Source organism: Nonomuraea sp. NPDC050783, from assembly GCF_040802095.1.
Lineage (GTDB): Bacteria > Actinomycetota > Actinomycetes > Streptosporangiales > Streptosporangiaceae > Nonomuraea.
Genome location: NZ_JBFAHK010000001.1, coordinates 841992 through 1059769, shown reverse-complemented (window position 1 = coordinate 1059769; position 217778 = coordinate 841992). Strand labels below are relative to the sequence as shown.

Genomic DNA, 217778 nt, shown 5'->3' with positions numbered 1-217778 from the left:
CCATCCGATGAGACCACCACCGCGTGCGCGACCCCCGGAACCGTACTGACGAAGTCGGTGATCAACCAGTCGACGCCGCGTGCCGCGTGGCTCAGCTCGTTCACGCGCCCTCCTCCCTCTCGTCGTTCCGCGGGCCAGATGAGCCTGAGGAGAACGCCCTGCCCTCGCTGATGTCGTCGCGCGCCGCGCGGAAGCCCTGCTGGAAGCTCGACAGGCGGCTGCGCACCCGGTCCGGCGACACCGACGGCATCGGCGTCACCCCCTTGGGCGCGGCCGTCGTGCCCGCCGAGCCGGGCACCAGGTTGGCCTTGGGCACCCGCTTGGGCAGCCCGGAGGCCGTCGCCCCGTCACGGACCGGCTCCATCACGGCCTCCGCGGCGCTCCAGCCCTCGTCCGCCTTGCTGGAGCCCCAGGTCTTGTCGCGGCCGAACCAGGCGGACTCCACGGCGGCGAAGATCGGCAGGTAGTCGTCCCCGCCGGACGCGGGCGGGACCGCCGGGATCGGGCCGGTGTCCCCGGAGTCGCCGTCGGTGAACTCGAACCCCGGGCGCTGCGGCGGCACGGTGTCGCCGCTCCAGCCGCCGGGCGGCGGCTCGGGCGGCGCCGGGCGCCTGGGCAGGCCGCCGCCGTTCCAGGGTGAGGTACGCGGCGGCGACCAGACGTCGTCGGCGTCGAAGCCGCGCGGCTGCGCCGGCCAGGAGCCGGCGTCGGGCTGCCAGCCGGGCGACTGCGGCCAGCCGGCCGCCTCCGGGTTGGAGGGGAAGGACGGGTGGCCGGGGCCGAGCTGGGCCGGCGGCTGCGGCCAGTCGAGGGCGGGCGGCGCCGGGTGCGGGCCGGTGTAGGGCTCGTCCCCGCTCCCGCCGCCTCCGCCGCCGCCCGCGCCGGCGAAGGCGGGTGGCGGGCTGTAAGGCTGGTCGAGGGGCGGCGGGGTGACGGGCGGCTGCCCGTACGACGGCTGCCCATAGGACGGCGGCTCGTAGGACGGCTGCCCATAGGACGGCGGCTCGTAAGGGGGCTGGTCGAAGGCGGGCGGCGGGTTGTACGACGGCGGCTGGTTGCCCGAGAACGACGGCATGCCGGCGGCGTGCGCCGCGGGCTGGGAGCCCAGCATGTTCTCGGGGATGAGCACCATGGCGGTCAGCCCGCCGGAGGAGTGCGGCCGGAGCTGCACCCGGATGCCGTGGCGGTGGGCCAGGCGGGCGACCACGAACAGGCCCATGCGCCGCGAGACCGACACGTCCACGGACGGCGCGTCGGTCAGCCGCTCGTTGCACTGGGCCAGCTCGTCCTGGGTCATGCCGATGCCGGAGTCGCTGATCGACAACATCACGCCGCCTCCGTCGATCCGGCTGCCGGAGACCGTCACGCGGGTCTCGCGCGGCGAGAACGACAGCGCGTTCTCCACCAGCTCGGCCAGCAGGTGGATGACGTCGTTGACGGCCTGCCCGGCCACCGAGACGCCGTCGGGCACCTGGAGCACCACGCGCTCGTAGTTCTCGACCTCCGACAGCGAGGCGCGGGCCACGTCCACCAGCTTGACCGGCTGGCTCCAGCGGCGCGGCGGGTCCTGGCCGGCCAGCACCAGCAGGTTCTCGCTGTTGCGGCGCATGCGGGTGGCCAGGTGGTCCAGCTTGAACAGGTTGCCGAGGCGCTGCTCGTCCTGCTCGCCCTGCTCCAGGCCGTCGATGAGGGTGATCTGCCGCTCCACCAGGGTCTGGCTGCGGCGCGACAGGTTCACGAACATCGCGTTGACGTTGCTGCGCAGCCGGGCCTCCTCGCCCGCCAGCCGGACCGCCTCGCGGTGCACCTCGTCGAAGGCGCGGGCGACCTCGCCGATCTCGTCGTGGGTGTCCACGCTGATCGGGGCGACGGACGTGGGGCCGCCGTCGGTGCTCTCGCGCAGCGCCCGCACGGTCTCCGGCAGGAGCTGCCCGGCGATGTCGAGGGCCTCGCGGCGCAGCCGGCGCAGCGGCCGGATGAGCGAGCGGGCGATGAGCGAGATGATCGCCACCACGACGAGCAGCAGGAGCAGGATGAGGCCGCCGGAGATCAGCGCCGTGCGGTTGGCGCCCTCCTCCAGGCCGCGGGCGCGCAGGATCACCGAGGACGCCAGGTCCTTCTCCACGCTGCGCAGGGCGTCGATCTTGCCGGTGCTGACCTCGAACCAGGTGGCGACGTCCTCGCTGGCGGGGGCGCCGATGCTCAGCGCCTTGCTCTCCGACGCCTGCGCCATGGCGCGCAGCCGGAACAGGTCGGTCTGGTCGACGTCCCGGCCGACCACCGTGTTGCGGTACAGCTCAAGCTGGTCGAGGTTGGCGAGGGTGGCGAAGAGGGTCTCCTCGCTCTCCTCGCGGGCCTTGGCGTCGGTGAGCGCCTCCAGCTCGCCGCTGTCGAAGCTCTTCTTGTCCAGCGCGCTGGCCAGGATGCCGCGCTGCTTGGACGCCTGCTCCTTGGCCCTGGCGATGGCGGCCATGGCGCTGGCGCTGTGGTTGACCTCGTCGTCCACCGCCACCTGGCCGACCTGGTCGTGGAACTGCAGGAGGGCGGCGATGATCTGGGAGTACTTGTCGATCATCGGCAGCGGCTGGATCTTGCCCTTGACCGCCGTGGCGCGCAGCGTCGGGATCTCCTCCAGCCGGCGCAGCACCGGCCGCACGGCGTCGCCGTGGGTGTCGTTGATCGCCTGGCCCCGCTGCTCGGCGCCCTCGATGAGGGCGTCCACGCCGCTGTAGGTGGTCTGCAACTGGGCCTCGCGCTCGCGGGGGCGGCCCTGGGCGATGAACAGCGCGGTCTGGTCGCGTTCGAAGGCCAGCTCGTGGGTGACGGCGCCGAGCTGCTCGCTGAACTCGGCGACCTGGCGGAGGGTCTGGTAGGTGTTGGCGTCGTTGAGCGAGGTGACGACGCTCAGCCCGCCGAGGCCCACGGCCACGGCCGTGGGGACGACGATCAGCGCGATGAGGCGTGAGCGCACGTGCCAGTTGCCCAGCCCGAACCTGCGCGAGGAGGGTTTGGCCGGTCCTTGTCTCTGGTGCTGTTTCTGACGCGCGTGCGGCTCGCGGTCGGCGGAAGCTTCAGCGTTCTGCGTTCTCACTTGCCTTCGCAACCTCTCGCCCCGGGAGGGGAATTCTCGGTGACCCTGCAGGTGAATGCGCGTGGGGCAATTCGTACGTCGAGATGAGCGCCATTCGAGCACAAGGACCCGTGGCGGCCAACCACTGATCGTGCCTCATCGAGATGTTCGTGCCGAATCGTCCGAAAAATACGCCAGAATCAGTAAACAGCCGTCTATCTGCGGAAATAGGGTACGAGAGATCGCTCCACGAGCCACTTCCTCACCCGCAGAAGTATGCGCAAGAACCGCCCCGCCGGTAACCTAAGTCCCGCTCATCCCTCCATTCCCAAACCGGACAAACAACCAGTTACTTACTGGTCGTCAAATTTTCACGATATAGGGACGAGCGGACATTGCAACCGCAAGTGTTATCTTCACGATAATGACCGCCAATTTGGTGCTACGGTCGAGCCCTGTTGCGCGTCAGGCGCATCGCCGCCGGCAGATCGGTGCCGCCCGGTCCCCCCACGACTCCATCTGAAGGGAGTCCCTGACATGAGGCTTGGCCGTCCCGCCAGGGCCGCCATCATCGGATTCGCTTTGACCCTCGCCGCCGCCTGCAGCTCGGGCGGCACGACGACCGCCAGCGCACCGCCCGCCTCCGCCGGCGGCCTGGAGAAGACCAAGATCAAGATCGCCACCCTGCCGGCGATCGACAGCGCCGCCCTCTACGTCGCCATCGACCAGGGACTCTTCGACAAGGAGGGGCTGGAGGTCACCCCGCAGGTCGTCCAGTCCGCCCCCGAGGCCATCCCCATGCTGCTGAACGGCGAGATCGACGCCATGTTCGGCAACTACGTGTCGATGTTCCAGGCCCAGGACAAGGGCACGCTCAAGCTGCGCATCCTGGCCGAGGGCTCGCGCGCCGCCCCCGACTCGCTGAGCGTCATGGTGCTGCCCAGCTCCCCCATCAAGACGCCCAAGGACCTCGCCGGCAAGACGATCAACGTGAACGTCCTGCGCAACTTCCAGGAGCTGGCGCTGGCGCAGGTGCTGAAGGCCAACAACGTGGACCCGGCCTCCATCAAGTACGTCCAGGTGACCTTCCAGAACATCATGCCCGCCTGGAAGGGCGGCCAGATCGACGCCGCCTACCTGGGCGAGCCGATGGTCACCGCGGCCATCTCCACCATGGGCGCCCGCAAGATCCTCGACCCGGCCTCCGGCCCCGCCGCCGAGTTCCCCATCTCCGGCTACGTCAGCACGCAGGGCTGGTACGACAAGAACCCGCACGTCGCGGCGGCCTTCCAGCGGGCCGTCCACAACGCGGCCAAGCTGATGGAGAACAACCGCGAGGTCGTCTCCAAGGTGCTGCCGACCTTCACGCAGATCGACGCGGCCACCGCGGCCACCGTCACGTTCCCGTACTTCTCCAGCAACGACAACCCGGTGCGGCTGCAACGGGTGGCCGACTGGATGCTGGAGGCCCACTGGCTGAACAAGGCGATCGACGTCAAGACGCTCATGTCGCCGACCACGTCCGGATGAGCGCTGCGACACTGCCCGCCCGCCCGGCGGGAGCCACCACCCGGTGGTCCCGGCGGGCGGCCGGCGCCCTCGCCTTCGCCGCCCTGATCGAGCTGGCCAGCAGGACGGGCCTGGCCGACCGCGAGTTCCTGCCGCCCGCGACGGAGATCGCCGCGCGGATGGGCGCGCTCGCGCTCGACCCCGCCTTCCGCGCGCACGCCCTGACCAGCCTGCTCGCCTGGGCCGCCGGGCTCGGGCTGGCGGCGCTCGCCGCGGTGCCGCTCGGGCTGCTGCTCGGCAGCGTCCCGGTCGTGGACGCCGCCACCCGCTCGGTCGTGGAGTTCCTGCGGCCGATCCCGTCGGTCGCGCTGATCCCGCTCATGGCCCTGGTCATCGGCACCGGCCTGCAGCTGCGGATCTCGCTGGTGGTCTACGCCGCGTTGTGGCCCGTCCTCTACAACACGATGTACGGCCTGCGCGGCGTGGACCCGCTGGCCAAGGAGTCGCTGCGGTCGTACGGCTTCGGCTCCCTGTCGGTGCTGCTGCGCGTCTCGCTGCCCTCCTCTGCGCCCTTCATCACCACCGGCCTCCGGCTGGCCGCCGGGGTGGCGCTGATCCTGACCGTCAGCACCGAGATCGTGGCCGGCCGGGGCGAGGGCGTGGGCGTGTTCATCTACTTCGCCGGCCTCGCCGTGCCCGCCCGCATGACCGACATCCTGGCCGGGGTGTGCTGGGTCGGGCTGTTCGGCGTGGCGGTGAACACGCTGCTGGTCGCCTTCGAGCGGCGCGCGTTCCGCTGGCACCACGCCCGGCTGGGAGAGCAGGCGTGAAGGCCCGGGCGCAGCTCGCCGGGCGGGTCGCGGTGCCCGCCAAGCCCGCCGCGCGGACCCGCGCCCGCCGCGGCGGGGGCGTGCGGACGGCGGCGTTCCGCTGGCTGGTGCTGGCCGTGCTGGTGCTGCTGTGGGAGGCGGCCACCAGGGCGGCGGGCAGCGCGTTCTTCCCCGCGCCCAGCGTGATCGTGACCCGGATGCGGGAGATGTGGTTCTCCGGGCCGCCGCAGCGGCTGTTCCTCACCGAGGTCGCCGTGCGGAACATCCTGCCCAGCCTCGGCCGGATGGCCGCCGGGTTCGCCGGGGGCGCGCTGGCCGGGGTGGTGCTCGGGCTGGCGGTGGGGCTGTCGGCCCGCGTCCACGACTACCTCGACGGCGTGCTGCAGTTCCTGCGTGCCGTGCCGCCGCCCGCGCTGGTCACGGTGTTCCTGGTGGTGTTCGGGTTCGGGCTGCGCATGCAGCTGGCGTTCATCATGTTCAGCGTCGTGTGGCCGGTGCTGCTCAACACCGCCGACGGGGCCCGCGCGGTGGAGCCGCTGCACCTGCAGACCTGCCAGGTGTTCCGGCTGTCGCGGGCCGGGCGGCTGTGGTGGGTGGTCCTGCCGTCGGCGCTGCCCAAGATGTTCGCCGGGCTGCGGCTGGCGCTGTCATTGTCGCTGATCGTCATGGTCTTCTCCGAGCTGCTGCCCGGCACCGTCAACGGGATCGGCTTCCAGCTCACCGAGGCGTACTCGATGTTCGACCTGCCCGCCATGTGGGCCGGGATCGTGCTGCTCGGGGTGCTCGGCCACCTGCTGAACGAGCTGTTCCTGGTCGCCGAGCGGCGGGTGCTCGCCTGGCACCACGCGGCCCAGGAGCCCGTCGGCTAGGGTCCGGGCCGTGAGGACGATGGTCGCGGGGGGCGGCATCGGAGGACTCGCCGCCGCGTTGAGCCTGCCGCGCGGCCGCGGAGGGCGCGGCGCGGCGGGCGTACGAGGAGGAGCGGCGCCCGCCCACCTCCGAGCTGGTGCTCGCGCACCGGGCGCTCAACGAGCGGGAGTCGTGGAGCGTGCGCGTGCCATGACATCTCCCAGGATCGCGGAGTAAGATCGCGCCCTGAAGAGGTTTACCTGACTGACATGTCCACCTTTATCCGCTCCGCTAGAGTCGTGTTCTGACCCTTCCGGAGTCGCGGCCACCCTCCGCGGTCTCGCCCCCCTAGGAAGCGCATTGCTCGAGATAGACAACCTCTCCCACGTGTACGGCGCAGGCACCCCCAACGAGCACCGCGCCATCGAAGGTCTCAACCTGAGCGTCGCCGCGGGCGAGCTGCTGTGCATCGTCGGGCCGTCGGGATGCGGGAAGTCCACGCTGCTGCGCTCGATCGCCGGTCTCCTCACCCCGACCGGCGGCCAGGTCAAGGTCGAGGGCAGCCTGGTGCGCCAGACTCCGGACAACCTGGCCGTGGTGTTCCAGGACTACAGCCGCTCGCTGTTCCCCTGGATGTCGGTGGCCGACAACGTGGCGCTGCCGCTGCGCCGCAAGAGCATGGACAAGAAGGCCCGCCGCGAGGCCGCCATGGAGGCGCTGGAGTCGGTCGGCCTGTCCGGGGCGGAGCGCAAGTACCCCTTCCAGCTCTCGGGCGGCATGCAGCAGCGGGTGGCGATCGCGCGGGCGCTGGCCTACCGGCCGACGCTGATGCTCATGGACGAGCCGTTCGGCTCGGTGGACGCGCAGACCCGGGAGGACCTGGAGGACCTGGTGCTCAAGGTCCGCGGCCACCACCAGATGACGATCGTGCTCATCACGCACGACATCGACGAGAGCGTGTACGTGGGCGACCGCGTGGTGGTGCTGTCGAAGGCGCCCGCGCACGTCGTCGGCGACCTCAAGGTGGACCTGCCCGCGCCCCGCGACCAGATCACCACCCGCGAGCACCCCGACTTCGTCCACCTGCGCGCCGAGGTCGGCCGCCTGGTCCGCGGCCACGCCGCGGTCGTCTGACCCGTCCGCGGCCACGCCGTCGTCTGATCCGTCCGGTCACCGGCCGTCCCGTCACCGGCCGCCCAGCAGCTCCGCGAGCGGCCGGCGCAGCTCCGAGGGCACCAGGTTGAGCCGGTCGAGGTCGCCGGCGCCCGCCCACACCAGCTCGAAGCTGTTGTCCGGGCCGTGTTCCTCGGCCTCCTCCCCCGACAGCGTCGGCGTGCCCGTCACGTCGGTCATGAGGAAGTAGGAGGCCGGGCGGCCGTGGTGCCGTCCGGTCCACAGCAGGCGGCCGATCCTCGCCGTGAGCGTGGTCTCCTCGGCCAGCTCGCGCAGCGCGGCCGCCCGCGCGCTCTCGCCCTCCTCGACGTGACCGCCGGGCAGGACGGCGTAGTGGTGGCCGGGGCAGCGCGCCGGCGGGGTGCCGGACTCGGCGCACGGGCCGCAGCCGGTGGGCCGGACGTTCCGGTAGAAGCGCTTGATGACCAGCACGCGGGGGCCGTCGAGGACCACGGCGGCGGCTCTGGGGATCGGCACGCCTGCGATTGTGCCGTACGGCGGCGCCGGCGTCCGGCGCGTGCGGGTGTCGGGTGGCTTCCGGCGGGTTCCGCGCCCGTCACCACCCGAGTCCTTGTACGGCGGCGCCCGCTCTATACGGGGGTGTGCATGTGGCGGGTGAGCGCGTGCTCCACGAGGGTGATCAGGGTGGCCTTGACCGACTCGCGCTGCCGGGCGTCCAGCCGCACGATCGGGATGTGACCGCCGATCGACAGCGCCTCGCGGATCTCCTCCTCCTGGTGGGCGAAGTGCCCGTCCCAGCCGTTGATGCCGATGACGAACGGCAGCTTGGCCTCTTCGAAGTAGTCGATGGCGGGGAAGCTGTCGGCCAGCCGGCGGGTGTCCACGAGCACGACCGCGCCGATGGCGCCGCGTACCAGGTCGTCCCACATGAACCAGAACCGGTGCTGGCCCGGCGTGCCGAACAGGTAGAGGATCAGGTCCCGGTCGAGGGAGACCCGGCCGAAGTCCATGGCCACGGTCGTGGTCGTCTTGTTCGGCGTCAGCGAGACGTCGTCCACGTGCGCGGACGCGTCCGTCATGACGGCTTCCGTGGTGAGCGGGAGGATCTCCGAGACCGCCCCCACGAACGTCGTCTTGCCAACGCCGAAGCCCCCGGCCACGACGATCTTCGTCGAGGTCAGGCCGGGGCTAGAGCCTGCGAAGTCCACTGAGCACCCTTTCGAGCAAGTTGAGGTCCGGCTTTCCCGCGTCCAGCGCAGGCTGGTGCACGCGGATCAGGCCCTCCGACGCCATGTCGGCGATCAGCACCCGGACCACACCTAGGGGCTGGCGTAAAAGGGCGGAGATCTCAGCAACCGACCGGACGTTCCTGGTCAGTTGGATGATCGCCTGATACTCCGGACTTAGTAGGGAAATATCTTGGTATTCCGACGTCACGGAGGACACCAGTGCCTCCATGGCGAACTTCATCCGTGGCGCAGTGCGCCCCCCGGTCACGGCATACGGCCGTACCAGAGAGCTCTTGCGCGGATGCGGCGCCGCCGGATGCGGCGGAGTGCTATCACCAGCCCAACCCTGACCTGTCACCATGATCTCCTGTCGACGTCCCCGGGCTAGCGGGGACGTGCCGCCTGCAGCTCAGCGCGTACGGCCGGCGTCAACACCTGGCCCGCCCGCTCGACCAGCAGGGTCATCTGGTAGGCCACCAGACCCATGTCGCAGTCGGGAGCGGCCAGGACCGCCAGGCAGGACCCATCACTGATGGACATGATCATCAAGAGCCCGCGCTGCATCTCGATGACGGTCTGGGTCACCATACCGCCTTCGAAGACCCGCGCGGCGCCCTGGGTCAAACTGATCACACCGGAGGCGACGGCCGCGAGCTGGTCGGCCCGGTCCTTCGGGAAGCCCTCGGAGTAGGCGAGCGGCAGACCGTCGGACGAGACCACGACCGTGTGCGCCACTCCTGGCACGTTGTTCACGAAGTCCGTGATCAGCCAGCTTATGCCGCGCGCTCCCTGGCTCATCTCTCTCATTTGTCCTCCTCATTCTCTTCTCCGCGGGTGAACGCTCGGCCCTGCCGGATGCCCTGCTGGAAGCTGGAGAGCCGGCTGCGCAGCCGCTCGGGCGAGATCTGCGGCGCCGGTGACGTCGGCTGCGGCTCGGCGAGGCTGGCCGTGCCGGGCACCAGGTTGGCCTTGGGGACGCGGCGCGGCAGGCCGGAGGACGTGACCCCGCCCTGCTGCGGCTGCGCGGCGGCCTGCGCGGCCTGGAAACCGGAGTCCGCGGGCGACGACCAGGCCGCGCCCACTCCCGACGCGCCCGGCCTGCGCTGCGGCAGCCCCGAGGACGACGTGGGGGACGACCCCGACGCGGACGGCACCGACGGGGACGGCGACGGCGACCTGAGCGGCGACGCGGCCGGCGGCGGCGCGGTGGCGTCGGCCGGGATGGCCGGGTGCACGGCGGTGATCTCCGGCTCCTCCTCGGCGGCCGGCTTGGCCGGCTCGGGGTCCGGCCGGCGGAACCAGTCGGAGCCGACGGAGGAGAAGATCGGCAGGAACTCCTCGCTCTGCTCCTCCAGCGGCGAGTTGCGCACGGCCGGCAGCGGGCCGGTCATGTCCTGGGAGGTGTAGTTCCCGGCGCTGAAGGCGTGGTGGCCGGAGGTGCCGTTCTGCTCGAACCGGTCGGCGGGCTTGGGGTCCTCGTCGAACGGCGAGCGGTAGTCGGGGCCGAGCTGCGGCCGCGGCCGGTCCAGCGACTCGAACAGGCCCCTGCGCGGCAGCGGGTCGGCGAAGGACGACCAGCCCGACCGATCGTCCGGCTGCTCCTTCGGCGGCTCGGTGGCGAAGGACGGCCAGCGCGGCTCGTCGTCCTGCGGCGGGGGCGGCTGCTCGGCGAAGGACGGCCACCGGTTCTCGGCGAAGGGCGAGGGCGCCGGCTGCTGCTGCGACGGCGGCTGTTGCGACGGCGGCTGCTGCTGCGGCTGTTGCGGCTGCTGCTGCGCGGGCGCCTGCGGCTCCTCGGTGAACGACGGCCAGCGGCCGGTCTCCTCGGCGAACCAACGGTGCTCGTCCTGCCGCGGCACGGCCGGCGGCTCCTCGGCGAAGGACGGCCAGCGCTGCTCGTCCACCCCGGGACCGCCCGGCGTGGCCGCCGGCGGCTGGTCGAAGCCCGGCCGGTCGAAACCGGGCTGGTCGAAGCCCTGCTGCCCGAAGCCCTGCTGCTCGAAGGGCGGCTGCCCGAAGCCCTGCTGCCCGAAGGCGGGCTGGTCGAAAGCGGGCTGGTCGAAGGACGGCTGGTCGAAGCCGGGCCGGTCACCGCCGAAGGCGGCCGGCTGCTCCCCGAAGGCGGGCTGGTCGTAGGACGGCTGGTCGAAGGAGGGCTGGTCGTAGGAGGGCTGCTCGCCGAACGACGGCCAGTTGGTGCCGGTGCTGCCGGGCGCGGGCACCGACTGCGGCCACTCGGTGTCGAGCACCTGGCCGCCCGGGTTGGAGGACGGCCCGGAGCCGTTGGCGGCCGGCTGGTTGAACATGCTCGGGTCGAACGAGGTGAACGCCTCGTACTGGCCGCCCTGCTGGGGGCCGTTGCCGGTGGAGATGAGCATGTCGGGCAGCATGACCAGGGCGCTCAGGCCGCCGGTCTCGCGCTGGCTGAGCTGGACCCGGATGCCGTGGCGCAGGGCCAGGCGGCCGACCACGAACAGGCCCATGCGCCGCGAGACCGACACGTCCACGACGGGCGGGTTGGCCAGGCGCCAGTTGGCCTCGCGCAGCTCCTCCTGGCTCATGCCGATGCCCAGGTCGTTGATCGTGACCATCACGCCGCCCTCGGCGGGCGTGCTGGTGACGGTGACCTTGCTCTCGCGCGGGGAGAAGGAGATGGCGTTCTCGATCAGCTCGGCGAGCAGGTGGACGGCGTCGGTGACGGCCGGGCCGACGATCAGCGTGCCGGACGGGATCTGGATCTGGACCCGCTCGTAGCCCTCGACCTCCGACAGCGAGGCGCGGGCGATGTCGACCAGCGGCACCGGCTCGCTCCACTTGCGGGCGGCCTCCTGGCCGGCGAGGACCAGGAGGTTCTCGCTGTTGCGCCGCATGCGGGTGGCCAGGTGGTCGAGGCGGAAGAGGTTGGCGAGCCGCTGCTCGTCCTCCTCGCCCTGCTCCAGGCCCTCGATGAGCTGGAGCTGCCGCTCGACCAGCGTCTGGCTGCGGCGGGAGAGGTTGACGAACATGGCGTTGACGTTGGCCCGCAGCTTGGCCTCGTCGCCGGCCAGCCGGATCGCCTCGCGGTGGACCTCGTCGAAGGCCCGCGCCACTTCCCCGATCTCGTCGCGGGTGTTGATGCCGATGGAGGGCACTTCGGGGACCTGCGCGCCGTCGCCGGACTCGCGCAGCACGCGGACGGTCTCGGGCAGCCGGGTGGTGGCCACCTGCAGCGCCTCGGCCCGCAGCCGGCGCAGCGGGCGGACCAGCGAGCCGGCCACGCGGGTGGTGATGACCAGGACGAGCAGCAGCAGGACGAGGATCATCGCGCCGGAGATGATGGCGTTGCGCTGCTCGGCGTCGCTCAGCTCGCGGGTGGTGCCCACGATCTTGGTGGCCAGGCCGGTCTCGACCCTGCGCATGGCGTCGGCGGCCAGCGTGGTGCTGGTGTACCAGTTGTTCAGGTCGCGGTTGGTGGTGACGTCCAGGTCGCCGAGCTTGTTGTACTCGCGCATCTGGGCCAGGGCGCGCTGCCGCATGGCGTCGGCGCGGTCGATCTGCGTGCCCCGGACGTTCTGCCGGAACGTCTTGAGGTCGGCGGCGGACGCCTCGGCCTCGAAGGAGGCCTGCGCGGCCTGCTGGGCGTTCCAGGAGCCCAGGAAGTCGGTGAGCGCCTGGCCGTCCAGCTTGCGCTCCGACAGCGCCACGATGAGGATGATCTGCTGCCGGGAGACCTCCTCCTTCATCTGCTGCAGCGAGCCGAGCGCCGCGATGTCGCGCTGGAGGCGGTCGTCGTTGACGCCGTCGGCCAGACCCGCCTGGATCGACGAGAAGATGCCGATCATGGTCGAGTAGGTGGTGATGGAGGCCTGGGGCGGAACGTTCCCGACCATGGAGGTCCGGAGGCTGTTGAGGCCGTCGAGCCAGCGGCGCATCTCGGCCACGCCCTCGCGGACGCGGGTGTTGTGGGACTCGTCGATGGCCTGCGCGGCGGTGAGCGCCTCCGCCTTGGCCTTGTCCGTGGCCTGCCGCTGGGTCTTGAGCTGGACCAGGCGGCCGGCCCGGTTGCCGGTGGCGACGGACCACGCGGTGAGCGTGCGCTCCTTGGCCAGCTCGTGGTTGAGCGCGCCGACCTTCTGCACCAGCTCGGCCACCTGGGTCAGGCGCTGGTACTCGGCACTGGTGCCGATGGCGTTGGCCAGCTGGATGCCGGCGAGGAGCACGCCCACGACCGTGGGGATGAGGATCAGCGCGACCAGCCTGGAGCGCACACGCCAGTTAGCCAGCCGGAACCTTCCGCCTGTGTACTCCCCGGACTTCGTGTGCCTGGGGTTTTCCGTCCTCACTGACTCTCGCAACCTCTCGCCGGTACGTGCTCGAAAGAAATCAGACACGCGTGTGGCGCATGGGATTCCGTCCGGCTGGGTAATTGGAACACAGTCCGTACCAGATCGGCCAACCGAACATATCCCATCAGACACGCCCAAAGCATGACTTTAGGGTGTATTTCGCCGTACACGTTTTCAGGCGGGCCGGAACGAATCCCGCTCGGCCGGTGCCGCGTGCTTCACCATCAGGTGCCGGGTCACCGAGTACTCCAGGACCGCTTCCTGGCTCATGTCCTTGCCGAAGCCGCTGCCCTTGACCCCTCCGTGCGGTGCCTCGCTGGCGATCGGCAGGTGATCGTTGACCCAGGTCACTCCCACGTCGAGGCGGTGCGCGACGCGCATCGCCCGCGAGACGTCACGCGACCACACCGACGAGGCCAGGCCGTAGCGGGTGTCGTTGGCCAGCCGGACCGCCTCCTCCTCGCCGTCGAACGGCAGCGCCACCAGGACCGGCCCGAACAGCTCACCCTGCACGATCTCGCTGTCCTGTGCGACATCCGTCACAAGCGTGGGCGGGTAGTAGAACCCCGGCCCCTCGGCGGGCGCGCCGCCGTGCCGCACCCGGCCCCCGGAACGCTCCACGAACCCGTGCACCCGCTCCCGGTGCGCCGCGGAGATCAGCGGGCCGATGTCGGTGGCCGGGTCCCAGGGGTCGCCGACGGCGATTTCGGCAAGAGTTGCCCGAAGCGCCTCGACGGCGTCGGCGTAGATCTCGCGGGCGAGGTAGACCCGGGTGGCGGCGGTGCAGTCCTGCCCGGTGTTGTACGTCGCCCCCATCGCCACGCCGCGCGCCATCTCGGCCAGGTCGGCGTCCTCGAAGACCAGCGCGGGGGCCTTGCCGCCCAGCTCCAGGTGGACCCGCTTGAGCGTGGCCGCCGCGCCGGACATCACGGCCCGGCCGGTCTCCGTGGAGCCGGTGACGCTGACCATGTCCACGCCGGGGTCGGTCACCAGCGCCTGGCCGACCTCGGCGTCGCCGGTGACCGCCCGCACGAGCCCTTCGGGGGCGCCCGCCTCGGCGAACAGCTCGGCCAGCCGCAGCGTCGTGCGCGGCGTCTGCGGCGCCGGCTTGATCACCACGGCGTTGCCCGCGGCCACCGCCGGGCCGACCTTCCACACGGCCATGACGAACGGGAAGTTCCACGGCGCGATCGACCCCACCACCCCGACGGGGCGGCGCAGCATGACCGAGGTGTAGCCGGGGCTGAACACCCCGGCGCCCGAGCCGTCCAGCGAGCGGGCGGCGCCGGCGAAGAAGCGCAGGTTGTCCGCGGCGAAGGGCAGCTCGCCGTCCCTGAACACCGCGGCGGGCTTGCCCGTCTCCTCCACTTCGAGCCTCGTCAGCTCCTCGGCGTCGGCCTCCACGAGGTCGGCCACCCGCAGCAGCAGCCGGGCGCGCTCGGCGGGGGTGGTCTGCGACCACTCCGCGTACGCGGCCCGCGCGGCCGACACGGCGGACGCCACGCCCTCCACCGGCGTGTCCGGAATTTCGGCACACGGAAGGCCGGTGGCGGGGTTGATCAGTTCACGCATGGAAGGTCATGTCCTTACTGGCCGAGCTGTTCGATCAGGTCGGCGGCCTTGCGCAGGCCGTCGCGGCGCCGGATCTCCGCGCCCGCGGCGGCGAGCCGCTCGCGCAACGCGGTGTCGCCGAGCAGGCGCTCGACGGCCCCCGTCAGCTCCTCGTCGGCGAAGGTGTAGGTCGAGAGCCGGACGCCGTAGCCCAGCTCGGCGACCCGCTGGGCGTTGTCGTACTGGTCCCAGAACAGCGGCAGCACGATCATCGGCTTGCCGAAGTGCAGGGCCTCCGTGGTCGTGTTGTTGCCGCCGTGCGTAATGACCAGATCGCACTGAGGGACGATCTTAGTCTGCGGCAGGAACTCCGCGCCCCACATGTTGTCGGCGAGCTTGATCTCCTCGTGCAGCGGGCCCTTGGAGACGATGTACTGGTGCGGGGTGGTGGCCAGCACGTCGATCACCCGCTGCATCAGGCCGACGTCGGCCGAGCCGAGCGAGCCGAGCGAGAAGTAGATCAGCCCGGCGCCCTGCCGGCGCTCGAAGGGCAGCTCGAAGTCCTCGTCGGTCTCGCGGACCGAGGAGTCGAGGCGGTGCCAGGTGGGGCCGAGCGGGCGGCGGTCGGTGTAGTCCAGGATCTCCGGGTACACGTAGAGGTTCAGGTCGCCCTCGTGGATGAAGTCGAGGTCGGGCAGTGGGGCCGTGCCCTGCTCGACGCACCACGCGTTGTAGGCCGTCCACAGCTCGCGGTGGGTGCGGTCGTACTCGGCGCGGAACTCCTCCCACTGGGAGCGGTCGTCGGAGGGCAGACCGGAGAAGACCGGCGGCACGTCCGCGCCGCGGACCTCCAGCGGCTGGCAGGAGACGATGCGCACGAACTTCTTGCCTGTCGTGAGCAGTGCCGGGAACGTGAGAACGTTGTCCTCGATGATCACATCCGGGTCCACCCGCTCGATGATGGCCTTGAGCTGCGGCTCGCAGTACTTGGCGCCCTCGATCAGCTCTGCCCAGATCGGCTTGGTGACGGTTTCGAGCTGCTCCTTCGTGCTCTTGCGGTACTCGGGGGCGGTCTCGCGGATGAAGTCCTTCCAGAACTGGCCGGCGTCCTGCTCCTCGGGGTTCTCGGGCGGCGGGGCCAGGTCGACCAGGTCCTCCTCGAAGCCGAGGGCCGCCAGCTTGCCCTTCCAGGAGGACTCGGCGGCGAAGACGACGCGGTGGCCGCGACGGCGCAGGATGTCGCCGATGCCGATGCAGTTGTTGGTCGGGCCGTACGCGCTTTCCGGCATGAACAGGAACGTGAGTGACATCGGATCTCCGGGGAACTTCAAAGAGTTGAAGGGTAATTCAAAACTTGTCTGGCGTGATGGTCAAGTTACGGGCACTATGGTCACGGCTAACTGAACGGTAGCCAAACGAGTGAAGGTGGTGAGGGTGGCTCAGCGTAAGAGCCGGAGCGACCGGCGCATCGATCTGATCGAGGCCGCGCGCAGGGCCATCATCCGTCACGGCATCGACGGCGTGCAGCTCTCGCACGTCGCCGAGGAGGCCGGGCTGACCAGCGGCGCCGTGCTCTACCACTACCCCGACCTGGCCGAGCTGCTGGTCGAGGCGCAGCACGCCGGGATGGAGCGCTTCTACGAGCAGCGCCTGCGCCGGCTGGCCGACTTCACCGACCCGGCCGAGAAACTGGTCGTCACGATCCGCTCCGGGCTGCCGACCGGGCCGCTCGACCCCGACGTGCGCCTGCTCAACGAGCTGGGCGGGGCGGCCGGCCGCAACCGGGTCTACGGCGTCCTGCTGACCTCGCTCTACGACCGCCAGGTCTCGATGTACCAGGCGATCCTGGACACCGGGGCGGCGCTGGGCGTCTTCCGGCTGGGCGCCGACTCGCTGTCGATCGCGCGCAACCTGGTGGCCCTGGAGGACGCCTACGGCTACCGCATCACGGCCCGCCACCCGGTGATCGGCCCCGAGGAGGCGGCCGAGCTGATCCTGTCGTACGCGCGCGCGGCGACGGGCCACGACCTCGATCATTGATCGTCCGCCATGATGACCGCGTCCTCGGCGTTCCAGCGGACCTTGACCTTGGCGCCGGTCCGCACCGAGCCGGCGCCCTGCACGGCCACCAGGATCGGCCCGGGGTGGCCGGGCACCTCCACGGAGACGTGCGAGACGCCGCCGTAGAAGCTCACGTCCACGACGGTGCCCGCCATGCCCCGCACGGCGCTCTCGTCGGCCAGCTCGACCTTCTCGGGCCGGACTGCCAGCAGCGCGGGCGCGTCGGCCGCCAGCTCGGCCAGCGGGGTGCCCGGCAGCATGCCGAACTCCTCGCTCTTGAGCGCGTCGAGGCCGCTGGCGGTGCCGCGGAAGAGGTTGTTGGCGCCGACGAAGCCGGCCACGAACGGCGTCCTCGGCCGCTCGTAGAGCGCGACGGGCCGGTCCACCTGGCGCACCCGGCCGCTGTCGAAGACCGCGATGCGGTCGGCCAGCGACATGGCCTCCTCCTGGTCGTGCGTGACGACCACGAAGGTGATGCCGACCTCGTGCTGCAGCCGCTTGAGCTCCAGCTGCATGTCGGCGCGGACCTTCTTGTCCAGGGCCGACAGCGGCTCGTCGAGCAGCAGCAGGCGGGGCCGCTTGACGATGGAGCGCGCCAGCGCCACCCGCTGCCGCTGCCCGCCGGAGAGCTGGGCGGGCCTGCGGCCGGCGTGCGCCGACAGCCCGACGGTCTCCAGCACCTCGCCGACCCGCTGCTTGATCTCCTGCCGGGGCAGGCGCTCGCGCTCCAGCCCGTAGGCCACGTTCTTGGCCACGGTCATGTGCGGGAACAGCGCGTACGACTGGAACATGAGGCTGATCGGCCGCCGGTTGGGCGCCTTGGACAGCAGGTCCTCGCCGTCGAGCGAGACCCGGCCCTCGTCGGGCGTCTCGAACCCGGCGATGATGCGCAGCAGCGTCGTCTTGCCGCAGCCCGAGGGGCCGAGCAGCGCGAAGAACTCGCCCTGCTCGATCTGGAGCGAGACGTCGTCCAGCGCGGTGACGCTCCCGAACCTGCGGGTGACGCCGTCAATCTTGAGCACGTGACTCCCCGATCCTGGTCATCCGCTGACCGGCGATCACCGCGGTGAAGCTCACCAGGAGCAGGATCGCGGCCAGCGCGTTGATCTTCGGGGTCACCCCGAAACGAACCATTGAGTAGATGACGATCGGCAGCGTCGGCTCGGCGTTCCCGATCGTGAAGAAGGCGATCACGAACTCGTCCAGCGACAGCGTGAACGCCAGCAGCGCGCCCGCGACGATCCCGGGCACGAGCTGCGGCAGCGTGATCCGCAGGAAGGTGGTCACCGGCCCGGCCCCCAGGTCGCGCGAGGCCTCCTCCAGCGAGGTGTCGGAGCCGGACAGCCGGGTACGCACCACCGCCGCCACGAACGCCATCGAGAACAGCGCGTGCGCGAGCGTCACCGAGTACAGGCCGAGCGTGAGCTGGATGGCGTTGTAGAACACCAGCAGCCCGATCGCCAGCACCAGGTCCGGCAGCACGGCCGGCATCAGCGCGATCGCGTCGAGGGTCTTCGAGCGCGTGTAGCGGGACAGGCCGACGGCCAGCAGCGTGCCGAGCACGGTGGCGATCGCGGTGGAGCCGGCGGCCACGATCAGCGTGTTGACCAGGCCGGTCCTGATCCGCTCGTCGCCGGCCAGCTCGCCGTACCACTTGAGGCTGAAGCCCTCGTAGGTGTACGCCGAGTCGCCGGAGTTGAACGACATCACGACGAGCACCACGATCGGCAGGTACAGGAAGACGTAGGTCGCCCAGAACGGGACGTACAGGAGCTTGGACCTACGCACGGCGGGCCGCCCATGCCTGCACGACCAGCAGCACGACCAGCACCGCGATGAGCGCCAGCGCCAGCGCCGAGCCGAACGGCCAGTCACGCGCCTTGAGGAACTGGTCGCGGATGAGGTTGCCCACCATCGTCGACTTGCTGCCGCCCAGCATCTCCGGGATGACGAAGTTGCCGAAGCTGGGCACGAAGACGAACAGGCACCCGGTGAGCACGCCCGGCATGGTCAGCGGCAGCGTGACCTTGCGGAACGTGGTGAACGCCGACGCCCCGAGGTTGGCCGACGCCTCGCCGAGCTGCGGGTCCAGCCGCTCGATCGCGGAGTACAGCGGCAGCACCATCAGCGGCAGGTACGAGTACAACAGCCCGGTGACGATCGTCCCCTCGTGGTACAGCAGCTCGAACGGCCCGAGCCCCAGCTTGCCGAGCGCGCTGTTGACCAGCCCCGGCCCGCTGAGCAGCATGATCCAGGCGTAGACCCGGATGATGAAGTTCGTCCAGAACGGCAGCACGATCGCGACCAGCGCGAGCGTCCTCCACCGGCCGGGCAGCCGCGCGATCAGGTAGGCCGTCGGATAGCCGACCAGCAGCGCGATCAGCGTCGTCAGGGCCGCGATGCGCAGCGAGCCGCCGAGCACGCCCAGGTAGAGCGGGTCGATCAGGCGGGCGAAGTTCTCCGAGGTGAACTCGCGGACCACGCCGCCGAAACGCCCGCGCTGGAAGACCGTGTAGCTCAGCACCAGGGCCAGGGGCACCAGCAGCAGCACCACCAGGTACGTCAGCCCGGGTGACAGGAAAACCAACGCGCCCAGCCGGCGACCCCGTACGCGGGGCGCCGGCCGGGCCTTTGCCTCAGACTTCACCGCACTGATGACTACTGCGCCGTGACTTCACTGGACAGGCGGGTGTACTTGGTCGAGTCCTGCCCCAGGTCGATGATGGACTCACCGTTGAGCAGCTCGGCCGGCTTGATGCCCAGCAGCGAGCCCTCGGGGATCTTCACCCGCTCCATGGCGGCCTTGTTCGGGACCGCGTAGTTGATGTTCTCGGCCGCCCAGCTGTGGATCTCGGGGTCGAGGATGTAGTTGATCAGGGCGTGCGCGGCCTCCTTGTTCTTGGAGGACTTCATGATCACCATGGTGTCCACCCAGAGGTCGCTGCCCTCCTTCGGCACCGCGAACTTGATGTTCTTCTCCGTCGTCGGGCACCAGCCGTCCCACGCCTCGACCATCACGGCCTCGCCGGACTTGAGCTTGTCGCCGAACGTCGTGTCGTCGTAGGCGAGCAGGTGCGGCTTGGCGGCCAGCAGCAGCTCCTTGGCCTTGGCGATCTCCTCGTCCTTGGCCGTGTTGACCGAGTAGCCGAGGGCCTTGAGCGCGGGCAGGGCCAGCCAGCGCTCGGTGGTCATCATGGTGACCTTCTTGTCGGCCCACGCCGGGGGCTTCAGGAGATCGTTCCAACTCTTGGGCGTGGACTTGACCAGGTCGGTGCGGTAGCAGATGCCGGTGGTGCCCCAGGTGTAGGGCACCGAGAACTTGTTGCCCTTGTCGTAGGAGAGCTGGGTGGCCTCGGGGTAGAGGTTGGCCAGGTTGGGGATCAGCTCGGCGTGGATGGGCTCCAGCAGGCCCTGCTCGTTGAGCGCCTGGGCGTACTGGCCGGAGACGAAGGCCACGTCGATGCCGCTGTCGCCGGAGGCCGTGAGCTTGGCCATCGCCTCCTCGTTGGTGGCGTGCAGGCCGATCTTGACCTCTTTGACCTTGAGCTTCTCCTTGGCCTTCTCGGGCAGTTCCTTCGGGGTGTAGCCGTCCCAGACCGTGACCTGGAGCGACTGCTGCGACAGGTCCGCGTTGGGCTTCAGCTGGTCGGCAGCCGCCACGGTCGTGCCTTCTGAGCTGGTCGACGACTCACCGCCGCACGCCGCGACGGCAAGCGCGAGCCCGGCCGCCGTCACGGCGGCCGGTAGACGACGGGTGAACCGGATACGGGACACGGCCGCTACTCCTTCTGAATGTGCGATGTACGAGGGGTCGCGCGACCTTACCGGACACAGCAGACCAGACCAGGAGTGTTGCAGCAGAAATCAACATGAGCAAGACTTTTCCCCACATTGCTACCTGGAAGTTTGGTCTACCAGTTGAATTGGGATTCAATAGCGCAGCGATTGGTCTCTCTCGGTGAGAAACCCCTTACCGCACGAGACCGCGGGTTCACCGCCGCGCTTCTCACGGTGCTGGAGGGGGAGGTGCCGCCGCCGTTCGGCGTGCGCCGCTTCCTCCCGCTGCCCACCCTCTCGCACGACCCTGGACGTCGCCACATCGGGGTGCCACGGGAACGGGACTTCGGACCGCACGTGGACCAGACGAACTACTCGGTCGTGGTCGCCGAGAAGGTCGTCGTGAAGTGGCTGACACCACCCGTACCGCTCCCCCATCCCACTCCCGAGATCCTCTCCCATCTCGTTGAGGCCGGATTCAACCACACTGCGCCTCCTTACGCCGCACTGACCGGCCCCGTCGAGGGCCGCGAGTGCCTGCTCGCCCTGGCCACCGGCTACCTGCCGGAGGCCAGGGACGGCTGGGAGTGGTGCGTGGACGAGGCCGAACGCGGCGACGCGGCGTTCGCCACCGACCTCGGCCGCCTGGCCGCCGACCTGCACCTGGCCCTGTCCACCCTGCCGGTCGCGGGCACGCCGGTCGCGGGCACGCCGGAGGCCGGGCTGCCCGGCGCGGCCGCGGTACGGGCGGCCGGCGCGCTGGCCGAGGCGCTGGAGCTCACCGACGGGGAGGACGGGCGCTGGCTGGCCGCCCGCGCCGACCGGCTCCGGCGCGAGTTCGACCCCCTCGACGTCCCCGCCGGCTCGCCCCTCATCCGCATCCACGGCGACCTGCACGTGGGACAGATCCTCCGGTGGCGCGACGGCTACGCGGTCATCGACTTCGACGGCAACCCCACCGTGACCGACACCGACCCCCGCCAGCCCGCCGCCCGGGACGTGGCCCAGCTCACGACGAGCCTGGAACACGTGGCCCAGGTGGCCGTCAGGCGGCGCGGCACCCCGCCGGCCGCGGCGGCGTCCTGGGCCGCGGCCGCCCGGGAGGCGCTGCTGACCGGCTACCGGGCCCGCCTGGCCGCGCGCGGCCGGCCCGACCTGCTGGACGAGCGGCTGATCCGCCCGTTCGAGGTCGAGCAGGAGTGCCGCGAGCTGATCTACGCCGCCCGTCACCTGCCCCGCTGGCGCTACGCCCCCATGGGCGTGCTGCGCACCTGGTACCCCGAGGAGAACATCGCGTGAATTCCGAGCTCTACCTGTCCGACCTGGAGTCCAAGCCGGCCGCCCTGGAGTCCCTGGCCGCCGCGCTCGCCGCCGGGGACCCCTTCGCCGGGCTGCCGGCGAGCCCGCGCCGCGTGCTGTTCCTCGGCATGGGCAGCTCCCGGTACGCGGCCGGCGTCGCCGCGCTGCGCCTGCGCGCCGCGGGCGTGGACGCCTGGGCCGAGTACGCCTCGGCGCGGGCCACGTACCCGGCGACGCCGGACACCCTGGTGATCCCGATCTCCGCCACCGGCGGCAGCAGGGAGACCCTGGACGCCGTGGACCGGTACGCCGGCGGCCCCGCGTTCGTGGCGGCCCTCACCAACGACCCGGACTCCAAGCTCGCCGGCCGGGCCGAGCTGGCGATCCCCATGCGCGCGGGCGAGGAGCGCGGCGGCGTGGCCTGCCGCACCTTCCAGCACACCCTGGCGCTGCTGCTGGCCCTGGAGAGCCGGCTCACCGGCGTGCCCCGCGACCTGCCCGCGCTGCTCGGCAGGGCCGCCGAGGCCACCGCCGACCTGCTCGACCGCAGGGACGAGTGGCTGCCGCTGGTGATGGAGCTGCTGGACGGCCCGCACGGCGTCTACACGATCGCCCCCGCCGAGCGGCTGTCCTCGGCCGAGCAGTCGGCGCTGATGCTGCGCGAGGGCCCGCGCCGGGCGGCCGACGCCTGCGAGAGCGGAGACTGGGCGCACGTGGACGTCTACCTCACCAAGACCCTCGACTACCGCGCCCTGCTCTTCCCCGGCTCCCGCTACGACGAGCAGGCCATGGACTGGGTGCGGCAGCGCGGGTCCACGGTGGTCACCGTCGGCGCCGAGGTCGCCGGCGCCGCGGCCGCCGTCCGGTACGCCCACGACGACGACCCTGAGGTGGCGCTGCTCACCGAGACGCTGGTGGCCGAGCTGGTGGCCGCCTACTGGTGGGCGGCCCAGGGGTAACGGCCGGAGCGGGCGGGGCGGGCGGAGCGGGCGGGGTCAGAGCCTGCGGAGCCCGCTGAGCACCCTTTCGAGCAGGCCCCGGTCGGGCAGGCCCGCCTCCAGTTGCGGCTGGTAGACGCGGACCAGCCCGTCCGCCTCCATGTCGGCGATCAGCACCCGCGCCACGCCCAGCGGAACGCGCAGCAGCGCCGAGATCTCCGCCACCGACCGCACCTGGCGGCACAGCTCGCTGATCGCGCGGTACTCGCGGGCATAGGTGGGGCCGAGCTGCGCCGAGGTGGCCGAGGACACCAGCGCCTCCATCGCCAGGCCGGTGCGCGGGGCGGTGCGGCCGCCCGTGACGGCGTACATCCGTACCAGCGAGCTGCGCTCGGGCTCGGCCTCCCCCCGCTCATGCCACGATGCCACGTTCGCTCCCCCCTACCACGGGCGTCCGGACAGCTCCGCCCGCACCGCGGGCGTGAGCACCTGTCCCGCGCGCTCGACCAGGATCGTCATCTGATACGCCACCAGGCCCATGTCGCAGTCGGGCGCGGCCAGCACCGCCAGGGACGAGCCGTCGCTGATCGACATCACCAGCAGCAGGCCGCGCTCCATCTCGACCAGGGTCTGGGTCACCCCGCCGCCCTCGAACACCCGGGCCGAGCCCGAGGTGAGGCTGACCAGGCCGGCGGCGATGGCGGCGAGCTGGTCGGCGCGGTCCTTGGGGAAGTCGCGGGAGAAGGCCATCGGCAGGCCGTCCGCGGAGACGACCACGGCGTGCGCGACGCCGGGGACCTCGTCGACGAAGCTGCTCACCAGCCAGTTCATGTCCCTGGCGGCTTGACTCAGCTCCTTCATGAGTCCTCCTCAAGCTCCGACCGGCCCCTGCGCACGCCCTGCTGGTAGCTGGCCAGTCTGCTGCGCAACCGGTCGGGGGAGAGCGGAGGAGCGGGAGCGGGCGGCGGTTTCGGGTTGGCGGTGCCCGGTACCAGGTTCGCGCGCGGCGTGCGCTTCGGCAAGCCGGAGTTCGTGGTCCCGCTCCGCGTCGGCTCGGCGGCGGCGCCGGCGGCCTTCCAGCCCTCGTCGGCGGGCGAGGACCAGCCGGGCTCGGGCGCGGGCTCGGGCTCGCGGTGGTCGGCGGTCGGCGCGGACTTGCTGAACCAGCTGCTCTCCTCCTCCACGGACGCGTAGATCGGCAGGAACTCGTCCTTGGACGGCTCGGCCGGGTACGCGGGCAGCGGCGTCGCGAACGACGGGTACGACCCCGTGCCGGGCACCCCGTCCAGCGAGGCGGAGCCGGTGTGCGTGGACGGGGAGCTGAACCAGGACGACGACTCGGACGCGGGCATCGCCGCGTCGAACGACGGATGCCCGGCGAAGGGCGGCGCCGCCCCCGCGCCCCGGCGCTGCGGCAGAGCCCCCGGCGCGGACGGGCCCGCGGGGACCGGCGGCATCGGCGGCGGGGGTACGGTCGGCACCGGCCGCTGCGCCTGCTGGGGGTGGAGCTGCTGGGGGTGGGGCTGCTGGGGCTGGGGCTGCTGGACCGGCACGGCGCCCGGCAGCGCGCCCGGCACGGCGCCCGGCACCGCCGTGAGCAACATCGGCGGCACCAGCACCATGGCGGTCAGCCCGCCGATGTCCTGGCGGCGGAGCTGCACCCGGATGTTGTGCCGCAGCGCCAGCCGCCCGACCACGAACAGTCCCATGCGCCGCGAGACCGACACGTCCACCACCGGCGGGTTGGCCAGCCGGAAGTTCGCCTCGGCCAGCTCCTCCTGGCTCATGCCGATGCCGTTGTCGGTGACCGACAGCAGCAGCGAGCCGCCGTCGATGCGGCTGCTGGAGATGACGACCTTGGTCTCGCGCGGGGAGAACGACACCGCGTTCTCGATCAGCTCGGCGAGCAGGTGCACGACGTCGGTGACGGCCTGCCCCGCGACGGCCACGTCCGACTGGACCTGGATGCTGACCCGGTCGTAGCTCTCGACCTCGCCGAGGGCCGCGCGCACGATGTCCATCAGCTCGACCGGCTCGCTCCACTTGCGCGCGGCCTCCTGGCCTGCCAGGACGAGCAGGTTCTCGCTGTTGCGGCGCATGCGGGTGGCCAGGTGGTCGAGCTTGAACAGGTCGGCCAGCCGGGTGTCGTCGCGCTCGCCGCGCTCCAGCTTCTCGATGAGCGTGAGCTGCCGCTCGACCAGGGTCTGGCTGCGCCGCGAGAGGTTGACGAACATGGCGTTGACGTTGGAGCGCAGCCGCGCCTCGTCGCCGGCCAGCCGCACGGCCTCGCGGTGCACCTCGTCGAAGGCGCGGGCCAGCTCGCCCACCTCGTCCCTGGTGAAGATGCCGATGGGCGGGACCTCGACGTCCGCCGCGCCGTCGCGCGACTCGCGCAGGTGCTGGACGAAGGCGGGCAGCCGCTTGCCGGCGATGTCCAGGGCCTCGCCGCGCAGCCGGCGCAGCGGCCGTACCAGGGAGCGGGCCACGCCGGTGGTGACCAGCAGCACGGCCACCAGCAGCGCGAGGACGGCGGCCGCGGTGACGAAGGCGCGCTGCCGCTCGTCGGCGCTGAGCGCCTCGCTGCGGGCGAGGATGCCGGCGGCCTGGCGCTGCTCGACCGTGCGCATGGCGTTCACGACGGTCTCGGACGCCGTGAACCACTCCCTGGCGTCGTCCTTCCTGCTCAGGTCGAGGCCGCGCAGCGGCAGGCCGTTGGTCGCCCGGATGAGCACCAGCTCGCGCAGGAACAACATGCGCTCGGCGGTGTTGCCGTTGACGGTCTCGTCGAACAGGCGGCGCTCCGCGGCGGTGGCCTCGGCGGCGAACGCCTTGCGCTCGGCGGCCTCCTCGGACTGCTCGCCGAGGAAACGTTCGAGCCGGGCGGGGTCGAAGGCGCCCTCGGTGAGCACGACCGTGACCAGGGCCTGCTGGTAGGAGACGCTCTCCTTGGCACGGGCCAGGGCGTCGAGCATGCGGGTCTGGCGGAACAGCTCGTCGTCGGTGCTGCCCTTGATCAGCTCGTTGTGGACCGAGAGCAGGTCGCCGACGACCGTGGTGTAGAGCTCGACGGCGGGGCCGGGCAGGAGGTCGGCCTCCAGGGCCTGCTTGCGCAGGGCGCTCAGGTCGTCGAGCCGGCCGAGGAGCTGTTCGAGCTGGTCGGCGGTGCGGCCGGTGACCTCGCCGAGGAGCTGCCTGGCGATGGCCCGCACGTCCTTGGCGGCGAGGTCGGTCTCGTCCATCTGGTTCTGGACCTCGCCGAGGGCGTTGGCGGGCCGGTTGCGGGCGATGTACCAGGACATCCTGGCGCGTTCCCCGGAGACGGCGTGGGTGAGCGCGCCGAGCTCCTGGGAGAGCCGGGCGAACTGGTTCGTCCGGGCGTAGTCGCCGGCCGCGGAGGTCGAGGCGAGCACCTGGATGCCACCCAGCAGGACGGCGGCGGCCGTGGGGATGAGGATCAGCGCGACGAGCCGCGCCCGCACCCGCCAGTTGCGCAGGCGCCAGTTGCCTTCGCCGGTCTGCCTCCTTCGGCCCAGCTGTGTAGTCACCGGAACGCACCTCGCCCGAATCGGCGTATTTGAGGGGGGGCTGTGTCCCCTGAGGAAATCAGCAAGTGCCGGTAATTGGAACACATCACTTGGCGTGGCGGCTACCCAAACATATCGCGACAAAAATCGATCCATGTGGTACGTGAGGCCAAATCTGGGGCTCCACGTTCCCCGACCGATGGGCCAGAAATGAGGCACTGACTCACTCGATGTCGCCTAATGGGTGATTTGAACGTTTCGAAGCAATAACACGCAGGAAGCGCCCTGGTCTCCGACCGGTCACACCGTTGAGATCGTCGTTATTCACCACATATGTTGAGCGACGGCAAACGGAGGAGGCGAGCGTGGGGGATTCTCCCGACAGCGCGGCAATCACCGTCGCGGGCCTGTGGAAGATCTTCGGGTCCCGGGCACGCAGGGTGCTGGACAGCGAGGACAGGCACCTCGAACCGGCCGCGCTGCGAGAGAAGACCGGCTGCACCGCCGCGGTGCGGGACGTGAGCTTCGAGGTGCGCCCGGGCGAGGTCTTCGTGGTGATGGGCCTGTCGGGCAGCGGCAAGTCCACGCTCGTGCGGTGCCTGACGCGCCTGATCGAGCCGACCGCGGGCACCGTCACGATCGGCGGCGAGGACATCGGCCGGGCCTCCCCCGCCCGGCTCCGCGAGATCCGCCGCCACCAGGTCAGCATGGTCTTCCAGCACTTCGGCCTGCTGCCGCACCGCAAGGTGATCGACAACGTCGCCTACGGCCTGGAGATCCAGGGCACGCCCAGGGCGGAGCGGCACGCGCGGGCGGGCGAGATCCTGTCCCTCGTCGGCCTCGACGGCTACGCCGACGCCTACCCCGACCAGCTCTCCGGCGGCATGCAGCAGCGCGTCGGCCTGGCCCGGGCGCTGGCCGTGGACCCGCGGGTCATGCTGTTCGACGAGCCGTTCAGCGCGCTCGACCCGCTCATCAGGCGGGACATGCAGGCCGAGGTGGTCCGCCTGCACCGCGAGGTCGGCAAGACGATGGTGTTCATCACCCACGACCTGTCCGAGGCGCTCAAGCTGGGCGAGCGGATCGCGATCATGCGGGCCGGGTCCATCGTGCAGCTCGGCACGGCCGAGGAGCTGGTGGGCGCGCCCGCCGACGACTACGTGGCCGACTTCGTCCGCGACGTGCCGCGCAGCCACGTGCTGACGCTGCGCTGGATCATGCGCGACCCCGAGCCCGGCGAGGCCCTGGACGGCCCGGAGCTGCCGGCGGGCACCCTCGTCAAGGACGCGATCGGCGCGGCCTCCGCCTCCGCCCGCCCGATCCGGGTGGTGGACGGCGGCGAGCTGGCCGGCGTCGTGGACCGGGTGGACCTGCTGACGTTCCTGTCCGGGCAGGACACGGCGGTCAGGGCGGGGGCATGAGCAGCACCACGGCGGTCGGCACGCCCTCCGGGATCAGGATCCCGCGGTGGGCGGCCCCGGCCGGGGCGGCGGTGCTGGTCGTGGCGGCGTACCTGGTCTTCCGCGGCACGGGCACGCTGCCGCACGACAAGGAGGCCCCGCAGTTCCTGGCCGTCACCGAGCTGCGCGAGTGGATCGACGAGCACCGCAACGACAACCCGCTCTTCCTGTACTTCCTCAACTACATCCGGCTCTTCGTGGGCTCCCTGTACGACCTGTTCGACGGCGGGCTGTCCGCCCTCGGCTGGCCGGGGCTGACCGGCGTGCTGGGCGCGCTGGCCTGGCTGGCCGGCGGGTGGCGGGTCGCGCTGCTCGCGGCGGCGGGGGTGAGCGCGTTCGGCGTGCTCGGCCTGTGGCAGTCCAGCGTGGACACCCTCGCCCTGGTCGCGGTGGCGGTGCTGCTGTCGCTGGCGATCGGCGTGCCGATCGGCGTCTGGGCGGGCCTGTCGGGACGGGCGCGGCGGGCGATCACGCCGGTGCTGGACGTCATGCAGATCATGCCGACGTTCGCCTACCTGGCGCCGCTCGCGCTGTTCTTCCACATCGGCGCCCCGGCCGGGGCCATCGCCACCATGATCTACTCGATCCCGCCGGCCATCCGCATCACCGCGCTGGCCGTCTCGGAGGTCTCCCCCACGGCGGTCGAGGCGTCGGCCTCGCTCGGCGCCACCCGCCGCCAGACGCTGTTCAAGGTCGTCCTGCCGCTGGCCCGGCCCACGATGGCGCTGGCGGTCAACCAGACGATCATGATGGCGCTGTCCATGGTCGTCATCGCGAACCTGATCTCCGCCCCCGGGCTCGGCGGCGACATCATCCGGGGCCTGTCGCGGGCGCAGGTCGGCCTCATGCTGCCGGCCGGCGTGGCCATCGTGGTCATGGCGATCGTGCTCGACCGGATGATGACCGCCCTGTCGCGGCGCGGGCCGCGTACCCGGCCGGGCCGGGCCGATCTGGCCGCCGCGGGCGTGCTGGCCGCCGCCGGGCTGGCGCTGGTCCCGGTGTTGCCCCGCACCTGGCCGGAAGGGTGGACGGTCAACGTCGTCGCCGAGGTCAACGCCGTCGTACGGTGGGCCGAGACGAGCTGGTACCCGGTCACCACGTTCGTCAAGGACCTGACCTCCAACGCGCTGCTCAACCCCCTGGAGTCGCTGCTCACCTCGACCCCCTGGTGGCTGGTCGCGCTCACGGTGCTGGCCGTCGCCTGGCGGGTCAGCGGCGCCCGCGCGGCGCTGACCGCGCTCGGCTGCCTGCTGGCGATCGCGCTGCTCGGCACGTGGGAGCACGCCATGCAGACGATGACCACGGTGGCCGTCGCGGTGCTGGTCACCCTGGTGATCGGCCTGCTGCTGGGGGTGGCCGCGGCCCGCTCGCCGCGTTACTCGGCCGTCCAGCGGCCGCTGCTGGACGCCGCCCAGACCATGCCGGCCTTCGTCTACCTGCTGCCCGCGCTGGCGCTGTTCGAGACCACCCGCTTCACCGCGATCTTCGCCTCGGTCATCTACGCCGTGCCGCCGGTGGTGCGCCTGGTCGAGGACGGCATCAGGGCCGTGCCCGCCGAGGTCACCGAGGCCGCCGTGTCGGCCGGCTCCACCCCGGGCCAGCTCCTGGGGAAGGTGCAGCTCCCGATGGCCCGGCGGGCCATCCTGCTGGCCGCCAACCAGGGCATCGTGATGACGCTGGCCATGGTGGTGGTCGGCGGCCTGGTCGGGGCCGGGGCGCTCGGCTACGACGTGGTCGTCGGCTTCTCCCAGCGCACCGACTTCGGGCTGGGCTTCGTGGCCGGCGTCGCGACCGTGCTGCTCGGGGTCATGCTCGACCGCATCACGCAGGGCGCGGACCGGCGCCCCTCCTCCCGCACCTCCTCCCTCCGCACCCCTTCCCCTCGTGGAAGAACCCCCCGAAGAAGGACAAGCACATGAAGATGCGCCTGCTCGCCGGCTTACTCGCCCTCGGCCTGGCCGCCGCCGGCTGCGGCGGTGCCAAGGTCGAGACGGCCTCGCCCAGCGCCTCGGCCGCCGCCCCGCCGAGCGGCTCCGGCAGCCCGGCGGGCACTGTCAAGATCGCGATCAACCCGTGGGTCGGGTACGAGGCCAGCGCGAACGTGGTGGCGTACCTGCTGAAGAACGAGCTCGGCTACACCGTCGAGCTGCCCGAGATCAAGGAGCAGCTCGCCTGGGAGGGCTTCGAGACCGGCGACGTGGACGTCATCATCGAGAACTGGGGCCACCCGGACCTGAAGAAGAAGTTCATCGACGAGAAGAAGGTGGCGGTCGAGGCCGGCTCCACGGGCAACAAGGGCGTCATCGGCTGGTACATCCCCAAGTGGATGGCCGACAAGTACCCCGACATCACCGACTACAAGAGCCTCAACAAGTACGCCGACCTGTTCAAGACCTCCGAGTCGGGCGGCAAGGGCCAGCTGCTGTTCGGCGACCCGTCGTACGTCAGCAACGAGGAAGCCCTGATCAAGAACCTCAAGCTGAACTACAAGGTCGTGGTGGGCGGCAGCGAGGCGGCCCTGATCAAGGGCGCCCAGCAGGCGCAGGAGCAGAAGAAGCCGCTGCTGTTCTACTTCTGGGACCCGCACTGGCTGTTCAGCAAGACCGAGCTGGTGCGCGTGAAGCTGCCCGCCTACACCGAGGGCTGCGACGCCGATCCGAAGAAGGTCGCCTGCGACTACCCGGAGATGGACCTCGACAAGATCGTCAGCAAGAAGTTCGCCGACACCGGCGGCCGGGCCTACGAGCTGGTCAAGAACTTCAACTGGACGAACGAGGACCAGAACGCCGTCGCCGACGACATGACCAACAACGGCATGACCGGCGAGCAGGCCGCCAAGAAGTGGGTCGAGGCCAACACCGCCACGTGGCAGGCCTGGATCCCCAAGTGACCCCTCTCGGCCGCGGCCCGCGGGCGGCGGGCCGCGAGCCCCGGAGACCTCTCATGCGCATGAAGACGCTCGTCGGGCCGCTGGTCGCGGCCGCCCTGCTCCTGACGGCCTGCTCCGGCGAGGAGCCGGGCGCCGCCACCGGCGCCAGGAAGACCGTCAACCTCGACATCCACGGCTGGATCGGCTACGAGGCCCAGGCCGCCGTGCTGGCCTACCTGCTGGAGCACGAGCTGGGCTACACGGTGAACACGCGGAAGATGAAAGAGGACCAGTCCTGGCGGGATCTGGAGACCGGCAAGGTCGATGTGATCATCGAGAACTGGGGCCATCCGGAGCTGAAGAAGGAGTACGTCGAGCAGAAGAAGGTGGCGCTGTCGGCCGGCCTCACCGGGAACAAGGGAGTGATCGGCTGGTACGTCCCCGAGTGGATGGCCAAGAAATATCCCGGTATTACGGACTACCGAAACCTCAACAAGTACGCGAACCTCTTCCGGACCGAAAAAACGGGAAACGCCGGGCAACTCCTGGACGGCGACCCGTCGTTCGTCACGAATGACGAGGCTCTGGTGCGCAACCTCGGCCTGAATTACAAGGTCGTCTACTCGGGCAGCGAGGACGCGTTGATCAAGGCGGCCCAGGACGCCACGAAGAATCGCACGCCGCTGCTCATGTATTTCTACGAGCCGCAATGGTTGTTCAGCAAGGTGAAACTGGTCAAGGTCGCGCTGCCGCCGTACGCCGTCGGTTGCGACGCCAACGCCGCCAAGGTGGCCTGCGACTACCCGCCGTACCTGCTGGACAAGATCGTCAGCCGGGACTTCGCGGAGCGCGGCGGCCGGGCCTACGAGCTGGTCCGCAACTTCTCCTGGACCAACGACGACCAGAACGCGGTCGCCGGCGCCATGATCAACGACCGGCGGAGCGCCGAGCAGGCCGCCGCCGAGTGGGTGGCGGAGAACAAGATCGTGTGGAAGGACTGGATCCCCCGGTGAGGTTCGACTTCGTCATCGTGGGCGGCGGCTCGGCCGGCTGCGCCCTGGCCAACCGGCTCAGCGCCGACCCCTCGACGTCGGTGCTGGTGCTGGAGGCCGGGCGGCCCGACAGCCTGTGGGACGTCTTCATCCACATGCCGGCCGCGCTGATGTTCCCCATCGGCAACGCCCGCTACGACTGGAAGTACGAGTCCGAGCCCGAGCCGCACATGGACGGCCGGCGTATCTACCACGCGCGGGGCAAGGTCCTCGGCGGCTCCAGCAGCATCAACGGCATGATCTTCCAGCGCGGCAACCCGCTGGACTACGAGCGGTGGGCGGCCGATCCCGGCATGGAGCGCTGGGACTACGCCCACTGCCTGCCGTACTTCAAGCGCATGGAGAGCTGCCTGGCCGATCCCGGCACGGACTTCCGCGGCACGGACTTCCGCGGCGGCGACGGGCCGCTGAAGCTGGAGCGCGGGCCGGCCGAGGGGCCGCTGTTCGAGGCGTTCTTCGCCGCCGTCCAGCAGGCCGGGCACCGGCTGACCGACGACGTGAACGGCTACCGCCAGGAGGGCTTCGCCGCCTTCGACCGCAACGTCCACCGGGGCCGCCGGCTCAGCGCCGCCCGCGCGTACCTGCACCCGGTGCGCCACCGCCGCAACCTCACGGTCCGGACCCGGGCGCTCGTCGAGCGGGTGCTGTTCGCGGGCACCCGGGCGGTCGGCGTGCAGGTGGGCGGCGAGCGGATCGAGGCCGGCGAGGTGATCCTGTGCGCCGGCGCGATCAACTCCCCGCAGCTCCTCCAGGTCTCGGGCGTCGGCCCGCGCGCCCTGCTGGAGCCGCTGGGCATCGAGGTGGTGCACGACCTGCCGGGCGTCGGCGAGAACCTCCAGGACCACCTGGAGGTCTACGTCCAGCACGCCTGCCGGCGGCCGGTCTCGCAGCAGCCGTCGCTGGCACTGTGGCGGCGGCCCCTCATCGGCGCGAACTGGTTGTTCCTGCGCCGCGGCCCCGGCGCCACCAACCACTTCGAGGCGGGCGGGTTCATCCGCTCCAACGACGACGTGGCCTACCCCAACCTCATGTTCCACTTCCTGCCGCTGGCGGTCCGCTACGACGGCTCGGCCCCGGCCGGCGGGCACGGCTACCAGGTGCACATCGGCCCGATGTACTCCGACGCGCGCGGCTCGGTACGCGTCACCTCGCCCGACCCGCGGGTCAAGCCCGCCCTGCGCTTCAACTACCTGTCCACCGAGCAGGACCGCCGCGAGTGGGTGGAGGCCGTCAGGCACGCCCGGCACATCCTGTCCCAGCCCGCCTGGGCGGACCTGGACGGCGGCGAGATCTCCCCGGGTCCGGAGGTGGAGACCGACGAGCAGATCCTGGCGTGGGTGGCCCGCGACGGCGAGACCGCGCTGCACCCGTCGTGCACCTGCGCGATGGGCACCGGCGAGCTGTCCGTGGTGGACCCCGGCACGATGCGGGTGCACGGGCTCGACGGCCTGCGCGTCGTGGACGCCTCCGCCATGCCCTACGTCACCAACGGCAACATCTACGCGCCGGTCATGATGCTCGCCGAGAAGTCCGCCGACCTCATCCTCGGCAACACCCCGCTGCCGCCGGAGCGGGTGGCGTTCTACCGGGCTAAGGAGCCGGCGAGCGGCGGCTGACCAGGACCTCGATGCCGTCGAGCACGCGTTGCAGGCCGAACTCGAAGGCGTGCTCGGGGCTGTAGGCGGCGTTCATGGCCTCGCCCGCGGCCCGGCCGACCCGGCCGGCCACCGGCCAGCGGTCGGTGTCGGCGATGCGGGCGAGGAAGGGCGCGTGCGCGGCCCACCACTGCTCGTCGGTCATGCCGGTGCTGCTCTCGGCCTGGGCCGCCTCCACCGCGCCCCGGGCCGTGCCGTGGACGAAGCCGGTGATCAGTGTGATCACCGCGTCCATCTCCAGGTCGGTCAGGCCGATGCCGTCCACGGCGCGCAGCTCGTAGTCGTACTTGGCGGTCACGTTCGGGCCGAGCACGGGCCGGTTGGCCGCCACCTGGAGCAGCCACGGGTGGCGCAGGTAGAGCGCCCAGTTCTCGCGGGCGATCTGCTCCAGGCGGCCCCGCCAGCCGCCCGGGACGTCCTGCGGGCGGGCGGTCTCGCCGTAGACCGTGTCGAGCATGACGTCGAACAGCTCCGGCTTGCCCGGCACGTACGTGTAGAGCGACATCGTGCCGACGCCCAGCCGCTCGGCCACCCGGCGCATGGACAGCGCCTGCAGGCCCTCGGCATCGGCCACCTCGATCGCGGCGCGCACGATGCGCTCGACGCTCAGCTCCGGCCGGCCCTTGCGGCTGGTGCGCTCGCTGGTGCGCCACAGGAGGGCCAAGCTGCGGGCGGGGTCGCCCTTTCCCGAGTATTCGACGGTCACCTTCGTACGGTACACCGTACGGTTGCCAACCCTTACCGTATTATGTACGGTACAGCGTACGATTCGAAGGGAGGCCGTCATGACGGCAGTGCTCGCGCAGGGGCTGCGCAGGACCTACGGAGGCAAGGCCGCGCTCGACGGCCTCGACCTGGAGGTGGCCGAGGGCACGGTGTGCGGCCTGCTGGGGCCCAACGGCGCCGGCAAGACCACGGCCGTGCGCGTCCTCACCACGCTGCTGCGGCCGTCCGGCGGCCGGGCCGAGGTGGCCGGGCACGACGTGGTGCGCCGCCCCCGCGAGGTACGCCGCACCATCGGCCTGGTCGGCCAGCACATGGCCGTGGACGAGCTGCTGACCGGCCGGCAGAACCTGGAGCTGTTCGGCCGCCTGCACCACCTGGGCGCGGCGGCGGCCCGGGCGCGGGCCGAGGAGCTGCTGCACCGGTTCGGGCTGGAGCACGAGGGCCCGGCCCGGGAGTACTCGGGAGGCATGCGGCGCCGGCTCGACCTGGCGGCGAGCCTCATCCTGGCGCCGCCCGTGTTGTTCCTCGACGAGCCGACCACGGGCCTGGACCCGCGCAGCCGCGCCGGGATCTGGCGCGCGGTGCGCGAGCTGGTCGCCGGCGGCACCACCGTGCTGCTGACCACGCAGTACCTGGAGGAGGCCGACCAGCTCGCCGACCGGATCGCGGTCGTGGACGCGGGCCGGGTGGTGGCCGAGGGCACGCCGGACGAGCTGAAGTCCACGCTCGGCGGCGACCGGCTCGACCTGGTGATCCGCGACCCGGAGCGGCTGGCGCAGGCCGCCGCCATCGCCGGCCGGGTGGCCTCGGGGCCGGCCGAGGTCGACCCGGACACCCGCCGCGTCTCCGCGCCGGTGGCCGACCGGGTGCGGGCCCTCGCCGAGGTGCTGGCGGAGCTGTCGGCGGCCGGCGTCGAGGCCGAGGACATCGCGGTGCGCCGGCCGACGCTGGACGAGGTCTTCCTCACCCTGACGGAAGGAGAGCGGGCATGACGTCCCTCGGAAGGAGAGCGGGCATGACGTCCCTGCGATGGGCCCTGGCCGACGGGTGGAGCGTCACCCGGCGCGACCTGATCCACTGGCGCAACCAGCCGATGACGGCGGTCTTCGGGATCGCCTTCCCGATCATGATCACCCTGGTCTTCGGCTACCTGTTCGGCGGCGCGGTCAGGGTGCCGGACGGAGCGGACTACTTCGCCTTCCTCATGCCCGGCATGTACGGCATGACGATGCTCTTCGGTCTGAGCGCCACCATGACCGCCGTGGCGACCGACGCCGCCAGAGGCGTCACCGACCGCTTCCGCTCCCTGCCGATGGCCTCCTCGGCCGTGCTGACCGGCCGCGCCGTCGCCGACCTGCTCCACTCGGCGCTGGTCCTGGCCGGGCTGCTGGCCTGCGGTCTCGCGGTCGGCTGGCGTCCCGCCACGGCGGGCGGGGCGCTCGGCGCGGTCGGCCTGCTGCTGCTCCTGCGCTTCTCGCTGCTGTGGGCCGGGGTGTACCTGGGGCTGCTGACCCGGGAGCCGGGCGCGACGGTGGCCGTCCAGGCACTGGAGTTCCCGGTCGGCTTCCTGTCCAACGCCTTCGTCGCCCCCGGCACGATGCCGGGCTGGCTGGGCACGATCGCCGAGTGGAACCCGCTGTCGTCCACCGTCGCGGCGGCCCGGCAGCTCTTCGGCAACCCCGGCTGGGGCGGCGGGTCCTGGGCGGCGCAGCACGCGGTGCTCATGGCCGTGCTGTGGCCGCTGGCGATCACCGCCGTGTTCTTCACCCTGTCGGTCCGCCGCTACCGGCGGCTGGACCGCTAGTGGACGGGCGCCGCGCGCAGCCGTACGACGTGCTCGACGAGCGCGATCAGCGTGGCCTTGACCGACTCGCGGTCGCGGGCGTCGGTGCGCACGATCGGCGTGTGCGGCGAGAGCGCCAGCGCCTCCCTGACCTCCTGGTCGGAGTGCAGGAACTGCCCGTCCCAGCCGTTGATGCCGATGACGAACGGCAGCTTGGCCTCTTCGAAGTAGTCGATCGCGGGGAAGCTGTCGGCCAGCCGGCGGGTGTCCACGAGCACGACCGCGCCGATGGCGCCGCGTACCAGGTCGTCCCACATGAACCAGAACCGGTGCTGGCCCGGCGTGCCGAACAGGTAGAGGATCAGGTCCCGGTCCAGCGAGAGCCGGCCGAAGTCCATCGCCACGGTCGTGGTCTGCTTGTTGGGGGTCATCCCCAGGTCGTCGATGCCCGCGGACGCGTCGGTCATGACCGCCTCCGTGGTGAGCGGAAGGATCTCCGACACCGCCCCCACGAACGTCGTCTTACCGACGCCGAACCCCCCGGCCACGACGATCTTCGTCGAGGTGAGGCCGGGGCTAGAGCCTGCGTAGTCCACTGAGCACCCTTTCGAGCATGTTGAGGTCTGGCTGTCCCTGCTGGAGGCGTGGCTGGTGCAGGCGGACGAGCCCTTCGTCGGACATGTCCGCCACGAGCACCCTGGCCACGCCCAGCGGGACGCGGAGCAGGGCCGAGATCTCGGCGACCGACCGGAACGTCCTGCAGAGCTGCATGATGGCCTCCTGCTCGGGGGTGAGCAGGGCCATCTCCTCGTCCGGGATCGACATCGAGGAGATCAGGGTCTCCATCGCGAGGTGATAGCGCGGCTCGGAACGGCCACCGGTCACCGCGTAAGGACGGAACAGGGGCTCTTCGTCCCCGATCCCGTCACTGCCGTACACGGCCCTCTCCCATCAGTTCCATCACATCACCGCGCCCTTGCGGCCTGGAGTTCCGCGCGCAGGGCGGGCGTGAGCGCCTGTCCCGCCCTGTCTACCAGCAGCGTCATCTGATACGCCACCAAACCCATGTCACAATCCGGACCCGCCAGCACCGTCAGCACCGAGCCGTCGCTGATCGCCATGACGAGCAGCAGACCCCGCTGCATCTCGACGACGGTCTGCGTCACCGCGCCGCCCTCGAACACCCTGGACGCGCCCACGGTCAGGCTCAGCAGGCCGGCCGAGACGGCGGCGAGCTGGTCGGCCCGGTCCGGCGGGAAGCCCTCGGAGGCGGCCAGGCAGAGGCCGTCGGCGGAGACGACCACGGCGTGCGCGACCCCGGGCGTGTTCCGCACGAAGTCGGTGATCAGCCAGTCGAACCGGTGCGCCTCATGGCTCAGCGTTGTCACGCATCCTCCCCGGCGGGACGCTTACTCACTCTGTTCCTCCTGTTGACGTACTTCCTGGCGGCCCCGCCGCACACCCTGCTGGAAGGCGGCCATCCGGCTGCGCACCCGGTCCGCGGAGACCGGGAGCGGCGCGGGGGCCTGCCGCTGCGGCTGCTGGGCCGCCGCCGGCTGGGCGGCCGTGCCCGGCACCAGGTTGGCCTTGGGGGTCCGCTTGGGCAGCCCGGCGGCGGTGATGCCGCCGAGGCTGGGCTCGCTGGCCTTGGCCGCCGCCTGCCAACCGGCGTCGGCGGCCGTCCGCCACGATTCCTCCCCAGAGGGTACGGCTTGCGCGGGCATGGCCTCACCCCCGCCCTGCGCCTGCGCCCGTCCCGGGGGCTGCTCGCCCGGCGGCCGGCGGAACCAGGCCGACTCCACCGACGCGAAGATCGGCAGGTATTCCTCCTGGTCGGGCTCCATCGGGGAGACCTCGACCGACGGCGTCGGGTCCGGCGTGCGCACCTCGTTGGTCGGGTACGCGGGCATCGGCGGCGGCGTGTGGAACGCGCCATTTCCCGATGCGCCGTGGCCGTTGCCATTGCCGCTGCCGTTGCCCGGGTAGGACCCGATGCTCGGGTACGACGGGTACGCGCCGGAGTCGAACGACGCGGGCGGCCGGCCGCGGTAGGAGCCGCCGTCGGTGTCGGCGGTGAACCCGCTCACCCCCGCCTGGGCGGGGTCGGAGCCGAACGTGCCGTACGCGTGCCGGGGCGTGCCCGGCGTGCCGTTGTGACCGCCGGGCCCCTGGGCGGGGACGGGACCCTGCGCACCGGGACCCTGCGCACCGGGACCCTGCGCACCGGGACCCTGCGCACCGGGACCCTGCGCGCCGGGACCCTGCGCGCCGGGACCCTGCGCGCCAGGACCCTGCGGGACGCCGGGCCCTTGCGGGGCGCCGGGGCCCTGCGGGGGGAGGTCGTAGCCGCGCGGCCGGGCCGGGCCGGGCGCGCTGTCGTACGTGCCGGGCCCCTGCGGCCGGGCGGGGCCGCGCGGCGCGTCGAAGGACTCGAAGCTGCCGAAGGACCGGAACGTCCCGTTGGCGACCGGCCCGGGTGCTCCCCCGGGCCGCCCGCCGAGCACCGGCCCGGTGCCGACGCCGAAGGCCGGGGTGGGCGCGGTGCCGCCGCCGAAGGCGGGCCGCTGGGGCAGCGGCTGCTGCTGCCCGTCGGCGATGAGCGCGGGCGGCAGCAGCACCATGGCGATGAGCCCGGCGCCCTCGCCCTTCCTGAGCTGCACCCGGATGCCGTGGCGCAGGGCCAGCCGGCCGACCACGAACAGGCCCATGCGCCGCGAGACCGACACGTCCACGACGGGCGGCTCGGCGAGGCGGCGGTTGGCCTCGGCCAGCTCGTCCTCGGTCATGCTGATGCCGGTGTCGCTCACCGACAGCAGCGCCCCGCCGCCCTCGATGGGGCTGCTTGTGACGACGACGTTGGAGTTGCTCGGGGAGAACTGGATGGCGTTCTCGACCAGCTCGGCGACCAGGTGCACGAGGTCGTTGGCGCAGCTTCCGAGCACCGAGGTGCCGCGGTGCACCCGCACCTGGACGCGTTCGTAACCCTCGACCTCCGACAGGGCCGCGCGCACGACGTCCACGAGCTTGGCCGGCTGGCTGCGCCGCCTGGTGGCCTCGTGGCCGGCCAGGACCAGCAGGTTCTCGGAGTTGCGGCGCATGCGGGTGGCCAGGTGGTCGAGCTTGAACAGGTCGGCCAGGCGGGCGCCGTCCTCCTCGCCCTTCTCCAGGCCGTCGATGAGCGAGATCTGCCGCTCGACCAGCGTCTGGGTGCGGCGCGAGAGGTTGACGAACATCGAGCTGATGTTGCCGCGCAGCTCGGCCTCCTCGCCCGCCAGGCGCACGGCCTGCCGGTGCACCTGGTCGAAGGCCCGCGCGACCTCGCCGATCTCGTCGTTGCCCTCGATGGCGATCGGGCGTACCTCGCCGATCTGGGCGTCGCCGTTGACGCGGAGCTGGCGCACCACGTCGGGCAGGCGGAAGCCGGCGATCTCCAGGGCCTCGGTACGCAGCCGGCGCAGCGGGGTGACCATGGAGCGGGCGATGGCCACGGTGAGCAGCAGCACGAGCAGCAGCAGCGCGACGATCATGACGCCGGCGATGATCGCGTTGCGGGACTCGGAGCCGCGCAGCTCCTGGCTGCGCAGGCCCACCTGGCCGGCCAGGCTCTCCTCGATGTCGTGCAGGACGTCGATGACGACGCCGTTCTCGTCGAACCACTGCTGGCGGCTGGCCCGGGCGGAGATCAGGTTGTCGGCGATGCGCACGCCCGGCTTGCGGCCGCTGGCCAGGGTGACCGCGCGGGACTTGGTGAGCTGGACGCTGACGTACTCGGGCTTGGCGGCCAGCGTCTTGGACAGGTCGAGGCCGATGTCGGTGCCGGCCTCGGTGCCGACGGTGGCGATGTCGCTCAGCTCGCGCGCGTTGGAGGCGATGAACTGCTCGACCGTCTTGGCGTCCACCTTCTCGGTGTCGTAGCTGGCCTGCAGGAGCAGGACCCGCTGGCGGGAGACCTCCTCCTTGGCCGCGGCGAGGGCGCCGAGCGCGCGGAACTGGCCGACGATCTGCGAGTCGTCCGACAGCAGGCCGAGCTCGTCGTGCAGGGTGAGCAGGGTGTCGGTCAGGAAGTCGTACTGGATGGTGTTGGTCTGGCCCTCGGCGCGGATGCGCGCCAGGCGGGCGAGGTCGGACCTGGCGCGGTCGGCGGCCTTGACCACGCGGGGGCCGTAGGAGTCGTCGATGGTGTCCAGGTCGGCGCGCACCTGGGTGACCAGCTTGTCGACGGCGGCCTTGCGCTGGGCGAGCGGCGTGGCCAGCGGCTTGCGCATGGCGCGGCTGGCGCCGATCCAGCCCGCGGTGTCACGCTCCAGCCCGATCGCCTGCAGCAGGTCGCGGATGTGGCCGGCCTGCCCGGCGGCGGCGGCCGTACGGTCGTAGTCGGCGATGCTCTGCACCGACTCGATCACCCGGGAGCCGCCCAGCACGACGGCGGCGATCGTCGGGACCAGGATGAGCGCGGTCAGACGCCAGCGCACCCGCCAGTTGCGCAGCCCGAAGCGCGACAGCGGCCGCTTCCCGCGATCCCGCTGCGCGGCTGGGCCGCTGTCGGAATTCCCCGTAGTCACTGCTTCCGCTACCCCTCAATCATCCCGTCGAGACGGGCTTCAAGACCGCCCAAGCTCGAAGCCGTCCACAAGGTATCCGAGCGAGTGTCACAACCGACAATCCGGACACAATTGTTACAAACGTGACCGGCGGCCGTTGCCGTCGGTCATCGCAGTGCGGCAAGCACGTGATCCCGGACCTGTGCCCGCTGTGCGTCGTCGCTGAGGGGGCGACCGGCGCGGTCGACCACGTAGAACACGTCCACCGCCTCCGCGCCGAGAGTCTCCACGCGAGCGGCCCGCACGTCAAGACCGCACTCCCCGAACGCCCGCCCGATGCGCCACAGCAGGCCCGGCCTGTCATGGGCCCTGACTTCCACCACGGTGGCCGTCGCGGAGGCGTCGTCGACCAGTGTCACCCGAGGTGGAGCCACGGGTACGCGGGGCGGCCGCACGGACCTGGCCCGGCGGGCCAATCGCTGCTCGATGTCAAGACGTCCGGCAAGGACGAGGCGGAGGTCGGACTCCAGGGTCGCCGGGTCGGGAGGGGAGCCGTACTCGGGGATCACGGAGAACTCGATCACCGCCGTGGAGCCGGCGGAGGCGGAGGAGGCGGAGCGCACGATGAGCCGGTGCGCCGACAGCACGCCGGCCGCGCTCCAGAGCAGCCCCACCCGGTCGGGGGCGACGACGGTGACGCTGCCGCCGTGGACGCGGACCGCGCCGCCGCCGTGCCTGGCCAGCGAGGTCTGCTCCACCGACAACGTGGGCGGCTTGGGCGGCGGCGAGCCGGCCAGCACGGACCTGACCCGGCGCACGAGGTCGGCGACCAGCCCGGCCTTCCAGCCGTTCCAGGCGGCCGGGCCGGTCGCGTGGCCGTCGGCCACGGCCAGCGCGGCCAGCAGGTCGAGCACCTCGCGGGTGCCGACGGTGGCGGCGACCTTCTCGATCGTGACCGGGTCGTCGAGGTCGCGGCGGGTGGCCGTCTCGGGCAGCAGCAGGTGGTGGCGGACGACGACGGCCAGGGTCTCGACGTCCTGCGGCGGCAGGCCGATGCGGGTGGCGATGTCGCGCACCACGACCTCGCCGGTCGCCGAGTGGTCGCCGGGCCAGCCCTTGCCGATGTCGTGCAGGAGCGCCGCGATCAGCAGCAGGTCGGGACGGGAGACCTCGCGGGTGTGGCTGGCGGCGTTGGCGGCGGCCTCGATGAGGTGCCGGTCGACGGTGAAGCGGTGGATCGGGTTGCGCTGCGGGCGGTGGCGCACCCGCTCCCAGTCAGGGAGCAGCTTGACAAGGATGCCGGCCTGGTCCAGCTCCTCCCACACGGGCACGGCCGCGCGGCCCGCGCCGAGGATCGACACCAGCGCGTCGCGGGCCTCCTCCGGCCACGGGACCGGCATGGGAGGCGACTGAGCTGCGAGAACGGAGACCGTGGCGGGCGCCAGCGGCAGCCCGGAGTCGGCCGCCGCGGCGGCGGCGCGCAGCACCAGGACAGGGTCGGTGCGGGGGGAGACCCCTCTGGCGAGGACGACCTCGCCGCCGTGCTCGACCACGCCGTCGGCCAGCGGGCGGCGGCCGCGCGGAGCCGGCCCTGACACCAGCTTGTCAACGGTGCGCCAGGTCCCGTCGAAGGCGTGGGAGACGGTGCGGCCGGCCTCGGCGAGGCGGCGCATCAACGCCTCGGCGTCGAGGAGGCCGAGCAGCCCGGCCACGGCGTCCTGCTCCTGGAGGACCAGCCGGTCGGTGCCGCGGGCGGTGACGACGTGCAGCGCGTGCCGCACGTCGAGGATGAACTCGTGGGCCTCGCGCACCCGGGGGCCGGGCGCGGAGGCGACCCAGGCCGCCGCCACGGCCTGCATGGCCTGGACGTCGCGCAGCCCGCCGCGGCCGTCCTTGAGGTCGGGTTCGAGGAGGAAGGCCAGCTCGCCGCTGACCTGGGCCCGCTTGTCGGCGGCCTCCCGCAGCTCGCCGAGCCTGCGCCGGGAGTCGGCCCGCCACTCGGCGAGCACCGCCTCCCTGGCCTTCCTGGTCAGCTCGGGGTCGCCCGCCACGTGGCGGGCCTGGATGAGGCCGAGCACGGCCTTGAGGTCCTGGCGGGCGACCGCCACGGCCTCCTCGACGGTGCGTACCGAATGGTCGAGGCCGACCGCGGAGTCCCAGATCGGATACCAGATCCGGTCGGCGATCCGCGCCACGTCCGGGCGGCCGTCGTGGAGGAGGACCAGGTCGAGGTCGCTGCCCGGGGCCGGCTCGCCCCTTCCCAGGCTGCCGACCGCGATCAGCGAGACGTGCTCGCCGTCGCTCGCCGTGCGGAAGAGATCCTTGAGCCAGCGGTCGGTGTCCGCGGTCCGCTCCTTGCGGGCCGCGGCGTACGAACGAGCCTCTCCCCTCACCGTGCCCCCTCACTGTGCGGTCTCTCGTCGGGCCGACCCCTCGCCGCGTCGGCCCCTCCGGTGCCGGCTCCTCGCCGGCTCCGCTCAGCCCCGGCTCCGTCGCCGGGGCTTCGCGGCGAGCGCGTCACAGGGCCTCCGGCCCCCTTTCTCCCGTGCGTACGCGGATCACGGTGTCCACGGGCACGGACCAGACCTTGCCGTCGCCGATCTTCCCGGTGTGGGCGGCCTTGACGATGACGTCGATCACGTCCTCGGCGTCGTCCTCGTCGGCCAGGACCTCCAGGCGGACCTTGGGCACCAGGTCCACCTGGTATTCGGCGCCCCGGTAGACCTCGGTGTGGCCGCGCTGGCGGCCGTAGCCGCTGGCCTCGCTGACCGTCATGCCCTTGATGCCGAACTGTTCGAGGGCGGCCTTGACGTCGTCGAGCTTGAAAGGCTTGATGATCGCGGTGATGAGCCTCATGCGTCCACCTTCTTGGCGGCAGGAGCGGTGGGGGCGGTGGTGGGGGCGGCGGGGGTGCTCACGCCCGAGGCGTAAACGGTGCCGAGGTCGTAGCCGGTCTCGGCGTGGGTGGTGATGTCGATGCCGGTGACCTCGTCCTCGGCGGTGATCCGGAAGCCCATCGTCTTGTCGATGACCTTGCCGATGACCCAGGTGGCGACGAAGGAGTAGCCGCCGACCGCGATCGGGCCGAGGACCTGAAGGCCGAGCTGGCCGAACCCGCCGCCGTAGAACAGGCCCTTGCTCTGCTGCTCCAGGAACGGGTAGGCGGCCAGGAAGCCCAGCGACACGGCGCCGATGACGCCGCCCACCAGGTGGACGCCGACCACGTCGAGGGAGTCGTCGTAGCCGAGCCTGTACTTCAGGCCGACCGCGTAGGCGCAGATCGAGCCGGCCATCAGGCCGATGACCATCGCGGCCCACGGGTCCACGAAGCCGCACGCCGGGGTGACGGCGACCAGGCCGGCCACCGCTCCGGAGGCCACGCCGAGGCTGGTGGCGTGCCCGTCACGCAGCTTCTCCACGATGAGCCAGGCGCCCGCGGCGACCGCGGTGGCGATCTGGGTGTTCATGAACGCCAGGCCGGCGGTGCCGTCCACGGCCAGCTCGGAGCCGGCGTTGAAGCCGAACCAGCCGAACCACAGCAGGCCGGCGCCGAGCAGGACGAGGGTCAGGTTGTGCGGGCGCATCGGCTCCTTGCGCCACCCCTTGCGCTTGCCGATGACCAGGGCGAGGGCCAGACCGGCGGCGCCGGCGTTGATGTGGACGACCGTGCCGCCCGCGAAGTCCTCGATGCCCATGGTGTTCAACCAGCCGGTGCCCCAGACCCAGTGCGCCACCGGGAAGTAGACCAGGGTGACCCACACGACGCTGAAGAGCACCCACGAGCCGAACTTCGCGCGGTCCGCGATCGCGCCGCTGATCAGGGCGACCGTGATGATGGCGAACGTCAGCTGGAAGGCGGAGAAGACCAGGCTCGGCATGCCGGTGCCGTCGTCCTTGGTGGCGGTGTCCACCAGGCTCTGCAAGCCGAGGGCGTCGAAGCCGCCGATCACGTTGTTCAGCGCCGAGCTGGGATTGTCGGTGAACGCCAGCGAGTGCCCGAAGAGCACCCACGCGACGGTCACGGTGATGATGGCGGCGAACGACATCATCATCATGTTCAGGACGCTCTTGGCCCTGGTCATGCCGCCGTAGAAGAACGCGAGACCCGGCGTCATGAGCAACACCAGCGCGGTGGCCGCGAGCATCCAGGCTGTGGTGCCGCTGTCGATCTTCACGAAGCGACCCTCCCTTACGTGTGACGTGTGGCCACAGCGTGTTCTCCTGGGGTTTCGTGGCGCGACCAGGTGTGTTTCGCATGCGTGAATCTCGCCCTACGGGTGTTTCGACCGCGTTTCGGACGCCTCACCCCTCCCATAAGGGATGTGCGATAACAGGGGAAGGGGTGGTCAGCCGAGGCGCACGGGGTCGCCTTTCCTGATCCGGCCGGGCCGCGCCACCCGGGCGTACACCCCGGCGCAGGGCTGCGGGTCCATGCCGAACACCGGCACCCGGTTGTGCCGGGACACCGTGCGCAACGCGTCGGGATCGCGGTCCAGCGCGCCGTGGGCCAGGGTGGGGACGGCGCAGCGCGGGCTCGCGACGATGATCTCCAGCACCACCTCCGCGCCCACGCGCAGCCGCCGGCCCACCCAGTCGTTCTCGGGGAAGCCCTCCTGGTCGGTGGCGACGACCAGGTTGGGCCGGTAGCGGACGGCCTCGACCCGGCCTCGCGGGCCGAGCGCCCCGATGCGTTCCAGGGCGGCGGTCGTGATGAGGTGGACCGGCGCGAAGTCGAAGAACGTCCCGGCCGGCGCGCCGGCGCCCAGCGTGCTGACCGTGTAGGGAACCTCGGCCTCGATGCCCTCGGCCAGCACCCGCTCCGGCACCGACCGGTCCAGCTCGGCGCCCTCGGGCGGCGTGTCGATCACGCGTACCTCGCGGCCGAGCAGCCGCGACAGCTCCTCGTCGGCCGGGACCGCCGCACCTTCGAGGGTGAGCAGCCGCCGCCAGAGCCGGGGGTTCTTGGCGCTGGCGATCTTGCCCGTGGCGACGTCGAGCACCGCGCGCGCCCGGTCGCCGGCGAGCCCGCGCTCGCTCACCTCGCTCTCGGCGACCTCCTCGCCCAGCAGGGACTTGACCGGATAGCGCCGCAGCGTCTCGACATGCACGGGGCAAAGCCTACGGCCGCGCCCGGCTCCCCCGTGCGGGAGAACCGGGCGCGGCCGGCGGCGTGTCAGGCGGCCGCGGTGGCCATCTTGCGCAGGCGGGCCAGGGCGTCGCGCTCGATGCGGCGGGCGCGGTCGCGGCCGATGCCGTAGCGCTCGCCCACCTCCGTCAGCGTGTGCTCGCGCCCGTCCACCAGCCCGTAGCGCCAGCGCAGCATCTCGCTGGTCGGGCCCTCCAGGCCCATGAGCCACTGGTCGAGCCGCTCGCGCTCCAGGATGTCGATGGCCTGCTGCTCGGGGTCGGCCCAGGTCTCGTCGGCGATCATGTCGCCCAGCTCGGTCTCGTCCTCGTCGCCCACGCCGAGCTGCAGCGACACCGGGTCGGAGGCCCAGCGGCGCAGCTCGCGCACCCGCTCGATCGGCAGCTCCAGGATGTCGGCGAGGTCGTCGTCGGTCGGCTCGGCGTCGAACTCGGCCAGCATGTCGCGCCGCACCCGCATGAGCCGGGTCATCTGCTCCCCCGCGTGCGTGGGCAGCCGCACCGGCCGCGCCTGCTCGTGGATGGCCCGCCCCACCGACTGCCGGATCCACCACGTCGCGTACGTGGAGAACTTGTAGCCCCGCCGGTAGTCGAACTTCTCCACGGCCCGCACCAGGCCCAGGTTGCCCTCCTGGACCAGGTCGATGAGCGGCATCCCCCGGCCGGAGTACTTCCTGGCCACCGCCACCACCAGCCGCAGGTTGGCCTGGATGAACTCGTCCTTGGCCCGCTGGCCCGAGATGGCCAGGCGCTCCAGCTCCTCGTCGGCCGCGTCCCCGATGCGCGGCTCCGAGCCCCCGCTGTCGAGCAGCTGCTCGGCGAACAGGCCCGCCTCGATCCGCTTGGCGAGCTCAACCTCTTCCTCCGCCGTGAGCAGCGGGACCCTGCCGATCTCGGCCAGGTAGGTCCCCAGCAGATCGCGGTCCGCGACGTGCTGCTCCTGCGTGCGACTCCCCGTCGGCCTTGCCATCCCCTGGCACCTCGTTCCGCAGCTGCGTCCTATACCCGGCCAACGTCCGGGCCCAGGCAAAGATTCCCTAAAGCACTACGACCGAGGGATGGTTCTGGGCGTCCTCCTGAAGGAGGAGACCACGCTGAAACCCCTGGTGGGCAGGGGGTGAGGGGACGGCACGGCGGTTGAGGTGTCACGGCCAGCCTACGTCCGCGCGACCCGGCGCGCGCGGCTCCGCGAGCGCCGGTGCCGCGGGCGCCGGTGCCGGTGCCGCGGGATCAGCGGCGCGCGCGTCAGCGCAGGGCGCCGATCGCCTCGGCGAGCAGGGTGCCGACGTCGCCGAGCGCGTGCCGGCCCGCCGTGACCACGCGCCGGCCGCCGGAGACCACGGAGTGCACGTCGGCGGCCGTGGCCGCGAACACCACGGCCTCCGCCCCGGCCGCGCCCGCCGTGCGCACGCTGTCGAGTCGTACCGACACCAGGTCGGCCCAGGCGCCGGGCACCAGCAGGCCCGCGTCGGGGAAGCCCAGCGAGGTGTGGCCCGCGCAGGTGGCGGCGGCCAGCAGGTCGGCGGCGGCCCAGTGGCCGCGCCGGCCGGTGGCCAGGCGCTGGTCCAGCTCGACCGCGCGGGCCTCCTCGAACAGGTCGACGACGGCGTGGCTGTCGGAGCCGAGCGTGATCGCCGCGCCCCGGTCGGCGAGCGCCCGCGCGGGGCCGATGCCGTCGGCGAGGTCGCGCTCGGTGGTGGGGCACACGCACACGGACGCGCCCGAGGCGGCGAGCAGCTCGACGTCCTCGTCCGTGAGGTGGGTGGCGTGCACGGCGGTCGAGCGCGGCCCCAGCACGCCGTGCTCGTGCAGGACGCGGACCGGGGTGGCGGCGTACATCTCGGCGCAGGCGGAGTTCTCCGCCCGCTGCTCGGAGACGTGCGCGTGCAGGGGGACGGCGTGGCGGTGGGAGAACTCGGCGACGAGCGGCATCTGCTCGGCCGGCACCGCGCGGACCGAGTGCACGGCCGCCCCGATCTCCACCTCCGCCCGCCCGGCGTAGGCGGCGGCCAGGGCCTCGGCGCGGGCGGCCCAGCGCCCGGCGTCCCCGTCGCCGAAGCGGAGCTGCGCGCCCGACAGGGGGGCGCCCATGCCGCCGGTCAGGTAGCAGGTGTCGAGCAGCGCGATGCGCAGCCCGGCCGCGCGGGCGGCCTCGACCAGGGCGTGGCCCATGACGTTGGGATCGTCGTACGGCGTGCCGCCCGGCCCGTGGTGCAGGTAGTGGAACTCGCCCACGCAGGTGACGCCGGCCAGCGCCATCTCGGCGTACACGGCGGTGGCCAGGCGCAGGTAGGAGTCGGGGTCGAGCCGGGCCGCCACCTCGTACATACGCTCGCGCCAGGTCCAGAAGTCGCCCCCGCCCCGCTGCGCGGCGCCGCGCAGCGCTCGGTGGAAGGCGTGGGAGTGGGCGTCGGCCAGGCCGGGGACGGTGAGTCCGGCCAGCCGCTCGGCCCCGGGCGGCGGCGGGCCCTGGCCGATCCCGGCGATGCGCTCACCCTCGACCACCACCAGCACGCTCGCGGCGACGCCGTCGGGCAGCCATGCCTGCTCGCACCAGTACGTCAGCGACACAGATCCTCCAGCACGTCCGCCGGCGCCGATCCCGCCGCGCGGCCTGCCCGCTCAGCGGCCTCTTCCGAGGGGAAGGACCCGCCGGGGCCCGCCCCTGCGCGCGAGGCCCGGCATGGGGCCCACTCTAGGTGAAGGGGCCCCGGTCAGCTGGCGGGACCCGCGGCGGGGCGCACGGTCACCTCGGTGAGGTGGGCGTCGGGCCCGGCGTTGACGGCGGCCAGCACGGCCCGCGCCACGCTCTCGGCGGTGAGGTATTTGCCGGGCTCGAACGGGCCGCCCTCGTAGCGGCGGACCCCGTGCTGCATGTCGGTGGCGACGCGGCCCGGGTAGACGGTGGTGACCCGCAGCCCGGGCTCCTCCAGGCGCAGCGCGTCGGCGAACGCCCTGAGCGCGAACTTGCTGGCGGCGTAGGCGGCCCAGTGGGGGTTGGCGCGCTGGCCCGAGCCCGAGTTGACGCACACCACGTGCCCCTGGGCGCGGCGCAGCGCGGGCAGCAGCAGCCGGGTCAGCTCGGCGACCGCGACGACGTTGACCTCCAGGGTCTCCCGCCAGGCGGCGGCGGGCTGGTCGGCGATCAGCCCCATGCGGACGATCCCGGCGCTGTGCACCAGCAGGTCGAGCCGCTCGACGCCGGCGACGTCGGCCTCGGTGACCCGGGTCAGCTCCACCGGCCAGGGCCGGGCGTCGGGCAGCTCGGCCGCCACGGCGGCCAGGGCGTTCTCGTCCCGGCCGCCCAGGATGACGTGGTGGGTGGGCCCCAGCGCCCGGGCGACGGCCGCGCCGACGCCCCGCGAAGCGCCGGTGACCAGCGCCGTCGGTCGTTCAGTCATGGCGCCAGCTTAGGTCGGCGCGGCCACCGGCCTGATCACCGGCCTGATCACTGGCCTGATCACTGGCCTGATCACTGGCCTGATCACTGGCCTGATCACTGGCCTGATCACCGGTCTGACCATTGGGGAGGAACACGCCGGTCTCGCCGGTCATCCGCTCGTACTCCTCCAGCCGGGCCCGGGTGCGCAGCGGCGCCGCGTCGGCCATCGCCTCCACCAGGGCCATGACCAGGACGAGCGGCGCCGCGTGCGAGTCGAACACCAGCCGGTCGCCGACCGGCGCGTCCAGCACCACCTCCGCGGGGAAGCCGGGCCTGTCGGTGATCACGGCCACCCGGTAGCCGAGCCTGCCGGCGTACTCCAGGGCCTGCACGCTCTCGCGCGGGTAGCGCGGCAGCACCACGGCCAGCAGCCACTCCGCGCCCGCCCTGCGGACCGCGTGCAGGCCCTCCGCCAGCTCGGCCCCGCCGTGGGTGAACAGGCGCACGTCGGGGTGGACGCGGCGGGCGTAGCAGGCGAACGTGGTGGCCAGGCCGCACGATACGTGCAGCCCCACGACCGGCAGGGGCTCGGTGGCGGCAAGCTGCTCGCCCAGCTCCTTGAGCGGCAAGGAGCTCAGCCGGTCACGGACGGCGGCGAGGTTGCGGATCTCGCCGTCGATCGCGCTCCGCAGCAGGCTCTCCCGCGGCTCCCCCGGCCCGCCGCCGCCCAGCACCAGCGGGCGCAGCGCCTGGCGCAGGTCGGGATAGCCGGCGAAGCCGAGGACCGCGGCGAACCTGGTGACCGAGGGCTGGCTGACGCCGGCCCGCTCGGCCAGCTCGACGCTGGACAGGAAGATGGCCTCGTCCAAGTGCTCGCTGAGGTAGTGGGCGATCCTGCGCTGCACGGGCGACAGCCTCCGGCCATCAAGCAGCGTGCCCAGCCCACCGTGATATCCGTCCGCCACGCCACCTTCCAACGCCCGCCGCCCCCCGTTCTCATCCCTCCCTGCCGTCCCATCGTCCCCGATGACCTCGCCGTACTCCCCTGTGAGGCTCAGCCGACGAGGAACTGGGTGGCCGCCAGCTCCCGGTACAGCTCGTCCTCCCCCACCAGCTCGGCGTGCGTGCCCACGGCCCGTACGCCGCCCGCCTCCATCACCACGATCCGGTCGGCCCCGGTGACCGTGGAGAGCCGGTGGGCGATGACCAGCACGGTCGTCTCGCTCGCGACCTCGGCGATGACCTCGCGCAACCGCAGCTCGTTGACCGCGTCGAGCTGCGAGGTGGCCTCGTCGAGCAGCAGCAGCCGGGGCTTGCGCAGCAGCGCGCGGGCGATGGCGACGCGCTGGCGCTCGCCGCCGGACAGCAGCACGCCGCGGTGCCCGACCGGCGTCTCCAGCCCGTCGGGCAGCCGGGACACCAGGTCGTCGAGGCGGGTGCGGGCGATGGCGCGGCCCAGCTCCTCGTCGGTGACGTCGCGGGCGGCGAAGAGCAGGTTCTCGCGCAGCGTGCCGGCCAGGACGGGGGCGTCCTGCTCGACGTAGCCGAGGGTGGCGCGCAGCTCGCCGAGCGGCCAGTCGCGGATGTCCCGCCCGCCCACGGTGATCACGCCGCTCTGGTGGTCGTAGAAGCGCTCGATGAGGCCGAACACGGTGGACTTGCCCGCTCCGGACGGCCCGACCAGCGCGGTCAGCCCGCCGGGCGGCACCTCGAAGGTGACGCCGTCGTGGACGGGCGGCCGGTCCTCGGCGTAGCGGAACACCACGTCCCTGAAGGTGACGCCGACCGGCTCGCCGCCCACGGCGGCGGTGTCCGTGGCGGGCTCGGCGGGCAGCGCCTCGATCTCCTTGATCCGCTGGAGCGCGGCCAGGCCCTGCTGGAGCTGGACGCCGCCCTGGACGAGCTGCCCGATCGGCGAGACCAGGTAGAACAGGTACAGCAGGAACGCGATCAGCGACGAGACCTCCAGCGCCCCCGAGGAGACCCGGGCGCCGCCGACGCCCAGCACGGCGAGGAAGGCGATCTGCACGGCCATCCACGTGGCCACCCCGGCGAGCGAGGTCCAGCCGGCGACCTGCAAGCCCCGGTCGCGGGCGCGTACCGCCGCCTCGCCGACCACGGCGATCTCCCGCTCCTCCGCGCCGCTCGCCTTGACCGTCCGGTACGCCTGCAACGCCCGGTCCAGCACGGACCCCATCTCGCCGACGGCCTCCTGGGCTTGGGCCTGCGCCCGCTGGATGCGCGGCATGATCAGCGCCACGAGCCCGCCGACGACCACGATCACGCCGAGCGTGACGAGCAGCAGCACGCCGTCCATCGTCGCCATCATGACGATGGCCCCGGCCAGCATGAACACCGAGCCGACCGACTCGACGATGCCGTTGGTCAGCACCGCGCGCAGCAACGTGGTGTCGCCGGTCACCCGGGACAGCAGGTCGCCGGGCTTGAGCCGGTCCACGTCGGCGACCTTGAGCCGGAGCATCCGGTCCACGAGCCGGCGGCGGGCGCCGAGCACGACGCCCTCGCCGGTGCGCTCCATCAGGTAGCTGCCGCCCGCGGAGACGACCGCGCCGACCAGCACGGCCACGGTTAACCCCAGCAGCGGCCCGGTCATGGAGCCGCCGTGGCCGAAGGCGTCCACGACGTACTTGGCCAGCAACGGCATGGCGAGCCCCGCCACCGAGCCGATCAACCCCAGGAGCCCGCCCAGGACCAGGATCCTCCGGTACGGGCGGACGTAAGCCAGCAGTTCCTTGACCACGACATCCTCCTTATGACAGGTCCACCCCGGGCAACGAACAGGGCCCCGCGATCCGCACCACCCGGGCAGGGTCAACCTAAATTGACGACCTGAGTATGTCAACCTTGGTTGACCCTCCTCCTTGAGGAGGAGACCGGGTCTGCGACATCCGTGGCGGCCGCCCGGACGAATAGGCCGTCGAGGAACCCGGCCGGAACCTTGCAGCAACCCGATCAGCACCTGCGAAAGGACCCGAACATGGAGCTCCGGACCCACCGGCGCGCTCTGGTCGGACTCGGCCTGGCCGCAGCGGTCGCCGCGTCGTCACTGACCGCGCTCCGCACCGACTCCGGCGCCGCTTCCTCACACCGGGAGGCCCCGGCCATCTCGAACGACCCGCAGCACGACAACACCGACGTGTACGCGTTCGTCAGCCCCGACAAGCCCGACACCGTGACCCTGATCTCGAACTGGATCCCGTTCGAGGAGCCCAACGGCGGCCCCAACTTCTACCCGTTCGCCACCAGGTCGCGGCACAACATAAAGATCGACAACGACGGTGACGGCAAGACCGACATCACCTACGAGTGGACGTTCCGCAACGAGGACAAGCGCGGCAACACCACGTTCCTGTACAACAACGGCCCCGTCACCTCGCTGGACGACCCGAACCTGCTCTTCCGCCAGCGCTACACGCTCAGGCGGATCACGCCCGGCGGCTCGAAGACGCTGGTCAGCGACGGCATCGTCGCGCCCAGCAACGTCGGCGCCGCCTCCATGCCCAACTACGCCACCCTGCGCAACCAGGCCATCAAGAGCCTGCCGGGCGGCGGCAGGACCTACTCCGGGCAGGCGGACGAGGCGTTCTTCCTCGACCTGCGCGCCTTCGACCTGCTCTACGGCGGCGACCTGTCGGAGGTCGGCCAGGACACCCTCAGGGGCTACAACGTCAACACCATCGCCCTCCAGGTCCCCCAGTCCGACCTGGCGCTCAAGGGCGACGCCAAGCGCAACCCGGTGATCGGCATCTGCTCCACCACCGACAAGTTCAACGGCAGCTCGTTCGTGCAGGTCTCCCGCCTGTGCAACCCGCTGGTGAACGAGTTGGTGGCGGCCGCCGGCATGAAGGACGCCTACAACGCCCTCGACCCGTCGCGGGACGCGGACGTGAAGGCGCTGGTCAACCGGGTCACCGACCCCGAGCTGGCCAGGCTGCTGGAAACCCTCTACGGCATCAAGGCGCCCGCGACCCCGCGTGACGACCTGGTCGAGATCTTCCTGACCGGCATCGCCAAGCAGAACGGCCCCATCAAGGCCGACCTCAACTCGCAGGTGCTCAACCAGGACGCCGGCAAACTGCGCCCCTCCGAGCAACTGCGGCTGAACATGTCCATCCCGCCCACCAAGGACCCGAACAGGCTCGGCGTGCTCGGCGGCGACCTCCAGGGCTTCCCGAACGGCCGCCGGCTCGCCGACGACGTGGTGGACATCGAGCTGCAGGCCGTGGCCGGCGCCGCGCGGAGCGGCAAGCTCGTCCCCGGCCTGACGGACAAGGTGGACGCGAACGACAAGCCGTTCGACCAGGTGTTCCCGTACATCCCGCTGCCCGGCAACGTGGCGGTCAACCAGCGATAGCGCCCGACCGGCCGGCCCCCTCTCCAGGCCGGCCGGTCCTCCCCGGCGGCGGGCACCCCGTCTCCCACCGCCCGCCGCCCCAGAAAAGGGCCGGCCGGCCGTGCTCCCCGTCACGGCCGGCCGGCCCCACACCCAGCTCCGGAGTCCTCGACATGCGCGCGTTCGCCGTCTTCGCCGGCCTCGCCCTCCTCGGCGCGGTGGCCTTCACGATCGTCTCCTTCTCCGCACCCGCGAGCAGCCCCGCGGGGCCCGTGACCGCTGCCGGGCAGCCGCACCGCGAGACGCTGCAGGAGCGGCTCAGGCGCCTGCCCGGCGACCACCGCGGCTGGGCCCAGCTCGCCGGCCAGTACGTGGACCGCGCCAGGACCACCGGCGACCCGGCGTTCTACACCAAGGCGGAGGGCGCGCTGGCCAGGGCCGCCGCGCTGGACGCCGGCGACGACGCGGTCCTGACCGCCCGGGCGGCGCTGGCCGCCGGCCGCCACGAGTTCGCCGACGCGGCCCGGCTGGCCGAGCGCGCCATCGCCGCCAACCCGTACGGGGCCGCGGCCTACGGCGTGCTGGCCGACGCCAGGACCCAGCTCGGGGACCTAGCCGCCGCGCAGCGGGCCGTGGACAGGATGATGGGCCTGCGCCCGGGCGTCGCGGCCTTCGCCCGCGCCTCCTACGCCGCCGAGCTGCGCGGCGACCCGGACCGGGCCCGCGAGTACCTGGAGTACGCGCACGCCGACGCCTGGGCGCCGGCCGACGTCGCCTACGTCCGCTACTACCTGGGCGAGCTGGCCCTGCACGCGGGCGACCTGAGGACGGCGGCCGGCTGGTACGCCAAGGCCCTCCAGGCCGATCCCGCGTACACGCCCGCCCTCGCCGGGCAGGCCAGGGCGGCGGCGCTCGGCGGCCGCCTGGACGAGGCGCTGGACCTCTACCAGCGCGTGGTCACCCGCCTGCCGCTCCCCCAGTACCTCGTCGAGCAGGGCGAGGTCCGGCTCAAGGCCGGGCTGCGGCCCGACTGGACGCTGCTCGCCGCGCAGCGGCGGCTGTTCCAGGCGGCCGGCGTGTACGACGAGCTGACCGGCGCCGAGTTCGAGGCCGACCACGGCGACCCGCGCCGGGCCGTCCGGTACGCGCGCGCCGAGTACGCCCGCCACCCCAACCTGGTCGCCGCCGACGCCCTGGCGTGGGCGCTGTTCAGGGCCGGTGAGCCGGCCGAGGCGCTGCCGTACGCGAGGAAGGCCACCTCCACCGGCTGGCGCAACCCGCTGCTGCGCTACCACCGGGCCCGCATCGAGCAGGCCCTCGGGCTGTCCGCGCGGATCGACCCCGGCTTCGACCCGTCCCTGCCGGCCCTGGCGAGGTTCTCATGAAGGTGCTCAAGGCGATCCGGCTCGGCCTGCCGGCCGTGGTGGCCGGGCTGGTGCTCGCGGGGCCGCTGTCCGCGCTGCTGGCGGGGCCGGCCTCGGCGCATCCGCTCGGCAGGTTCACCGTCAACCACTACAACGGGCTGCTGGTCACGCCCGCCGGGATCCGCAACCTCGCGGTGGTGGACCTGGCCGAGCTGCCGACCCTGCAAGCGGCACCCGACGTGGGCGGGGACTACGCGGGCCGCCGCTGCGCCGTGCTGGCGGCGGCCCAGCGGCTGGTCGTGGCGGGGGTGGCGGTGCCGTGGCGGGTGGCGGGCGCCGGGTTCGCGTACGCGCCCGGCGAGGGCGGGCTGCGTACCAGCCGGTTGACCTGCCGGCTGGCGGCCGAGGTCCGCGCGGCGGGGGTGGTGGAGTTCGCCGACGCCTTCGAGCAGGACAGGATCGGCTGGCGGGAGATCAGCGCGGCGGGCGACGGGGTGCGGCTGACCGGCTCCTCGGTGCCGGCCGCGAGCGTCAGCGACGAGCTGCGCGCCTACCCGGAGGACCTGCTGTCCGACCCGCTCGACCAGCGCACCGCCCGGTTCACGGCCTCCGGCCCTGCTGAGGGGCCACCCGCGGCCGGGCGCCCGGCGGGCGGGGCCGGGCCCGGCGGGATCGGCGTCGGCGGGCCCGTGGGGGACGCGCTGGCCGCGCTGGACCGGACGTTCACCGGCCTGGTCGGGTCGGGCTCGCTGACGGTGCCGCTCGGGCTGCTGGCCGTCGGGCTGGCCGTGGTGCTGGGGGCGGGGCACGCGCTGATCCCCGGGCACGGCAAGACGATCATGGCCGCGTACCTGGCGGGGCGGCGCGGCCGGCCGCGCGACGCGGTCGTGGTGGGGGCCACGGTGACGGCCACGCACACGGCCGGGGTGCTCGTGGTGGGGCTGGTGCTGACGGCGTTCTCGGCGCTGGCCGGGGAGGCGGTGCTGGGCTGGCTGGGGGTGGCCAGCGGCGTCCTGATCGCCGTCATCGGCCTCCGCCTCCTCCTGAACGCCCGCGACCGCTCCGGGCACGCGCACGGGCATGGGCATGGGCATGGGCACGGGCACGGGCATGGACATGGACATGGCCACGGCCACGGCCACGGCCACGGCCACGGCTGCGGGCAGGCGTCTCCGCCGGGGCGCGCGGGGCTGGTGGGGCTCGGGGTGGCGGGCGGCCTGGTGCCCAGCCCGTCGGCGCTGGTCGTCCTGCTCGGCGCGATCGCCCTCGGCCGCACCTGGTTCGGCGTGGCGCTGGTGACGGCGTACGGGGCCGGCATGGCCGCGACCCTCACCGTCACCGGCCTCCTCCTGGTCAAGGTCGTGGACCGCCTGGAGCGCCGCGCCGCCGCGGGCCGCCGCCTGGCCGCCCGCCTGTCCGGCCTGGCCCCGCTGGGCACGGCCGCGATGGTGGTGCTCCTGGGCGCGGGCCTGGCCCTGCGCTCGGCCGCCGCCCTCTAGCGCCGCTCCGCCCTCGCCCCTATAGTCATGTCCATGACTATTCATGGTCGTGAGTGACGATGGCCCTCCGTCACGCCGTCCTCGCCGCCCTCCTCGACGGCGAGCACAGCGGCTACCAGCTCACCAAGGTCTTCGACGTCGGCGTCGCCAACTTCTGGTACGCCTCCCCCCAGCAGCTCTACGCCGAGCTGGCCAGGCTGGAGGCCGACGGCCTGGTGGCCGGCCGCGAGGTGGTCCAGCGGGGCCGCCCAAACAAGCGGGTCTTCACCGTCACCGGCGCCGGCCTCGACGAGCTGGCCGCCTTCGCCGCCGCCCCGCCCAAGCCGCTGCTCCTGCGCGACGACCTGGTGGTCCGGGTCCACGCGGTGGACGCCCTCGACCCGGCCCCCGTCATCGCCCAGCTGCACGAGCGGGCCGCCGCGGCCGCCGCCAAGCTGGAGCTGTTCGAGCGGACGCTGCTGCACCTGCGCGACGGCCGCGACGAGGAGACGTTCCTGCGCGAGGGCGAGCGCGTGGGCCCCTACCTGTCGTGCCTGGCCGGCTGCCGGCTGGAGCGCGAGGTCCGCGACTGGTCCCTGAGCACCGCCCGCGCGCTCGCCGCGCGCGCCGCCGGCAAGGAGCTGCCCTGATGTACACCCGCTACGTGGCGCTCGGCGACAGCCAGACCGAGGGCCTGGGCGACGGGGACGACGTGCGCGGCCACCGCGGCTGGGCCGACCGCCTCGCCGAGCACCTGGACCGCACGGTCAGCCCCGGCCTGCTCTACGCCAACCTCGCCGTCCGCGGCCGCCTGGCCGCCCAGATCCGCGACGAGCAGCTGCCCGCCGCCCTGGAGCTGCGCCCCGACCTGGCCACGGTCATGGCGGGCATGAACGACCTGATCCGCCCCGGCTTCGACGCCGCCCGCGTGGCGGGGGCGCTGGAGGACATGTACGCGGCCCTGACCGCCACCGGCGCGCGCGTGGTCGCCGTGACCTTCCCCGACATCGGCGCGATCATGCCGCTGGCCCGCCCGCTCCTGCCGCGCGTGCTCGACCTGAACGCCCGCATCAGGCAGGCCGCCGCCCGTCACGGGGTGACGCTGCTGGACTCCTTCCCGCTGGCGTTCGCCACCGACGCCCGCATGTGGAGCTCCGACCGCCTGCACGCCAGCCCGGAGGGCCACGCCCGCATCGCCGCCGCGGTCGCCCACGCCCTGGAGCTGCCGGACGGCGGCGACACCTCCTGGAGGGACCCGTTCCCGCCCCTGGCGGCGTCCCGGGCGTGGCGGGCCGTGGCGGCGGAGGCGCGCTGGCTGGGCACGTTCGCGGGGCCCTGGCTGGCCCGCCGGCTGCGCGGCCGCTCCTCCGGCGACGGCCGCACCGCCAAGCGGCCGGTGCTCGCGCCTGTGGGTCAGTCGAGCTCGGGCACGTCGCCGGCGTCGTAGTCGACGTCGCCGTCGTCGGCCCGGCGCAGCTTGATGTCCTCCACCCAGCCCTGGACGAACCGCCGGATCTCCCTGACGCGCTCCCTGGTGACGCCGTGGGCCTCGAACGCCTCGTCGTCCATGAGATCGACGTACTCCAGCCGCATGAGCAGCTCGTGGACCGAGAAGTAGTCGTTGTGCAGCACGGCGAGCTGTTCGAGCGCGCGGTAGGAGTAGAGGTGCGCCACGGCCGCGATGTCGATGATGTCGCGGGCCAGGCTGCGCTCGTGCACGGCCCGCATCTTGAGCCCCACGGCGTCGTCGAGCCCGAGCACGTCGATCGTGCCGCGGGTGACCGGCTGCTGCTGCAACGCCTCGCGCAGCAGGTCGAACTCGCAGGTCTCGCCGGTCGCCGGGTCGGTGATGAGCAGGCGGCCCATGCGCGGCGTGACCTCGACGATCTCCGCCTTCAGCCCGGCGCCGCGGAAGGCCGCCGCGACGCCGTCGGCGACCTCGGGCAGCGGGATCTCCATGGCGGTGGCGAAGTCGAGGTCTCTGCTGGGACGGTCGGTGAAGCCGTGCGCCTTGATCGCGTAGCCGCCCGCGAGCACCAGGCCGTAGCGCCCGCACACCGGCAGCAGGGCCTGGACCAGCCGCTCCTGGAAGGGGGGCAGGCGCATCAGGCGGCCCGCTCGCGGCGCAGCGGCAGCTTGCGCTCCCAGGCGTGCCGGTAGGCGGGCCCGAGCCCCCTGCGCAGCAGCGGCCAGTCGGCCACGAGGAGGCCGGCGTTGAGGTAGGTCTCGTAGTCGACGCGGCGCCCGGTGGTGATGACGGTGCGGTAGAGCTCCATCCGGATCTTGAGCTGCGACAGGTCGAACTCGGTCAGCCCCGACCAGGCGAGATGGGGCGGCAGGGCGACGACGCCCTCGGCCGGACCGCGCAGGTCGGCCAGGGAGTCGGGGACCTTGTCCGCCAGGCCCTCGTACAGCGGAGGCAGTGCCATGAGTCAAGTATGCCGACGGCCGCGCCGGGTGGAAGGCAGATCGTGCCGCCCGGACAGGAACTCCTGGAAGGCGATCTTGGCCCGGATCACCGGCCGCCGCCACCGCTCCTCCCGGCGGACCGCCCGCGCCATCTTGCGCGGCGAGCGCCGGGCGAAGAACCAGTGCGCCCACGGCGACCCCGGCCGGGCCAGCCGGATCGCCCCCACCAGCAGCATGGGCGGCAGGAACAACCCGGCCATGCCGGTCCAGATCTTCCCCTTGAGCAGGGTGATCACGGCCAGCACCAGGTTGGCCACGATGAGCGCGGCCGGGTTGACGATCGGCGGGCCGTAGTCCCAGGTGAGCGGCCGCAGCCCGATGAGCAGCAGGCCGGTCACGGCGACCGCGATGAACACCGCGTCCACCGAGGTCCGGCCCTCCTCCTCCCAGTACACGTCGTGCAGGTGCAGGATCAGCGCGAACTCGTCCAGGACCAGGGCCGAGCCGACCCCGAACACGCACGCCGCCATCACGTGCCCCGCCTGCGAGGCGGGCGGCACGATGAGCCCGGTGACGCCTCCGACGAGCATGAGCACCACGCCGAAGACGACGTGGTGGATGTGCATCTCCCCGACGCTGACGTTGCGGAACCAGCCGATCTTCGCCCTGATCAGCCGGACGTTGATGCGGGTGGCGATGAACGCCACGATGAGCGTGACGAAGTAGCAGAACAGCGGCAGCCGTCCCGTGGCGACGATGGTGTGCTGGAACCAATCCCCCATGACTTGAAAACGATGCTACGAGGCGAATGCCCCTTCAGCGCGGCCGTTTCGTCAGGACAGGAACGCCCGCAGCAGCGCGGCGGTGCCTTCCAGGTGCTCGGTCATCGCCCGCCGGGCGGCGTCCGGGTCGCCGGACAGGATGGCGTCCACGATGGCGCGGTGCTGGACGGCGGCGTGGTCCAGGTTGACCTGGAGCATCGGGATGGCGTTGAGCAGGTCGCTGACCCGGGAGCGGGCGTCGGCGCACGCCTTGGCCAGCAGGGCGGAGCCGGTCAGCTCGGCGATCGACAGGTGGAAGGCCGTGTCGAGGCGGCGGTAGTCGCCGGGGGACGCCTCGTCCAGCTCGGCGAGGCGGCGCAGCAGCAGGGCGCGCCGGTCCGCGTCGAGCGCCACGCCGGCCAGCACCTGGGCGGCGCCGCACTCGACGACCAGGCGGAAGGTCAGGGCGTCGGCCAGGTCGTCGTGGCCCATCTCGGCGACGGCCTGGCGCAGGTCGCCGGCGTCCGGGGCGGGCGGCTCGTAGGTGACGAACGCCCCGCCGTAGCGGCCCCGGCGCACTTCGAGGTAGCCGGCGTCGGACAGCGCGCGGATCGCCTCGCGCAGCGTGACCCGGCTGATGCCGAGCCGGACGGCCAGCTCGCGCTCGGGGGGCAGCTTGCCGCCCGGCGGCACCACGCCGAGCTTGATGGCCTGGAGCAGCCGTTCCACGGTCTCCTCGAAGGCGTTACCGGCTCGCACGGGGCGCAGCACGGTCATCAGTCGCGCCGACTCGTCCAACATGTCCTCGGGTCTTGACAGACGATCCCACCATGCACATCAATGGTCTGAGACTAGCCCAATCAACGGGAAAGCGCCTCAGGCCAGATCGGAGCGACCCGGACGTGAGCGAAGGCTTCCTCAGCGTCGAAGAGCTGCGTGACGGGGTGACGGCCGGCCGGATCGACACGGTCCTCCTGGCCGTCGCCGACATGCAGGGCAGGCTCCAGGGCAAGCGGCTCTCGGCGCGTTACTTCCTGGACGAGGTGCTGCACCACGGCTCCGAGGGCTGTAGCTACCTGCTCGCCGTGGACGTGGACATGAACACCGTCCCCGGCTACACGATGTCGTCCTGGGACCGCGGGTACGGCGACTTCGTGATGAAGCCCGACCTCTCCACGCTGCGCCGGGTGCCGTGGCTGGAGGGCACCGCGATGCTGATGGCCGACCTGACCTGGGAGGACGGCGGCGACGTGCCCGCCTCGCCCCGCCAGATCCTGCGCCGCCAGCTCGCCCGCCTGGCCGAGCGCGACCTGGCCGCCTACGTCGGCACCGAGCTGGAGTTCGTCGTCCACGAGGACTCCTACGAGGACGCCTGGAGGCGCGGCTACCGCGACCTGACCCCGGCCAACCTCTACAACGTCGACTACTCCATCCTCGGCACCTCCCGCGTGGAGCCGCTGCTGCGCCGCATCCGGCGCGACATGGAGGGCGCCGGCATGTACGTCGAGTCCGCCAAGGGCGAGTGCAACCTGGGCCAGCACGAGATCGCCTTCCGCTACGACGAGGCGCTGCGCACCTGCGACAACCACACGATCTACAAGAACGGCGCCAAGGAGATCGCCGCCCAGGAGGGCCGCTCGATCACCTTCATGGCCAAGCCGAACCAGCGCGAGGGCAACTCCTGCCACATCCACATCTCCCTGCGCTCGACCGGCGGCGAGCCGGTGATGGCCGGGGCGGGGCCGTACGGGCTGTCGGAGCTGGGGTCGCGCTTCATCGCCGGCCAGCTCGCCTGCCTGCGCGAGCTGACCCTCCTGCTGGCGCCCAACGTCAACTCCTACAAACGTTACGTGCCGGGCAGCTTCGCCCCGACCGCCGTCAAGTGGGGGGTGGACAACCGCACGTGCGCGCTGCGCCTGGTCGGCCACGGGCCCTCGCTGCGCGTGGAGAACCGGGTGCCCGGCGGCGACGTCAACCCCTACCTGGCGGTGGCCGCGCTGGTCGCGGCCGGGCTGCACGGCATCGACGCGGAGCTGCCGCTGGAGGAGCCGTACGAGGGCAACGCCTACACCTCCGGGGCCGCCACCGTGCCGCACACGCTGCGCGACGCGCTGGCCCTGTTCGAGGGGTCGAAGCTGGCCCGCGAGGCGTTCGGCGAGGACGTGGTCGAGCACTACGCCAACAACGCGCGCGTGGAGCTGGCCGCCTTCGACGCGGCGGTGACCGACTGGGAGCTGTTCCGCGGCTTCGAGCGGATGTGAGCATGAAGTCCGGACGGATGTGAGCATGAAGATCGTCAACCCCGCGACCGAGGAGATCCTCGCCGACGTGGAGCTCGCCGACGCGGCCGAGGTGGACCGGGCCGTGGAGCGCGCCAGGAAGGCGTACCCGGCCTGGCGCGAGGTGGCCCCGGGCGACCGGGCGCGGCTGCTGCGCCGCTTCGCCGACCTGGTGGGCGAGCACGCCGAGGAGCTGGCCAGGCTGGAGGTGGACAACGCCGGGCACACCATCGGCAACGCCCGCTGGGAGGCCGGCGCGGTCCGCGACGTGCTGCACTTCTACGCCGCCGCCCCCGAGCGCAACCACGGCAAGCAGATCCCGGTGCCCGGCGGCGTGGACGTCACCTTCCAGGAGCCGCTGGGCGTGGTGGGCGTGATCGTGCCGTGGAACTTCCCGATGCTCATCCTGTCGTGGGGGGTGGCCCCCGCGCTCGCGGCCGGCAACACGGTGGTCGTCAAGCCGGCGGAATGGACCCCGCTGACCGCGCTGAGGCTGGCCGAGCTGGCCCTGGCGGCGGGCCTCCCCGAAGGGGTGCTCCAGGTCCTGCCCGGGGCGGGGGAGGTCGCGGGGGCCCGGCTGGTCGAGCACCCGCAGGTGGCCAAGATCGTGTTCACCGGCTCCACCGAGGTCGGCAAGGAGATCGCGGCCAAGGCGGCGGCGCAGGTCAAGCGGGTGACGCTGGAGCTGGGCGGCAAGTCGGCCAACATCGTCTTCGCCGACGCCGACCTGGAGAAGGCGGCCGCGGCGGCGCCGTACGCGGTCTTCGACAACGCCGGCCAGGACTGCTGCGCCCGCTCCCGCCTGCTGGTGCAGGCCGAGGTGTACGACGCGTTCATGGCGCTGCTGGCCCCCGCCGTGCGCGGCGTCAAGGTCGGCGACCCGCTCGACGAGGCCACCGAGATGGGCCCGCTGATCAGCGCCGAGCACCTGGAGCGGGTCCGCGGGTTCGTCGCCGACCCCTGGTTGCAGGGCGAGTGCCCGCAGGGCAAGGGCTACTGGTTCCCCGCGACGGTGCTCACCCCCGAGGTCACCGACCCGGCCTTCACCGAGGAGATCTTCGGCCCCGTGGTGTCCGTGGCGCGCTTCACCGACGAGGCCGACGCCGTGCGCCTGGCCAACGACACCCCGTACGGGCTGAGCGGCTCCATCTGGACCCGCGACGTCGGGCGGGCGCTGCGCGTGGCCAGGGCGGTCGAGTCGGGCGCGCTGTCGGTCAACTCCAACGCGTCGGTCCGCTACTGGACCCCGTTCGGCGGCTTCAAGCAGTCCGGCCTCGGCCGGGAGCTGGGCCCGGACGCCCTGGCGGCCTTCACCGAGACCAAGAACGTCTTCATCTCCTGGGAGTGAGGAAGCAAGTGCAGCGGTTGCAGGATCGGGTGGCCGTCATCACCGGGGCGGGCAGCGGCATCGGACTCGCCACGGCCCGCAGGTTCGCCGAGGAGGGCGCCAGGGTCGTCTGCGTGGACATCGACGAGGACGCGGGCACCAAGGCGGCCGGCGAGGTCGGCGGCCTGTTCGTACGGGCGGACGTGGCCCGCGAGGACGACGTCGCCCGCGTGTTCGCCACGGCGCACGACACCTACGGCAGCGTGGACATCGCCTTCAACAACGCCGGCATCTCGCCGCCCGACGACGACTCCATCCTGGAGACCGGCCTGGACGCCTGGCGCCGCGTCCAGGAGGTCAACCTCACCAGCGTCTACCTGTGCTGCAAGCACGCGATCCCGTACATGCGGCGGCAGGGCAAGGGTTCGATCATCAACACCGCGTCCTTCGTGGCCGTCATGGGCTCGGCGACCTCGCAGATCTCCTACACCGCTTCCAAGGGCGGGGTGCTGGCGATGTCGCGCGAGCTGGGCGTGCAGTTCGCCCGCGAGGGCATCCGGGTCAACGCGCTGTGCCCGGGGCCGGTGAACACGCCGCTGCTCCAGGAGCTGTTCGCCAAGGACCCGGAGCGGGCGCAGCGGCGGCTGGTGCACGTGCCCCTCGGGCGCTTCGCCGAGGCGTCGGAGATCGCGGCGGCGGTGGCCTTCCTGGCCAGCGACGACGCCTCGTTCATCACGGCCAGCCAGTTCCTGGTGGACGGCGGCATCAGCGGCGCCTACGTGACGCCGCTCTAGGAGGTTCGCGGTCATGGGACGGCCCCTCATCGGCGTCACGTGCTACGTGGAGCCCGCCACGTTCACCGTGTGGCGGGACGTGCGCGTGGCGCTGCTGCCGTACATGTACGTCGAGCAGGTGGTGCGGGCCGGCGGGCAGCCCGTCGTGCTGCCGCCGGCCGGCGACCCCGCCGAGGCCCTGCGCGGCCTGGACGGGCTCGTCCTGGCCGGCGGGGGCGACATCGACCCGGCCAGGTACGGCGCCGAGCCGCACGAGCGCACCGGTTACGTGCGCGGCTTCCGCGACGAGGCCGAGTTCGCGCTGCTGGCGCGGGCGCTGGAGGCCGGGCTGCCCTACCTGGGGGTGTGCCGGGGCCTCCAGGTGCTCAACGTGGCCCTCGGCGGCAGCCTCCACCAGCACCTGCCCGACGTGGTGGGGCACTCCGGGCACGCGCCGGGGCCCGGCGTGTTCGGCCACCTGCCGGTCACGCCCGTGCCCGGCAGCCGCCTGGCCAAGGCGGTCGGCGCGGACCCGCTGGCCGTCCCGCACTACCACCACCAGGCGGTGGACCGGCTCGCCCCCGGCCTGACCGTCGCCGCGAGCGCCGGGGACGGCACGGTCGAGGCGGTGGAGCTGGACGCGGCGCCGTTCGCGATGGCCGTGCAGTGGCACCCGGAGGCGGCCGAGGACTGCGCCCTGTTCGAGGCGCTGGTCGCGGCCTGCTGAGCCGGGCGCGGGGGTTCGCCGCGTCCCGTGCGCGACAACACCCCCGTCGCGGCACTAGGCTGACGGACATCACCGACGAAACCGTGCGGGAGAGTGCCCTGACAGCCGGTCAGGGTCCCTGAAGGAGCAAGCCCTCCCCGCGAACCTCTCAAGGCAAAGGACCGCACGGAGCAGGTGTCCTCTGGAAAGCAGGCCCGTGGGCCTCGCCGAAGGTGAAAGTCCGGCAAAGTCCGGGCGAAGCTCTCAGGCATCGATGACAGAGGGGGAGGATGCTGGCATCCACTCCTGTCCTGAGGTGCGACTAATGTCCCGACCGACACCGCTACGCGACGTTCACCAGAGCCTCGGCGCCACCCTCACCGACTTCGCCGGCTGGCTCCTGCCCGTCCGGTACGGCAGCGAGTCCGCCGAGCACCGGGCCGTGCGCGAGGCGGCCGGGCTGTTCGACCTCTCGCACATGGGCGAGATCTTCGTGACCGGCCCGCAGGCCGGCCAGGCCCTGGACCACGCGCTGGTCGGCCACCTGTCGGCGCTGGCCGTCGGCCGGGCCAGGTACACCATGATCGTGAACGAGCGGGGCGGGGTGCTCGACGACCTCATCGTCTACCGGCTCGGGGACGAGGAGTTCATGGTGGTGGCCAACGCCGCCAACTACCGCGACGTGGCCCGGGAGCTGCAGGAGCGCGGCAAGGCGTACGACGCGGCCGTCGAGGACCGCTCCGACCGCTACGCCCTCATCGCCGTCCAGGGCCCGCACGCGCAGCGGATCCTGGCCACCCTCACCGACGCCGACCTCGACGGGCTCAAGTACTACGCCGGCCTGCCCGCGCTGGTGGACGGCCGCGAGGCGCTCATCGCCCGCACCGGTTACACCGGCGAGGACGGCTTCGAGCTGTTCGTCGCCAACCAGGACGCCGTGCCGCTCTGGCACGCCCTCACCGCCGCCGGCGAGCCGCACGGCCTCCGGCCCGCGGGCCTGTCCGCCCGCGACACGCTCCGGCTGGAGGCCGGCATGCCGCTCTACGGCAACGAGCTGAGCGCCGAGCTGACCCCGTTCGACGCGGGGCTGGGCAGAGTGGTGAAATTCGACAAGCCCGGTGACTTCGTCGGCAGGTCGGCACTGGAGGCGGTCAAGGACGACCAGCCCCGGCGCCGCCTCGTCGGCCTGGTCGCGCGGGGCCGCCGGGTGCCGCGCCACGGCTACCCGGTCACGCAGGACGGCGCCGTCGTCGGCGAGGTCACCAGCGGTGCGCCCTCCCAGACCCTGGGCAAGCCCATCGCGATGGCCTACGTGGACGCCGGCGTCTCGACAGGCCTGGCGGTAGACATCCGGGGCAGCCATGAACCTGTGGACCTGGTAGAGCTGCCCTTTTACAGGAGGAAGAAGTGAGCAACATCCCGGACGACCTGAGCTACACCAAGGAGCACGAGTGGGTGGCCGGTCTCGACGACGGTCTCGTCGTGACCATCGGCATCACGGCCTACGCCGTCGAGCAGCTTGGTGAAGTCGTCTACGTGCAGCTCCCCGACGTCGGCACCACCTACGAGGAGGGCGCCTCGGTCGGCGAGGTCGAGTCCACCAAGTCGGTGAGCGAGATCTTCACCCCCGTCGGCGGTGAGATCGTGGAGGTGAACCAGGCCGTCGTGGACAGCCCGGCCCTGGTCGGCAACGACCCGTACGGCGAGGGCTGGATGTTCAAGGTGCGCGTCGAGGGCGACCCCGAGGAGCTGCTCTCCTCCGACGAGTACGCGGCCCTCATCTCGGGAAGCGAATCCTGATCCACACAGCCGGGGCCCCGGACCGCGGGCCCCGGCCTCTCCAGAAGGGCGCACATCAATGGCGATCAGCGTCTTCGACCTCTTCAAGATCGGCATCGGCCCGTCGAGCTCCCACACGGGCGGCCCGATGGCGGCCGCGCACAAGTTCGCCCGCGGCCTGCACGAGGACGGCCTGCTGGAGCGGGTGGCGCGCGTCGAGGCCATCCTGTACGGCTCCCTCGGCCTGACCGGCAAGGGCCACGGCAGCGACAAGGCCGTCCTGCTGGGCCTGTCGGGCGAGAAGCCGGAGCTGGTGGACGTGGACACCATCGACGAGCGCCTGGCCGCCATGCGCGCCTCGGGCACCGTCACGCTGTACGGCCGCCACGAGATCCCCTTCGTGGTGGGCGACGACCTCGTCTTCGAACGCAAGATCTCGCTCCCCGAGCACCCCAACGGCATGCGCTTCACCGCGTACGCGGACGGCGGCGAGAAGCTGCGGGAGAAGGTCTACTTCTCGGTCGGCGGCGGCTTCGTGGTGGACGAGACGGCCACCGGCGCCGGCCGCATCAAGCCCGACGACACCGTCCTGCCCTACCCGTTCACCACGGGCGAGGAGCTGCTGAAGCACTGCTCCAACACGGGCCTGTCGATCTCCGCCCTGATGATGGAGAACGAGAAGGCCTTCGGCCGCACCGAGGAGGAGATCCGCGCGGGCATCCTCAACCTGTGGCGGGTCATGCAGGAGTGCGTGCGGCGCGGCATCACGCGCGAGGGCGTGCTGCCGGGCGGGCTGAAGGTCAAGCGCCGCGCCAACCAGCTCCACCGCCGCCTGCAGTCCGAGCCGCCCGAGAAGGACCCGCTGCAGGCGATGGACTGGGTGACGCTGTTCGCGCTGGCGGTCAACGAGGAGAACGCCGCCGGCGGCCGCATCGTCACCGCCCCCACCAACGGCGCGGCCGGCATCATCCCGGCCGTCCTCACCTACTACACCCGGTTCGTCCCGCACGCCGACGACGAGGGCGTCATCCGCTTCCTCCTGACGGCCGCCGCGATCGGCGTGCTGTTCAAGGAGAACGCCTCCATCTCCGGGGCCGAGGTCGGCTGCCAGGGCGAGGTCGGCTCGGCCTGCTCGATGGCCTCCGCCGGCCTGACGGAGGTCATGGGCGGGACGCCGGAGCAGGTGGAGAACGCCGCCGAGATCGGCATCGAGCACAACCTGGGCCTGACCTGCGACCCGATCGGCGGCCTGGTCCAGATCCCGTGCATCGAGCGCAACGCCGTCGCCTCCAACAAGGCCATCACCGCGGCCAGGATCGCCCTGCGCGGCGACGGCCGCCACTTCGTGGCCCTGGACAAGGCCATCAAGACGATGCGCGACACCGGCCGCGACATGCTCGACAAGTACAAGGAGACCTCCCGCGGCGGCCTGGCCGTCAACGTCATCGAATGCTGACGACCGCACCGCCGTGGAGATCGGGGGGAACAGGTAGCGTGAACACATGACGATGCATCACCATGACGAGGTCGTCACCATTCCTCGTGACGAGTACGAGGCGCTCAAGGCCGAGGTCCGGCGCCTACGCCGGGAAGTGGGGCGACAGCAGGCCATGCGGGCCATCATGGACAACGCGGCCGACCCAGGTCACGTCCGGACGTTCACTCGCGAGGAGCTCGCGGCCGAATGGGGCATCGTTGGCTGACCGGCGCATCGCCTTCCCCGAGCGCGCATGGGAACAGATCGAGACCCTGCCCGAGAGCCTGCGCAGGTCCGTTCAGCTCGCCATCTTCACCCTTCTGGACGAACCGCGACCCACGCTCGCCGATCCTATGGAGGGCGTTCCGGACGCCTACGAGCTGAATCTCGTCAGCGACGACGTGACCATCTGGTACACGGTCACTCTGCACGAGGGCGCAGAAGTGATCACCATCCAGGTGGTCCGCCCGAATCTCTGACGCGTATCGCCTGCTCCTGGATGCGGAAGTTCCCCATTCCCGCTCCTCCTCGTGACGGCCCATCTACCATCGGTGACGATGGATGACAGGAGGCAGGCCGTGTTCCGCGAGCGCAAGCCGAGCGTCCGGCGGGTCCTTCCCGAGGAGCGGTACAACCCCGTCGTCGGTGACGGGATGCGGTGGCTCGACTACGAGCGGGCCGCCGAGGCGGACGGGCGGGCGCCGGCCCCGGACGAGCACGTCACGGGAGCCGGGCCCGCGGCCGTGATCACGGCTGGGATCACGGCCGGGGTCACCGCCGGGACCACAACCGGGATCGGGGTCGAGGCCGGGATCGGGGTCGAGGCCGGGATCGGGGTCGAGGCCGGGATCGGGGTCGAGGACAGGGCCGGGGGCGGGGCCGGGGACGACTGGTTCGACCGGCCGCACCGGCCGCCCAGGCTCGCCGAGTGCCGGCCGTACGGCGTGCCCGGCGGGCTGGCGCAACCGGACGCGCAGGTGGAGCGGGAGCTGATGGAGGCGCTGCCCCCGGGGTCGCGCTTCCCCGACCCCCGGGGCACCTGGATCAGGCTCATCAACGGCGGCGGCCCCGCGGACGACCCGTTCCGCGCCGCCAACGCGGCCGACTGCGCGCTGGCGGTGCTGTCCACCTGGCACGGCGAGCCGGCCTCGGCCGCGGCCCGGCTGCCCGAGCACGACCGCGTCGGCCGGCCGGTGCTCACCGGCGAGCGCGGCAGCACGGCCAGGATCGAGCGGTGGGTCGGACAGCGACTGGAGTACGCGGGGCAGGGGCGGCACGCGTACCCGATGATCGCGCGGCGGCTGCTGGAGGCCGGGCACGGGGCGGCCGCGGTGATCGTGGTGCGCTGGCCCGGCGGCGGCACGCACGCCTGGAACGCGGTCAACGCCGACGGCGAGGTCATCTGGATCGACGCGCAGCGGGGGCACATGTCGGTGGAGCCGCCCTACACGACGGTGACCGGGGTGTTCTGCGTGGTCCTCGACCGGCAGGGGAGGCCGCAGTGAACCTGGACCAGGCGCGGGCGCTGGCCGAGGAGTACTTCAACGGGGCGCGGGCGGCCGGGGAGGCCGTCTCGGTGGGCGTGTACGGGTTCCACGACGGATATGTCGCCTGGGTGCGGGAGCTCGACCCCGACGACCCCGCCCGACTGCCGGAGGCGATCGGCGGCGGCTGCGTCGTCATCGACCGCAACACCGGCGAGGTGGTGGCCCGCCCGCTGCTGGACCCGGAGACGGTCGCCGAGCTGTGGCCCGGCCCCATCCCCCGCTGAGCCCGCCCCTCACCCGAGCCCGTCCCCGCCGGCCCGCCCTCACCCGGCCCTCCCTCACCCGGCCCTCCCTCGCCCGACCCGCCCCTCGCCCGGCCCGCCCCTCACCTGGGACCGGGCTCAGCCGCCCGCCGCGAGGGAGCCGGCGATCGACGCCCGGGCCGCCCGCCGCGCCGGCACCAGCGACGCCACCACGCCCGCCACCCCCGACAGCGCCACGAACAGCACGACCTGCCACACCGGCACCGACAGCACCGCCCCGTCCAGCATCGCCATCACCGCGGCCCAGCCGTACACGCCGCCCAGCACCACCCCGACCAGCGCCCCGATCAGCCCGAGCACCAGCGCCTCGACCGAGAGCATCCGCCGGAGCTGCGGCCGGGTCAGCCCCAGCGCCCGCAGCAGCGCCGACTCCCGGGTGCGCTCGTGGACCGACAGCGACAGCGTGTTGGCGATGCCCAGCAGGGAGATCAGGATCGCCAGCCCCAGCAGCCCGGTGACGATCATGAGGAGCATGTCCAGGGTCTCGTCGAACTGCCCGCGTACCTCGGTGGAGCTGCTGAACAGCACCGTCGGGTAGGCGGCAACGGCGCTCCGCACCACGTTCCTGGCCCGGTCGGCGGGCACGCCGTCCCGGATGTTGATCATCACCCGGGAGTCGGGCACCCGCTCGAAGTAGGTGTCGAAGGCGCGTTCGGCGACGGTGAGCGGCGGCAGGGTCGCGTTCTCGCCGTTGAGGACGGCGGTCACGCGCAGCGGCACCGTCCCGGCCAGGCCGGTCCGCAGCCGCACGGTGTCGCCGACCCCGACGCCCAGCTCCTGGGCCGCGTAGTCGAGCAGCGCCACCTGCCCGCCCGAGGACAGCCCCGCCATCGAGCCGGAGACGACCCCGGGGGTGACGGGCCCGTGGAAGGTCCCGACGTCGTACGACCGCGCTCCCCCGGCGGGCCCGGCGACCTTCGCCGGCGTCTCGCGGATCTGCAGCACCGAGTCCAGCTCGGGCGCCGCGCGCAGCCCCTCGGCCACCGACCGGGGCACCCCGGCCTCGCCGCCCTGCGCGCTGAGCAGGTAGTCCACCGGGAACTGCTGGTCGAGCTTGGCCCACACGGTGACCCGGGTGGACGCGCTGAGCACCGAGATCAGCGTCATCAGCGTCACCCCGATGGTGAGCGCGACGGTCGTGGTGGCCGCCCGCTTCGGGTTGCGCGCCGAGTTGTCCAGCGCCAGCCGGCCCGGCACCCCGGCGAGCCGGCCGGGGAGCCAGCCCACGACCGCGCTGAGCGGCTTGACCAGCACCGGCCCGAGGATCAGCACGGCCAGGAAGGTCAGCGCGCCGCCGGCCATGACCACGAACAACGTGGGCGGCTGCCCGGCCGGCATCCCCCACACGCCGAACGCGGTCGTGCCCGCCCCGGCCAGCAGGAACAGCGCCGCGAAGCCCCAGCGCGCCGCGCCGGTGCGGAACGCCTGCTCCTCGACCTGGCTGCGCAGCGCCGCGACCGGCGGCACCCGCGTGGCCGCCCGGGCGGGCAGCAGCGCCGCGCCCACGGTGACGGCCAGGCCCACGGCCAGCCCGACGCCGATCGTGGCGGGGGCGAGCGTGACGGCGGCGTCGGTGGGCAGCGGCGCGTCGAGGGCGGCCAGCACGGCCAGCGCGAGCGCCGCCAGCCCGTACCCGGTCACCAGGCCGAGCCCTGAGGCGAGCAGGCCGACCACGGCCGACTCCACCAGGATCGAGCCGAACACCTGCCCGCGCGTGGCCCCGATGCAGCGCAGCAGCGCCATCTCGCGCACGCGCTGGGCGACCAGGATGGTGAAGGTGTTGTAGATGACCAGCGCGGCCACCATCATCGCCACCACCCCGAACAGCAGCAGCCCCACGGTCAGCGTGCGCATCTCCAGCCCGGCCGCGCGGGCGAGGTCGGCGGCCAGTTCCTCGCCGGTACGCACCACGCCGGCGCCCCCGGCGGCGGCCGCGACGGCCCGCTTCAGCCCGGCCCCCTCCAGCCCGGCGCCGCCCGCGACGTCGATCTCGCGGTAGCCCTTCGCGCCGGTCACCCGCTGCGCGGCGGCCGTGGTGAGGCCGACCGCGCCGGTGTAGGCCAGCTCCTGGTCCACGCCGGGGTCGAGGAGCCCGACGAGCTTGAACGCGTGCCGCTCCTGCTCGGGGCCGAGCACGGTGATCTCGTCGCCGAGCCGGAAGCCGTGCAGGCGGGCGGTGTTCTCGTCGAGGACGGCGGCCCGGTCGTCGGTGCCGGGGCCGGTGCCGGCGACGATGGCGGTGCGGGCCAGCGGGCCGCGTACCACGTTGATCGCGGTGGTGGGGGTGCCGCCGGCGACCCTGCCGTCCTTGCCGAGCAGCGGCGCGGGCGCGCGGATCAGGCCCTGCGCGTCGGTGACGCCGTCGAGCGCGCGCACCCGTTCCAGCACCCGCTCGGGCAGCACGCCGTCGTCGCGGTCCTTCGGCAGCACGGCCACGTCCACCTTGTCGGCGTCGGCGGTGACCCGCTGGGAGAAGCCCGCCTGGATGGTGTCGTTCAGGACGAACGTGCCCGCGATGAACCCCACGCCCAGCACGATCGCCAGGGAGGTGAGCAGCAGCCGCAGCCGGTGCGCGCGCAGCCCGGCCAGTGCCGTCCGCACCATCTCACGCCTCCAGCTTCACGAGCGTGTCCAGCACGGACTGCGGCGTGGGCGCGGTGACCTCGGTGACCAGCTCGCCGTCGCGCAGGAACACCACGCGGTCGGCGTAGGAGGCCGCGACCGGGTCGTGCGTGACCATGACGATGGTCTGGCCCAGCTCGCGCACCGACGTACGCAGGAAGGACAGCACCTCGGCGCCGCTGCGCGAGTCGAGGTTGCCGGTGGGCTCGTCGGCGAAGATGACCTGCGGCTTGCTGATCAGCGCCCGGGCGACGGCCACGCGCTGCTGCTGGCCGCCGGACAGCTCGGCGGGGCGGTGCCCGAGCCGCTCGCGCAGCCCGACGGTGTCGATCACCCGGTCGAACAGCACCTGGTCGGCCTGGCGGGCGGAGATGTCGAGCGGCAGCCGGATGTTCTGCTCGGCGGTCAGCGTGGGCAGCAGGTTGAACGCCTGGAAGACGAAGCCGATCCGCTCGCGGCGCAGCAGGGTGAGCTGCCGGTCGTTCAGCCCGGTCACCTCGGCCTCGCCGATGTGGACCGTTCCTGAGGTGGCGGTGTCGAGCCCGGCCAGGCAGTGCATGAGCGTGGACTTGCCGGACCCGGACGGCCCCATGATGGCGGTGAAGGCCCCCGTGCCGAAGGACACGGTGACGTCGCGGAGGGCGTGCACGGCGGCGTCGCCCCGGCCGTAGACCTTGGTCAGGTTTGTGGCCACCACGGCGGGCGGGGCCTGGGTGAGGGTCACTTCTCGCTCCTTGTCGCGGGTTCGTGGACGCGACCAACGCTAGAAGCGGAAAAACCGCCGTCCCTGGGCCCTGAGGAGGGACTTCACCTGAGACTCCGGATGACCCCGGTCAGACTTTCGGCCGAGGCGCGGGCACGATCAGCCCGGCCTCGTACGCGTACACCACCACCTGCGCCCGGTCGCGCAGCCCGAGCTTGGCCAGCACCCGCCCCAGGTGCGTCTTGACCGTCGCCTCCGCGACCTCCAGCCGGGCGGCGATCTCGGCGTTGGACAGGCCGCGCGCCACCGACAGCAGCACCTCGCGCTCGCGCGGCGTCAGCCCGGCCGCGGCGACCGGCTCCGACGCCGGGAGCTGGGCGGCGAAGCGGTCCAGCATGCGCCGCAGCGTGGGCGGCGCCACCACGGCGTCGCCGGCGTGCACGTGCCGGATGGCGCTGACCAGGTCGTCCGGCGGCACGTCCTTCAGCAGGAAGCCGGCCGCGCCCGCCTTGACCGCGGCGAAGGCGTACTCGTCCAGGTCGAACGTGGTCAGGATGAGCACCTTCGGCCCGTCGATGCGGCCGGTGGCCTCGACGCCGTCCATGTGGGGCATGCGCACGTCCATGAGCACGACGTCCACCTCGGTCGTGGCCAGCAGCTCCAGGGCCGTGGCCCCGTCGCCGGCCTCGGCCACCACCTCGATGTCCGGCTGGGCGCCCAGCACCATGCGGAAGCCGGCCCGCAGCAGCTCCTGGTCGTCGACCAGCATCACCCTGATCACCGTGCCGCCTCCGTTCACGCCGCCCTGGCCATGGGGAGCCGGGCGAGCACCTCGAAGCCGCCGCCGGGGCGCGGGCCGGCCGAGACCGCCCCGCCGTACATGCCGACCCGCTCGCGCATGCCGATGAGCCCGTGGCCGTCGTGGCCGCGCGGCGCGCCCGCGCCCCTGCCGTCGTCGGTGACGCGCACGACCAGCTCGGGGCCGCGGTAGTCGATCTCGACCAGCGCGCGGACGTCCGGGCCGCCGTGCTTGAGCGCGTTCGTCAGCGCCTCCTGGACGATGCGGTAAACGGCGAGCTGCTGCCCCTCGGGCAGCTCGCCGGGCGCGCCGGCGACCGCCAGCCGGGCGGGCACGCCCGCGCCGCGCACCAGCTCCTCAAGCTGGTCCAGGCCCGGCTGGGGGGTGTAGTCGGTGTCGGGGTGCTCGCCGTCGCGCAGCACGCCGACCAGGCGGCGCATCTCGGCCAGCGCGGCCCGGCCGGTCTTGGAGATGGTCCGTACGGCCTGGCGGGCCTGCTCGGGGTCGCTGTCGAGGGCGTAGCCGGCGCCGTCGGCCTGGACCACCATGACGCTGACGTTGTGGGCCACGACGTCGTGCAGCTCCCGGGCGATGCGCGCGCGCTCGGCCGTGGCGGCCATCCTGGCCTGCTGGTCGCGCTCGCGCTCGGCCCGCTCGGCGCGCTCCTCCAGGCCCTCCAGGTAGCGGCGGCGGGTGCTGGCGTACAGGCCGAACAGCCAGATGGTGACCACGAAGATCGAGCCGCTGAAGAACGTGCCGAACGTCGGCGGCTGCCAGGTGACCAGCGCCATGAAGATCCCCAGCTCGGCCACCAGCCCGGCGGCCAGCGCCCAGCGGAACGAGCACCGGTAGGCGACCGCCCACAGCGCCACCAGCACCGAGAGGTTGGCCGGCAGCGGGTTCACGCCCGCCAGCCACTGGCCGAAGCAGACCAGCGCGATCAGCGCGAAGGACGGGATCGGGCGCTCCAGCCACAGCAGCGGGGCCAGCAGCACCGCCGACAGGCCCAGGTAGCCGGCCACGCCGAGGTACACGCCGCCGCCGGGCGGGAGGTTGACCGCGTACGGCACGGCCAGCAGGCCGCACAGCGCCGCCAGGGGAGCGACCCGCAGGACGCTCGCCAGCTTCTCGTGACGTCGTGACCACGTCCGCACCCTGCCGAACACATCCTCACGATATGTACGCGCGAAACAACGTTGGTCCGTCTGGAGGTGGAAGTCCGCCTACGACCCAGGTCGCAGACCGATGAGTCTTACGCGGGGCTTACGGCCTTTGCTGCACTCTGGATACCGGGAGCGCCCCTTCAGCGGGCGAGTAAAGGGAGATCGTGATGGCGGATCATGATCGCGACGCCGGGTCGCGCGGTGAAGAGGAAGCACCGCGCGACCCAGCCCCCACGGACGCCTACGGCGCACCCCGCCTGAAGTACGGCGAGCTGCCCCCGAAGCCTCTCGACTACCCCACGGCCGTGTACCCCTCGTCCGGAACGGCCGGAGCGGGCTGGGAGCGGACCTCCGGCCCCTTCCGTGACCGCCCGCGTGGCGGGAGCGCCCGGGTCGCCGGAGCCGGCCTGATCGGCCTCGTCCTCGGCGCGCTGCTCGGCGGCACGGCGGTGGCGGTGATCGGCGACCTGTCCGGCCGGCACGATCACCGGGTGACGTATGGGGAGTACCGCGACGGCGACGGCCCGCAACGCGGCTTCATGGGCCCGCGCGGGGGCGTGCGCTTCTGCCTGCCCGACGACGTCGCCCCCGAGGACGGCCCTGAGAACGGCCCAGGAAACGGCGGCACTGTCTGCGTGGTGCCCGCGCCGCCGGAGATGGGCCTGCCGGACACCGGGCCGACCCGGACCGGCTGAACCCGCCGGGATCGGCTGACCGTAGGGCCGGTGGGATTCGAACCCACACTAACAGCCACCTAAAGACTGCGCCTCTGCCATTGGGCTACGACCCCTTTGATTGCCCGCCCTCACCTGCGACGTTTTCGTCGGCGGAGGAATGGCAATTCAGGCACAGGAGGCGGAAGTGTCGACGACCTCCCCTGCCACGTCCGCCAATCTTACACGCCGCCTCGCCCGGAAAAGCGACACCGGCATTTCCCGCGCATAACCACTTCCAGCCGTAAAGGCGGGCATTCCGGCGCCCCGGCCTCCGGCCTCCGGCCGCCGCCGGGGCCCGCCCCGGCTCAGGCCAGGCCCAGCTTCTTCGTCAGCGACGCCACGTGCCCGGTGGCCTTCACGTTGTAGAGCGCCTGCTCCACCTTGCCGTCGCCGTCGATGACGAACGTCGAGCGGATGACGCCCTGCATCTCCTTGCCGTACAGCTTCTTCAGCCCGTACGCGGCGTACGCCTTGTGGACCGTCAGCTCCGGGTCCGACAGGAGCGGAAAGGTGAGCCCGTCGCGCTCGGCGAACTTGGCCAGCTTTTCCGGCTTGTCCTTCGACACCCCCAGCACGACGAAACCCTCGGCGGTCAGCCGGCCGAGATTGTCGCGGAAATCACAGGCCTGCTTGGTGCAGCCCGGGGTCATCGCGGCAGGGTAGAAATAGAGGATCACCCGCTTGCCGCGGTAGTCCTCCAGCGAGACGGTGCCGCCGCCGGCGGTGGGTAGCGTGAACTCGGGCGCGGCGTCGCCGGGCGCGAGCTTGGTTTCGGTCATGTGGGCCCTCCTCGAGTTCTTCCCGCAAACCTACCGCCCGGCCGGCGTGCCGTACCGCGCCAGGACCTGACAGACTGATCACGACCGGGTGCACACGGTCGAGAGGAGAGCCATGGCAGACACCGATCCCGACGAGCTGGAGCGGCGGATCGCGCGCACGCGCGCCGAGTTGGCGCGGACGGTCGACGCCATCGCCGACCGGGTGAGCCCCAAGCGGGTCGCCGAGCGCACGGTGGCCGACGTCAAGACCAGGGCCGGGCACTTCGTGGCGTCCGTGGGCGACGCGCTCGGGGTCACGCCGCGGCCGGTCGACCACGCCGACGACCCCGACCAGGTGTGGAAGGACGAGCGGCCCGAGCTGGCGCCGGTGCTCATCGGGGTGGGCGCGGTGCTGGTGGTGACCGCGGCCGTCATGCTGTGGCGCCGCCGCCGGCGCCGCTGACTCGGGCGGCGCGGGCGGCGCGGGCTGACGAGGGGCCGGCCTTCACAGGAAGGTGCGGCCCTCGCCCCGGTACGTCGGCACCGTCTCCACGAGCGTGTCCCCCTCCACCAGGTGCAGCGCGTCGAACCGCTCGCACAGCTCGCCTGCCTTGGCGTGCCTGAACCACACCCGGTCGCCGATCCGCAGCTCCCGCGCCGCCGGCCCGCGCAGCGGCGTCTGCACCTCCCCCGCGCCCTCGTCGGGGACGTAACGCAGGCCCGCGGGCAGGTACGGCTGCGGCAGCCGGCTCGGCCCCGCGGCTCCCGAGGCCGGGTAGCCGCCGCCGAGCACCGTCACCGTGTCCGGGCCAGGCCGGCGCACCACCGGCAGCGCGAAGAGCGCGGCAGGATGCCCGGTGAAGCGGCGGTAGAAGTCGAACAGCCGGGGATGGAACAGCCCGGACCCGGCCCCCACCTCGGTGATCGCCTTCTCGGTCACGGTCAGCTCGACGCTGCCGGTGCCGCCGCCGTTGACGAACTCCAGGTCGGCCAGATGCCGGACGGCGTTCACGACCCGGCCGCGCCGGACTATCAGCTCGCGGGCCGAGCGGGCCTGCATGAGGCGCACCGCGCGGGCGTAGGCGGCCTTGCCCGGCGGCGCGTCGCCCACCCCCGCGATCTGCGCCTCGTACGCCAGCAGCCCCACCAGCCGCAGCCCCGGCCGCTTGGCGATCTCGGCGGCCAGGTCGGCGGCCTCCTCCGGCTCGCGGACGGGCGAGCGCAGCGCCCCCGCCCGGAACCTGCCGCCGAGGGCGACGTACCCGGCGTCCACGTCGAGGCAGACCCGGATCTCGGCGCGGGGGCGCGCGCCCGCCACGGCGGCCTCGACGAAGTCCAGGTGGGCCGTGGAGTCCACGGTCACCGTGACGTGCCGGGCGGCCTCGGCGTCCGCCGCGAGGGCGGCCAGGGCGTGCCGGTCGGCCGTCGGGTAGGCCACCAGGATGTCGGTGAAGCCGTGCCCCGCCAGCCACAGCGCCTCGGGCAGCGTGAACGCCATGACGCCGCGGAAGCCGTCCATCTCCAGGACGCGTTCGAGCACCGGGCGGCTGCGGACGGACTTGCTGGCCACCCGGATCGGCTTGCCCCCGGCGCGGCGGACGAGGTCGGCCGCGTTGGCGCGCAAGGCCGCCAGGTCGAGGATCGCGAACGGGGGTTCCAGCTCCGCGGTGGCCTGGTCGTAGCGCTGGCGGTCGTCCATATGGGCAGCGTAACGGCATACGGGACAAATGAATATGAGTGCTATTCACATTCGTCCGGCTTCCCGTAATGATCGGGCAAACCGGCGGCGAGGGCGGGACGCCGCCTGCCCGGCCCCCGTGTACCCCTGTCAGTGTGATGACCACGCTCCAGCGGCGACGTTCCGACGCGCCCGCCGTCACGCGGCAGGCTTCGCTGCGCCGGGCGCGGCGGGCGCTCAGGCCGGCGCGCACCCTGGCGGGGGCCGTCGTGTCGCTCGTGCTGGCCGGCGGGCTCGGCGCGGTCGCGGCCGAGGTGGTCTCGGCGCTGCTCGGGCACCGGCTCGGCTGGGTGCCGGTGGACGAGCTGACCGAGCTGGCGGGCCGGACCTCGTGGCGGGAGGCGGCCCCGGCCGGCCTCGCGCTGGCCGGGGCGGGCGTGGCCATGCTGGCGCTGGCCGTCGTGCCGGGCCGGTGCCGGCTCGTTCCGGTGCGGACCACCGACCCGCACATCGTCATCGGCATCACCCGCCCGGGCCTGCGCCGCACCCTGCGGGCCGCCGCGCAGCAGGTGCCCGGCGTGGACAGGGCCCGCGTCCGGCTGCGCCCGCGCACGATCGAGGTCACGGTCGTGACGGCGGACGAGAGCTCCGGCTCGATGTTGCGCCAGGTCGGCACCGCCGTGGGCGACCGCCTGGCCGGCGTGGGGACGCTCGGCACCGGCGAGGTCGTCGTCCGCCTGCGCAGGAAGGGCGGCTGAGGAGGTCGTGAATTGCGTCAGTACACCGGCAACCGGGTGGGGCTGGCCATCGTGGGCGGCACGCTGGCCGGGTCCGGCGGGTACGCCTGGCTCCGCGGCCGCCACCGTTTCCTCGACCTGCCGCCGGAGGCCAGGGTCCTGCCCGCGCAGGCGTCCCGCGCCCTGACCGAGGCGGCCTGGCCCCTGTGGGCCCTCGCCCTCGGCCTGCTCCTGCTCTGCCTGGTCTCGCTCCGCTGGCTGCTGCTCTGCCTCGGCTGGGGTCGCCGCGGCGTCCGCAGCGGCACCGGCACCGCCATGTTGTACGTCGGCCTCAAGGGCGTCGAGGGGCTGGGCAGGTCCGCCGTGCGCGTGGGCGCCGAGGGCCTGCGCGTCGCGGTCACCTGCCCGGCGTCGGCGGACGTGGGAGCCGTGGTGGGCAAGCTGGACCAGGACGTCATCGGCAAGATCCGGCGCGAGCTGCGCGACGACGACACCCCGGCGGTGGCCCGCGTCCACGTCCGCAGGCAACCGCCCGCCAGGGGCACGCGCGGGCGGCCCCGCTAGGAGCCGACGCTCACCGTGATCGTGTGCCGGCCGGTCGCGCCGTCGGGGGCCGGCGGGGCCTCCCGCTCGGTCTGCGTGTAGCCGGTGGCGTCGGTGGCGCGGACCTGGAGGGTGTGGGTGCCGGGCGTGGCGTCCCAGTCCAGGGACCACTGGCGCCAGGTGTCGGGGCCCGGGACGTCGGCCAGGCGGGCCTGCCGCCAGGCGCCGCCGTCCACCCTGACCTCCACCGCCTCGACGCCCTTGTGCTGCGCCCAGGCCACCCCGGCGACCGTCGTGCGGCCCGCCCTGAGCGAGCCGCCCGCCTTCGGCACGTCGATGCGGGACTGGGTCTTGATCGGCCCCCTGGCCGCCCAGCCGCGCGGCGTCCAGTACGCCTTGTCCTGGTCGAACCTGGTCACCTTGACGTCCACCACCCACTTCGTGGCCGAGACGTAGCCGTACAGGCCGGGCACCACCTGGCGGACCGGGAAGCCGTGCTCGACCGGCAGCGGCTCGCCGTTCATCGCGATCGCGAAGAGCGCCTCGCGGCCGTCCATGACGACGTCCATGGGGGTGCCGCAGGTGAAGCCGTCGGCGGAGGTGGACAGCAGCATGTCGGCGCCGGCCCGCAGGCCGCTGCCGCGCAGGATCTCCGACATGCGGACGCCGAGCCAGCGGGCGTTGCCGGCGTACTCGCCGCCCACCTCGTTGGAGACGCAGGTGAGCGTGATGTCGGCCTCGGTGAGCGGCATCCTGAGCAGGTCGGCGTAGGTGAGCTCGATCGGGCGGTCCACCAGGCCGTGGATGCGCAGCCGCCACGTGCCGGGGTCCACCTGGGGGACGACGAGGGCGGTGTCCACCCGGTAGAAGTCCTGATTTTTCGTGATGAAGGGGGTCAAGCCGTTGATCCGGAGGTCCGCCCCGGCGGGAACGGGCCTGGCGGGCGTCGCGGGCGCGGGCAACCGCACGCCGACCCGGGCGGCGTCCACGGCCTGCCGGCCGCCGAGCCGCTGCCCGAGCACCGTCGCCGCCCCGGCCACCACCACGCCCCCGGCGACCCCGCCCAGCAACCGCCGCCGGTCGAACGCCGGGGGCCCGCCCCCCGCCCGCATCACCGCGGGCCGCTCCACCCGGTCGCCCACCTCGTCCGGGACCTCCGGAACCCCCGGGACAGCGGGGGCGGCGGCGGGAGCGGCACGGCGGAGGAGCCAGGGCAGGGCCCAGGCGCCGGCGGCGGCGCCCAGCACCGTGGGCAGGGCGTCCAGGGCCGAGGCGGACGGGCGGGTGACGACCGCGACCACGCCGACCAGGGCGAAGGCCACCAGCCCCAGCACACCGTAGGCGGGCCGCCGCCGCGCGGCCACGCCGACGAGCGCCGCCACGGCGGCGAGCACGACCAGCACGCCCCCGACGAGGACCGCCTTGTCGTTCTCGCCGAACGCCCGGATCGCGAACTCCTTGACCGGCGCCGGCGCCAGGTCCACCGCGCCGTCGCCGACGGCGACCACGGGCGAGGTCTCGGGCCCCGCGAAACCGGCCACGAGCTGGGCGATCCCGAGCGCCACTCCCCCGGCCGCCAGCCCGGCCAGCGCACCGGCCCAGGCCGGGATCCCGGCGGGCACCCTCACGTTCCTCTGCACATCCCCGACGCTACGCCCTGCCGCGGCCCGCGGTTCTTACGCGGTGGTTACGAGGCCCCCTGGGCGGCCAGCATCTCGCGGACCAGCGGCGCGAGGGCGCGGAAGGCGCGGCCCCGGTGGCTGATGGCGTCCTTCTCCTCCGGCGGCAGCTCCGCGGTGGTGCGCCGCTCGCCCTCGGGCACGAAGATCGGGTCGTAGCCGAAGCCGTTGGTGCCGCGCGGCGTGGTGACCAGGTGCCCCGGCAGCGTGCCCTCGACCACGCGCTGCTCGCCGGAGGGCAGCGCGAGCGCGGCGGCGCAGGCGAAGTGGGCGGTCAGCTTGTCGGCGGGCACGTCGGAGACCTGCGCCAGCAGCAGGTCGAGGTTGGCCTGGTCGTCGCCGTGCCGGCCGGACCAGCGGGCGGAGAAGACGCCCGGCATGCCGCCCAGCACGTCGACGCAGAGCCCGGAGTCGTCGGCGACGGCGGGCAGGCCCGAGCCCTGGGCGACGGCGTGCGCCTTGATCAGGGCGTTCTCCTCGAACGTGACCCCGGTCTCGGGGATCTCCCCGATCGCGGGGAACTCCTCCAGCCCGACGATGTCGAACCCGGACAGGATGCGCCGCAGCTCGGCGATCTTGCCGGCGTTGCGCGTGGCGAGCACGATCCTCATGACTCCAGAGCCTCCCGCTGGATGAGCGTCAGCTCCTCGCAGCCGGTCACGGCGAGGTCGAGGAGCCGGTCGAGCGCGGCGCGGTCGAACGGGGCGCCCTCGGCGGTGCCCTGCACCTCGACGAAGCTGCCCTCGCCGGTCATGACGACGTTCATGTCGGTCTCGGCGGCGACGTCCTCGGAGTAGCAGAGGTCGAGCATCGGGACCGAGCCGACCACGCCGACGGAGACGGCCGCGACGGAGCCGATCAGCGGGTCGCCGGGGCACATGCGGCGCTCGCGCATCCAGGCGACGGCGTCGGCCAGCGCGACGTACGCGCCGGTGATCGCGGCGGTGCGGGTGCCGCCGTCGGCCTGCAACACGTCGCAGTCGAGCAGCACGGAGTTCTCGCCGAGCGCCTTGTAGTCGACGCAGGCGCGCAGCGAGCGGCCGATCAGGCGGGAGATCTCGTGCGTCCGGCCGCCGATCTTGCCGCGGACCGACTCGCGGTCGTTGCGGGTGTTGGTGGCCCTGGGCAGCATGGCGTACTCGGCCGTGACCCAGCCCTGGCCGCTGCCCCTGCGCCAGCGCGGCACGCTGTCCTGGACGGAGGCCGCGCAGAGCACCTTGGTGCCCCCGAACTCGACCAGCACCGAGCCCTCGGCGTGGGCCAGCCAGTGGCGGGTGATCGTGACGGGCCGGAGCTGGTCAGGGTTGCGGCCATCCTGTCGGGACATGCAGATCACCCTATCTCCGCGGCACGACGCACTTGACCAAATGTGTCGGCCACATGGATCCTTACGCAATGACAACGGGGGTGTTGCGCAACCCTGACTTCCTCCGGTTCCTCTCCTCGCACCTCGCCAGCGAGCTCGGGGCGAACATCTCCCGTCTGGCGCTCCCGCTGGTGGCCGTGATGGTGCTGCGTGCCGGACCCGCCGAGGTCGGCCTGCTCGCCTCGCTGCAGACGGCCGCGTACCTGGTGATCGGCCTGCCCGCGGGGGTGTGGGTCGACCGGATGCGCAGACGGCGCGTGATGATGGTGTCGGACCTGGTCAGGTTCGCGCTCATCGGCAGCGTGCCGGTGGCCGCCGAGCTGGGTCTGCTGTCGATCCAGATGTTATGCGTGGTCGCGCTGCTCGCCGGCACCGCGCAGGTGTTCAACGACGTCGCCGACCAGACGTACCTGCCCAGGCTGGTCGCCAGCCCGCAGCTCACCGACGGCAACGCCAAGCTGGAGGTCGTCCGCTCGGCGTCGTTCCTGTCCGGGCCCGCCGTCGGCGGCGCGCTGGTCGAGCTGGTCGGCGCCACGCGCACGATCGCGGCCACCGCGATCGGCGCGCTCGCCTCGGCGCTCTTCCTGTCCACCATCAAGACGCCGGACGAGCCGCGCCGGAGCAGCGAGCGCCAGCCCCTCCTGCAGGGCATCCGCGAGGGGCTGGGCTACCTGTGGCGCGACCGGCTGCTGCGCATGTTCGCGGCGTCGTCGGCGGTGTCCAACCTGTCCGTGAGCGGCGTGCTCGGCCTGTCGGTGTTGTTCCTGGCCGACGTGGTCGAGCTGGAGCCCGGCCTGCTCGGCGCGCTGCTCACCACGGGCGGCATCGGCGGCCTAGTGGGCGGGCTGAGCGCGGGCTGGCTGTCGCGGCGGGTCGGCACCGCCAGGATGACCTGGCTGGCCGCGGTGACCGTCCCGCCGTTCTGCCTGCTGCTGCCGATGACGCAGGCCGACTGGCGGGCGGTGTTCTTCGCGATCACCTCGTTCATGATCTCGTGGTCCGCGACGCTGGGGAACGTCGGCCAGATGACCTACCGGCAGACGGTGACCCCCGAGCACATGCTCGGGCGGGTCAACGGCTCGGTGCGCTTCCTCGTGTGGGGCACGATGCCGCTGGGGGCGCTGCTCGGCGGCCTGCTCGCCGCGCAGGTCGGCGTCCGTCAGGCGTTGTGGATCCTGCTGACCGGCCGGGCGCTGGCCTTCGTGCCGCTGCTGTTCTCGCCGCTGCCGCGCATGCGCGCGTTCGACGAGGCCGGCGAGGTTCAGGCCAGGTCGTAGACCGCGCCGCTGCGGGCCAGCTCGACCGGGCCGCCGTAGCCGCCGCGCGCGGCGTCGCCCAGCACGGTGGCCTGGTCGTTCCACGGGACGAGGTGGGTCAGGACGAGCCGGCCGACGTCCGCCCTGGCGGCGTGGTCGGCGGCCTGGCGGCCGGTCAGGTGCAGGCCGGCGGGCAGGCCGGGGCGCTCGACGAAGGAGGCCTCGCACAGCAGCAGGTCGGCGCCCGCGGCCAGCTTGACCAGCTCCTCGCACTCGCCGGTGTCGCCCGAGTACGTCACCGCCCGGCCGCCCGCCGCCACGCGGAAGCCGTACGTCTCGACCGGGTGGTTGACCAGCCCGGCGGTGAGCAGGAACGGTCCGACCTCGAAGCAGCCGGGCTCCAGCGGCACGAAGTCGAAGGCCGTCTCCAGGCCGGGCTCCTGGGGCATGCCGTACGCGGCCGCCAGCCGGGCGGGCGCGCCGGCCGGCGCGTAGACGGGCACGGCGGGATAGGGGGCCTGCGGGCCGTAGGTGCGGGCGACGTGGTAGCCGCAGATGTCCAGGCAGTGGTCGGCGTGCAGGTGGGACAGGCAGATCGCGTCCACGTCGTACAGCCCGACATGGCGCTGGAGCGCGCCCAGTGCCCCGCTGCCGAGATCGAGCAGCAGCCTGAAGCCCTCGGCTTCGAGCAGGTAGCAGGACGCCGGGCTGTCGGGCCCCGGGTAGCTGCCCGAGCACCCGACGATGGTCACCTTCATGTGGGCTCCTTCTCGTTGCGACGCCCCGCGTCGCCGTTAAAGGTGGTACCCCCCACAGGTGCGACTTCGACCGCGTCGATCTCCGGCCCCAGGAACCGCCGGCCGAGCCGGGCGAAGAGCTGGGAGTCGCCGGTGGCGAGGAAGCGGTGCCGGGGGGTGGCCCCGCCTCCGGACGCCAGGTCGCGGTCGTGCAGGATCCGGTAGACGTCCTTGGCCGTCTCGTCGGCGCTGGAGACCAGCGTGACCTCCTCACCGGCGACGTAGGCGATCGCACCGGTGAGCAGCGGATAGTGCGTGCAGCCGAGGATGAGAGTGTCGCACCCGGCGGCCCTGACGGGCGCCAGGTAGTCGCGCACGACGTCGATGAGCTCGTCGCTCATCGTCTCGCCTCGTTCGACGTACTCCACCAGCCGTGGGGCGGCCACGGCGGTGAGCTGCACGTCGGGGGCCGCGGTGAAGGCGTCGTGATAGGCCAGCGAGCCGATGGTGGCCTGGGTGGCGATCACGCCCACCCTGCCGTTGCGGGTCGCGCGCACGGCGCGCCGGGTGGCGGGGTGGATCACCTCCACGACGGGCACGTCGTAACGCTCGCGGGCGTCGCGCAGCACGGCGGAGCTGGCGCTGTTGCACGCTATCACGAGCATCTTGACGCCCAGGTCGACCAGGTGGTCCATCACCTCCAGGGCGCAGGCGCGCAGCTCGGGGATGGATTTCGGTCCGTACGGCTGATTGGCCGTGTCGGCCACGTAGGTGATGGACTCGTGAGGAAGCTGGTCGATGATCGCCCGGGCGACCGTCAAGCCGCCGACCCCGCTGTCGAAGATCCCAATACTCGTGTCCGGCACGCTTCAGAGGGTAGGCGACCCGGGCGATCAACACTGCGTAAGAATGCTCACATGTGCCACTCCTGGTGATGCCGCGATGTCGTCTTGGTCACACCGAGTGGTCACATCGGTCCCTCAGGCCGGGTCAGCCCCTTCCGACCCGGGCGAGCTGACGCGACTGCGCGACCAGGCGGCCGGTGGAGTCGCGCACCTCGACCTCCTCGTCGAACCAGCCGTCGGAGACCATGCGCCCGCTGCCGAGCAGCGTGAGCCAGCCGGGCGCGGGCAGGGCGCGCAGGTGCCAGGTGAGGTCCACGGTGGGCGCCCAGCCGCGGCCGCCGGCCGAGAACACCACGGGCGGCAGGGCGTCCACGGCCAGCGCCAGCACGTACGGGTCCGGGTCCTGCGGCTCGGCCATGCGGAAGTACGCCCGCGACTCGGGCCGGCCGGTGGGCTCGCCCCTGAGCCAGCCGATCGTGGGCGGGTCGAAACGCAGCTCCATCTGGGCGTTCAGCGTCATGCCCGACTCGGGCTTGGGGTCGGGGAGCCTGAGGCAGTCCTCGACGGGCGGCATGGGGTGCACCTCGTCGGCCTGGTAGTCGGGGGTCACGTCGCCGAGCGTGGCCGTGGTGATCAAGCCCTCGATCTTGGCGACGCCGTCCTGCACGAGCGTGGCACGGGCGAACGCGGCCGTCCGGCCCGCCTTCAGCGGCTCCACCCTGACCTGCGCGGGCCCGGCGACCGGGGCCTTGAGGAACTGGACGGTGGTGCTCACCGGATGCGCGAACGGCGAGGCGTCCACCGCCGCGCGCAGGATCACGGCCATGAGGTAACCGCCGTTGAGCGGGCCGCCGATCGCGTAGCCGGGGTCGAGGCACACGTCGTACGTGGTGTCGTCGATCTTGATCGCCTGCGTGGCCTCGTCGAACTTCGTCATCCGCCTTACCCCATCAAGTCTGGAACTATGTTCTAGTCGCCTCATACTCTACGGCATCCCCTCATCAGCGCGCCTACCTGCGGAAACGTGATCGGACTGAGACTGTTTGATCATGGCAACTGTTACCGAACTCATTGGCCAGTCCGTCTGGGACGCCAACGGGGTGTGGGTCGGTCACGTCGTCGACATCCGCGTGGTCAGGAACCGGGGCGAGCTGAAGCGCAGCCACACCGTCTACGGCCTCGTGGTGTCCCAGCGCCGTGCCCCGCTCCTGCTGGGGCTCACCCGCGAGCGCGAGGGGCGGGCGCCCTGGCTGGCCAAGACGCTCTCGCGCGTGCTGTACGCGGGCTGCGCGTTCGTGCCGTGGCCGCACGTGGCCGACCACGGCGGCGGGGAGGTACATCTCGGCGTGTTGAAGGATCAGCTCCAACGGGCGTGATGCCCGGCTTCACCGGCTTCAGCATTCTGCAAGCGCTTGATAAGCCTCAGGCACTAAGTTCCGGTGTGGTCAAAAGTCCACATTGTGAGTGAAGTGATGTCTGCGAATACTCCCCCCTACGGTTCGGGACAGGATCCTGACCGGACTCAGGCGTACAACTGGAACCAGGGGCAACCGCCGTACCCGCCCCAGGGACAGCCGGCCTATCCGCCACAGGGCCAGCCGTCCTACCCGCCGCAGCAGGGCCAGCCGGGCTATCAGCAGCAGCTTCCTCAGGGCGGCTGGCAGCAGGAGCAGCTCCAGCAGGGCTGGCAGCAGGACCCCTACGGGCAGCAGGCCCCTTACGGACAGCAGGACCCGTACGGACAGCAGCAGGCCCCGTACGGGCAGCAGGACCCCTACGGCGGGCAGCAGTACGGCTGGCAACAGCAGCAGCAGCCGCCCGCGCAGCCGCCGAAGAAGAGCCGCAAGGGCTGGCTCGTCGCGGGCGCCGCGGCGCTCGCCGTGGTCGTGCTCGGCGGCGGCGCGGTGTGGGCCGTGGGCACGCTGAGCGGCGGCGGCACGCAGCCGGACGAGGTCCTGCCCGCCAACGCCATCGCCTACGCCCGCCTCGACCTGGACCCGGCCGCCAACCAGAAGCTCGCGCTGTTCCAGCTCGCCAGGAAGTTCACCGTCACCAAGGACGCCTTCTCCGGCGAGGACCCGCGCAAGGCGCTGTTCGACACGCTCACCGAGGGCTCCGACCGCAAGCTCGACTTCGCCAGGGACGTCGACCCGTGGCTGGGCAGCCGGATCGGCTTCGCCGCCGTGCCCTCCGGCAAGCAGGAGCCCGACTTCGCGGTGGCCGTCCAGGTCAAGGACCAGGAGCAGGCCAAGGCCGGCATCGCCAAGCTCATGGACGGCGACAAGTACGGCATCGCCTTCCGCGACGACTACGCCCTGCTCACCCCGACGCAGGCGCTGGCCGACACCTACGCCAAGGCCGACGGCAGCCTGGCCGACAACGCCGAGTTCTCCGACGACATGGGCGCCGTCGGCGAGCAGGGCGTGCTGTCGTTCTGGGCCGACATGGGCGGCCTGGCCAAGCTGGCCGGCAAGGAGCTCCAGGGCAGCCAGCAGGCGGCGATCGACCAGATCAAGGACGCCCGCTTCGCCGGCGCGCTGCGCTTCGACAGCTCCTACGTCGAGCTCGCCGGCACGGTACGCGGGGCCAAGGGCATGGCGCCGCAGGGCGAGCTGCCGAAGGCGAGCCTCGGCACGCTGCCCGCCTCCACCGCCGGCGCCCTGTCGATCTCCGGCCTGGACCAGGTGGTCACCAAGCAGTGGGCCGAGATCGAGAAGCAGGCCGCGGCGAGCGGGTCGGCCGAGATCACGCAGCTCATCGAGCAGGCGAAGACCCGCTACGGCCTGAGCCTGCCCGGCGACCTGGCCACGGTGCTCGGCAGGAACCTCACCGTCGCGGTGGACTCCGAGGGCCTGGGCGGCGACCAGATCAACGCCGGCGTGCGCGTGGCCACCGACCCGGCCAAGGCGCAGGCGATCCTGGACAAGGTGCAGCAGGCGCTGACCGCGAGCGGCCAGCCCGCCCCGAAGATCGCCAGGGTGGCCGGCGACGGCGTCTACACGGTGGCGACCAGCGACGGGTACGCCAAGAAGCTGACCGCCGAGGGCACGCTGGGCGAGTCCGAGACGTTCCGGACGGCCATCCCGGACGCCGACGAGTCCACCTACGCGCTCTACGTGGACCTGGACAAGGTGGAGAACCTCTACCTGAAGTCCGTGGACGGCGACGACAAGGCCAACCTGCAGGTGCTGCGGGCGGTCGGGATGAGCGGCAGGCAGACCGACACCGAGGCGACGTTCTCGCTGCGGGTGCTGTTCAACTGAGCCCGTGAGGGAAGGGCGACCGCGAGCCGGTCGCCCTTCTCCGCGTTCTCAGGCCCAGAGCTGGCCTTCCAGGCGCTCCTCGGCCTCCTCCAGGGTGCCCTCGTAGGCGCCCGTGGACAGGTATTTCCAGCCGCCGTCGGCCACCACGAAGACGACGTCGGCGCGCTCGCCGGCCTTGACCGCCTTCTTGGCCACGCCCAGCGCGGCGTGCAGCGCGGCGCCGGTCGAGACGCCGGCGAAGATGCCCTCGGCGGCCAGCAGCTCGCGGGTGCGCCGCAGCGCGTCGGCCGAGCCGACCGAGAAGCGGGTGGTCAGCACGGACTCGTCGTAGAGCTCGGGGATGAAGCCCTCGTCCACGTTGCGCAGGCCGTAGACCAGCTCGCCGTAGCGCGGCTCGGCGGCGACGATCTGCACGCCGGGCACCCGCTCGCGCAGGAAGCGGCCCACGCCCATGAGCGTGCCGGTGGTGCCGAGCCCGGCCACGAAGTGCGTGACGGTGGGCAGGTCGTCGAGGATCTCCGGGCCCGTGGTCTCGTAGTGGGAGCGCCAGTTGGCCGGGTTGCCGTACTGGTAGAGCATCACCCACGAGGGGTTCTGGGCGGCCAGCTCCTTGGCGACGCGGACGGCCTCGTTGGAGCCGCCCGCGGCCGGCGAGGAGATGATCTCCGCGCCCCACATGCGCAGGAGCTGGCGGCGCTCCTCGGAGGTGTTCTCGGGCATCACGCAGATCAGCTTGTAGCCCTTGAGCTTGGCCGACATGGCCAGCGAGATGCCGGTGTTGCCGCTGGTGGGCTCCAGGATCGTGCAGCCGGGCGTGAGCAGGCCGTCCTTCTCGGCCTGCTGGATCATCCAGAGGGCGGGCCGGTCCTTGATGGAGCCGGTCGGGTTGCGGTCCTCCAGCTTGGCCCACACCCGGACGTCGGCGGACGGCGACAGCCTCGGCAGGCCGACGAGCGGCGTGCGGCCCACCGAGTCGATCAGCGATTCGAAGCGCATGTCATCCGCCGGCGACGGCGGGCAGGACGGTCACCGTGTCGCCGTCGCTCACCTCGGTGCCGAGGCCGCCGAGGAAACGCACGTCCTCGTCGTTGAGGTAGACGTTGACGAAGCGGCGCAGGCCGCCGTTCTCGTCCACCAGGCGGTTCTTGATGCCCGGGTGGTTGGACTCCAGGTTGGTGATCAGCTCGTCCAGGGTCGCGCCCTCCGCGTTGACGGCCTTCGCGCCGTCGGTGTAGTTGCGGAGGATCGTCGGGATGCGAACCTCGATGGCCATCGCGGTCAGTCTCCTCATGAGGTGGTCAGGTCGTCGTCCATCGGGCGTCAACGCCCGGGTCTGCCGGCGGATTCCGGATCAGCGACAGTCGTAGACGACGACGGCCGGAGTGTGCGCGAAGAGGAAGCTCTGCACAGGCCGGACCATCATGGGAGGAACTCTACCTCTTCCTCCGTCACCACTCCGTCGAGGATGCGGTAGGAGCGGAACTCCGTCTCGCCCTCCTCCCGGGTGGAGACCAGGACGTAGTGCGCGTCGGGCTCGGAGGCGTAGGAGATGTCGGTGCGCGACGGGTACGCCTCGGTCGCCGTGTGGGAGTGGTAGATCACCACCGGCGTCTCGTCGCGGTCGTCCATCTCGCGCCAGACGCGCAGCTGCTCCTTGGAGTCGAAGCGGTAGAAGGTGGGCGAGCGCTCGGCGTTCTCCATCGGGATGAACCGCTCGGGCACGCCGCCGCGGCCCGCGATCACCCCGCACGCCTCGTCGGGGTGGTCGGCCCGGGCGTGGGCGACGATCTTGTCAGCCAGTTCCTGCGAGATCGACAGCATGGCCCGGAAGTTACCAGAGGGCCCGGACCAGGCTGTCCTGGAGGTAGGTCAGCCAGTCGTAGGTGACGTAGGCCGGGTAGCGGGGGTCGTCCTCGGACATCATCGCGATCTCGTCGTGGACCTCCTCGGTCACCTCCAGCTTGGTGCCGAGCATGAGGCGCACGTCGTTGAGCGCGCGCAGCCACGCCTGGGCCTGCTCCGGCGTCAGCTCGAAGCGGCCGGAGGCGGCGGTGTCGTGGACGGTCTGGGCGTCGGCCCGCTTGCCCTCGCGCAGCGACGCCTCGGTGTAGCGGCGGAACTCGGTGGCGTCCTTGTCGTCGGCGTAGGCCGCGGGGAACAGGCGGGCCAGCACCGGGTCGGACGGCGCCTCGCCGCCGCCGATGCCGAGCGCCCGCTCCAGCGGGTCGTCGCCGGTCTCGCCCGGCGCGACGAGGCCGAGCGTCATCGACACCAGCGAGCGCAGCAGCGAGACCTCCGCGGCCTCGAACCGCGCCCTTACGCGCCCGCCCTTGCCCGGCGAGAACCCCGAGTTCACCAGCACCTCTCCGAGAACGTCCGGACCACCATGCGCCCTACTTGACCGAATCCGGCTGGAGCGTCGCCCACAAGCCGTAGGAGTGGAGAATCTGCACATCGCGCTCCATCTCTTCGCGCGTGCCGCTGGAGACGACGGCCTTGCCCTTGTGGTGGACGTCCATCATGAGTTTCTCGGCCTTCTCCCGGGTGTAGCCGAAGACCGTTTGGAAGACGTAGGTCACGTAGGACATGAGGTTGACCGGGTCGTTCCAGACGATGGTTACCCATGGCAGATCGGGCCGGACGTCCGACGACGGGCGCTCGACGGCGATTGGAGCTGTGGTACCCACATCCCCGAGTCTGCCCTATCTGGGCCGTAGTCTTCGAGTCGTGACAATGACCATGAGCACTGCGTTGCTCACAGATCACTATGAGCTGACGATGTTGCAGGCGGCCCTGCGCAGTGGGGCGGCACACCGGCGCGCGGTCTTCGAGGTGTTCGCCAGGCACCTGCCGGGCGGGCGCAGGTACGGGGTCGTGGCGGGCACCGGGCGTGTCCTGGAGGAGCTCGAACGCTTCCGTTTCGGTGAGGAGGAACTCACCTTCCTGCGCGAGCAGCGGGTCGTGGACGAGGCCACCCTGGCGTTCCTGGCCGACTACCGCTTCTCCGGGAGCATCTGCGGCTACCAGGAGGGCGACCTCTACTTCCCCGCCTCCCCCATCCTGGTCGTGGAGGGCACGTTCGCCGAGGCCGTGCTGCTGGAGACGCTGATCCTGTCGATCATGAACCATGACTGCGCGATCGCCTCGGCCGCCTCCCGCATGGCGAACGCGGCCGGCAAGCGCCCCCTCATCGAGATGGGCTCGCGGCGCACGCACGAGGGGGCGGCGGTCGCGGCGGCGCGGGCGGCCTACCTCGCCGGGTTCGCCTCGACCTCCAACCTCATGGCCGGCCACCGTTACGGCGTCCCCACGGCCGGGACCGCGGCGCACGCGTTCACGCTGCTGCACGACTCGGAGCGGGCGGCGTTCGAGGCCCAGATCGCCTCGCTCGGCCCCGAGACGACGCTGCTGGTCGACACCTACGACGTGGCCGAGGCGGTGCGCACGGCGGTGGAGCTGGCCGGGCCCAAGCTGGGCGCGGTGCGCATCGACTCCGGCGACCTGGCCGCCGCCGCCCAGGAGGTACGCGAGCAGCTCGACGCCCTCGGCGCGTTCACCACCCGCATCCTGGTCACCTCCGACCTGGACGAGTACGCCATCGCCGCGCTGGCCGCCGCCCCCGTGGACGGCTACGGCGTGGGCACCTCGCTGGTCACCGGATCGGGGGTGCCGACGGCGGCGCTGGTCTACAAGCTGGTGGCCAGGGAGACGGCGAGCGGGAAGCTGGAGCCGGTGGCCAAGCGCTCGGTGGGCAAGCCGTCGCGGGGCGGGCGCAAGGAGGCGTACCGGCTGTTCGACGACGCCGGCCACGCCGAGACGGAGCTGATCACCACCGGCGGCCGGCCCCCCGAGGGCGGCGTCCCCCTCCTGCACGACCTGGTGCGCGACGGCGCGGTGGTCGGCGCGGAGCCCCTGGCCGAGGCCCGCGAGCGCCACCGGCGCGCGGTCGCCGCCCTCCCCCAGGAGGCCCTGCACCTGGGCAGGGGGTACGCGGCGATCCCCACCGAGTTCGCGTGACGTATCGTGCTCTTATGGGCACCGCGTTGATCATCGTCGATGTGCAGAACGACTTCTGCGAGGGTGGCAGCCTTCCCGTGACCGGCGGTTCCGCGGTGGCGGCGGCGATCACCCGCCACGTGGCCGACCACGGCTACGACCACGTGGTGGCCACCCGTGACTATCACGTCTCCCCCGGCGAGCACTTCTCCGACTCCCCCGACTACGTCTCCACCTGGCCCGCCCACTGCGTGGCGGGCACGCCGGGAGCCGACTTCCACCCGTCGTTCGACGTGTCGGGGGTCGAGGAGGTCTTTAGCAAGGGGGCGTACGCGGCGGCGTACAGCGGGTTCGAGGGCGTGTCCGGCGACGGGACGCCGCTGGCCGACTGGCTGCGCGAGCGCGGCGTGAGCGAGGTGGACGTCGTGGGCATCGCCACCGACCACTGCGTGCGCGCCACCGCCCTCGACGCGGTCAAGCACGGGCTGGCGGTGCGCGTGCTGCTGAGCCTGACGGCCGGGGTGTCGCCGGCGACGACCGGCGCGGCGCTGGAGGAGCTGGAGCAGGCGGGCGCGACGCTGACCGGCGCCCCCGTCATGGGCTGACCCCATAACCACACGAGATCGCTGAGAGTACACGATAGGCAACGCAGTGGTTATGTGATATCCAAGAGGGCGAGCCCTCTCCGGAGCCGGAGTATCACGGAGAGCGACATGATCCCCTAGCTAGAAGGTTCCCCATGCTGGCCCTCTCACTCGGAGCGGCCTGGCTGCTCCTCGCTCCGCTCAGCCTCTGGCTCCTGGTCAAGGGGCGCGCCACCGAGCGCGTGGGCGCGGTCGTCACCCTGCTGCTGCTGGAGGGCGTGACGATCGCCATGGGCCGGCTCGTTCCGCGCACGGCGCCCGACCGCACGGCGGTGGTGGCGCACGACGTCCCGGCCCCGTCCGCGGCCTGCGCCGAGCGCGCGCCCATCCCGCGGTCGGCGCGGCTGGGCAGGAGCATGGTGCTGACCTGGGCGGCGGCCCGCCACGAGTGCGACACGGCCGAGGTCGCCCTGCGCTCCCAGGGCCGGCGGCTGCTGGTCTGGCTCTACACCGAGCGCGTCCCCGGCGGCCCGCCGCGCACCATGATGACCGACACACGGCAGGTGGAGCTCACGCTGCCGGTGCGCGTCAAGGGCCGCACGGCCGCGGTCACCGTGCCGCTGCCCGGCCGGCGGGAACGCGTCCCGGTCGACGGCCGCAGCGGCCGCCGCATCCCGCTCACCTCCGCGAAGGCACGCCTCTAGACGCACCGCTCCGGGCGCACCGCCCTCGGACGTCTCCTCATGGCCCGGCGACCGCCAGCCGCAGCGCGTCGTCGAACCTGGCGAACACCTCGAACGCGTGCCGCAGCCCGGTGATCGACAACACCCGGGCCATGACCCCGTGCACCCCGCCGAGCAGCAGCCGGGTGCCCCGGGCCTCGCAGCGCTGCATGACGCTGACGAGCTCGTTCATGCCCATCGAGTCGCAGAAGCGCACCTCGCCGAGGTCGAGGATGAGAAAGGGGTGCGGCGGCAGCTCCCAGATGTGCCGCAGGTGTCCCCGCAGCACGGGCACCGCGTCGGCGTTGAGCTCGCCTTCGAGCCGGAGGACGACGGCGTTGCGGGAGAGGCCGGAAGTGACGCTGAGCGTCGACTTCGCGTTGGCCTCAGGTGACATAGGCGTGAGTCCTTCTGCACATCCCGGACGAGCCAAGTGAGTTGTCGCCGCCCGCCCCGCTCCTCTAACGGGAGGCCACTGCTCTGTGGCCAAATGCGCACGGTCGGCGTCCGGTGCCCGCCGGGGCGGAGCGGGGACCGGACGCGCGCTCTCAGAACAGTCCGCTGGTGATCAGGTAGGCCAGGACCAGCACGGCGAGGAACACGAGCAGGACGCCGGTGCCGGTGACCACCACCAGGACCCGCGTCCGCCGGGCCGTCCAGCGGAGGGCGGCCAGCACGAGAGTGATCAGGGCGGCCAGGATCAGGAGGGACACGCTCCTGGTGTCGCCCGCCTGGGGGATGGGAGGGGAAGCGAGGTGCAGAGGTGCAATCATCATGGGGGTTCCCTGTGCGGAGACGTGGCGTGACACAGATCGCGCGGACACCGCTCCGGTGGGGCCGCCGGAATGCGGGTCATCGGGTTCGCGGCATGAACCACCTCGCTTTTCAGTTCAGAAAACTTCACTTTATTTACTGAAACTTCTCCACTTAAATGGTTCCCCGCACTGAACGTGGACATTCCTGCGGCCAAGCCACGGAGGTGTGGCTAAACTGTTGCCTCTCGCGCGCGGCGTTCGTGCACGTACCGCGTATGTTGGGGCCTAGCTGCGAATTCTTCGGGGGTTTCGCCGCCGGACTGATATTCACTAGACATTGCTGAAGTTTCACGGGTGAGGCTGGCATGAGCGGTGACGATTCCGCGCGGTCCGCGCTGGCGCGGCGGCTGCGCGAGCTCCGCGACGGCCACTGGCCGGACCTGCGGGTCACCCAGGCGCAGCTCCGCGACGCGTTCGGGGTCAGCGTCCCGCTCATCTCCTCGTGGGAGTCCGTCCACCTGGTCAAGATCCCGCCCATGCACCGCCTGGAGAAGTACGCCGCCTTCTTCGCGACCCGGCGCTCGCTCGCCGGCGACACCGCCCGCGTGCTGCCGCTGGCCGAGCTGACCCCCGACGAGCTCGACGAGCACAAGAGGCTGCTGGCCGAGCTGACCCGGCTGCGCCAGGCCGCGCTGCGCGCCCAGCTCGCCGCCGAGGACGCCGGGGGCGTGCCCTCCGCGGCGGCGTTCCTGGAGGGCCCCTGGCACTTCCCGGAAGGCGAGCCGATCACCATCATCTGCTCGCAGATCCCGGAGGAGCAGCGGGCCAGGATCCCGTTCGCGGTGCCGTCCCAGGGCGACTACATCGAGCTGTACAAGTACTCCGACCTGGACTCCCTGTTCGAGCTGTGGGGTCACGTGCGGGCCGCCAACCCGCACAGCCAGGTGACCCTGCGCGCCACCGAGGACCTGCGCTCCGACGACCTGACCACGCACGTCGCACTGCTCGGCGGCGTCGACTACAACGAGGTCACCGCCTCCACGCTGGCCCGCATGCCCGAGTTACCGGTGCGGCAGGTGCCCGACTGGGAGGGCGAGCGGGGGCCGTACTTCGAGGTCGCCGAGGGCTCGGGCACCCGCCGCCACCATCCGGTGACCACCCGCTCCGGCGACGACGTGCGGCTGCTGGAGGACGTCGCCTTCTTCTACCGCGGCGTCAACCCGGACAACCGCGAACGTACCCTGACCATCTGCAACGGCATGTACGCCAGGGGCGTCTACGGCGCGGTACGCGCGCTGACCGACGCCCGCTTCCGCGACCGCAACGCCGCCTACCTGCGCGAGCGTTTCGGCCAGGCGCGGTCCTACAGCCTCCTCATGCGGGTCAGGATCGAGGGCCGGGTGGTCATCACTCCCGACTGGACCCTGGAAGCGTTCCGGCTGCACGAGTGGTCGGAGCCGACGCATGGAGCATGACATAGGACCGCGCACCACGGAGCACCACCACGGCTCCCACAGGCATCTCATCGACGTGTTCGGCGAAGGGCCGGTCCCGCCCGGGCGGGGCGCGATCGACGCGATCATCGTTCCCACGATCCGGCACCCGCGCTGGCTGACGTACGCGACCCGGCTGGCCACGGCGCTCGGCTGCCACCTGGTGTCGCTGCACAGCCGCGCGTGGAGCCGCGCCAGGGAGGCGGCCGCGGCCATGCCGCCCGGCCTGCGCTACGTCGCCGCCGACGTGGACCACGTGGACCGGCTCCGGCTGCCGGACTTCGAGACCACGGCCCTGCTGCGGGACACGCCGTTCGCCCGCACCACCGATCTCAGCGCCAAGCGGAACACCGGCCTGCTGCTGGCCCGACTGCTGGGCTGGCGGCGGATCGTCTTCCTGGACGACGACATCGAGGTGGGCCGCCTGGAGGACGTCGAACGCGCCGCGGCCCTGCTCGACACCTACGACGTCGTCGGCATGCACATCGGCGGATATCCGGACAACTCCGTGGTGTGCCACGCGCATCGCCTGACCGGCGGGCACCAGGACTCCTTCGTCGGCGGCGGCGCGCTGGCCGTGGCCGTCGAACCCGGCCGCACCCCCTCCTTCTTCCCCAACGTCTACAACGAGGACTGGTTCTACCTGCTGGGCGAGACCTCGCTGCGCCGGCTCGCGGTGGCCGGGCAGGTCAAGCAGCGGCCGTACGACCCGTTCGACCGCCCGGTGCGGGCCCGCGACCAGGAGTTCGGCGACGTGCTGGCCGAAGGCGTCTACTGGCTGCTGGACGGCGACGCGGCGGCCGGCTGGCGGGCGGCGGCCGACGCCGCCCACTGGCGGGAGTTCCTGGCCAGGCGCCGGCGCTTCGTCGAGGACGTGCTGGCCCGCGTCCGCCGCCTGCCCGCCGGGCCGGAGCCGAGCCGGCACGCGATGGAGACCTCGCTGCTGGCCGCGCTCGGGCGGCTGCGACGCATCGAGCCGGAGCTGTGCGTGCGCTACCTGAAGGCGTGGGCCGTGGACCGCCGGCGGTGGGCCGCGCACCTCGACGGGCTCCCGCAGCTGGAGTTCGCCACCGCGGACGCGGTCAAGTGGCTGGTGAAGGACGGCGAGCGGGGGCTGCGCTGGTACGGCTCCATGCGCGGTTGATCCCGTTCGGGCGATTCGTACCGGCGCCGCCCGGGAACGTGTGCTTCCGTGGCCGCCCCCGACATCCGCCAAGCCGCCCGCGCGGATCTCCGTCCCCTCATCCGGTCGCTCGGGCAGGAGCACTACTTCCGCGACCGGCTGGCCAAGCAGGACGCCGGGCACGGGCTCCTGCTCGTGGCCTGGGAACGGGAGGAGGCGGTCGGCGACGTGTACGTGTGGCTGGCGCCCGCCGAGGAGCCCGAGCTGCGCGAGCGCCTGCCCGGCGTGGCGCTGCTCACCCACCTGGAGGTGACCGCGACGCGCCGCGGCCAGGGCATCGGCACCGAGCTGCTGTGGGCCGCCGAGGACCGGCTCCTCGCCAGGGGGCACGAGCGGGTCGCCCTCGGGGTCGGCCTGGACAACCTGGGCGCGCAGCGGTTGTACCGGCGCCGGGGGTACGTGGAGTGGCCGTACGGGACGGTGGCCACGACGGAGGTCGTGTACCACCCCGACGGCACGAGCGAGCGGCGGCCCGAGGTCTGCCGCGTCATGGTCCGCCGCCTCGGCCACAACCGCTACCGCTGAGGGAGGCCGGGCCGCCGGGTCAGCGGCGCTGGGTGGCCCAGCGCCGGATCATGTCGATGCGCTCCTGGATCTGCTCGGCCGTCGCCTGCGCGATCGGCGGGCCGCCGCAGACGCGGCGCAGCTCGGCGTGGATGACGCCGTGCGGCTGGCCGGTGCGGTGGTTCCAGGCGCCGACCAGGCCGTTGAGCTCGCGCCGCAGCTCGGCGATCTGCTCGTGCGGGGCCAGCGTCTGGCGGGCGGGCTGCTCGGTGGTCTGCTGCTTGCGCCGGGCGGCCTGCTGGTCGGACTGGCGCTTGCGCAGCAGGGTGGCCACCTGGTCGGGCTCCAGGAGGCCGGGCAGGCCGAGGAAGTCCTCCTCCTCGGCGGAGCCGACCTCGGCACCGGTGCCGAACTCGCCGCCGTCGAAGAGCACCCGGTCGAAGGTGGCCGTGGTCTCCATCGTCTCGAACGGCAGCTCGTCGCCCAGGACATCGGGGTTGTCCTGCTTGCGGTTGGCCTGCTCCAGCAGGGTGTCGTCGAGGCCGTCCTCAGGAGGCCGCTTGTTGAGCACGTGGTCGCGCTCGACCTCCATCTCGTTGGCCAGCCCCATGAGCGTGGGCACCGAGGGGAGGAAGACCGAGGCCATCTCGCCCCGCTTGCGGGCCCGGACGAAACGGCCCACCGCCTGGGCGAAGAACAGCGGCGTGGAGGTGGAGGTGGCGTAGACGCCCACGCACAGGCGCGGGATGTCGACGCCCTCCGAGACCATGCGGACGGCGACCAGCCAGCGATCCTGCGACGCCGCGAACTGCTTGATCTTCTTCGAGGCGCCCGGGTCGTCGGACAGGACCACCGTGGCGCCCTCGCCGGTGATGTTGCGCAGGTGGCGGGCGTAGGCGCGGGCGGTCTCGTGGTCGGTGGCGATGACCAGGCCGCCCGCGTCGGGAACGCCCCGGCGCACCTCCGTGAGGCGCCGGTCGGCGGCCTGCATGACCTGGCGGATCCAGTCGCCCTTGGGGTCGAGCGCGGCCCGCCACGCCTGGGAGAGCTGGTCCTTGGTGAGCGGGGTGCCGAGCGTGGCGGCCAGCTCGTCACCGGCGCGCGTGCGCCACTTCATCTCGCCGGAGTAGGCGAGGAAGATGACCGGGCGCACCACGCCGTCGTCGAGGGCGGGGCCGTAGCCGTAGGAGTAGTCGGCGACGCTGCGCTTGAAGCCCTCGGCGTCCTCCTCGTACGCGACGAACGGGATCGGGTTGTCGTCGGAGCGGAACGGCGTGCCGGTGAGCTGGAGCCGCCGGGTGGCCGGCTCGAACGCCTCGCGCACACCGTCGCCCCACGACTTGGCGTCGCCCGCGTGGTGGATCTCGTCGAAGATGACCAGCGTCCTGCGCGCCTCGGTGCGCGCCCTGTGCAGCGCCGGGTGCATGGCGACCTGCGCGTACGTCACCGCGACGCCGGTGTAGTCGCGCGAGGTCGTGCCCTGGCTGTTCTTGAACTCGGGGTCGATGCCGATGCCGACCCGCCCGGCGGCGTCGGCCCACTGGCGCTTGAGGTGCTCGGTCGGGGTGACGACGGTGACCGCCTTGATCACCCCGCGGGACAGCAGCTCGCTGGCGATGCGCAGGGCGTAGGTGGTCTTGCCCGCGCCGGGCGTCGCCACGGTGAGGAAGTCACGCGGCTCGCGCCTGAAGTAGAGGTCGAACGCCTCCTGCTGCCAGGCGCGCAGCTTGGGAGCGGTGCCCCACGCGGCCCGGTCCGGGTAGGAAGGCGACAGGTGGGACGCGGCGAAGGTGCTCACCGCATCACCTCTGGGGTTCGTGTGCTTCGCTCTCTCACAGTGACCCAAGAGTAATCCGGACCACCGACAAGACGTGCCGTGAGCCGTGGATTCTGGTCAAGGTCGTCCTCACGTGCTATGCGGCTTATCGGAAACTCGTCATCACCGCGTCGAGGGCCTGCCTGCGCGCGTTCCCCTCGGGCTGGAGGAGGCCGAGCAGGAGCACGGCGCGGTCGCCGCGAGTGAGCAGCATCACTCTCAGGAACGCGGGCCGGTTGACCACGTCCCGGTACTCGGCCCGCAGCGCCCGCGTGTGCCCGCCGGGGATGCGCCGGTCCTCGACGACGGAGACCCGATCGCCCTTGAGCAGCAGGCGGGAGTACAGCCCCGCGGCCTCGGCCGTGGCCCTGCCGGCGTCCCCGGCGGGGGCGGGCACGGGGCGGGCCATCACCAGGCTCCCGGCGTCGTTCCTGGCCACCGAGGTGAAGCCGGTGACCGGCGGGACCGGTGCCACGTACCAGCCTTCGGGCAGCGTCGCGGACACCCCGGCCAGGGCGTCGCTCAGCGTGCCCGGCGGGAGGGCGGGCGCGGCGAGCCGCAGCGCCACGGCGGCGGCCCCGGTCACGAGGCCGGTCGCGGCCAGGAGAGCCGCCAGGACGACCATCCAGCGCCGCCCGCCGCCCTCGGCGGGACGCCCGCCGGGAGCGGCCGGGGTGCCGTAGAGACGGGCGGAGGGCGGGAGCGCGTCCCGGGCGGCCCCGCCCTTGCCCCACCCGCCCCCGTCGGCGTCCCAGGCGGTCCGGGCGGCGGCGGGGAGCGGGATCGGCGGGAACGGTGACGACGGCGGTGACGACGGCGGTGACGACGGCGATGAGGGCGTCCGGGACTGGAACGACGGCGGCTCGCCCCAGAACTCGGCGTCCGGCTCGTCGAACGAGCGGGAACCCGCGACCGGCTCCGCGCCCGGACGCGGGCCGGCGCCCGGGTACGGGTCGGCGCCCCGGCGCTCGTCGGGATCCGGGTACGGGTCGGAATCCGGGCGCCCGTCGGTGTCCGGATACGGGTCGGTGTCCGGGCGCCCGTCGGGGCCCGGGTACGGGTCGGGGCCCGGGTACGGGTCGGGGTTCGGGCCCGGGACGGAGTGCGGTGGCGAGGCCGGGTGGGGGTCCTGGGTCAGGGGCGGGTCCAGGGCCAGGGGCGGGTCCGGGGGCGGGGGGATCGGGGGCCGAGAGGTGGCGTCGGGGTACGGGGGGCGGCCGGAGCGGGGGCGGGTGGTGCGGCGGATGCGGGGGTTCCAGGGCTCGTCGAGGTCCTCGGTCTCCTCCACCTCCAGGTCCAGGTCCAAGTCCAGGGGATGGAGCCGGCGGGGACGCGCGGGTTCCTCGTCCCGAACGTCCGGCGACGGCGGCGATGATGACGGGGCCGGCGACGGCGACGGCGACGGGCTGCGGCGGTGTCTGGCGCCCGGCGTGAGCGGCGGCCAGACCCGGTGATCACCCTCCATGGCACCTCCTCGCCCGCTGTCCTATCACTCCTCGCGACCGCCATCAGGCGATCCGTGATCAGTGGGGCAGGAGGGACGGGATTCAGCGGGTGCGACCGGCCAGCACCGTCCCGCTCGCCCCGACGACCGCCATGAGGAGGCAGATGACCATGAACCCGGTGGCGATCTGCGCCGGGGCGTGCCCGATCAGGTTGACCAGCGCGCCGCCGACGCCGATGGAGAGCGCGGAGCCCAGCATGTCCGTGACGGTCAGGGCCGCCGAGTTCGCGCCCTGCTCGTTGACCGGCGACTGCTTCAGCGCGGTGACGCTGACGGTGGCCATCCCGATCCCCATCCCGAGCCCGGCCACGATCCAGGCCGGCACCGCGATCCACCCCGTCACCCCGGGCAGGACGGCGAGCAGCGCCAGCAGCACCGCCACGGTGACGCAGGCCGAGGCGAGCCTGAGGCGCAGGTGCGGCTCCCCCGCCCGGCGGCTCTGCAGGAACGACCCCGCCGACCAGCCCAGCGCGCCGGTCGTCAGCGCGATGCCGGCCTCCCTGACGCCGAACCCCTTCACCTCCTGCAACGCCAGCGGGATGAAGGAGTTCACGCCGAAGAAGGAGGCCGACAGGAAGCCGCGCATGAGCACGGTCGTGGGCAGCCCGCGGGCCAGGCGCAGCGCGCCCGCGGGCAGCAGCCGGTACAGGCCGTAGAGGAGGAGGGCCAGCCCGGCCACGGTCTCGGCGACCCCGGCGACGGGGGCCAGGTGGAGCCGGTCCACGCCGTGCAGCAGCACGCCCGCCCCGCCCGCCGTGGCGGCGGCCGCCAGCGTCATGGCGAGGGGCCGCGAGCGCGGGCCGGAGGCGACGTCCTCGGCGGCCGAGGAGCGCTTCAGCGACGGGAGCAGCATCAGCAGCGCGGGCACGACCAGCGGGATGATGCCGTAGAAGACGTACCGCCAGCCCCACTGCCCGGCGACGGAGCCGGCGATGGCCGGGCCGACCATGGAGGGCACCACCCAGGCGGCCGAGACGGCCGCGAACGCCTTGGGACGCATGTCCACCGGGTAGACCCGCGCGATCATCACCAGCAGCGCCACGAACGAGGCCCCGGCGCCCAGCCCCTGCACGGCCCGCGCCGCCAGGAACATCACCGCCGACTGCGCCGCCCCGGCCAGCCCCATGCCGGTCACGAAGAGCGCCAGCCCCGCCACGAACGGCGCCGCGAACCCGCGCCGGTCCGAGAAGAGCCCGGCCACCACGTTCGCGAACAGGCTGGAGACCAGGAAGGCCGAGAAGCTCAGCCCGTAGAGGTCGAGGGCGTCCAGGTCGCGGGCGACGCCGGGCATGACGACCCCGACCGACATGCCCTCGAAGGCGACGAGGGTGACGACGAGCAGGATGCCGAGGGTGGCGACGCGGTAGGCGGCACCGAAGAGGCGGGGTGGTTCGTGGGGGGCGTCGAGTGCCTTTGGTGCTGTCACCTGCACATCGTAATTTGTCGCACTGTTTACTTCTTCGGGATGTGCCGGTACGCCGCCCACATCTCGTGCATGCGCCGCGCCTGGCCGGCGGTGAACTCCGCCATGCACCGGTCGTGGGCGTAGTCCATGAAGTTGCGCACGGGGTCGTGGCCGGGCTGGGCGCAGGTGTCCTTCTCGTCGGGGCACGCCTGGGTGGCCGTGGCCTCGGCCGGGGTGTCGCCGATGCCGTCGCCGGGCTCGGCGCAGCCGTTCTCGAAGGTGTGGAACAGGCCGAGCCAGTGGCCGATCTCGTGGACGGCGGTGAAGCCGCGGTTGTAGTCGGCCATCGGGCCGCCGGGCAGGCTGCGCCAGTCGATGACCACGCCGTCCAGGCGCGGGGCGCCCTCGTACCAGTAGGGGTAGCTGGCGAAGCCCAGCATCAGCTCGCTGAGCTGGGCGATGTAGAGGTTGAGCGTGGCCGGGCCGCCCTTGTGCAGCGCGGTCTTCATGGCCTGCTCGCCGCCGACCGGGTCGGCGAACCAGGCGGGCTGGTCCTTGACGGCGATGCCCCGCAGGCGGAAGCGCACGCCGGTGTCGGGGCCGCCGAACGCGCCGCCGTAGGCGGAGTTGAGCACCGCGATCTGGCTCCTGACCTCCTGGTCGGAGACCTGGCGCCGGCCACTGGTGAGGACGTGGACGCGGGTGGGCACGGTGATCGTGGCGGGTGGCGTGACCCCGTCGAGCCGCCGCCGCAGCTCGTCCTGGACGAGGGCGACATCTCCGGGCTGCGGCGAGCGCGGGCCCGGCCCTCCCGCCGCCGTCGCCGGGGCCTCCCTGCCGGGAGGCGCGACGGGAGCCGCGGCCCTGGCCGGCGCGGCGGCCGCACAGCCCCGCGCGGCGAGGGCAGGGGCGGTGGCGGATGCGGTGGCGAGGGCCAGAGCGGGCCGGGCCGGCGGCGCGAGCACCACTGTGAGCAGGCATGCCGACGAGACGGCGGTCGCGCGCCGGGCCATCCGGTCCCCCGTAACCGTGAAGGAGCTGGTCAGGGTATCGACCGTAGCCCTATGGCACGGGATTACCGCTCAGCAACACTCACTGCTTGTCGCCGCCCTGGTCGCCGCCGCCGACGGGCAGGCCCTCGTAGATCTCCTTGCACTCCGGGCAGACCGGGTATTTCTTCGGGTCGCGGCTGGGCACCCAGACCTTGCCGCACAGGGCGCGGATGGGCGTGCCGGTGACCATGCTCTCGGTGATCTTGTGCTTGTCGGCGTAGTGCGCGAACCGCTCGTGATCACCGTCGCCGTGCGAGGTCTGCGGCGTGGTTTCCTGCTCTGGAAGGATCTTCGTGCTCACCCCAACGAGTCTATGCCCGCCCGCGACCCCCGCTCTCCGCCGGACAGCAGGACGGCCCCCGCCGCGTGGCGGGGGCCGTCAGGGCGACGACCGGCTCAGCCCATGTGGACGGGCGCGCCCTCGGTCTTGCGGCCGGCCTTCACGAAGAACGTGAGGGCCGCGGTCAGCACCGCGATGCCGGTGCTCACCAGGAAGGCGAGGTGCATGCCGTCCATGAAGGAGTTGTGCACGGCGTTCACGATCTGCGCGGGCAGCCCGGGCGGCGCGACGCCGAACGAGGCGGCCTCCTCCAGCCCGGACATCTGGGCCGGCGTGAGCGCCTGCGCGGCCGGGCCGAGGTAGCCGGGCAGCGTGTCGGAGATCTCGCCGGCCATCACGGCGCCGAGGATGGCGGTGCCGAGCGCGCCGCCGACCTGCATGGCCGACTGCTGCAGGCCACCCGCGACCCCGCTGAGCTGGACCGGGGCGTTGCCCACGATGATCTCCGTGGCGCCCACGAACACCGGCGACAGGCCGAAGGCCAGCAGCACGAACGGGATGGCGCTCTCGACGAACGAGGCGTCGAGGCCGAGCCGCGACATGAGGAACATGGCGAGGGCGGTGATCAGCAGGCCGCCCGCCATCGTGATCTTCGGCCCCAGCTTGCCGATCGCCATGCCGGCCAGCGGCGAGGCGACGATCATGCCGGCGCTCATCGGCAGCATGCGCAGGCCGGCCTCCAGCGGCGTCAGCCCGTGCACGCCCTGGAAGAAGAAGCCCAGGAAGAACATCGCGCCGAACATCGCGAAGGCCACCATCATCATCAGGAAGGTGCCGATGGAGATGGACGGGTTGGCGAACAGCGACAGCGGCACCAGCGGCTGCCCGCCGCGCCTGCCGAGCCGGTGCTGCCAGGCGACGAACGCCACGATCAGCACCGCGAACCCGGCCAGGAAGCCCAGCGTCGTGCTGTCGCCCCAGCCCCACTCGGGCGCCTTGATGATGGTCCACACCAGCGCGAACATCGCCCCGGACAGCAGCAGCACGCCCAGCCAGTCGATGCGGGCGAACGTCTGGGCCCGGCTCTCCTTGATCAGGATGATGCCCATGATCAACGCGACGACCCCGACGGGCGCGTTGATGAAGAAGACCGACTCCCAGCTCACCTTCTCCACCAGCACGCCGCCCACGATGGGCCCGGCGGCGCTGGACAGGCCGATGATCGCGCCCCACGCGCCCATCGCCTGGTTCAGCTTCTCCCCCGGGAACGCGCTGCGCAGCAGCGCCAGCGCGGCGGGCTGCAGCAGCGCGCCGAACAGGCCCTGGAGCACGCGCAGGCCGATGAGCGCGCCGACCGGCGTGACGCCGGGAATGATGTCGGCCAGCTCGGTGCTGAGCCCGATGCCCACCGAGGAGAGGGCGAAGCCCGCCACACCGATCAGGAAGACACGCTTGTGCCCGAAAAGGTCACCGAGCTTGCCCGCGGTGATCAGGAACACCGCCAGGGCCAGCAGGTAACCGCTGGTCACCCACTGCAGGTCGGACAGCGACGCCTTCAAATCGACCTGGATGACCGGGTTGGCGATGCCGACGACGGTGCCGTCCAGCATCACCATGATGACGCCCAGGCTCACCGCCAGCAGCACGAGCCAAGGATTGCCCCCGGCCCCCGTCTCGGCCGAGCCGGGCGAGGACGGCGCGTCGACCGCCTTCGCATTAGCCATGAATCCCCCTAAGTTCCGCATGCGCCCCGCGTCAGGGCAGAAGTCTCTTAAGCCTCAGGTAATCTATGGCAGCCGATGACTTCTGACAAACGGCTTTTAATCGGCACCCCATGACATCTGTCACACTGTGACAGGAAGGTTTCGAGGGAGTGACGGCAGTGGGTCTGCGCGAGCGCAAGAAGGAGAAGACGCGTCTGGCGATCCTCGACGCGGCTCTCGACCTGTTCCTCGAACAAGGCTACGAGTCGACCACCGTCGAGCAGATCGCGGGGGCCGTCGACATCTCCCCCCGCACGTTCTTCCGCTACTTCACCAGCAAGGACCACCTCGTGCTGTGGTTCCACGACCACGGCGAGGAGACCATGCTGGAGACGCTGGCCTCCCGCCCGCCGGACGAGCCGCCGTTCACCGCCCTCATGCACGCCCTGCGCGCCGTGCTGGCCGACGTCCGGGAGGGGACGCCGCAGGAGCACGCGCGTTTCCTGAAGCTGCGCCGGATCCTGGACGAGAACCCGCGCCTGATCGGCCAGTCGGTGGCCAGGGGCACCGCGACCGAGCGCCGCCTGGCCGAGGTGGTCGCCGCGCGCCGGGGCGCGAGCGCCGACGACGACCAGCTCTCGCACCTGATCGTGGCCTTCGCCATGTCCACGCTGCGGGTGGGCTTCGAGTGTCCGCGCCGCGACGGCGACATGAGCGAGATCACCGCCCGCATGGCGGAGAGCATCGAGCTGGCCGAGCGTTCCCTGCGGCCCGGCTGGGACCTGGCGTGAGGCCGGGGAGGCCAGGGAGGGCGGGGAGGCCGGGACGGGCGCCGAAGGGTCAGTTCATGGTCGGGTCGTCCGGGCAGGTGGCCACGAAGGCCAGCTCGCCGGGCTGCCGGCGCAGCACGTGCCGCCACAACGACCCGGGATCGGCGTGGAAGGTGTCGCCCACCTCGGAGTCGACGACGTACCAGGCGCCCTCGGCGATCTCGCTCTCCAGCTGGCCGGAGGACCAGCCGGCGTAGCCGGCGAAGATCCGCATCTGGGCGATCTCGCCCTGGAGGATCTCGGGCGGCGCGTCCAGGTCGACGGTGCCCAGCCGGGACACCGCGGGCGTGCCGGCGTGCAGCCTGCGCCAGCCGAGCGGCTCCTCCCCGCTCGGCACCGCCGCCAGCGCCAGCGCGCTGTCGGTCTGTACGGGCCCGCCCTCGAAGAGCACCGACGGCCCCGTGACCAGGGGGTCCCATACCGGCAACACCTGGGTGACCGAGATGTCGCTCGGCCGGTTGAGCACGACCCCGAGAGTGCCCCCGTCACGATCGTGTTCGAGGATCAGCACGACGCTACGCCGGAAGTTGGGATCGTCGAGAAGCGGCGTCGCCACCAACAAACCGCCGACGTAGATCGCTTCCGCCATACCTCCATCATGAAGGGTGCGAGGGGGTTCGCGCTGCCCCAGTGGGCTCATGTTACTTTTCGTGTTCATACGGACACGATAAGTGGTAATCGTCACCACTTACGACGCTCGGGGAGCATCATGCGCATCGGCACCCATCTGGCCCTCGCCGCCCTGCCGCTGGGCGTGGCGTTGTCCCTTCCGGCCACGGCCGCCTGGGCCTGGCCCCGGGTGCCGGACCCCGGCGACCCTTTCACGATGAGCGTGAGCGACGTGGGCTGCCGGTCGGGACGGGCGGCCGTGACGCTGCGCAACCAGACCCGGCAGGCGGTCCGCTTCGACCTCCAGGCCGACGAGGTGAGCGTGGCCAGCGGGTCCATCCCCGCCCGCGAGAGCGTGGTCCGGCAGGTGGCGGTGGGCAGGGGCGGCGCCACCGAGATCAAGGCGTACGAGGTCGGCGACCAGCGTCCGGACACCCTCATCGACTCCACCCGCGTCAAGAACGGCTGCCCGGCGGGCCACCGCCACGGGCACCTGCCCTACACCGGCCCGCCCGCCGACCTCATGGCCAAGCTGGCCACGGCGGGAGGGCTGGTCGTGATGGGCGGCGTCCTCTGGTGGTACGGCTCCCTCTGGCCCCGCCAGACCGGCGGCCCCGCGTGACGAAGGCCCCGCGTGACGAAGGCCCCGCGTGACGAAGGCCCCCGCGTGACGAAGGCCCCCGCGTGACGAAGGCCCCCGCCACGGGCCGGAGGCCCCCGCCCGCTACGCGACGAAGGCGCCCGCCCGGGCCGCGGCCAGGGTGCGGCGCACGGAGCGCTCGGCGGCGTCCGCGGTCACCGGCTCCCTGGTGACGACGAGCCGGTAGTAGAGCGGGGCCGAGACCGCCCGGATCACCTCCATGGCGTCGGTGCCCCTGGGCAGCTCGCCCCGCTCGACGGCCAGCTCCACCACGCCCGCCCACTCCCCGATGCGCCGCAGGTAGAAGGCGCGCAGCGCGGCGGCGGCCTGCTCGTCGGAGGTGGCCGCGGCAATCATCGCCTGGAAGGTGGTGCCGAGCCGCCCGTCGTTGACCGCCTCGACCACGGCCAGCGCGTTGGCACGCAGGTCGCCCTCGATGGAGCCGGTGTCGGCGTGCGGCGAGGACTGGTCGGCCAGCTCGGTCATCAGGTCGGTGACCAGGCCGGCGCGGCTCCCCCAGCGACGGTAGACCGTGGTCTTGCCGACCCCGGCCCGGGCCGCGACCTGGTCCATCGTCAGGCCGTGGAAGCCGTGCTCGACCAGCTCGTCCTGGGTGGCCCGCAGGACGGCCGCGCGCACCCGCGCCGTGCGCCCCCCGGGCCGCACGGTTCCCGCGACGCGGGAAGGTTGGTCCATCTGTTCTCCTCGACGCCTGAGGGCATGCCGCTCGCCGGGACGGCTGTCACGCCGGACCGCGAGAGGTGGACGGTGCGCCGCACGTCTGCATGTCTGCTGAGTGTTCGCTGGAAGATTCCTTACCGCCGGCGCAATTGTAGGGCCGGCGGGCCGGGCTTTCGCAGCGGGCGCCCGCTGTTCGGCGATACCGAACGAAGCTGCGCTAGGGTGCCGGATGTGGGAGAGACGATTCAGTCGGTCGAGCGGGCGGCCGCGATCCTGCGGCTGCTGGCCTCCGGCCCCCGCCAGCTCGGGGTGGCCGAGCTGGCCCGGGCGCTGGGCCTGCCGAAGGGCACGCTGCACGGCATCCTGCGCACGCTGGTCCGGGTCGGCTTCGTCGAGCAGGACCAGGCGACGGGCAAGTACCGCCTCGGCGCCACGCTGCTCCACCTGGGCAGCAGCTACCTCGACGTCAACGAGCTGCGCACCCGGGCCATCAACTGGGCCGACGCGCTGGCCGGCCGCAGCAGGGAGAGCGCCTGGATCGGCACCCTGCACGAGGGGCACGTCCTGGTGATCCACCACGTCTTCCGCCCCGACGACAGCATGCAGACGTTGCAGGTCGGGACCTACCTGCCGGTCCACGCCAGCGCGCTGGGCAAGGTGCTGCTGGCCCACGACCCGTACGGCGAGCCGCGGGCGCCGCTGCGCCCCTGCACCGCGCGGACGATCACCGACCCCGAGCGGCTGGAGGCGGAGCTGGAGCAGATCAGGACGCGCGGCTGGGCCGCCGAGATGGAGGAGCTGACCGAGGGCGAGGTGGCCATCGCCGCGCCCATCAAGGACTCGCGCGGCATCGTCGTCGGCGCCATCGGCATCCGGGGCGCGCTGGAGCGCCTGGCGCCGGAGGGCGGGCCGCGGATGGAGTTCGTCTCGTACGTGCGGGACGCGGCCCGCGCCATCACCCGTGACCTCGGCCGGTGACGGCGGAACCCAGTTGAAGCGCCCCCCGGCGACCGCATACCATTCCTTATGTTGTTCGACATTGTCGAACCCGAACTTTGCGAGGAAGCCCAGTGCCTCGACCGCACTACGTCGCAGCCATCGACCAGGGCACCACGTCCAGCAGGTGCATCGTCTTCGACCGGACCGGCAACATCATCTCCGTCGCCCAGCGCGAGCACCGCCAGATCTTCCCCCGGCCCGGCTGGGTGGAGCACGACGCGGCGGAGATCTGGCAGTCCGTCCGCACCGTGCTGGCCGAGGCCGTGGCCGGCGCCGACGGCGAGATCGTCGCGCTCGGCATCACCAACCAGCGCGAGACCACCGTGTTGTGGGAGCGCGACACCGGCCGGCCCGTCCGCCCCGCGATCGTCTGGCAGGACACCCGCACCGACCCGCTCACCCGCGCCCTGGCCGGGCACGAGGCGCTGTTCAAGGAGCGGGCCGGGCTGCCGCTGGCCACGTACTTCTCCGGGCCGAAGATCCGCTGGCTGCTGGACGAGCACCCGGAGCTGCGCGAGCGGGCCGAGCGCGGCGAGGTGCTATTCGGCACCATGGACAGCTGGCTGCTGTGGAACCTGACCGGCCGGCACGTCACCGACGTCACCAACGCCAGCCGCACGATGCTCATGAACATCCACACGCTGGCCTGGGACGACGAGCTGCTGGCCGCGCTCGGCGTGCCGCGCGCGATGCTGCCGGAGATCCGCCCGTCCGCCGAGGTCTACGGCCGCACCGCCGACGGCCTGCCGGTGGCCTCCGCCCTCGGCGACCAGCAGGCCGCCCTGTTCGGCCAGACCTGCTTCGACCCCGGCGAGACCAAGAGCACCTACGGCTCGGGCAGCTTCCTGCTCATGAACACCGGCGGCCGGCCCGTCGTCTCCAAGCACGGGCTGCTCACCACGGTCGGCTACCAGATCGGCGACACCCCGGCCACGTACGCGCTGGAGGGCGCGATCGCGGTCACCGGCTCGCTGGTGCAGTGGCTGCGCGACAACCTGGGGCTGATCTCCAGCGCCGCCGAGATCGAGACGCTGGCCAAGACCGTCCCCGACAACGGCGGCTGCTACTTCGTGCCGGCGTTCTCGGGGCTGTTCGCGCCGCACTGGCGCTCGGACGCGCGCGGGGTGATCGCGGGGCTGACCGGGTTCGTCAACAAGGGGCACCTCGCGCGGGCCGTGCTGGAGGCCACCGCGTGGCAGACCCGCGAGGTCGTGGACGCGATGAACGCCGACTCGGGCCTCGACCTGACCACGCTGCGCGCCGACGGCGGCATGACCGCCGACAACCTGCTCATGCAGACCCTCGCCGACGTGCTGGCGGTGCCGGTGATCCGGCCGATGGTGGCCGAGACCACGGCGCTGGGCGCGGCGTACGCGGCGGGCCTGGCCACCGGCTACTGGCCGGACGTCGACAGCCTGCGCGCCAACTGGCACAAGGCGGCGGAATGGCGGCCGGAGATCGGCGAGGCCGCCCGCGAGCGGGAGTACCGCAATTGGAAGAAGGCCGTGGCCCGCACCCTCGACTGGGTCGAGCAGTAGGAGTTTCAGCGATGATGATCGCAACGGGGACCGATCGCGCGGAGATCAGGGAGGAGCTGTCCACCAGCACGTACGACCTGCTGGTGATCGGCGGCGGCATCCTGGGCACCTCCGTGACCTGGATGGCGGCCCAGGCCGGGCTGCGGGTGGCGATGGTGGACGCGGGCGACTTCGCCGGCGCCACCTCCAGCGCCTCCTCCAAGCTGGTCCACGGGGGCCTGCGCTACCTGCAGACCGGCAACGTCCGGCTGGTCGCCGAGAACCACCGGGAGCGGCGGGCCCTGGCCGCCGACATCGCTCCCCACCTGGTCAAGCCGCTGACGTTCCTGGTGCCGATCTACAGGGGCGGGCCGCACGGGGCGGCCAAGCTGGGGGCGGGGGTGTTCCTGTACTCGGCGCTGTCGGTGTTCGGCGACGGCATGGGCCGGGTCATCACGCCGCACCAGGCCGCGGCCAAGGTGCCCGCGCTGCGGACCGAGGGCCTGCGGGCCGCCGCCGTCTACGGCGACCACCAGATGAACGACAGCCGCGTCGCGGTCATGACCGTGCGGGCGGCGGTGGACGCGGGCGCCGTCGTGCTCAACCACGCCGAGGTCGTGGGCCTGCGCAGGAGCGGCGGCACCGCGACCGGCACCGCGACCGGCACCGCGACGGGCACCGTGACCGGCGCCGAGCTGCGCGACCGGCTGAGCGGGGCCGAGTTCGGGGTGAACGCCCGGCTCGTGCTCAACGCCACCGGCCCGTGGGTGGACCACCTGCGGCGCATGGAGGACCCGGACGCGGCCCCCAGCATCCGCCTGTCCAAGGGCGCCCACCTGGTGCTGCGCCGGCACGAGCCGTGGAAGGCGGCGCTGACCACGCCGATCGACAAGTACCGGGTGTCGTTCGCCATCCCGTGGGAGGACCATCTGCTGCTCGGCACGACCGACGAGGCGTACGAGGGCGACCCGGCCGACGTGCGCCCCACCGAGGCCGACATCGCGCAGATCCTCGACGAGGCCGGGCACGCCGTGCGCGGCGAGCAGCTGCGCCGCGAGGACATCACCTACGCCTTCGCCGGCCTGCGCGTGCTGCCCGGCGGCCCCGGCGAGGTGGCGGCGGCCAAACGGGAGACCGTGCTGACCCGGGGCAGGGGCGGCATGTTGTCGGTGGCGGGCGGCAAGTGGACGACCTACCGGCACATCGGCAGGACCGTCTTCGACACCCTCGCCCACCTGCCGGGCCGGCCGCTCGGCGACGACCTGGCCGACATCCTGCCCGCCGTGCCGCTGCCCGGCCTGGCCAGCCCGGACGCGGTGGCCCTGCGCCTGTGGACCGACCGCGAGCGCGGCGCCCGCATGGACCCGCTGGTGGCCAGGCACCTGGCCACGCACTACGGGACGATCGCGTTCGACCTGGTCAAGCTCATCCGGGAGGACCCGGCGCTGGGCGAGCGCATCCACCCGGACGGGCCCGACATCTGGGCGCAGGCCGTCTACGCCCGCGACCACGAGTGGGCCGCCACGGTGGACGACGTCGTACGCCGCCGCACCACGCTCACCGTGCGCGGCCTCGACACGCCGGAGGTCCGGGCCAGGATCGCGGCGCTGCTGGGCTGATCCGCGCGGGGGCCGGGCCGAAGGGACGGAGGCCGGGCCTCAGGACGCCTGGCGGCGGACGGCGACCAGCACGCCGACGGCCGCCAGGCAGGCCACGACGGCCGACCCGCCGTACGACACGAACGGCAGCGGCACCCCCACGATCGGGGCCAGCCCGATGACCATGCCGACGTTGACGAACGTCTGCGCCGCCAGCCAGCAGGCGATCCCGGCCGCCACCAGCGTCGCGTACGGGGTGACGGCCTCGCGGGCGATCCGCAGGGCCCGCCACAGCACCGCCCACAGCAGCGCCACCAGCAGCGCCGCCCCGGCGAAGCCCAGCTCCTCCCCCGCGACCGTGAAGACGAAGTCGGTGTGCTGCTCGGGCACGAACCGGCCGCCGGTCTGGTCGCCCCGGAACAGCCCGCGCCCGAACAACCCGCCCGAGCCCACCGTGACCAGCGCCTGCGCGGCGTTGTAGCCCGCTCCCTGGGGATCGGCCATCGGGTCGGCGAACGTGAGCAGCCGCTGCACCTGGTGCGGCTTGAGCAGCCCCAGGAACCAGGCGGCCGCCGCCCCGGCCGCGCCCGCGCCCGCCAGCAGGGCCAGCCACCGGCCCCGGACCCCGGCCACCACCAGCATGCCGCCCGCCGTCGCCGCCATCACCGTCGCGGTGCCGAGGTCGGGCTGGAGCATGATCAGCCCGAGCGGGAGCGCCGCCGCGGCGAGCGCGAGCAGGACCTGCGGCCCGCGCGGGCGGCGCCCGCCGTCGGGGCGCTCGCCGAGCAGCACCGCCAGCATGAGCACCAGGGCGAGCTTGGCGGGCTCCGACGGCTGCAGCTCCAGCCCGCCGACGGCCAGCCACGACTGCGCGCCGTTGACGGTCCTGCCCAGCGGGGTCAGCACGGCGGCCAGGCTCAGCATCGAGGCCAGGAAGGCCGGCGGCGTCCAGGCCCGCAGCGTGCCGTGGTCGGCGCGGGCCGGCACGGCCATCGCCACCAGGCCGGTGAGCACGTTGACGGCCTGCTTCTTCAGGTACGTCTGCGGGTCCTCGCCGGCCGCGGCCATGCGTGGCCGGGTGGCCGACCAGACCAGCAGCACCCCGGCCAGGCTGAGCGCGGCGGCGGGGGCGAGCAGCCGCCAGTCCGGGCGGGCTAGGGCGTTCCTCATCGTTTCCCCTCCGGCAGGGCGGGCTCGTGGCCCTCCAGGCCGTACATGCCGGACCAGATCTCCCGTACGGCCGGCGCGGCCGCCTCGCCGCCCGACCCGCCCCTGGAGACCACGGCGACCACCACGTAACGGGGGTGACCGGCCGGGGCGAAGGAGGCGAACCAGGAGGTGTCCTCGGCGCCGTACGCCTCGGCGGTGCCGGTCTTGCCGGCCACCGGCAGCTTGTCCAGCGGGAACCCGGCGAAGGCCGCGGCGGCGGTGCCCGACCTCGGCACCCCGGCCAGGGCGCGGCGCAGGTAGTCCAGGGTCCTGGCCGGGACGGGCAGGCGGCCGGCGACCGGTGGCGTGATGGTGCGCAGCGGCCGGCCTCCGGCGTCGCGCACCTCCTTGGCGACGCGCGGGCTGAACAGGGTGCCGCCGTTGGCCAGGGCGGCGTACGCGCGGGCCAGTTGCAGCGGCGTGACCAGCACGTCGCCCTGGCCGATGGAGAAGTTGGCGGCGTCGCCGGCGGTCCAGACGTAGCCGCGGGCGCAGTTCTCGGCGGCCACGGCCTTGAGGTAGGCGGCACGGGCGCGGTCCTTCTCCCGCGGGTAGCCGGTCCGCGCGGCCCGGCAGGTCTCGTCCCTGGTCCGCTCCCAGTACGCCTTCTTCCACGCCCGGTCGGGCACCCGGCCCGCGGCCTCGCCGGGCAGGTCCACGCCGGTCCTGGCGCCGAAGCCGAACGCCTCGGCCATGCGCTGCATCGGGTCGTCGTCGCCCTTGAGCCACATCTGGTGGGCGAACCGGTAGAAGATCGTGTCGCAGGACACGACCAGGGCCCGGCGCAGGTCCATGACGCCGAGGTCGGCGCCCCCGAAGTTGCGGAAGGAGTGATCGCCGATCCGGTAGGAGCCCGGGCAGTCGTAGCGCCCGGTGAGCGGGCTGCCGGCGCCGACGGCGGCGGCCGTGGAGACGACCTTCCAGGTGGAGGCGGGCGGCCACTGGCCCTGTACGGCCCTGGCCAGCAGCGGGCTGCCCGCGCCGGTCAGGCGCCGGTAGTCGGCCGGCTCGATGCCGCCGCTCCACACGTCGGGGTCGTAGCCGGGGTAGGAGGCCATCGCGACCACGCGGCCGGTGCGGGCCTCCAGCACGACGGCCGCTCCCGAGTCGGCGCTCGCGCCGCCCTTCCCCGCGCGGCGCACGGCGCGCTCCAGCGCCCGCTCGGTGACCGCCTGGACGTCGGCGTCGATGCTGGTGACCAGGGTCGAGCCGGGGACCGGCGGCTGCTCGCGCAGCGTGCGCAGCACCTGGCCGGCGCTGTCCACGACGACCTGCCTGCTGCCCGCGCGGCCGCGCAGGTCGGCCTCGTAGGCGGCCTCCAGGCCGTCCCTGCCCGCCACGGTGCCGTCCGCGCCGGGCGCCAGGTAGCCGAGCAGGTGGGCGGCCAGCTCGCCGCGCGGGTGGTCGCGGACGGGGCGGGGCTCGGCGGTGACGCCGGGGAAGTCCTCGGGGCGCTCCACGATCTGGGTCGCCTTCCTGGCGGGCACGTCCTCGGCGACCGGGACCGGCTCGTACGGCGAGCCCGCCCAGCACGGCCGCCCCACCCCCGGCCCGCACGGCCGCAGCCTCGCCGACAGCTCGGCGGCGGGCCGGCCGAGCAGGGCGGCGAGCCTGCGCAGCGTGGCGCGGCCCTGGTCGGGCTGGCGGCGCAGCGCGATCCGGTCCACCGTGACGGTCATGGCGGCGCGGTTGCGGGCCAGCGGGCGGCCCCGGTCATCGAGGATGCGCCCGCGCACGGCCGGGACGGCGACCCGGCGTACGTGGTCGGCGACGGCGGCCTGGGTGTAGCGCTCGCCGTCCAGGATCTGCACCTGCCACAACCGGCCGAGCAGGGTGAGGAACAACGCGGCCACCAGCAGGTGCACCAGCAGCAGTCGGGAGGGGAACGAGCGTCGCATCGAAGTGGTGTCCGGACGTGGCCCGCCGGCGCCAGGTGAGCAGGCGCCACAGCAGCGGGGCGGCGATCAGGTTGCACAACAGCACGGCGGGCTCCGGGCCGGGGGCCGCGCCGGTCAGCCCGGAGGCACCCGCGACGGCCACGGTGCCGGTCGCAGTGCCGAGGAGCACGCGGGCGAGCGGGTGCAGCCGGCGCGGCAGCAGCCCGCAGGCGTGGCCGAGCAGGCAGAGCAGCAGCGCCGTCCGGCCGGCGGGCGGCAGCGCGGGCGGGACCAGGTCCGCGACGAGCCCGGTCGCGAACCCGGCCGCCGCTCCCGCGACCGGCCCCGCCGCCGTCCCCGCCACCACGGCCACCAGCAGGGCCGCGTCGGGCCGGGCGTCCGGCCGGCCCAGCACGGCCACCTGGAGCAGCGGGGCCAGCACCACCGCCACCGCGATCCGCCGCCACGGCGGGCCCGGCGACCGGTCAGCCCGCATCGGTGATCACGCCCACGACGTCGAGGGTGCCGAAGGTGACGGCGGGACGCACCAGCGCGGTGCGGGTGAGCTGGTCGCGGGCGGGCTCGACGCGCTCGACGGTCCCGACGGGCAACCCCGGCGGGTACGGCCGCGAGCCGCTCGACCCCAGGGTCTCCACCCGCTGGCCGGGGCTCAGCCGGGCGTCGGCGTCGAACAGCCGCAGCCCGAGCCGCCCGTCGCGGCGGCCCTCGACGGTGCCGATCGCCCGCGAGCCCGCCAGCCTGACCCCGGCGGCGGCCGGCGGGGCGGTGGCCAGCAGGACGGTCGCGACGTCCGGCCCGGCCTCGGCTACCCGGCCCACCAGGCCGTCGGCGGTGACCACGGCCAGGCCGGGGCGAACCCCGTCCCCGGTGCCCGCGTCGATCGTCACGCTGTCCCCGCCGGTGGCGACGACCTGCGCGGGCACCAGGGTCAGGCTCGGGTGGGCCGCCTGGAGCCGCCGCCGGCCGGCGTCCCGGTCGTGCGCGGCCCGCTCGGCCCACAGCTCGGCGGCCAGCCGGGCGGCGCGCCGCTCGGCCTCCTCGGCGCGGCGGCGCCACGCGCCGGCGTCCGCGACCGTGCCGACGGGCGCCGACACCGCCGCGAGCGCCCGCTCCGCCGGGCCGGCCGCCGCCGCGGCGGCCGAGCGCAGGGCGGACGCGCCGCCGCCGCGCAGGTCCAGGGTGACGAGCACGAGGGCGGCGGCGACCAGGAGCGCGAGCACGCGCCAGTGACGGGGGAGCACACGCATGTCTCACCGCCGCGGCTCGGGCATCAGCACGCCCCGCAGGCGGTCGAACTCCTCCACGCAGCGCCCCGATCCGAGCACCACGGAGTGGAGGGGGCTCTCGACCGTCCTGATGGGCATGCCGGTCGCCTGGGCCAGCCGCCGGTCCAGCCCGCGCAGCAGCGCGCCGCCGCCGGTCAGTGTGATGCCGGTGCGCACCAGGTCGCCGGCCAGCTCGGGCGGGCACTGGTCGAGCGCGGTCTGCACGGCGTCGATGATGGCGTTCACGGGCTCCTCGATGGCCTCGCGCACCTCCTCGGCCGAGATCATGACCGTGCGCGGCAGGCCGCTGATGAGGTCGCGGCCGCGGATCTCGGCCTTGGGCTCGTCCTCCTGCGGCCAGGCGAAGCCCAGCTCGATCTTGATCTCCTCGGCCGTGCGCTCGCCGAGCAGCAGCGAGTGCTCCTTCTTGACGTACGAGATGATCGCCTCGTCCAGCTCGTCGCCGCCCACCCGCAGCGAGCGGGCGGTGACGATGCCGCCGAGCGAGATCACCGCCACCTCGGTGGTGCCGCCGCCGATGTCGACGACCATGCTGCCGACCGCCTCGTGGACCGGCAGCCCCGCCCCGATGGCGGCCGCCATCGGCTCCTCGATGATGGAGACCTTGCGCGCCCCCGCCTGGTAGCCGGCCTCCTTGACCGCGCGCTGCTCCACGCCGGTGCAGCCGCTGGGGATGGCCACGACCAGGCGCGGCTGGGTGAAGTAGCGGCGGCGGTGCACCTTCTGGATGAAGTAGCGCAACATCTGCTCGGCCGCTTCGAGCTGGGTGATGACGCCGTCGGCCAGCGGGCGGATGGCCACGATGTGGCCGGGGGTGCGGCCGATCATCTGCTTGGCCTCGGCGCCGACCGCGACGATCTTGTCGGTCCTGGTGTTCACCGCCACGACGGAGGGCTCGTCCAGGACCACGCCCTTGTTGCGGACGTACACGAGCGTGTTGGCCGTGCCGAGGTCGACAGCCATGTCACGGCCGAGGAAATCCAGCACAGACATGTCCCCCCACTCCAGGACTCGATCTCTACGCCGGGATCAAGAAAACTTATAACTGCGCTTACAGATTTCCGCAAGCCCAGCACGGAGCTTTGGCTAAAGCGGAGTTGCATCGAGGCATGGTCGTAGCTAAGGTGCCATCCCGGTTAGAGGTTTTCCGGGGGCCGGGCCGGTGTGCCCGCCCCCGTACCCCAAGAGGGCCATGATGTCCGACTTGCCGTTCGACGACGAGCACGCCCCGCTCTACTCCATGGGCCAGGTCGCGGAGATGCTCAACGTGCAGCAGGCCTACCTGCGCCGGCTCGACCAGCACGAGGTGGTCACGCCCAGCCGCTCGGAGGGCGGCCAGCGGCGCTACTCCCGCCGCGACATCATGACCGTGCGGCACGTCACGCGCATGGCCGACGAGGGCATGACGCTCATCGCGATCCGCCGCATCCTGGAGCTCGAACGCGAGCTGGAACGGCTGCGCGGGGAGCTGGCCGCCGCCCACGCCCGCCTGGAGCAGCGGGAGCACCGGCCTGACGGCTCCTGACGCCGTGCGGCGCCCGCCTGCCCCGACATCCCACACGGAGGTGATCCCTTTATGTCCGTACGGTCCCGGCTGCACATCGCGATGGTGGCGCCGCCCTGGTTCGAGGTGCCACCCCGCGCGTACGGCGGTATCGAGGCTGTGCTCAACGACCTGGTCCGGGCCCTGACCAAGCTCGGCCACCAGGTCACCCTGATCGGCGCGGGCCGGTCCGGCACACCCGCACGCTTCCTGGCCACCTACCCCAAGCCGCCCTCCGACCGGCTCGGCGAGGCCATGCCCGAGGTGGTCCACGCCGCCTCCGCCAACCGGCTGCTGGCGGACCTGGACGTGGACGTCGTCCACGACCACTCGCTCGCCGGGCCGCTCACCGCCGCCGGCCGGTCCGTGCCGACCGTGGTGACCGTGCACGGCCCGGCCCACGGCGAGATGGGCGAGTACTACCGGCTGCTCGGCGACTCGGTCGGCCTGGTCTCCATCTCCACCGCGCAGCGCCTGCTCGCCCCCGACCTCACCTGGGCGGGCACCGTCCACAACGCCATCGACGTGACCACCTTCCCCTTCAAGGAGCGCAAGGAGGGCTACACGCTCTTCCTCGGCCGCTTCAGCCCCGACAAGGGCGCCCACCTGGCCATCGACGCCGCCCGCGCCGCGGGCCGCCGCATCCTGCTGGCCGGCAAGCTCATCGAGCCCGCCGAGCACGAGTACTTCGACAGCCACATCAGGCCGCGCCTCGGCGAGGACGCCGTCTACGTGGGCGAGGCCGACGGCGCCGCCAAGCGCCGGCTGCTGGCCGACGCCCGCTGCCTGCTGTTCCCCATCCAGTGGGAGGAGCCGTTCGGCATGGTCATGATCGAGGCCATGGCCTGCGGCACCCCGGTCGTCGCGCTGCGGCGCGGCTCGGTGCCCGAGGTCGTGCGGCCGGGTGTCACCGGTGTCGTCTGCGACCGTCCCGACGAGCTGCCCGCGGCCATCGAGGCGGCCGGCTCGCTCACCCCGGCCGACTGCCGCGCGCACGTCAACCGCCACTTCGACGCCATCAGCATGGCCCGCGGCTACGAGAAGATCTACGAGCGGCTCGCCGGCGACCGCCGCCCCACGCCCGTGGCCGCCTGATCCCCGCGGGCGGAGGTGCCACGGCCCTCCGCCGGGGCAGGGGGTGCCCATGCGCACGCCCATGAACGAAGCCCTGATCCGCCACTTCCGCGACCTGCGCGACGGCGTCCACGGCCGGGCCACCTCGCGGGAGGACAAGGAGCGCCTCTTCGCCACCGCGGTCGAGCTGCTCGACCCGGTGGCGCGGCGGGCGCTGGCGGAGTTCAACGCCGACCTGCTGCTCGGGACGGGTGAGGTGGTGGCCAGCGGCCTCACCCGCTCCAAGGAGGGCGGGCTGAACGCCATGTGGTCGCTGACCTGGCCGGAGCAGCGGGCCGCCCAGGTGCAGCCCGTCGCCGTCGTCGCCCACTACGGCGCCGGCTTCCACCACCCGCACCTGCGCGGGAACACGGTGGGCGACTGGCCGATGAACGTCTTCGACAGCGCCGACGCCGAGGCGCAGCTCGACACGCTCCGGGTCATCGCCGCCGGCGACGCCCACAACCTGGTCTTCCAGGAGTCCTACCGCCTCATGCCCGCCCTCACCCACCCCGTCGCCACGTAACCCGGCGAGCGGGGGCGCGGGGCGCGGGGGCCACGGCCCGGCCCGGCGGCGGGGTTACGCCTCGGTGAAGCCGCGGGCGCGGCCGCCGGCGGACTCGCGGACGGCCGCCGCCACCGCGCCCGCCACGTCCGGGTGGAAGACGCTGGGGATGATGTAGTTGGGCCCCAGCTCCTCCGGCGTCACCACGGCGGCCAGCGCCCCGGCCGCCGCCAGCAGCATCTCCTGCGTCACCCCGGCGGCCTGCGCGTCGAGCAGCCCGCGGAACACGCCGGGGAAGGCCAGCACGTTGTTGATCTGGTTGGGGTAGTCGGAGCGGCCGGTGGCGACCACGGTGGCGTGCTCGCGGGCGTCGTCCGGCGACACCTCCGGCTCCGGGTTGGCCAGCGCGAACACCACGGCGTCCTTGGCCATGGTCGCGATGTCGTCGCCGGTCAGGATGCCCGGCGCGGACACCCCCACGAAGACGTCGGCCCCCTTGAGCGCGCCGCGCAGGTCGCCGGAGTAGCCCTCGGCGTTGGTGTGCTCGGCGATCCAGCGCAGCGAGTCGTCGAGGTCGTCGCGCCCCTTGTGCACGGCCCCGAGGTAGTCGCAGACGATGACGTTGCGCGCCCCGGCCGCGAGCAGCAGCCGCAGCACGGCGTTGCCGGCCGCGCCAGCGCCCGCCATCGTGATCTTGACGTTCGCCAGGCTCTTGTCGACGACCCGCAGCGCGTTCTGGAGCGCCGCCAGCACGCAGATCGCGGTGCCGTGCTGGTCGTCGTGGAAGACCGGGATGTCGAGCAGCTCGCGCAGCCGCCGCTCCACCTCGAAGCAGCGCGGCGCGCCGATGTCCTCAAGGTTGATGCCGCCGAAGCCCGGCGCGATGACCTGCACGGTGCGCACGATCTCGTCGACGTCCTGGGTGTCCAGGCAGATCGGCCAGGCGTCGATGCCGGCGAAGCGCTTGAACAGCGCCGCCTTGCCCTCCATCACCGGCAGCGCCGCCTCGGGGCCGATGTTGCCCAGCCCCAGCACGGCCGAGCCGTCGGTGACGACCGCCACGGAGTTGCGCTTGATGGTCAGCCGGCGCGCGTCCTCCTTGTTGCGCGCGATCGCCATCGACACGCGCGCCACGCCCGGCGTGTAGGCCATCGACAGCTCGTCGCGGTTGCGCAGCGGCACCTTCGACTTCATCTCGATCTTGCCGCCGAGGTGCATGAGGAACGTGCGGTCGGACACCTTGTGGATGACGACGCCCTCGACCGCCTCCAGCTGGTCGACGATGGCCTGGGCGTGGTCGGTGTCGCGGGCGGCGCAGGTGACGTCGATGCGGAGCTTCTCGTGGCCGGCGTTGGTGACGTCGAGAGCGGTCACCACGCCTCCGGCCGACTCTACGGCGTGGGTGAGCTGGCTGACGGCCTTGCCGCCGGCCGGCACCTCAAGACGCACGGTGATGGAGTACGACACACTCGGGACGGTGGCCACGTCAATCGCTCCTTCGGGACTGACCAAGAAGTCCTCCCATGTTAGGGGGCTTTGGGTCAGCCTTGGGTCAATCGAGCGCGGCGGCGGCCAGGACGATCAGCTCCACGACGGCCTGGACGGGGATCGTCGTGCTGTCGGCGGCGAGGTGGTAGTGGCCGGGATCGGCCGGGTCGGCCCGGTAGAAGTGGCGCCAGTAGGCCACGCGGGCGCGGTCGTTGTCGTCGATGACCTCCCGGGCCTCGCGCTCGCCCATGCCGGCGAGCGTGACCGTCTGGCGGACCCGGCGCTCGACCGGGGCGTCGAGCCGGACGTGCAGGGCGCCGCGGTGGCCGGCGAGCACCACGGCCCCGGCCCGGCCCAGGAAGACGCCGCCCTGCCCGCGGGCGGTCTCGCGCATCACGCGCTCGGTGCGGCGCACGAACTCCTCGGGGGCGAGCGGCACCGGGCCGGGGACGTACATGTCGACGCCGCCGAACGTCACGGTGGGCAGCCGCACCGCCCCCGACAGCAGCCGGCCGAGCCCGCGCTCGGCGCGGTCGTCGTGGGCCAGCGCCTCCTCCAGCGTGCAGCCGAGCTCCTGGGCGACCGCGCTCGGGATGGCGCGGTCGACGAACGGCACGCCCAGACGCTCGGCCACGGCCGGGCCTATCCGGCCACCGGCCGTGCCGTACGTCGCCGAGATCGTGACGACCCGCATAGGGCCAGGTTAGAACAGGGCGCTCGCCAGAGCCCTGCGCGCCTTGGCCAGAGAAGGGTCATCACCCGGCAAGGTGTCGAACAGGCCGAGCAGGTGACGCCTGGCCTTGTCGCGCTCGTCGCCGGAGGTGCGCTTGACCACCGCGATGACGCGGTTGAACGCCTCGTCGACGGCACCGGACAACATCTCCAGGTCGGCGGCGAGGAGCTGGGCGTCGAGGTCGGCGGGGTCCTGCAGGCGGCGCTGGACGTCGGCAGGGTCGACGCCTTCCGTGCGCTTGATCAGGGTGACGCCGGCCAGGCCCATCTTGGCGTCCTCGTTGCCGGGGGCGCGGGCCAGCAGCCGCTGGTAGGACTCCGCCGCCGCGTCGAGGTCGCCGCGCTCGACGGCCTGCTCGGCCGCGACCAGGTCGGGGTCGCCGGGCGGGCCCGCCGGGCCCTCCTGCTCGCCCTCCACCTGCGGCCGGGCGTCGGGGTTGGCCTGGTAGAACTGCTCGACGGCGGCCATCAGCTCGTCGAGCCAGCGGCGCACCTCCTGCTCGGGCAGCACCTGCTGGAAGCCGGTGACGGCCTGCCCCTGGAAGATCGCCAGCACGGTCGGGACCGCCTGCACGCGCAGCGCCGCCGCGATCTGCGGGCTGGTGTCGACGTTGACCCTGGCCAGGACGGCCCGGCCGCCGAGGTCGCCGACCACCTTCTCCAGCACCGGCCCGAGCTGCGCGCCGGCCGGCGCCCGGGGGGACCAGAGGTCGAGGACGACCGGCACCTGCATGGAGCGGTCGACGACGTCGGTCGTGAACGTCTCCTCGGTCACCTCCACGACCGTGGCCGAGGCCGACGCGGCCTGGGGACCTGCGGCCTCCCGCCGGGCCTGCGCCTCCAGTGCCTGCTTGCGAGCGCCCAGATCGATCGCCCCGTAGAGCGACCCGGGCCTAGAGAAGTCCGCCATGCCCTTCATCTTGCCGCATCGACGAGCCGTCGAAGTCACCCGCCGCGACCCTCAACGTGCGCAACTGGTCGAACATGGCGTGGAGTTCGTCCTCGGCGTACATCCCCAGGCCGAACTCGGCGGCCATGAGGTCGCGGGTGGCGTGGCGGACGACATCGCGACCGGCCTCGGTGATCTCGGCCAGCACGCCCCGGCCGTCGCGCGGGTTGGGCAGCCGCCGGACGTAGCCCGACTTCTCCAGCCGGTCCACGGTGTTGGTGACGCTGGTGGGGTGGACCATGAGCCGCTCGCCGATCTTCGACAGCGGCAGCGCGCCGGTCCGGCTGAAGGTCAGCAGGACCAGCCCCTCGTAGCGGGCGAAGGTCAGCCCGTACGGCTTGAGCAGCGCGTCGAGCTGTGACAGCAGGATCTGGTGCGCTCTCATGATCGAGGTCACGGCCGCCATCGCGGCGGAGGGGCCGAATCGGGCGCGCCAGCTCTCCGCGGCGCGGTCGATCGGATCGAACGGCAGGTTGAGCGGCTTCGGCTGCGACACGCAGCTACGTTAGCGCGCCGCTCGTCCCGGTTCGCCGGGCGATCTGGAGCGACAGGCGCGCCTCCTTGACCAAGAATCCGGACGTCAATCATCACGCTCAGTTATGGTTCTCGTACGTATGGTGACGCGGAAGCCAAGTCCATCAGCCTGTGGGGACCGGCCGGACACCCGGCTTCCGTCTTGCCGAAGGGCACGGGGGGTGCTTGATGGACGACGTCAACGGGGTAACGGGTGCGTGAGCACGCGGGCGTTTCACGGGAGGAGCTGAAGCAGAGCGCGGCCGTCACGGTGGCCGTGCTGCTCGCTGTCGGCCTGGTCGCGGCGTGGAACGTCCTGATACCCGGCGTGGACGCCTGGGAGAACATCGTGGCCGCGGTCATCGGCTCGCTCCGGCTGACCGGGCCCGTGGCGGCGGCCTTCGCCGCCTGGGTGGCGCTGCGCAAGCGCCGGGCGCTGCGCGGCCGCTCGCTCAGCACGTGGCGGGCGCTCAAGGCGCCGCTGGCGATCGTGATGGTGGTGCTGGGCTCGTTCGGCGCGACGGTGCTGGTGCTGGCGGTCAAGACCGTGCTCACCGACCAGGCGGGCCGGCTGAGCCTGCCCGGGCTGGGCATGGGCATGGCGGGGCTGGCCCTCTACTCCGTCATCGGGTGGGTGGCCGGCTGGGTGCTGCCGAAGGCGGTCACGCCGCCGCTGGCCGGGCTGGCCTGCTACGTGGCGTTCTCGTGGCTGGCCGACGACCGCGGCTGGGCCGACAAGCTGGCGCCCGGCACCGGCGAGCCGTACGACCTGTTCCAGGGGCTGAGCGCGACCGCGTTCTTCGACCAGACGATCTGGCTGCTCGGGCTCACCGCGACGCTGCTGCTGGGCTGGGCGGCGCTGGTCACCCGGCAGGCGCTGGTGCTGGCGTGCGCGCTGCTGGCGGTGCTGGCGGCGGGGATGGGGATCTCGCGGGTGCTGGCCCAGACCCGGCCGGTGGCCGCCCAGGACATCACCTACGCCTGCCAGGACTGGCCGATCACGGTGTGCGTGCACCCGGGGATGCGGGCGGGGCTGACCGAGCTGGGGGCGGCGTTCACGCAGGTCGCCCTGCGGCTGGCCGGGACGCCCGCGGCGTTCACCCGGGTGGAGCAGCGGCCGCTCGGCGACGAGCTGCGGCCGTCCAACGGGCTCGCGCCGATCCACGTCCCCGACCTGTCGGCCGGGTTCGCGGAGAAGGCGGCGCACGAGTACATCGAGTCGCTGGCCAGCCGCTGCCCCGGCACGGCGGCCGACGGCTACCGCTCGATCGTCATGGCCTGGCTGCGCGGCGAGCCGCTGCCCGGCGGGCCGCTGGCCGAGCACCAGTACGCGGCGTCGTGGTTCGCCTCGCTCGGCGAGTACCAGCGGCGGGAGTGGCTGCGCATGTTCTACAACGACTTCCAGAACTGCCGGCTGTCGGGCATCCACTTCGGCGGCGGCCCGGTCCGGCCGCAGCTCGTGCCGCAGACGGTGCAGCCGACGCCGGAGTCCAGTCACGTCTACCCGGTGTACCCGGATCCGGCGGGCACCCCGGCCGCGCCACCCGCCGCGCCGGACGGCCCGCCGGCGGTGCCGGGCATGCCAGGCGCTCCGGACGTCCCGGGCGTCCCGGGCCCGCCCGGCACCAGCCCCGGCCCCGGCCCCGCCGTGGGCTACACCCCGCACGCCGCCCCGGGCTGGGTCGTCGCCGACCCGCGCCCCTGGACCACGGTCGGCGACACCTCCGCACCACCCCACCCCCCGGCCTACGGCACCACCACACCGCGCCGGATCCCGCAACACGGCACCCCTGGAGCCGCGACCTGGGCCTCCCACGGCAACCCCCACACCACCGGCGTTCCGAGCAGGGACCGCTCCCACAACCCTGGCCAGGACACAGGCCACCGGAACACCACCGGCCGAGACAGGGGCCTCCCGAACACCACCGGCACGCAGCCGGGCACCGGCACCACGGTCGCGAACAGGCACTGAGCCCCGCGAGTCCGCACCGGCCCCGGACCGGCGACTCCCCCGCCCGTCCACGACACGACACTGCACTGCGCTGCACCGCATGCCGCACGGCACCGCCGTCCGGCCGGCCGGTCCGCGAGCGTCCGCCGGGTGGTGTCACGTTCCTCGGGCCGGTCGCGGAGGAGCCGTCCGGCCGTCCCCGGGCGTGGAGCCGAGCGGGCGAACCGGGCAGAGCAGGTCGAGTGGGCGAAACGGAGCGGGACGGCGGGTGGTGCATGGGATGAGGGCGGGCGGGCGGGATCGGAGATGTCACCCTGGGGCTGGCACTGATGATCGCTCACCGGGTAGTCATGCCACCATGACGACTTCCCGTACGTCGCCGCCCGAGGTCGTCCCGGGCCGGCGCCGCAGGTGGCGATATGTGGTGGGTTTACTGGTCCTGGTCGCCCTGCTGGCGGTGGCCGGCCGCCTGGCCTGGACCTGGCTCGACCCCACGGGCGAGCGGACCATCGACCGCAGCCAGCCGGTCCTGCTGCAGTCCATCAAGGACATGAGCCGCTTCGAGGCCGCGACCGGCACTTTCCAGGTGGTCGTGGACCTGGAGAAGGACGCCAACTTCCTGCCCGACGCGATCAAGGGCACCAGGACGCTGTTCGTCGGCGCGGGCGGCGTGGACGCCTACGTCGACTTCTCCGCGATCGCCAAGGACGCGGTGACGGTCTCGCAGGACCGCACGCAGGCGACCGTCCGCCTCCCGCACGCCCAGCTGGAGAAGCCGAACCTGGACAACAGCCGCTCGTACGTCTTCGCCCAGCAGCGCGGCCTGTTCGACCGCGTCTCGGACTTCCTGTCGGGCTCCCCCGGCGACCAGCGCGAGCTGTACCTGCTCGCGGAGAAGAAGATCAGCGAGGCGGCCGTGGCGAGCGACCTGCGGGCCCGCGCGGACGCCAACACCAAGGCGATGATGACGGGCCTGCTCAAGTCGCTCGGCTTCACGAAGGTGACCGTCAAGTTCACCGACGAGCCCTGATCAGGACGGGTGCCCGGGCTCCCGCGCACCCGTCCTAGGACCCCTGCGTCGTACGACCTAAGTACCTGCCTACGCCTCGTACGCCCAGAGATAAGGCATAAGCCCGATGTGCCAGGAAGGGCCTTAGAAGCAACCTAGAGAGTGCAGACACCAGGCAACACCGCAACGCCTACGGAGAGCACTCGACATGAACGCCGAACTCGAATACAGCATCATGCAGCACCACGCCGCCGAGCTCCGCCGCGCGGCCGCCGACCAGCGGCGCGTCCGGGAGGCGCGGAAGGGCAACCGGTCCGAGCGCCGTCACCGCTCGGTCCTCGCCCGCCTCATCGCCTCATGACCGCCCACAAGCAGCCCGGCCGCCGCCTCCCTCGCGGCCGGGCTGAACAGCCCCCGTAGGGGGCGCCCGGAGCCGTGTTCCTGGGTATCGGCACCGGGCAGACAACCGCGAAGCCCCGGTCCTTTCCTGGTTGGACCGGGGCATCGCGCCGTTCAGAGGGTGATGACGAGCTTGCCGCGCGCGTGGCCCTTCTCCAGCTCGCGGATCGCCTCGGGCACCCGCTCCAGCGGGTACGTCCCGCTCACGACGGGCGCGATCCGCCCGTCCCCGGCCAGCTCGGCCAGCGTCCGCAGGTCCGCCTCGCGGGGGAAGGCGAAGACCACCCGGGGCCGCTGCCGGGTGAACGGCCCCAGCAGGGCCGCCCGTAGCTGCCGGTCCAGCCCCGCCAGCCACCGGCCGCCGCCCTCCCCGCCCACGATGACGAAGGTCCCGCGCGGCGTGAGCGCCCTGCGCAGGTGGGACAGCGGGCGCAGGCCGGCCGCGTCCAGGATGAGGTCGTAGCGGGGACGGTCGCCGTCCGCGAAGTCCTCGCGGGTGTAGTCCACGACGTCGTCGGCGCCGATCGAGCGGACGAGCTCCGCCTTCGCTCCGCCGCACACGCCGGTCACGTGCGCGCCGAACGCCTTGGCGAGCTGCACCGCGAACGTCCCCACGCCGCCGCCCGCGCCGATGACCAGCACCCGCTGCCCCCGCCGCACCCGCCCGGCGTCACGCAGCGCCCGCAGGGCGGTCATGCCCGAGGTGGGCACGGCGGCGGCCTGCTCGTACGACAGGTTCGCCGGGATCGGCGCGAGCCGGTCCGCGCGGGCGCGGGCGTACTCGGCGTAGGCCGCCCCGCAGGTGCCGAAGACCCGGTCCCCCGGCTTGTACGCGGTGACGCCCGCCCCGACGGCCCTGACCTCCCCCGCCACGTCGGTGCCGAGCCAGGGCGTCCTGGGGCCGCGCAGGCCGGTGCCGAGCCGCATGAGGTAGGGCAGGCCGGTCAGCACGTGCCAGACGCCGGGGTCCACGCCCGCCGCGCGGACCCGTAACAGCACCTCGTCGTCGCCGGGCACGGGCTCGTCCACGTCGGCGAGGCCGAGGACGTCGGCCGGGCCGTACGCCTGCCGGATGATCGCTTTCATCGGGGGTCTCCGTCCGGGTACTGGAACACGTCGTCGAGCGGGGCTCCGAAGACCCGCGCGATCTGGAAGGCCATCTCCAGGGACGGCGAGTACCGGCCCTGCTCGATGGCGATGATCGTCTGCCGGGTGACGCCGATCCGCTCGGCCAGCTCCGCCTGGGTCATCTCGCCGTGGGCGAACCGCAGCGCCCGGATGACGTTGGTGACCCTCGTGGGCTTCACCATCCCGGCAGCCCCCGCCGGTAGGCGACGATCTTGAGAGTGGACCCGAGGACGGCCGACAGCACGAACCCCAGGTAGAGCACGTTGGCGATCCAGAAGTGCGGGAGCTCGGCCATCGCCATGACCAGCGCCGCCAGCGCGCCGGCGACGAGGAACCACTGCCCGGCGTACTCGCCGTACCGGTGGATCTCGCGGTCGCGCCGGTCCTTCTTGCCGAGGTCGGCGGGCGAGACGAGCCCGGCCGCGATGAACAGCACGATCGAGGCGGCGCACGCCCCGCCGACGCTCCACAGCAGCGGCGCCACGTACGGCACCTCGGCGAGCGGCCGGGCGCGCGCCCGGCCGAGGATCGTGGCGAGGTAGATCCCGTACGCGGCGATCGAGACCACCACCATGATCCAGGCGCGTTTCTCTTCGGATGCCATGCCCCGAATGTAAAACGACATAGACATCGTGTCTAGAATTTTTTACATCGCCCAGGTCGTGGCGTCATCGGGCGGACACGAGAACGCCGCCGGCGAGGCTCGCCGGCGGCGTCGAGTAGAAGATCAGGTGAAGGCGTCAGGACTTCGGCACGCTGATGAGCAGGGCGTCGCCCTGGCCGCCGCCGCCGCACAGCCCGGCCGCCCCGAGCCCGCCGCCCCGGCGCTTGAGCTCGTGGGCGAGGGTCAGCACGATCCGCGCCCCGGACGCCCCGATCGGGTGCCCGAGCGCGATGCCGCCGCCGTTGACGTTGACCTTGTCCAGCGGCACGCCCAGCTCCTTGGCCGACTGGAGCACGACGCTGGCGAACGCCTCGTTGATCTCGACCAGGTCGAGGTCGGCGGCGCTGACGCCCTGCTTGGCCATGGCCTGCTTGATCGCGTTGGCCGGCTGGGACTGCAGCGAGGCGTCGGGCCCGGCCACGTTGCCGTGCCGGCCGATCTCGGCCAGCCACTCCAGGCCCAGCTCCTCGGCCTTGGCCCTGGACATGACGACCACCGCGCAGGCGCCGTCGGAGATCTGGGAGGCCGAGCCGGCCGTGATCGTGCCGTCGGCGGCGAAGGCCGGGCGGAGCCGGGCCAGCGTCTCGACCGTGGTGTCGCCGCGCACGCCCTCGTCCTCCTTGACCACCACCGGCTCGCCGCGCCGCTGCGGGATCTCCACCGGGACGATCTCGTCGTCGAAGACGCCGTTCTTGACGGCGGCGGCGGCGAGCTGGTGGGAGCGGGCCGACAGCGCGTCCTGCTCCTCGCGGCCGATGCCGAGCCGGGTGTTGTGGCGCTCGGTGGACTCGCCCATCGCGCACTGGTCGAAGGCGCAGAACAGGCCGTCGTGGGCCATCGAGTCGACCACCTCGGCGCCGCCGTACTTGACGCCCTTGCGCAGGCCGGGCAGCAGGTGGGGGGCGTTGGTCATGGACTCCATGCCGCCGGCCACCACGATGTCGAACTCGCCGGCCCGGATGAGCTGGTCGGCCAGCGCGATCGCGTCGAGGCCGGACAGGCAGACCTTGTTGATGGTGACGGAGGGGACGGTCATCGGGATGCCGGCCTTGACCGCGGCCTGGCGGGAGGGGATCTGGCCGGCGCCGGCCTGGAGCACCTGGCCCATGATCACGTACTCGACGGACTCGGGCGCGACGCGGGCGCGCTCCAGCGCGGCCTTGATCGCGAGGCCGCCCAGCTCGACGGCCGACAGTCCGGACAGGGCGCCGAGGAGCTTTCCGATCGGGGTGCGGGCTCCGGCGACGATGACGGATCCAGCAGAGACGGAACTCGACATGACAACGGCCTCCTGTGCTCGCGCGTCCGGTCTTTGACACCATACCCACGGGTAGGACGTCGCTCGCCATGGAGGTAGACCACATATGTTCCTGCGGATCGACCACATCGGGATCGCCTGCGAGGACCTGGAGGAGAAGATCCGGCTCTTCTCCGAGACGTTCGAGCTCACGGTGGTGGCCCGCGAGGTGAACGAGGAGCAGGGGGTGAAGGAGGCCATGCTGCACATCGCCGACGGCGAGGGCGGCGGCTCCTACATCCAGCTCCTCGAACCGCTCTCCGCGGACTCCCCCGTGGGGAAATTCCTGGCCAGGCGAGGTGAGGGCGTCCACCATGTCGCGTTCGGTGTACGTGACGTCACCGAAACCATGACTAAGATCGGCGCGAAGGGTGTGAGGGTGCTGGACGAGCATCCCCGACATGGCTCCATGAACTCGCGGATCGCCTTCCTGCACCCGAAGGATGTGGGAGGGATGTTGACGGAATTGGTCCAGGCCGCCGATCCCGGCAAATCGTAAAAAACGTTCATATGTAACTAGTCACGCAGAAACATGGACGGGGCTTCGTCGGTGGCACCGGCGGAGTACGCTGGACCTCCCAACCGGACAGGGAGCCTGCCGCCAGGCCCGGGCTCTCGGCTCGGATGCCCCGAACCCCCCGTCCGGCACGTGTAGCCGTCTCGACAACCCAGGATCGAGCCTCCATGCAGTCCGACATCGACGCCCAGCTCAACAACTTCTTCGAGGACGCACCCGCACGCGAGTTCGATGTGGTGCTTCGTGGTTACGACCGGCATCAGGTCCACGATCACCTCAAGCAGCTCGACCAGGAGCTACGCCAGGCGCGCGAGCAGATCGCCGGCCTGCAGCGCGATCTGTCCGACTCCCAGCGCCAGTTGCAGGAGCAGGAGCGCCCCACGTACTCCGGTCTCGGCGCCCGCATCGAGCAGCTGCTCCGGCTGGCCGAGGAGCAGGCCACGGAGCTCGTCCAGGCCGCCAGGTCCGAGGCCAACGAGATCCGGGCCGCCGCCAAGGTCGAGGCGGCCGACCTGCGTGCCTCCGCCGAGGCCGAGGCCGCCGAGAAGCGCGCCCAGGCCACGCGTGAGAGCGACGAGATGCGCTCGGCCGCCGAGCGGGACGCCGAGGAGATCCGCGGCACCGCCCGCCGCGAGGCCGACGAGCTGACCAACACCACCGAGCGCGAGGTCGCCAAGCTGCGGGCCACCGCCGACCACGAGGTGGCCGAGAAGCGCGCCGACGCCGAGCGGGAGATCGCCAAGCTGCGCACCACCACCGAGCGCGAGGTCGCCCAGCTCAGGGCCTCGACCAAGCGCGAGCGTGACGAGGTGCTGACCGCCGCCAAGCGGCAGGCCGACGAGATGCGCGCGCAGGCGCAGCGGGTGCTGGAGGAGTCGGAGGCCAAGCGGGCCCAGGACGAGGCGGAGTTCGAGATCCAGCTCGCCTCCCGCCGCGAGGAGGCCGAGCGCCAGGAGGCCGAGCGCCACGCCACCGCCCAGGCCGCCACCCAGAAGCTGGTCGCCGAGGCCGAGCAGCGCGCCGCCACCGCCGAGTCGCGGGCCACCAAGGCGACCCAGCAGGCCGAGCAGACCCGCCGCGAGGCCGACCTGCACGCCAAGCAGCTCGTCGCCAACGCCCGCAAGAGCGCCGAGTCCATCGTGGCCGAGGCGAAGTCGAGCGCCGAGACCATCGTCACCGAGGCCAAGACCGAGGCCGAGCGCACCCGCACCGCGATGCAGCGCCAGGTCGACGAGCTGACCCGCCAGCGTGACAGCATCACCAGCCACCTGGCCCAGCTCCGCCAGCTCCTCGGCGGCGCCGCCCTGCCGGGCATGGACCCCGAGCCCGCGGTCACCGCGGCTCCGCCGAAGCCCGCGATCCCGGCGCCCTCGCCGGTCGTCGAGGCCCCGGTCACGGCGCCCGCGCCGAAGGTCGAGGCCAGGACCGAGGACGACGCGGAGTGGTGGCAGGAGTAGACGAGGGTCGGCGGCACGGGGGTTGAATGACGGCTGAGGAGAGCCTGGCGATCGCCTGATCGCTAGGCTCTCCTCGTATTTCCGGCCCTTTTCCGGCCTCACCTGGGGGGAGTTGCTCGCCGTTGTCCGCAGATGTCGAGACCGAAGCCGCCGACGCAGAAGGCAGAGCCGCAGAGAGCGGGAGCGAGGGCGCCGAGAGCGAAGGGGCGCGGCAGCCGTACGGGCTGCCGGGCAAGCCGCTCGCCCGCGGCCCGTTCCTGTTCGGGCTGGTCGGCGGCCTGGGAGTGCTGACGGCGATCGCGATCGCGCAGATGGTGGTCAACTCGCTGAGCACCATCATCCTGGTCGTGGTGGCGATGTTCCTGGCCGTCGGGCTCAACCCGGCCGTGGAGGCGTTACAGCGGCGCGGCCTGGCCAGGCGGGGCGCGATCTCGATCGTGTTCGCCGGGGTGGTCGTGGCGTTCGTGTTGTTCGGGCTGGCGATCGTGCCGCCGGTGGGCAAGGAGCTGGCGGACTTCGTCGCGGCGGTGCCCGGCTACCTCGACGAGCTGAGCGGCCATCCGACGCTGAGGCAGCTCGACGCCGACTACCAGATCATCCCGCGGCTCGCGCAGTTCGTGACGACCACCATGGGCCCGGCGCTGGCCACCGGCATCATGGGCGCGAGCCTCGTGGTGCTGGACGGCGTGTTCACCACGGTGACGCTGCTGGTGCTCATGCTGTACTTCCTCGGCTCGCTGCACACGATCAAGGCGTACCTGCTCAAGCTGGTGCCGGCCTCGCGCCGCGCGCGGACCGGCGCGATCAGCGAGGAGATCCTGAGCGGGATCGGCGGCTACGTCGCGGGCAACGTGCTCATCTCGATCATCGCGGGCGTGCTGACCTGGATCTTCCTGTCCGTCGCCGGCGTCAGGTACGCGCTCGCCCTCGCCCTGGTCGTCGCGCTGACGGACCTGATCCCGCTGGTGGGCGCCACGATCGGCGCGGTGGTGGTGACGGGCGTGGCGCTGCTGCAGTCGGTGCCGGTCGGCCTCGCCTGCGCCGTCTTCTTCCTCGTCTACCAGCAGATCGAGAACTACCTCATCTATCCCCGGGTGATGAAACGCTCGGTGGACGTGACGCCGGCCGTGACGGTGATCGCCGCGCTGTTCGGCGGGGCGTTGCTGGGCATCGTCGGCGCGCTGCTGGCGATCCCGGTGGCCGCCGCCATCGCGCTGATCATCCGCGAGGTGGTCATCCCCCGGCAGGCCCGGGCCTGACCGGCGCCGTCACCCGCGCCGTCGCCCGCGCCGTCACCCGCGCCGTCACCTGCGCGCGGCGCCCAGCTCCGTGCGCAGGAAGTCGGCCACGGCCGTGTTGAACGCCTCGGGCTGCTCGACCGCGCTGAGATGGCCGGCCTTGGGGATGACCTCCAGCCGCCCGGCGGGCGCCGCCTCGGCCATCGCCTTGGCCTCGGCGGGCGGCGTCAGCTCGTCCTCCTCGCCGACGACGACCAGCAGGGGGACCTTCAGCGCGGCGAGGGTCTCGGAGGAGTCGGGCCGCGCCGCCATGGCACGCTGCGCCCAGGCGACCGCGCCCGGCGGGGCGGACTGCACCAGCCCCTTGACCCGCCCGAACACCATGGCGCGCCGCTCCCTGGTGGTGGGCCCGATGAGCGCCGGCAGCACCTCGCTGACCAGCACCTCGCTGCCCTGCTCCAGCACGGCCCGCGCGATGCGCTCCCGGTTGTCGCGGGCCGGGGCCGGGTCGGGGACGGCCTTGGTGTCGGCGAGGATGAGACCGAGCAGCCGGTCGGGGTGCCTGCGGCAGAACGCCAGGGCGACGTAGCCGCCCATGGACAGCCCGCCGAGCACGGCCCGGTCGATGCCCTCGCCGTCGAGCAGCCTGGCGACGTCGTCGGCCATGAGGTCGAGCGACGGGTCGTCCTCGCCCAGCCGGGAGCCACCGAAGCCGCGCAGGTCGGGCGTGATGACCCGGCAGATCGCGGCCAGCCCTTCCCGCTGCGCCAGCCACATGGCCGAGGACAGGGGGAAGGCGTGAAGCAGCACAACCGGGAGCCCGGTCCCGGCCGATCTCGTGTAGAGCTGCACGGCCCCCACGGTAACGCGGTTCACGCGCATGAGCACACGATGTCGTATGCCGATATGCCGCAAAGCACATGACCGGTTAAGAGTCCGGCCCGCTCAGATGGCGGTGGCGCCGCCGTCCACGAAGAGCACCTGCCCGGTCACGTACGCCGACGCCTCGCTCGCCAGGAAGATCGCCGGCTGGGCCATCTCCTCCACGGTCCCCCAGCGCCGCATGGGCACGGAGGCGACCGTGGCCGCCCCGCCGGTCTCGTCCTCCCACAGGTTGCGGTTGAGCTCGGTGGCCGTCCAGCCGGGGCACAGGGCGTTGACCCGCACGCCGGCCCCCGCCCACTCCACGGCCAGCGTCTTGGTGAGCGCGACCAGCCCGGCCTTGGCGGCGGCGTACGGGGCCAGGAAGGGCGCGCCGAGCGCCGCCACCGAGGCCACGTTGATGACCGCGCCGCTCCCCCGCTCCAGCAGGTGGGGCGCGACCGCGTGGCAGACGACCATCGCCGAGTCGAGGTTGAGCCGCATGAGCTTGTCCCAGCCCGACAGCCGCAGGTCCTTGAACTCGACCATGAAGTTCGAGCCGCCCGCGTTGTTGACGACGATGTCGAGGTGGCCGAGCCCGTCGATCGCGGCGGCCACGGCGCCGGCGGCGGCCTCGCGGTCGGTGAGGTCGGCGGGCAGCACCACGGCCCTGCGGCCCAGGGCCTCGACCTCCTTGGCGACCTCGGCGAGCGCGTCGGCCGACCGCGACACCAGGGCCACGTCGGCGCCGGCGGCGGCGTAGGCGAGCGCGATGGCCCGCCCGATGCCCTTCGACGCCCCCGTGACCAGGGCCTGCTTACCGTTGAGATCGAACGCGCCCACGCCGCCTCCTCCGTTGCGTGCCAGCCGAACCGAACAAGATTCTATGGGTGTCCGCCGGGAACGCGGGAGCCCCCGTCCCGGACGGGTGTCCGTCCGGGGCGGGGGCCCGATGCGTCCTTTCTCCGATCCGGCTGCTGATCAGTTCGGGGGAATGGCCGGCGGCCGGAAGACCTCCCACAGGCGATAGAGCACCGTCGGCATCTTCGAGCGCGGCGTCTCCGACGCGTACGGCTTCGACGCCGGACCCCACGCGGTGCCCTGGTGGGCGATGCCGTCAGCTTCCCTGGGAGCCCCCCTCGTGTACGAACCCGTGGGCTGCACCCGGCCGAGCTGCTGGTCGATCGAGCGTTTCTGCGCCTCGCTCAGCCCGCGCGGCTGCGCGGAGTTCGGCGGCGTGCGCTGGGCCTTGGGCGGCGTCTGCCGCTGGACCGCCTTACGGCTGGTCGGGCGGACGGCGGGACGGTGCCGGACCGTGGCCTTGGACGGCCTGGCGGCCCGCCTGGTCACCGCCCTGCGCGCGGCCGCCGCGCGCCGCTGGGCCGCCTCGGCCCGTCGTTTCGCGGCCGCCGCCCGTCGCCGGGCCGCCGCCGCGGCGGCCCGCTGCCTGGCCAGCGCCGCCTTCTTCCTGGCCAGGGCGGCCGCCCGCTTCTTGGCGGCCTCCGCGGCTCTCTTCCTGGCCTCGGCGGCGGCCCGCTTCTTGGCGGCCTCCGCGGCCCGCCGCTTGGCCGCCTCGAGGGCCCGCTTCCTGGCCAGCGCGGCGGCCCTGCGCCGGGCCGCGGCCAGCGCCGCCCGCCTGGCGGCCGCCGCGGCCGCCCGCCGCGCCGCCGCGGCGGCCAGCCTCTTGGCCAACTCGCGCGCCGCGATCCGCGCCGCGATGCCGACCACGATCCAGAAGAGCTGGCCGTCGGGGTCGCTCATCGTGACGGGGCTGTTGTTGGCGTAGGAGTAGGCGTTGAGCTGCTGCGGCTCTCCCTCGTCGATGATCGGGTCCACCGAGAGGAAGCGGCCGTTGGCGGGGTCGTACTCGCGGGCGCCGAGGTGCACGAGCCCGGTGGTGGCGTCCTTGGTGCCGCCGACGAAGCCGCGCTGTCCCGGCCACCACGGCGGTGGTGCCCCCCGGTCCTCGCCGAACGGGGTCTGCCTGCGGATCGCCACGTCACCGGTGCCGGCGTTCACCATGGCCTGTGCCGTGCCCTGGTGGTCGTTGGCCATGAAGTAGACCTGGTTGTCCGGCGTGCGCACCGCGATGGCCTCGCCGCCGATGGTGTAGTAGCGGGTCTGCTCGACGGTGTCCTTGGCGTAGTCGAGCCGCAGCTCCATGTCGTCGATGTAGAGGGTGGCGTCGGTGGGCGTCTTGCGCAGCAGCCGGTCGCCGTCGGCGTCGTAGACGAACGAGGTCGTCCTGCCGCCCTCGGTCACCGACTCCAGGTTGCCCTCGGCGTCCCACACCAGGGTCTGGTCGGCGTTGCCGACCTTGCGCCTGGTGGTGTTGCCGGCGGCGTCGTAGCCGAACAGGTCGGCGCCGACGCTCTGCAGCGCGTGCGGCTGCTTGCCGCCGGCCGCCGGGTAGGTGTAGGTGCGCACCTGCTCGGCGGCGCCGCCCCAGGCGTGCTTGGTCTCCTTCGTACGGTTGCCGGTGACGTCGTAGGCGTAACTGACCGCGTACGGGGCCACGCCGCCGATCTTGCCGGACTGCGGGGCGCCGCTCGCGCAGTCGTCGGTGGCCGTCCACGCGGCGGTCAGCCGGCGCAGATGGTCGTGGGTGAAGCACTGGGTGTCCTGGACGGCCCGGTCGGCGATCTTGGTGACGTTGCCGGCCGCGTCGTAGCTGTAGGACAGGTCCAGGTCGCTGGCGGGCGCGCCGGCCCGGTCCAGCCGCATGCTGGTGAGCCTGCGGGTGCCCTCGTCGTGGGTGTAGGTCAGCCAGGTCTTCTTGCTGCCCTCGCCCAGCTCGTACTGGAGGGTCTCGCCGAGCTTGCTGTAACGGGCCGCGCTCACGTACGCCGACAGGCCGGTGACCTTGACCGGCTGGCTCAGCCCGTCGTAGCCGTAGACGACCGACTCCTCGGCCAGGCCGCCGCCGGCCGGGAAGCTGATCGACTGGACCTGGTCGTCGAGCGTGTAGCGGGTGTTGAGCTGGTAGGAACCCGCGAGCTTGCCCTCCCGTGCCGGGATGGTCACGGTCTGGCGGAGCGTGCGGTAGTCGGCGTCGATGTTGTTGATCTCGGCGGTGTACGCCTGCCCGTCCACGTACCGGATGGCGGCGTGCATGTGGCCCTTGGCCAGCCCGTCGTACTTCCACTCGGCCAGCAGCGTGCCGGTCGCCGAGCCCTCGCGCAGCTGCGTCTTGCGGCCGAGGGCGTCGTAGCCGTACCACAGGGTCCTGCCGCGCGCGTCGGTGGTGGTGACGATCTCGTCGGCGTCGTTGTACGTGGTGGTCGTGACGCCCTTGTCGGGGTCCTCCGTCCTGATCTCCCGGCCGCGCAGGTCGTAGTGGTGCCGCCAGACGTTGCCCGCCGCGTCGGTCACCGTCGCCAGCCGGCCGGCGCGGTCGTAGGTGTACTTGGTGGACTCGTACTCGCCGGTCGGGGTCGAGCCCTTGTACTGGCGCAGTTCGACGAGCCGGTCGTGCGCGTCACCGATCCGGGTGGTGGCGGTGTCGCCCGGCAGCGGCGTGATGTCCAGCCGGTCGCCCTGGTCCTTGACCGAGACGCGGTACTTCTCCACGCCCTTGACCTTGAAGACCTCGGCGTTGACCTCGCCCGTGCCGTCGTACAGCGACACGACCTGGGTGGGGACGGCGGCGTCGGCCACCGCGAGCAGGTCGGTGGACGGCTTGCCGGTGGCGAAGTAGCCGGTGTTGGCCTTGTGATCCTCTCCCTGGGAGTTGTAGAAGGTGTCGGTGATCGTGCGCCCCTCGCGCAGCGCCGGATCCTGCGCCTGGTCGTCGACGGGGGCCGGTTCCTGGGTTTGACGCTCGCGCATCAGGCCGTCGAACAGCTCGTGACTGGTGGTGTAGCTGCCGTCGGCGTTCAGCGTCTTGGTCGTGACGACGCTGGGGCCGTCGTTGCGCACCTGGTAGGAGAACTCGGTGCTGGGCGACTGGTCGGCGGCCTTGCTGCGGTCCGGCTGCCAGACCTTGATGAGCCGGCCGAGCGCGTCGTACTCCATGTCCACGCGCCGGCCCGCGGCGTCGATCTCGGCGGTCGGCTCGCCCCAGGCCGGTTCGAGCAGGGTGCGCTCGGTGTGGCCGAGCTGGTTGGTCTCGGTGGTCTCCGTCGGCAGGGCGCCGGAGGCCGGGACGTAGGTGGTGACGGACTTGGTGCCGACCGGGTCGGTCTCGCTGGTCTCGCGGCCGTAGGCGTCGTACGTGCGGGCGCTGCCGGTGATCGTCTGCCCGTCGGGCGAGACGAGCTCCTGCACCGTGGTCACGTCGCCCTTGGTCGGGGCCTGGCCGTGCGACTGGCCGTCGTACTGGATCTTCTCGTCGGACAGGATCTCGTCGGCGGCCAGCTTGGCCGTCCCGGTGGCGCAGCCGGCCGCGACCTTCTGCACCCGGCTGGGGAAGTCGAGCATCCAGCTCGTGTCGTTGCGGGCGTAGGTGTAGCGGATGCACTGGTCGTCGTCGGCGGTGGCCAGGTCGCCCTTCTCCTCGACCTGCAGCAGCAGGCCCTTGGTGTCGTACGCGCGATCCTCGCCGGTCCGCTGCCACTTGCCGCCCGACACCGCCGTGCGGGTGACCATGGACGCGGGCTGCACCACGTACGCGGTCTTGGTGACGCCGCCCTGCGTGGACTCGGCGGTCTTGGCCGACCAGGCGTCCTGCACGGTCGCGGTCAGCACCGCGCCGCCGTCACCGTCGAAGAGGATCTCCTCCCGCTCGAACCCGGCGAGCTGGTCGAGGTCGTCCCGCTTGACGCCCTCGGAGTCCTCCACCTGGACGCTGCGCTTGGAGCCGTCGGCCAGTTTGTCGCCGTGCATGCCGCGGAAGTAGCGGAACTCCGTCAGCGTGCGCTTGCCGTCCTGCCCGTCGCCCTCGCGGACGCGGACCCGGCCGTAGCCGCGGTAGTCGGCCCACGTGCGGTGCTCGGGCTTGACCAGCATGTTGTCGGCGTAGTGCCAGGCCGCGCCGTCGAGGTACTCGTAGTCGGTGACCACGTTCGGCGAGCCGGCCACCCGGTCCACCTCCAGGGTCTGGGTGACCAGGTACTTGTGGAACCAGTCGGTGACCTCGGTCTCGTTCGGCGGGGCCCAGCGCTGCGGGAAGCAGCGCCTGGTGTTCTTGTCGGCCGCGGGCACGTCGCCCGGCTTGCAGTCGGCCGCCGAGTAGTTGACCCGCAGCTCGCCGCCGTACTCGTTGTCGATGGCCTGCACCCGCCACTTGACCAGCGGCGCCCGGCCCTCGTTCGCGTCCACCCTGTTGGGCAGCTGCACGCCGGTGAACGTCACCGGCGGCAACGTGATCGTGCCGCCCACGTGGCCGGTCTGCCGGATCGAGGCCAGCCACAGCGCCGGGCTCATGCCGTCGCCGGAGGCGGGGAACTGGTGCGTCAGCGCCCACGAGTCCACCGGGGTGAACTGGCCGGCGGCGTTGCGCACCTGCGTGGTGACCTTGGCCAGCCGCTTGCGGGTGAAGAACGTCGGCGCGAGGCGGTCGGTGCACTTCACCCCGCTGTCGCAGATCTGGTCGAACGGCACGTCCGGCCAGTGGCCCGCGGTCTCCTTCTTGAGCTGCTCGGGCGCGCAGGTGACCGAGCCGCTGGGCAGGCAGCGCTCGGCCACGTCGAACACCACGCGGGCGGCCGGCTGCTTGGTGAACAGCTCGTTGCCGAGGTAGCCGTAGTCGATGCGGGTGAGGTACGCGCCGCGCACGTACGGGGTGCCCAGCTCCGGCTTCATGGTACGGCCGTAGTAGTTGGTCTCGCGCTCGTACCAGTACGTGGTGGCGTTGCCGTGCGTGTCCACCTCGTAGTCGAGGTTCCACCGGTAGGCCTGCTGGCACCAGGCGTTGGCCGGGGTGCTGCTGTAGCAGGGCTCGCCGCTGTTGTTGCCGAACACCGGCACGGTCTGCACGGACTTGGTCTCGGCCTTGCCGCTGGCCCAGCCGGGCAGCCGATTCAGCCCGAAGGTGTACTGGGTGCCGTCCGGCGTGGTGACCCGCCAGTACTCGCCGTTGTTGTCGCCGTTGGTGGCGCCGGTCAGGTACTCGATCCTGGTGCCGTCGTCACGCTTGGGCCGCCACTGCTTGGTGGTGGCGTCCTTGACCAGCTCGACCGACGAGTCGCCGAGCGACATGATGGCGTTGTCCTGGTCCCAGCACAGGTCGCCGGTCTTCTTGCCGTCGAGCATGCACGACTTGTACCGGCGCTCGATGAAGCCGCCGGGGTTCAGCTCGAAGCCCTCTCCGGCCCAGGACGTCTGGTTGTTGGTGGACACCGTGCGCCCGTCCACGCTCTGCGAGGAGTAGCCGAGCGAGACCTCCGGCTCCTCGCCGCCCAGCGACGGCGGCACGCGCAGCTCGTAGTTCCAGCTGAAGTCGCCGGACTGGGTGCCGACGCTCCAGTCGGACGCCGCCGACAGGGAGGTGGCGGCGTGGTCGCCCGACGGTCCTGACGGCGCGGCGGTCACCGCGTACAGGCCGGCCGTCTCGACCTCGGCGGTCACCGTGCCGTCCGTGGCGTTGTTCTCGCTCTTGACCGGCGTGGGCTGCGGGCAGTCCGCCGCGCCGGTGAGCGCGCACTCCTCCAGCTTCACCACGCGCAGGCGGGCGCCGTAGTCGCCGCCGTAGGCGTAGCGGAACGAGGAGTAGTCGATCTCCAGCCGGGTCGTCGCCTTGCCGGCCGAGCGGGCGGCCGCCGCGCTCCCGGCCGGTGAGACGCGCATCGTGAGGCCGAGCCGGTCGGACTTGGCGGGGTCGAGCAGCTCGACCTTGACGGGGGTCGCCTCGGCCGCCTCGGCCGACTCGGCCGACTCCGCGGACCTGGCGTTCTTCGCGGCCTTCCGCGGCGGGGCCAGCCTGATCGGGAAGTCGCCCGCGGCGAGGGTCCTGGCCGCCGCGTCCGTGCCGCCCAGCTCGGCGGTCTGCGGCTTCGGCCAGCTCACGCCGGGCGGGGCCGTCCATGCCTGCTTGGTGACCGGATTGTCCAGCGGGGGCAGGACCGGGACCTTGCCGCCCTTGACCGGGGTCTCCCGCTGCACCCGGGGAGCGGGGCGAGGGGCGGCCTCGGCGGGCATGGCGTACGCCATGGGGGCGATGAGGATGACGGACAGGACCGTGGCCAGGCGGCGCGGCCAGGGGGACTCGGGCTTCGGGTGGAGGAAGCGGTTCCAGTAGGAGTCGGGGGCGTCGGCGAGTTCCGGAGTTTCCGGAGGACGGTTCCAGCGGGATTCGGGCAGCTCTAACTCACTCGGCAGATCCATGGACTCTCCCAGTCGGGTGGTGCTGCTCTTGGAGGGGGTGTACTGGGCGAAAGGAGGGTTATTGGGCGGCGAGTTGGGCGATCTGGTCGGCGTCGAGCACGCCGTCATAGGTGCGGACGTCGTCCACGGCACCCGGCCAGTGGCCGGTCAGGACGCCGGCGCTCTTGGTGCGGCCCAGGTGCAGCGGGCCGGTGGCGTTCCAGGTGCTGGTGTGGGCGGTGACCGTGGTGGCGGACAGGCGGCCGTTGACGTAGACGCGCAGCTCCCCGGCCAGCGGGTCGTACACGCCGGCCACGTGGGTCCACTCCATCGGGTTGGCGAGGGAGTCGGAGCGGGTCCGTACCAGGGTGGCGGTGTCGGTGTCGGCGCCGGCCATCCCGAACGTCCAGCGCTGCTGGGCCTTGTCGTAGCCGAGCTGGAACCCGGCGGCCCGGTTGCCGGTCTGCGCCACCGCCGCGGCGTCGGCCGCCGGGAGGTAGTCGAGCTGGGCCCACAGGGCGACCGTGAAGCCGCCGGAGGTGACGACGGCGGGCCTGGCCGTCTGGGCCGCGCCGGTGGTGCCGTCGAGCGCGAGCGCGCCGTCCAGCCAGCCGGAGGTCCAGGAGGCGGCGCCGGTGAGCGTCGCGGGCGTGGCCCGGCCGGAGGAGTCGGCGGCGGCGGTGCCGCTCTCCTCGTCCAGCTTCCAGTGGCCGACCAGCGTGGAGGCGCTGTGGATCAGGTCGGCGACCTCGTCGGCGAACACCGCCCGGCCGTAGACCCGCACGTCGTCCACGTCGCCCGGCCAGGGCTCGGCCGGGGCCCCGGCCGCCTTGCCGCGGCCGACGGTCAGCGGGCCGGTGGCGTTCCACGGCTGCGCGAAGGCGACCGCGGACTCCAGGCGGCCGTTGACGTAGAGCGAGAGCTTCCCGGCCGCCGCGTCGTAGACGCCGGTCAGGTGGGTCCACTCGTTCAGGCGGGGCGCGGCGGCCGACAGGGCCCGGGTGGTCGCCGCGCCGTCGGCGTCGGCGGCCGTGCCGGCCAGCGCCCAGCGGTCGTCGGCCTTGGAGTACTGGAGGGCGAACGCGCCGGTCCTGCCGCCTTCCTGGGTGAGCAGGGTGGCCGTGGCGGCGTTGGAGGTCAGGCGGGCCCAGGCGGCGACGGTGAAGTTGCGGCTGGTGTCGGTGACCGGGCCGGCGGTCTGGGCGTAGCCGCCGGCCGGCCTCAGCCCCGAGCCGGTGCGGCCGGCCGTCCACGCCGTGCCGTACAGGGTCGCCGGGTGGGCGCCCGTGGCGTCGCCGGCCGTGCCGCCCTGGCCCTCGTCCAGCGGCCAGTGGGCGGCCGGCGGGCGGCCGGGGTTGACGTTGAAGACGTACGTGCGGATCGGGCCGAGCTGCCCGGCGCGGTCCTTGCTGCGGACCGACAGCACGTTGGGGCCGTCGTGGCGCGGGGTGAGCCGGATCGTGGCCCTGCCGTCCTCGCCGGGCGTGACCGGCACGCTCGGGTTCGCGTCGAGCCCGTAGACGTAGGAGGCCACGTCGGGGACGCCGTTGGGGCCGAAGGCGAACGAGCCCGCCAGGCCCAGGCCGTCGCTCCAGGCGTTCTCCGCGTACTCCGGTGAGGAGACCTCGGGCTCGCGTCCTGGCGCGGTGGCGTCCACCGTGGCCTCGCACCACGGGCTCCAGGCGCTGGTGGCCTTGCCGTCCTCGGCGCGGACCCGCCAGCGCAGCAGGGCGCCGTCGGCGTACAGGGCGGCCGGGATCGTCGCGGAGAAGGCGGTGCCGGAGGAGCCGAGCGGGGTGACGTACTCGCCGATCTTGGTGCCGGCGGCGTCGTACCACTCGAAGCGGCCCTTGACCGAGTTGTCGGCGTCCTTGAGCTTGGCCCACAGCTTCGGCGTGGTGGTGCTGATCACCGGCCGGTCGTCGCCGGAGGCGCACGGGCCGCCCGGGTCGGACCAGGCGTCGGCGGCGGCGGGCGCGGACGGGAGCGAGTTGTACTCGATGACCAGGCTCGGGTTGTTCTTGAACTTCTTCCAGGCGTAGACGTCGCTCTCGCTGGTCGCCCGCAGGCCGATGGTGATGTTGGCCCACTTGCCCGCGGCGGCGTTGGCCACCTGCGCGGTGACGTCGAACTCGACGCCGCCCGGCATGCAGGACGAGCCCCAGCCCTTGGCCACGTTGACCGTGGACAGCTTGGTGACCCACTTGGGCTGGTTGTTCCAGGTGGTGCTCTTGCTGATCGCGTTCGTCGCCCACGCCTCGACCTTGCGGGCGCTGCACGAGTACGACCACGTCTCGTACGTGCGCAGCGTCCCCTTGATGATCTGCTTGCCGTGGATCGTCGAGCCGGTGTTCATCTGGAAGAACGAGCGGTTGGTCTGCGAGTCGACGTGGCCCACCCGGGCGACGTCGCTGGAGTTGAGGTAGTTGGAGCTGGGCCAGTTGCTCCAGACGGCCGTCCACGCGCCGCGCGCCGCCGAGAAGTACGGGTCCAGGTAGACCGGGTACTTGGTCCGCGGATCGGACAACATCGCGCGGTCCGGCCGCAGCCTGAGCTGCCGGCCGGTCAGCTCCACGCCCATCCTGGCCTCCCGCGCCTCGGGCGAGCGGCCCTCCCTGAGCGCCTTCGGGCCGGCGATGCCCTCGGAGTCCCACATCTTCGGCGTGGGCGCGATGAAGATCGTGCCCTTCCGCTCGTCGCGGGCCTCCAGGTTGCCCGCCTTGTCGGTGGCGACGGACAGGCCGTGAGCGGTCAGCGGGAACGTCAGCTCGCTCACGCTGCGCGCCGCGTCCCTGGACTTGACCACGAGCAGGTGGGAGAAGCCGTCCACGTCGGCGGTGACCTGGAGGTCCACGCCCGGCAGGACCTCGGGGTAGGTGGCGGTGTCGCCGCTCAGCGTCGGCTTGGGCAGCGTGCCCGGCCAGCCCAGCTCCAGGGCCTTGGCCCCGCGCGACAGGCGGGCCAGCGGCGCCTGGCCGCCGCCGGAGAACGTCAGCCCGGCCGCGGTGGCGACGGGCTCGACCGCGCCGTCGGGCCGCAGCCGCAGCGTGGTGTCCACGGGGACCCAGCGGTCGTCCTTGCGCACCCGCACCGGGCGGGCGTGCTGCTCCAGGGTGAAGGTGCCGTCCGGGTTGGCGAAGACCTGGCGGGTCTCGCTGAGCAGGGACTCCACCTCGACGCGCCGGTTCTCGCGCCGGGCCAGGATCGACGCCTGCCTCTCCGCGCCCGGCCCGTCGCCCTTCGCGGCCTGCCCGTCGTTTCCTACGTCCTGCCCGTCGTCTCTTGCGGCCTGCTCCGGCGGCGCCGCGGCATGCGCCGCCGGAGGGGTCTCGGCCGCGGCGGGCGGCACCTGCGCCAGAGCCGCCACCACCATCGGGAACGCCATCGCCGCCGCACTGATCGAACGCACGACCCGCATCTGTCCTCGCCCATGCTGAGCAGGGGTTACGCGCGGAACGGAGGCCGTCCGGCGTCTCCACGATCTTCGGTTGACGCTCGGATTCTCACCCTGCGTCAGTCGGCGGGTCCAGAGTTCTGCTCATATTGTTCAAGAAAAGCTTCATAGGCCGCAGCTATCTGCAAATTGTCGTCATATCTCGGTGGGAAGCGGGTATGCCGAAGGGTTGACCCGCTTGACGATCTCGTCGAGCGCGATGCGCACGTACGGCTCCCCCACCCACAGGTGCTTGGCCCCGTCCACCCCGACGACCTCGGCCTGCGGCACCCGGGCGAAACGCTCGCGCGCCTCCTCCGGCCGCAGGTAGTCGTCGAACTCGGGCACCAGCGCGACCAGCGGCCGGCCGAAGCGCGCCCAGGCGTCCAGGTCGGCCTCGGTGGCCCTGTGCAGCGGCGGCGAGAGCAGGATCGCGCCCTCCACCAGCGGGTCGTGGGCCCACTTGAGCGCCAGCTCGGTGCCGAACGACCAGCCGACCACCCACACGTGCGGCAGGTCGTGGAACTCGGCGTACTCCAGCGCGGCGGCGACGTCGTACCGCTCGCCCTCGCCGCCGTCGAACGCCCCCTCGGAGGTGCCGCGTTCCGAGGAGGTGCCGCGCGTGTTGAAGCGCAGCACCGCCAGGTCGGCCAGGGCCGGCAGGCGGTTGGCGGCCTTCTTGTAGACGTGGCTGTCCATGAAACCGCCGTGGGTCGGCAGCGGGTGCAGGGTCACCAGCGTCGCGACCGGCGGGCGGTCGAGCGGCAGGGCCAGCTCGCCGACCAGGGTCAGGCCGTCGGCCGTGTGCAGCTCGATCGGCTCCCGCCGGGCCGGCAGCACGGTCGCCGCGCGAATCTCCACCATCGTTCCTCTCGGGGGCTTTTCCTCAGTAACGGCTGCGGCCGGGGCCGCGATCGAGCCTCTTGCGCCAGCAGGGCTGGTGCCAGTGGCGGCGCTCCTCGTCGCCGCCCGCCCAGTCGGGCCAGGCCACCAGATGCGACTGGCCGCGGCGGATCTCCTGGTCACACCCCGGGCAGCGGTAGTCCTTCGTCGAGGACGCGCCCGTGAGCATGCGGACCTTCCACTGGCCGTCCGGCCACTCCTCCACCTTGTCCAGGCCGGCCGGAGAACCGAGGGGACGGGAGGACTCCTTCCGGCGGGCCCTTCTCGGGCTCATCCCGTGCTGCCTCCAGACCCTGCGAACGCCATGCGTCCAGTTTTCCAGAGCCGCTAAGGTGGATCGTCATGCGGCTGGTCATCGCGCGGTGCAGCGTGGATTACATCGGAAGGCTCACGGCACATCTGCCGATGGCGCCGAGGCTCGTGCTCATCAAGGCCGACGGCAGCGTGAGCATCCACGCCGACGACCGCGCGTTCAAGCCGCTCAACTGGATGAACCCGCCGTGCAGGCTCAAGGAGGACGGCGAGACCTGGACGGTCACCCACGGCAAGACCGGCGAGAAGCTGGTCCTGACCATGGCCGAGATCCTCCACGACTCCAGCCACGAGCTGGGCGTCGACCCCGGCCTGATCAAGGACGGCGTGGAGGCCCACCTCCAGGAGCTGCTCGCCGAGCACATCACCACGCTGGGCGAGGGCTACACCCTGATCCGGCGCGAGTACATGACGGCCATCGGCCCCGTCGACATCCTCTGCCGCGACGCGCTGGGGGCCACGGTGGCGGTCGAGATCAAGCGGCGCGGCGAGATCGACGGCGTCGAGCAGCTCACCCGCTACCTGGAGCTGCTCAACCGCGACCCGCTGCTGGCCCCGGTCCGCGGCGTCTTCGCCGCCCAGGAGATCAAGCCCCAGGCCAGGGTGCTCGCCACCGACCGCGGCATCCACTGCGTCACCCTCGACTACGACGCCCTGCGCGGCATCGAGCCCGAGAACCCGACCCTGTTCTGACCCGGCCCCGCCGCCCCGGCCGCCCTAGTAAGCGCTGGCTTACCGGATTATCGTGGCGGCATGACCACGACGTTCGAATCGCTGAACCCGGCCACCGGTGAGGTCGTCGGGAGTCATCCCAAGCAGGGGCCTGAGGACGTACGGGCCGCCGTCGGGCGGGCCGAGGAGGCCGCCGCCTGGTGGGCGGGGCTGGGGCACGCCGAGCGGCGGCGCCGGCTGCTCGACTACAAGGCCGTCGTCACCCGCCACCTGCGCGAGCTGGCCCGGCTGGTGCACGAGGAGACCGGCAAGCCGGTGGGCGACGCCACGCTGGAGATCGTGCTGGCGATCACCCACCTCGACTGGGCCGCGCGCAACGCGCAGAAGGTGCTGGGCCGGCGGCGGGTCGCCACCGGGATGATCGGGCTCAACCTGGCCGCCACGCTGGAGTACCTGCCGCTGGGCGTCGTGGGGGTCATCGGGCCCTGGAACTACCCGGTCTTCACCCCTATGGGGTCGATCGCGTACGCGCTGGCGGCCGGGAACGCCGTGGTGTTCAAGCCGAGTGAGTTCACTCCCGGGGTCGGGGTGCGGCTGGCCGAGCTGTTCGCCGAGTCGGTGCCCGAGCGGCCGGTGTTCCAGGCCGTCACCGGGCTGGGCGAGACGGGCGCCGCGCTGGCGGGCGACCCCCGGGTACGGAAGATCGCCTTCACCGGATCGACCGCCACGGCCAAGCGTGTCATGGCCGCCTGCGCCGACAACCTCACGCCGATCGTGGCCGAGTGCGGCGGCAAGGACGCCTTCATCGTGGACGCCGACGCCGACCTGAGCGCCGCCGCCGACGCCTGCCTGTGGGGCGCGATGTCCAACGCGGGGCAGACGTGCGTGGGCGTCGAGCGGGTCTACGTCGTGGACGCGGTCTATGAAGGTTTCATGCGGGAGCTGTCGGAGCGGGTGAGCCGGGTGCGGGCCGGCGAGGAGTACGGGCCGATCACCATGCCCGCCCAGGTCGAGGTGATCAAGCGGCACATCGACGACGCCGCCAAGGCGGGCCGGGTGGTCGCGGGCGGCCCGGAGGCGGTGCGGCCGCCGTACGTGGACCCGGTCATCGTCGAGGACGTGCCCGAGGACTCCCCCGCCGTGCGCGAGGAGACCTTCGGCCCGACCATCACCGTCCGCCGTACCCGCGACGCGCGGGAGGCGCTGGAGCTGGCCAACGCCTCGGCGTACGGCCTGGGCGGGACGGTGTTCTCCAGGAACGCGCGCCGGGCGACGGAGCTGGCCCGCCTCATGCGTACCGGCATGACGGCGATCAACTCGGTCATCTCGTTCGCCGGGGTGCCGGCGCTGCCGTTCGGCGGTGTGGGAGACTCGGGCTTCGGACGCATCCACGGGGCCGACGGCCTGCGCGAGTTCACCAGGCCGAAGGCCATCTCGCGGCAGCGTTTCGCGATGCCCGGGATGAACCTGACCTCGTTCTCCCGCGGCCCCGCCGAACTTGAGCGACTGATCAGACTTGTCACGTTCTTGCACGGACGACGTAAAAGATAATCTTCGCACCCTTTCCCTAAACGGATCATCCGTCCATAATTGTGTGCTCTGGGGGCCACGATCATGTTGGACGGGTGGATTGTGAACCGGTCTTACCGGGGAATGTCGGCTGAGCAAAGGCTGGCAGACAGACGCGAGCGGCTGATGACAGCCGCCTACACGCTATACGCGAAGCCGGGTTTCGCGGCGACGACCATCGAAAGGTTGTGCTCGGAGGCGCGGATCTCCAACCGCGCCTTCTACGAATGTTTCGGTGGGCGCGAGGAGCTGCTTCAGGCGCTGCACGAGCGGTGCGTGGAGGAAAGCCTGGCGGTCGTGGCCAAAGCGTTACAGGAAGCGCCCAACACGCTTGACGGCCGGATCAAGGCCGGCATTCGCGCCTATATCGAGTTCGCCACGGCCGACTGGCGGCGCGCTCGCATCATGCACGTTGAGGTGCGCAGATCAGGAGATGTCCTGACAATGTCGCGCCAGCGGGCCGTGGATGCCTTCGCCCGGATCATCCAGGAGGCTTCCGCCGAATTCCCCCAGGAGCCGCACCTGAATCGGCGCCTGCTGGCACTCGGAGTCATAGGGGCGTTACAGGAGTTGCTCATCGAATGGCTGCTGTCCGAGACGCAGCCGGCGATCGACGAACTGGTGGCGGCCGCCGTGCACATCTTCATGAGGAGCCTCGGCGGCCCCGCGACGGCGAGCAGTACGCGCCCGGCACACACCGGATAAATCAGCATTAGCCGCTGTATTCAGCGTCATATGTCATGGATGCGTGCCAGCCGTAATCTGGATTTTGTCTAAGTCGCGAAAGAGCGGGCGGCGGCTGATCGTCGCCCGCTCCGATATGTCCCCTCAGGCCACCGCGGCCGGCTGAGCCTCCACGTGCAGGACCCGATTCAGCCGGGTCACCGCCAGGATCCGCATGATCCGCGGTGGCACCCCCCGTAGGACGAGGCGGCGTTGCGCGCCCAGCGCGCGCCGATGCGCGCCCACGAGCACGCCGAGGCCGGTCGCGTCGATCATCTCCAGCTTGGAGAGATCGAGGATCAGGTCGCCCTCACCGGCGTCGAGCGCGTCGTGCAGCAGCTCGCGCACCCCCGCTGACGTGCCGGCGTCGAGCCTGGCCCCGATCCGCACCACCTGAGCCCTCGGATTGCCCCGGACGCGCATGCCACCTCCTCAATCACGCGCTCCTCACGCACGCGCACAGCCGGCTCGGCTCGTGCGCACTCGCGCGCGGGACGAGCCTCCTGCATGTCACCTCTACCCATCTACGGGCAGGGACACGACAGCTTCGAGCAGGAACTCTCCTTCTCCCGTCGGGCGGGCCTCCAGCTCGCCGCCCACGGCGGCCAGCCGCTCCCCCATGCCCGCCAGGCCGCTGCCCAGGTCATCGGCCTGCCGCCGGGCCACCCCGTCGTTGCGGACGGTCAGCCGCGCCTGCTCGGCCGTGAAGCGGATGGTGATGTCGCAGAACGTCGCCGTGCTGTGCTTGAGCACGTTGGTGACCGCCTCGCGCACGGCGTAGGCGAAGACGGGGGCCAGCCCGCCGGGCAGGTCGCGGTAGGGCAGGCGCGTCTCGCAGCGGACCCCGGCCGCTTCGAGCACCGCCTTCACGCTGTCCAGCTCGGCGGCCAGGTCGAGCTCGCGGTAGCCGCGCACGGCCTCGCGCAGCTCGCGCAGCGCCTGCCGGGTGAGCGTGTTGATCTCGGTCATCTCGGACCTGGCCGCCGCCGGGTCGGCGTCCGCCAGGCGGGCGGCCAGCGCGGTCTTGACGGCGATGGCCGAGAGCCGGTGCCCCACGAGGTCGTGCAGGTCGCGGGCGAAGCGCAGCCGCTCCTCGGCCAGCGCCAGCCGCGTGTGCGCCTCCCGGCCCTCGTGCGCCTGCACGGCCAGCCCCCAGATCCACAACCACAACCGGCCGGACGGCGGCAGGATCGCGCACCAGAGGCAGGAGACCGCGCCGTAGACGAAGACCGCCTCCCCCACGCTCAGGCCGGCGTCGCCCGTCCCGGTCACCACCCCCAGCACGCCGATCCCCACGGCGGCCACGAAGGTCCCGGCCGCCTGCAGGACCGCCGTGCGCTTGCTCACCCGCAGCGTGGCGACGGTCAGCCAGGTCATGAGCATGAAGCCCCAGCCGAAGGGGTTGCCCCCGCCGGCGACCGCCCCGGCCATCGCGAGGGCCGCGGTGGCCACGACCTCGCGGAGCGGGTAGCGGCCGGCGATCAGGGCGTCGATCGCCCGCCAGGCCACCCAGGTGAAGCCCAGCGCGGCCGCGGACGCGGGCACGGCGCGCCACCAGGGGAACCCGCCCGCTCTGATGAGGGTCACGCTGTCGAGCGCGAGCAGAATCCACATCAGGACCAGACCGGACAGGAGGATGATCCAGGTGACGCGCCGTGCGCGTTGGAGCTCGTTCACCTACTTGGCGCGCAGCACGTCGCCCAGCTTGAGCCGGGCGCCCGTGCGCAGCACCGCCCGCCGGTACACGCGGGCCCCGAAGGACAGCACCGCGAGCACGGCCAGCACCATGGCCGCCATCGACGCGCCTACCTGCCACAGCGGCACCTCGGTCGCCGCCATCCGCACCGGCATGACCATCGACGAGAACGGCGGCACGTACGACACCACCGTGGCCAGCGTGCCCGTGGGGTCGCTGGTGGCGTAGAAGGCCACGAAGTAGGTCACCATGATGACCATGGTCAGCGGCGACATGACGGTGCCGACCTCCTCCTGGCGGGAGACCAGCGAGGCGAACGCGGCCGACAGCGTCGCGAAGAAGGCGTACCCCAGCACGAACCACACCAGGACCGCCACCACGAGCCCCGCGAGGCCGGGCGGGAAGTCGGCGGCCAGGCCGGAGACCGACGCGGCGGCGAGGCCGACGCCCAGGATCGTGACCAGGTTGATCAGGCCGATCACCCCGAGCCCGATGATCTTGCCGGCGAGCAGCTGCCACGGGCGCAGCGTGGCCAGCAGGATCTCCACGATCCGGCTGCCCTTCTCCTCGACCACGCCCATCGCCACCATCATGACCTGGCTCATGAGCAGCATGAACAGCACCAGCACGAGCACCACGGCGATCCCGGTGCGGGCCGACTCGTACTGCGCGCCGGGGTCCACGGGCTGCACCTGCAACGGCGGGATCGACACGCCCGCCGCGCCGAGCCTCACCTCCCGGTTGACGCTCTGCAACAGCACGCCGAGCTGCTCGTCGAGCTGCCCCCGCGTGAGCACCCTGGCCCCGTCGACCAGCACCGCGTCCACGTCCCCGTCGAGCACGGCCTGCCGGGCCGCGGCCTCGTCGGGGAACGAGCGCCACTCGAACTCCGCCTCCGGCGCCGCCGCCTCCAGCGGGAGCCGCTGGCTGTTGACGGTGCCGAGGGTGTAGGAGTCCGACCCGCCCATGAGCTTGGGCGCGAAGGAGACCGCCGCCACCAGGAGGGCGGTCACCAGCAGGCCGATGACGAACCCCTTCGTCCGGACCTGCGTCACGATCTCCCTGCGGGCGACCAGCATCGCACCGTTCACGCCACGGCCTCCTTGAAGATCTCGGTGAGGGTCGGGTGCTCGACGCCGAAGTGCTCGACGTGCCCGGCCTTGATCGCGCGGCGCAGGATCTCCTGGTCGTCGCCGCCGTTGACGCGCAGGACGTGCCGGTCGCCCTGGACGGTGACCGTGCCCGGCAGGCCGTCCGACCAGCCGGGGGCGGGGTCGCGCACCACCACGCGCAGCGTGTCGCCCTCGGCCGAGCGCAGCTCGGCCACCGTGCCGGAGGCCACCATGCGCCCGGCCGAGACGATGCCGACCGAGTCGCACAGCCGCTCGACGAGGTCGAGCTGGTGGCTGGAGAAGATCACCGGCACGCCGCCCCTGCACCGCTCCTGCAACGTCGTGGCCAGCGCGTCCACGGCGATCGGGTCCAGCCCGGAGAACGGCTCGTCCAGCACCAGCACCTCGGGGTCGTGCACCAGCGCCACCGCGAGCTGCACGCGCTGCTGGTTGCCCAGCGACAGCGCCTGCACCGCGTCGTTCCTGCGCTCGGCCACGCCCAGCCGCTCCATCAGCTCCTCGGTGGCCTTCCTCGCGGCGGGGGCGCTCAGCCCGTGCAGCCGGCCGAAGTACTCGATCTGCTCGGCGACCCGCATCTTCTGGTACAGCCCGCGCTCCTCCGGCATGTAGCCGAAGCGGCGGCGGGCCTCGTAGTCGAGCGGCCGGCCCTGCCAGCTCACCGAGCCTGAGTCCGCCTGGAGCACCCCCATGACGATGCGCATGGTGGTCGTCTTCCCGGCGCCGTTCGCGCCCACGAACCCGAACATCTCACCCGGTCGCACCGTGAAGCCGACACCGTCCAGCGCGACCTTGTCGCCGGGGGCGTCGGGGCCGCCCGCGAAGCGCTTGCGCAGCTCGCTGATCTCCAGCATCAGGTCCTCTCCTTCGTCATGGGTCAATAGTGGCCTTCGCCCAGTTCATCCAGGTAGTCGGAGAAATCACGGGCCGGGGGTGCATCCCGCGTCCGATCCGGATGACTTTTGTCATTACGCTGAGGCCATGACGCGCGCCGACAAGGACAAACCGGTCGTCCTCTCCCGCATCTACACGCGTGCCGGTGACGACGGCACCACCAACCTGAGCGACATGAGCCGGACCGCCAAGACCGATCCGCGGCTGGCCGCCTACGCCGACGTGGAGGAGGCCAACGCCCACCTCGGGCTGGCGCTGTCGTTCGGCACGCTGCCCGGCGAGCTGGCCGAGCTGCTGGCCCGCGTCCAGAACGAGCTGTTCGACGTCGGGGCCGACCTGGCCACGCCGGTGACCGACAACCCCGAGTTCCCTCCGCTGCGGGTCGAGCAGTCCTACATCGACCGGCTGGAGGAGCAGTGCGACCGCCTCAACGCGGACCTGCGGCCGCTGCGCAGCTTCATCCTGCCCGGCGGCGACCCCGCCACCGCCGCGCTGCACGTGGCCCGCGTCACCGTGCGCCGGGCCGAGCGCTCGACCTGGGCCGCCCTGGAAGCGCACGACGACATGAACCGGCTGACGGCCACCTACCTCAACCGGCTGTCGGACCTGCTGTTCATCGCCTGCCGGGTGGCCCACGCCGGCCAGGAGATCCTCTGGAGGCCCGGAGGCACCCGCTGAGCGCCTGTCAGGCCACGTCGAGGTAGGCGCTGGGCGGCGCGGACTCCAGCCACGCCAGGAAGCCCGTCAGCGCGTCCGCGCTCATCGCCAGCGACAGGCCGGGCGTGCTGCCGCTGCAGTCCACCGCGTAGAGCCCGTCGCCGAGCTCGCGCCGGGCGGATACGACGAGGCCGCGCCTCGCGATCGCGTGGCGCGGCCTCAGTCGGACGCCCAGGAGCGGGATCCAGTGGAGCTCCCCGTCGGCGTAGCGGGCCACCCCGCCGCGCCAGCCTTGGTCACCGGCCCGCAGCCGGCAGGGTACGCTGCCGCGCGAGCGCGTGAGCATCACCGCGCGCAACACCCCGAGGGCGGCAAGCAGCACTACGAGAATCCCGACCGTCGCCACCATGCCGCCCCCTGAAACCTGTGTTATACCTCTTCGCCAGCCGCGCGGAGCCGAGCCCTGGCACGCTTGGCCTCGATCGCCGCGTCGGCGTCCTCCTGGTTGGCCTCGATCGAGGCCTGAGCCCGGTCGAGAGCGTCACGGGCAGCCGCGACGTCGACCTCCGACCCGAGCTCGGCGACCTCGGCGAGCACGGACACCTCATTGTCGGCCACGGAGATGAACCCGCCGTGAACGGCCGCCACGAGATCGCCCTCGCCCTCCCGCTTGACGCGCAGCACGCCGCCCTCGACGAGGACGCCGAGCACAGGTGCGTGTTGCGGCATAATACCGATCTCGCCGTCCACGGTCTTGGCAATCACCATGTCGGCCTCGCCCGACCAGATCTCACGCTCGGGTGAGACAACCCCTACGCGTAGCTTCGCCACGATGCAGGTTCCTTTCCGATCAGATGGCGGCGCGGGACGACGCCCGCGCCGCCACCGTTAGGCGATTAGCGACGCTTGAGTTCCTCGGCCTTGGCCACCGCCTGGTCGATGCCACCGACCATGAAGAACGCCTGCTCGGGCAGGTGGTCGTACTCACCCGCGCACAGGCCCTTGAAGGAGGCGATGGTCTCGTCCAGGGGCACGGTCTCGCCCGGCTGGCCGGTGAAGGCCTCGGCCGCGTACATCGGGTGCGACAGGAAGCGCTCGATGCGGCGGGCCCGCTGGACGGTGACCTTGTCCTCCTCGGACAGCTCGTCGATACCGAGGATCGCGATGATGTCCTGGAGCTCGCGGTACTTCTGCAGGATCCGCTTGGTCTCCTGGGCCACCCGGTAGTGCTCCTCGCCCACGATCTGCGGGTCGAGGATGCGGGAGGAGGAGTCGAGCGGGTCCACCGCGGGGTAGATGCCCTTCTCCGAGATCGGCCGCGACAGAACGGTCTGCGCGTCGAGGTGCGCGAACGCGTTGTGCGGGGCCGGGTCGGTGATGTCGTCGGCGGGCACGTAGATCGCCTGCATGGAGGTGATCGAGTGACCGCGCGTCGAGGTGATGCGCTCCTGAAGCACGCCCATCTCGTCGGCCAGCGTCGGCTGGTAGCCCACCGCGGACGGCATGCGGCCGAGCAGGGTGGAGACCTCGGAGCCGGCCTGCGTGAAGCGGAAGATGTTGTCGATGAAGAGCAGCACGTCCTGCTTCTGCACGTCGCGGAAGTACTCCGCCATCGTCAGGGCGGACAGGGCGACCCGCAGCCGGGTGCCCGGCGGCTCGTCCATCTGGCCGAAGACGAGCGCGGTGTCCTTGAGGACGTCCGCCTCCTCCATCTCCAGCCAGAGGTCGTTGCCCTCACGGGTGCGCTCGCCGACACCGGCGAAGCACGACGTACCGCCGAAGTTGCGGGCGACACGGCGGATCATCTCCTGGATGAGCACCGTCTTGCCCACGCCGGCGCCACCGAACAGGCCGATCTTGCCACCCTGCACGTACGGGGTGAGCAGGTCGATGACCTTGATGCCGGTGACCAGCAGCTCGGTGCGGGACTCCAGCTGGTCGAAGGCCGGAGCCGGACGGTGGATGCCCCACCGCTCCTCGATCTTCAGCGACGCGGTCGGGACGTCCAGCGTCTCGCCCAGCGCGTTCCACACGTGGCCCTTGACGACGTCACCGACCGGCACCGAGATCGGCGCGCCGGTGTCCTGGACCGCCTGGCCGCGGACCAGGCCGTCGGTGGGCTGCATGGAGATGGCGCGGACCAGGTTGTCGCCCAGGTGCTGGGCGACCTCCAGGGTCAGCGTCTTGGTCTCGCCGCCGAGGGTCACCTCGACCTTGAGCGCGTTATAGATGTCGGGCATCGCGTCGACGGGGAACTCCACGTCGACGACGGCGCCGGTGACGCGTGCCACGCGGCCTGTGCCGGCCGCGGGGGCTTCTACAGTTTCAACAGCCTCTGCAGTCATTTCACTCTTTCCCCGCTGCGGCGTCAGCGAGCGCGTTGGCCCCACCGACGATCTCGCTGATTTCCTGGGTGATCTCGGCCTGGCGAGCCTGGTTCATCTGCTGGGTGAGCACCCGCATCAGCTCGTTGGCGTTGTCGGTCGCCGACTTCATGGCGCGCCGCCGCGCGGCCTCCTCCGAGGCCGCCGACTGCAGCAGCGCGGTGAAGATCCGGGACTCCACGTAACGCGGGAGCAGCGACTCCAGCACGTCACCGGCGGTCGGCTCGAACTCGAAGTACGGCGGGATCGCGTTGGACTCCGTCGCCTCGGTCTCCTCGATCTCCAGCGGCAGGATCCGCTTGACCACGACGTTCTGGGTCAGCATCGAGACGAACTCGGTCGAGACGACGTGGATCTCGTCGATCCCGTTCTCGTCCTTGAACGACTCGAGGAGCACGCCCGCGATCTCCTTGGCGTCGGCGTAGGCCGGCTTCCTGGAGAAGCCGATCCACTCGCCGCCCATCGACCGGTGCCGGAAGGAGTGCCAGGTGACACCCTTGCGGCCGGTGACGAACGGCGTGACCTCCAGGCCGCGGCTCTCCAGCAGCCCGCGCAGGGCCTCGGCCTCGCGCAGCACGTTGGCGTTGAAGCCGCCGCAGAAACCGCTGTCGCTGGTGACGATGAGGACGCCCGCCTTGGCGGGGTTCTCCTTCGCCACGGTCAGCGGATGGTCGACGCTGGCCGCGTTGCTGACGACGCCCGTGACCGCGCGGGTGATCTCCCGCTCGTACGGCAGCGCCGCCTGCATCCGCTGCTGCGCCCGCACGATCCGTGAGGAGGCGATGAGCTCCTGGGCGCGCGTGATCTTCGCGGTCGACTTGACCGAGTTGATCCGCCGCCGCAGCAGCCTTAGCTGGGCACCCATGAGCTACTTCTCCGTCGCCGGGCGGACGACCTTCTTGATCTTCTCCTGGCCGACCTCGTCGGCCTCCAGCGGAGCGACCGGCTCGTCCTTGACCAGCAGCTCGCCCGAGGAGGTGGTGAAGCCCTTCTTGAACTCCGTGATGGCGTCCTTGAGGGTGGTCACCGTGTCGTCGCCCAGGTCCTTGGTCTCGCGGATGCTGTCGAAGACACCCTTGTGCGAGGACTGCAGGAAGTCGAGGAACTCCTGCTCGAAACGGCGGATGTCCTCGACCGGCACCTCGTCGAGCTCACCGGTGGTGCCGGCCCACACCGACACGACCTGGCGCTCGACGGGGAACGGGGAGTACTGGGGCTGCTTGAGCAGCTCGACCAGCCGCTGACCACGGTCGAGCTGAGCCCGGGAGGCGGCGTCGAGGTCGGAGGCGAACGCGGCGAACGCCTCCAGGTCGCGGTACTGGGACAGCGACAGCTTCAGCGTGCCGGCGACCTTGCGCATGGCCTTGACCTGCGCGGAGCCACCGACTCGGGAGACGGAGATACCGACGTTGATGGCCGGGCGGACACCGGCGTTGAACAGGTCGGTCTCCAGGAAGCACTGGCCGTCGGTGATGGAGATGACGTTGGTCGGGATGAACGCCGACACGTCGTTGCCCTTGGTCTCGATGACCGGCAGGCCCGTCATCGAGCCGCCGCCCATGTCGTCCGACAGCTTGGCGCAGCGCTCCAGCAGCCGGGAGTGCAGGTAGAAGACGTCGCCGGGGAAGGCCTCGCGGCCCGGCGGGCGACGCAGCAGCAGGGACACGGCACGGTAGGCGTCGGCCTGCTTGGTCAGGTCGTCGAAGACGATCAGGACGTGCTTGCCCTGGTACATCCAGTGCTGGCCGATGGCCGAGCCGGTGTACGGGGCGAGGTACTTGTAACCGGCCGGGTCGGAGGCGGGAGCGGCCACGATGGTGGTGTACTCCATCGCGCCGGCCTCCTCCAGCCGGGCCTTGACCTGCGCGATCGTCGAGCCCTTCTGGCCGACGGCGACGTAGACGCAGCGCACCTGCTGCGCCGGGTCGCCGGAGGCCCAGGCCTCGCGCTGGTTGAGGATGGTGTCCACGGCGATCGCGGTCTTGCCGGTGCCGCGGTCACCGATGATCAGCTGGCGCTGGCCACGGCCGATCGGCGTCATGGCGTCGATCGCCTTGATGCCGGTCTGCAGCGGCTGCTTCACGGGCTGCCGCTGGACGACCGAGGGGGCCTGCAGCTCCAGCGCGCGGGTCGCCTCAGCGGCGATGGCGCCCTTGCCGTCGAGCGGGTTGCCCAGGGGGTCGACCACGCGGCCGAGGAAGTCGTCGCCGACGGGCACGGACAGGACCTCGCCCGTCCGGCGGACCGTCTGGCCCTCCTCGATGCCGCTGAACTCGCCCAGGATGACGACACCGATCTCGCGGGTGTCGAGGTTCAGTGCCAGGCCGCGCGTGCCGTTCTCGAACTCGAGCAGCTCGTTCGCCATCGCCGAGGGCAGGCCGGAGACATGGGCGATGCCGTCGCCGGCGTCGACGACGGTCCCGATCTCCTCGCGCGCGGCGCCTTCCGGTTCGTACGCCTGGACGAAGCGCTCAAGCGCGTCCCGGATCTCGTCCGGCCGGATCGTAAGCTCCGCCATCTCTACTCTGTCTCCCTATTTCGCCTAGCCGGCCAACCGGCGGCGGACTTCTTCGATTCGTCCCAGGATGGTGGTGTCGATGATCTCGTCGCCGATGCGGACCGAGAACCCACCGAGCACTCGCTTGTCCACCTCGACGTTCAGGTGTACGTCACGGCCGTAGGAGGTGCGCAGGTACGACACCAGGCGCCGCTTCTGCTGCTCGGTCAACTCGACCGCGCTGCGGACCACCGCCACGAGGCGCTGGCGCTGCTGCGCCACGAGCTGGCCGAACTCTTCCAGCCCTACTTCCAGGCTACGTCCTCGCGGGTGTGCTACCACCTGCGCGATGAGGCGCAGACTGGTGGGCGCCACCTTGCCGCTGAGCAGGTCGCGCAGCAGCTGCCGCTTGCCCTCGGCGGGCGCGGCGGCGTCGGCGAGGGCCCGGCGCAGGTCGGGGTTGGCGGCCACGACCCGGCCGAAGCGGAAGAGCTCGTCCTCCACCTCGTCGAGCTGCGACAGGCTCTCGGCCTCGGCGGCCGCGGCCACCACGCCGAGCCGTTCGAGGGCGTCGGCCAGGTCACCGGTGCGCGACCAGCGGGCCGCGACCGCCGCCTCGACGGTGGCGAGCGCGGCGGGGCTGATCTTGCCCGTGAACAGCGCGCGGGCGGTGGCCGCCTTCTGCTCGGCCGCCCTGGCCTGGTCGGACAGGGCGCGGCGCAGGCCGTGCTCGCGGTCGAGCAGATCCGCGACCGCGAACAGCTCGTCGGAGAGCGTTCCGAGGTCGGCACTGCCGGCCACCGCGTTGAACCGCTCCTCGACCTCGGCCAGCGACGTCCTGCTCAGACCGCGCATCAGCGCACCGCCTGCGCGTTGGAGCTCTCCAGCTCGTCGAGGAACCGGTCGACGATGCGGCTCTGGCGGACCTCGTCCTCCAGGGACTCGCCGACGATGCGGCCGGCCAGCTCGGTCGACAGGCGACCGATCTCGGCGCGGAGCTGCGCGAAGGCCGCCTGACGGTCGGCCTCGATCTGCGCGTGCGCGGCCTCGACGAGGCGGCGCGCCTCGGCCTGCGCCTCCTCGCGGAGCTCGGCCTTGATCTGCGCGGCCTGCTCGCGGGCCTCCTCGCGGAGCCTGGCGGCCTCGCGCCGGGCCTCCTCAAGGTTGGCCGCGTACTGACGCTGCAGCTCCTGGGCCTGGGCCTGGGCCTCCTCGGCCCGCTTGATGCCGCCCTCGATCGCGTCCGTGCGCTCGGCCAGCGTCTTCTGGATGCGCGGCACGAGCATGCGCCCGACGACGAGGAAGACGACGAGGAACGCGAAGATACCGACGACGAGCTCGTACGTGTGCGGGATCAGAGGGTTGCCACCCTCCTCCGCCGCGAGGAGCGTAGCTGCCTTGACAATCATGGTGCAGCCTTTCGTCAGTTGGGGCGACTTAGAGGGCCGAGAAGATGAACGGCGCCACCAGACCGATCAGGGCGAGGGCCTCGGTGAGGACGAAGCCGAGGAGCATGTTCTGGCGGATCAGGCCGTAAGCCTCGGGCTGGCGCGCGATGGCCTGCACGCCCTGACCGAAGATGATGCCGACGCCGATGCCGGGGCCGATGGCGGCGAGACCGTAGCCGATGGCGGTGACGTTGCCGGAGACCTCAGCGAGGATGCTCATGGTGTTGTATTCCTTTACTTAACGGCCGGTGAAGTGGGTAACACCGGTCATGGACATTCCGTTGTGGTGTGCGGTGGTGCTCAGTGCTCAGCGTGGAGCGAGTTGCCGATGTACATCGCCGCCAGCATCGCGAACAGGAACGCCTGCAGGAACTGGATGAACATCTCGAAGCCGGTCAGGACAATCGTCATCACCACGCCGACCACGCCGACGGGGGCGCCGAGCGGGGTCAGCTTCTCGAACAGGAACCAGAAGCCGACCATGCTGAAGAAGGCCAGCAGCATGTGGCCCGCGAACATGTTCGCGAAGAGTCGGACCGCGTGCGTGAAGGGGGCGATGATCAGGTTGGACAAGAACTCGATCGGCGCGAGCAGCACGTAGATGAACTTCGGCAGCCCGGGCGGGAACATCATGTTCTTGAAGTAGCCGAGGGGGCCCTGGTGCTTCATGCCGAGGTAGATCTTGAGGATGTAGATCAGGCCCGCGAGCACGATGGGGAAGGCGATGTGCGAGGCCACGGGGAACTGGAGCACGGGGATGACGCCCATGAAGTTCCACAGCAGCACCACGAAGAAGATCGAGACCAGCAGGCCCATCCACTGGTCGGCGTCCTTGCCCAGGAAGGGCCGGGCGACCTGGTCGCGGACGAACATGTAGCCGTACTCGACGACGTTCTGCAGGCCCCTCGGCACGATCTTGGGGTTGGCGAAGGCGCCCCAGCACAGGGCGATCACCACGATCGAGGTGAGGATGGCGAGCAGGACCGGCTTGGTGAACCAGTCGACCCCCGGGATGATGGGCGGCAGGTCGAACAGCTCGCCAGGCGTAGGCGCCCCGAACTGATCGCCATGAGGAGCGAGGACCGTCAGCGCACTCACGCGGCGTTCCCTTCAACGTCGTAGTGGATCACAAGAGTTACCTCGGCGGAGTGATCGCTGCGCCGGGCTAGCGACCGAACTTCCGGTAGGCCAGGTAGCCGGCGAGCACAACCCCCAGGATCACGCCTATGGGGAAGAACGCGGACATGTCCAGCCACCGGTCCAGCAACCACCCGAGACCGCCGTAGAAGGCCATCCCGGCGAGTAGATAGCTGGGGACTGACCACATGGCGTCGGCGAAGTCGCGACCGTCTGTCTCCGGTCGGCGTTCCTGTGCGCTCATCGCGGCCCCGACGATAGCAGGCGGACAGAGGACTAGTCATATCGGGCCCCGCCCGATCGGCGGCCTCACGAGTCACCCTTTCCGGGGACCCGGGCCTCGGGGTCGACGTAGAGCATCTTGGTCTTCGCGAACGCCCGGACCTCGAAACCGGTCCAGACGAGCGTGCAGATGACCACGGCCCAGGCGAATGCCAGCGTGTTCCAGACCGTGGTGTCGCGGAACGCGTTCAGCACGATCATGATGACGATGACTTTGACGAGGTAGCTGAGCATCGCCGCGATCGCCATCATCTGGGGGGAGACCCGGGCGGCATACGACACCGCTACCACGCTGACGCTGAAGAAAACCCCGACCAGCAAGGTGCCCAGGGCCGCGCCCAGCGCTCCCTTGCCACCGGCGAGGAAGAGGGAGACCAGCACGGCGACCACCCCGACCGCGAGGGTCGGTATCGCGGCGCTCTTGAGTACGCGCACGTCGTTGGCCTGCATCGGTGCTCCATCAACATGTTATCAAGCGAGCGTTTGCTACCCCTCGGACATGTGCGTCCGGGAGCCCCTGCTCGTGAAAGATATCACAAGCTCACGGAAGACCGCTTTTACCTGCCGTTTCTAGTTCGCGATCAAGAACGGCTCGGAAATGCCGGAATGACGGGATTACCGTCGGCCGCCGCCCGTCCGCTCGCCGACGGGCCCTCGGCGGGCGGCATCCGCCGCCTGACCTCGGGATCCGGCGGGATCGGCGGCATCGGGCCGGTGGGCGGGCCGTCGTCGTCGGGCTGGTCGCCGCGCGAGGCCGCGTGCGCGCCGCCCCTGCCCCGCCAGCGCGGCAGCGCCATCAGCACGAGCACGGCCAGCGCGAACACGATGAACACCGGGAACAGCAGCACCGGCACGCCGATCGTGGCCATGCTCACGACGCCGAAGGCGAACAGGAACGCCCAGGCGTACATGATGAGCACCGACCTGCGGTGGGAGTGGCCGATGTCCATCAGCCGGTGGTGCAGGTGGCCGCGGTCGGGCGCGAACGGCGACAGGCCGCGCGAGGTGCGCCGCACGACCGCCGTGATGAGGTCGACCAGCGGCAGCACCAGCACCGCGGCCGGCAGCAGCAGCGGCAGCAGCACCGGCACCTTGTTCATGCCCTCGATGATCCCCGGGTCCACCGGCGTCACCGTGACGATGGACGAGGCCAGCACCAGCCCGATGAGCATCGCCCCGGTGTCGCCCATGAAGATCTTCGCGGGATGGAAGTTGTGCGGCAGGAAGCCCAGGCAGGTGCCGATGAGGATGGCCGCGATGGCGGCCGTGGTGGTGATGCGCCCGCCGCTGATGTTGACGGCCAGGAAGATGGAGTAGGCCCAGGTGGCCATGCCCGCGATGCAGACGATCCCGGCCGCCAGGCCGTCGAGGCCGTCGACGAAGTTGACCGCGTTGATGGTCACGACCACCACCATGATGGTGATCACCGTGCTGAGCGTGGGGTCGAGGCTGATGGAGCCGCCCCAGTTCTGGGGCAGCGGGATGTAGAGCAGCCGCAGGTCGAAGAAGACCAGCACGCCCGCCGCCGCCACCTGGCCGCCGAGCTTGATGAAGGCGTCCATGCCCCACCAGTCGTCCAGGAAGCCGGTCATCGTGATCAGCCCGCCGGCCACGATGAGCGCCGGCACCGCGTTGACGTCGGTCTCCGTCAGCGCCTTGCCCGTGTGCGTGAGCTGGCTCGCCACCAGCAACCCCACCACGAGGCCGCCGTACATGGCCAGCCCGCCCAGGCGAGGCGTCGGCGTGGTGTGCACGTCGCGATCGCGAACCTCGGGCATGGCGCCGATGCGGATGGCGAAACGGCGCACGAGCGGAACCAGCAGATAGGTCACCGCCGCCGCGATGAGCGCCATGAACAGGTATTCGCGCACGGACCTAGTTTCCCGGATGTCCCGGCCCTCTGTGACCGGAAAACGACACAGACCAGCTTAATGTTCGCTGAGATATGGGCGACGGATGGCGAGAAGCGCCGCAACCCTTTCCCTGACCTCCCCGGCGCTCGCCGGACGGCGCACGGCCGCGGCGAGCAACGTCCCGATCTCCTTGAGCTCCTCGGGCCCCATCCCCTGGGTGGTCACGCAGGGAGTGCCCACCCTGATGCCGGACGTGACCGCCGCCGGCTCCGGATCGTACGGGATGGCGTTGCGGTTGAGCGTGATGCCCGCGGCCGCGCACCTCCGCTCGGCCTCGGCGCCCGACACCCCCGTGTCCCGCAGGTCGATCAGCGCCAGGTGCGTGTCCGTGCCGCCCGAGACCGCGCGCATCCCCTCCGCGCTCAGCGTGTCGGCGAGCGCGCGGGCGTTGGCGACCACCCGCCGGGCGTAGTCGGCGAACTCCGGCCGCAGCGCCTCGCCGAAGGCCACCGCCTTGGCCGCCACCACGTGCATCAGCGGCCCGCCCTGCAGGAACGGGAAGACCGCCCGGTCGATCCGCTTCGCCAGCTCGCCGGTGCACAGGATGGCGCCGCCGCGCGGCCCGCGCAGCGCCTTGTGGGTGGTGAACGTCACCACGTCCGCGTACGGGACCGCCGACGGGATCGCGCCGCCCGCCATCAGCCCGATCGGATGCGCCGCGTCGGCCAGCAGCCACGCCCCCACCTCGTCGGCGATGCCGCGGAAGGCCGCGTAGTCCATCAGCCTCGGGTACGCCGTGGCGCCGCACACGATGAGCTTGGGCCGGTGCCGCAGCGCCAGGTCGCGCACCTCGTCGTAGTCGATGAGCTCGGTGTCGCGCCGCACCCCGTACGGCACGACGTCGAACCACCGCCCCGAGAAGTTCACCTTCGAGCCGTGGGTGAGGTGGCCGCCGTGCGGCAGGGCCATGGCCAGCATCGTGTCGCCGGGCTGCAGCAGGGCGGCGTAGGCGGCCAGGTTCGCCGAGGCGCCCGAGTGGGGCTGGACGTTGGCGTGCTCGGCGCCGAACAGCCGCCTGGCGCGCTCGATCGCCAGCCGCTCGGCGCGGTCCACCACCTCGCAGCCGCCGTAGTAGCGGCGGCCCGGGTAGCCCTCGGCGTACTTGTTGGTGAGGGTCGAGCCCAGGGCGGCCAGGACGGCGGGCGAGGTGAAGTTCTCGCTCGCGATGAGCTGGATGCCGCCGCGCTCGCGGTCCAGCTCGTCGAGCAGCACCTGGGCCAGCTCGGGATCCTGCCTGCTCAACAGCCCGAAGTCCGGTCCGTAGTAGGGCTCTGTACCCATTTCCCCACTGTACGACCCGATGTCCGATTCTCCCAGACACGGGGTCGCATCCGGGGCCGGCCGGCCGACCGGCTCAGGGGAAGGCGTGCGGGGCGTTGGCCTCCACCGGGATCCAGCGTGGCGTGTCGTGGGCCTCGTCGCTGATCGCGGTCAGGACGGTGTGGCGGTAGACGGCCAGCCGCGTCCGCCACGCCCGGATGTCCTGGACGTAGCGCTCGCCCACCGGGGCGTCCCACGTCTGCGGGCTCCTGGCCAGGTCGTACGCCTTGTCCAGGACCGTCTTCAGGATCTCCAACTGGGGCAGGACGGCCTGCCACGCGACGACCAGGCGCTGGTACTCGGGGTTGAACTCCCAGGCGCGGGGCTGGCTGTCGAGCGGGCCCGTGGAGCCGGCCGGGGGGCGCTCGTCGATGGCCTTGGGCCTGGGGGCCGGGGGGTCGACGTACATCACGCGTTCCTTTCCGGCGCCTGCGCCTGCGCCTGCTCCGCATCGGCGGGGCCGCCGGGCTCGACCCCGCCGGGCGGGCCGTCGGGGCGGACGTCCCTCGGGGCCCACTCGCCGGTGCCGTACTCGCCGGGCGGGATCCGTACAGAGGGGAGGTCCTGGGGCTGGATGTCGCGGTGGTGGTCGATCACGGTGCGCAGGGCGTCCAGGTCGGGTGGCGTCACCTCGACGGACACGACGTCGCCGCCGGCGTCCCGCACGACCGCCAAGGTCTCCTGCCCGTCCATGAGCCGGATGGACGACCCCGCCGAAGCCACCCCTCCCTCCCCGGCCCCGGCCTCGCCCCCGGTCCCATGACCGGACTCGGCTCCGGTCCCATGACCGGCTCCAGGCGAGGGGGCTTGGCCCGCTCCCGGCATCGTGCCGGTGGCGTTTCCCGTCCCCGCGCCCTCCGCGCCGCCGCCTCCCGGCACGGCACCGCCTCCCGGCACGGCACCGCCGTCGGCCGCCGGAGCCGTCGGCGGAACCACGAACCCCTGGCCCCCCTGACTCCCCTGGCTCGCCTGACTCCCCTGACTTCCCTGATTCCCTTGCGACGCCGAGCCGCCGCCCTCCGGCGTCGTGCCCGCACCACCGGGCGCGGTCACCCCATCACCAGCACAACCGTCTCCTGGGGCCGGGTCGCCCGAGGGCTGGGGTGTGGCGGGGGCGTGGCCGGTGCCGCCGTCCGTGGGCGCGGGGGCGGGCGGGAGGGGGGTGTGACGGGTACCGGCGGCCGGGTCGCCCGGGGCCACGGAGCCGGGGGCGCCGTCGGGGCGGGCTTCGGAGCCGGGCGGGCCGGCGCCGTCGGGTATCTGGGGCATGTCGGCGGGGCGGACCTGGTCGGCGTTCCTGAGCATGCTCTCGACCTGCTCGGCCGTCGGCGGGTCAAGGGGAATCTGCAGAACTTTGACCCCGTCAACGTCCACGATCTGCGGTTTTGTGGCGGCTGTGTCGTCGGGGTGGTCCTTGGCGGGTGTGTCCACCCTGCCGTCACCTCTCGTCCCCGTGTCCTTGCCGCCGGCGTCGTCGCAGGTCTTCCCGTCGGCAGCGGATTTCCCTTCCGAGCCGGTCTTGCCGTCCGAGCCGGTCTTGCCCTCTGAGCCCGTCTTGCCGTCCGAGCGGGTCCTGTCGCCGTCGTCGCGCTTCGGGGTGTCCTGGTCGGGCTCGCGGCTCTCCGGCCGGCGGCCGGGCCCGGCGGTGTCGCCGGTGCCGTCGCCGGTGCCGGACTTCCGGGGGTGATCCTCCCGTTTCTCCAGGACGGCGAGCCGCCCGCTGACGTCCTTCACCAGGGCGTCGGCGGACTCCGCGATCTGGACGGGGCGGTGCGTGGCGTGCATGGGCAGCCCGGCGCGGCTCATCGCGGACCTGACGCGGTCCTCGGCCTCCCGCATGCGCGCGGCCGCGCGCCTGACCTCGGCCAGCAGCTCGCGCACGAGCTTGGGATCCATGCCGTCGTACTTGCCCATGGGCCACTCCCCGACGTCTCGCCGCTCCGGGCCTCACCGTAATCACGGCCGGAGCGCCGGCGCAGCCGGGATAAGCAGACGGTATACGTCACGCGGTACACGTCACGCGGCGGGCCGGCCCGCCGCGTGGGTCAGTCGTCGGTGGCGACGTAGCCGATGATGCCGCGCAGCTTCTCGACCGGGATCGCCCCGCGCCGCAACATCCTGGGCACGGCGGTGGTGAGGTCGAGGATGGTGGAGGGCGTGTTGTCGTTGGTGCGGCCGGCGTCGAGGTAGACCGCGACCGACTCGCCGAGCTGCTCCTCGGCCTCCTCCGCCGTGGTGGCGGCCGGGGCACCGGAGCGGTTGGCGCTGGAGACGGCCATGGGCCCGGTCTCCTTGAGCAGGTCGAGCGCGACCGGGTGCAGCGGCATGCGGACGGCCACCGTGCCCTTGGTCTCACCGAGGTCCCAGGAAAGGGCCCTGTTGGCCTTGCAGACGAGCGTGAGCGGCCCCGGCCAGAAGGCGTCGATGAGATCCTGCCCGTAGGGCCCCATGTCGTCCACGAGCGCTGTGGCGGCTCTGACGGTGCCCACGAGCACCGGCGGCGGCATGTCGCGCCCGCGCCCCTTGGCGTCCAGCAGCGAGGTGACCGCGGCCGGGGTGAAGGCGTCGGCGCCGATGCCGTAGACGGTGTCGGTCGGCAGCACCACCAGCTCGCCCCGGCGCACTGCCGCGGCGGCCTCCTTCAGCCCCTCGGCGCGCTGTTCGAGGTCTGAGCAGTCGAAGCGTCGTCCCACGGCGGCCATCCTAGTCCTGGCCGAGCCTGGCCGTGACGAAACGATCTCTTCTGGTGAGGTCCTGCCGCAGGCGTACGTCGCGCCAGCCGTTGTCCTCGGGGAAGGTCAGGTAGACGTCCCTGCCCTGCTGGTCGGCGTGCTCGACGGCGACCCAGCCGCCGGGGCGCAGCAGCCTGCGGGCGGTGCGCTCGACCGCGCGGACCTCGTCGAGACCGTCCTCGCCGGAGCCGTAGAGGGCGCGGGAGGGATCGTAGTCGCGCACCTCGGGGTCGCGCGGGATCGCGCCCGGCGGGATGTAGGGCGGGTTGGAGATGACGAGGTCGACCTTGCCGTTGAGCTCGGGCAGCGCCTCGGCGAGGTCTTCCGGGTGCAGGTGGGTACGCCCCTGGCCCAGCTCGGAGATGTTGCGCTTGGCCCACGTGTACGCCGCCGGATCGACCTCCACGGCGTGCACCTCGGCCAGCGCCACCTCCTGCGCGATCGACAGTGCGATGGCCCCGGAGCCGGTGCCGAGGTCCACCACGAGCGGGGCGTTGACGTCCATCTCGCGCAGCGTCTCGATGGCCCAGCCGGTCATGACCTCGGTCTCGGGCCGCGGCACGAACACGCCGGGCCCGACCGCGAGGTCGAGGTAGCGGAAGTAGGCGTGCCCGGTGATGTGTTGCAGCGGCTCGCGGGCCTCGCGGCGGGCGACGCCCTCCCAGAACAGCGCGTCGAAGTCGGCGTCCTTGACCGTGTGGAGCTCGCTCCTGCGCACGCCGTGGACGAAAGCCGCGATCTCCTCCGCGTCGGTGCGCGGTGAGGGCACGCCGGCCTCGGCCAGCCGGGCGGTGGCGAGGGCGATCTCGTCCAGCAGCAGACTCATGAGTGTTGTGCGAGCTTCTCCGCCATCTCGGCGTCGATGAGGGCCTGGGTGACGGCGTTGAGCTCACCGTCGAGAACCTGGTCGAGGTTATACGCCTTGAAGCCGACGCGGTGGTCGGAGATGCGGTTTTCCGGGAAATTGTAGGTGCGGATGCGCTCGGAGCGGTCGACCGTGCGCACCTGGGACTTGCGTTCGGCCTGCGCCGCGGCCTCGGCCTCCTCCTGGGCGATGGCCAGCAGCCGGGCGCGCAGGATGCGCATCGCCGACTCCTTGTTCTGGAGCTGGCTCTTCTCGTTCTGGCAGGAGACGACCACGCCGGTGGGCAGGTGGGTGATGCGGACCGCGGAGTCGGTGGTGTTGACGCTCTGGCCGCCGGGGCCGCTGGAGCGGTAGACGTCGATGCGCAGGTCGTTAGGGTCGATCTGGACGTCGACCTCCTCCGCCTCCGGGTAGACGAGCACGCCCGCGGCGCTGGTGTGGATGCGGCCCTGCGACTCGGTGACGGGCACCCGCTGCACGCGGTGGACGCCGCCCTCGAACTTGAGCCTGGACCACACGCCCTCGTCGCCCTTGGCCTTGATGGCGACCGTGACGTCCTTGTATCCGCCGAGGTCGGAGGGCTGGGAGTCGATGACCTCGGTCTTCCAGCCGAGCCGCTCGGCGTAGCGGAGGTACATCCGCAGCAGGTCGCCGGCGAACAGCGCGGACTCCTCGCCGCCCTCGCCCGCCTTGATCTCCATGATGATGTCCTTGTCATCGTTGGGATCGCGCGGGATGAGCAGGTGCTTGAGTCGCTCCTCCAGCTGGGGGACGCGGGCCTCCAGCTCGGCGGCCTCGGCCGCGAACGACTCGTCCTCGCCGGCCAGCTCCTTGGCGGTGCCCAGGTCGGCCCGGACGGAGCCGAGCTCGCGATAGGTGGTGACGATCGGCGTGAGCTGGGAGTAGCGGCGGCCCAGGGTGCGGGCCCTGGCCTGGTCGGCGTGCACGGCGGGGTCGGCGAGCTGCAGCTCCAGCTCGGAATACTCCTTGAGCAACTCGTCGAGGTTCACCGTGGGTCCTTCGATGGGTGGAATCGGGCGGGGGCGGTGCGGCTGCACCAACAACGCCGACCCGGCGCACGCGGATGTGCGGCCGGGCCGGCGTGTGGGGAGCTACTTGCCCGTGGCCTTCTTGCCGAAGCGCTTCTCGAAGCGCGCCACCCGGCCGCCGGTGTCGAGGATCTTCTGCTTGCCGGTGTAGAACGGGTGGCAGGCAGAGCACACGTCGGCGTGGATGACGCCGTTCTTGGCGGTGCTGCGGGTGGTGAACGTGTTACCGCAGGAGCAGGTCACCTGCGTCACGTGGTAATCGGGGTGGATCTCGCGCTTCATCGCTGTCCTTTCGGGGTGCGGCCGCCGGGTCGCCTTCAGGCGCGGCGTGAACCGGAACCGCAAAATCGGTCGGCTACCAGTGTGCCAGATCGTCCAACCATCCCAGGCCATCGGGCATTCCCCGGCGGTCCCCTCGCAGGCCCGCCCCCCGTCGCAATAGGCTCCTTTGCACCATCCCTCACTCTGGTTAGGAATTCCAGGCATGAAGAGAAGGCTGCGGTCGCTCCTCGCGATCGCCATGGGGGCCGCCGTTCTCCTGGGAGGCACCGGCACGAGCGACGCCGACGCGAGGACGACCTCCGCGTTAGCCGGCGACTTCACGGGTGACGCGTCGGCCAGCGCGTCGGTCCCGCTGCAGAACGAGGTGGAGGGCACCGTCACGCTCAACCTCAGGAGCCCGGGCGAGGTCACGAGCGTGACGGGCGGCATCGAGCCGCCCGGCCAGGCCGCCCGGGCGGTCACGTTCGACTTCCGGACGGGTGACGCGGCGGCGACGCAGCGGATCGTCGGCCGGTGGCGGATCGGCGCCGACGACCCGGCGGGCGAGTGGAAGCTGAGCGTCGTGGTCGCCCGCGCCGGCGGCACGGGCACCACGCCGTTCGTGGTGCGGGTCGCCGGCAAGCAGGGCATCTCCGCCGCCAAGGTCACCCCCGACCCGGTCAAGCTGGTCACCGGCAAGGACGTGAAGGTCTCGGTCGAGGCGACGGTGAGGGACGCCGCGTCGGTGTCGGCCAAGCTCGTCAGTGGCGACGGCGGAGAGCTGTACGACCTGGGCGACCTGGCCGGGGAGGCCGGCGGCACGTACCGCGGCAGCACGTACCTGGCCGACGACACCACCCCGGGCGACTGGACGCTGGAGGTGTACGCCCACCGGGGCGGCCAGACCCTCAAGGGCGTGGCCGGTTTCACGGTCGCCGCGCCGGCGAACGGCACCACCAGGAAGGCGCGGTCCCGGGTGACGATCTCCGCCCCGGACAAGGTCAGGGCCGGCAAGCCGGTCAAGGTGTACGGCAAGGTCTACCGCGGCACGAAGCCGTACAAGGGCAAGACCATCGAGGTGTACTTCAAGGCCAAGGGCACCAGGACGTACAAGCTGCTCGGCTTCGCCAGGACGACCTCGACCGGCAAGTACGCCAAGACCTACAAGGCCCGCAAGGACGGCTACTACCGGGTCAAGGTGCCCGGCACGAGGACGACCAGGGCCTCCCTGTCGCCGCAGGAGTTCGTGGACGTCCGCTGACCCGCCCCCCCGTCCGCTGACCTGCCCCGCCCGCTGACCCGTCCGCCGGCCCGCCCGCCGGCTCACCTGCCGAGGTAGGTCAGCACGGCGAGCACCCGCCGGTGGTCCTCGGGCGCCGGCCCGAGGGCCAGCTTGGCGAAGATGCCGGAGATGTGCTTCTCGACCGCGCCCTCGGTGACGACGAGGCGGGCGGCGATGGCGGTGTTGGAGCGGCCCTCGGCCATGAGGGCCAGGACCTCGCGCTCACGGCGGGACAACGAGTCGAGCGGCGCGCCGCGGCGCTGGCGGCTGAGCAGCTGCACGACGACCTCGGGGTCGATGACGGTGCCGCCCGCCGCCACCTGCCGCACCGCCTCCAGGAACTCGGCCACGTCGGCCACCCGCTCCTTCAGCAGATAGCCGACGGCCCGGCCGATGAGGTCGCCCGCGTAGCGCTCCTCGACGTACTGGGACAGGACCAGGATGGGGAAGTCGGGGCACCGCGCGCGCACCCGCAGCGCCGCCCGCAGGCCCTCGTCGGTGTGCGTGGGCGGCATGCGGACGTCGACGATCGCCAGGTCGGGCCGGTGCTCGCGGACCGCCGCCTCCAGGGCCGGCCCGTCGGCGACGGCGGCGACGGTCTCGATGCCGCCGTCGGCCAGCAGCCGGGCGAGCCCTTCACGCAGCAGGACGGAATCCTCGGCGATGACCACGCGCATGGGCCCATGCCTACCACTCGCAGGGCAGCTCCGCGCGTACGATGGTGGGCCCGCCCAGAGGGCTGTGCACGACGAGCACGCCGTCGATGGTGGCCGCCCGGTCCGCCAGCCCGGCCAGCCCGCCGCCGGGGACCACGAGGGCGCCGCCGACGCCGTTGTCCCACACGTCCACGACCACGCCGCCGCGGTCCTTGAACACCGACACCGACGCCTCCGTGGCGGCGGCGTGCTTGGCCATGTTGGCCAGCGCCTCGGCCACGGTGAAGTACGCGATGCTCTCCACCGCCGCCGGCGGCCGCTCGGCCAGCTCGACCGAGACGTCCACGTGGACGGGCGCCCGCGCGGCCAGCCCGGACAGCGCGGCGTCCAGCCCGCGGTCGCTGAGGATGGCCGGGTGGATGCCCCTGGCCAGGTTGCGCAGCTCGGCGATGGCGGCCTTGGTGCCGGCGTGGGCCTGGACGATGAGCGTCCTGACCTCCTCGGGGTCGCTGTCGAACTTGGCCTGCGCCCGCCCGAGGTCCACCGCGACCGACAGCAGCCGCTGCTGCGCGCCGTCGTGCAGGTCGCGCTCGATCCGGCGGCGCTCGGCCTCGGCCGCGTCCACGCCCCGGGCCCGGCTGGCCCGCAGCCGCGCCTCCTCGCCGCCGCCGAGCAGCACGGTGGCCAGCGTGCCGTGCAGCCAGGCCATGCCGCGCATGAGGTAGCCGGTCAGCACGAGCATGACGAGCCCGAAGGCCGCGCACACCCAGGTGGCCGCGTGGTCCTCCACCAGGTAACGGCCGCCGTCCGCCGCGTTCACCTCGTGGAGCAGCGGCGCGAGCAGCAGTCCCGCCGTCGCGAACCACGCCCCGAACGACACGGCCACCTCCACCGCGCCGAGCGGCAGCAGCATGAGCAGGTAGCCCAGGTCCTTCCAGGTCGCCGGGTCGGTGACCAGCCACTGGATGTGCGCGCCCACCCCGCCCTCGGGCCGCCTCCGGTACGGGTCGGCGATCCGCACCCCGAACGCCGCCCGCAGCACCCTGCGCTCCAGCATCGCCCCGCCACGCCACATGAGCACGGTCGCCATCGCGAGCGGCACGCCCACCCAGACCACCGCCAGCGTGAGCGAGACCGGCACCGCGAACGCCAGCACCACGAACCAGCCGAACCCGATCGCCCCGCTGACCAGCAGGTACGGCACCGCCCGCCACGTCATGGGATCGACCAGGACCCCCAGCGGCCCGTTGGGCCCCCACCGCACCCGGTCCTTCAACTCCACCGATCGCATGCCGACCAGCCTGCCCGGCCCGGCCCGCCGCGTGAATGGAGGTGACTTCCGTCCCGGGGTGGGGATAACCCCCCTTCTTTCCCCCGGCACGCGAGAAGGGCGGCAGGTGGGAACCTGCCGCCCTTCCGGCGCGAACGCGGGCCGCTAGTCGCGGTCGTTGCTCACCGTGGTCTTCTGGACCTGAAGGAGGAACTCCGCGTTGGACTTGGTCTCCTTCATCTTCTCCAGGAGCAGCTCCAGCGCCTGCTGCATGTCGAGCGCGTGCAGCACCCTGCGCAGCTTCCAGACGATCTGGAGCTCTTCCCTGGCCATGAGGATCTCTTCCTTACGGGTGCCGGACGCGTCGACGTCCACCGCCGGGAAGATGCGCTTGTCGGCCAGGGACCGGTTGAGCTTGAGCTCCATGTTGCCGGTGCCCTTGAACTCCTCGAAGATGACCTCGTCCATCTTGGACCCGGTCTCGACCAGGGCCGTGGCGAGGATCGTCAGCGAGCCGCCGTTCTCGATGTTGCGGGCGGCGCCGAAGAAGCGCTTGGGCGGGTAGAGCGCCGTGGAGTCGACACCACCCGACAGGATGCGCCCGGACGCCGGGGCCGCCAGGTTGTAGGCGCGGCCGAGGCGGGTGATCGAGTCGAGCAGGACGACCACGTCGTGGCCCAGCTCCACCAGGCGCTTGGCGCGCTCGATGGCCAGCTCCGCGACCGTGGTGTGGTCCTCGGCGGGGCGGTCGAAGGTCGAGTGGATGACCTCGCCCTTCACCGACCGCTGCATGTCGGTGACCTCTTCAGGCCGTTCGTCCACGAGCACGACCATCAGGTGGCACTCGGGGTTGTTGCGGGTGATCGCGTTGGCGATGGCCTGCAGCACCATCGTCTTGCCGGCCTTGGGCGGGGAGACGATGAGGCCGCGCTGGCCCTTGCCGATCGGGGAGACGAGGTCGATGATCCGCGTGGTGAGGATGTTGGGCTCGGTCTCCAGGCGCAGGCGCTCCTGCGGGTAGAGCGGCGTCAGCTTGTTGAAGTCCGGCCGGTTGCGGGCCTGGTCCGGGTCCATGCCGTTGACGGTGTCGAGGCGGACCAGGGCGTTGAACTTCTCGCGCCGCTCACCCTCGCGCGGCTGGCGGACCGCGCCGGTGATGACGTCGCCCTTGCGCAGGCCGTTGCGGCGGATCTGGGCGAGCGAGACGTAGACGTCGTTGCTGCCCGGCAGGTAGCCGCTGGTCCGCACGAAGGCGTAGTTGTCGAGGATGTCGAGGATGCCGGCGATCGGGATGAGCACGTCGTCGTCGCCGATGACGGGGTCGCCGCCCTCGAAGCGGTCGCGGCCACGGCCACGGTTGCGCTCCCTGAAGCGGCCCCGGCGGCCGCGGCCGCCGCGCTCGTCGTCGTCGACGCCTCCGCCGCGCTGGTCGTTCCGCTGGTCACCGCGCTGGTCGGCGCGACCGTCGGACCGGCTGTCGGACCGGCCGTCGGAACGGCTGTCGGACCGGCCGTCGGAACGGCTGTCGGAACGGCTGTCGGAACGGCCATCGGCGCGACCGTCGGCCCTGCCGTCGGAACGCCCGTCGGACCGGCTCTCGGACCGGCTCTCGGGCCGGCCGCCGTCACCGCGGTCGGCGGAGCGCTCGCCGCGCTCGCCCCGCTCACGGCGCTCGCCGCGGCTGCGGCGCTCGCGGCGGCTCTCGCCACGCTCGGCGCGGGTCTCGCCCGGGCCGGAGTCGATGGTCTGCGGCTGCTCGATGACCGGCTCGGCCGGCGCGGCCACGGGCTCGGGCGCCTGGATCACGGGCTCGGGCGCGGCTGCGGCCGGCTGCGGCGCGGGCTCCTCGACGGCCGTCTTGGCGCGGGAGCGTTCCCTGCGCGTACGGGCCGGCCGCTCGGCCGCCGGGGCCGGCTCGGCCACGGGCGCGGGCGCCTCGGCGGCGGCCGCGGGGGCCGTCGCGCCGTCTCCGGAACCGCCACCCTGCTTCTCCTGGATGGCCGCGATGAGCTGGCTCTTCCGCATGCGCCCCGTCCCGCTGATGCCCAGCTCCGCTGCGATCTTCTGCAGCTCGGGCAGCACCTTGGCGGACAGGCCGGTGCCGGAGCGACGCGCACGCGGCTTGGCCGCTGCGCGAGTGGGGGTGTCGCCGGACGCGGGCTCGGCGCCTGGTGCGTCGGAGAGGAGTTCGGTGGTGTCGCTCAACTAAAAGGTCCTTCCCAGGGGTCGGGCGCCGGTTTTGTTCTGCCGACGTCCCGGAGGTGCTTGCGATCCGGCGGGACAGACCGGGTCGGGGTGCACTTTGCGATCTTCGGCTGTCGCTGGAGACGGCCGCCACTCTTGGGGAGGGGTTCGTCCACGCCGCCGCTGGGCCGTGGCACGTGGCTGACACCCCCCAGATTGCTGTCGCCAACCAGATGTCGAATTGAATCGAACGCGCAGATCCCCGTCGTCGACGCCTCGGTTAGGGCCAACCGGGTGTGGGCCAACCGGAGGCGACTGATTTCCGGGGAGACAGCCGCGCTGCCCACGCCTCGCGACGTGAAGCATGATGCAGCGATGTGTGGCTGACAAGCACGCACCCACCAAGGGGGCATCTGGTGCGGCTATCAGCCTAACATCACCAGCGCACACGGCTATTCCCTGAAGGTCTAAAGAGGCATCAGCGTGTCTCGGGGAACTGAACGTCCGCACCGACCGGGTCGACGTCCATTAGCTGGATGTGCCAGTCATTACCCACTTCTGGCGCGATCAAATCCTGCGTATCCGAGGTCGAAAACGCAAGAACCGTGGGACCCGCTCCCGAAACGACCGCGGGCACGCCCACTCCACGCAGTCGTTCTACCAGATCCGCGCTCTCCCGCATCGCAGGCGCGCGGTAATGCTGATGGAGCCGATCTTCCGTGGCCGCGAGCAGAATCCACGACTCGGGCCGCTGGGTCAGCGCGGCGATCAGCAACGCGGCCCGGCCGGCGTTGAAGGAGGCGTCCTTGTGGGGCACGTCCTTCGGCAGCAGCCCCCGCGCGGTCTCCGTCGCCAGCCGTGCGGAAGGGATCAGAACGACGGGACGGACCCGCTGGTCGGGGGCCAGCTTCACCATACGTGGCACGCCGGTGTGGTCGGACCAGGCCACGGTCAGCCCGCCGGCCAGGCACGGCGCCACGTTGTCGGGGTGGCCCTCCATCTCGGTGGCCAGCGCGAACACCTCGTCGTCGGGCCACTCCGCCCCCGCCAGCGCGCGGGCGGCGAGCAGGCCGGCGCACACGGCGGCCGAGGACGAGCCCAGGCCGCGGGCGTGCGGGATGCGGTTGCGGCAGCGCAGGCGGATGCCCGCGGGCTGGGGGACCCCCATGCGGCCGAACGCCTCGCGCATGGCCCTGACGACCAGGTGGCCCTCGCCGAGATCGACCTCCCCCGCGCCCTCGCCCTCCACGCTCACCTCGACACCGCTCCCGCCGGTGAGCGTGGCCTCGACCTCGTCGTACAGGCTCAGTGCCAGGCCGAGCGCGTCGAAACCCGGGCCCAGGTTCGCCGACGTGGCGGGCACGCGGATGCCAACGCTCCTCATTCGCCCATCAGTCCTCACTCCCCGTGATCCCCCGTGATCCCCTGCGATCCTCTGTGCCCCCGCCCGTCAGGCGAGGTTGAGCGCCGCCGCGGCGGCGTGGACGTCGATCGGGATGACCGTCGGCGCCGGCGCCCCCGAGATGGCCCAGTCGGGGTCCTTGAGCCCGTTGCCGGTGACCGTGCAGACGATGCGCCGCCCGGGCTCGACCAGGCCCTGGGCGTGCGCCTGGAGCAGGCCCGCGACGCTGGCCGCCGAGGCCAGCTCCACGAACACGCCCTCCTCCTGCGCCAGCAGCTTGTAGGCCGCCGCGATCTGCCGGTCGGTCACCGACTGGATGACGCCGCCCGACTCGTCACGCGCCGCCGTGGCCAGCGACCAGGAGGCCGGGTTGCCGATGCGGATGGCGGTGGCGATGGTGTGCGGGCGGGTCACCGGCGCGCCCTCGACGATCGGGGCCGCGCCGCTGGCCTGGAAGCCGAACATGCGCGGCTTCCTCGTCGCCACGCCGTCGGTGAAGTACTCCTGGTAACCCATCCAGTACGCCGAGATGTTGCCCGCGTTGCCGACCGGGATGCAGTGGATGTCGGGCGCGTCGCCGAGCGTGTCGACGATCTCGAACGCGGCCGTCTTCTGCCCCTGGAGCCGGAACGGGTTGACCGAGTTGACCAGCGCGATCGGGTAGCTGGACGACAGCTTGCGGGTCATCTCCAGGCAGTCGTCGAACGACCCCTCGACCTGCAGCAGCGTGGCGCCGTGCACGAGCGCCTGGGCGAGCTTGCCCATCGCGATCTTCCCTCGCGGCACCAGGACGGCGCAGGTGAGCCCCGCGCGCACGGCGTAGGCCGCGGCCGAGGCCGAGGTGTTGCCGGTGGAGGCGCAGATGACCGCCTTGGCCCCCTCCTCGACCGCCTTGCTGATGGCCATGGTCATGCCGCGGTCCTTGAAGCTGCCGGTGGGGTTGGCCCCCTCGACCTTCAGGTAGACCTCGCACCCCGTGAGGGCGGAGACGCGGTGCGCGGGCACCAGCGGCGTGCCGCCTTCGAGCAGCGTGACGACCGGCGTCTTCGTCGTCACGGGAAGACGTTCGCGGTATTCCTCGATGAGGCCACGCCACGACCTGCTCATGATGACTCCCTACCTGCGGTGTTGGGCACCGAGTGTACGGGGTGCGGGCGACCGGCGCGGATTCGTGTCCAAGGGACGGACTTATCGGTTGGACAGCCCTGCTATTGAGGAAATTCTCAGCATCTCCCGATAAGGTCTCGGCAGGGGGTCACACCATGAACGCGCGTCCTGCTCTGAGGCAGAACGACTACTCACCGATCGAGGCGCCACCACTGGGCGCCTGGTCACCCGCCCTCTCCGTGAGCGTGGTGATACCCGCGCACGGCGGGCAGGACAAGCTCGACCTGACGCTGGCGGCGCTGGCCGTCCAGACGTACCCGGGCCACCTGATGGAGGTCCTTGTCGTGGACGACGGCAGCGAGCCGCCGATCCGGCTGCCCGAGATCCGGCCGGTCAACACGCGGGTGGTGCGGGTGCGGGACGGCTGGGGCATCTCCCACGCCGTCAACACCGGCGCCAAGGCCGCGGACGGGGAGATCATCCAGCGGCTCGACTCCGACATGGTGGCCTGCCGCGAGCACATCGAGGCGCTGGCCCGCTGGCATCACGTGACCGACTACCTGGTCACGATCGGGATGAAGAAGTTCGTCGAGCCGCCGGACCTCACGCCGCGGCAGATCGTCCGCGCGGGGCACCTGGGCGAGCTGTTCGCGCTGGAGAAGGCCGTGGCCAGCTCCACCGAGGCGACGATCACCAGGACGGACGGGCTGCGCAAGAGCCGCAACCCCTACCACGTGTGCACCGGGCCGACGTTCGCCCTGCCCCGCGAGGTCTTCCACGCCGTGGGCGGTCTCGACCCGACCGTGGCGCGCGGCGAGGACACCGAGTTCGCCTACCGGCTGGCCATGCACGGCGTGGTGTTCGTCCCCGACCTGGAGGCGCAGGCCGTGCACCTGGGGCTGCCGGCGCAGCACCGCGACCGGGAGCGGGCGGTGCGGGCCGTGGAGCCCTACCTGGCGCACCGCGTCCCGCTCCGCCGCGACCTGCGCAAGGATCCGGGGCGGAGGTGGCTGGTGCCGTACGTGGAGATCGTCTTCGACGTCACCGACACCTCCGAGTCGGTGGTGCGGCAGGCCGTCGCGGCGGCGCTGGGCGGCAAGCTGCAGGACGTCGTGGTGACGCTGGTGGGGCCGTGGTCGCGGCTGCACGAGGGGCGGCGGTCGGTGCTCGGGGACCCGTGCTTCGAGCTGCGGCTGATGCGCGACCTGTTCGCGCACGACGAACGCGTCCGGCTCATCGACGAGGCGGCGCCGACGCCCGCGCCGTGCCCGTTCCGCTACCGGGGGCCGGTGGACGTGCCGCTGCACCGGGCGACGCTGGAGCGTATGGTGGAGTCCGTCCAGAAGGACCTGGCGGGCGTGCTGGTGGTGGACCTGCCGGACGGGCGCGAGGCGCGGCTCGAACGTACCTCCGCCCTGGGGCGGGCCGTGCTGCTCGCCGAGCCCGGCGCGGATCTCGACGCCGTCATCGACGCCACGCACGGCGTGCGGCACGAGCCGCCCGAGCGCTACTGGCCCGCGCCGAAGCAGCCCGAGCCGGTCACCATCCCGGCCCCGGCGGCCGCACCGGCCACGGCCGGAGTCCCGGCGGAACCCGCCGAACGCACCCTGCTGCGCCGCCTGAAGTCCGCCCTCCGCCCCAACTGACCCCCACCCGTCGGGCGAGGGTCCGCGGGTCCCGTCCGACGGGCCGCGGAGTGCTCAGTCGCGCGGGCGTCTCGGGAGGGCCCGGCGCATCGTCGTGGACATCATCGTGCGCAGGCTCCGCTGGGCGCGCTCGGCGGCGGCGGCCTCGCGGCGCAGGCCGGCGGCCTCGCGGCGCAGGCCGCCGACCTCGCGGCGCAGCTCCACCGCCGAGCTGCGCCAGCGTCCCGCCTCCTCCTTCCACCTGGCCACCTGCTCGCGCAGCCGCGCGTTCTCCGCCGCCAGCCGGTCGGCCTCGGCCCGCGCCCGCGCCATGGCCCGGTACGCGCCGCGCCGCCCCCGCGGGGCCGCCGCCCCGGTGGTGAACCCGTAGCCGTCGCCCTCGACCCACGACACGCCGGAGACGGCGTCCACGACGTCGTCCAGGTCCTCGCCGGGCTCGGCCACGACGCGGGCCCTGGCGAAGGCGGACACCCGCTCCAGCCGGGCCGCGACGACGCCCTCGGGCGACTCCTCCAGCAGCACGTTCACCAGCCCCAGGCCCTCGTCGCGGGCCAGGTCGAGGAGCCGGGCCAGGCCGTCCTCGACGGGCGCCCACCCGGCCGGCAGCCACAGCACGAACGGCACGGCGGGGTCCACGTCCTCGGTGGCCGACAGGCGTACCCGGCCCTCGTGCCGGTAGTGCCCCTCGACCAGCACCAGGTCGAGGGCGGGGTCGCGGAGCGGGGCGCGGGGGTCGGGCCGCAGGGTGTGCCAGGGGCCGAGGACGTGCACGGACAGGTCGGGGACGGTGGCGGCGAGCAGCGCGTCCACCGAGGCCCGCACGGCGTCGTAGCCCGCCGTGCCGTCCACCACGGCGGTGACGTACGGGACCTTCCACTGCCGCCCGGGATGCCCGCGCAACCACCGGTAGGCCGGGACGCGGTCGGCCACGAACGCGTGGCTCACCCGGTCGATCGGCTGCTTGTCGCGCATCCGCATGGTCGGCCCGAGATGGTAGGCCCGGGCGGCGGGCTCGGGCACGAAGACCGCGCCGGCCTGGCCGAGCCGGTAGCCCAGCTCGGTGTCCTGGCCGAGGACCAGCTCCTCGTCCATCGGCCCGGCCGCCGCGACGAGCCGGGCGTTCACCGAGGTGGCGCCGCCGACGTGCAGGCTGAAGGGGCGCTGCGGGTTGTCGGTGAGGCCGCCGGTGCGCTCGACGAGGTCCACGATCCAGGTGTGGGGCTCGGCGGGCTCGAAGCACGCCTCCAGGTCCTCGGGCAGCTCGGCGGGCGGCTCGGCGGCGGTGAACCTGAGGTAGCCGGTGACCACGAGGTAGGGCGCCGCGTGGTGCCAGCGCATGTGGGCCTCGATCGCGCCGGGCGTGAGCACCACGTCGGAGTCGAGCCAGTGGATCACGTCGCCGGTGGCGCGGGCCAGCCCGGCGTTGCGGGCGCGGGCCCGGCCGGGCTCGGGGCAGGTGATCAGCCGGGTGCGGGAGGGCCGCACGCCGGGCAGGCGCAGCGGCGGGTCGCTGCCGTTGTCGACGACGATCACCTCGGTCAGCTCCGCCGGGTACGTCTGCCGGGCCAGCCCGGCCAGCACCAGGTCGAGCTTGTGCTGCCCGCCATAGGCAGGCACGACCACGCTGACCGTCAGCTCCGGCGTGAACTCCCGAGGGGGCCGCAACACGCGGTAGTCGTTGCCCCGCACGCGGGCGGCGCGGCCCGCGGCGGCGGGCGCGCTCATCCGGCCTCCATCAGCAGGCTCGGGCGGAAGCCGTGCCACTGCCCGGCGGCCACCTTGAGGAAGTGGGCCAGCGGGAGCTGCCAGGTGTGGGCGCCGCTGAGCCCGCGCCGCAGGACGTAGCCGAGCCCGTGGGTGCGGTAGATGCGGGCGCCGGCCCGGTGCGCCGCCTTCAGGAACTCCAGATCGACGGCGCGCGGCACCGCGGGGAAGCCGCCGGCCTCGCGGAACGTCGCCGCCGACGCCATGATCGTGCCGCCGGCCACGTGCTCGGAGTAGACCTCGCTCGGGTACTTGGCCCCGCTGGCGAACGTCGTGCGCCGGATCGTGGTCTTCAGCGGCTCCAGGTAGAAGAACTCGGCCGTGGTGCCCACCACGTCGGCCTGGGCGTAGGTCATGGCCATGAACAGGTCGGACAGGTGCATCGGGCCGTACCAGTCGTCGTCGTCCCACTTGGCGAGGTAGTCGCCCTCGGCCAGCGCCGCCGCCCGGTTGAGCACCTCGCCGAACGGCACCGACCCCGCCGCCTCCACCCACCGCACGGGCAGCGCGCAGCCCTCGACGGCCTCGCGCACCTCCTCGTACGCCACACCGTGCAGCCCCAGCACCACCTCGGCCGTCACGCCGCGCTGCCGCTCCATCTGCGCCAGCGCCGCGCCGACCAGCCCGGGCCGCTTGGTGGACATGACGATGCTCACGCGGGGCTCGCCCACGGGGTGGGCCAGGCGGCGCAGCCGTACGCTGTGCTCCTCGCGCCGCAGGTCGGCCAGGCAGCGCGCGGTGCCGTCGGGGGCGTGCTCCAGCCAGCCGCGGTCGGTGAGCAGGGCCCCCAGCTCCGCGGGCACCCAGGCCGGGGCGTGCTCGGCGGTCAGCGGGACGCCGGCCGCGGCGAGCGCGGTCAGCCCGTCCAGGGGCACCGGCTCGCCGGGCCAGTCGATCTCCAGGCCGCGCAGCGGGCGCAGCTCGGGCACGTCCGGCGGCCTGCCCTCGACCGCCCAGCCGCCGCCCGCCCAGTGCAGGCGGGCCGGCCCCTTCTCCGGCGTGCGCGTGAAGCCGCAGGGGGTGTCACCGGGGGTGACGGACATGAGATGGCGCTCCTCGGCCGCGGGGGATCAGGTCGGCGCCTACCTTAGACCCGCCGCCGGAGCCCGGCTACTCGTCGCCCTCGACGCGCATCACGCTCGCCACGGCCCGCACGATGTCCAGCTCGCGCAGCTCCTCCATCGTCGCCGACAGGGCGGCGTCGGTGGCGCGGTGGGTGACGATGACGAGCTGGGCGTCGTCGCCGCGCCCCTCCTGGCGCACGGTCTGGATCGACACGTCGTGCTTGGCGAACAGGTCGGCCACCCGCGCCAGCACGCCCGGCTTGTCGGCCACGTCCAGCGCCACGTGGCAGCGCGTGACGGTCTCGCCCATCGGGTGGACGGCCAGGTCGGCGTAGGTGGACTCCTCGGGGCCCCGGGTGCCGGCCAGGCGGTTGCGGGCGACGGCCACCAGGTCGCCGAGCACGGCCGAGGCCGTGGGCGCGCCGCCGGCCCCCTTGCCGTAGAACATGAGCTGCCCGGCCGACTCGGCCTCCACGAAGACCGCGTTGTACGCCTCCCGCACCCCCGCCAGCGGATGCGTGCGCGGGATCATCGCCGGGTGCACCCGCACGCCGAACGAGCGGCCGTCGTCGGAGCGGGCGCAGATGGCCAGCAGCTTGATGACGTAGCCCATCGCCTTGGCCGAGGCCACGTCGGTGGCGGTGATGTCGGTGATGCCCTCGCGGTGCACCTCGGCGGCCGTCACCCGGCTGTGGAAGGCGAGCCCGGCCAGGATGGCGGCCTTGGCGGCGGCGTCGAAGCCCTCGACGTCGGCCGTCGGGTCGGCCTCGGCGTAGCCGAGGGTCTGGGCCTCCTCCAGGGCGTCGGTGAAGGACGCGCCGGTGGAGTCCATCTTGTCGAGGATGTAGTTGGTGGTGCCGTTGACGATGCCGAGCACCCGCTTGACGTGGTCGCCGGCCAGCGACTCGCGCAGGGGCCGCAGCAGCGGGATGGCGCCGGCCACGCTGGCCTCGAAGTAGAGGTCGCCGTTGCCGGCCCTGGCCGCCTCGTGCAGGGTGGCGCCGTCCTCGGCCAGCAGCGCCTTGTTGGCGGTGACCACGGACTTGCCGCGCGACAGCGCCGAGACGATGAGGGAGCGGGCGGGCTCGATGCCGCCGATGACCTCGATGACGAGGTCGATGTCGTCGCGGGCGACCAGCGCCTCGGCGTCGGTGGTGAGCAGCGCCGGGTCGATCTCGACGTCGCGCTTGCGGCCGAGGCGGCGCACGGCGACCCCGGCCAGCTCCAGCGGCGCCCCCACGCGGGCGGCCAGGTCGCCGGCCTGCTCGTGCAGGAGCCGGATGACCTGCGAGCCGACGACGCCGCAGCCCAGCAGAGCCACTTTCAGCGGTTTCACAGCTGTCCCCTCAACAGGTCGTCCTCGGTCTCGCCGCGGACGATGACCCGGGCCGTGCCGCCCGAGACGGCCACCACGGCGGGCTTGGGCAGGTAGTTGTAGTTGCTGGCCAGCGAGCGGCAGTAGGCGCCGGTGGAGGAGACGGCGACCAGGTCGCCCGGCGCCAGGTCGGCCGGGTAGTAGCAGTCGCGCACGACGATGTCGCCGCTCTCGCAGTGCTTGCCGACCAGGCGGCTGAGCATGGGCTCGGCCTCGCTCTCGCGGCTGGCGAGCACGGTGGTGTACTCGGCGCCGTACAGGGCGGTGCGGACGTTGTCGCTCATGCCGCCGTCCACGCTCACGTACGTGCGCAGGCCCTCGACGTCCTTGACGGTGCCGACCTCGTACAGGGTGATGCCGCCCTGGCCGATGATGGCCCGGCCCGGCTCGACGGTCAGGCGGGGCACGGGCAGGCCCGCGGCCGTGCAGACCTTGGTGACGATCTCGCGCAGGCCGTCGGCCAGTTCCTTGATGTCGGGCGCCTCGTCGCCCTCGACGTAGGCGATGCCGTAGCCGCCGCCGAGGTCGAGCTCGGGCAGGACCACGCCGTGCTCGTCCTTGATCTGCACGAGCAGCGAGGCCAGCCGCCGCGCGGCCACCTCGAACCCGGCGGTGTCGACGATCTGGGACCCGATGTGGGAGTGCAGGCCGACGAGTTCGAGCTGCGGGAGGGCGAGCACCCGGCGCACGGCCTCGGCCGCCGCGCCGTGACCCAGCGACAGGCCGAACTTCTGGTCGTCGTGCGCGGTGGCGATGAACTCGTGGGTGTGCGCCTCGACGCCGGTGGTCACCCGGATCATCACCTTGGGCCGCTTGCCCGCCTGCTCGGCAAGGTAGCCCAGCCGGGCGATCTCCTCGAAGGAGTCGATGACGATGTGCCCGACGCCGGCCTCCAGCGCCCTGGCCAGCTCGGCGGTGGACTTGTTGTTGCCGTGCACGGTGATCCGCTCGGGCGGGAAGCCGACGCTGAGCGCGACGGCCAGCTCGCCGCCGCTGGCCACGTCGAGGCCGAGGCCCTCGTCCTGGAGCCAGCGCACGACCTCCTTGCACAGGAACGCCTTGCCGGCGTAGTGCACCTCGGAGCCGGCGAAGGCGGCGGCGTAGTCGCGCATGCGCGAGCGCACGTCGTCCTCGTCGATGACGTAGAGCGGGGTGCCGAAGTCGCGGGCGAGGTCGCGGACGTCCACGCCGCCGACCGTGAGCGCGCCGCCGGCCCGGCTCGACGTTCGCGGCCAGATCGAAGGGTTGATCTGGTTGAGGTCGGCGGGCGCCTGCGGCGGGCGCTCCTGGGGCAGCATCTCGGCGTGCCGGTCCCCGGCGGGATGGGCGAATCGACTCACCCGATCGAGGCTATCGGAAGCGCCACTTCCTCATGACCCACTGACCACGTATCGAGACGGGATCAAGGCTCCCGAGGGATATTTTTACGATTTTTCACTGTTTAGCGGGATATTTTCCCACCGCTCACAACCGCTCCGGGCCCGCCAGCACCTCCCCCACCGCCGCCGCGAGCCGCACCCGCGCCGTGTGCACCGCCCGCGCCGGCTCGTCCCCCCGGGGCACGGCGGGCGCGTGCTCGTGCGCGTCGTGATAGGCCAGGGCGAGCCTCACCAGGTAAGCCTCCCACCCGGGCGCCCGGCCGGCCGCCCGCCCGGGCAGCTCGGCCAGCACCCGCAGCACCCTCCGGTCCCAGGGGCCGTCCAGGGCCGCCGCCTCGAACCCCTCCTCCGGCACGCCGAGCTGCCGCGCCCACCGGGCCACGGCCCGCGCGCGCACGTGCCCGTAGCGCACCACGAACCCCGGGTTGTCCCAGGTGCGGGGGAAGTCCGGCCAGCCGGGGACGGGGATCTCCGGCACCTCGAACGACTCCAGCAGCTCCCCCGGCACGCGCACCGCCACCTCCAGCAGGCCGGTCGCGCGCACCGCGACCCGCGTGACGCCCGGCACCTCCCGCACCCGCGCGGCCAGCGCCTCCGGCCGCAGCCGCCGCCTGAGCGCCGCCGCCGACACGAGCAGGGCCTCCCGCTCCCACGTCCCCTCCGGCGCGGGCGGCTCCCCCAGCACCCCGGCCAGCTCCCGCAGCGTCACGCCGCCGACCCTACGCGCTCCCGGCGGCCGCTCAGATGAGCGCGTGCGGCTCGGCGGAGCCGTACTCGACGAGCTGGGCGGCGCCCAGGAGCCAGCGGTCCTCGTCGCGGACCCGGACGTAGCCGAAGCGGTCGGCGGAGAACACCTTGATCCCGTCCGTGCGGCACTGCCGCATCATGACCTCGTCCCAGTCGTCGCTGAGGTCGGCGAAGCCGATCTCGCGCAGGGCGTTCCTGCGGCCCAGCAGCGTGGCGCCGGAGATCTCCGGCAGGTAGGCGTACTCGGCCCCGGGCTGCTTGAGCAGCGTGGCCTGGGGCTTGCGCAGGTGGACGTAGTAGGCGGCCTTGCCGACGATGTCGGCGGTGCAGAACAGGAACGCCCGCCGCAGGTCGGACAGGTAGTGGGGGCCGTAGACGTCGCGCGCGTCCATGACCGCGACCAGGTCGGCCTCGCACAGGTCGAGACCGGCGTTGAGCATCGCGCCCGCGGTCATCGAGGGCTGCGGGCGGCGGTGGATCACCTCCACGTCCGGCAGCACGTCGCGGGCGCGCAGCTCGGCCTCGGGCGGGCCGATGATGATCACCTGGGCCACGCCGCTCTGCCTGGCGACCTGGGCGAGCCCGTGCTCCGTCAGGGAGGGGTCGGTGATCGGCAGCAGCACGGAGGTCTCCAGCGTGGCGCGGGCGCTGGGCAGCCCGATCGTCTCCAACATCTCGTCCACGCGCTCGGTCATCGTCCCCATCTGGTACGCCCTGCGCAGCGCCACGTGCGCCCGCCGCGAGTCGGGCTCGGTGCCGATGGGCGTGCCGCAGGCGGCGATCTCGGCCAGCCGCCACTGGGGCGTGCCCGGCGGGCAGTCGGCGGCGGCCGGCCACCGGTAGGAGGTCAGCACGTCGGGGTAGGCCAGGTGGCCGGGCAGGAGCTGGTCGAGCGTGAGCACCCGGTCGATGCGGCCTCCGGCCAGCGGCAGCGGGTTGTGGACGCGCGGCTGGACGCCGAACTGCAGCCGCGGCCAGGGCACCGACAGGTCGTTGGTGAAGCGGTGGTCGAAGAGCTGGGCGGTGGCGGCGTAGGCGTTGACGTCGCCCTTGGTGTGCCAGAACACCGTGCGGATGCCGCGCTCGGCGCACCAGGCCAGCAGCGCCCTGATGCCCTCGCCCGGCTCGCCGGTGACCTCCTCGGCCCAGGGGCCCTGCGTGACCGACTCGACCACGAGCAGGTGGGGCACCTCCAGCGGCAGCACCCGGGCGAAGTCGCGGGGGGTGAAGCCGGTGGTCTGGCGCCACTCGTAGCGCAGCAGCGCCTCGGCGTGCGGGTCGGCGATCACCGCGGCGGTGAGGTGCGGGCGGGTGTTGGGCCCGGTCGGCACCCGGAAGGGCTTGAGCCTGAACGAGGTGCCTTCGAGGGTGCGCGTGGAGGTGGTGGCCTGGAAGGCGGCCCCCGGGCGCTCCTCCTTGGCCTTGACGGAGACGGCGATCGGCTTGCGCTTGGGCGCGACGGGCCGCTTGACCGGCTTGGCGGCGCCCCGCAGGCCCTTGGCCAGCCGGACCGGGTTGCTCTTGCCGGTCCTGATCGCGTCGCCGAGGCGGCTCCAGCGGGCGACCTTGATGGACGACAGCTTCCAGTTGGCCACCTCGGCCTGGAAACGCTGCTCGGCCAGCTCCTTGCGCAGCTTGTCGGCGGCGGCCCGCTCGGCCTCCAGCGCGGCCTCGGCCTCGCTCAGCCGCTCGGCCAGGCTCCTGGCCTCCTCGACGCTGCGCTCGGCCTCGGCCAGCTTCGCCTGCGCGGCGTCCAGCAGTCTGGCCAGCTCGGCCGCGCGCTCGGCCTGCGCCACGGCATCGCGCAGGGCTCGACGCGTGCTCTCAAGCTCCGTAGACAAATGGACCTCCGCTCCCTCAGCCCGGCAAAGGATACTCTTTTCCGGAAAGCGGCTCGAAGGGATGACATCCGGTGCAGTTCAACGTGCGGCCCTACGTCTGTGGCGCTCTCGGCCGGATCGACACCGCGATCCTGGGCAAGCTGACCGCGGCGGGCCCCCGGGTGCGCCCGGCCCTGCAGACGTCCGAGGCGGCGCTGTTCAGCTCCTCGCCGCTGCCGCCCTACCACCGCGAGGCCGAGTCCTACGCGTTCGCCTGGGGCGAGCGCCGCCCGCGGGCCGCCGACGACTGGATGGCGGTCGCCGAGACGTACGAGACGCCGGGCCTGATCGGCGACGGCGAGCGGGTGACGCTGCACACGGGCGCGCTCGGACTGGTGGACCTCTACTACGTGCGCCAGGGCGAGGCGGTCTACTTCTCCTCGCTGATCCAGCCGCTGCTGAGCCTGGTGCCGATCGCCATCGACTGGGCGGCCTGGGCCTCGATACTCCAGGTGACCTTCCCGCTGGGCGAGGCGACGCCGTACACCGAGGTCAAGCGGCTGCCGGGGTCGAGCGCGCTGGTGTGGCGGCACGGCCGGGCGGGCGTCGAGCGGCGGCTGCCGCGCTGGCTGCGCACCGAGCCGTACGAGGCGTGGGTCAGCCCCGCCGACATCGTCGAGCTGCTGCACCAGGTCTACGCCGAGTACGACGGCCGCAAGCTGCTCGTGCCGGTCAGCGGCGGCTACGACTCGCGCCTGCTGGCCGGCGTGGCCAAGGCGCGCGGCGCGGACGTCGAGTCCTGGACCACCAGCCCCGACGACGGCACCGACACCGACATCGCCTTCGCCAGGGCGATCACCAGGGAGCTGGGCATCCCGCACCGGGTGATCACCCAGGACGCCGCCGACTACCCGGCGGACGCCGCCGAGGTGGCCCGCAGGCTGGAGTACCTGACGCCGCACCACGCCTGGTACGCGCCCTTCGCCAGGGAGGTGCACGGCGCGGGCCGGATCCTGGTGGACGGCCTGGCCGGCGGGCCGCTGCTGAAGAACTTCATGGTCAGCGGGGCCGCGCTGGAGGCGCGGACGCAGGCCGAGCGGTCGGCGGCGGTGCTGGGGTCGTTGTCGCTGGGCGCGCCCTCGCGGCCGTTCCTGTCCGCGGCGGCGGCGGAGTGGATGGAGCAGACCGTGCGCGAGCAGTTCGCGGCGGCCACCTCCATGCTCCACGGCCACCGGGCCGAGCTGCCGCTGTCGGTGCTGCACACCAGGACGGTGCGGGGCATCGCGCGCTCGGCGGTCAACCTGGTGGGCCCGGAGGCGTCGTTCGCCGCGCCGTTCATCCATCCGGACTTCTTCGACGCGGCGCTGTCGGTCGGGGTGGCCCGCAAGGACAAGGGGCGCTTCTACCGCGAGGTGCTGCACGCGGCCAACCCGCGGGTGGCGGCGCTGCCCTCGACGAACGTCGTCAAGCAACCGCTCCAGCGGGTGCCGCTGCGGTCCACCGCGGCGCCTGCCCGAAATTATGCGCACAGCATGCTGGAGCGGGTGGTGAACCGGGTGCCGGGCCTGCTCTCGGAGGAGCTGCACGAGGTGGTGGCGGGTGGTCCGGACGCGCTGACCAGGTTCAACGGCTGGAACGACCGTTTCTGGGTGCGTGGATTGGTACTCTTCGGACTCTGGTTGGGCGACTTCGAGAACGACCTGAGCGACCTGGCCACACCCTTCTGATAAACCCTGGGTAACAGGGTGATTACATTCGGATCTCGCGGGTATTAAAGGCTGCACAGCAGAAGCGGGTTCCGGAAAGCCACCGGGCTGGTAGTGTTCGGCCCGTAAGCGCCGCAACAAACGGGCAGCGGATCACAAATCCGATCTCGTTCGAGGGCATGGAGTTCGCAGGGATGACGACTCCAGGCGGCGCGGTCACCAATCAAGAACGCCGGGGCAACCGGTGACTTCGTCCTGCCCACATCTCTTCCTGTGAGCGACATATGATCAACGCATCCCCAATGCCGGAGCCGATCTCCGAGGCGTTCGTCTCGGAGGATCCAGCCTGGTACAAGCGGGCGGTGTTCTACGAGGTTCTCGTCCGGGGGTTCAAGGACTCCAACGGCGACGGCACCGGCGACCTCCGCGGGCTCATCGAGAAGCTCGGCTATCTCGAATGGCTCGGCGTGGACTGCCTGTGGCTCCTGCCGTTGTACGAGTCGCCGCTGCGTGACGGCGGCTACGACATCTCCGACTACATGAAGATCCTCCCAGATTTCGGGGATCTCGGGGACTTCGTGCAGCTCATCGAGGCCGCCCACGAGCGCGGCCTGCGGATCATCACCGACCTGGTGATGAACCACACCAGCGACAAGCACCCGTGGTTCCAGGCCTCCCGGCACGACCCCGAGGGCCCCTACGGCGACTTCTACGTGTGGTCCGACGAGCCCACCGGCTACTCCGACGCGCCGATCATCTTCATCGGCGCCGAGGAGTCCAACTGGACCTACGACCCGGTGCGCAAGCAGTACTACTGGCACCGCTTCTTCCACCACCAGCCGGACCTCAACTACGACAACCCGGCGGTGCAGGAGGCCATGCTGGAGGTGCTGCGGTTCTGGCTGGACCTCGGCATCGACGGCTTCCGCCTGGACGCGGTCCCCTACCTGTTCGAGCGGGAGGGCACCGCCTGCGCCGGGCTGCCGGAGACCCACCAGTACCTCAAGCGCATCCGCGCCGAGGTCGACCGCCTCTATCCCGACCGGGTGCTGCTGGCCGAGGCCAACGGCTGGCCCGAGGACGTCGTGGAGTACTTCGGCGACCCCACCACCGGCGGCGACGAGTGCCACATGGCCTTCCACTTCCCGCTGATGCCGCGCATCTACATGGCGGTGAAGAAGGAGACCCGCGAGCCGATCTCCGAGATCATGTCGCGCACCCCCAAGCTGCCCGAGCACGCCCAGTGGGGCATCTTCCTGCGCAACCACGACGAGCTCACGCTTGAGACGGTGACCGAGGAAGAGCGCGACTACATGCACAAGGAGTACGCCAAGGACCCGCGCATGCGCGCCTACCTGGGCATCCGCCGCCGCCTGGCGCCGCTGCTGGACAACGACCGCGACCGCATCGAGCTGTTCACGGCCCTGCTGCTGTCGCTGCCGGGCTCGCCGGTCATCTACTACGGCGACGAGATCGGCATGGGCGACAACATCTGGCTGGAGGACCGCGACGCGGTGCGCACGCCGATGCAGTGGAGCCCCGACCGCAACGCCGGCTTCTCCACGGCCGACCCCGGCCGCCTCTACCTGCCCGCCGTCATGGACCCGATCTACGGCTACCAGGCGGTCAACGTGGAGGCCCAGCAGCGCCACGAGAGCTCCCTGCTGCACTTCACCCGCAAGATGCTGCAGATCCGCCGCAAGCACCCGGTGTTCGGCGTGGGCGCGTACACGGAGATGTGGTCGTCCAACCCGGCGGTGCTCACGTTCGTCCGCGAGGACGGCGACGACGTGATGTTGTGCGTCAACAACCTGTCGAAGTACCCGCAGCCGGTGGAGCTGGACCTGCGCAGGTTCGAGGGGATGACCCCGGTCGAGGCGCGCGGCGGGGTGCAGTTCCCGCCGGTCGGCGAGCTGCCCTACCTGCTGACGCTGCCCGGCCACGGCTTCTACTGGTTCTCGCTGAAGCGCGGCGCGGCCGCCCGCCGGGAGTCGGCCGAGGTCGTCAGCGAGAGGTGACCGGCACCTGGGCACGGGCCGCGCGGCGCGCAGGGATGAGCGCGACCGCGAGGGCCGTGCCCACGACGCCCGTCACGGCGACCGTCAGCGTCAGGGCCGTGGGGGCGCGGCCGATGCCCGCCCCCACCCCGCTGGTGTGGCCCTGGAGGTCGATGAGGCTGGTCACCACCGACATGCCCGCCGCCGCGCCCACGCCGACCCCGAGCACGACCAGCAGGCCCGTGCCGGTGACGAGCGTGGCCGTCACCTGGCGCGGCGTCAGCCCCATGGCCTTGAGCACGGCCAGGTCGAAGGCGTGGTCGCGCAGGCCCAGGGCGCTGGCGGTGAGCAGGTTGGCCAGGCCGAGCAGGGCCAGCACGGCGATCAGCGCCACGATGATCACCCGGATGATCGACAGCCGGTCGGCCGGGTTGACCGCGGCCTGCACGTCCAGGCTCTCGGCCGACTCGGCCAGCAGCCTGCCGCGCACCTCGCCGGTGTCCGCGCCCGGCTTGAGGGCCAGCGCGTAGAACTCCGGCGGCACCGAGTCCTTGGCCGCCAGGCTGTCCAGCCCGACCGACAGCACCTCGCCGTCCAGGTCGGGCTCGATGGTGCGGCCGACGACGCGCACGATCAGCGGCGTGCCGCCCACGGTGAGCCGCACCCGGTCGCCGATCCGCACGCCCAGCAGGTCGAGCAGGCCCTGACCGGCCACGGCCTCGCCGGGCCTGCCGTATGTGCGCCCCTCGACCACCGGGAACGGGTACGGCCGCGCCGAGGCGCCGATGGCCCGCACCCGCACCGAGCGGGCCTCGCCCGGCGCCAGGGCGTTGACCTCGGTGCCCGGGTAGACCGCGGCCACGTCGGGGTCGCGCTCGGCGATGCGCCGGGCCTCGGCGGGCTCCAGCTTGCCCGGGCGGACGTACAGGGAGGCGTGCTGGCCCACCTGCTCGGGGTGGTCGGCGAAGTCGTCCAGGGTGGCCCACACGCCCAGCCCGATGGTGATCATCATCATCGGCACGGCCAGCCCGAACGCGGTCAGGAACGCCGGCATCCGCCGGGTGAAGGCGTCGCGGGTGCCGAGCACCAGCGCGGGCGGCAGGCGTACCAGCAGGGCCAGCCGCGCCAGCCTGGACAGCCGCCCGCGCGGGGGCGCCGTGGGCGCGTCCGGGATGGGCGGCGTGCGGCCGCCGCGCCAGGCGGGCAGCCCCACGGCGGCGAGCACCACGAGCGCCGTGCCCCCGACGATGGCCAGCACCGGCCCGGGGGCGACGGACGTCCCACCCAGCATCAGGGCCATCACGCCCCAGCCGGCGACCGCGCCGGCCGCGACGCCGAGCAGGCCGAGCGCGCCGTGCTCGACCAGGAGCAGCAGCGCCACCTGGCCCCGGGTGAAGCCCAGGGACTTGAGCGTGGCCAGGTCGCGGAGCTGGGTGAGCACCCGGCCGCCGGCCGCGTTGGCCAGCGCGAGCGCGGCGGCCACCAGCCCGACCACGCCGAACAGCCCCAGCAGCGTGCCCAGCAGCCGGTTGTCCAGCTCCATCGCGGCCCTGACCTCGCGCCAGGTGTAGACCCGCTGGAGCTTGTCCTCCAGCATGACGACCACGCGCTGCGAGACGACCTGGGTGGCGTCGGGGTCGGCCAGGCGCAGCCCGGTCACCCACTCGCTGCGGCCCAGCATGGGCTCGATCCGGTCGAGCATGACGGGCAGCACGTAGGCCAGGCCGGGCGTCCACTGCGGGTAGAAGCCCTGCTCGGCGGTGTCGGCGATGCCGCGCACGTACAAGGTGTGCCGCCCGCCGCTCAGCGCGATGATCGTGAACGGCGCGCCGACCCGCAGCCGCAGCGTCCGGGCGAAGGAGCGCTCGACCACGACCCCGTCGGGCTGGGCCGGGTCCAGCCAGCGGCCCTCGGCCACGACCGGATGCGCCACCTTCGGCGGGGTGGCGGGCATGGCGCGCAGCGCCGCGGGCTCCTTCTTGCCGTCCTGCGCCACGGTGACGGGCACCGAGCGATAGGGGCCGGCGACCTGGGACACGCCGTCGATGCCGGACAGCGACACGTCGGGGCTGTCGTCGGTGTAGAGCCAGACGTGGGCGCCGTCGGTCTGGGCGGACAGGCTCCGCCAGGGGTTGGTGCCCTCCTCCAGGAGGGTGGCCGCGGTGATCAGCGCGGCCACGATCCCCGCCACGGCCAGCACGGTGAGCACCGCCTGGGCCTTCCTGGCCCGCAGGTCGGCCCTGATCCACCGGCTCCCGGCGCGCGTGGTGCTCATCTGAGGTCGATGACCTCTCCCGCGGTGCCGGTGCGGCGGCGGGCGATGCGGCCGTCGTCCACGATCTCGCCGTCGAACAGCGAGACCACCCGGTCGGCGAGGCTCGCCACGCGGGCGTCGTGCGTGACCATGACGATGGTCTGGCCCTCCTTGTGCACCTTGCCGAGCAGGCGCAACACGTCGCGGGTGTTGCGGCTGTCGAGGTTGCCGGTGGGCTCGTCGGCCAGCAGCAGGCTGGGCTGGTTGGCCAGCGCCCTGGCCAGGGCGACGCGCTGCTGCTCGCCGCCGGACAGCTGGGCGGGCGCGGCCTCGGCGCGGTCGGTGAGGTTGAGCGCGGCCAGCAGGCTCTCGCGCCGCTCGCGGGCGACCTTGGGCGAGGCCCCGGCCAGCAGCGCGGGCAGCTCGACGTTGTCGCCGACGGTCATGTTGGCGACCAGGTTGAAGAACTGGAAGACGAAGCCGATGCGCTTGCGCCGCAGCAGCGCCCAGGCGCTCTCGGAGAGCGTGTCCACGCGCTTGCCGTCGAGCCAGATCTCGCCGCTGGTGCGGGTGTCGAGCCCGCCGAGCATGTGGACGAGCGTGGACTTGCCGGACCCCGACGGGCCCATGACGGCCACGAACTCACCCGGCTCGACCTGCAGGTCCACGCCGCGCACGGCGGGTACGGGCACGGCTCCATCCTGGTAGATTTTGACCAGATTGACCGTTTTCACCACGGAGGTCATGCCAGATCCTCCTGGCAACGCTCCAGCCAGTCAAGATCCGCCTGGAGGTGGAGCATGGCCCCTTCGATGAGGAGGATGGCCACCCGGTCGGTCGGCGGAGTACGGGACAGCAGGTCGTTGAGGTCGCTCATGAGCCCCAGATAGTGACGGCGCTGCCGGCTGATCAGCGCCATGCGGTCGGCGATGCCGGTGAGCGGAGCCAGCACGAGCTTCATGAAGAACTCGTCGCGCACGCGGGGGCCCTCGGTGGGCTCGTCCACCCAGACGGTGAGCAGCTCGCGGCCCTTGGCGGTCAGGTAGTAGACCTTCTTGTTGGGCCGGTTGGACTGCTCGACGTCCACGGCCCGGACCAGACCGTCCTTCTCCAGCCTGCCCAGGGTGACGTATATCTGCCCGATGTTCGGGGAGGGGTAGGCGCTGCCGAAGGTCTGCTCCAGCGCCTGTTTCAGCTCGTAGCCGTGAGCCGGCTCCTTCGCCAGAAGCGCCAGCAGGTGAAGCCGCACGCCTCACCTCCCCGCCGTCGGCCGCACGCGCGTTACGAACGCGTTACGTAGCTATCCATTGACCTTCAGATTACAGGTGTGCATAACATGAATGCATCTACCTAACACGTATGTAACCCCGTTGAACACGGAGGAAACAAGTGCTGCGCCCGCTCCCGCTTCTGCTGGCCGCCCTCCTGGCGGTGGCCGGTTGCGGCGCGGCGGGCGACGAGGGCGGCGGCGAGACGGGGACGGGCGGAACAGGCCCGATCACCTTCGCCACCGGACGCGACACCACGGCGTACCTGCAACCCCTGCTGGACCGCTGGAACCAGGCCCACCCGGCCGAGAAGGTGACGCTGCTGGAGCTGCCCGAGGCCGCCGACGAGCAACGCGCTCAGATGGTGGCCAACCTCCAGGCCCAGAGCAACCGCTACGACGTGCTCGGGCTCGACGTGGTGTGGACGGCCGAGTTCGCGGAGAACGGCTGGATCATCCCCCTGGAGCGCGGGCTCTTCCCGCTCGACAGGTTCCTGCCGCCCGTCGTGGAGACGGCCGTCTACAAGAACAAGTTGTGGGCGGTCCCGTACACCAGCAACGCGGGGCTGCTCTACTACCGCGCCGACCTGGTCAAGAAGCCGCCCCGGACGTGGGCCGAGCTGCGCGACCAGGCACGAGAGATCACGAAAAAGCATGACATCGATGGCTACGCGGGCCAGTTCCTCGCCTACGAGGGGCTGACCGTCAACTTCTCCGAGGCCCTGCAGTCGGCCGGCGGGCAGATCCTCAACCGGGACGGGACGGAGGTCACCCTCGACCCGGCCAAGGCGGAGACCGCGCTCGGCTTCCTGCTCCAGGGCCTGCGGGAGGGCTGGATCCCCACGGAGTCCCTGAGCTACAAGGAGGAGGAGTCGCGCCTGGCCTTCCAGGAGGGCCGGCTGGCCTTCGCCCGCAACTGGCCGCACGCCTACGGCCCGGCCAGGGCCAAGCTGGGCGACAAGGTGGCGGTGACCAGGCTGCCGGGGCTGAACGGGCCCGGCTCCAGCACGCTCGGCGGGGCCAACCTCGCCGTCAGCGCCTTCTCCCGGCACCAGCAGACCGCCCAGGAGTTCATCCGGTACTTCACGAGCCTGGAGAACGAGCGCCGCGTCCTCACCGAGGGGTCCTTCCCGCCGGTGTGGACCGAGCTCTACGACGACCCCGACCTGATCGAGCGCTTCCCGTACCTGCCGGTGCTCAAGGAGAGCATCCTCGCCGCCAAGGCACGTCCGGTCAGCGCCAACTACAACCAGCTGAGCCTGGTGATCGCGAGCTCGGTCGCCAAGGCCCTCGGCACCCCCACCCCCGAGTCCGCGGCCGACGCCGCGGTCTCCATGAAGTCCGAACTCGACGAGATCATCAGAACCCAGTGAGGCAACCATGCGCACAGCCAGAGCAGCAGCCGTCCTGGCCGGGCTCGCGATAGCCGTAGCCGCCTGTGGCGGCAACGCGCCGACCACGACGGAGCCCTCCGCCTCGGGGTCCGCCCCGGCGAGCGCCGGCGGCGGCGCCAAGCCCCTTGAGGGCGTCAAGCTCGAAGTGGCCGCCAAGTGGACCGGCGCGGAGCAGAAGAACTTCGAGCAGGTGCTCAAGGCGTTCACCGACAAGACCGGCGCCCAGGTCACCTACGCCTCCACCGGCGAGGACACCGGCGCCTACCTCGGCCCGCGCATCCAGGGCAAGAACCCGCCGGACGTGGCCATCCTGCCGCAGCCGGGTCTGGTGCAGCAGTACGCCGAGCAGGACGCGCTCAAGCCGCTGAGCGACGACGTCATCAAGGAGATCGACGCCAACTACACGCCGTACTGGAAGGAGCTGGGCTCCGCCGACGGCAAGGTCTACGGCGTGCTCATCAAGGCGGCCCACAAGTCGCTGGTGTGGTACCGCTCGCAGGCATTCGAGGACGCCGGCGTGCAGCCCGCCACCACCTGGGACGAGCTGGTCAAGAACTCCCAGACGATCGCCGACTCCGGCACGGCCCCGTTCTCGCTCTGCGGCGCCTCCGGCTGGACCCTGACCGACCTGTTCGAGAACGTCTACCTGTCCACCGCGGGCCCGGAGAACTACGACAAACTCTCCAAGCACGAGATCCCGTGGACCGACCCGAGCGTGGCGACCGCGCTGGAGAAGATCGCGCAGATCGTCGGCAAGCAGGACTTCCTGGTCGACGGCACCTCCGGCACCATGCAGACCGACTTCCCCACCTGCGTGAGCAAGGTCTTCAGCAACAAGAAGGGGGCCATGGTCATCGAGGCGGACTTCGTGGCCGTCGAGGCGGTCAACTCCGGCGCCAAGGTCGGCGAGGACGCCAAGTACTTCCCCTTCCCCAAGGCCGGTGACACCGCTCCGGTCATCCTCGGCGGCGACGTCGCGGTGGCCATGAAGGACTCCCCCGGCGCCCAGGCGCTGCTGCAGTTCCTGGCCTCCAAGGAGGGTGGCGAGGTCTGGGCCAAGCTCCCCGGCTACCTGTCGCCCAACAAGAACGTCTCCCCCGACAACTACCCCGACGAGCTGACCCGCCAGCTCGGCCAGACGATCGTCTCGGCCGGTGAGTCCGTCCGCTACGACATGTCCGACCTGGCGCCGAGCGCCTTCGGCGGCACGGACGGCAAGGGCGAGTGGAAGGTCCTGCAGGACTTCGTGCGCAAGCCCACCGACATCAAGGGCGCCCAGCAGGCGCTCGAGGCCGAGGCCAAGAAGGCCTGGAAGTAAAGAGGTAAGGCCGTGACCGAACGGTTGGACGGCCCGAAGGTTCCGCCCGCGCAGGTCGCGGGCGGAGCCGCCATCGGACCGGCTGAAACCCCCCGCACGCGACGACGCCTCGGCCCCTCGCCGGCGGTCGCGATCGCCTTCCTCCTCCCGGCGGCGCTGCTGCTGGGGATCTGGGTGATCTACCCGATCGTCTACTCGATCATCCGTAGCCTGTTCGACGCGAACGGCAGCGGATTCGTCGGCCTGGGCAACTACGTCTCGATCTTCACCGATGCGAGCATGCTGACGACGATCCGCAACAACCTCATCTGGGTCGTCGTCGCTCCGATCGTCGTCACCACGCTGGGCCTGATCTTCGCGGTGCTGACCGAGCGCATCAAGTGGGCGACGGCGTTCAAGCTGATCGTGTTCATGCCGATGGCGGTCTCGCTGATGGCCGCCGGCGTGATCTTCCGCCTGGTGTACGAGCAGAGCCCCGACAAGGGCCTGGCCAACGCCGTGATCACCACGGTGCACGACACGTTCTCCTCCTCCCAGGGTTACCCGGGCGCCCGGCCGCGCGAGGGCGACCAGTCGCAGGTCGCCACGCAGAACGGCGCGGTCGTCACCAAGCAGCCCGTGCAGGTGGGCCAGCCGGTGCTGATCCCGATCGTCGGCGTCAAGCCCGCGGCCCTGCCGGCCGAGGCCACGACCGCCAAGGCGCCGGCCGCCGGCAACGACGTCTCCGGCGTCGTGTGGTTCGACTTCACGGCCGGTGGCGGCGGCACCAGCGGCCAGGTGGACGGCACCGAGAAGGGCCTGCCCGGCATGGCCGTCGAGGCCGTGCGCGGCAACGAGGTCGTCGGGACGGCCACGACCGCCGAGGACGGCTCGTTCCGCTTCGACGGCCTGCCCGCCGGCTCCTACACGGTGCGGCTGCCGCAGTCGAACTTCCAGGCCGCCTACAACGGCCTGAACTGGCTCGGGGAGACGCTGATCACCCCGGCCATCATCGGCGCCTTCGTGTGGGTGTGGGCCGGGTTCGCCATGGTCCTGATCGCCGCGGGCCTCGCGGCCATCCCGCGCGACGCGCTGGAGGCCGCCCGCATCGACGGCGCCACGGAGTGGCAGGTGTTCCGCAGGATCACCGTGCCGCTGCTGTCGCCGGTGCTGCTCGTCGTCTTCGTGACGATGATCATCAATACGCTGAAGGTGTTCGACCTGGTGTTCATCATCGCGCCGTCCTCGGTCCAGCCGCAGGCGAACGTGGTCGCGCTGGAGATGTGGCGCGTGTCGTTCGGCGGCGGCAACAACCAGGGGCTCGGCAGCGCGCTGGCCATCTTCCTGCTGATTCTGGTCCTTCCCTTCATGATCATGAACATTCGCCGGTTCAGGAGGGAGAACGCATGACGACCGCCACCGCGACCGCCCCGTCCGGACTGGAGGCCGGCGCGCCGCGCAGGGGCCTCGCGAGCAAGATCGTCGATCGCCTGGGCAGCGGGGCCGTCCAGGTCATCATGGTGATCCTGGGCCTGTTCTGGCTGGTGCCGACGCTGGGCCTGCTGGTGGTCTCGCTGCGGACCAACCAGGTCAACAGCGCCGAGGGCTGGTGGACGGTCTTCACCAAGCCCGCCGAGCTGACCATCACCAGCTACAAGAACCTGCTGAGCGGCGGCTTCTCGGCCTCCTTCTGGAACACCGTGCTCATCACGGTGCCGACCACGATCCTGGTGATCGGCATCGCCGCCATGGCGGCCTACGCCTTCGCCTGGATGGAGTTCCCCGGGCGGGACACGGCCTTCCTCGTCGTGGTCGGGCTGCTCATCGTGCCCATCCAGATCGCGCTGATCCCCATCGCCGTGCTCTACGGCAACGCCGGGATCTTCGGCTCGATCCCGGGCGTGGTGCTGTTCCACGTGGCGTTCGGCCTGCCGTTCGCGATCTTCCTGCTGCGCAACTTCTTCGTCGGCATCCCCTCCTCGCTGCTGGAGGCGGCGCGCATGGACGGCGCCCCGGAGTGGAAGATCTTCGCGTCCGTGGTGTTCCCGCTGGGCAAGCCCGCCATCGCCTCGCTGGGCATCTTCCAGTTCCTGTGGGTGTGGAACGACATGCTCATCGCGCTGGTCTTCGCCAACACCGACAACCAGCCGATGACCAAGTACCTGCAGTCGCAGATGCGGCAGTTCGGTTCGAACATGGACATTCTCTCGTCCGGTGCGTTCCTGTCGCTGATCATCCCGCTGATCCTGTTCTTCGCGTTCCAGCGGTACTTCGTCCAGGGCATGATGTCCGGCTCCGTCAAGTGACCACCGAGCGGGCGCCCGCCACGGGGGCGGGCACCCGCTCGTGATCATCTTGGTACGGTGGCGATGGGCGTTCCGGCCGCGAGCCGCACCAGACCTGGATAAGCTCAACGGCCATGGCCGGTCGTCCACTACACGAAGTCGTCGAAGCCGGATGGGCTGCTGCGCTCGAGCCCGTCGCCGAGCAGATCACCCTGATGGGCGAGTTCCTGCGCAAGGAGATCGCCGAAGGCAGGCAATACCTCCCCGCCGGGCCCAACGTGCTGCGCGCGTTCAACCAGCCCTTCGACGCCGTCAAGGTGCTCATCGTCGGCCAGGACCCGTACCCGACGCCCGGCCACCCGGTCGGGCTGTCGTTCTCGGTGGCCCCCGACGTGCGGCCACTGCCGGGCAGCCTGGTCAACATCTACAAGGAGATGGAGACCGACCTCGGCCTGCCGCGGCCGTCCAACGGCGATCTCACCCCCTGGGCCGAGCAGGGCGTGCTGCTGCTCAACAGGGTCCTCACGGTCATGCCGGGCAAGCCCGCCTCGCACCGCGGCAAGGGCTGGGAGCAGGTCACCGAGCAGGCCATCCGCGCCCTGGTGGCCCGCGACAAGCCGCTGGTCGCCATCCTGTGGGGCCGCGACGCCCGCAACCTGGCCCCGATGCTCGGCGACGTGCCGCGCATCGAGTCCGCCCACCCCTCCCCGCTGTCGGCACGCAGCGGCTTCTTCGGCTCCCGGCCCTTCAGCCGCGCGAACGAGCTGCTGGTCAGGCAAGGCGCGACCCCTGTGGAGTGGAAGCTGCCCTAGAGTCGTCGCCATGACTGATGAAGAACCGAAGTACCTCCGCCTGACGGTCGAGCTGACCGTGGAGGTGCTCGACATGAACGCCCTTCAGGCCGCGGCGCTGGCCGAGATCCGCCACCCGGACGCCGACCTCACCGACGAGGAGCGCACCGAGCAGGCCGAGCTGGTCAACGCCGACGACACCGGTGCCTCGGCGCTGCAGTGGCTGATCGAGCCCGACCACGTGCTGGCGCTGGTCGACCACATCACCGAGATCGAGCCGCGCGAGGCCGTGCTCGGCGTGGAGCCGTCGGAGGGGCCCAGCGAGGAGGAGGACGAAGAGCACGACCACGACCACGTGTGAGCGTGGATGTGAGCGTGACCGCGCTCCGCGGAGGATGAGCGGCGGCCACGACGTTCGGCGACGTCGTGGCTTTTCGCGTGGTCCGCGGCTTTTGCCGGCCTGACTAGGATCGGGACCGTTGCCGGGATCCGCTCACCACGGGATCCGCTCACGAGTCGCAGGGGGCACACCATGATCGTCGCATTCTCCATCACCCCGCTGGGCGTCGGCGAGGGCGTCGCCGAACCCGTGGCCCGCGCCGTCAAGGTGGTCCGCGACAGCGGGCTGCCCAACCGCACGGACGCCATGTTCACCACCGTCGAGGGCGAGTGGGACGAGGTCATGGACGTGATCAAGCGGGCCGTGGACGCGGTGGCCGAGGTCGCACCCCGGGTGAGCCTGGTACTCAAGGCCGACCTGCGTGACGGGGTGACGAACGGAATGACCACCAAGATCGAGTCCCTGGAACGCCACCTGTCCTGACCCCTCCGAACGGGGTCACGGGTACGGGCCACCGAGCGCGACCACCTGAGGGCGGCCACTCAAGGAGCCACCACCGGAGACCGCCACTGGGACGCCGCCACTGGGGGCAGTTCCCAGAGGGAGCCGCCCAAGGGGGAGCCATCCGGGGGGGCAGTCATCGGAGGCGGCCGGCGCGGTGGCGGCGCACCGCGTCCCGGTTGGCGCAGCGCTGGGAGCAGTAGCGCTGCCGGCCGGTGCGGGAGGTGTCGGCGAAGATCGTGGCGCACTCGGTGACGGCGCACCGCCGCAGCCGGTGCATCCCCCGGCCCACCAGGTGCAGCGCTGTACCCACGGAGACCAGCGCGAACAGCACCGCACCGAGCGGCTGCCCGTCGTCACGGTAGTGCAGATGCCAGCCGCCGGCGTGGTCGGTCATCCGCGGGTAGGCGGCCGACTCCGCCAGCATGCGGTTGACCAGCTCGGCGCGCTCGTGCTCGTCCGGGGCGTCCACCACCTTCTCCCATTCGTCCAGCAGGGTCATGACCCGGTCCAGGTCCTGCGGCGTGACCGGGCGTTCCAGGACGAGACCGGCGGCGCGGCAGCGGTCCGTCAGCTCACCGGGGGTGGCCGGGCGGTGGTTGGCCAGATCGGCGGCCAGCTTGACGGCATCCTCGCCGTAAGGGTTGAGGTGCATAAGACCATTACAGCATCCTGATCCGCATGACACCTCACCCTGGAGCAGAACAGAGCCCCAGAGCAGAACAGGACCCTGGTGCGCGGCAGAGTCCTGGAACGCAGCAGGAGCCCCGGACGCAGCGGGAGCCCACGGCGCAGCAGGAGCCTCGGGCGCAGCGGGCTCCCAGCACTCAGCAGGAGGCCGAAGCGCGGCAGGAGCCCCGGGCGCAGCGGGAGACCCAAGTGCAGTGGGAGGTCCGGGTGCGGCGGGCGACGTCGGATGACATCGCGGAACTCGTCCGGTTGCGCGCGTTGTTGTTCGAGGATCTCGGCGGCGACTTCTTCAACCCCTCCTCCGCGAACGGGACCTGGCGGGACGCCCTCGCCACCGTTCTGGCCGGGAAACTGGCGGCGGAGGACACCCGGATCCTCGTGGTGGACGGCGACTCCGGCCTCGCCGCCTGTGGCATCGGCACCATCGAGCAGTGGTTCCCCGGCCCGCATTCGCACAACGGGCGGATCGGGCACGTGATCGGCATGGTCACCGACCCGGCGTACCGGCGGCGCGGCCACAGCCGGGCCATCATGTGCAGCCTGCTCGACTGGTTCAGGGAGCACGACGCCGCCCGCGTGGACCTGCACGCCTCCCGCGAGGGCGAGCCGCTCTACCGGGAGCTCGGCTTCTTCGACCATCCCGACCCGGCGCTGTGCTGGCGCCCGTGACGGGCACCGAACACGCCAGCGACCACCCAGCAGACTCAGGACCGTACCCAGGGCCGGGATCGGGCCCAAGGCCGGGGGCGGAACCCGGACCGGGGGCGGGGGCGGGGGCGGGTGGTCGCCCTCTGCGGTATCGGTGGGTTGTGCTCGGTGCTGCTACCTTCACCCAGGCCGCCGCCGGCTTCTTCGTGCAGGGCATCGGGGCGATGGGCGTTCAGCTGCGGCAGGAGCTGGGTGTGAGCGCCGCACAGCTCGGTCTCCTGCTCTCGGCCGCCCAGCTCGTCCCGCTGGTCGGGTTGCTGGTGGCCGGGGAGTTGCTGGATCGTTACGACGAGCGCTGGGTGGTCGGGGCGGGGGCCCTGGTGGTGGCCGCGAGCCTGGGCGTGGGCAGCCAGGCTCCCGGTTACCCGGCCCTGCTGCTGGTCCTGCTGGTCGTCGGGGCGGGCTACAGCACCATCCAGCCCGGGGGCAGCAAGTCGGTGGCGTCCTGGTTCGGGGCGTCCCAGCGGGGCCTGGCGATGGGCGTCCGCCAGGCCGGGCTTCCGCTGGGCGGCGTGCTGGCCGCCGCCGCGCTTCCCGCACTCGCCGAGGTCGCCGGCTGGCGGGCGACGCTGGCGGCAGGAGCGCTCGTCGCGTTCCTGGGTGCTGTCGCCTTCATGTCCTTCTGCCGCCGCCCGCCGCTCCCGCCACCTGGCGCTTCCGGAAGCCGGCCCACCGCCCGTACCCCGCACGGGAACCAGCCCACCGCCCGTGCCCCGCACGGGAACCAGCCCGCCGCCCGCCGCCTCCACGGCCGCGCGGAGGTGGTGCGGGGTCGGTGGGGGCTGCTTCGTGAGCCGGTCATGGTGAAGATCCTGGTGTCCGGCATGGTGCTGGTCTCGGTGCACAGCGGTATCGGGGTCCTGACCGTGCTCCACCTGCACGGGGCGGCGTCCGTGGGGGCGGGGGCGGCCGCCCTCGTCTTCATGGCCGTCCAGGGCGCGGGTGCCGCCGGGCGGGTCTGCCTGGCCGCCTGGAGCGACCGCAGCCGGTTCGGGCGCTACGCCTGCGTCCTGGCCTGCCTGGCCGCCGTGACCGCCGGGGCCGTGGCGTTGATGACCCCGGCCGGGCGCTCGCCGGTGGTGGCCTGCCTGTTGTTCCTCTGGCTCGGGTTCTTCGGGATCGGCTGGTACGGCCCGTGGGTGGCGTACCTGGCCGAGTCGGCGCCCCCGGGCAGGACGGGGTTCGCCCTCGGCTCGGCCATGGCCGTCAACCAGGTCGCCATCGTGCTGGCCCCGCCCGCCCTCGGCCTGGTCACGGATCTGACCGGCGGTTTCGCCACGGCCTGGGGCCTGCTCGGACTGATGGCCGCCACGGCGCTGGTGCTCACCGCTCGCCGGCCCGCTCGCCCTCCATTTCGCGATATGTCTTGACCACTTCTCCGACGCGACATATCGTGTCGCTCGATACAAACGCGATAGTACGCGTCTTCGGAGGTGGAAACGATGGAGCCCGAGCGAGTGCCGGTCCTGGTGGTCGGCGGAGGATATGCGGGGCTGAGCGCGGCGGCACTCCTCGCCTGGCGCGAGATCCCGGTCATGCTGGTCGAACGGCATCCGGGCACGTCCGTCCAGCCCAAGGCGTACGGCGTCGGCCCACGCGCCGTCGAGCTGCTGCGCCCCGTACCGGGGCTGGAGGAAGCCCTCACCGACATCTGGGCCGGCACCGGCGACGACATGCGCATAGCGATCGCCAAGAACCTGGCCGACCCCGAGCCCCACATGATCATGACCAGCCAGGACGAGGACCTGGCCTTCCTGCGCGACGTGACCCCGGCCGTCGGCATCGGCGCCCCTCAGGCCGAGGTCGAGCGCGTGCTGCGGCGCTTCGCCGAGGAGCTGGGCGCCGACCTGCGCTTCTCCACCGAGCTCGTCGCCCTCGACCAGGACGACGACGGCGTGACCGCCCGCCTTCGCGCCGACGACAAGGATCATCTCGTCCGCGCCGACTACGTGGTGGCCGCCGACGGCTACCGCAGCCCCCTGCGCCGCTCCCTCGGCGTGCCCACCTCCGGCAAGGGCGAGCTGGGCCGGATGTGCTCCATCATGTTCGACGCCGACCTGGGCGACCTGATCCACGAGCACGAGGTCACCCTCTGGTATCTCCAGAACGAGGTCTTCACCGGCGTCATCGTCACCGGCACCGGCGTCGGCGCCCATGTCCTCGGCGTCAACCTGGCCGAGGGCCAGACCGAGGCCGACTTCACCGACGAGCGCTGCGCCGAGCTCGTCCGGGTGGCGGCCGACCGCCCCGATCTCGACGTGCGGATCCTGGATCGCACGACGTTCGCGATGGCCCACGTGCTGGCCGACACCTACCGTGCCGGCCGGGTCTTCTTCGCCGGGGACGCGGCCCACACCATGCCGCCCACCGGCGGGCAGGGCGGCAGCACCGCCCTCCAGGACGGCTGCGACCTCGCCTGGCGCCTGTGGCTCGTGCTCACCGGCCAGGCCGGGCCGGACTTCCTGGACACCTACGACGCCGAACGCCGCCCGATCGGCGCCATGACCGCCGACGCCCAGCTCGCCAACCTCGGCGTCCGCATGCCACCGGAGGCCCGCGTCGGCTATCCGGAGCCCCTGGAAGACCCGGTCAGCGCCCTGATCGGCCACCGCTACCACTCGACGGCGATCCTGGAGGAGCCCGGCGACGACGGCTCCATCCTGGAGAACGCCCGCGTGCCGGTCGGCCGCCCCGGCAGCCGCGCCCCGCACGTGGTGCTGGACTGGGAGGGCCGGCGCGTCTCCACGATCGACCTGTTCGGCTCGGGGTTCGTGCTCATGGCCGACAAGCAGGGCGGCCAGCCCTGGATGGACGCCGGCCGCCTGGTGAAGGAGCGGCTCGGGGTGCAGCTCACCCGCCTGCTGGTCGGCGAGGAGCTGATGGACGTGGAGGGCTGCTGGCTGGAGAAGTATGGCGTCAGCGGGGGCGGCGCCGTGCTGGTCAGGCCGGACGGCTACGTGGCCTGGCGCAGCCGGGACGCCGTCGCCGACCCGGTGGCCACCCTGGAGGACGCCCTGCGCCGCGTCCTCAGCCGCTGACCCCGGGCCGGGACCCGGCGGCGCGGGCGCGTGATGGAGGCACTTGTCCGGGCGGGGTGACGACCGGTGGGCTCGGGAGGCTCGGCGTTTCATGGGGCTCAGGCGGCCAGGGCGCGGACGGGCGCCGGCGGACGGGGGCCGGTGGCGGCCAGGGCGGCGGTCAGGGTGGCGTGGTGGGCGCCGCGGATGGCGCAGAGCCAGGAGTTGAGGGAGCCCGTGAAGCCCGAGGGCGGGCCCACCTTCAGGCAGGCGATCTGGCCGGTGCCGGGCTCCGGGCCGACCTTGAGCCGGCGGACGCCGCCGGAGCGGCCGAGCTCGCCCAGGTCGCCGTCGTACGGCGTCAGCCGGACCCCGAACGGCGCCCCGCCGTCCGGCTGGACGCGGAGGAAGTCGTCGAGCCGGCGATGGGTGGCCTCCGGGTGGGCCGTGAGGTGGGCGAGCTGGTCGGCGACCAGGTGCTGGGCGACGGCACGCAGGAGGCTGGTGGCGCACAGGCCGTGGGCGCAGGCGGCGCCGTCGAGGGTGATCTCGGGCAGCGCGAAGCGGCGCAGGCCGCGCGAGGTCACGCACAGGCAGTCGCAGGCGGCCGTGCCGGCAGGGTCCCACGGCGGGCAGGTGGCGCCGTCGTGGACCCGGGTGTCCCAGCCCAGCCAGTCGTCGCCGAGGTGGAAGCCGGGCGGCTCGTCGGCGCACCGCCCGCAGGTCGCGACGGTGGCGCCGGTCATGGGGTCGATCAGGACGCCGTCGCAGGCGCGGGCCAGGGCCCTGGCGACCGCGCGGGCGGTCTGCGCGATGGCGGGCAACCGGCCGGGAGGCGCCGTGGCGGTGACGACGACGTGCTCCTTCGTGCGTCGCAGGCGCCGCCGGTCGTCCTCGGCGAGCGCCGGCCCCACCGGCTTCCAGAGGGTGGCGTGGTGGGTGGCGGCCAGCAGGCCGCTGCCGAGCGCGGCGACCGCGGCCTTCCTGTGCGGCCCCGTCAGCCGCCAGGGCAGGAACGACCCGAGCTCGAACGGCAGCCGCTCCGCCGCGACGACGAACAGTGAGGTCAGCGTGCGGGGCAACGGGAGGATGATCTGCATGGGTGGCCTCCGTGATCGTGGTCGGATCCCGTCGTACGAGTGAGGCACCCAGGATCGGGGACGGAGGCCGGCCTCCGAGGCGGCGAACGCGATTCTGTGGATGACGCCGACACGATCACCCGCGCCTGTGGACAAAGCCCACGGCCGGTGACGGCCGGTGGACGCGGCACACGCCTGTGGCATTGCCGACGCCTTGTGGCACGGCACACGCCTGTGGGAAGGCCCGCCCCCTACGCCGCGTTCAGGCGCCTGGCCGGCTGATCACCATCGACTGGCCCGGCAGCCGCAGCCCCCCGCCCGGCTCCTCCCCCGCGAGCTCGTCCGAGGCCAGCAGCACGGCCCCCGCCCCCACCGGCACCGTCACCGGCTCCTCCGCGAAGTTCACGCTGACCGCCAGCTCCCCCCGCCACATGACCAGCCACTTCCCGCCGGGATCCACCTCCACCCTGACCCGGTCCATCCGCGGGTCGGACAGCTCGGGCAACGCCTTGCGCAGCGCGATGAGGTCGCGGTACCAGCACAGCAGCGACCAGTGCTCCTCTTCCTTGATCTCGCTCCAGTCCAGCTTGGAGCGCAGGAACGTCTCCTCCTCCGACGGGTCCGGCGCCTCCCACACGTACCCGAACCCCTCGAACTCCCGCTCCCGCCGCTCCGCCTCGCCCTCCCGCAGCCGCGGCTCCACGTGGTCGGAGAAGAACAGGAAGGGCGTGCGCGCCCCCCACTCCTCGCCCATGAACAACATCGGCGTGAACGGCGAGGTCAGCAGCAGCCCCGCCCCCAGCTTCAGCGCCGGGACCGGCAGCCGGTCGCCGCCGGGCCGGTTGCCGATCTGGTCGTGGTTCTGCAGGCAGGCCACCAGCCGGTGGCCCGGCACCCCGGCGAACGGGCGCCCGTGCGAGCGCCCGCGGAAACTGGAGTACGTCCCGTCGTGCAGCACCCCGCCGGTCAGCACCTTGGCCAGCGCCGGCAGCCCGGAGAAGTCCCCGTAGTAGCCGTGGCTCTCGCCGCTGACCGCGCAGTGCAGCGCGTGGTGGACGTCGTCGTCCCACTGGGCGGTCATCCCCAGCCCGCCGGCCTCCAGGGGCGTCACCATGCGCGGGTCGTTGAGGTCGGACTCGGCGATCAGCGTCAGCGGCCGGCCGACCGAGCAGGCCAGCGCGTCCACCTCGGCGGCCAGCTCGGCCAGCAGGTGCGTGGCGCGCCGGTCGTGCAGCGCGTGCACGGCGTCCAGCCGCAGCCCGTCCACGTGGTAGTCGCGCAGCCACTGCAACGCGTTGCCGATGAAGTAGCGCCGCACCTCGTCGGAGCCGGGCCCGTCCAGGTTGACCGCCTCGCCCCAGTAGCTGCCCTTGTAGCCGGCGAAGTACGGCCCGAACGGGCGCAGGAAGTTCCCGGACGGCCCCAGGTGGTTGTAGACGACGTCCAGGATCACGCCGATGCCGGCGCGGTGGCAGGCGTCCACGAACGACTTGAACCCGTCGGGGCCGCCGTACGTCTCGTTGACGGCGTACAGGTCGACCCCGTCGTACCCCCAGTTGCGCCCGCCGGGCACCGGCGCGACCGGCATGACCTCCACGAAGTCCACGCACAGCTCGACCAGGTGCTGGAGCCTGCCGATGGCCGCTTGGAACGTCCCCTCCGGGGTGAACGTCCCGACGTGCAGCTCGTAGATGACCGAGCCCCGCAGGTCCCGGCCCTTCCAGTCGTGGTCGGACCAGGTGAACCTGGCGTGGTCGTAGACGGCGCTGGGGCCGAGGACGCCGTCCGGCTGCCGCCGCGAGCGCGGGTCGGGGTAGGGCCCCTCGCCGTCCACCGTGAACGCGTACCTGGTGCCGTGCCCCGCCCCCTCGACCTCGGCCGTCCACCAGCCGCCGGCGCCGGCGGTCATCGGCCGGCTCGTGCCGCGCACGAGCACCTCGACCGCCGTGGCGTCCGGCGCCCAGACCTCAAAGATCATGTCTCTCCAGCAGTGCTACCGGATACTGGCCGAGCAGGTGCGCCAGCGGGATGCGGCCGGTGTGGAGCGCGCCGGTGAGCAGGTCGCGCCACGTGCCGGGGGGCAGGGCCAGCGAGGTGCCCCCCCACCCCGTGCGGGCCAGCCGCACCGGCAGGCGGGTGGCGACGGCCACCGCCTGGGGCAGGCCGCGCCGGTCGGCGCCGCGGGCGAAGGCGATCGCGTGCTCGGCCGCCTGTCCCTCGGCGTGCAGCGGCAGGTACGCCGCCGCTCCCCCGAGCCGCCGCCGCAGCCGCAGCGCCTGCTGGGTGAGCAGCAGCTTGGCCGCGTCCCAGGACGTCTCGGGCTCGGCGGGGAAGCTGACCGGCCGCCGGTTGTCCGGATCGACCAGCGAGAAGTCGCTCACCTCGTTGCCCTGGTAGACGTCGGGCACGCCGGGCATCATGAGCTGCACGAGCTTGGCGCCCAGCGAGTTCGACATCGCGTACGGCTCGATCCGCTCGGTGAACTTGCCGATCGGCAGCCGCACCGCCGCCTCGGCGAACTCGCGCAGCCCCTGCTCGTACGCCGGGTCGGGGTTGACCCACGAGATCTTGGTCTTGGCCTCCCTGGCCGCCTTGAGCAGGTAGTCGGTGAACCGCTCGGCCGAGATCGGCCAGGCGGCCATGAGGTTCTGCCAGGCCAGGTAGTCGAGGTGGGGGTCGAAGCCGACGGCCGCCGACCACTGCTGGACCGCGTCGGCCCACTCCTCGGGCAGCTCCGACAGCACGGCCAGCCGCGCCCGCACGTCCTCCGAGCGCTTGGTGTCGTGCGTGGACAGGGTGGTCATCGTGTACGGCGCCATCCCGGCGCAGAACTCGTGGAACTCCGCCACCGGGATCCCGAACACGTCCGGCTCCCCGCCCACCTCGTTCAGGCACGACAGCGGGAACCACCGGTAGAGCGCGGTGTCCTCCACGCCCTTGGCCATGACCGGGCCGCACGCCTGCTGGAAGCGGGTGATCGCCTCCGGCGAGCCGTGCAGGACCTCGCGCACCAGCGGCCGCACCTGCGGCGAGCAGGACGCGGCGGCCCGCTCGACGATCTCCACCGACTCGGGCGGCGGCGCCTCGCCGGGCACCACGTACGCCCGGTAGACCGGCATCGCGGCCAGCAGCTCGCGCACCGCCTCCGGCGCGCAGCCCGCCGCCTTGGCCAGCCGCTCGACCTCGGGCCTGAAGAACAGCTCCAGCACCTCGCGCTTGGACTCCAGCATCACCGGCCGGTAGTCGCCGGGCTGCCCGGTCAGCTCGGTGAACAGCCGGACCAGCGGCTGCTTGCCCTCGGGGTCCACGAACAGGCCGTTGACCCGGTTGAGCACGTCGTAGCCGGTGGTGCCGTCGCAGGGCCAGTCGGCGGGCAGGCTCTCGGGGCCGATGAGGATCTTCTCGACGACCGTCCAGGTCTTCTCGCCGACGCGGGCGCGCAGCCGCTCCAGGTAGCCGCGCGGGTCGGCCAGGCCGTCGGGGTGGTCGATCCGCAGCCCGTCCACCAGCCCCTCGTCCAGCAGCCAGAAGATGACCTCGTGGGTGGCGGCCAGCACCTCCGGGTCCTCCACGCGCAGCCCGATGAGGGTGGAGACGTCGAAGAAACGGCGGTAGCCGGGGCCCTCCCGCCAGTCGACCAGGCGGTAGTGGCCGGGGTGGGGGAAGGTGTGCTCGTGGTAGCGCAGCACGTCGCCGTCCACCACCGGCTCGGTGTCGTCGCCCAGCACCGGCAGCCGGACCTTGCCGTCCTCGTCCCACTCGATGTCGAACCAGCGGGCGTACGGCGAGTCGCGGCCGTCCTTCAGCACCGACCAGAACGCGGGGTTCTCGGTGTTCATGTGGTTGGGGACGATGTCCACCACCACGCCCAGGTCGTGCGCGGCCAGGACCTGCGCCATCTCCCTGAACCCGCTCGCCCCGCCGAACTCCTCCCTGATCCTGGAGTGGTCGGTGACGTCGTAGCCGTGCTGCGACCCGGGCGTCGCCTGCAGGACCGGCGACAGGTAGACGTGGCTGACGCCCAGGTCGCGCAGGTAGGGGGCGATCCCGGCCACCTGCGCGAAGCCGAAGTCCGGGGTGAGCTGCACCCGGTAGGTGGAGGTCGGCCGCCTAGACACGACGCAGCACCCGCATGCTCCGGCCGGGAACCTCGATCGCCTCGCCGCCGCGGCACATCCGCGCGTCGAGCATGATCGGCATTGCGGTGTCGATCTCCGTGTGCCACATCTCGCCGTAATCCTTGGGGAGGGTGAACTTGATGGTGTCGTGGTGGGCGTTGAAGAGCAACAGGAACGAGTCGTCCCGGATCGGCCGGCCGCGCCGGTCGGGCTCGGTGATGGCCTCGCCGTTGAGGAAGACGGCCAGGGACTTCGCGTAACCGACGTTCCAGTCGCTGTCGGTCATCTCCTCCCCGGACGGGGTGAGCCACGCGATGTCGTTCAGGCCGCGTACCGGCTTGCCGTAGAAGAACCTCCTGCGGCGGAAGACCGGGTGCTTCTTGCGCAGCTCGGCCAGCCGCTGCGTGAACTCCAGCAGCAGCCAGTTCTCGCGCACGTCCGACCAGTCGACCCAGGTCAGCTCGTTGTCCTGGCAGTAGCCGTTGTTGTTGCCCTTCTGGGTGCGGCCCAGCTCGTCGCCGTGGGAGAGCATCGGCACGCCCTGCGACAGGAACAGCGTGGTGAGGAAGTTGCGCTTCTGCTGCTCGCGCAGCGCCTCGATGGCGATGCCCGCCGGGCCCTCCTCGCCGCAGTTCCACGACCTGTTGTCGTCGGTGCCGTCGCGGTTGCCCTCCTTGTTGGCCTCGTTGTGCTTGTGGTTGTACGAGACGAGGTCCTGGAGGGTGAAGCCGTCGTGGCAGGTGACGAAGTTGATCGAGGCGGCCGGGCGGCGGCTGTCGTCCTGGTAGAGGTCGCTGGAGCCGGTGAAGCGGGAGCCGAACTCGGGCAGCGTCGCCGGCTGGCCCCGCCACAGGTCGCGGATGGTGTCGCGGTAGCGGCCGTTCCACTCGGTCCAGCGGGAGGGGAAGTTGCCGACCTGGTAGCCGCCGGGGCCGACGTCCCAGGGCTCGGCGATCAGCTTGACCTGCGACAGCACCGGGTCCTGCTGCACCAGGTCGAAGAAGGCGCTCAGCCGGTCGACCTCGTGCAGCTCGCGGGCCAGGGTGGAGGCGAGGTCGAAGCGGAACCCGTCCACGTGCATCTCGATGACCCAGTAGCGCAGCGAGTCCATGATCATCTGAAGGACGTGCGGCGAGCGCATGAGCAGGCTGTTGCCGGTGCCCGTGGTGTCCATGTAGTAGCGCTTGTCGTCATCGACGAGGCGGTAGTAGTTGAGGTTGTCGATGCCGCGGAAGCCCAGGGTCGGGCCCAGGTGGTTGCCCTCGGCGGTGTGGTTGTAGACGACGTCGAGGATCACCTCGATGCCCGCCTCGTGCAGCGCCCGCACCATCGCCTTGAACTCCAGCACCTGGCCGCCGCGCTGCCCCTGGCTGGAGTAGCGGTTGTGCGGGGCGAAGAAGCCGATGGAGTTGTAGCCCCAGTAGTTGGACAGCCCGCGCTGCTCCAGGATGTGGTCGGTCACGAACTGGTGCACCGGCATCAGCTCCAGCGCGGTCACGCCGAGCTTGGTGAGGTGGTCCAGGATCTCGGGGTGCCCCAGGGCGGCGTACGTGCCGCGCAGGTGCTCGGGGATCTTCGGGTGGCCGATCGTCAGCCCGCGCACGTGGGCCTCGTAGATCACGGTGTCGTGGTACGGCGTCGCGGGCGGCCGGTCGTGGCCCCAGTTGAAGAACGGGTTGATGACCACCGAACGCGGGACGTACGGGGCCGAGTCCATGTCGTTGCGGGTGTCGGGGCTGCCGAAGCGGTAGCCGTACACCGCCTCGTTCCACTTCACGCCGCCCTCGATCGCCGTGGCGTACGGGTCGAGCAGCAGCTTGTTCGGGTTGCAGCGCAGGCCGTGCGCCGGGTCGTAGGGGCCGTGGACGCGGTAGCCGTACCGCTGGCCCGGCCCGATGCCCGGCAGGTAACCGTGCCAGATGAACCCGTCCACCTCGGTGAGCGGCACCCGCGACTCGACGTTGTTCTCGTCGTACAGGCACAGCTCCACCTTGTCGGCGACCTCGGTGTAGACCGAGAAATTGGTCCCCGCACCGTCGTAGGTGGCCCCGAGCGGATACGGATCTCCCGGCCAGACTTCGATCATCGAGGCTCCCTTGCCGTCTCTCCCCATGGTTCTCTTCCCCCCGCGTCATCCGGCAAGCCCGGCCTCGTCGGCATGACGACGAGACGTCGGCCTACGATTACGGGCATGCCGGATCCGATGCAGCCGGGCCAGCACTTCCCGATTTGGGACATTCCAGTCATCCGCTTATCTACCCTGCCAGGGACAACGATGTCTGCGCCCAGGGCACGGTGTGTCCCCGCAGGTGGCCGGGGGTGTCCGGACATGGGCGGGCCGCCCCCGGCGGCGCGGTGCCGGAGGCGGCCCCCACTCACAGCCTGCCCCGAGTGGGCCCCCTACCGCAGGCGCCGGTCGCCCGGCCGCCGTCGGTAGCACCCAAGGCAGGCTGCGAACTTGGCCGGAGGCGGACCCCGTCGTCCGCCTCCGCCGCTCAGGCCCGCACGCGTCCTTCCGGCCGCACCCGCCCGGATCCCAGGCACGGCCTGCAGTGCCCGCGCCCGGTGACCCCCTCCCCGCGGCAGGAGGCGCAGGGAACATAGAGGTCGAAAGCGGGATTGCGATAAACCCGGATGAACGGCGCCGGCCTGCGTACCTGCCACCCCTGCTCTCTCGCCCTGGCGTCGTCTCCGGCGAAGACCAGAAGATCGATCCTCTCCATCAGCCGCCGCCACAGGGAGGGCGCCGTACGCGGAATCGCGCGGGGTGGCGCCGGATTCGCGATTGAGTTGCTAATATCCAAAGGAGATCGTCCTAACGCTCTGGCAGGAGCGGATGATCGTGAGACTGGGAAACGCGGCAACTTAGATCCCAGCCCAGGTCCGGGGCGGCCTGACCAGGGCCGCCGCGGGCTTTCAGCTTCGCGGCATTTCAGGAGCGGTTTTCGATCACCAATCCCAGGGCGTCTCCTCTCCGGTGACTGCTGGAGGTTTACCCGCATTCGACGGAAAGCCACCTGCTTTTGGCACTTGCCATACGAACGTGCCGGTGACGATTACCTAACGTTCGATCTCCCGGACTATGGGTATGATCGCTGCACACCCTCTCATTACCGCCGGAAGGGATGTAATGGCCGCCTCAAATCCCACCCTCCGGCAGCGCCAATTGGCCATCCGGCTGCGTGCCTTACGCCGTGAGAAAGGGCTGAGCATCGCGGAGGTCGCCGAGCAACTGCTCTGCTCCAGCACGAAGGTCAGCCGCATCGAGACCGGTCAGCGCCCCGCGAGCCTGCGCGACGTGCGCGATCTGTGCAGGCTCTACGGGATCGCCGATCCCACGGCGGCCGAATTGATGACCCTGGCCAGGCAGGCCCGCCAGAAAGAATGGTGGCAGAGCCTGGAGGACGTCGAGTTCCGGCCCATGCTGGGGCTGGAGGCGGGCGCGAAGGCGATCACGGAATACGCGATCACCCCCGTGCCCGGCCCACTGCAGACCGAGGACTACGCCCGGGCCGTCATCCGGGGCTGGCTCCCGGAGATCGCTCCCGACGTGCTGGAGGAACGCGTCGCCTCCCGGGGCAAGCGCAAGAACGAGCTGCTGTTCCGGGTGACCCCTCCGCGCTACTGGGTGCTGGTCGACGAGTCGGCGCTCCACCGCCATGTGGGCGGTGACGCGGCCGTCATGCACGCGCAGCTGGCCCACCTGCTCGATCTCTCGGACCTTCCGCACGTCACCATCCAGGTGATCCCCTTCACGGCGGGGGCGCACATGGGGTTCGACAGCCCCTTCCGGCTCCTGGAGTTCGAGGCGGATTCCGGCATAGCGGACACCGTATTCGTTGAGCACCAGATGGGCCTTTTCTATCTCGAAAGCCCGAAGCTGATCCAGCGTTTCAAGGAGGTCATCGATCACCTGCGCGCGGAGGCCCTCGGCTCGCAGGAATCCAAGAAACGAATCGCCGAAATGGCGACGAAGTTCGCAAACAACATGTAACTGCTGAACACGGGGAGTCGCGAGCCGCGATTCCACTGGCAATTGCCAGAAGGAAGTGCCAACATGGCCCTGAGGTGCCGGATCGCCGGCGCCTCCGCCTGATCGCGCCTGGCGGGCCGGCGGACGCCTGGCGCCGCGGCGCTCCTTACTTTGTGCACGGAGAGACGATGACCATGAGGCCGGGTTCCGGGGGAGCCCCTCAGTGGCGTATTTCATCGCACTGCAACAGCGGCAGTTGCGTCCAAGTAGCCTTGCTCCCCACCGGCACCGTAGGAGTGCGTGACACCAAGGACGCCGACGGCCCGATCCTCACCTTCAGCACCGGCGACTGGGAAGATTTCGTCAAGCGCGTACGGGACAACACTCAAGCGTAGGGCCACCGTTCTGGGCGATTCCCGTAAGGCCGCCCTCCGTCATGCGTTCAGCGCCCCGGCAAAACGAGTCGTTCTCACATATCCGGGGTAAAATTTCTGCGCGCAATGCCTCTACAGCCGGCCTTACGGGAGGTAATGCATGACACGCCCACCTGCCCTTGACCATGCCGATTGGCGTCGGTGCAGCACAGGAGACTGTGTCGAGGTCGCAGTGCTCGACGGCAAGGTCTGGGTGCGGGATAGCCAGGACGCCAGCGGTGCCGTCCTGCCGTTCACGTTCGATGAATGGTCCGCCTTCCTCGATGGGGTGAGGGACGGGCGCTTCGATCTCGAACGGCTCGCACCCGGGGCCTGACCGGCCTCAACGTTCTCACGGGCCCACATCCGGAAGTGATCGGGTTTCAGATCGCGGACCCGGGCAATATGCCGACCTCATGGGCGGTTTCAAGCAGTTCTTACTCCGTGGCAACATCGTCGAGCTGGCGGTGGCGGTGATCGTCGGCGCCACCTTCAGCGGGCTCGTCCAGGCGCTGGTCACCGACCTGATCACGCCACTGATCGGCGCCATCACCGGCGGCAAGCAGCCGAACTTCGCCAACTACTCGTTCACCGTCAACGGCAGCGAGTTCAAGTACGGCGACTTCCTCAACCACCTGATCACCTTCCTGATCATCGCGGGGGTCGTGTACTGGCTGATCGTGGCGCCGATGGTGCGGCTGACGCAGTGGTTCGAGCGGGACAAGAAGGCCACCACCAAGGAATGTCCCGAATGCCTGAGCAGCATCCCGGCCGAGGCGCGGCGGTGCGCCAACTGCACGGTCGAGCTGGTGCCCGACTCGGAGAAACCCCGGTAGTCGCGCACGGCGGCGCAGGCGGGTCCGCCAAGATGGACCGATGAGCGTTGAGTTGATGGTCTGGGACGAGCCGGCGCCGATCAGCAGGGACCAGGCCCGCGCCACCTACCTGGCGGTCAAGCGCGCCCAGCCGGTCACGGCCACCGGTGACGACATGCCCGCCGTCGTGAAGGAGCTGCCCGGCGAGGTCCGGCTCTACCCGGAGCGGCACGTGCTGGTGTCGATGGACCTCGACAGCATGGACGAGGTGTCCGCGCGGGTCTTCGCGATCGCCAGGGCGCGCGGCCTGGTGTGCTACGACCCCCAGCGCGACCTGGTCCACAACCTGGCCCCGCTGGGCGTCTACGAGGGCATGCAGCTGCACACCGGCGACGGGATGATCGTGCACGACCCCGACCTGGGGCTCGTGCACGACGTGCTGGGAACGTTGTCGCCGCAGAACCCGTTCGCGGCGCTGGTGAACTTCGGGCGGCACTTCCTGCAGGTGTCGCCCGGCTACGAGCTGGAGTACAAGGAGGGGACGCTGGTGCGGACCACGGTGGCGGAGCTGGAGGAGGTGCGCCGGGCGTTCCACGAGTACGCCACCGGCGAGCGTTCCTTCCTCGACCGCCACGAGTGGACCCGCTAGGACCGGCGCGAACGTGCGGCAGGATCAGGGGGCATGAGAACTCTGTACCCGCCCATCGAACCCCACGACTCCGGCCTGCTCGACGTCGGCGACGGCAACCAGATCTACTGGGAGGTCTGCGGCAACCCGGACGGCAAGCCGGCCGTCATGCTGCACGGCGGGCCGGGCGGCGGGTGCGGCGCCGACCACCGGCGGCAGTGGGACCCCCGGCGGTACCGGATCGTCCTGTTCGACCAGCGCAACTGCGGGCGGAGCCGGCCCCACGCCAGCGACCCGGCCACCGACCTGTCGGCCAACACCACCTGGCACCTGGTGGCGGACATGGAGCGGCTGCGCGAGCACCTCGGCATCGAGCGGTGGCAGGTGTTCGGCGGGTCGTGGGGCAGCGCGCTGGCGCTGGCCTACGCCGAGACGCACCCCGACCGGGTGAGCGAGCTGGTGCTGCGCGGCATCTTCACGCTGCGGCCCCAGGAGCTGCGCTGGTTCTACCAGGAGGGCGCCTGCCACCTGTTCCCGGACCTCTGGGAGGGCTACCTCGCCCCGATCCCCGAGGAGGAGCGGGGCGACCTCATGGCGGCCTTCCGCAGGCGGCTGGAGGGCGACGACGACGCGGCGCGGCTGGCGGCGGCCAGGGCGTGGGCGCAGTGGGAGGCCGGGACGATCACGTTGCTGCCCGATCCCCGCCTGGTCGCCGAGTTCGGCGAGGAGCGCATGGCGGTGGCCTTCGCCCGGATCGAGAACCACTACTTCCACCACGGCGGCTGGTTCGAGCCGGGCCAGCTCATCCGGGACGTGGACCGGATCCGGCACATCCCGGCGGTGATCGTGCAGGGCCGCTACGACGCCTGCACGCCGGCGGCCACCGCCTGGGACCTGCACAAGGCGTGGCCGGAGGCCGAGTTCCACATGGTGCCGGACGCCGGTCACGCCTACACGGAGCCGGGCATCCTGGACCGGCTCATCGCGGCGACAGACGCGTTCGCGCGAGACGTACCGCCGGGGTGACCGCGCCCACCACCAGCAGCGCGAACAGCGGCGCGAGCGCCGCCCCGAGCAGGAAGCCCCCGAGCACGTCGTGCGGGTAGTGCACCCCCACGAACACCCGCGAGAAGGCCATGAGGGCCGCCAGCGGGAACACCAGCCACGCCAGGGCGCGCCAGGCGAGCACGAGCGTGGCCGCCGCGCCCGCCGCGATCACCGAGTGGTTGCTGGGAAAGGACCAGTCGGACTGCGGCGGGCACATGGCGATCGTCGCGGTCACGCCCCGGCACGGCCGGTCCTCCCGCACGATGATCTTGATGATCTCGCTCAGGACGTACGCCAGCACGATCCCGACCGGCCCGGCGATGACCAGGGCCAGGTCGCGGGCCGGCGCCCGCCACGCGCGCAGGAAGGCCACCGCGAACAGCACCGCGAACAGGAATAGACCGGCGTCCGTCCCCACCTCGGCGAGCGTGTGGAGCCACGCGGGCGTGCTGGAGGCGAAGTCGACGATGTCGCGGTACACCGGTGTCGGGTCCAATCCGTGAACGGGCAGTGGACACGACCTTACGAACTGGGGTCGCCGATTGCCTCCACCTTATGGCGGAATGTTGGGAAAAAACCCTCAACCAAGCGGACGGTTACGCCAGGTTCAGGCAAGGAGCTGGCGGGCCAGGGCGGCATGCCGGCTCTCCAGCTCGCTCCTGGTGATCAGCCCGCGGTCGAACGCCTCCGTCGTGGCGTCACGCTCGGCCACGTAGAAGGCGGCCATGATCTCGCTACGGAGCGGCGTGAACCCGCGCTCGACGCAGTCGGCGAAGACGCTGACCTTGCTCTCCACGGCGTCGGCCGCGACGGTGCAGGCCAGGTCGCGGGCGCGGAGCCGCTGAACCGCTTCACGAAGGGTGACCGGGCCGAGGGACCCGTTGAACCGGGTGTCAAGGGTGATCTTCACTGTTCTTACTCCTC

General features: G+C 72.1%; 204 protein-coding genes, 1 tRNA gene, 1 pseudogene and 1 riboswitch. Of the genes and pseudogenes, 81 read left to right on the top strand and 125 right to left on the bottom strand.

Translation table 11 applies throughout. The annotated features are described in order from the left end of the window. Positions 1–95: pseudogene (locus AB0H75_RS04920) on the bottom strand (roadblock/LC7 domain-containing protein); the annotation flags it as partial. 5 nt (positions 96–100) lie between these two features. Beyond that, positions 101–2971, bottom strand: coding sequence for a nitrate- and nitrite sensing domain-containing protein (locus tag AB0H75_RS04915; protein ID WP_367790426.1), 2871 nt, complete (start codon positions 2969–2971; stop codon positions 101–103). Positions 2972–3607: 636 nt separating this feature from the next. Between AB0H75_RS04915 and AB0H75_RS04910 the strand changes: the two genes are divergently transcribed. The 4 genes from AB0H75_RS04910 to AB0H75_RS04895 all read left to right on the top strand — a co-directional run bounded on the left by AB0H75_RS04910 (position 3608) and on the right by AB0H75_RS04895 (position 7392). Next, the gene (locus AB0H75_RS04910) at positions 3608–4600 is read left to right on the top strand and encodes an ABC transporter substrate-binding protein (protein WP_367790423.1); all 993 of its coding nucleotides are present in this window, start codon (positions 3608–3610) and stop codon (positions 4598–4600) included. Then, positions 4597–5409: an ABC transporter permease gene (locus tag AB0H75_RS04905; RefSeq protein WP_367790419.1), complete on the top strand. Its 813-nt coding sequence runs from the start codon at positions 4597–4599 to the stop codon at positions 5407–5409. The genes AB0H75_RS04910 and AB0H75_RS04905 overlap by 4 nt, the downstream gene beginning before the upstream one ends. Beyond that, positions 5406–6278: an ABC transporter permease gene (locus AB0H75_RS04900; protein WP_367790416.1), complete on the top strand. Its 873-nt coding sequence runs from the start codon at positions 5406–5408 to the stop codon at positions 6276–6278. The genes AB0H75_RS04905 and AB0H75_RS04900 overlap by 4 nt, the downstream gene beginning before the upstream one ends. Positions 6279–6618: 340 nt before the next feature. Beyond that, a complete protein-coding gene (locus AB0H75_RS04895; protein WP_367790413.1) occupies positions 6619–7392 on the top strand; it encodes an ABC transporter ATP-binding protein in 774 nt (257 codons plus the stop codon). A 51-nt stretch (positions 7393–7443) separates the two neighbouring features. On the opposite strand, the gene AB0H75_RS04890 is transcribed toward AB0H75_RS04895, so the two are convergent. The 7 genes from AB0H75_RS04890 to AB0H75_RS04860 form a co-directional block, all read right to left on the bottom strand. Then, on the bottom strand, positions 7444–7908 hold the full coding sequence (locus AB0H75_RS04890) for an NUDIX domain-containing protein (protein ID WP_367790410.1): 465 nt from the start codon (positions 7906–7908) through the stop codon (positions 7444–7446). Between the two features lie 113 nt (positions 7909–8021). After that, the gene (locus AB0H75_RS04885) at positions 8022–8600 is read right to left on the bottom strand and encodes an ATP/GTP-binding protein (RefSeq protein ID WP_242373299.1); all 579 of its coding nucleotides are present in this window, start codon (positions 8598–8600) and stop codon (positions 8022–8024) included. After that, positions 8581–8982: a DUF742 domain-containing protein gene (locus AB0H75_RS04880; protein ID WP_367790407.1), complete on the bottom strand. Its 402-nt coding sequence runs from the start codon at positions 8980–8982 to the stop codon at positions 8581–8583. Before AB0H75_RS04880 ends, AB0H75_RS04885 begins: the two co-directional genes overlap by 20 nt. 23 nt (positions 8983–9005) lie before the next feature. Continuing rightward, the gene (locus AB0H75_RS04875; RefSeq protein ID WP_206067544.1) at positions 9006–9419 is read right to left on the bottom strand and encodes a roadblock/LC7 domain-containing protein; all 414 of its coding nucleotides are present in this window, start codon (positions 9417–9419) and stop codon (positions 9006–9008) included. Positions 9420–9424: 5 nt separating this feature from the next. Then, entirely contained in the window at positions 9425–12868 is a 3444-nt protein-coding gene (locus AB0H75_RS04870) for a nitrate- and nitrite sensing domain-containing protein (protein WP_367790404.1), read from the bottom strand. A gap of 252 nt (positions 12869–13120) precedes the next feature. After that, entirely contained in the window at positions 13121–14518 is a 1398-nt protein-coding gene (locus tag AB0H75_RS04865) for an aminobutyraldehyde dehydrogenase (protein ID WP_367790401.1), read from the bottom strand. A gap of 14 nt (positions 14519–14532) precedes the next feature. Continuing rightward, positions 14533–15807, bottom strand: coding sequence for a glycosyltransferase (locus AB0H75_RS04860; protein ID WP_367790398.1), 1275 nt, complete (start codon positions 15805–15807; stop codon positions 14533–14535). Between the two features lie 124 nt (positions 15808–15931). Here AB0H75_RS04860 and AB0H75_RS04855 point away from each other — a divergent pair, with 124 nt between their 5' ends. Next, the gene (locus AB0H75_RS04855; protein WP_367790395.1) at positions 15932–16537 is read left to right on the top strand and encodes a TetR/AcrR family transcriptional regulator; all 606 of its coding nucleotides are present in this window, start codon (positions 15932–15934) and stop codon (positions 16535–16537) included. Here AB0H75_RS04855 and AB0H75_RS04850 read toward each other — a convergent pair. The 4 genes from AB0H75_RS04850 to AB0H75_RS04835 form a co-directional block, all read right to left on the bottom strand. Beyond that, complete coding sequence (locus tag AB0H75_RS04850) at positions 16531–17580, bottom strand: ABC transporter ATP-binding protein (RefSeq protein WP_367790392.1); 1050 nt, start codon at positions 17578–17580, stop codon at positions 16531–16533. The two genes, AB0H75_RS04855 and AB0H75_RS04850, sit on opposite strands and share 7 nt — an antisense overlap. Further along, positions 17567–18346 (bottom strand): ABC transporter permease, encoded by a 780-nt coding sequence (locus AB0H75_RS04845; protein ID WP_367790389.1) that lies wholly within the window; start codon positions 18344–18346, stop codon positions 17567–17569. The genes AB0H75_RS04850 and AB0H75_RS04845 overlap by 14 nt, the downstream gene beginning before the upstream one ends. After that, on the bottom strand, positions 18339–19145 hold the full coding sequence (locus AB0H75_RS04840) for an ABC transporter permease (protein ID WP_367790385.1): 807 nt from the start codon (positions 19143–19145) through the stop codon (positions 18339–18341). Before AB0H75_RS04840 ends, AB0H75_RS04845 begins: the two co-directional genes overlap by 8 nt. A 71-nt stretch (positions 19146–19216) precedes the next feature. Next, complete coding sequence (locus AB0H75_RS04835; RefSeq protein WP_367790382.1) at positions 19217–20332, bottom strand: spermidine/putrescine ABC transporter substrate-binding protein; 1116 nt, start codon at positions 20330–20332, stop codon at positions 19217–19219. A 237-nt stretch (positions 20333–20569) separates the two neighbouring features. Between AB0H75_RS04835 and AB0H75_RS04830 the strand changes: the two genes are divergently transcribed. After that, on the top strand, positions 20570–21634 hold the full coding sequence (locus AB0H75_RS04830) for a hypothetical protein (protein WP_367790379.1): 1065 nt from the start codon (positions 20570–20572) through the stop codon (positions 21632–21634). Continuing rightward, positions 21631–22593, top strand: coding sequence for an SIS domain-containing protein (locus tag AB0H75_RS04825; RefSeq protein ID WP_367790376.1), 963 nt, complete (start codon positions 21631–21633; stop codon positions 22591–22593). The genes AB0H75_RS04830 and AB0H75_RS04825 overlap by 4 nt, the downstream gene beginning before the upstream one ends. A 36-nt stretch (positions 22594–22629) precedes the next feature. Here the strand turns inward: AB0H75_RS04825 and AB0H75_RS04820 are convergent, their stop codons facing one another. From AB0H75_RS04820 to AB0H75_RS04810, 3 genes are read right to left on the bottom strand one after another with little or no spacing between them, the layout of a single operon-like run. Further along, positions 22630–23001 carry a DUF742 domain-containing protein gene (locus tag AB0H75_RS04820; RefSeq protein WP_367790373.1) on the bottom strand — a complete coding sequence of 124 codons (372 nt, stop codon included), beginning with the start codon at positions 22999–23001 and terminating at the stop codon, positions 22630–22632. A gap of 12 nt (positions 23002–23013) precedes the next feature. Beyond that, on the bottom strand, positions 23014–23424 hold the full coding sequence (locus tag AB0H75_RS04815; RefSeq protein WP_367790496.1) for a roadblock/LC7 domain-containing protein: 411 nt from the start codon (positions 23422–23424) through the stop codon (positions 23014–23016). Positions 23425–23429: 5 nt separating this feature from the next. Beyond that, positions 23430–26117, bottom strand: a complete 2688-nt coding sequence (locus AB0H75_RS04810) for a nitrate- and nitrite sensing domain-containing protein (RefSeq protein WP_367790369.1) — start codon at positions 26115–26117, stop codon at positions 23430–23432. Positions 26118–26461: 344 nt separating this feature from the next. Here AB0H75_RS04810 and AB0H75_RS04805 point away from each other — a divergent pair, with 344 nt between their 5' ends. The 5 genes from AB0H75_RS04805 to betA are packed head-to-tail and all read left to right on the top strand — an operon-like array spanning position 26462 to position 33093. Then, on the top strand, positions 26462–27517 hold the full coding sequence (locus AB0H75_RS04805) for a glycine betaine/L-proline ABC transporter ATP-binding protein (protein WP_367790366.1): 1056 nt from the start codon (positions 26462–26464) through the stop codon (positions 27515–27517). Then, positions 27514–29475: an ABC transporter permease gene (locus AB0H75_RS04800; protein ID WP_367790363.1), complete on the top strand. Its 1962-nt coding sequence runs from the start codon at positions 27514–27516 to the stop codon at positions 29473–29475. Before AB0H75_RS04805 ends, AB0H75_RS04800 begins: the two co-directional genes overlap by 4 nt. After that, entirely contained in the window at positions 29472–30446 is a 975-nt protein-coding gene (locus AB0H75_RS04795) for an ABC transporter substrate-binding protein (RefSeq protein WP_367790361.1), read from the top strand. The genes AB0H75_RS04800 and AB0H75_RS04795 overlap by 4 nt, the downstream gene beginning before the upstream one ends. A gap of 53 nt (positions 30447–30499) precedes the next feature. Then, on the top strand, positions 30500–31438 hold the full coding sequence (locus AB0H75_RS04790) for an ABC transporter substrate-binding protein (protein WP_367790358.1): 939 nt from the start codon (positions 30500–30502) through the stop codon (positions 31436–31438). Then, a complete protein-coding gene (gene betA / locus AB0H75_RS04785) occupies positions 31435–33093 on the top strand; it encodes a choline dehydrogenase (protein ID WP_367790355.1) in 1659 nt (552 codons plus the stop codon). The genes AB0H75_RS04790 and betA overlap by 4 nt, the downstream gene beginning before the upstream one ends. Here betA and AB0H75_RS04780 read toward each other — a convergent pair. Then, entirely contained in the window at positions 33068–33838 is a 771-nt protein-coding gene (locus AB0H75_RS04780) for a TetR/AcrR family transcriptional regulator (protein ID WP_367790352.1), read from the bottom strand. The two genes, betA and AB0H75_RS04780, sit on opposite strands and share 26 nt — an antisense overlap. A gap of 79 nt (positions 33839–33917) precedes the next feature. Here AB0H75_RS04780 and AB0H75_RS04775 point away from each other — a divergent pair, with 79 nt between their 5' ends. Together AB0H75_RS04775 and AB0H75_RS04770 are read left to right on the top strand one after the other, a co-directional pair. Then, positions 33918–34850 carry an ATP-binding cassette domain-containing protein gene (locus AB0H75_RS04775; RefSeq protein WP_367790349.1) on the top strand — a complete coding sequence of 311 codons (933 nt, stop codon included), beginning with the start codon at positions 33918–33920 and terminating at the stop codon, positions 34848–34850. 23 nt (positions 34851–34873) lie between these two features. Next, positions 34874–35662 carry an ABC transporter permease gene (locus AB0H75_RS04770; RefSeq protein WP_367790345.1) on the top strand — a complete coding sequence of 263 codons (789 nt, stop codon included), beginning with the start codon at positions 34874–34876 and terminating at the stop codon, positions 35660–35662. Here the strand turns inward: AB0H75_RS04770 and AB0H75_RS04765 are convergent. The 13 genes from AB0H75_RS04765 to AB0H75_RS04705 all read right to left on the bottom strand — a co-directional run bounded on the left by AB0H75_RS04765 (position 35659) and on the right by AB0H75_RS04705 (position 51470). Beyond that, positions 35659–36237, bottom strand: coding sequence for an ATP/GTP-binding protein (locus AB0H75_RS04765; RefSeq protein WP_367790342.1), 579 nt, complete (start codon positions 36235–36237; stop codon positions 35659–35661). The two genes, AB0H75_RS04770 and AB0H75_RS04765, sit on opposite strands and share 4 nt — an antisense overlap. Then, a complete protein-coding gene (locus AB0H75_RS04760) occupies positions 36218–36580 on the bottom strand; it encodes a DUF742 domain-containing protein (RefSeq protein WP_367790338.1) in 363 nt (120 codons plus the stop codon). The genes AB0H75_RS04765 and AB0H75_RS04760 overlap by 20 nt, the downstream gene beginning before the upstream one ends. A gap of 26 nt (positions 36581–36606) precedes the next feature. Further along, a complete protein-coding gene (locus tag AB0H75_RS04755) occupies positions 36607–37029 on the bottom strand; it encodes a roadblock/LC7 domain-containing protein (RefSeq protein ID WP_188190739.1) in 423 nt (140 codons plus the stop codon). A gap of 21 nt (positions 37030–37050) precedes the next feature. After that, positions 37051–40203, bottom strand: a complete 3153-nt coding sequence (locus AB0H75_RS04750) for a nitrate- and nitrite sensing domain-containing protein (RefSeq protein ID WP_367790334.1) — start codon at positions 40201–40203, stop codon at positions 37051–37053. Between the two features lie 146 nt (positions 40204–40349). Continuing rightward, positions 40350–42575 (bottom strand): [protein-PII] uridylyltransferase, encoded by a 2226-nt coding sequence (locus tag AB0H75_RS04745; RefSeq protein WP_367790331.1) that lies wholly within the window; start codon positions 42573–42575, stop codon positions 40350–40352. A 124-nt stretch (positions 42576–42699) separates the two neighbouring features. Beyond that, on the bottom strand, positions 42700–43038 hold the full coding sequence (locus AB0H75_RS04740) for a P-II family nitrogen regulator (RefSeq protein ID WP_080042393.1): 339 nt from the start codon (positions 43036–43038) through the stop codon (positions 42700–42702). After that, positions 43035–44357 (bottom strand): ammonium transporter, encoded by a 1323-nt coding sequence (locus tag AB0H75_RS04735; protein ID WP_367790327.1) that lies wholly within the window; start codon positions 44355–44357, stop codon positions 43035–43037. The genes AB0H75_RS04740 and AB0H75_RS04735 overlap by 4 nt, the downstream gene beginning before the upstream one ends. 171 nt (positions 44358–44528) lie before the next feature. Continuing rightward, positions 44529–45290, bottom strand: a complete 762-nt coding sequence (locus AB0H75_RS04730) for an MOSC domain-containing protein (RefSeq protein ID WP_367790324.1) — start codon at positions 45288–45290, stop codon at positions 44529–44531. 65 nt (positions 45291–45355) lie between these two features. Further along, positions 45356–46297 (bottom strand): RNA polymerase sigma factor RpoD/SigA, encoded by a 942-nt coding sequence (locus AB0H75_RS04725; protein ID WP_367790321.1) that lies wholly within the window; start codon positions 46295–46297, stop codon positions 45356–45358. Positions 46298–46572: 275 nt separating this feature from the next. Continuing rightward, positions 46573–47898, bottom strand: a complete 1326-nt coding sequence (locus AB0H75_RS04720) for a formimidoylglutamate deiminase (protein WP_367790318.1) — start codon at positions 47896–47898, stop codon at positions 46573–46575. Between the two features lie 143 nt (positions 47899–48041). Further along, positions 48042–48728 (bottom strand): SDR family oxidoreductase, encoded by a 687-nt coding sequence (locus tag AB0H75_RS04715; RefSeq protein WP_367790314.1) that lies wholly within the window; start codon positions 48726–48728, stop codon positions 48042–48044. Beyond that, entirely contained in the window at positions 48721–49614 is an 894-nt protein-coding gene (locus AB0H75_RS04710; protein WP_367790311.1) for a MurR/RpiR family transcriptional regulator, read from the bottom strand. Before AB0H75_RS04710 ends, AB0H75_RS04715 begins: the two co-directional genes overlap by 8 nt. A 149-nt stretch (positions 49615–49763) precedes the next feature. Then, entirely contained in the window at positions 49764–51470 is a 1707-nt protein-coding gene (locus AB0H75_RS04705; RefSeq protein WP_367790308.1) for an ABC transporter ATP-binding protein, read from the bottom strand. 237 nt (positions 51471–51707) lie between these two features. Here AB0H75_RS04705 and AB0H75_RS04700 point away from each other — a divergent pair, with 237 nt between their 5' ends. The 5 genes from AB0H75_RS04700 (at position 51708) to AB0H75_RS04680 (ending at position 57352) form a co-directional block, all read left to right on the top strand. Continuing rightward, on the top strand, positions 51708–53084 hold the full coding sequence (locus AB0H75_RS04700; protein WP_367790305.1) for a DUF4331 domain-containing protein: 1377 nt from the start codon (positions 51708–51710) through the stop codon (positions 53082–53084). A gap of 152 nt (positions 53085–53236) precedes the next feature. Beyond that, positions 53237–54448: a tetratricopeptide repeat protein gene (locus tag AB0H75_RS04695; protein ID WP_367790302.1), complete on the top strand. Its 1212-nt coding sequence runs from the start codon at positions 53237–53239 to the stop codon at positions 54446–54448. After that, positions 54445–55926, top strand: coding sequence for a nickel/cobalt transporter (locus tag AB0H75_RS04690; protein ID WP_367790299.1), 1482 nt, complete (start codon positions 54445–54447; stop codon positions 55924–55926). Before AB0H75_RS04695 ends, AB0H75_RS04690 begins: the two co-directional genes overlap by 4 nt. A 59-nt stretch (positions 55927–55985) precedes the next feature. Further along, positions 55986–56555 (top strand): PadR family transcriptional regulator, encoded by a 570-nt coding sequence (locus tag AB0H75_RS04685; RefSeq protein WP_367790296.1) that lies wholly within the window; start codon positions 55986–55988, stop codon positions 56553–56555. After that, on the top strand, positions 56555–57352 hold the full coding sequence (locus AB0H75_RS04680) for an SGNH/GDSL hydrolase family protein (protein ID WP_367790293.1): 798 nt from the start codon (positions 56555–56557) through the stop codon (positions 57350–57352). The genes AB0H75_RS04685 and AB0H75_RS04680 overlap by 1 nt, the downstream gene beginning before the upstream one ends. Here the strand turns inward: AB0H75_RS04680 and AB0H75_RS04675 are convergent. Genes AB0H75_RS04675 through AB0H75_RS04660 form a run of 4 tightly spaced genes read right to left on the bottom strand, consistent with a single transcriptional unit; the run spans position 57319 to position 59876 of the window. Continuing rightward, positions 57319–58011, bottom strand: coding sequence for a nucleotidyl transferase AbiEii/AbiGii toxin family protein (locus tag AB0H75_RS04675; RefSeq protein WP_367790291.1), 693 nt, complete (start codon positions 58009–58011; stop codon positions 57319–57321). The genes AB0H75_RS04680 and AB0H75_RS04675 overlap by 34 nt on opposite strands. Beyond that, positions 58011–58334 carry a hypothetical protein gene (locus AB0H75_RS04670; protein ID WP_367790288.1) on the bottom strand — a complete coding sequence of 108 codons (324 nt, stop codon included), beginning with the start codon at positions 58332–58334 and terminating at the stop codon, positions 58011–58013. Before AB0H75_RS04670 ends, AB0H75_RS04675 begins: the two co-directional genes overlap by 1 nt. A 3-nt stretch (positions 58335–58337) precedes the next feature. Further along, the gene (locus AB0H75_RS04665; protein ID WP_367790285.1) at positions 58338–59096 is read right to left on the bottom strand and encodes a hypothetical protein; all 759 of its coding nucleotides are present in this window, start codon (positions 59094–59096) and stop codon (positions 58338–58340) included. A 51-nt stretch (positions 59097–59147) separates the two neighbouring features. Further along, the gene (locus tag AB0H75_RS04660; protein ID WP_367790282.1) at positions 59148–59876 is read right to left on the bottom strand and encodes a FadR/GntR family transcriptional regulator; all 729 of its coding nucleotides are present in this window, start codon (positions 59874–59876) and stop codon (positions 59148–59150) included. A 101-nt stretch (positions 59877–59977) separates the two neighbouring features. Here AB0H75_RS04660 and AB0H75_RS04655 point away from each other — a divergent pair, with 101 nt between their 5' ends. The 11 genes from AB0H75_RS04655 to AB0H75_RS04605 all read left to right on the top strand — a co-directional run bounded on the left by AB0H75_RS04655 (position 59978) and on the right by AB0H75_RS04605 (position 69187). Continuing rightward, on the top strand, positions 59978–61336 hold the full coding sequence (locus AB0H75_RS04655) for a glutamine synthetase family protein (RefSeq protein ID WP_367790279.1): 1359 nt from the start codon (positions 59978–59980) through the stop codon (positions 61334–61336). Positions 61337–61361: 25 nt separating this feature from the next. After that, positions 61362–62702: an aldehyde dehydrogenase gene (locus AB0H75_RS04650; RefSeq protein ID WP_367790276.1), complete on the top strand. Its 1341-nt coding sequence runs from the start codon at positions 61362–61364 to the stop codon at positions 62700–62702. 8 nt (positions 62703–62710) lie between these two features. Continuing rightward, complete coding sequence (locus AB0H75_RS04645; protein ID WP_367790493.1) at positions 62711–63475, top strand: 3-oxoacyl-ACP reductase; 765 nt, start codon at positions 62711–62713, stop codon at positions 63473–63475. A gap of 13 nt (positions 63476–63488) precedes the next feature. Beyond that, positions 63489–64181 carry a gamma-glutamyl-gamma-aminobutyrate hydrolase family protein gene (locus AB0H75_RS04640; RefSeq protein WP_367790273.1) on the top strand — a complete coding sequence of 231 codons (693 nt, stop codon included), beginning with the start codon at positions 63489–63491 and terminating at the stop codon, positions 64179–64181. A gap of 76 nt (positions 64182–64257) precedes the next feature. Then, positions 64258–64355, top strand: a riboswitch (glycine riboswitch). 130 nt (positions 64356–64485) lie between these two features. Further along, positions 64486–65571: a glycine cleavage system aminomethyltransferase GcvT gene (gene gcvT / locus AB0H75_RS04635; RefSeq protein ID WP_367790270.1), complete on the top strand. Its 1086-nt coding sequence runs from the start codon at positions 64486–64488 to the stop codon at positions 65569–65571. Next, positions 65568–65960 (top strand): glycine cleavage system protein GcvH, encoded by a 393-nt coding sequence (gene gcvH, locus AB0H75_RS04630; protein ID WP_367790267.1) that lies wholly within the window; start codon positions 65568–65570, stop codon positions 65958–65960. Before gcvT ends, gcvH begins: the two co-directional genes overlap by 4 nt. 58 nt (positions 65961–66018) lie before the next feature. Next, positions 66019–67395 (top strand): L-serine ammonia-lyase, encoded by a 1377-nt coding sequence (locus tag AB0H75_RS04625; protein WP_367790264.1) that lies wholly within the window; start codon positions 66019–66021, stop codon positions 67393–67395. Positions 67396–67441: 46 nt separating this feature from the next. Next, positions 67442–67642 carry a hypothetical protein gene (locus AB0H75_RS04620; protein WP_367790261.1) on the top strand — a complete coding sequence of 67 codons (201 nt, stop codon included), beginning with the start codon at positions 67442–67444 and terminating at the stop codon, positions 67640–67642. Then, positions 67635–67895 (top strand): hypothetical protein, encoded by a 261-nt coding sequence (locus AB0H75_RS04615; RefSeq protein ID WP_367790258.1) that lies wholly within the window; start codon positions 67635–67637, stop codon positions 67893–67895. Before AB0H75_RS04620 ends, AB0H75_RS04615 begins: the two co-directional genes overlap by 8 nt. Before the next feature lie 78 nt (positions 67896–67973). After that, on the top strand, positions 67974–68921 hold the full coding sequence (locus tag AB0H75_RS04610) for a toxin glutamine deamidase domain-containing protein (RefSeq protein WP_367790254.1): 948 nt from the start codon (positions 67974–67976) through the stop codon (positions 68919–68921). Continuing rightward, positions 68918–69187, top strand: coding sequence for a hypothetical protein (locus AB0H75_RS04605; RefSeq protein ID WP_367790251.1), 270 nt, complete (start codon positions 68918–68920; stop codon positions 69185–69187). The genes AB0H75_RS04610 and AB0H75_RS04605 overlap by 4 nt, the downstream gene beginning before the upstream one ends. 117 nt (positions 69188–69304) lie before the next feature. Here AB0H75_RS04605 and AB0H75_RS04600 read toward each other — a convergent pair whose 3' ends face one another. The 4 genes from AB0H75_RS04600 to AB0H75_RS04585 all read right to left on the bottom strand — a co-directional run bounded on the left by AB0H75_RS04600 (position 69305) and on the right by AB0H75_RS04585 (position 74516). After that, positions 69305–71830 carry an ABC transporter permease gene (locus AB0H75_RS04600; RefSeq protein ID WP_367790248.1) on the bottom strand — a complete coding sequence of 842 codons (2526 nt, stop codon included), beginning with the start codon at positions 71828–71830 and terminating at the stop codon, positions 69305–69307. Between the two features lies 1 nt (position 71831). After that, positions 71832–72572 (bottom strand): ABC transporter ATP-binding protein, encoded by a 741-nt coding sequence (locus tag AB0H75_RS04595; protein ID WP_367790245.1) that lies wholly within the window; start codon positions 72570–72572, stop codon positions 71832–71834. Positions 72573–72681: 109 nt separating this feature from the next. Further along, positions 72682–73332, bottom strand: a complete 651-nt coding sequence (locus AB0H75_RS04590; RefSeq protein WP_367790242.1) for a response regulator transcription factor — start codon at positions 73330–73332, stop codon at positions 72682–72684. Between the two features lie 14 nt (positions 73333–73346). Continuing rightward, the gene (locus AB0H75_RS04585; RefSeq protein ID WP_367790239.1) at positions 73347–74516 is read right to left on the bottom strand and encodes a sensor histidine kinase; all 1170 of its coding nucleotides are present in this window, start codon (positions 74514–74516) and stop codon (positions 73347–73349) included. Between the two features lie 164 nt (positions 74517–74680). Between AB0H75_RS04585 and AB0H75_RS04580 the strand changes: the two genes are divergently transcribed. Beyond that, on the top strand, positions 74681–75208 hold the full coding sequence (locus tag AB0H75_RS04580; protein WP_367790236.1) for a hypothetical protein: 528 nt from the start codon (positions 74681–74683) through the stop codon (positions 75206–75208). Positions 75209–75230: 22 nt separating this feature from the next. On the opposite strand, the gene AB0H75_RS04575 is transcribed toward AB0H75_RS04580, so the two are convergent. Together AB0H75_RS04575 and bcp are read right to left on the bottom strand one after the other, a co-directional pair. Next, positions 75231–75303, bottom strand: a tRNA-Leu gene (locus AB0H75_RS04575). 231 nt (positions 75304–75534) lie between these two features. After that, positions 75535–76008, bottom strand: coding sequence for a thioredoxin-dependent thiol peroxidase (gene bcp, locus AB0H75_RS04570; protein ID WP_367790233.1), 474 nt, complete (start codon positions 76006–76008; stop codon positions 75535–75537). A 112-nt stretch (positions 76009–76120) separates the two neighbouring features. Here bcp and AB0H75_RS04565 point away from each other — a divergent pair, with 112 nt between their 5' ends. Beyond that, positions 76121–76450 carry a DUF3618 domain-containing protein gene (locus tag AB0H75_RS04565; RefSeq protein ID WP_367790230.1) on the top strand — a complete coding sequence of 110 codons (330 nt, stop codon included), beginning with the start codon at positions 76121–76123 and terminating at the stop codon, positions 76448–76450. Positions 76451–76492: 42 nt separating this feature from the next. Here AB0H75_RS04565 and AB0H75_RS04560 read toward each other — a convergent pair whose 3' ends face one another. Continuing rightward, positions 76493–77686, bottom strand: coding sequence for an amino acid deaminase/aldolase (locus AB0H75_RS04560; RefSeq protein ID WP_367790227.1), 1194 nt, complete (start codon positions 77684–77686; stop codon positions 76493–76495). Positions 77687–77823: 137 nt separating this feature from the next. On the opposite strand from AB0H75_RS04560, the gene AB0H75_RS04555 reads away from it, so the two are divergent. Beyond that, positions 77824–78423 (top strand): DUF6286 domain-containing protein, encoded by a 600-nt coding sequence (locus tag AB0H75_RS04555; protein WP_367790490.1) that lies wholly within the window; start codon positions 77824–77826, stop codon positions 78421–78423. A gap of 12 nt (positions 78424–78435) precedes the next feature. After that, positions 78436–78966, top strand: a complete 531-nt coding sequence (locus AB0H75_RS04550; protein WP_367790224.1) for a hypothetical protein — start codon at positions 78436–78438, stop codon at positions 78964–78966. On the opposite strand, the gene AB0H75_RS04545 is transcribed toward AB0H75_RS04550, so the two are convergent. Genes AB0H75_RS04545 through rph form a run of 3 tightly spaced genes read right to left on the bottom strand, consistent with a single transcriptional unit; the run spans position 78963 to position 81951 of the window. Beyond that, positions 78963–80585, bottom strand: a complete 1623-nt coding sequence (locus AB0H75_RS04545; RefSeq protein WP_367790221.1) for a molybdopterin-dependent oxidoreductase — start codon at positions 80583–80585, stop codon at positions 78963–78965. The two genes, AB0H75_RS04550 and AB0H75_RS04545, sit on opposite strands and share 4 nt — an antisense overlap. Positions 80586–80632: 47 nt before the next feature. After that, positions 80633–81235 (bottom strand): RdgB/HAM1 family non-canonical purine NTP pyrophosphatase, encoded by a 603-nt coding sequence (gene rdgB, locus AB0H75_RS04540; RefSeq protein ID WP_367790218.1) that lies wholly within the window; start codon positions 81233–81235, stop codon positions 80633–80635. Further along, a complete protein-coding gene (gene rph / locus AB0H75_RS04535) occupies positions 81232–81951 on the bottom strand; it encodes a ribonuclease PH (RefSeq protein ID WP_367790215.1) in 720 nt (239 codons plus the stop codon). Before rph ends, rdgB begins: the two co-directional genes overlap by 4 nt. A 68-nt stretch (positions 81952–82019) precedes the next feature. Here rph and AB0H75_RS04530 point away from each other — a divergent pair, with 68 nt between their 5' ends. Further along, a complete protein-coding gene (locus tag AB0H75_RS04530; protein ID WP_367790212.1) occupies positions 82020–83267 on the top strand; it encodes an MFS transporter in 1248 nt (415 codons plus the stop codon). Here AB0H75_RS04530 and AB0H75_RS04525 read toward each other — a convergent pair. The 3 genes from AB0H75_RS04525 to AB0H75_RS04515 all read right to left on the bottom strand — a co-directional run bounded on the left by AB0H75_RS04525 (position 83252) and on the right by AB0H75_RS04515 (position 85765). Continuing rightward, positions 83252–84004, bottom strand: coding sequence for an MBL fold metallo-hydrolase (locus AB0H75_RS04525; protein WP_367790209.1), 753 nt, complete (start codon positions 84002–84004; stop codon positions 83252–83254). The two genes, AB0H75_RS04530 and AB0H75_RS04525, sit on opposite strands and share 16 nt — an antisense overlap. Then, entirely contained in the window at positions 84001–84849 is an 849-nt protein-coding gene (gene murI / locus AB0H75_RS04520) for a glutamate racemase (RefSeq protein ID WP_367790206.1), read from the bottom strand. Before murI ends, AB0H75_RS04525 begins: the two co-directional genes overlap by 4 nt. 124 nt (positions 84850–84973) lie before the next feature. After that, positions 84974–85765, bottom strand: a complete 792-nt coding sequence (locus tag AB0H75_RS04515) for a thioesterase family protein (RefSeq protein WP_367790204.1) — start codon at positions 85763–85765, stop codon at positions 84974–84976. Between the two features lie 112 nt (positions 85766–85877). On the opposite strand from AB0H75_RS04515, the gene AB0H75_RS04510 reads away from it, so the two are divergent. Continuing rightward, positions 85878–86204, top strand: coding sequence for a PRC-barrel domain-containing protein (locus tag AB0H75_RS04510; protein WP_367790201.1), 327 nt, complete (start codon positions 85878–85880; stop codon positions 86202–86204). Positions 86205–86300: 96 nt separating this feature from the next. Then, on the top strand, positions 86301–88091 hold the full coding sequence (locus tag AB0H75_RS04505; protein ID WP_367790198.1) for a DUF3352 domain-containing protein: 1791 nt from the start codon (positions 86301–86303) through the stop codon (positions 88089–88091). 48 nt (positions 88092–88139) lie between these two features. Here AB0H75_RS04505 and AB0H75_RS04500 read toward each other — a convergent pair whose 3' ends face one another. From AB0H75_RS04500 to clpS, 5 genes are all read right to left on the bottom strand, one after another. Next, positions 88140–89087 (bottom strand): PLP-dependent cysteine synthase family protein, encoded by a 948-nt coding sequence (locus AB0H75_RS04500; protein ID WP_367790195.1) that lies wholly within the window; start codon positions 89085–89087, stop codon positions 88140–88142. Between the two features lies 1 nt (position 89088). Beyond that, positions 89089–89364: a MoaD/ThiS family protein gene (locus AB0H75_RS04495; protein ID WP_367790193.1), complete on the bottom strand. Its 276-nt coding sequence runs from the start codon at positions 89362–89364 to the stop codon at positions 89089–89091. 146 nt (positions 89365–89510) lie between these two features. Beyond that, positions 89511–89912, bottom strand: a complete 402-nt coding sequence (locus AB0H75_RS04490) for a Mov34/MPN/PAD-1 family protein (RefSeq protein WP_367790190.1) — start codon at positions 89910–89912, stop codon at positions 89511–89513. A 10-nt stretch (positions 89913–89922) separates the two neighbouring features. Continuing rightward, positions 89923–90447, bottom strand: a complete 525-nt coding sequence (locus AB0H75_RS04485) for a DUF2017 domain-containing protein (protein WP_367790187.1) — start codon at positions 90445–90447, stop codon at positions 89923–89925. A 37-nt stretch (positions 90448–90484) separates the two neighbouring features. Beyond that, positions 90485–90778 carry an ATP-dependent Clp protease adapter ClpS gene (clpS, locus tag AB0H75_RS04480; protein WP_367790184.1) on the bottom strand — a complete coding sequence of 98 codons (294 nt, stop codon included), beginning with the start codon at positions 90776–90778 and terminating at the stop codon, positions 90485–90487. A gap of 40 nt (positions 90779–90818) precedes the next feature. On the opposite strand from clpS, the gene AB0H75_RS04475 reads away from it, so the two are divergent. From AB0H75_RS04475 to AB0H75_RS04465, 3 genes are all read left to right on the top strand, one after another. Further along, positions 90819–92108: a nicotinate phosphoribosyltransferase gene (locus tag AB0H75_RS04475; protein ID WP_367790181.1), complete on the top strand. Its 1290-nt coding sequence runs from the start codon at positions 90819–90821 to the stop codon at positions 92106–92108. 14 nt (positions 92109–92122) lie between these two features. Next, entirely contained in the window at positions 92123–92692 is a 570-nt protein-coding gene (gene pncA / locus AB0H75_RS04470; protein ID WP_367790178.1) for a pyrazinamidase PncA, read from the top strand. A gap of 134 nt (positions 92693–92826) precedes the next feature. Then, positions 92827–93375 carry a hypothetical protein gene (locus tag AB0H75_RS04465; RefSeq protein WP_367790175.1) on the top strand — a complete coding sequence of 183 codons (549 nt, stop codon included), beginning with the start codon at positions 92827–92829 and terminating at the stop codon, positions 93373–93375. Between the two features lie 37 nt (positions 93376–93412). On the opposite strand, the gene AB0H75_RS04460 is transcribed toward AB0H75_RS04465, so the two are convergent. Together AB0H75_RS04460 and AB0H75_RS04455 are read right to left on the bottom strand one after the other, a co-directional pair. Then, positions 93413–93790 carry an STAS domain-containing protein gene (locus AB0H75_RS04460; protein ID WP_367790171.1) on the bottom strand — a complete coding sequence of 126 codons (378 nt, stop codon included), beginning with the start codon at positions 93788–93790 and terminating at the stop codon, positions 93413–93415. A 151-nt stretch (positions 93791–93941) separates the two neighbouring features. After that, positions 93942–94169, bottom strand: coding sequence for a hypothetical protein (locus tag AB0H75_RS04455; RefSeq protein WP_367790168.1), 228 nt, complete (start codon positions 94167–94169; stop codon positions 93942–93944). 344 nt (positions 94170–94513) lie between these two features. On the opposite strand from AB0H75_RS04455, the gene AB0H75_RS04450 reads away from it, so the two are divergent. From AB0H75_RS04450 to AB0H75_RS04440, 3 genes are read left to right on the top strand one after another with little or no spacing between them, the layout of a single operon-like run. Further along, positions 94514–95623: a hypothetical protein gene (locus AB0H75_RS04450; protein WP_367790165.1), complete on the top strand. Its 1110-nt coding sequence runs from the start codon at positions 94514–94516 to the stop codon at positions 95621–95623. Beyond that, entirely contained in the window at positions 95613–96785 is a 1173-nt protein-coding gene (locus AB0H75_RS04445) for a hypothetical protein (RefSeq protein ID WP_367790162.1), read from the top strand. The genes AB0H75_RS04450 and AB0H75_RS04445 overlap by 11 nt, the downstream gene beginning before the upstream one ends. Before the next feature lie 48 nt (positions 96786–96833). After that, a complete protein-coding gene (locus AB0H75_RS04440; RefSeq protein WP_367790159.1) occupies positions 96834–97349 on the top strand; it encodes a GNAT family N-acetyltransferase in 516 nt (171 codons plus the stop codon). A gap of 19 nt (positions 97350–97368) precedes the next feature. Here the strand turns inward: AB0H75_RS04440 and AB0H75_RS04435 are convergent, their stop codons facing one another. From AB0H75_RS04435 to AB0H75_RS04410, 6 genes are all read right to left on the bottom strand, one after another. Further along, positions 97369–99102, bottom strand: a complete 1734-nt coding sequence (locus AB0H75_RS04435; RefSeq protein WP_367790487.1) for a DEAD/DEAH box helicase — start codon at positions 99100–99102, stop codon at positions 97369–97371. A gap of 148 nt (positions 99103–99250) precedes the next feature. Further along, the gene (locus AB0H75_RS04430; protein WP_367790156.1) at positions 99251–100450 is read right to left on the bottom strand and encodes a hypothetical protein; all 1200 of its coding nucleotides are present in this window, start codon (positions 100448–100450) and stop codon (positions 99251–99253) included. A gap of 241 nt (positions 100451–100691) precedes the next feature. After that, the gene (locus AB0H75_RS04425; protein WP_367790153.1) at positions 100692–102074 is read right to left on the bottom strand and encodes an MFS transporter; all 1383 of its coding nucleotides are present in this window, start codon (positions 102072–102074) and stop codon (positions 100692–100694) included. Between the two features lie 26 nt (positions 102075–102100). Next, positions 102101–103066, bottom strand: a complete 966-nt coding sequence (locus AB0H75_RS04420; protein ID WP_367790150.1) for a zinc metalloprotease — start codon at positions 103064–103066, stop codon at positions 102101–102103. A gap of 79 nt (positions 103067–103145) precedes the next feature. Continuing rightward, positions 103146–103406, bottom strand: coding sequence for a DUF3039 domain-containing protein (locus tag AB0H75_RS04415; protein ID WP_367790147.1), 261 nt, complete (start codon positions 103404–103406; stop codon positions 103146–103148). A gap of 95 nt (positions 103407–103501) precedes the next feature. Next, on the bottom strand, positions 103502–105109 hold the full coding sequence (locus AB0H75_RS04410; RefSeq protein WP_367790140.1) for an MFS transporter: 1608 nt from the start codon (positions 105107–105109) through the stop codon (positions 103502–103504). Between the two features lie 149 nt (positions 105110–105258). Here AB0H75_RS04410 and AB0H75_RS04405 point away from each other — a divergent pair, with 149 nt between their 5' ends. Next, positions 105259–105879, top strand: coding sequence for a TetR family transcriptional regulator (locus AB0H75_RS04405; protein WP_367790137.1), 621 nt, complete (start codon positions 105259–105261; stop codon positions 105877–105879). 49 nt (positions 105880–105928) lie between these two features. Here the strand turns inward: AB0H75_RS04405 and AB0H75_RS04400 are convergent, their stop codons facing one another. Beyond that, complete coding sequence (locus AB0H75_RS04400) at positions 105929–106507, bottom strand: YqgE/AlgH family protein (RefSeq protein WP_367790134.1); 579 nt, start codon at positions 106505–106507, stop codon at positions 105929–105931. 120 nt (positions 106508–106627) lie between these two features. Here AB0H75_RS04400 and AB0H75_RS04395 point away from each other — a divergent pair, with 120 nt between their 5' ends. Next, entirely contained in the window at positions 106628–107149 is a 522-nt protein-coding gene (locus AB0H75_RS04395) for a hypothetical protein (protein ID WP_367790131.1), read from the top strand. 102 nt (positions 107150–107251) lie between these two features. Here the strand turns inward: AB0H75_RS04395 and AB0H75_RS04390 are convergent, their stop codons facing one another. Continuing rightward, entirely contained in the window at positions 107252–107863 is a 612-nt protein-coding gene (locus AB0H75_RS04390; RefSeq protein ID WP_367790128.1) for a TetR/AcrR family transcriptional regulator, read from the bottom strand. A gap of 216 nt (positions 107864–108079) precedes the next feature. On the opposite strand from AB0H75_RS04390, the gene AB0H75_RS04385 reads away from it, so the two are divergent. The 3 genes from AB0H75_RS04385 (at position 108080) to AB0H75_RS04375 (ending at position 111983) form a co-directional block, all read left to right on the top strand. Continuing rightward, the gene (locus AB0H75_RS04385; RefSeq protein WP_367790125.1) at positions 108080–108826 is read left to right on the top strand and encodes an IclR family transcriptional regulator; all 747 of its coding nucleotides are present in this window, start codon (positions 108080–108082) and stop codon (positions 108824–108826) included. 92 nt (positions 108827–108918) lie between these two features. Further along, the gene (gene glpK / locus AB0H75_RS04380; RefSeq protein ID WP_367790122.1) at positions 108919–110385 is read left to right on the top strand and encodes a glycerol kinase GlpK; all 1467 of its coding nucleotides are present in this window, start codon (positions 108919–108921) and stop codon (positions 110383–110385) included. An 11-nt stretch (positions 110386–110396) separates the two neighbouring features. Then, complete coding sequence (locus AB0H75_RS04375; protein WP_367790119.1) at positions 110397–111983, top strand: FAD-dependent oxidoreductase; 1587 nt, start codon at positions 110397–110399, stop codon at positions 111981–111983. Between the two features lie 39 nt (positions 111984–112022). Here the strand turns inward: AB0H75_RS04375 and rodA are convergent, their stop codons facing one another. Genes rodA through AB0H75_RS04350 form a run of 5 tightly spaced genes read right to left on the bottom strand, consistent with a single transcriptional unit; the run spans position 112023 to position 117348 of the window. Further along, on the bottom strand, positions 112023–113132 hold the full coding sequence (gene rodA, locus AB0H75_RS04370) for a rod shape-determining protein RodA (protein ID WP_367790116.1): 1110 nt from the start codon (positions 113130–113132) through the stop codon (positions 112023–112025). Continuing rightward, positions 113129–115003, bottom strand: coding sequence for a penicillin-binding protein 2 (gene mrdA, locus AB0H75_RS04365; protein WP_367790484.1), 1875 nt, complete (start codon positions 115001–115003; stop codon positions 113129–113131). Before mrdA ends, rodA begins: the two co-directional genes overlap by 4 nt. Next, positions 114885–115544 (bottom strand): hypothetical protein, encoded by a 660-nt coding sequence (locus AB0H75_RS04360; protein WP_367790113.1) that lies wholly within the window; start codon positions 115542–115544, stop codon positions 114885–114887. Before AB0H75_RS04360 ends, mrdA begins: the two co-directional genes overlap by 119 nt. Next, positions 115534–116316 carry a rod shape-determining protein MreC gene (gene mreC, locus AB0H75_RS04355; RefSeq protein WP_367790109.1) on the bottom strand — a complete coding sequence of 261 codons (783 nt, stop codon included), beginning with the start codon at positions 116314–116316 and terminating at the stop codon, positions 115534–115536. Before mreC ends, AB0H75_RS04360 begins: the two co-directional genes overlap by 11 nt. 3 nt (positions 116317–116319) lie before the next feature. After that, complete coding sequence (locus AB0H75_RS04350; RefSeq protein WP_367790105.1) at positions 116320–117348, bottom strand: rod shape-determining protein; 1029 nt, start codon at positions 117346–117348, stop codon at positions 116320–116322. A gap of 199 nt (positions 117349–117547) precedes the next feature. Between AB0H75_RS04350 and AB0H75_RS04345 the strand changes: the two genes are divergently transcribed. The 3 genes from AB0H75_RS04345 to AB0H75_RS04335 are packed head-to-tail and all read left to right on the top strand — an operon-like array spanning position 117548 to position 119537. After that, positions 117548–117880, top strand: coding sequence for a helix-turn-helix domain-containing protein (locus AB0H75_RS04345; RefSeq protein ID WP_367790102.1), 333 nt, complete (start codon positions 117548–117550; stop codon positions 117878–117880). Positions 117881–117931: 51 nt separating this feature from the next. Then, positions 117932–118993, top strand: a complete 1062-nt coding sequence (locus tag AB0H75_RS04340) for a glycosyltransferase family 4 protein (RefSeq protein ID WP_367790099.1) — start codon at positions 117932–117934, stop codon at positions 118991–118993. A gap of 49 nt (positions 118994–119042) precedes the next feature. After that, the gene (locus tag AB0H75_RS04335) at positions 119043–119537 is read left to right on the top strand and encodes a hypothetical protein (RefSeq protein ID WP_367790096.1); all 495 of its coding nucleotides are present in this window, start codon (positions 119043–119045) and stop codon (positions 119535–119537) included. A gap of 54 nt (positions 119538–119591) precedes the next feature. On the opposite strand, the gene AB0H75_RS04330 is transcribed toward AB0H75_RS04335, so the two are convergent. From AB0H75_RS04330 to AB0H75_RS04315, 4 genes are all read right to left on the bottom strand, one after another. Then, complete coding sequence (locus tag AB0H75_RS04330; RefSeq protein ID WP_367790093.1) at positions 119592–121001, bottom strand: NAD-dependent malic enzyme; 1410 nt, start codon at positions 120999–121001, stop codon at positions 119592–119594. 67 nt (positions 121002–121068) lie between these two features. Then, on the bottom strand, positions 121069–121698 hold the full coding sequence (locus AB0H75_RS04325) for an AAA family ATPase (protein ID WP_367790090.1): 630 nt from the start codon (positions 121696–121698) through the stop codon (positions 121069–121071). Between the two features lie 9 nt (positions 121699–121707). Next, entirely contained in the window at positions 121708–122646 is a 939-nt protein-coding gene (locus AB0H75_RS04320) for a tetratricopeptide repeat protein (RefSeq protein WP_367790086.1), read from the bottom strand. Further along, the gene (locus tag AB0H75_RS04315; RefSeq protein ID WP_367790083.1) at positions 122630–123181 is read right to left on the bottom strand and encodes a MarR family winged helix-turn-helix transcriptional regulator; all 552 of its coding nucleotides are present in this window, start codon (positions 123179–123181) and stop codon (positions 122630–122632) included. Before AB0H75_RS04315 ends, AB0H75_RS04320 begins: the two co-directional genes overlap by 17 nt. 231 nt (positions 123182–123412) lie before the next feature. On the opposite strand from AB0H75_RS04315, the gene AB0H75_RS04310 reads away from it, so the two are divergent. The 3 genes from AB0H75_RS04310 to AB0H75_RS04300 all read left to right on the top strand — a co-directional run bounded on the left by AB0H75_RS04310 (position 123413) and on the right by AB0H75_RS04300 (position 126519). Continuing rightward, positions 123413–125170 carry a hypothetical protein gene (locus AB0H75_RS04310; protein ID WP_367790080.1) on the top strand — a complete coding sequence of 586 codons (1758 nt, stop codon included), beginning with the start codon at positions 123413–123415 and terminating at the stop codon, positions 125168–125170. Between the two features lie 400 nt (positions 125171–125570). Then, positions 125571–126179, top strand: a complete 609-nt coding sequence (locus AB0H75_RS04305) for a DUF4230 domain-containing protein (RefSeq protein WP_367790077.1) — start codon at positions 125571–125573, stop codon at positions 126177–126179. A gap of 187 nt (positions 126180–126366) precedes the next feature. Then, positions 126367–126519, top strand: coding sequence for a hypothetical protein (locus AB0H75_RS04300; RefSeq protein ID WP_367790074.1), 153 nt, complete (start codon positions 126367–126369; stop codon positions 126517–126519). Between the two features lie 152 nt (positions 126520–126671). On the opposite strand, the gene AB0H75_RS04295 is transcribed toward AB0H75_RS04300, so the two are convergent. The 4 genes from AB0H75_RS04295 to AB0H75_RS04280 form a co-directional block, all read right to left on the bottom strand. Next, entirely contained in the window at positions 126672–127643 is a 972-nt protein-coding gene (locus AB0H75_RS04295) for an NAD(P)-dependent alcohol dehydrogenase (RefSeq protein WP_367790070.1), read from the bottom strand. Further along, on the bottom strand, positions 127640–127867 hold the full coding sequence (locus AB0H75_RS04290) for a helix-turn-helix transcriptional regulator (protein ID WP_367790067.1): 228 nt from the start codon (positions 127865–127867) through the stop codon (positions 127640–127642). Before AB0H75_RS04290 ends, AB0H75_RS04295 begins: the two co-directional genes overlap by 4 nt. Beyond that, positions 127861–128289, bottom strand: a complete 429-nt coding sequence (locus tag AB0H75_RS04285) for a hypothetical protein (RefSeq protein ID WP_367790064.1) — start codon at positions 128287–128289, stop codon at positions 127861–127863. Before AB0H75_RS04285 ends, AB0H75_RS04290 begins: the two co-directional genes overlap by 7 nt. 136 nt (positions 128290–128425) lie before the next feature. Further along, positions 128426–129628 (bottom strand): acetyl-CoA C-acetyltransferase, encoded by a 1203-nt coding sequence (locus AB0H75_RS04280; RefSeq protein ID WP_367790060.1) that lies wholly within the window; start codon positions 129626–129628, stop codon positions 128426–128428. A gap of 85 nt (positions 129629–129713) precedes the next feature. On the opposite strand from AB0H75_RS04280, the gene mce reads away from it, so the two are divergent. The 3 genes from mce (at position 129714) to AB0H75_RS04265 (ending at position 132879) form a co-directional block, all read left to right on the top strand. Next, positions 129714–130145 carry a methylmalonyl-CoA epimerase gene (mce, locus tag AB0H75_RS04275; RefSeq protein ID WP_367790057.1) on the top strand — a complete coding sequence of 144 codons (432 nt, stop codon included), beginning with the start codon at positions 129714–129716 and terminating at the stop codon, positions 130143–130145. Positions 130146–130330: 185 nt separating this feature from the next. After that, on the top strand, positions 130331–131620 hold the full coding sequence (locus AB0H75_RS04270; protein ID WP_367790054.1) for a DivIVA domain-containing protein: 1290 nt from the start codon (positions 130331–130333) through the stop codon (positions 131618–131620). Between the two features lie 122 nt (positions 131621–131742). After that, on the top strand, positions 131743–132879 hold the full coding sequence (locus AB0H75_RS04265; protein WP_367790051.1) for an AI-2E family transporter: 1137 nt from the start codon (positions 131743–131745) through the stop codon (positions 132877–132879). 45 nt (positions 132880–132924) lie between these two features. On the opposite strand, the gene AB0H75_RS04260 is transcribed toward AB0H75_RS04265, so the two are convergent. The 6 genes from AB0H75_RS04260 to AB0H75_RS04235 form a co-directional block, all read right to left on the bottom strand. After that, positions 132925–133734 (bottom strand): alpha/beta fold hydrolase, encoded by an 810-nt coding sequence (locus AB0H75_RS04260; RefSeq protein ID WP_367790048.1) that lies wholly within the window; start codon positions 133732–133734, stop codon positions 132925–132927. A gap of 69 nt (positions 133735–133803) precedes the next feature. Further along, a complete protein-coding gene (locus AB0H75_RS04255; RefSeq protein WP_367790045.1) occupies positions 133804–134562 on the bottom strand; it encodes an SDR family NAD(P)-dependent oxidoreductase in 759 nt (252 codons plus the stop codon). A gap of 138 nt (positions 134563–134700) precedes the next feature. Then, positions 134701–140982 carry an RHS repeat domain-containing protein gene (locus AB0H75_RS04250; RefSeq protein ID WP_367790042.1) on the bottom strand — a complete coding sequence of 2094 codons (6282 nt, stop codon included), beginning with the start codon at positions 140980–140982 and terminating at the stop codon, positions 134701–134703. A gap of 58 nt (positions 140983–141040) precedes the next feature. Further along, positions 141041–144370, bottom strand: coding sequence for a LamG-like jellyroll fold domain-containing protein (locus tag AB0H75_RS04245; protein WP_367790039.1), 3330 nt, complete (start codon positions 144368–144370; stop codon positions 141041–141043). Positions 144371–144550: 180 nt separating this feature from the next. Beyond that, positions 144551–145255 (bottom strand): alpha/beta hydrolase, encoded by a 705-nt coding sequence (locus AB0H75_RS04240; protein ID WP_367790482.1) that lies wholly within the window; start codon positions 145253–145255, stop codon positions 144551–144553. A gap of 25 nt (positions 145256–145280) precedes the next feature. Then, positions 145281–145571, bottom strand: a complete 291-nt coding sequence (locus tag AB0H75_RS04235; protein WP_367790036.1) for an ATP/GTP-binding protein — start codon at positions 145569–145571, stop codon at positions 145281–145283. Positions 145572–145639: 68 nt separating this feature from the next. Here AB0H75_RS04235 and nucS point away from each other — a divergent pair, with 68 nt between their 5' ends. The 3 genes from nucS (at position 145640) to AB0H75_RS04220 (ending at position 148555) form a co-directional block, all read left to right on the top strand. Then, on the top strand, positions 145640–146302 hold the full coding sequence (nucS, locus tag AB0H75_RS04230; RefSeq protein ID WP_367790033.1) for an endonuclease NucS: 663 nt from the start codon (positions 145640–145642) through the stop codon (positions 146300–146302). A gap of 60 nt (positions 146303–146362) precedes the next feature. Next, positions 146363–147832 carry an aldehyde dehydrogenase family protein gene (locus tag AB0H75_RS04225; RefSeq protein WP_367790030.1) on the top strand — a complete coding sequence of 490 codons (1470 nt, stop codon included), beginning with the start codon at positions 146363–146365 and terminating at the stop codon, positions 147830–147832. A 144-nt stretch (positions 147833–147976) separates the two neighbouring features. Further along, the gene (locus tag AB0H75_RS04220; protein WP_367790027.1) at positions 147977–148555 is read left to right on the top strand and encodes a TetR/AcrR family transcriptional regulator; all 579 of its coding nucleotides are present in this window, start codon (positions 147977–147979) and stop codon (positions 148553–148555) included. Positions 148556–148678: 123 nt separating this feature from the next. Here AB0H75_RS04220 and AB0H75_RS04215 read toward each other — a convergent pair whose 3' ends face one another. The 4 genes from AB0H75_RS04215 to AB0H75_RS04200 form a co-directional block, all read right to left on the bottom strand. After that, positions 148679–148996, bottom strand: a complete 318-nt coding sequence (locus AB0H75_RS04215; protein WP_367790023.1) for an STAS domain-containing protein — start codon at positions 148994–148996, stop codon at positions 148679–148681. A gap of 93 nt (positions 148997–149089) precedes the next feature. Next, positions 149090–150250 (bottom strand): sensor histidine kinase, encoded by a 1161-nt coding sequence (locus AB0H75_RS04210; protein WP_367790020.1) that lies wholly within the window; start codon positions 150248–150250, stop codon positions 149090–149092. Then, positions 150251–151360 carry an ABC transporter permease gene (locus tag AB0H75_RS04205; protein WP_367790017.1) on the bottom strand — a complete coding sequence of 370 codons (1110 nt, stop codon included), beginning with the start codon at positions 151358–151360 and terminating at the stop codon, positions 150251–150253. After that, on the bottom strand, positions 151357–152253 hold the full coding sequence (locus tag AB0H75_RS04200; protein ID WP_367790014.1) for an ABC transporter ATP-binding protein: 897 nt from the start codon (positions 152251–152253) through the stop codon (positions 151357–151359). Before AB0H75_RS04200 ends, AB0H75_RS04205 begins: the two co-directional genes overlap by 4 nt. Before the next feature lie 127 nt (positions 152254–152380). Here AB0H75_RS04200 and AB0H75_RS04195 point away from each other — a divergent pair, with 127 nt between their 5' ends. Then, complete coding sequence (locus tag AB0H75_RS04195) at positions 152381–152971, top strand: cob(I)yrinic acid a,c-diamide adenosyltransferase (RefSeq protein WP_367790011.1); 591 nt, start codon at positions 152381–152383, stop codon at positions 152969–152971. A 7-nt stretch (positions 152972–152978) separates the two neighbouring features. Here the strand turns inward: AB0H75_RS04195 and AB0H75_RS04190 are convergent, their stop codons facing one another. From AB0H75_RS04190 to rpmE, 19 genes are all read right to left on the bottom strand, one after another. Further along, on the bottom strand, positions 152979–153332 hold the full coding sequence (locus tag AB0H75_RS04190; protein ID WP_367790008.1) for a DUF2550 family protein: 354 nt from the start codon (positions 153330–153332) through the stop codon (positions 152979–152981). Between the two features lie 47 nt (positions 153333–153379). Continuing rightward, positions 153380–153781: a F0F1 ATP synthase subunit epsilon gene (locus AB0H75_RS04185; RefSeq protein WP_138666580.1), complete on the bottom strand. Its 402-nt coding sequence runs from the start codon at positions 153779–153781 to the stop codon at positions 153380–153382. Between the two features lie 65 nt (positions 153782–153846). Then, positions 153847–155295: a F0F1 ATP synthase subunit beta gene (atpD, locus tag AB0H75_RS04180; protein ID WP_367790005.1), complete on the bottom strand. Its 1449-nt coding sequence runs from the start codon at positions 155293–155295 to the stop codon at positions 153847–153849. 1 nt (position 155296) lies between these two features. Continuing rightward, on the bottom strand, positions 155297–156199 hold the full coding sequence (locus AB0H75_RS04175) for a F0F1 ATP synthase subunit gamma (RefSeq protein WP_367790002.1): 903 nt from the start codon (positions 156197–156199) through the stop codon (positions 155297–155299). A gap of 3 nt (positions 156200–156202) precedes the next feature. After that, positions 156203–157852, bottom strand: a complete 1650-nt coding sequence (gene atpA / locus AB0H75_RS04170; RefSeq protein ID WP_367789999.1) for a F0F1 ATP synthase subunit alpha — start codon at positions 157850–157852, stop codon at positions 156203–156205. A 24-nt stretch (positions 157853–157876) separates the two neighbouring features. Beyond that, positions 157877–158686 (bottom strand): F0F1 ATP synthase subunit delta, encoded by an 810-nt coding sequence (locus AB0H75_RS04165; protein ID WP_367789996.1) that lies wholly within the window; start codon positions 158684–158686, stop codon positions 157877–157879. Continuing rightward, the gene (locus AB0H75_RS04160) at positions 158686–159240 is read right to left on the bottom strand and encodes a F0F1 ATP synthase subunit B (protein WP_367789993.1); all 555 of its coding nucleotides are present in this window, start codon (positions 159238–159240) and stop codon (positions 158686–158688) included. Before AB0H75_RS04160 ends, AB0H75_RS04165 begins: the two co-directional genes overlap by 1 nt. 28 nt (positions 159241–159268) lie before the next feature. Then, the gene (gene atpE, locus AB0H75_RS04155) at positions 159269–159499 is read right to left on the bottom strand and encodes an ATP synthase F0 subunit C (RefSeq protein WP_367789990.1); all 231 of its coding nucleotides are present in this window, start codon (positions 159497–159499) and stop codon (positions 159269–159271) included. 80 nt (positions 159500–159579) lie between these two features. Further along, on the bottom strand, positions 159580–160377 hold the full coding sequence (gene atpB / locus AB0H75_RS04150) for a F0F1 ATP synthase subunit A (RefSeq protein WP_367789988.1): 798 nt from the start codon (positions 160375–160377) through the stop codon (positions 159580–159582). Between the two features lie 67 nt (positions 160378–160444). After that, a complete protein-coding gene (locus AB0H75_RS04145; RefSeq protein WP_367789986.1) occupies positions 160445–160660 on the bottom strand; it encodes an AtpZ/AtpI family protein in 216 nt (71 codons plus the stop codon). A 65-nt stretch (positions 160661–160725) separates the two neighbouring features. Then, the gene (locus AB0H75_RS04140) at positions 160726–161148 is read right to left on the bottom strand and encodes a hypothetical protein (protein ID WP_367789983.1); all 423 of its coding nucleotides are present in this window, start codon (positions 161146–161148) and stop codon (positions 160726–160728) included. 131 nt (positions 161149–161279) lie between these two features. Further along, positions 161280–162569: a glycosyltransferase family 4 protein gene (locus tag AB0H75_RS04135; RefSeq protein ID WP_367789980.1), complete on the bottom strand. Its 1290-nt coding sequence runs from the start codon at positions 162567–162569 to the stop codon at positions 161280–161282. A gap of 57 nt (positions 162570–162626) precedes the next feature. Continuing rightward, entirely contained in the window at positions 162627–163892 is a 1266-nt protein-coding gene (gene glyA / locus AB0H75_RS04130) for a serine hydroxymethyltransferase (RefSeq protein ID WP_367789977.1), read from the bottom strand. Between the two features lie 73 nt (positions 163893–163965). Then, positions 163966–164340: a hypothetical protein gene (locus AB0H75_RS04125; protein ID WP_367789974.1), complete on the bottom strand. Its 375-nt coding sequence runs from the start codon at positions 164338–164340 to the stop codon at positions 163966–163968. Next, positions 164340–165845, bottom strand: coding sequence for a hypothetical protein (locus AB0H75_RS04120; protein ID WP_367789971.1), 1506 nt, complete (start codon positions 165843–165845; stop codon positions 164340–164342). Before AB0H75_RS04120 ends, AB0H75_RS04125 begins: the two co-directional genes overlap by 1 nt. A 131-nt stretch (positions 165846–165976) precedes the next feature. Further along, positions 165977–166633 (bottom strand): L-threonylcarbamoyladenylate synthase, encoded by a 657-nt coding sequence (locus tag AB0H75_RS04115; protein WP_367789968.1) that lies wholly within the window; start codon positions 166631–166633, stop codon positions 165977–165979. Between the two features lies 1 nt (position 166634). Further along, complete coding sequence (gene prmC / locus AB0H75_RS04110) at positions 166635–167489, bottom strand: peptide chain release factor N(5)-glutamine methyltransferase (RefSeq protein ID WP_367789965.1); 855 nt, start codon at positions 167487–167489, stop codon at positions 166635–166637. Next, entirely contained in the window at positions 167486–168538 is a 1053-nt protein-coding gene (gene prfA / locus AB0H75_RS04105; RefSeq protein ID WP_367789962.1) for a peptide chain release factor 1, read from the bottom strand. The genes prmC and prfA overlap by 4 nt, the downstream gene beginning before the upstream one ends. 102 nt (positions 168539–168640) lie before the next feature. Then, complete coding sequence (rpmE, locus tag AB0H75_RS04100; RefSeq protein ID WP_367789959.1) at positions 168641–168859, bottom strand: 50S ribosomal protein L31; 219 nt, start codon at positions 168857–168859, stop codon at positions 168641–168643. A 202-nt stretch (positions 168860–169061) separates the two neighbouring features. On the opposite strand from rpmE, the gene AB0H75_RS04095 reads away from it, so the two are divergent. Continuing rightward, positions 169062–170099, top strand: a complete 1038-nt coding sequence (locus AB0H75_RS04095; RefSeq protein ID WP_367789956.1) for a hypothetical protein — start codon at positions 169062–169064, stop codon at positions 170097–170099. A 62-nt stretch (positions 170100–170161) separates the two neighbouring features. Here AB0H75_RS04095 and AB0H75_RS04090 read toward each other — a convergent pair whose 3' ends face one another. The 5 genes from AB0H75_RS04090 to thrC all read right to left on the bottom strand — a co-directional run bounded on the left by AB0H75_RS04090 (position 170162) and on the right by thrC (position 176739). Then, positions 170162–170797 (bottom strand): response regulator, encoded by a 636-nt coding sequence (locus tag AB0H75_RS04090; RefSeq protein ID WP_367789954.1) that lies wholly within the window; start codon positions 170795–170797, stop codon positions 170162–170164. A gap of 10 nt (positions 170798–170807) precedes the next feature. Continuing rightward, positions 170808–172067, bottom strand: a complete 1260-nt coding sequence (locus AB0H75_RS04085; protein WP_367789952.1) for a sensor histidine kinase — start codon at positions 172065–172067, stop codon at positions 170808–170810. A 144-nt stretch (positions 172068–172211) separates the two neighbouring features. After that, on the bottom strand, positions 172212–174251 hold the full coding sequence (gene rho, locus AB0H75_RS04080) for a transcription termination factor Rho (RefSeq protein ID WP_367789949.1): 2040 nt from the start codon (positions 174249–174251) through the stop codon (positions 172212–172214). Positions 174252–174708: 457 nt separating this feature from the next. Further along, positions 174709–175614, bottom strand: a complete 906-nt coding sequence (thrB, locus tag AB0H75_RS04075; protein ID WP_367789946.1) for a homoserine kinase — start codon at positions 175612–175614, stop codon at positions 174709–174711. Between the two features lie 66 nt (positions 175615–175680). Beyond that, positions 175681–176739, bottom strand: a complete 1059-nt coding sequence (gene thrC, locus AB0H75_RS04070; RefSeq protein WP_367789943.1) for a threonine synthase — start codon at positions 176737–176739, stop codon at positions 175681–175683. Between the two features lie 239 nt (positions 176740–176978). On the opposite strand from thrC, the gene AB0H75_RS04065 reads away from it, so the two are divergent. Then, positions 176979–178385 carry a glycosyltransferase family 2 protein gene (locus tag AB0H75_RS04065; RefSeq protein WP_367789941.1) on the top strand — a complete coding sequence of 469 codons (1407 nt, stop codon included), beginning with the start codon at positions 176979–176981 and terminating at the stop codon, positions 178383–178385. A 54-nt stretch (positions 178386–178439) separates the two neighbouring features. On the opposite strand, the gene AB0H75_RS04060 is transcribed toward AB0H75_RS04065, so the two are convergent. From AB0H75_RS04060 to AB0H75_RS04035, 6 genes are all read right to left on the bottom strand, one after another. Beyond that, a complete protein-coding gene (locus AB0H75_RS04060) occupies positions 178440–180110 on the bottom strand; it encodes a glycosyltransferase family 2 protein (protein ID WP_367789938.1) in 1671 nt (556 codons plus the stop codon). After that, positions 180107–181192: a glycosyltransferase family 2 protein gene (locus tag AB0H75_RS04055; RefSeq protein ID WP_367789935.1), complete on the bottom strand. Its 1086-nt coding sequence runs from the start codon at positions 181190–181192 to the stop codon at positions 180107–180109. The genes AB0H75_RS04060 and AB0H75_RS04055 overlap by 4 nt, the downstream gene beginning before the upstream one ends. 67 nt (positions 181193–181259) lie before the next feature. Next, positions 181260–182549: a homoserine dehydrogenase gene (locus AB0H75_RS04050; RefSeq protein WP_367789932.1), complete on the bottom strand. Its 1290-nt coding sequence runs from the start codon at positions 182547–182549 to the stop codon at positions 181260–181262. Beyond that, complete coding sequence (gene lysA, locus AB0H75_RS04045) at positions 182546–183928, bottom strand: diaminopimelate decarboxylase (protein WP_367789929.1); 1383 nt, start codon at positions 183926–183928, stop codon at positions 182546–182548. Before lysA ends, AB0H75_RS04050 begins: the two co-directional genes overlap by 4 nt. A gap of 124 nt (positions 183929–184052) precedes the next feature. Then, positions 184053–184676, bottom strand: coding sequence for an anticodon-binding protein (locus tag AB0H75_RS04040; RefSeq protein WP_367789926.1), 624 nt, complete (start codon positions 184674–184676; stop codon positions 184053–184055). A 31-nt stretch (positions 184677–184707) separates the two neighbouring features. Beyond that, entirely contained in the window at positions 184708–186555 is a 1848-nt protein-coding gene (locus tag AB0H75_RS04035) for a hypothetical protein (RefSeq protein ID WP_367789924.1), read from the bottom strand. A 71-nt stretch (positions 186556–186626) separates the two neighbouring features. Here AB0H75_RS04035 and AB0H75_RS04030 point away from each other — a divergent pair, with 71 nt between their 5' ends. Both AB0H75_RS04030 and treS read left to right on the top strand, forming a co-directional pair. Continuing rightward, entirely contained in the window at positions 186627–188261 is a 1635-nt protein-coding gene (locus AB0H75_RS04030) for an asparagine synthetase B family protein (protein ID WP_367789921.1), read from the top strand. Positions 188262–188542: 281 nt separating this feature from the next. Next, positions 188543–190258 (top strand): maltose alpha-D-glucosyltransferase, encoded by a 1716-nt coding sequence (treS, locus tag AB0H75_RS04025; protein ID WP_367789917.1) that lies wholly within the window; start codon positions 188543–188545, stop codon positions 190256–190258. Here the strand turns inward: treS and AB0H75_RS04020 are convergent. Genes AB0H75_RS04020 through AB0H75_RS04010 form a run of 3 tightly spaced genes read right to left on the bottom strand, consistent with a single transcriptional unit; the run spans position 190245 to position 193740 of the window. Next, positions 190245–192512: an FtsX-like permease family protein gene (locus AB0H75_RS04020; protein ID WP_367789914.1), complete on the bottom strand. Its 2268-nt coding sequence runs from the start codon at positions 192510–192512 to the stop codon at positions 190245–190247. The two genes, treS and AB0H75_RS04020, sit on opposite strands and share 14 nt — an antisense overlap. Further along, positions 192509–193237 (bottom strand): ABC transporter ATP-binding protein, encoded by a 729-nt coding sequence (locus tag AB0H75_RS04015; RefSeq protein ID WP_367789911.1) that lies wholly within the window; start codon positions 193235–193237, stop codon positions 192509–192511. The genes AB0H75_RS04020 and AB0H75_RS04015 overlap by 4 nt, the downstream gene beginning before the upstream one ends. After that, positions 193234–193740 (bottom strand): PadR family transcriptional regulator, encoded by a 507-nt coding sequence (locus AB0H75_RS04010; protein WP_367789908.1) that lies wholly within the window; start codon positions 193738–193740, stop codon positions 193234–193236. Before AB0H75_RS04010 ends, AB0H75_RS04015 begins: the two co-directional genes overlap by 4 nt. 140 nt (positions 193741–193880) lie before the next feature. Here AB0H75_RS04010 and AB0H75_RS04005 point away from each other — a divergent pair, with 140 nt between their 5' ends. The 7 genes from AB0H75_RS04005 to AB0H75_RS03975 all read left to right on the top strand — a co-directional run bounded on the left by AB0H75_RS04005 (position 193881) and on the right by AB0H75_RS03975 (position 200348). Then, positions 193881–195131, top strand: a complete 1251-nt coding sequence (locus tag AB0H75_RS04005) for an ABC transporter substrate-binding protein (protein WP_367789905.1) — start codon at positions 193881–193883, stop codon at positions 195129–195131. Between the two features lie 7 nt (positions 195132–195138). After that, the gene (locus AB0H75_RS04000; RefSeq protein WP_367789901.1) at positions 195139–196470 is read left to right on the top strand and encodes an ABC transporter substrate-binding protein; all 1332 of its coding nucleotides are present in this window, start codon (positions 195139–195141) and stop codon (positions 196468–196470) included. A 12-nt stretch (positions 196471–196482) separates the two neighbouring features. Beyond that, positions 196483–197859 (top strand): ABC transporter permease subunit, encoded by a 1377-nt coding sequence (locus AB0H75_RS03995; RefSeq protein WP_367789898.1) that lies wholly within the window; start codon positions 196483–196485, stop codon positions 197857–197859. Further along, on the top strand, positions 197856–198755 hold the full coding sequence (locus AB0H75_RS03990) for a carbohydrate ABC transporter permease (RefSeq protein ID WP_367789895.1): 900 nt from the start codon (positions 197856–197858) through the stop codon (positions 198753–198755). The genes AB0H75_RS03995 and AB0H75_RS03990 overlap by 4 nt, the downstream gene beginning before the upstream one ends. 113 nt (positions 198756–198868) lie before the next feature. Next, positions 198869–199546 carry a uracil-DNA glycosylase gene (locus tag AB0H75_RS03985; protein ID WP_367789892.1) on the top strand — a complete coding sequence of 226 codons (678 nt, stop codon included), beginning with the start codon at positions 198869–198871 and terminating at the stop codon, positions 199544–199546. A 10-nt stretch (positions 199547–199556) separates the two neighbouring features. Next, positions 199557–199886, top strand: a complete 330-nt coding sequence (locus tag AB0H75_RS03980; protein WP_367789889.1) for a hypothetical protein — start codon at positions 199557–199559, stop codon at positions 199884–199886. Between the two features lie 171 nt (positions 199887–200057). After that, a complete protein-coding gene (locus AB0H75_RS03975; RefSeq protein WP_367789886.1) occupies positions 200058–200348 on the top strand; it encodes an MTH1187 family thiamine-binding protein in 291 nt (96 codons plus the stop codon). 154 nt (positions 200349–200502) lie between these two features. On the opposite strand, the gene AB0H75_RS03970 is transcribed toward AB0H75_RS03975, so the two are convergent. Continuing rightward, positions 200503–201021 carry a CGNR zinc finger domain-containing protein gene (locus AB0H75_RS03970; RefSeq protein WP_367789883.1) on the bottom strand — a complete coding sequence of 173 codons (519 nt, stop codon included), beginning with the start codon at positions 201019–201021 and terminating at the stop codon, positions 200503–200505. A gap of 224 nt (positions 201022–201245) precedes the next feature. Between AB0H75_RS03970 and AB0H75_RS03965 the strand changes: the two genes are divergently transcribed. The 3 genes from AB0H75_RS03965 (at position 201246) to AB0H75_RS03955 (ending at position 204802) form a co-directional block, all read left to right on the top strand. Beyond that, entirely contained in the window at positions 201246–201725 is a 480-nt protein-coding gene (locus AB0H75_RS03965) for a GNAT family N-acetyltransferase (RefSeq protein WP_367789880.1), read from the top strand. 140 nt (positions 201726–201865) lie between these two features. Further along, complete coding sequence (locus tag AB0H75_RS03960; protein ID WP_367789877.1) at positions 201866–203134, top strand: MFS transporter; 1269 nt, start codon at positions 201866–201868, stop codon at positions 203132–203134. A 72-nt stretch (positions 203135–203206) separates the two neighbouring features. After that, entirely contained in the window at positions 203207–204802 is a 1596-nt protein-coding gene (locus tag AB0H75_RS03955; RefSeq protein ID WP_367789875.1) for an FAD-dependent monooxygenase, read from the top strand. Positions 204803–204900: 98 nt separating this feature from the next. Here AB0H75_RS03955 and AB0H75_RS03950 read toward each other — a convergent pair whose 3' ends face one another. The 4 genes from AB0H75_RS03950 to glgX form a co-directional block, all read right to left on the bottom strand. Next, on the bottom strand, positions 204901–205881 hold the full coding sequence (locus AB0H75_RS03950) for a hypothetical protein (RefSeq protein ID WP_367789872.1): 981 nt from the start codon (positions 205879–205881) through the stop codon (positions 204901–204903). 241 nt (positions 205882–206122) lie between these two features. Next, positions 206123–207838: a malto-oligosyltrehalose trehalohydrolase gene (gene treZ, locus AB0H75_RS03945; RefSeq protein ID WP_367789869.1), complete on the bottom strand. Its 1716-nt coding sequence runs from the start codon at positions 207836–207838 to the stop codon at positions 206123–206125. After that, positions 207828–209978, bottom strand: a complete 2151-nt coding sequence (gene treY, locus AB0H75_RS03940) for a malto-oligosyltrehalose synthase (RefSeq protein WP_367789866.1) — start codon at positions 209976–209978, stop codon at positions 207828–207830. Before treY ends, treZ begins: the two co-directional genes overlap by 11 nt. Further along, positions 209971–212064, bottom strand: a complete 2094-nt coding sequence (gene glgX, locus AB0H75_RS03935) for a glycogen debranching protein GlgX (RefSeq protein WP_367789862.1) — start codon at positions 212062–212064, stop codon at positions 209971–209973. Before glgX ends, treY begins: the two co-directional genes overlap by 8 nt. 1080 nt (positions 212065–213144) lie before the next feature. Between glgX and AB0H75_RS03930 the strand changes: the two genes are divergently transcribed. From AB0H75_RS03930 to pip, 6 genes are all read left to right on the top strand, one after another. Next, on the top strand, positions 213145–213972 hold the full coding sequence (locus AB0H75_RS03930; RefSeq protein ID WP_367789859.1) for a helix-turn-helix domain-containing protein: 828 nt from the start codon (positions 213145–213147) through the stop codon (positions 213970–213972). A gap of 167 nt (positions 213973–214139) precedes the next feature. Then, on the top strand, positions 214140–214346 hold the full coding sequence (locus AB0H75_RS03925; protein ID WP_367789856.1) for a DUF397 domain-containing protein: 207 nt from the start codon (positions 214140–214142) through the stop codon (positions 214344–214346). A gap of 139 nt (positions 214347–214485) precedes the next feature. Then, the gene (locus AB0H75_RS03920) at positions 214486–214701 is read left to right on the top strand and encodes a DUF397 domain-containing protein (protein ID WP_367789853.1); all 216 of its coding nucleotides are present in this window, start codon (positions 214486–214488) and stop codon (positions 214699–214701) included. A gap of 79 nt (positions 214702–214780) precedes the next feature. Next, positions 214781–215200 (top strand): large conductance mechanosensitive channel protein MscL, encoded by a 420-nt coding sequence (gene mscL / locus AB0H75_RS03915; protein ID WP_367789850.1) that lies wholly within the window; start codon positions 214781–214783, stop codon positions 215198–215200. 40 nt (positions 215201–215240) lie between these two features. Further along, positions 215241–215828 (top strand): hypothetical protein, encoded by a 588-nt coding sequence (locus AB0H75_RS03910; protein ID WP_367789848.1) that lies wholly within the window; start codon positions 215241–215243, stop codon positions 215826–215828. Between the two features lie 33 nt (positions 215829–215861). Further along, on the top strand, positions 215862–216833 hold the full coding sequence (gene pip, locus AB0H75_RS03905) for a prolyl aminopeptidase (protein ID WP_367789845.1): 972 nt from the start codon (positions 215862–215864) through the stop codon (positions 216831–216833). Here pip and AB0H75_RS03900 read toward each other — a convergent pair. Both AB0H75_RS03900 and AB0H75_RS03895 read right to left on the bottom strand, forming a co-directional pair. Continuing rightward, positions 216787–217335 (bottom strand): phosphatase PAP2 family protein, encoded by a 549-nt coding sequence (locus AB0H75_RS03900; protein ID WP_367789842.1) that lies wholly within the window; start codon positions 217333–217335, stop codon positions 216787–216789. The genes pip and AB0H75_RS03900 overlap by 47 nt on opposite strands. Positions 217336–217461: 126 nt before the next feature. Then, a complete protein-coding gene (locus tag AB0H75_RS03895) occupies positions 217462–217764 on the bottom strand; it encodes a hypothetical protein (protein ID WP_367789840.1) in 303 nt (100 codons plus the stop codon). Positions 217765–217778 lie beyond the last annotated feature (14 nt).

Bases quoted from the DNA above. Each gene is read 5' to 3' on its own strand.
- AB0H75_RS04220 (WP_367790027.1), top strand. From the start codon at position 147,977: ATGACAGCCGCCTACACGCTATACGCGAAGCCGGGTTTCGCGGCGACG.
- AB0H75_RS04235 (WP_367790036.1), bottom strand. From the start codon at position 145,571: ATGAGCCCGAGAAGGGCCCGCCGGAAGGAGTCCTCCCGTCCCCTCGGT.
- rdgB (WP_367790218.1), bottom strand. From the start codon at position 81,235: ATGAGGATCGTGCTCGCCACGCGCAACGCCGGCAAGATCGCCGAGCTG.
- AB0H75_RS04270 (WP_367790054.1), top strand. From the start codon at position 130,331: ATGCAGTCCGACATCGACGCCCAGCTCAACAACTTCTTCGAGGACGCA.
- AB0H75_RS04140 (WP_367789983.1), bottom strand. From the start codon at position 161,148: ATGCAGGCCAACGACGTGCGCGTACTCAAGAGCGCCGCGATACCGACC.
- AB0H75_RS04015 (WP_367789911.1), bottom strand. From the start codon at position 193,237: ATGACCTCCGTGGTGAAAACGGTCAATCTGGTCAAAATCTACCAGGAT.
- AB0H75_RS03910 (WP_367789848.1), top strand. From the start codon at position 215,241: ATGAGCGTTGAGTTGATGGTCTGGGACGAGCCGGCGCCGATCAGCAGG.
- AB0H75_RS03920 (WP_367789853.1), top strand. From the start codon at position 214,486: ATGACACGCCCACCTGCCCTTGACCATGCCGATTGGCGTCGGTGCAGC.
- thrB (WP_367789946.1), bottom strand. From the start codon at position 175,614: ATGAGGAGCGTTGGCATCCGCGTGCCCGCCACGTCGGCGAACCTGGGC.
- atpA (WP_367789999.1), bottom strand. From the start codon at position 157,852: ATGGCGGAGCTTACGATCCGGCCGGACGAGATCCGGGACGCGCTTGAG.
- pncA (WP_367790178.1), top strand. From the start codon at position 92,123: ATGGGCACCGCGTTGATCATCGTCGATGTGCAGAACGACTTCTGCGAG.
- AB0H75_RS04670 (WP_367790288.1), bottom strand. From the start codon at position 58,334: ATGGCACTGCCTCCGCTGTACGAGGGCCTGGCGGACAAGGTCCCCGAC.
- AB0H75_RS04675 (WP_367790291.1), bottom strand. From the start codon at position 58,011: ATGCGCCTGCCCCCCTTCCAGGAGCGGCTGGTCCAGGCCCTGCTGCCG.
- AB0H75_RS04685 (WP_367790296.1), top strand. From the start codon at position 55,986: ATGGCCCTCCGTCACGCCGTCCTCGCCGCCCTCCTCGACGGCGAGCAC.
- AB0H75_RS04090 (WP_367789954.1), bottom strand. From the start codon at position 170,797: ATGCGCGTGGTCATCGCCGAGGATTCCGTCCTGCTGCGTGAAGGGCTC.
- AB0H75_RS04280 (WP_367790060.1), bottom strand. From the start codon at position 129,628: ATGTCGAGTTCCGTCTCTGCTGGATCCGTCATCGTCGCCGGAGCCCGC.
- AB0H75_RS04290 (WP_367790067.1), bottom strand. From the start codon at position 127,867: ATGGTGAAGCCCACGAGGGTCACCAACGTCATCCGGGCGCTGCGGTTC.
- atpE (WP_367789990.1), bottom strand. From the start codon at position 159,499: ATGAGCATCCTCGCTGAGGTCTCCGGCAACGTCACCGCCATCGGCTAC.
- AB0H75_RS04340 (WP_367790099.1), top strand. From the start codon at position 117,932: ATGTCCGTACGGTCCCGGCTGCACATCGCGATGGTGGCGCCGCCCTGG.
- AB0H75_RS04610 (WP_367790254.1), top strand. From the start codon at position 67,974: ATGGATGACAGGAGGCAGGCCGTGTTCCGCGAGCGCAAGCCGAGCGTC.
- gcvT (WP_367790270.1), top strand. From the start codon at position 64,486: ATGTCCCGACCGACACCGCTACGCGACGTTCACCAGAGCCTCGGCGCC.
- AB0H75_RS04865 (WP_367790401.1), bottom strand. From the start codon at position 14,518: ATGCGTGAACTGATCAACCCCGCCACCGGCCTTCCGTGTGCCGAAATT.
- AB0H75_RS04505 (WP_367790198.1), top strand. From the start codon at position 86,301: ATGTCTGCGAATACTCCCCCCTACGGTTCGGGACAGGATCCTGACCGG.
- AB0H75_RS04200 (WP_367790014.1), bottom strand. From the start codon at position 152,253: ATGCTGGAGATCAGCGAGCTGCGCAAGCGCTTCGCGGGCGGCCCCGAC.
- AB0H75_RS04215 (WP_367790023.1), bottom strand. From the start codon at position 148,996: ATGCGCGTCCGGGGCAATCCGAGGGCTCAGGTGGTGCGGATCGGGGCC.
- pip (WP_367789845.1), top strand. From the start codon at position 215,862: ATGAGAACTCTGTACCCGCCCATCGAACCCCACGACTCCGGCCTGCTC.
- AB0H75_RS04445 (WP_367790162.1), top strand. From the start codon at position 95,613: ATGGAGCATGACATAGGACCGCGCACCACGGAGCACCACCACGGCTCC.
- AB0H75_RS04115 (WP_367789968.1), bottom strand. From the start codon at position 166,633: ATGGCCGCCGTGGGACGACGCTTCGACTGCTCAGACCTCGAACAGCGC.
- AB0H75_RS04490 (WP_367790190.1), bottom strand. From the start codon at position 89,912: ATGCTGTCGATCTCGCAGGAACTGGCTGACAAGATCGTCGCCCACGCC.
- AB0H75_RS04620 (WP_367790261.1), top strand. From the start codon at position 67,442: ATGACGATGCATCACCATGACGAGGTCGTCACCATTCCTCGTGACGAG.
- AB0H75_RS04335 (WP_367790096.1), top strand. From the start codon at position 119,043: ATGCGCACGCCCATGAACGAAGCCCTGATCCGCCACTTCCGCGACCTG.
- AB0H75_RS04495 (WP_367790193.1), bottom strand. From the start codon at position 89,364: ATGGCCATCGAGGTTCGCATCCCGACGATCCTCCGCAACTACACCGAC.
- AB0H75_RS04500 (WP_367790195.1), bottom strand. From the start codon at position 89,087: ATGCGCTTCGAATCGCTGATCGACTCGGTGGGCCGCACGCCGCTCGTC.
- AB0H75_RS04020 (WP_367789914.1), bottom strand. From the start codon at position 192,512: ATGAGCACCACGCGCGCCGGGAGCCGGTGGATCAGGGCCGACCTGCGG.
- AB0H75_RS04875 (WP_206067544.1), bottom strand. From the start codon at position 9,419: ATGAGCCAGGGAGCGCGCGGCATAAGCTGGCTGATCACGGACTTCGTG.
- nucS (WP_367790033.1), top strand. From the start codon at position 145,640: ATGCGGCTGGTCATCGCGCGGTGCAGCGTGGATTACATCGGAAGGCTC.
- AB0H75_RS04390 (WP_367790128.1), bottom strand. From the start codon at position 107,863: ATGGACCAACCTTCCCGCGTCGCGGGAACCGTGCGGCCCGGGGGGCGC.
- AB0H75_RS04450 (WP_367790165.1), top strand. From the start codon at position 94,514: ATGAGCGGTGACGATTCCGCGCGGTCCGCGCTGGCGCGGCGGCTGCGC.
- thrC (WP_367789943.1), bottom strand. From the start codon at position 176,739: ATGAGCAGGTCGTGGCGTGGCCTCATCGAGGAATACCGCGAACGTCTT.
- AB0H75_RS04700 (WP_367790305.1), top strand. From the start codon at position 51,708: ATGGAGCTCCGGACCCACCGGCGCGCTCTGGTCGGACTCGGCCTGGCC.
- AB0H75_RS04400 (WP_367790134.1), bottom strand. From the start codon at position 106,507: ATGGCGGAAGCGATCTACGTCGGCGGTTTGTTGGTGGCGACGCCGCTT.
- AB0H75_RS04120 (WP_367789971.1), bottom strand. From the start codon at position 165,845: ATGGGCAAGTACGACGGCATGGATCCCAAGCTCGTGCGCGAGCTGCTG.
- AB0H75_RS04360 (WP_367790113.1), bottom strand. From the start codon at position 115,544: ATGCGGGCTGACCGGTCGCCGGGCCCGCCGTGGCGGCGGATCGCGGTG.
- AB0H75_RS04560 (WP_367790227.1), bottom strand. From the start codon at position 77,686: ATGGACGACCGCCAGCGCTACGACCAGGCCACCGCGGAGCTGGAACCC.
- AB0H75_RS04680 (WP_367790293.1), top strand. From the start codon at position 56,555: ATGTACACCCGCTACGTGGCGCTCGGCGACAGCCAGACCGAGGGCCTG.
- AB0H75_RS04300 (WP_367790074.1), top strand. From the start codon at position 126,367: ATGAACGCCGAACTCGAATACAGCATCATGCAGCACCACGCCGCCGAG.
- AB0H75_RS04555 (WP_367790490.1), top strand. From the start codon at position 77,824: ATGACCACGCTCCAGCGGCGACGTTCCGACGCGCCCGCCGTCACGCGG.
- AB0H75_RS04690 (WP_367790299.1), top strand. From the start codon at position 54,445: ATGAAGGTGCTCAAGGCGATCCGGCTCGGCCTGCCGGCCGTGGTGGCC.
- AB0H75_RS04775 (WP_367790349.1), top strand. From the start codon at position 33,918: ATGACGGCAGTGCTCGCGCAGGGGCTGCGCAGGACCTACGGAGGCAAG.
- AB0H75_RS03970 (WP_367789883.1), bottom strand. From the start codon at position 201,021: ATGCACCTCAACCCTTACGGCGAGGATGCCGTCAAGCTGGCCGCCGAT.
- AB0H75_RS04660 (WP_367790282.1), bottom strand. From the start codon at position 59,876: ATGTTGGACGAGTCGGCGCGACTGATGACCGTGCTGCGCCCCGTGCGA.
- AB0H75_RS03990 (WP_367789895.1), top strand. From the start codon at position 197,856: ATGACGACCGCCACCGCGACCGCCCCGTCCGGACTGGAGGCCGGCGCG.
- AB0H75_RS04165 (WP_367789996.1), bottom strand. From the start codon at position 158,686: ATGCGCGGTCTGAGCAGGACGTCGCTGGCCGAGGTCGAGGAGCGGTTC.
- AB0H75_RS03975 (WP_367789886.1), top strand. From the start codon at position 200,058: ATGATCGTCGCATTCTCCATCACCCCGCTGGGCGTCGGCGAGGGCGTC.
- AB0H75_RS04600 (WP_367790248.1), bottom strand. From the start codon at position 71,830: ATGGTGCGGACGGCACTGGCCGGGCTGCGCGCGCACCGGCTGCGGCTG.
- AB0H75_RS04905 (WP_367790419.1), top strand. From the start codon at position 4,597: ATGAGCGCTGCGACACTGCCCGCCCGCCCGGCGGGAGCCACCACCCGG.
- AB0H75_RS04740 (WP_080042393.1), bottom strand. From the start codon at position 43,038: ATGAGGCTCATCACCGCGATCATCAAGCCTTTCAAGCTCGACGACGTC.
- AB0H75_RS04420 (WP_367790150.1), bottom strand. From the start codon at position 103,066: ATGGCCCGGCGCGCGACCGCCGTCTCGTCGGCATGCCTGCTCACAGTG.
- AB0H75_RS04790 (WP_367790358.1), top strand. From the start codon at position 30,500: ATGCGCATGAAGACGCTCGTCGGGCCGCTGGTCGCGGCCGCCCTGCTC.
- AB0H75_RS04455 (WP_367790168.1), bottom strand. From the start codon at position 94,169: ATGATGATTGCACCTCTGCACCTCGCTTCCCCTCCCATCCCCCAGGCG.
- AB0H75_RS04580 (WP_367790236.1), top strand. From the start codon at position 74,681: ATGGCGGATCATGATCGCGACGCCGGGTCGCGCGGTGAAGAGGAAGCA.
- AB0H75_RS04160 (WP_367789993.1), bottom strand. From the start codon at position 159,240: ATGATTGTCAAGGCAGCTACGCTCCTCGCGGCGGAGGAGGGTGGCAAC.
- AB0H75_RS04055 (WP_367789935.1), bottom strand. From the start codon at position 181,192: ATGTCCGTCACCCCCGGTGACACCCCCTGCGGCTTCACGCGCACGCCG.
- mreC (WP_367790109.1), bottom strand. From the start codon at position 116,316: ATGCGTGTGCTCCCCCGTCACTGGCGCGTGCTCGCGCTCCTGGTCGCC.
- AB0H75_RS04565 (WP_367790230.1), top strand. From the start codon at position 76,121: ATGGCAGACACCGATCCCGACGAGCTGGAGCGGCGGATCGCGCGCACG.
- AB0H75_RS04145 (WP_367789986.1), bottom strand. From the start codon at position 160,660: ATGAGCGCACAGGAACGCCGACCGGAGACAGACGGTCGCGACTTCGCC.
- AB0H75_RS04725 (WP_367790321.1), bottom strand. From the start codon at position 46,297: ATGGCAAGGCCGACGGGGAGTCGCACGCAGGAGCAGCACGTCGCGGAC.
- AB0H75_RS03925 (WP_367789856.1), top strand. From the start codon at position 214,140: ATGACCATGAGGCCGGGTTCCGGGGGAGCCCCTCAGTGGCGTATTTCA.
- AB0H75_RS04665 (WP_367790285.1), bottom strand. From the start codon at position 59,096: ATGGGGGATTGGTTCCAGCACACCATCGTCGCCACGGGACGGCTGCCG.
- treS (WP_367789917.1), top strand. From the start codon at position 188,543: ATGCCGGAGCCGATCTCCGAGGCGTTCGTCTCGGAGGATCCAGCCTGG.
- AB0H75_RS04285 (WP_367790064.1), bottom strand. From the start codon at position 128,289: ATGGCATCCGAAGAGAAACGCGCCTGGATCATGGTGGTGGTCTCGATC.
- treZ (WP_367789869.1), bottom strand. From the start codon at position 207,838: ATGATCTTTGAGGTCTGGGCGCCGGACGCCACGGCGGTCGAGGTGCTC.
- AB0H75_RS04530 (WP_367790212.1), top strand. From the start codon at position 82,020: ATGACAACGGGGGTGTTGCGCAACCCTGACTTCCTCCGGTTCCTCTCC.
- AB0H75_RS04350 (WP_367790105.1), bottom strand. From the start codon at position 117,348: ATGTCTGTGCTGGATTTCCTCGGCCGTGACATGGCTGTCGACCTCGGC.
- AB0H75_RS04085 (WP_367789952.1), bottom strand. From the start codon at position 172,067: ATGCGATCGGTGGAGTTGAAGGACCGGGTGCGGTGGGGGCCCAACGGG.
- AB0H75_RS04095 (WP_367789956.1), top strand. From the start codon at position 169,062: ATGAAGAGAAGGCTGCGGTCGCTCCTCGCGATCGCCATGGGGGCCGCC.
- bcp (WP_367790233.1), bottom strand. From the start codon at position 76,008: ATGACCGAAACCAAGCTCGCGCCCGGCGACGCCGCGCCCGAGTTCACG.
- AB0H75_RS04800 (WP_367790363.1), top strand. From the start codon at position 27,514: ATGAGCAGCACCACGGCGGTCGGCACGCCCTCCGGGATCAGGATCCCG.
- AB0H75_RS03980 (WP_367789889.1), top strand. From the start codon at position 199,557: ATGACTGATGAAGAACCGAAGTACCTCCGCCTGACGGTCGAGCTGACC.
- AB0H75_RS04195 (WP_367790011.1), top strand. From the start codon at position 152,381: ATGACGCGCGCCGACAAGGACAAACCGGTCGTCCTCTCCCGCATCTAC.
- AB0H75_RS04060 (WP_367789938.1), bottom strand. From the start codon at position 180,110: ATGAGCGCGCCCGCCGCCGCGGGCCGCGCCGCCCGCGTGCGGGGCAAC.
- AB0H75_RS04345 (WP_367790102.1), top strand. From the start codon at position 117,548: ATGATGTCCGACTTGCCGTTCGACGACGAGCACGCCCCGCTCTACTCC.
- AB0H75_RS04295 (WP_367790070.1), bottom strand. From the start codon at position 127,643: ATGAAAGCGATCATCCGGCAGGCGTACGGCCCGGCCGACGTCCTCGGC.
- AB0H75_RS04515 (WP_367790204.1), bottom strand. From the start codon at position 85,765: ATGACGAAGTTCGACGAGGCCACGCAGGCGATCAAGATCGACGACACC.
- rodA (WP_367790116.1), bottom strand. From the start codon at position 113,132: ATGAGGAACGCCCTAGCCCGCCCGGACTGGCGGCTGCTCGCCCCCGCC.
- AB0H75_RS04525 (WP_367790209.1), bottom strand. From the start codon at position 84,004: ATGAAGGTGACCATCGTCGGGTGCTCGGGCAGCTACCCGGGGCCCGAC.
- AB0H75_RS03955 (WP_367789875.1), top strand. From the start codon at position 203,207: ATGGAGCCCGAGCGAGTGCCGGTCCTGGTGGTCGGCGGAGGATATGCG.
- AB0H75_RS04465 (WP_367790175.1), top strand. From the start codon at position 92,827: ATGCTGGCCCTCTCACTCGGAGCGGCCTGGCTGCTCCTCGCTCCGCTC.
- AB0H75_RS04125 (WP_367789974.1), bottom strand. From the start codon at position 164,340: ATGTACGTCGACCCCCCGGCCCCCAGGCCCAAGGCCATCGACGAGCGC.
- AB0H75_RS04770 (WP_367790345.1), top strand. From the start codon at position 34,874: ATGACGTCCCTGCGATGGGCCCTGGCCGACGGGTGGAGCGTCACCCGG.
- glgX (WP_367789862.1), bottom strand. From the start codon at position 212,064: ATGATCGAAGTCTGGCCGGGAGATCCGTATCCGCTCGGGGCCACCTAC.
- mscL (WP_367789850.1), top strand. From the start codon at position 214,781: ATGGGCGGTTTCAAGCAGTTCTTACTCCGTGGCAACATCGTCGAGCTG.
- AB0H75_RS04250 (WP_367790042.1), bottom strand. From the start codon at position 140,982: ATGGATCTGCCGAGTGAGTTAGAGCTGCCCGAATCCCGCTGGAACCGT.
- AB0H75_RS04395 (WP_367790131.1), top strand. From the start codon at position 106,628: ATGCGCATCGGCACCCATCTGGCCCTCGCCGCCCTGCCGCTGGGCGTG.
- AB0H75_RS04460 (WP_367790171.1), bottom strand. From the start codon at position 93,790: ATGTCACCTGAGGCCAACGCGAAGTCGACGCTCAGCGTCACTTCCGGC.
- AB0H75_RS04695 (WP_367790302.1), top strand. From the start codon at position 53,237: ATGCGCGCGTTCGCCGTCTTCGCCGGCCTCGCCCTCCTCGGCGCGGTG.
- AB0H75_RS04640 (WP_367790273.1), top strand. From the start codon at position 63,489: ATGGGACGGCCCCTCATCGGCGTCACGTGCTACGTGGAGCCCGCCACG.
- AB0H75_RS04000 (WP_367789901.1), top strand. From the start codon at position 195,139: ATGCGCACAGCCAGAGCAGCAGCCGTCCTGGCCGGGCTCGCGATAGCC.
- rph (WP_367790215.1), bottom strand. From the start codon at position 81,951: ATGTCCCGACAGGATGGCCGCAACCCTGACCAGCTCCGGCCCGTCACG.
- AB0H75_RS04860 (WP_367790398.1), bottom strand. From the start codon at position 15,807: ATGTCACTCACGTTCCTGTTCATGCCGGAAAGCGCGTACGGCCCGACC.
- rpmE (WP_367789959.1), bottom strand. From the start codon at position 168,859: ATGAAGCGCGAGATCCACCCCGATTACCACGTGACGCAGGTGACCTGC.
- AB0H75_RS04320 (WP_367790086.1), bottom strand. From the start codon at position 122,646: ATGGCGGACTTCTCTAGGCCCGGGTCGCTCTACGGGGCGATCGATCTG.
- AB0H75_RS04910 (WP_367790423.1), top strand. From the start codon at position 3,608: ATGAGGCTTGGCCGTCCCGCCAGGGCCGCCATCATCGGATTCGCTTTG.
- AB0H75_RS03950 (WP_367789872.1), bottom strand. From the start codon at position 205,881: ATGCAGATCATCCTCCCGTTGCCCCGCACGCTGACCTCACTGTTCGTC.
- prmC (WP_367789965.1), bottom strand. From the start codon at position 167,489: ATGAGTCTGCTGCTGGACGAGATCGCCCTCGCCACCGCCCGGCTGGCC.
- AB0H75_RS04650 (WP_367790276.1), top strand. From the start codon at position 61,362: ATGAAGATCGTCAACCCCGCGACCGAGGAGATCCTCGCCGACGTGGAG.
- AB0H75_RS04410 (WP_367790140.1), bottom strand. From the start codon at position 105,109: ATGGCTAATGCGAAGGCGGTCGACGCGCCGTCCTCGCCCGGCTCGGCC.
- mce (WP_367790057.1), top strand. From the start codon at position 129,714: ATGTTCCTGCGGATCGACCACATCGGGATCGCCTGCGAGGACCTGGAG.
- AB0H75_RS04175 (WP_367790002.1), bottom strand. From the start codon at position 156,199: ATGGGTGCCCAGCTAAGGCTGCTGCGGCGGCGGATCAACTCGGTCAAG.
- AB0H75_RS04225 (WP_367790030.1), top strand. From the start codon at position 146,363: ATGACCACGACGTTCGAATCGCTGAACCCGGCCACCGGTGAGGTCGTC.
- atpD (WP_367790005.1), bottom strand. From the start codon at position 155,295: ATGACTGCAGAGGCTGTTGAAACTGTAGAAGCCCCCGCGGCCGGCACA.
- AB0H75_RS04510 (WP_367790201.1), top strand. From the start codon at position 85,878: ATGGCAACTGTTACCGAACTCATTGGCCAGTCCGTCTGGGACGCCAAC.
- AB0H75_RS04715 (WP_367790314.1), bottom strand. From the start codon at position 48,728: ATGACTGAACGACCGACGGCGCTGGTCACCGGCGCTTCGCGGGGCGTC.
- AB0H75_RS04625 (WP_367790264.1), top strand. From the start codon at position 66,019: ATGGCGATCAGCGTCTTCGACCTCTTCAAGATCGGCATCGGCCCGTCG.
- AB0H75_RS03985 (WP_367789892.1), top strand. From the start codon at position 198,869: ATGGCCGGTCGTCCACTACACGAAGTCGTCGAAGCCGGATGGGCTGCT.
- AB0H75_RS04795 (WP_367790361.1), top strand. From the start codon at position 29,472: ATGAAGATGCGCCTGCTCGCCGGCTTACTCGCCCTCGGCCTGGCCGCC.
- AB0H75_RS04375 (WP_367790119.1), top strand. From the start codon at position 110,397: ATGATGATCGCAACGGGGACCGATCGCGCGGAGATCAGGGAGGAGCTG.
- glyA (WP_367789977.1), bottom strand. From the start codon at position 163,892: ATGGGTACAGAGCCCTACTACGGACCGGACTTCGGGCTGTTGAGCAGG.
- AB0H75_RS04325 (WP_367790090.1), bottom strand. From the start codon at position 121,698: ATGCGGGTCGTCACGATCTCGGCGACGTACGGCACGGCCGGTGGCCGG.
- AB0H75_RS04880 (WP_367790407.1), bottom strand. From the start codon at position 8,982: ATGGTGACAGGTCAGGGTTGGGCTGGTGATAGCACTCCGCCGCATCCG.